The organism is Sphingobacterium sp. B16(2022), assembly GCF_012030425.1.
Classification (GTDB): Bacteria; Bacteroidota; Bacteroidia; order Sphingobacteriales; family Sphingobacteriaceae; genus Sphingobacterium; species Sphingobacterium anhuiense.
The window spans coordinates 634,385-865,070 of the sequence record NZ_JAAUVN010000002.1; the positions used below are offsets into that span (position 1 = coordinate 634,385).

The window sequence follows — 230,686 nt, forward strand, 5'->3', positions numbered from 1 at the left end:
AGGTATTTAATCTGGAATATGATGGGGTACAGGTCTTGCGGCAGTTGATGGTTAACTTTGAGCTCGATCATCGTATGTGTACATTTGGTGCTACAGAAATACCTTATGCAAGTAGGTGTTTTCCGGATGAACCGGATTTGCCGGAAGTTGAAAAACATAATGCGCAAGTGGAATTGGCTGTCGATCATCTTTTGGAGCAGCAACCTACCTTTGTAATCGTTGATAAAGGAAGAACACCAGAGGAGAAAAGTTATGTCTGGGTAGAGCAAGGGAATTTTTATGCCATGGGCTATCTGGATGAATACGTACAATTCGAGTCGATGGAAGATATCCGTTCTAGTTTACAGCGATATCCCGGCAATCACTACATGATACAACTGATCAATGCCTATATGACGAAGTATCCAAGAAAGGTAACTTATCTGAACGATTGTCAGAAAGCTGTCGTATTACCTGAATTAACTGGAGATTCGGATGAAGAATCTTTGATCTTGTTTTAAGTATCCTTATTATTGAATTAAAATAAAAAATAAACGAATGGAGTTTATACTTTCAAAAATAAATATTGTTGTTTTCTTGTTTCTTGCCGTGATGCATATGTATTGGGTATGCAATGGACAGTTAGGAATTGCGGCCACGATCCCGACAAAGTTGAATGGGAAGAGAGTTTTTACCCCCAGTCGGTTTGGAACCTTTATCGTCGCTGTTGGGTTGTTCCTGTTTGCGGTGCTCAATATGGTTTTTGATGGTCTTGTTCAGGTACCAATAGCACCCTCCTATGTTGTTTATGGTATGTGGACTATTGCTGTTATATTTCTACTTCGATTTATAGGGGATTTTAAATACGTCGGCATTAGTAAAAGATTTCGAAAATCTGTTTTTGCTAAGAAAGACACTTATTTCTTTAATCCTTTATGCTTTTTTCTATTTGTTTCCCATATTTTGCTTGTCATTGACTAGTACATGCTAGAAGTATTTGAGGTAAGGGATTCAATATTTGAGTAAAAGGGTTTGGGGATACTTTTGCAACGATATAAGTAAAGTGTCTGTTAGAATAGGTGTAGTCATTTTTATAAGATGAAAGTGGATATTAAAATTAAAATCGCATCCGGAGCGGATCTGGATGGAATACTTGCGTTACAATTTGAAAACCAGCCTGCACAAGGTGGTACATTGTCAGGTGGACTTGGACGGGAACAAATTGTAGCCATGATGCAAGATATGCCTCAAGTAGTGGCTATCTCGGAAGATCAAGTTGTTGGATATTTATTATCTACATCTAAAATGGTCTATAAAAAGCATCCTGTACCGATTCTTGATGCTATGTTTAGTGCTTACAGTGGCGCTTTAGATTCGTACGTGTATGGTCCAATTTGTGTAAATCAGGATCTGCGCGGAAAAGGGGTGGCACAATTGATGTTCAGCGAACTTATAAAGCAGGTGCCAAATCGAGAAGGGATTTTATTTATTAGAAGAGACAACATACCATCTTTACGTGCTCATGAAAAAATGGGTATTGCAAAAGTTGGCAGTTTTGTATTTAGGGATACCGTTTTTGACGTACTTGCTTATTTGCCTGCAGCAGATGAGGATAAAAAATAGAAGCTTAAGCTCAAAATAGATATTGATTGCGACCAACTCGGAGAAACCAAGTTGGTCGTAATTTTTTGGTGTAATTAACGTGTTTTGACGTACTTTTAGATGTGATCTATTCCTGCTTTATATTGTGGAGTATGGTCCACTTTAGCGAAAATATGAGGGGCATTCATTTCAATGCCTGCGGCTAGAAAATCGTTCAGAATCAACTGAAAGATCTCGGACTGTGCCAGTGCGATTTCAGCAGACTGCGAAATGTAAACATTTAGTTCATAGAGGACATAAAAGTCATCCAGTTTCTTCTGCAAGACAAAAGGTGCTGGTGTGGTATTGACCCGTGCTACCCGCGGAGGTATGTTTAAGAGCATTTCATGGATGCGTTCCCAAGGTTCTTCATAGCCTACTGTTAATTCGACCTGAAAACAAATTCCCTGATCTGAAAAGGTGGAATAGTTCACGGTGTTACCTGACAAGATGGATGAATTAGGGATGGTTATCTCCTCATTTTTAATGGTCCTCAGTCTTGTTACAAGCGGTGATTTTTCAATCACGACGCCAGTTTTATCAGCTATCGTGATGCGGTCTCCGATTCGGAAAGGCCGCATATAGGTAATCACAAGGCCTGCAATAATGTTGGATATTGCTGAAGATGAACCTAATGAGAATAGCACCCCAATAAATACGGATATACCTTTGAAAATATCCGAGTTAGATCCTGGTAGATAAGGGAATATCAGGACGAGTGTAAATGCTTGCAATAGAAAGCGGACAATGGTAAATGTCGGCATCGCAAATTCACGATGGAAACCATTCACTTCTAGTTTTCCTTTGTCAATCTCCGTAAAGATGTATTTTACCAATCGGACGGCATAACGCATTACAAATAGGATAACAAATACGGTGATGAGGTTGGGAATATAATCCCAGATCGCTAAAAATGCCTTTTTTAGAGGTTTGGTAAATAGGCCGATCAAACTATTGGCCCAACTTTGTGTAAAGGGGAAGACACTGAATACAATAGGCAACATGATAAAGGCCATTAATATGATAAGTGCCCAGCGTAACATGTTGATGCTATTGATCAGGATGCGGGTTTTTTGAACGGAACTGACTAAAACATAATTCTTGATTTTAACATCTTTGATCAGCTGTGTGCGTTCGGTCATGATCCGCTGTACACTGTAATCTTTAATTTTATTGATCAATAGTATCAATAAGTAAAAAACAATAAAGATGAGCGCGATAAGCCCGATGCGGATCAATAATTTTGAAATACTGTTTTCTTCTTTTTCTCGGTTAATGGTTTCCTGAATACTTTTTAGATATTGTTTTGCGATTTCTTCTTTACTTTTTCCTTCAAGCAGTGCGTCTAACTCAGTAACTGAAGTGATAATGAGGTCTTTATATACAATGTCTGAACTGATTTCATTGTTTTCAATTTTGAAGGAATCGACCTTTACAAAATCATCTTCGTATAAGTTTTGAATGCGGGTGACGACATTGTCAGCTCGGTCTTTTGCTAAAGATGAACCGAGTTTATTGTATATGTAAAACAGCGTATCGTTAAATGGAGCGACAGCATAACGTTTGGTGTTTTTTTTGATTGAATCAACTTTTATTTTTAACTGCTGATTTCGGATGATATTTTCTTCATCAAAGTTAGTGAGCTGTTGTTTTAGGTCTTCTTTCTTTGCGCTATTTTGTGTCTTTAGATTTGTGATTTCATTTTGAAGCTTAACACGTTCTAAAGAGTCGTTAATCTGTTGCTGCCTGATCCCATTTAATAGGGAACTCAGTCCAAGTTCTTTTGTATTAACTGAATCTGTCTCCTGAGCCGGGAGCTGAAGGACGGCTGAAAAGCATAATAAAGCAGTAAGGAAACAAATGTAAAGTCTTTTCATATTGCAAGCTATTTTTTGATTCTAAGCCATATAACGAATGTACCTATGGTAGATTTAGTAGACCAAACATAGATAATTTTGCTTGTATTACACAATGCGGCTCTTAGATATTCTGCTATGAAACGATACATTGTACGATCTGGGCATCTTTTCTTAAAAAAAGAAGCCCCAGAATATGATTAAGTTCCATGGGGCGTTCGGATTATTTGTTAATGATCATAGAAGCGAAATAAGTGATTTACCTTTTATGGAGTGGTGCTGGTCACTTTTTTTTGCCCTCTAAATTTTGAACGAATGACCTGATGATGGATGGTCATGAGGGTAAGAGTTGCTGTTACCAATACTGGTAATAGGGATAAATAAACCGTATAATAGATTTCTTCATCGAAACTATAGGTACTCCAGGAGGATTCTCGATCTACAAAAATACTGTAATTCCAAAAGAACCAAAAGCTGGTCAATAGCACGAATTCTACTGCGATTTGATATCGGTTTTTCTTGATCTTCGCTATTAAAAGAAATAGTAGGGTTAGGATAATGGCGTTGCATAAAGAAATCAAGCATGCATCGTATATGAAACTACAGTCTAGACAGCCACTTGATGTTTGATTTGCTAATTTTCCCATCGACCAATATGTTTGAATAAAAGTAAATGCAAATAGTGTCATCGCAACAAAAGCTGTACTGCTCAATAATTTAAGTTTACTTTTTTTCATTTATCAGTATTTATTAAATAAACCCGCAGGCTTGCTGTGCAAGTCACTGCGGGTGGCAACCGCTAAGTTACAATTCGTTTTCCTCAAACATCTTGGCGTCGCGGGTATTTTTTTGTACAGCGATGGCTGAAAATATACTTAAGCAGAATGACATGGCATAAAATCCTTTTTCACTAAGCAGCAGATCGGCGTTCCAGAGCCCTACGGTAAGCAGTACCATTGCAGCAATTGTTGCAAACCAGCTAAGGCCATAATAAAGATCGGTTACGGCAATGCCTTCTGCTCTGTCTCGAACACTTTTCTGTACGGAGATTACGGCAAATAAACCGAATAATAGGATCGTGAAATAATATCCTTTTTCATTGAGCTCCATGGTAGCGTTCCAAAGCCCGATGCAGTATCCCATGGAGCCGGTTAGTAAAGCAAACCAGGATGCGCCGATGAATGCACCTGTGGGTTTAAATGGATTTTTTGTTTTTTCTTCGTTTTTTGTAAGTGGAGTGTTCTCCTCTGTTTTGTGTTTTAGCGGTTCCATAATTTTTGTTTTTTTATGTGTTATTATGGAAGCAAATGTCCGCTGTTGTCGCTAGATGCACAAATGAGATATTTATAAATACTGATGATATAAATTAATTTTTTAGTAGGTTTGTTTTTAAAATTAACCTATTATGGATGCGCTTGCGACATTAATAAATTTACTTGGTGATCAGGATAAAAAGAATTTTAAGGCATTTATGCGCAAGAAGAATAAGCGACATGATGTTAAAAATATTCTATTGTTTGAATTGCTAAATACTGACGATATAAATGGCTTAGAAAAGCTGTTAAAAAAAACAAAAAGCAGGGATTCTTACCATGCTTTGCGTAAAAGACTGCACGATAACTTACTTTTATTTCTATCTCAGAAGACATTTGAAAGCAATAACAGTCAGGCTTCGGAAGTGATGCGTTTAATCGTTGTAAGCCGTTTTCTTTTGGAAAATGATGTGGATAAAACTGCTTTCAAGTGCTTGGTGAAGGCCGAGCAAATCGCAACAAAACTGGAACAGTACAATTTATTGAACGATATATTGCTTCTTAAAATAAATTATGCGCATAGTGAAGCTTCAGAAAATTTAGAAGACTTAACAACACGTTTTATGGTCAACCAGCAACATATGCAACGGGAGGCAAAATTGAATCTGGCATATGCTTTTCTCCGTCAGGAAATGCGTGAGGTAAATCTGAAAGGTAAAGTGGTCAACTTGGCCGCACTGATGCTCGGGACCATACGAAAATATCAGATTGCAGTCAAAGATTTAATGAATTATAAGTCTATTTATCAGATACTTTTTATAGCCAATGAATATGCGGCTATTCATCAGGATTATAGTTTTATAGAACGTTATATCCAGCGCATCCAACATTTTATTCAGGGAAAGAAGAAAGCGGATGAATCGCACTTATTTTATCAGTTGCATGTCCTTTATTTTTTGGCAAACTTTCATTTACGCAACAGAAGCTTTGACAAGAGTGCGGAGTATCTTTCTGAGATGAAGAACCAAATGGAACAGCACCGTTTTCATGAATCTCAATTTTATCCACGGCATCAGTTGTTATCGGCTCTGAATCTATATTTTACTGGAATGGGTGGAGAAGGAACAGCTGTATTGATGAAGGCTTTGGAAATGACAACAAAAAAGACAAAACAGGAGGACATAGAAGATTTAAGGATATGTTTAACGATGTTTTTATCGTTGCAGGATGACAGATCTTGCTTACGCCATCTTGCCTTATTTCAGCATACTGATCAATGGTACGAGAAAAAAATGGGTATGCTTTGGACCATTCGTAAAAATCTGATGGAGGTTTTGGTTCATGCACAGTTCGGGCATATCGAACTTGCTGTTTCAAGGTTAAGTAGTTTCAAACGTCGATACAGTGATTTTCTTACAGAAACTCATGAAGAAAGGGTATTACATTTTGCGAGTCTTGTGGAGAAATATTTCAATAAGCCTGATATCGTGTTTAATCCTGTATTTCAAAAAACTGCGGTCGATCTGTTAAAGAATAAAGATCATGCGGATATTTTTCATATTTGTTTTATTTCATGGCTGATCGCTAAGTGGGAGAAAAAGTCGGCCTATCAAATCGTACTTCAGCATTTGTCCAGTCGACATACATCCGAAAATATTTAGATGGTTCAATTTGGAATCCTGAGTAATTTTTGCCTAATGTAATCTTAATATTTAGGATTAAAAATAACTTCTCTCCGAGGTGCTTGTTGTATGGTTATGGAGTCTTTGTATTTTTCTGGTACGAGCGGTATTTTACTGCCTTATAAAAATAAAAGTTTTTATCCCGAAAATCTTCAGGAGAAAAGCAGGCTTGCGGTCTATGCTTTATTATTCAATTCGTTGGAGGTAAACAGTTCATTCTATAAAATACCACGTGAAGAAACTGTGAAACGATGGGCAGATGAAGTACCGGATGGGTTTCGTTTCACCTTTAAATTATGGAAGGGAATTACTCACGCAAAAGGTTTGATCTTTGACCCGAATGATGTTGCTCATTTTTTGAAGGTGATTGCCGAAGCAGGCGAGAAGAAAGGTTGTTTACTGATTCAGTTTCCCCCCTCTGTTACGTTTAATGCTGCTGTGCATGTCAATCTTTTGCTAGAGACTGTTGTTAATGATGAGCATATAAAGGGATGGCGGGTATGCGTCGAGTTTCGGCATCCATCTTGGCATTGTGAAGATACATTTAGCCTGTTAAATTCGTACGGAGCCAGTCTTGTGCTGCACGACAAGAACAGTAATGGTATGCAATTGTCCTATAGTGAAACAGATTTTATTTATCTGCGATTTCATGGTCCCAATGGTAATTACCGGGGCAGTTATGAAGATGATTTTCTACAGGAATATAGTTCATATATTCGGGAGTGGTTAGCTGAAGGGAAAGAGGTTTTCACTTATTTTAACAATACAATGGGCGACGCGATTCAGAACTTGAAGTTACTGTCGGAATATGTGAATGATAGGTATTAATATGGTAAGTAGTATCGATTTTATAATCAATACCACTTAGCTAATGTCGAATAGCTTGAACCTATATCTTCTCCTTCAGAAGATCAGCATACCAATGTCCCGACGATTTAACGATGCGTTGTTGCGTTTCAAAATCAACATATACTAAACCAAATCTGGGATGATAACCTTCTGCCCACTCAAAGTTGTCGAGAAAAGTCCATGCAAAATACCCGTTGACCTGAACTCCTTCTTGTTTGGCCTTAAGTACTTGGGCAATGGTCGACTGTAAATACTGCACTCTTTTCGGGTCATCGATCTGATTGTTAACGACTTCATCTGGAAAAGCGGCTCCATTTTCAGTGACAATCAGTGGCGGTATGTTGGGATAGGCACTGAATTTTTTCAAAACATGGTACATGGATTCAGGAAATACTTCCCAATTCATGGCCGTGAGTTCGACCTTGCGCGATTTTGCACTTACAATTTTTGCGCGTAGGTAGGGGACGAATAAGGAATGACGGATGATTTCTCGGGTATAATTTTGTACTCCGATAAAATCCATATCAAACTTTAGCTCGTTTTCATCATTGTGCTTGATATATTTTTCAATTCTTCTCAGAATTTTGATCTCATCTGTAGGATAGCCCATACCTAGCAGGGGCTCTATGAAAAATCTATTGAGTAATACATCTGCTTTTTTAGCCGCAAGGATATCTTTTTCTCTTCCGGTGAACGGTTCAATATGCGAACAGGAGAAAGTGGTTCCAACGGTACTGTCTGGTTGTAGTGATTTAATAATTCTTGCACCTTTAGCCTGTGCTAGTGATGCATGATGTGCAGCTGCTAAAAAGTAATCGATTCCTTTTTTTCCAGGTGCATGTACGCCAAAGAAGTATCCAGCGGCACTAAATACCGCAGGTTCATTTAAAACCATCCAGTTTTTTACCCGATCGCCAAAGTGTTTGACACAGAGTGCTACATAATCAGCAAACCAATCGGTGATTTCCCTGTTGATCCATCCACCTCTTTGTTCCAGGGCATGCGGCAGATCCCAGTGATAGAGTGTTATCCAAGGTGTAATCCCTAATTCTAAAGAAAGATCGATGAGTTTATTATAGAAGTCAATGCCTGATGGATTGGCTTCTCCTGTACCTTGCGGTAGAATACGGCTCCAGGCAATGGAAAACCTGTAGTTCCTAATATTTAAGCTGTGCATCAAATGGAGATCTGCTATGTAGCGATTATAGAAATCGCAAGCAATATCTCCGTGCTGGTTTTTAAAGATCTTATTCTTTTTTTTTACAAAAGTATCCCAAATAGAAAGGCCTTTTCCATGTATATCATGAGCTCCTTCAATTTGGTAGGCGGCTGTAGAAACTCCCCAAATAAAATCTTCGCCAAAGGAATCTTTAGTTAAAATCATTTACGGAATTTATTTTCTCAAGTGGTGCAAATATCACTTATTTAAGTTGTTTTAATATTTGTGAAATCTAAGAGGAGAATAGAATGAACTAAACTGCACTAGAAAGATACGAAATAATACCCTTTGGAAGAAATGTGTGATCGTTTTCATAATTCAAATGTTTTAAACCACTGTTTACATTAATTTGCTTATATAAATTTACAAAGCATATGTTAACTGTGTATGAATTGATTATGAAGTTTTTGAGTATTGTCAGGGCTCTTGCTTTTTAAACTATTTCATCACCATATATTTTTTGATATACCGATCTGTGTTAAGGATTCAATAATTGGTTCAGAGAGCAGATGTAGATCGCGTTGTTTTTGGAATTCTAAGAAAGCGGGCATATTTAATAATTCTTTTTGAATGGCCTCATTTTTATATTGTGACATATGAATAAAGGTGTTGCTGCCATTAACCTGGAATATCGTATATACAAATTGATGATTGTCCAATTCTTTAAACTCATCAAGAAAAATCTGAATGTTTTCTTTGTTCGCATTAACATAGTCTTCTTTGATGGTATAAGTCACTTTTATAGCTATCATGGGGTATCTTTATGAATGAATACTGGTTTATGTATTCGAAGATAATGAATTTGATGCTATGGAAAGTAAAAACTCCGAACAAACAATTGGATATTGTTGGTTCGGAGTTTTTTATTTGAATCGAATGATCAGCTTTTCACGGGTTACTTCTTGGTTTCAGTAACTTTACCACAGGTAAGCATCGCAGATCCATAGTAAGGATTTTTAATCGCCGTTTCATTGCTTAACCAATAGCCTTTTTTCATCGGGCAATATTGATAATACACTGGTTGGCTGACCTTATCACTGTTTTTTACGATTTGCCACATGATCGTTGAAACTTCGTTGAATGATGCACGCTGTTTTTCAAGATTGCCTGCTTTTTCTAATTTATCTACTTCAAGGATCAAGTTATCTTTCAGTTTGAAAGCGCTTTCTGCTTTTACCACCTTCTGAAGTGCTTGAATGGATTCGGAAGCCTTTTTCTCATCACTGTTTACCAATGCATTTTTTACACCATAATATTTACTTAATAGTGTTTCTGTATTTTGGGCAAGTGCCACATGTCCAAATAGTGAAATTGCCAATATCAATAAGTTCTTTTTCATATCTATTTTTCGTTAATCATTTAAAGATAGTTTTAAAATTTTACTTTTGAACTGCTTCGTTATTTTCTCGATTTCTAAAGCAGAGGTTCTGTATTCTGTGTCTTTCAAATGCACTCGGCTTCACATTTTGCTATACCTGATGCTGACGAAGCTGTACTTCCTTTTCGCTTTCCTTTATTGATCTTATGTCAATATTAAAGTCTGCTGTATGGACTTTTCCATGTATTTTAAACTGCACCCACATCTTGTATTTACCAGCCTTTGTAATGTTTGTTTCTGCGTATATCGGGTATTGTACATGTGGTATGGGCCGGATCTGTAAAAACTCTTTATCCGTCTTATTGATCATTAATATATGAGCTGATGTTCCCAAATACTGTTCCAAACTACTGTTATACAGTTTCTTTTCGCATTTTTCGATGGCTATCTTTATACGTTGTATGTTGCCGGTTTTAAAATTATCGGTATTTTCAAGGATAACCTTATAGTCATCTATGTAACATATCGGTTTTTTTGAAGTGACCTCACGAGAAGTCATATAGTAACCTTTCACTTCGATTTCTAACATGTTTAAGACATGTTCTTTGCCAAGAGGTTTAAAATAGGTGAACAAATGGTATTTTCCACTGTTATGAAAAGTCTCTGTTACAGCATAGCTACCGTCTTGCTGCAGCACTGGATGGATGTGTCTGAACCAATTAAGATCTTCACTAATGACCATGACATGAATGTTCATTTCATCAGAAATGTCCAATGCTACTTGTTTTTGGTTTTTTTTGATTGCAAATAGTAGTCTAACGGGATGTCCTGCTTCAATAATCTGTGGTAAAGTTGTTAATTGTACCTGATATTGATCTGGATTTTCCTGTTGAACAGATCTCAGATCCATTCCACATGTCGAACAGCTGTTGCCTTGAGTCCCGTTTACTTCGGGGGGCATAGGACAGGTGTATATGCTCATCTGAGATGCATGGCGGTGGTTTTCCATATCTGAAAATTTGCTTTGGGTGTAATTGCGGAATTTCGATATGCTTCCGCAATTACTTAACCCAAAATTCTTAGTGCTTAAAGAATCTGTTTAATTCTTTTTTAAGATTTTAAAGGTTCGATTTTAAAACCTGATTTCTCTACGATCTCGATAACTTCCTGTTCCGATATCCCATCTGTCTTAACTGTAAGTACTTTATCTCTACTGGCAACGTCTACTTCCCAATGGTTAATACCCGTTTTATCAGTTAGAAAAGGAGTTACTTTGGTTACACAGCCACTGCAGTTAATATTGGTCTTGAATTGAAAATTTTGATTATTGCTATCCATTTTATTTTATTTTTTAGCGTTTGTTTATAGTACAAATTTCAGTAAAAAAATACGGTGGCACTTTACGTTATTTGCTATTTGATTTGTAATATTTACTGATTATAGTCATGCTATTGATTATGCTGTTTTTATTATCGTGTCATGTGTAATCTTGCTCTCAATAGTATCCCGGATAGTGTTTAGACGGCATCATACTATTATGCGATGACAATGGAAACAGACTGATCTAATGGATAGCTCTGGCAAAGTAGAATTTTACCTTCAGTGACTTCTTCATCCGAGAGGGCATAATTGTTTACCATTTTGATCTGGCCATTTTCTTGGATTGCCCAGCATGAACCGCAGGTGCCTTTTTTACATGAACTGGGCACGTGAATGGCATGGGCACTAATGGCTTCTAAAAGGGATTGTCCTGGTTGTACATCAATGAGAGAAGTACACTCGTAGGTCTGTTCTTCATTGTCTCTGTAATGAGTCTCAAAGTAGCTGACCAGTATTTCTCTGTGCTCTTCGTTCTCGATAACGATGATCTTATCGGTTATGACCGGATCAAAATATTCGGTATGGATATTTGATTCGGGAATCTGTAAAGCGCGCAGTGTCTCACGATACAACTGCATCAGTTCTACTGGACCACATATGAAGTAATGAGCTTTATTTTTTTGCTTAATATACTGTCCGATCAAGCTTTTAATGATCGGTTGAGAAAATCGACCGGAGATACTGTTAATGCCTTTAATCTCTTTATTAAGACGCGTAAATGAATGAAAAATATGCAACTGCTTGTTCTTTTCCATTTCTTCCAGTTGGAATTTGAATATGGTATCCTCCGGGCTGCTGGTGGAATATAGCAACAGAGGGGGACAAGCTGTTTTAATAAGACTTTTTAGCATAGAGAACAAGGGTGATATTCCACTTCCACCTGCAAGAAAAACAAGTTCTGAATCATGGATAATATGTTTCTTCAAGATAAAGTTGCCTATAGGTGCATCGATATCCCACTCGCTAATATTTTTTGCATTGTCCACTAGATAATTGCTCATTTTTCCACCAGCAACTCGTTTAACTGTAATGGACGGGAATTTATCGGCAGGTGCGGAGCTAAAGGAATAGGATCTCTGTAGGGGTTCTCCGTTAACAATACAGGAAATATTAAGATACTGACCAGGCTGATATTCAATCGTATCCTGGTCAGTACTGAAAAATATGGTTACAGCATCTTTAGTCTCCTGTATAACCTGATGCGTGGTCCATTTATATTTTTTCATATGGTTTTAACGTTTACTTTTTAAGTGTCTTAATGAAAATTATAGCCATGACTGCTGCAATGAGACATATGATGGAAGCTGCAAAAAAACCGGTTTGAAAACCTGTGTTCAAAGCGGTAGCTTCTGTGGCTCCTGTTGCTTTTATAGCATTGGTTTTTGCCGCGGAAATGGCAACTATTATAGCCAGTCCTAGAGCTGAACCGATTTGATAGCTGGTATTTACCAGACCGGAAGCAAGGCCGGTTTCCTCAGGTTTGGCACCTGACATCGAAGCGATAGTGCCAGGTATATACGTTAGTGACATACCTAAAGCGCCTAATAAAGATGCTGGCAATACATTGATTATAAATGTACCATCAGGAGGGATTGTGCTAAAAAGAAGGAGTGAACCTGCTAAGGCAAGCAGACCTGCTACCATATTTGCTTTGAAGCCAAATCGAGCGACTAATTTACCTGTAAGACCAACCATCAGAAACATGATCGCAATTGTCATCGGTAAAAGAGCAAGTCCACTATTGAAAGCTGTGTAATGCAGGGTTTGCTGCAGGTAAAGATTGAGAAAAAACCATAAGGGTATCCATGCTGCCGCTAATAATGCCATCACCACGTTACCTGATAAAAGATTAGGGACTTTAAAAATAGCAAGAGGAATTAAAGGCTCCCTTTTCTGTTTCTGTATGATAATGAAAATAATGAACAGCAACAATGATAAGCCCAGTAATCCAATGGTTTGGACTGATATCCAACCGGCATTTTCTGCAGATATAATAGCATATACCATCACAATAAGGGCTACCGTTGCTAAAATTGCACCGACGATATCTACTTTTCCTTTACGGGTAGTTCCTTTGAACAGTAGTTTTTGACTGAAAAATAATACAGCAAGTCCTACTGGAATATTAATTAAGAATAACCAATGCCACGAGAGCCATTCGGTTATGGCTCCACCAAGGAATACACCGGCTGAACCACCTGCAGCAGCAGAAGCCCCCCAGAAACCTAATGCTTTATTGAGTTCTTTGGGATCGGTAAATTTGGACAGTACTAAGGTAAGTGCTGCAGGGGCTATAAGTGCAGAGCCTAAGCCCTGTAAAGCTCTTCCGGTATTGAGGGCGGCCTCTGACCAGGCCACACCCGCTAAAAGTGACGCTCCTGAGAGAATGGCAAAACCCCACATGAAAATCTTACGTGCGCCAAAGAGATCGGATAAACGTCCGCCTAGCAATAAGAAACCTCCAAATAGAATTACATAGGCATTAAAAATCCATTGTAAGCCACTTTGTGAGTAGCCAAGATCGGCTTTTATTGCCGGTAATGCCACGCCAATAATAGAAGTGTCCATGATCACAATAAATTGTGCGGTACATAGTAAAAATAGTGCTGCCCAGCGTTTACTGTACGGAGCAGTTGGATTTACGGTACCTGTTTTATTTTTATTCATTTTTTATTTAATTAATGGTAAGTAATTATAGGCTTAGCTGCCCAACAGCATGTTTTAATTTTACATGTAGAACCTGTATCTTATATATCGCATTGAGGTTGTTGATCTTTGCTTGTGTCAATGCCAGTTCAGCATCTGTCAACTCAAGTCTTGACCCCAGACTGTTTTTGAAACGGTCATCTACCATCTGATGGTTTAATGTGGCAGACTGCACCGTTTTTTCTTGGATGTTTAATTGGTTAACTGCTTCCTTCCACTGACTGATCAACGTTGCAAGCTCGGTTTTAACTTCATCTTTTAAATCGCTTAATCGTATTTCTTCCTGTCTCATTTTGATTTTGGACTGGTTGATTTTGGACTTGGTACGGTTGCCATTGAAAACAGGTACTGTAAGCTGGAGCCCTAAGAAGGATGTTCTGGGTAATGCATATTGACCAAACTTAAAATTATCCGCTTGTGCCTGCAGCTGATACTGACCGATTAGAGAAAGCTGTGGCAATAGCTCCGCTTGGATCACCTTCATATTTTTCTGTTGCAGTTCTATGGTAAGTTCTTGAATATTGAGATCTTTTCTGTTTTTTTCGGCAATAGCCAATGCGGCATCAACTTGATGAAACTCATGCTGACTTGTTTCGATGTTCAGTTCTAGATTGTCAGATAGCTCAATTTCTGCAGGATCTTCTAGTCCGATCAGTCTTTTGAGTTCAATGCCTGCTACCGTTACATTGTTTTTTAAGTAAGAAACGGATGATTTCAAATTTGCGACAGCAACGAAGCTTCTTAATGTATCTGATTTTAAACCTCTGCCCTGGGCTAATAATGAACGGGAATCTTGCAGTGCTTTTTTATTTCTCTGAAGACTTTGTTCTAGTAGATCAAGCTGACTGTTCATCATCAACATATCAAGATAACGTGTAGAGACCAAAAGGGCAATCTGGCTTTTGAGGTCAGCTGTTTTTTCATTTTGAATCGATTCATTAATCTTTGAAGCTTTTGTCAGATGATGCGTACCAGGTGCAAGAATGGGCTGGTTGAGGGTAGCAAAAACATGATAGACATTTTTACCACCGATAGCCACATCTTGTACTGCTTTATCAGTACCTGCAAATGAACCCGGGAGGAAGATAACCTGTCTGTCAAAATAGCGCGAGTATGCAGCATTAGCCGAGATACTTGGAAGTAATCCACCTTTGACTTCATTGGTTATTTCTCGGGCATGGATTTCTTCCAATATTTGCACCTGTATTGCTTTATTTCCCTGTTTTGCCATTTCCAAAGCATCTTTGAGTGCCAGCATTTTTTTCTGGGCATGCAATGGTTTACTGCTACCAATGAGTAGCAGTAGGGTAACGATATATAGGATATTTGTTTTCATTGAATTATAATTTGTGGTGATGTTCACTTGTTACGGTATACATGCTATTCCTTTATTTTTTGCTAAGCAAATCGCTGCTTATTGCGGAGGAAATGAAACCATCATGAGCATATTTTTTCCCTTTTAGATTTATTTGTAACCCTATTCAAGATTTTTCGATCGCTTCATCGTTTTTTTTGTGTGGGTATGCTCATGATCTGTTTCAGTTTAACTTAATGTTGTATTTCGATAGCGCGCTCTTCAGTTGGTTCCTCAACAACAGCTTTTGGAGTTTTCTTACTTGATAAATACGAGTAAACTGCCGGAATGATAAATAGGGTGAGGATACCTGAAAAGACAAGTCCTCCGGCAATCACGATTCCTAATGACTGGCGGCTATTGGCTGTCAGTGCAATGGGTAATGCACCAAATATCATGGCAAGAGACGTCATAAGGATCGGTCTAAAACGCTGCTCTGCAGCTTGAATCGCAGCATCGTATTTCGAAAGGCCTGTTTCCTTGAGGTGGTTGGCAAATTCAACGATCAGAATTCCGTTCTTAGTAATCAGTCCTACTAATGTAATAATCCCGATCTGGCTAAATACATTTAAACTCTGCTCATACCAGTAAAGACTAAGCACTGCTCCAGCAATTGCCATGGGTACGGTAAGCATAATGGTAAGTGGATCGCGCATGCTTCCAAATTGTGCTGCCAGAATCATATAAATAAGTACGAGTGCCAGGATGAGCGTAAAGGTGATATTGCCTTGACTTTCGGTATAATCTCTGGACTGACCGGCAAGTGAACTTTTGAATGTTTCGCCCAGTACTTCTTTTTTTATTTTTTCGATTTCCTGTATACCTTCTGCGAGACTTACTCCTGGCGCTGTTGCCGCAGATACAGTTGCTGATGTATACTGATCATAGCGATAAATGGCCGCCGGACTAACGGCTTCTTCCATTGTTATCAGGTTATTAAGTGGAATCATCTGTCCTGAAGTTGAACGGACATAAATCGTATTCAGGTCGCTTTTATCATTTCTGTACTGGCGGTCTAATTGTCCGATCACTTCGTACTGACGGTCGTTACGTAAGAAATATCCGTAACGCTGTCCTGAGAACGAGAGTTGTAAGGTATGGGCTATTTCTTCGATGGATACGCCCATCATAGAAGCTTTTGCACGATCGATATTTACTTTCACCTCAGGTTTGTTGATCTTAAGATCAGCGTCAATGAATAGCAGTTTTTTACTTTGGCGTGCAGCAGCCAGGAATTTTGGAAGCACGGTAGTCAGACTATCTAAGTTCGGAGCCTGAAGAACATATTGAATAGGCATACCACCACCATAACGGGTTCCGATTGTTGGAGGTAAATAAGGGAAGAGCAGAAAGCCTCTAAATTTACCCGCAGCTGCTCCATATTGGTTATATAGATCCTGAATGCTGGATTTTCTTTCCTTTGGATCTTTAAGATAGATACTCTGCACAGCTACGTTGACCGGTGCTGGGGCCGGAATGAATGAAATAGCGACCATGGAGTAGGTTTGGTACAATCCCTCGGTCGAGTCATTTACATACTTTCCAACTTCGGTCATGTGTTTTTTCATATAATCAAAAGAGACACCTTCAGGAGCTATAGCGATGAGGTTCATGTTGGAACGATCTTCTACCGGAGCTAGTTCTGAAGGAAGTTGCTTACCTATAGCATAAATAAGCAGGGTAGTGCCAGTTAAGAAGACCCAAGCTAACCATCGAACGCGCATAAATGCAATCAGTAAATATGCGTAGCCATTGTTTAGACTAACGAAAAAGGGTTCGGTGACGCGATAGAACCAACTCGGTTTTTCTTTTTTCTTCAAAAAGTATGCACTTAGCATAGGGGTCAGTGTAAGCGCTACAAATGCTGAGACCAATACTGATCCTGATACGACAATGGCAAATTCTTTGAAAAGTTGTCCACTGATTCCACCCATAAAAATAATGGGTAAAAATACGGCTGCTAACGTAATTGTCGTGGAAATAACCGCAAAATAAATCTCTCTTGTACCTTTAAATGCCGCCTGAATAGGGGACATACCCTCTTCAATTTTTTTATAAATATTTTCTAACACGACAATCGCATCATCTACGACCAGTCCAATGGCAAGTACCAATCCAAGAAGTGTCAAGATATTGATCGTGAAACCGGCAATATACATAATGAAAAATCCGGAAAGAATGGATACCGGAATGGCAAGAACGGGAATAATAGTAGATCTCCAGTCTCTCAGGAATAGAAAGATAATCAAGACCACGAGTCCGAATGCTATGAATAACGTTTCTTCGACCTCTTTAATGGATTCGCGTACGGAGCGCGTATAGTCGAACCCTACGATCAAACGATATTCTGAAGGAACTTCTTTTCTTAATTGATCTAACCTTCTGTAAAACTCATCGACTACTTCTATGGCATTTGCTCCACGTTGTATCTGAATAGCAACACCGACACCGATACGGTTCAGATTTCCTGTTTCGTTGATGATGGCTGTACGTTCATTCTCTTCTCCTAATTCGGCTGATCCAATATCTTTTAATCTTATGATGGTATTGTCAACTTGCTTAATGAGCATTTCTTCAAAATCTTTTACAGAAGTTAGGCGTCCCATCGTCCGGATGCTAAGCTCACTGTTGTTTCCTTCGATTCGACCTGCCGGCAAGTCAATATTCTCGCGGAGTAATGCTTGTCTTATATCGGCAGGAGTAAGTTGATATGCCGCAAGTTTTGCTGGTTCAAAGCGCAATCGCATAGCATACTTATGCTCGCCTACGATGGCTACATTATTAATACCAGGGATAGACTGCATTCTATCTTTGATAGTCGTAGAAGCAAGGTGACTTACTTCTTTTATATTTTTGGTGTCGCTTTCCACTTCCAGGAATGCCACCAGATTGTCTGGTGATGATGCCTTTTGTACGATTGGTGGATCGACATCGCTCGGGAGCTGTTTACGAGATTTGGAGACTTTGTCTCTAACATCGTTCAGCGCATCCTCAATGTCAATTTCCCGATTAAATTCGATGGAAATAACACTTACCTGTTCTCGCGATTCGGATGATATGGTCCGTATGCCACTTGATTCGGCAATGGATTCTTCCATCGGTCTGGTCAGTTTAGATGCAATTACATCTGGACTTGCACCAGGATAGAAGGTAATGACCGTAATGACGGGTGGTTCTGTTAACGGGAATTCGCGGATACCTAATTGTTTCCATCCTATTATTCCTAATATGACGATAAGGAGAGAAAATACCCCGGCCAAGACGGGTTTTTTTATACTTAAATCTGATATACTCATGAAGCTAAGATTTGAAATTAATTAATTTGACAGGACTGCTTTTACAGGGGTACCGTCTCCTAAGCGCAGCATATTGGAAACAATGATGCTGTCGTTTGGCATGATACCAGACGTTATGATTGCGTCCTTTTCTGTTCTGTTACTTACGGTGACTGCCATTGGTTTTGCAACCCCATTTTTGATAACAAAAACAGCATAGCCTTTTTCACCTGGTGCTAAAGCCTCAGTTGGAACTGTTATTCCTTTTGCACCTTGATTATTTACTTGGAAGTACACTTTAGCCGATAGACCTGCCCGGAATTGTCCGTCAGCATTATTTGTTATTGCTTGTACCTGTAAGCTTCTGCTTTGTGCTTCAAGCCCTGGTTCTGTAGCTGTTATTGTAGCGAAATATTCGGTATCGGATAATTCGGATGTAAACTTAATTTTGCTTCCTGTCTTTATTAATGGTAAGTATTTTTCTGGGACAGAGAAGTTGATCTTAATAGCGCTTTGATCCTGTAAGGTCACGAGTGTCTCTCCGGGAGATACATAGGCTCCGAGATGTACTTTTGAAATACCAATTTTCCCGGAGAATGGCGCCCGGATTATGGTCTTTTCTAAATCTACTCGAAGCAGCTGTTCTAGTGCGTTTAAAGATTCGAATCGCATAACGGCCTCATCATATTCTTGCGGTTTTACGGTTTCGGTTTTTAATAGATTGCCAAGTCTTTCTTTATTCAATTTAGCGAGATTCAATTCGGCACCTACTTGTTTCAAACGGGATCTGATATCGGCATCATTGAGTTTGTAAAGTACGGTTCCTTGACTGATATAACTACCGTCTTTAAAAGATACCTGAGTAATCTTCTGAGGGAGCTCGCCAACTATGGAAACTTCTCGATAAGGCATCATGGTGCCGACGACGGCTTCTTTTTGATCGAGTTGCTCTTCCTGTGCGATGATGATATCTACGGGTAATTTACTGGCATCTGCGGATGGTGTTGGTGCTTTTTCTGACGTTTTTTCTTGTTTATTTTCACAAGAAACAAGTAAGATGCTTAGTATGGGAATTAAAATTCCTAATCTTTGTATTGTGTATTTGTATAACATGTTTTGATGTTTTATTTTTAACAATCGATTAAATTTCATTGCCAAAATTAGATACAAATGCGACCGTACTTTTACAGAATTACAGATAAGAGTTATGATATTTATTTTGATGTTTTATATCGTTTTTTGCTGAATGGCGTGAGTGGAATCGCTTAACATCTTGGCAAAAAATAGGAACTCCTGTTTATGTATATAAACAGGAGTTCGAATAAATATTTGAATTAATTAATGCGGTCTATTACCGCTAATTTTCTTTAGCAGTTTTCTAAACTTGGTTTTTATTTTTTGATTGCTCTTCTATAATTGCTAGTTTATTGCGTTTCATTCTTTTATAATGGGAAGATGTAAAACCTGTGTATTTCTTCAACTGGTTTGACAGGTGTGCAGGACTACTGTACCCTAGACTATAGGCAATTTCAGATAAGGAGAGTTGTGTATAAAATAACAGTTCTTTTACTTTCTCTATCTTCCTTGAGATAATGAATTTTTCAAGTGTCCATCCTTCTGAGGATGAGAATAGTGCACTTAATGAATCATAATCTTTACGTAATTCGTCGCGGATAAGTGTTGAGAATTTAATGCGTTCGCCAGTGTCTAATTGTTTTTGAATGCCTTTTTCTACAGCGCTTTTAATCTGCGAGATGAGTCTCTGATCTTTGTTATATAGTAAATCAAAACCATACTTCTGCAACATGGTTTTGATAACTTGCTCTTCAAGGATTTTATCCCTTACTTTTAGAATTACTTCACCTAAGCGTATGTCGGAAATCTCCAGACCAAGCTTTGGTAATTCTTCTGACAGAATGTATATGCACCTATCGCACACCATTCCTTTGATTAATAGTTTCATGGATAAAATAAATGTTTAATATTGATTGTGTTATGTGATCAAAATTGCGTTTTTATCAGTAATAAAATATTACGTTATTTCTTGTTTATTTTATGAAATTTTAAGAATCATGAAAATAATCGACAAATTTATTAGCATTAAAAATTACAAACTAAACAAGTAAAAGCAGCAATAATTTACGATCAATCATGCAGATTTTTGTATGAAGTAAAAACGCAAAAAAAATGAAAAATAGACAAAATACGGAAGATCAAATTTTAAATGTGCTTAAAGATTATGAATCAGGAAAAAGTGGTTCGGAGCTGTTTGCTAAATATGGTGTATCAGGGACAAATATTTTTGAACTGAAGAAAAAATATAAGGACTTAGGGACAGATATCTTGAAAGAGTTTATAGATCTACATGACGAAAATTATAGGTTGAAAACGATGTATGCTGATTTAAGTTTGCAATATCGTAAACTGAAAGATGTATTAAAAGAGGATTTCTAAATGAAATATCCGATAAGTAGTATCTGTCGGGAAAAAGTGTTCAATAAAGTAGGTGTAAACAGGGTGTTATTATTAATCAGCTATAATCTAAACATAATTTCAGGGATACTTTATTGTGTTTTAAGGTATCCCTGAGATTTAAAATCTTTTAATTGCCACAACAACCTGTTGCGCAATTTGAGTCTTGTGTGATGTTATCAGCGACTTTATAACCCGCTTTTTCAATCGTTTCAATTACCTCCTTTTTTTCATTGTCATCTTCATAGTTGATGAACAACTTGCCACTTTCAATTTTTTCGATTGTAATGCCTGCGATACCTTGCACAGCACTGTTCACTCTTGTTTGGCAATGAGCACTCTGCATGTCTGGTATACTCAATTCTATTTTTTTCATTTTTAACTAATTTTGATATAGCAAATTACCGGATAGTTATTGAATCCTATATTACACTTTTTCCTATTTGATTTGCGATATTTACTGATGGAATGGTGTATTGTGTCGAAGTCGAGACTGTTCTCTGTAATTGATGAAGGTGGTTCAATAGAAAAGGCGGCCCTTAATGATGGAACCGCCGATTTAAATATTGTGCTTTTTATTTAAAGTCGAAATTATAGTTACTGTTTTTTTGCAATAGGTGTGTAGCCGGGAAGATTCGTTACTCTTATCGTATCGATCCCTTCCAAAGACCATGTAATAGGAAGCATGGTCATATAGCCGCATTTCGGACATTGGTCTCCTTCTATACCGATCATCTCCTTATGTGATGGACAACCTGTAATAAAATTACCATTTTTATCAAGTGCGTGACCGAGTTCATTTTCGTACTTGTTTACTCTTTTTGTTGCCCCATTATTCTGAGCAACTTCCGTATGATTGGGAGTATCTCCATCTTGATGATCATGTCCTTTTTTTGCACTTGTGTTATCGCTGGCACAAGCTGATAAAAATGCAATTGCCAAGGTCAGTATCGCTATTATAAATTTGTTTATTTTCATATTGTTACGATTAATAGTTTATCATCTTCTAGCTCTTATTGGGTTATTTTTTCCATTTTAACCGCAAGCTATTGCTTACCACACTTACACTGCTTAGGGCCATTGCTGCTCCAGCAAACATGGGATTGAGCAAGAAACCATTGATCGGAAAAAGAATTCCTGCAGCAATGGGAATGCCGATAAGATTATAGATAAATGCCCAGAACAGGTTTTGCTTAATTGTTGCTACAGTCTGTTTCGAAAGACGTATAGCCTGTGAGATTTTTGACAAGTCGGATGAAATAATAGTCATTTTGGCGACATCCATTGCTATATCACTTCCCTTACCCATGGCAATACTGACATCTGCCGTAGCTAGTGCGGTACTGTCATTAATACCATCGCCTACCATTGCTACTGTTTTACCTTCTTGTTGTAGTTTTTTTACAAAATCAGCTTTATGTTGCGGTAGTACTTCGGCCTTGTAGTTCGCTATACCGGTCTGCTGTGCGATGGCTTTTGCGGTTGCTTCATTATCTCCTGTGAGCATATACAATTCGATACCCATCCGTTGCAATTGTTTAATAGCTGCAATAGAGGTTTCTTTAATTTTATCTGAGATTGCTAACACTGCCAATGCTTGTGTACTATCTGCAAACCAGATGACCGTTTTAGATTGTTCACTCCATTTATCGGCCTGAAGCCGCAGTTCATCTGCAATTATGATGTTGTTTTCAAGGAGTAATTTTCTATTACCTGCCCAATAATTTTCATTATTGTAACCTGCTTTTGCACCTTTGCCTGTTATACTTTCAAATGTGCTTAGTGAAACGGGAGCTGTACCTGCCATATGTTTAACGACTGCTTCAGCTAAAGGGTGTTCAGACTGTTTTTCTAAACTGAATAAAATCTGCTTTACTGTTTCATCCTCATTTAACCATTTGATACCGGTAACCTGTGGTTTTCCTTCAGTGATGGTTCCAGTTTTATCTAAAACAATCGCATTTACTTTTTTTGCTAATTCAAGACTTTCAGCATCTTTAATCAAAATTCCATTTTCTGCTCCCTTACCAACACCGACCATAATTGCGGTAGGTGTAGCTAATCCCAAAGCACATGGACATGCAATCACTAATACTGTTACTGCAGCCAGAAGACCCTGTACTAAACCGCTTTCTCCACCTAATACAATCCATAACACAAAAGTGATAAGCGCAATGCCAATAACTACGGGAACGAAGATACCTGCGATTTTATCGACAAGTTTTTGTACAGGAGCTTTGCTTCCTTGTGCATCCTGAACCATTCTGATGATTTGAGCAAGCATTGTTTCCTTACCAACTTTGACCGCGGTAAATTGGAAACTTCCCTTCTGATTGATGGTTCCTGCAAATACTTTCTCATTTTCGATTTTCAACACAGGAACAGGTTCTCCACTTAGCATGCTTTCATCCACATACGAATTACCTGATTTTACTATACCGTCTACAGCAATTTTTTCTCCCGGCTTTACTAATATAACATCGCCTGCATTTACATCTTCAATTGCTGTTTGTTTCTCAGTACCGTCAGATTGTATCACCATCACTGTTTTAGGTTGTAATCCCATCAGTTTTTTTATAGCCGACGAGGTGTTTCCTTTCGCTTTTTCTTCAAGTAGTTTTCCTAAGAGAATAAATGCGATGACCACGGCAGCAGCTTCAAAGTAAACGTGTGCGTGTAATCCTCTTGCATGCCAGAAGTCGGGTGCAATCATATTGAATACACTGAATATATAGGCTATACCTGTGCTTAAGGCTACTAGGGTGTCCATATTGGCCGAACGGTGTTTTGCTTGTTTCCATGCATTGATATAAAAATCTTTACCTAACCATAGGACAACTGGTGTGGCAAAAAACCACATGATTTCATTGCCATAGGGCATATCCATAAAAAACATACCGATAGTCACTACAGGAAGTGAAAGTAGGATCGCCCAAATGGTTTTATTTTTTAGTGTACGGAATTTCTTTTCATGTATTGCCTCTAACGTCTCCTGTTCTTTGGCTTCGTCTTCAATGAGTAAATCGAATCCGATGGACTGCACTGCTTTTTGGAGCGCTAATGGGTTGGTCATATTGGGAAGATACTCTACGGATAGTCTTGCTGTAGCAAAATTGACAGCTGCATTGACGACGCCGTCAGCATATTTAACACCGCTTTCTGCACTGATGGCACAAGACGCACAGGTCATATTAAGGACAGGAAAGGATTGTTTTACAGTAGTAACGCCATAACCTAAATCCTGGATGGCTTTAACAGCCGCCGTCACGGTATCGGTATCATTGACCGTTATCGTTGCACGTCGATTGTTTAGCTCTACTTTGTGGCTTTCAATACCTTTGACCTGTGCTAATCCTTTATCTATAATCAAAGCACAATGTTCGCTGTCTACATCTTCTAAAGGAAGGAATATTGGTTGCCTATTATTCGTTGCCATATTTTGTATCTTTTATTTTATGATACAAAGTTGAGAACAATTAAGGTTTTGGGTATTGCACTTTAATGGAAAAGAGTTGTAAGATTTACACCTCGTCCAACGGTGTTCTTTTGTCTTCTTTGATCTGCTTGAACTGACTTGGTGTAAGCCCTGTTACTTTTTTGAACTGGTTGCTTAAGTATGCAACACTGGAATAGTTAAGGCTGTCAGCAATTTCGCTTAAAGACAATTCGTCGTATCCTAACAGTTCTTTGACTTTTTCAATCTTTTGGGCAATAAAGTATTTTTCGATCGTCGTGCTTTCAACTTCTGAGAATAGGTTTGAAAGATAATTATAATCATGTTGTAACTTATTGCTCAAAATATCGGATAGGTTATTTTTTGTTTCACTGTCTTGGTAATGTACCAACTCAATAATAACGTTTTTGATACCCTCAATGATTTGACTTTTTTTATCGTCAATGACTTCAAATCCTCTTGCTAATAGATTTTCATTCAGCATTTTAATTTGATCGTCCGATAATTCTTGCTTCAAAGCCACTTTTCCAAGGGTCACATTTTCTGTCTGAATGTCAAGTTTTTTTAATTCACTCTGTACCACCATGATACAGCGGTCGCATACCATGTTTTTTATATATAGTGTTGCCATATCTTTTCTTTATATGCTAAAATAATGTATGAAATCGAACAGGTAAATGTACAATTAATATTTATAGGTCATCAATTTTTTAAAAATTTGACGCTATTCCTAATTGCATATGCTTGTTGTTTATAAAGGATTAATGGGTATCATACTGCGACCCCTAATCGACATATGCATTGTTCGTTAAACTTCCTCTTTGATAAGAATCGGTTAGGGGTATTCTGTCTTTCTAGGATAAGTTTTTAGAGTTAGAGGAAGGTTTGCCGATATTTCTGAGGGCTGATTCCTATTAATTCTTTGAATAGGTTTGAAAAAGTCGGAATACTGTCGTAACCGATTCTGTAAACAATTTCACTAATATGCAGTGATTGATCTTCTAATAATTCTAATGCGAGCTGCATACGGCTTAATTTTATAAACTGAAAAATGGTTATATCTGTTTCTTTTTTAAATTGTCTTGACAATGTCCGCTCGGGAATATTTACGTGTTTGGATAAGGATGTTATTGTAATCTGTTCACTGATTGATTGCGTAATATATTCAACAACTTTTAGGAGTGACTCGGATTTTGGTGGTTGTGCATGAAGTTTTAGGGGGCTGACTAATATATATGATAACATTTTTTTTAAAGACGCTAACCCAACTTCTTTCATTTCTTTATCGGACCAATGTTGAACGCCAAAGGCTAGAAGATTATCAAGTAAGTTTGATGGAGAGAAAATAGCGATATTTCCCCAATGTGCAATAGGGTAGTGTTCCTTATTCAAATCAAGAAAGATCGTCTTGAGTTTTAAATTGGGCGATCTTGATATTAATTTATGTTTGATATGTGCGTCAACATAAGCGTAGTGGCGGGCAGGGATACAAAAACTTCCCTTTTCCGAGTAGAGATATACGGCGCTCATTTCGGGGGAGATCAGCTGTGCTTTTTCATGATCATGTATCTCGGTATTAAATTGACCAAAATACCGGATCTCAATATTTCCATCTTCAATAACTTTTGTACAATCTAGTGTTGATATATAAGCTTTTGGCATAATTAGATAAGTATTGCTCTATTTTCAAATATAACAAAATAAAATCTGTCTTTATTTTTGGGAAAAAGAAATAGGATGAATAAGAAAAAAATAGATATTTTCGATACAACTCTTCGCGATGGCGAGCAGGGACCTGGGTGCTTGCTGACTCTTCAATCAAAACTGGAAATAGCCGAACAGCTTGAATTTCTCGGTGTTGATATTATAGAAGCCGGTTTCCCTGTGAGTTCTCCTGCCGATTTTAAAGCCGTACAGGAAGTTTCAAAATTAATTAAAAATGCTAAAGTGTGCGCATTGGCAAGAGCTCGTGAACTGGATATTGACATTGCGGTTGATGCCCTCAAAAATGCAGTGTGCCCTCGTGTGCAACTTGGTATCGGGACTTCGGATATTCATATTAAAAATAAATTTAATAGTACCAGAGATGAAATTTTAGCCGTAGCATTTAAAATGGTGAGGTATGCGTCAAAAAAAATTGAAGAGGTGCAATTTTTTGCTGAGGATGCTGGTAGAGCTGATAATTTATTCTTAGCAAAAATGGTTGAAAATGTAATTGATGCGGGAGCAAAGGTTGTTAATTTACCAGATACAAATGGATTTTGCACACCATTTGAATATTATGAAAAGATAAAATTTGTGATTGACACTGTTCCGAATATTCATAAAGCTAAAATCTCTGTCCATTGCCATAATGATCTGGGAATGGCAACTGCAAATACGATCGCAGGTCTGCTGGCTGGCGCTAGCCAAGCGGAAGGCACTGTAAATGGTGTTGGTGAAAGAGCTGGAAATGCCGCTTTGGAGGAAATCATTATGACGCTTATGATCAAAGATCTGCCAGTGTATACGACTGTGAATCCGATCTATATTAGTAAGTTGAGTAAAATGGTCGAGAGGGCTATGTCGAATGATGTTCAGGCGAATAAGGCTATTGTTGGGAGAAATGCATTTGCGCATTCTTCGGGAATTCATCAAGATGGTGTACTGAAGGACAGAAGCAATTATGAAATAATCGATCCTGCGATGATCGGTTTCGAGTTACCGGATCTTATACTGACAGCCCGAAGCGGTAGAGCTGCATTGAAAAATAGGATGCAAACGCTAGATATACAATTTGTAGAAAAGGAATTTGAGTTGTATTATGACTGTTTTTTGCGGTTAGCGGATACTAAATCTATTGTAACTGATGCTGATCTAGTGGATTTATGTCGTGATATTAATAAGGGATAAGCTGACGCATTGAATTTCCTGATTCTTCATAGCATATGATAGGATCATTTTTTAACATATGTAAAATTTATAATCAATGCTTTTGGTCAATTTTGTACTCCGCATGATAGGTTGATTACAATAGATGTATAAAATTGAATTGATTATAAATGAGTAAGTATGGATCTTAAGAAGATATTAGTGGAAATTTATCCATTGCCTGAAGAATCGATTTCGAAGTTGCTGCTATTAATTCGAGAAGTTCATTTTCCAAAGGGGCATATTATTATTAAAGCTAATAAAATCGAAAAGTCGATATATTTTATCAAAAAGGGAATTGTTCGAGCTTATGCTGAGCATGAAGGTTTACAACGTACTTTTTGGTTCGGTGAGGAAGGTGAAACTATTCTTTCCATGAAAAGCTATGCTGAAAATGAAAGGAGTTATGAATTTATAGAATTAATGGAACCTTGTCAACTTTATGAACTTGAGATAAAAGCAGTAAAACATTTATTTAACGAAGATATTTACATTTCTAATTGGGGTCGAAAACTTGCTGAAAAGGAATTGATAAAAGTTGAAAATAAATTGATATCCCGGGAGATACAATCTGCAAAAGAAAGGTATGAGTTGTTGGTGAGTAAAAATCCGAGTTTATTGCGTCGGATACAATTGAAATATTTGGCCTCTTACCTGGGGATAACGCAAGTTACGCTAAGTAGGATCAGAAAAAAAAGTTAGGGCAATATTATTATAACGCATTTAATAATGAACGTTTTATTTGCTGCAAGGAGTAATTATAAAAGGGTTTTCATCCAATTGGCTGAAAACCTTTTTGTTATTTTAGTTCGGAGGTCTGGTACTGCTGGATTCATTAAGAAAGAACTTATTTGTATGTAGGTATTATTTAACATATGTAAATTTTTATCTGTTTTTGATTTATCAATTTTACACCCATATTAAATATGATTTGCTAAATAAACAAAATTCAGATATGGAAAAAACGATAGGATCGGTTAGGCAGTTTCTTGAAGCTAATTTTTTACATTTTAATGCGGCGAGTCTGGTTGACGCAGCGAAAGGTTATGAAGCTCATTTGGAGCAGGGGGGTAAAATGTTGGTTTCATTAGCCGGAGCAATGAGTACTGCTGAGCTGGGAATTTCATTGGCAGAAATGATTCGACAGGATAAAATCGCGATCATAAGCTGTACGGGTGCTAACCTCGAGGAAGATATTATGAATTTGGTTGCACACTCGCATTATAAAAGAATTCCAAATTATAGGGACTTAACTCCTCAAGATGAGTTAGATCTTCTTAAAAGTAAATATAACCGCGTGACGGATACTTGTATACCGGAAGAGGAGGCATTCCGGAAAATACAGGTTCATATTGAGAAAATCTGGAAAGATGCTGAGCAAGCTGGTGAAAGATTTTTTCCGCATGAGTATATGTATAAACTTTTATTAAGTGGTGTTCTTAAGGATGTATATGAAATTGATCCTAAAAACTCCTGGATGCTTGCCGCAGCGGAAAAGAATCTACCGATTGTGGTCCCAGGATGGGAGGATTCGACTATGGGAAATATCTTTGCTTCCTATGTTATAAAAAATGAATTAAAATCATCAACGGTTAAGAGCGGTATTGAATATATGGTCTGGTTAGCTGACTACTATGCGAAGCATGCTATTGATCAAGGTATCGGTTTCTTTCAAATTGGAGGTGGAATTGCGGGCGACTTTGCGATGTGTGTAGCGCCAATGCTGGAGCAGGATCTTGAAATGGAAAATATTAAAAAGTGGCGATATTATTGTCAGATCACAGATTCAACTACTTCGTTTGGTTCGTATTCCGGATGTATCCCGAATGAAAAAATAACCTGGGGTAAACTGGACGTGGATACTCCTAGTTATGTTATTGAGTCCGATGCAACAATAGTTGCTCCTTTGATCTTTGCCTATCTTTTAAATCGATAACATATTTCTTCATTATGGTGTGCATCTCGTGATGCACACCATAAATCTAAAATTTTTAATAATTGAATAATGCATGATATCAAAAATCTGAGATGGTTCTGTTTGTTTCTTTTCACACTGTTTGTGTCTGTATCAAAGGGGAATGCTTCGGATGCAAAGAGTTCTCAAAAGGAAAATATAGATCGCTTCATACAGCACCATCTGGAGGATGACTATTATTTTTCGTTGTTTAAAGACGAAGAGAATAACCTCACTTATGGATTTCCTTTGCCAGTGATATTAATAGATGAGGGTATTAACATATTTTCATCATCTAGGTTTATCCATACGGATGGTCCTGTCAAGATCGGGGATAAGTTTTATCGTATAGATCATAATAAAATTTATCGAACTGATGGGAATGGCGATAAGCTAGTTGAAGCTAATAAATTTGTAAAACCGATCGATTTGTCTATGACAAAAAATGTTGTTGGTTTGATTTTGACTGCTGGTTTAATGTTTTTTATGTTTATAGCATTGGCAAGATCATACCGGAAAAATAAGTTGCCACAGGGATTTGGACGAGTGTTAGAGCCTCTTATTATCTATGTGCGCGATGAAATGGCTAAGCCTAATATCGGCTCTAGATATCAGGAGTTTTTGCCTTATCTTCTTTCTGTTTTCTTTTTAATATGGATTTTAAATCTGATTGGGTTAACTCCTTTAGGTTTTAATGTTACTGGAAATATTACGGTGACATTATGTTTGGCTTTATTTACTTTAATCATTACCAATATGAAGGCATCTAGGAGTTATTGGAAGCATATTTTCTGGATGCCAGGTGTTCCAATTCCTTTTCGTATCGCATTGATGCCGATTGAGGTTATCGGAATTTTTACCAAAGCTTTCTCCTTAATGATCCGACTGTTCGCCAATAATGTAGCTGGTCACACTGTTATTATGGGGCTTATTGCAATTATTTACTTATTGAATAATCAATTGACATTGGGGGGAAGTATTGTTGTTTCACTTTTACTGACGTCCTTTTTGTTTATTATCAAGTTATTGGCGGCATTTTTACAAGCTTATATCTTTACAATGCTTTCCTCTCTTTTTATTGGACTGGCGGTGCAAGAGGATGAGCATCATTAATTCTTGACGGGGGCTAACTTCAGCTTAGACATATTTTTTTTCCTAACAACTTCGTACCGCTCATAACAAAGGAGCGGTACGAAGTTGTTTTTAATAAGGACAGGTTTACATCAGTCCAAATTTCAATCCGATAAAAAAAGTTCTTGGTCGACTAGGACCATAAATATAATTACTGTCTCTATTTTTACCGATATCAAAATCTTTCTGATATTGATTGAACATATTCTGAATACCGATATTGAATTGAAGATCCTGCTTAATTTGTTTTAAGGTAAATCGATAGGATAATTTGATGTTATTTTCTAAAAATGTGGGTGAGGTGTTAAGGACATCCTGATCAATGCCTGGGGCACCTGCAAAATGAGGTACTTTCATCGGACCAGTCAAAACTCCTGATAAAACGGCATTGAAGCGATTCTGGGGCCAAAAACTGAGTGTATAATAACCGTAAAGATCGGGCGAACGCAGATATTTTCTTGTTCCTGAAATAGTAGAAGACCAAGATACAGCTTCATCATAGGTTGATTTTTGGAATGTTAAACCCGTCTCAAGCTGTATTTTCTGATCATAATTGAATCTTCCTTCAGCTGTGATTCCTCTTACGGATGAGCTGGATCCATTTTTTCGTAAGAGTTGCTGATTGTTATTTTGATCGGTACCGATTTCTTCTAAAACAAAAGTATTATACAGTCGTGTGAAAAAGCCATCTACCGTGAAACCGTAGATAAAATGTTCGCTTGCTCTATTGAAATCTAATGAAACGTTAAAGCTATTGGACGTTTCTGCGATCAAGTTGTCATCTGTTCTAATGACGGAAACTCCACCTCCGGCAAAAGCCATATGCATGTCGGTTTCTAATGCTTGCGGTGCTTTAAATCCTCTCGCGTAGGATGTGCGAAGCTGGGTTTCACTACCCAATTTATATAATGCACTTAACCTAGGGGTCAGTACAAGTTTATCTATACGATTGGATTTATTTAACCGTAGTCCTGATAGCACGGTTAATTTTCGGGTTACTTCCCAGTCACTTTGTAAAAAAGCACCTAATAGATTTACATGCTGATCAATGAGATAATCATATGCCTTAATTTCATCGAAAGTATATTCATATTGATTTTCAATTCCGGTGGTGAAGGTGTTTTTTCCATTCAGAAAATCAGAGCTGATGTAGTTGTATTGGACTCCGCTTTGAATGGAGTGATTTTTTGTATGCCCCCAGGCATCGATCTGATCTATACCTGTATAATGTGTTCTTTTTGTGTTTTGAGCAGCGCCATAAACGCTAAATGAGCTTTCTTTATCTTTTGCCTGATGTTCATAATTGAAACCTCCTACTAAGATATTATGTAACCGATATTCGGACTGGTCGGCTTTGTCGGCTTGCAGATCCAATTTATTTCCACCTTTTCTTTCTTCGTTGATACTCCAACCATTTATTTCTAGTTTATCCTGAGGAGATAACTTAAAAAATGAATTGAAACCAAAGGAGTTGTTTTGTAACATAGGCATTTCGGAAAAACCATCGCCATTTGCATCGTAAGAATTACGGTTGCGGTGAGATGCAAAGAAAGAAACTCCCGCATTTTGCTCTTCATTGACTGCTGTTAGATTGGCATTGAAAAAATGATCCCAGGTTTTGTTGCCCATTAATGAACTGTTATTTGAAAGTGTAAAGGAGCTTTTTTGGGCTTGCTTGGTCAGAATATTGACTGTTCCGGCTATAGCTGATGAACCATATAAGACTGATCCACCCCCCCTGACAATTTCAACACGATCAATCATGTTGGCAGGTATCTGTTCTAATCCATATAAACTCATCAATGAACTAAATACGGGCCGACTATTAATTAAAACCTGTGAATAAGAACCTCCTAATCCATTCATCCGCAATTGAGAATAATTGCAGGTCTGACAGTCTGTTTCCATACGTAAACCGGGCTGAAAACATAATCCGTCGGCTAAGGTGTTGGATTGTGTAATATTGAATGTTCTACTATCTAGGATATTGACTGCTACAGGACTTTCAGACCTTTTGCGCGCCGTGCGGGTACCGGTTACGACGACACTATTTAAGCGATTGCTGATCGAGGTCAATGCTACATCTCTTACTTGAAGTTTTGTATCTGCTATTGTTAACGTTAAAAGCTTTGTCGCAAAACCAATGAAACTTACTTTGATCTGATGCGAACCTACAGGGATATTTTGCAATTCATAATTTCCTGTGCTGTCTGCTTTTGTGGCAAGACCTAATAGGGGAATGCTTACTGTGGCCCATTCAATAGGTTCTCCTTCGCTATCTGTTATTTTACCTTTTAGACGTGCAGTTTGGGCAGAAAGAGTCAAACTCATCAAAATGAGGACTCCTGTTATTAAAAAAATGTTAATGTTCATTATGTAAATATTATTTGTTAGTCATGCAAATCTATAAAGTTTGTATGAACTAACAAATTATTTATAACAATATTGTTAGATTGTGCTAATAATTAGTAGTTTTGTTATAATGATATCACAGACTGAAGAAAATTATCTGAAAGCATTATTTGCTTTGACGAGCACAAAAGGTGAAGCCAGCGTAAATGAATTAAGTAAACTGCTGGATATAAAAATGCCTACCGTTAATGGTATGATGAAACGCCTCAGTGAAAAGGATTTTGTTATTTATGAGAGTTATAAACCATTAAAGCTTACGGAAAAGGGCAAGAAAGAGGCATCATTGATTATTCGGAAGCATCGTCTTACCGAGATGTATCTTGTGGAGAAAATGGGTTTTGGCTGGGAAGAGGTACATGATATTGCGGAACAAATTGAACATATAAAATCTCCAGCATTTTTTGAGAAAATGGATGAAATTTTAGGTTTTCCTGAAGTGGATCCTCATGGTTCTCCCATACCAGATGTAAATGGTAAATTAAAATTAAAAGAGTTTATTAAATTGAGCGATTGTAAAAGTGGAGATGTCGTAAAATTTATGGCTGTTAGACCTTCTTCGGAAGAATTGCTTAAATTTTTAAATAGCCGTCAATTGATTCTTGGGTCTGTGATTACCATAAAATCTGTTGAATTATTTGATAAGAGCATGTCTGTTAGTTACTCGGGTGATGGAACCGAGGTTTTAAGTAGTATGGTGTGTGAAAAATTGCTCGTAGAACATATCAGTAAATAGGTTAATCTATATTTATAAATATAGGAAATAAGCATAGGAATAGAATTGTAGTTTCTAATGCTACAAGATGAAGTGTATTTCTCGTATTTCTTGTAACATTTTAAGTACTAAAAATCAATTTTGGAACAGCTCATTGAGCTGTTTTTTTATAAGCAAACGTTTGATTCGGTAGTCTAATGACGTTTGGACTAGTGGACCACACTTCTTGATGATCTGGCTTGCAACTTGGCTTTTGCGCATATTATTATATATTTGAAATACAAAAATAAGGTTGACTTATTTATTGTTATCGTTTTTTATGCGCTTTTCCTATGAATGGCACATGAAAAAGGGACGACAATTAAGTTTGGCTCATTTTTGTTATACTTCAAACCAATAATTATGTACCTAAGATATCAACTATTATCTTTTCTCCTTATCGTTTGCCTGTGCTCATTTGCTGTACAAAAACCTAAAAATTATCCTCAAAAATCTTTCCATAACCTAGCATTGCGTTTAGATGGTCATGATAATGATGTAAGAACGGGTATGGGTGTTTTACGGAATGAATGGACGATAGAAGCATGGATAAAAGGAGATGATCGTATATGGAAGGAGTATGAAGCTATCTTTGGTGGCGGTGAGTATAGCGATCTAAATAGTTGTGATAATATGCCGTTAGTGGTTAAAAATGGTTATTTGCATAGTAATGGCGCAGGGATTACTGCTCCAGAGAAATTGGATGATAATTGGCATCATGTAGCGGCTTCCTGTAATGGGAAGTCTACTTTTTTATACTTAGATGGTAAAGAAGTGGCTCGTAAAGACACAGTGGTTGCCATTTTACCGGGTGCTATTGGTCTCCACGAGAAAAAACAAAGTTTTGGTGGATTGATTGATGAGGTTAGAATTTGGTCAAAAGCTGTTCCTATCAACGTAATCAATAAGTGGAAAAATAGATCTGTTGAAAGAACTCATCCCCAGTTTTCTGCCCTCGTAGGCTATTATACATTTGATGATTTTAAAGATGTGGTATCGGTAAACTGGGTAGGAAAGGGACATCTATCTTATCACTTGAGAAATGGACGCAGTGACTATTATGGCCAGCTTCCGATGGCATATACGGTAGAAAATACCAATGTTTCTTTTCAGAATTTTAATAAGAAACAGCAATTGTTTAATGCGGTCGTTGTACAGAATGAGTGGGATTTAGAACAAGGTACTGTAGATGGCCAGCTGTTAAAATTGAGGATTGTGGTACAGGGTGATCAAAAAGCGCTTAGCTTGGACGAAATTAAGCTTGATCTCACGCAAAACTCTTCTTTGAAAGATCTCAATGGTATAAAATTGTATTATACGGGGCAGTATCCTAAATCGAATATTAAACAGCCTATTTTCGATGGTACACAGCATCTCGAAGGGAAGATGATTTTTAGGAATAAGGATGTAAAGGATAAATTTTACTTAAAACCAGGTGTTAATTATTTTCTCGTCAGTGCTGCTGTTCAAGATAAAGCGGAAGTCGGGCATCAACTGGGTGCGCTCATTACTCATTTCGTTTTGTCTGGAAAAAAATATAAACCTGAGATCGAGGAATCAAAGGTGAAACAGTTTGTTACTCCTAAAGACAAGAATAATTTTGTTAAAGTGCTACAATGGAATATCTGGCATGGTGGAGTGCATTTGGGTAAAGATAAAGGCCGAGAACGCATTATTGATTTGATCCAAACTTCTAATGCGGATATTATTACCATGCAGGAAGGGTATGGTGCACAGGATACGATCGCAAAAACTTTGGGATTTTATTTACAAACCAAATCTTCAAAGGACAATCTGGCATTGTTCAGTAGATATCCTATCAAGAAGATCCAATCAAGTGAACCGTTTAAATCTAATCCTGCAACGATCAAACTACCTAATGGACGTGATATTATAGTGAATGGCTGCTGGCTTAGATATGCGTATCGACCTGAATATACAAGTGGTTATCAAAACTTTGGTATGGAACCTAAAACCTGGGTTGCAGAAGACGCTATACTTTCTTTGGTGGATGTGAGAAATTTATTAGAAAAGGATGTTGATCCTTATGTTGAATCTGTAGATCAACCTATTATAATAGGCGGAGATTTCAATTCTTATAGTCACCTGGACTGGACAGAGAAAACTAAAGATCTGCATTTTGGTTATGGTGCTGTACCATTTCCGACATCGAAGTTTATGATAGAAAACGGTTTTAAGGATTCTTTTCGTGAAATTAATCCTGACGAATTAGGTAATCAGGGCGGAACTTTTGCACCTATATATGGTCAAATGCCTGATGCCAGAATAGATTTTATTTACTATAAGGGGGCTATTCAGGCGATCTCATCAAAAATCATTAGGACAAGTCCGGAAATTGATGACGTTTGGGCTTCTGATCATGCTGCTGTGATGACGATTTTTGAAACTACGTTAGGTAAAAATATTAATAAATAGATCTCGATCGTACTTTCATGAAGAATTAAAGTTATTAGCAATTGTTTATTTGATCTATACTTTACTAATTGTTCTGAAACCAAAATTCGGGAACAGTGTATCGCGCAAAAAAGTAAAAGTTTTTGAAAAAAAATAATCAATCTGCGATTTGATTTTCTCAAGGTATCTCCAGTAGTACCAGAATTGGATCTACTACTGGAGATTTTAATTTATTGCTTTTCTAGAACCCATTTTTGATTATTAGTCCCAATATTATTATTGATACTGTATAATACAAGTTGTGTATTATCACTCGTGCTACTTCCGGGATTGTCGATGATGTATCCTTTGCTGAGAATGGTTTTAATGTAAACTGTATTATTGCTTTCCAGAAAATTGATGGTCCATTGTTGATTTTGGTTTGTCGAATTGGTATATTGAATTAATCCTGTGTTGATGTCATCTATACTTCCTGGAATATCGATAGATTTGGAACTAGCAACGTTTACTAAAGCATACCCAGCGCTTCCGGCAACGATTTTCCATTTTTGTGAATCACTTATGCTATTGCTATACTGTACGATCTGAGCTGCATTAGCGGTACTATTATCGCGAACAGTGAGGTATTTACCGCTGCTTACATTTTTTATTTTGTAGGTATCATTCGCACTGAAAATGGTGAGCGGAATTAATTTTGAGGCTGCTTGTTGATTAAAAATATCTGTTAATGTTATGCGGACTGTATAATTTCCTGATGTTAAACTGCTTGATAACGTGTCCACTCTTTTTTCGGGTTTAATTTTCTCCTGCGTTTGTATTACAGACCCTGAAGCATTTAAAAGCTCAAGTTTATAACTAAGCTGCGGTGATTTGTTTTCATTTATTCCCCAGGATACAATCAGCTTGTTGTTGTGGTAACGTACAGTACTATAGCTGTTTTCTATGGTCGTTAATTCCGGTGCATTACCTTGACCTGCCTGTGCTGGTAAATTTAGTACCCGCCCTGTACCAAAGGCTGGATCTGGCGTGGTGGAACCACCGTGTTCCATGAAATATGCGTCTTCTGTACTGTTGTATTTGACATTAAAGGCGCGATCAAATTGACCATTACGTACTGAATCATTGTCATTGGCAGAGAAATATCGGCTACTTGATTTTTCCCAAACGTTATTGATACTTAAATTCCAATTGTCTTTAAGAAATGCTTTACGGTGAAATCTACCATCATAATTTGGATTATCTCCGACCCAATTTTCTAAAAATGTTCCAGTACCTGACCCCAGATATCCTGCGCTTGCTTCACGGCCAATTGTAGAGGTATGCAACCATTTTCCTGTAGATAAATCTTGAACGAAATTGGCAATATATATTTTTCCATTTTCCTTCCAGGAACGAATGACCATATTATACCAAGTGTTGAGCGTCCAATTATAAGGATTTAATGTCTTTTGCCCATCGCCTTCACCACCAAATCGGCTGGCAATTGTTTTGCTATCGAGATAAGAGTAAAACGCTAAATTATTTGTTGCAGTATTTTTGTCCCACAGTGATGCGAGCATAATATTGGAAGTGCCATAGCGCAGGTCTGGTGTATCTTGAAGTCCCATATAACCGCCGTTATAATTTAGGACAGAAAAGTATTCCGTTTTTGCCGTATTTGTGATCTTTATTTTGCTCATTTTCAATATTGCATCAGAAGTGAAATTGTAAACAAGATGTTGTGAAGGAGCTGCATTACTACCTGTCAATGTGAGGTTAAGTAAATCTTTGTCACTCTGTGAGATTAGATTTGAAGGCTTTTCTAATCCCGATTTTACAATTTCCTTTGAACACGCTATTGTGCTCAATGCAGCGAGAAATACGCTGTGAATCATTAATTTTCTTATAAAAGGATCTGTTTATAATGGGTTATTATTGCGTATTCTTGACGCAATGGTATTAAGGTAGGAAGTTTTCTTTGTATAATTAGCAGCTGATTTTAATGAAATCGATTGCGCAATTTTTAGTGTAATAAAAGAATGTGGGACAGATAGTGAGTTGTTTAAGATGTTGATTTTCAGTTTTATTCGGAACGCTGTTTAAATGATTAAAAAAAAATCATCAGTTTTTTGTTTAGACAAACAAACTTATGCTCGGTTACTATTGTTATATTATTAAGTTGCTAAATATTAAAAACATTAAAATAACATATATTATGGGAAATTTATTATATATAATCGCAGTCATTTTAGTCATTATCTGGGCGATCAGTTTTTTAGGAGGTTTCTACAGTGGCGGTATTATCCACGCTTTATTAGTCATTGCAATTATTGTAGTATTGTTGCGCGTTATTAGAGGAAATGCATAAACTTTAACTTACTGATAAACATTCAGGATATTTCAAGAGGGTAGGTTGAAAAGAGACTTTTTAAAAGTCTCTTTTTTATTATACAGGATCTGAATAAGTTGCAAATGCGTAATCTAATTCCTACTTTTTTGATCTGGAATAAGCAGATGGACTGACGCCTTTGCTATTTTTATAGAAATGAGAGAAATGACTTTCGTCGTTGAATCCAAATTCGTCAGCAATCTGTCTGAAAGTAAAAAGTCCTGACGCTAATCGTTTATCGATCAATGTTATTTTATATGCTGTTAGATAGTCGCGATAACCCATGTCGAAGTTTCTTTTAAAATAGGTGCTGAAGTAAGTAGGTGCAATATTAAAGTGGGCTGCAATTTGTTTAATTTGTATTTGCTTTGGTTCATAAATATGTTGGTGAATATAAGAAACAAGAAGTTCCTTTGCCGGGAAATTATTTATTCCAAATAATAACATTTTTGTCATCGTTTCTATGATTATCCCGAATATGGAAAGAATCTGATGGAAAACAAGTGGAGATGTGGAAAGTGATCCAACACTATTATAAAGTAAGATATTATCTATTGTATTCCTTAATATTTTCCTTATCTCTGGATTGAATTCTAGTTTTATTTCTTTCAATATTTTATTATTCATGATCGCAATAGGCTTATTTAGTGTTTGATTCTGTTGCGTCCAATGATTGCTATTACTGAAATAATCGTCAGTGAATTTGATTGCTATTACCCTTGTCCTTTTTTCAATTTTGAAATTATGTTCATCTTCAGGTGATATTACAAAGAGATCTCCTGCGTTATAGGCTAAGCTGTTGTTGTTGATCTCATGAATTCCCGACCCTTTATAAATATATACCAGCTCATAGTAGTTCTGTCCATGAACGGTTAGGTGGAAGTTGGATTCCTCAAAGTCAAATAATTTCAACGCATCAAATTGCTTGAGTTTGGTCATATGCGAGGCTGCTTTATGTAGTACTTCTCTTTGTTAAACTTCGTGATACATCTCTTCCAATACTCAAAAATTGTTCTAAATACCGTTGATTACCATCATTATTATAACTTATTTATTTTTTGTTTAAAACAAATATACATACTAATGTTGTTTTTATACATGCGATAGGGATTAACAGGGTGATAATTTTGCTGTCATAAAATAGCAAATTTTCACATGGACAATTTTGTAATGATCGCTTTCTGTATTAGTGCAGGAATGATCTTTCAGCATGCCAAATTCATGCCTCATGATGCACATAGAGGTATTAATATCTGGATATTGTATTTAGCTTTACCAGCTGTATCATTTAAGTATATTCCACATATCACATGGAGTAATCAGATGGTTTTTCCTGCAATCTCTCCCATTATTGTCTGGGCAGGAAGTTGGGTATTTATGGAATTCTACTGTCGTTATAAAAAGTATGGGCAACGTACCCGCAGTACTTTAGAATTATCTAGCGGTTATAGTAATACTTCTTTTATTGGATTTCCCTTAATTACGGCCTATTTTGGAGAACATGATCTGAGTATTGCTATTATTTGTGATCAGGTGATGTTTGTTCTTTTGTCTACTATTGGAATTATTGCGGCAGTTAAAGGAAATCCTTCCGATACAGGGGGAGTTAAAGTTTCTTTATTAATTAAACGCTTATTTACTTTTCCTCCTTTTATCGCTTGTGTTAGCGCTCTTTTTTTGTCCAAATTTATCGATTTGCAGGTAGCAGAACCGTTTATCAATAAATTAGCAGCTACTGTTGGTCCGCTTGCTTTGTTTTCTGTAGGTCTACAGCTCAAGTTTAAAGGGTGGAAACAGCAAATTTCACAACTTTCAATGGCGATGTTATATAAACTCATGATTGCTCCTGCTTTGGTACTGTTTATTGCGGTTATTATGGGTATTAAAGGGGATATCGCCCGCATCAGTATATTTGAAGCCGCTATGCCAACATTAATTACCTCGGGCATTATTGCAGAGCAGTTTCGGTTAAATGCCCGGTTAGTGAATCTGATCATAGGGATCAGTATTTTAGTAGGATTTATAACGACTGCATGTTGGAATGGAATAATGGATTATTTCATGATTTAAAAAGTTTTAATTTTCAATCTTAATGTATGACAATTCTTAAAGGTTAGATTTCAGTTTTGTTTTTGAATTCATTTGTTTCTCTATTTTTGAGTTCCGCTGTAATTTCCTTTAGCTTTTTGAAAAGAATGATTGCGATCGTTGATAGTGAAAAAGGTATCGCTAAAAGGGCACTGAACTTTTTGGTTATGGAAATATAAATCCCCATTGCTAATAGCAGTACCAACATTGAGGTTAACGTAATGGCTATGACTGCCGTTGTTTTTTTTGCTTGCAGCAATTCTTCATTACTGTATTCACTGAGTGGTTTCTTATTCATAAATAGGTTCCGTTTTAATAATTTAAATTTAATATCGCTAATTTTTTGTCGATTTTACTACAGTGAAAAGCAAAGGTTAGTTTAATTGTTTTTATCTGTTATTTATAAGTTTTAAACTTAACCTTTTTTCGACTTTGCAAATCGTTTTGCTAGGTAATTTCTAACAGGAATATCATATAATTTTAAACAGATATAAGCCAAAATAATACTTCCTATGACTACAGCTGCCGCGCCAGGTAAGGATTGCTCGAAAGTGAGTTTATTATTTTTTACCCAGGCATAGTAAAGATAAATAAAAGGATAATGTACAGTATATAATGGGTAAGAAATGTCTCCTAAGAATCGACATAATCGAGTTGTATATTTATCTGTGCTTTTGCCTGAAGCGCCTAGATAGACAAGAATAGGGAATATTACTACGCAACAAATGGTGTCATATAGCCCATTTATCCATAAGTGCTCTGCTCCACCTAGGCGGGGTAGGGCTAATAGGGTCACTATAGTGATACTGCATATCCAAAAGGCTCCCTTAATATTAGCGGGTCTGAAAATTCGGGAGAGCAATAAGCCGGCAGAGAAAGAAAATAGAACGCGTAAAAATCCTGCTGTAAATTCTATTTCAGTTAACGAGAAACCGGCACAAATGTCCCCATACGGTCCTGCAATGGCAAATGTTGCTAAACCACAACCTGCAATAAAAACTAATAATGCTAGAATCTTGGTTGAAAATTTTCGAATAATTAAGGCATAAAGAATATTTCCAATATATTCAAAGAATAATGACCAGCTCGGTCCGTTTAGCGGAAACATCTCACCTAGACCCCTAACTTCATGTCCCGGCATGGCCGGAATAAGTAATGCATTTAATAATGTTGCTCCAAGTAAAGCCATTACAGTTACGGATGATACATCCCATACTGAACATCCTTGAAAGTAAAACATAATTGCACCTATAACAGCTCCCATTACAACCATCGGGTGTAGCCGTATGATTCTGCGTCTGATAAAATCTTTTGTAGACATTTTTGACCAGCGATCATCATAAGCATAACCGATAACAAATCCAGATAAAATGAAGAAAAAATCAACAGCTAGGTAACCATGATTGATACGTTGATCCAAATGACTGGTCGCAAATGCTTCAAAAATGTGAAAACATACCACAGTAATTGCTGCTACACCCCGAAGTCCATCCAGTACGTTGTAATGTGGTTTATTAAGATCGTGTGTGAGCGAATTGGTTTGTGTGTTTAGCATGCAGACAAATTTGATTAGTAGTATATTTTTATTGAATAGCCAAAAGACCGTGAATATAGGAATTAATTACAGTTTTTGAAATAATTATGATCTTAAAAAATGGAAATTTCTTTCAATTTTCGTAATATTTTTGCTATTATTATAGTTATTAGATTCATTAGTTGTAATTTGCTCAATATTTATGCAATTATAATACCTTACAATGAAAAGGAAACTAAACCTATTATTTCTCTTTCCTATATTATTGGGATTTACCAATAATATTGAAAAGCCAGTACATCAAAAAGTAAAAAATGAAAATGTACATTATTCAACGACAGCTACATTACATGCTCAGGATAGCTTAAAAACTTTATCAGGAGCTCCGGCAGACCTGATTATGACCTCTTTTACAGCTGCGGATCTTACTCCTAGTCCAGCTTGTTTAGCTGTGGCGCCTACGGGTGAAGTTTACGTTGGGGTTGATATGATCGGATCTTTAGGAAAAGATATGGGTAAAGGGTTTATCCGCAGATTTGTTGACACGGACAACGACGGGAAAATGGATAAGCATACTGATTTTGCACGTGTTGATAATCCCCGTGGTATTTTTGTTTTAGGTGATCAAGTTTTCGTTTTGCATACGACGTTTGATGCATCGACTGGAAAAGCAACAGGAATGGATTTAGTTGTATTTGAAGATAAAAATCAAGATGGGGTTGCGGATGGGGTAGCTAAACCACTTATAGTGGGTCTAAGTAATACCAAATATATTCAAGAGCGTGGTACGGATCATGCTACTAATGGAATAAGGATGGGTATTGATGGTTGGATGTATATTGCAGTTGGTGATTTTGGATTTCATAATGCAACAGGTACAGATGGCAAGAAATTGACCATGCTGGGGGGAGGAATTTTACGTGTGCGTCCTGATGGAAAAGAAATGGAAATATATACACATGGATTACGTAATATCTATGATGTCGCTATTGATCCATATATGAATATCTTTACCCGTGATAATACCAATGATGGTGGCGGTTGGGACATTCGTTTTTCGCATCAGATTCAATCTGGAGAGTACGGCTATCCTTTGTTATTCCAAAATTTTACAGAAGAGATTATTCCTGCTTTGGCCATGTTAGGTGGTGGATCGGGTACAGGATCTTTATATATGGACGAGGATACTTGGCCTGAAAAATATAATAAGGTACCGATGATGGCGGATTGGGGCAGAAGTTTCTTATATATGCATCATGTTACACCAGATGGACCAAGTTTTACACAAAAAGAAGAAGAATTTATCCAATTGCCACAAATTACAGATTTAGATGTGGATGGTTCCGGCAGGTTATATCTAGCAGCTTGGGATGGAGCTGGTTACTCAGGTAACCCGGATAAAGGTTATGTTGCGCGCGTAGTACCAAAAGGATGGACATACAAAGCTTTTCCTAATACGAAGAAAGCATCTATTGGCGAGTTAACTAATCTTTTGAAATCGGGTAGTGCAACAACTAGGCTTTACGCGTCACAAGAACTTGTTTCCAGATCATCAGATGAAGCAACAGCAGCTGCTATTAGTATTGCTAAAGACAAGAGTTTAGGGCTCAGTGCTCGTGTTGCCGCAATATATACTTATGCACAGTTGGCAAAGGAAAAAGCAATTCCGGTTTTGGTTGAACTTACAAAGGAGGATCAGATCCGTGAATTTGCGTTACGTGCTTTGGCTGACCGTATGGGATCATTAGAGCAAGTGCCAATTGATCCATTCATTGATGGATTGAAAGATGCTTCCGTACGTGTACAAACGGCTTCAATGGTTGGTTTGGGTCGCTTGGGCCGAGTAGAAGCTGCTAATGCATTATTGCAGACAAAGGTGCCGGCATCTTTTGTTGCTCCCGCTAAAGGAGTGGAGGGGCCACACGATAAACCTAATGCCGCCATTATACCTGCACATCTAGCGGTTAAAGCGTTAGTTCGCTTAAATGCAGTTAATGCAAGTGTAGGTTTTTTGGGAACAGAAAATCCTGATCTAGCTTTATGGGCTATGCGTTATATGCACGATGCCAGAGCAGTTGATGGCTTAATCGCTGCTTATGGAAAATCAAAAGATCAAAAATTTAAAGATAAGATTCTAGTAACCTTAGCTCGCTTATATAAGAAAGAAGATGCTTATGATGCTTCGTGGTGGTGGGGAACTCGTCCTGATTCGCACGGGCCATACTATAAAGGAGTTGTTTGGGAATCTTCACCGGTCATTGAGAAATTCCTGAAGGCAGAGAGCGTAAAAGCTGGAGCGACGAAAAAACAATTTTTTTCGGATCTGAATGAGAAATTCCGTATGGAAATTGCTTCTTTTAATGTTGCTAAGAAAGAGGTTGCTGTAAAAGAAGTTAAGGAGAAAAAAGTTGATTTAGAAAAAATCAAAAACCAAAAAGGGCAAGTAGGAAAAACATCCATTGAGGATATTATGTTAGCATTAGCTAAAATAAAAGGTGATCCGGTAAAAGGAAAAGCGCTATTTACAAAACAAGGATGTTTTGCATGTCATAGTCTTAGTAAAAGTGAAACGATGAAAGGACCATTTATGGGACAAATTGGTGCAATCATGAATCGTGAACAAATTGCCGAATCAATTTTAAAACCAAATGCTTCAATTTCTCAAGGATTTGCAACAGTTTTGATCAGCACTAAAGACAAAAAGAGTTTTATGGGTTTTGTGACACAGGAAACTGCTGATAAAGTTGTATTGAGAGATATTGCTGGATCTGTTACGACAATCAAAAAAGCTAATATTGCAAAACGTACGGAAATGGGTAACTCGATGATGCCCGCTGGATTGGCAAATTCATTAACAGTTGAAGAATTTGCTTCACTAGTTGCGTTTCTAGCAAAACAAAAATAAGAAGTCTTAACATTTATATCATTAGAGGCCGTCAGCTACATTTAAGTTGGCGGCCTTTTTATGTTTCTTGTCAGCCTAATGATAAATTATTTATGGATATCTTTTGCTATAATAATCGAAAAGAAAATTGATCTTTGATTTGGACTTGACAAAATAATATAAAATAGATAATTTAACATATAGAAAAAGATTCATGATTTTTAACGGATCGTTTTTTTATAATTTGCTCGGGATTATAGTCTACAGCTACTTAGACTAATCGAGAAGAGTAAAAAACAAACAAACTTAAAGCCGTTCTGTGTTGTTATATAATAAAAATATGTTCGGTCAAAGACAGCTTATGAGTTGTACTTGTGGAACTATTTTGTTGAATAATATAATATATAACAGGTTTTTGAGGTTATATCATTGAGTATCATTTTTTTAATTAAATTGAGTATGGGAATACGTTTTTATGTCTGTCTTTTTTTCGTGGTAAGCTCGATCACATGTTTTGGTCAAATCAATATTGATAAGATGCGCTCAGATTATGCTTTAGCTGTAAAAGATAAAAAGCTCTGTGAAACGAATCTTAAAATCTTAGATGAGGGAGCAAATACAGTAACCGAAAAAGGATATCTTGCCGCATATGAGATTCTTTGGGCAAAACATAAAAACAATCCATTTACCAAATTAAGCCAGTTTAAGAAGGGTAAAAACTTATTAGAATCTGTTATTGTCAAACAAAAAGACAATATCGATCTGCGTTTTATCCGTTGGTCTGTGCAAACCCATGCACCCTCATTTCTCAATTATAGTAAAGATCGAATAGATGATAAAGAGTTTTTGGTGCATAATCTAAAAAAACTACCGAGTCAGGAAGGAAAAAAAATAATTTATAAATATCTGAGCGAAGCCAACAGCTATCTTAAGGGAGATCATGCATTCTCAAAAGCTGAGCTTGCTGAACTTTCAAAATAGTAGCTTAATTTTATAAATGGTTCCGTATAGTTTGTAAGAAAGATTACTTACTATTTTAATTTCTTGTTTTTAGAACATACTTTAATAGTTATTGAATGTTTTAAAAATGAGATTTTTTTTTTTGATTCTTACTTCTGCAATTACTTGTTTTTTATTTTTGAAATTAATTAAATGATCTGGACATGTAGTCTATCTAGGTATAGCTCTATAAAATTATTTCTATCCTTTTTGGTTTATATAAATAATTTTTTAAGAGATTAAGTTGAATTATAAAGGTTAAGCTGATCACCATACTTACTATATAGGAATGATTAATTTCCTATCCTAACAAATAGAAACCCCTGTAATCCGACAGAATATCGATTTCAATGTATTGCAATAAATTGTTTAAATAATTATCGTACTTATTCACTACAGCTGTAAGTACCCGAATTTATATAATTTACGAAAATTGAGAAGATTGAAGTCTAAAGTATTTGCATTATCAATGAAGTCTAGAATAATCTAATGCATCTTGTAATGATTAATGGGCAAGAACTAAGTGAAGTTTACTTAGTTCTTGCCCATTAAGTGCATTTATATTTACTGTAACTAATACATGGAAGTATTATACGTTAAATTATCCTCTGGTTAACCAACCACTTCTTCCCGCAGTTGCAATTGCATAAGGTGTGATCCAGAATAGTGAAAGTGCGTAAAAAATACTATATGTATATGCCCAGATTGCTTCCTTCTTATTATCACTTTTTGAAGCAAAAAAGAATGCTTGGACGCTTGAAAAAATCAATATACCGACAAAAGTAGCACTCAGAAACATTAGTGGATAATGAAATATTGTCCATAGCATTAATACAAGCAAAGGATAAGAAAGTAAGACTTTTTTCCACTGCATAAGCAATAAGATACGCGTACCCAATTTTTTACCTTCTCGGAAGTTGGTAAAAGCAAAACGGCTCATCATGATGTTTTCGCGTACATTACTTCTCTCCCAACGGATATACATTTTATATAGATTTTTGTATCGTACAGGAGTATCAGTATATACATAAGCATTGGACTGAAATAGTACGTGATATCCTTGTTTTAGAATCATATTTGTCATAGCACGATCTTCCCCAATATCTGATGGTTGATCCATAAAGGTCTGGTTAATCCAATCTTCAAGACAATTCATGACCGATTCTTTTCTGTATGCAGATAAGGCTCCAGGTGTACACATTACTGAACCTAATACACTTTGTGCAGAGCGTACAAATTCAAAACTAAATATAAAACTAACACTGAGCATACGTGGAATAATTGCTTTCTTATTGTTTAAAACACGTACATTTCCTGCAACTGCTCCACAATTCTCATTTTTTACAAAAGGAGAAACCATATTACGCAAAGTGTCTTTTTTTACAATAGAATCACTATCAACTGTAATAAATACATCGCCTTTTCCTAATTTGAATCCACGATATAATGCATGTCGTTTACCCATATTCTTAGGTTGCTTATAGATTTCCACACGGTCACCCAATTCTGCTTTGGCACGCTGTATCCAGGTAAACGTATCATCTTTACTTCCATCATCAATAGCAATTATCTGAAGTTTCTTTTCTGGGTAATCACTATTAGCGAGACTGTGTAAGGTATCATATACCAGATGACCTTCATTATATGCGGGTACTATAATGGTACATGAAGGCAGCTCCTCATTTGAAACCGAAGCTATCGGTTTATACTTCATATGTAAAACAATTAGATAAACTAAAAAGCTTACGCTAGTTAAAAGTAAAAAAATACCAAATCCAACAAGCAATGTTCCACCTATACTGTTTAATCGTTCAAATCTTAATGCTTCAAATTCTGTTTGAAGCATATACAAACCGAAAACCGATGTTAGTAAGATCAAAAATGTAAAGCCCCAAATGCTATATTCTTTGAGACCATATTGCATTGTTTTACGTAACAAATTATTTTTTTGTTGTTTCGATTCCAGCTCTTTTGAATTAAATACTGCTGGCTTGACTTGCATCTTAACCTCCGATGAGGGAGTGAGAACTTCTTCCATGTAATTCATATTCTTCTTTATTATGAGTGTGTGCTAATGCATTTGATTTTGCTATCAAATGATAAACTATCTTTTGTAATAAGAATATTACGATTGACTATTTACAAAACACATGCCCTAATAACCATTTAAAAAATATGTTAATTGCTGATTGTAACAAACTTGATATAATTATTGGTATCATAAACAACTGATTTATAGTGGTGTTATCGTCGTTTTTAGATGCTTTGGTATACTTGTTAAATATCTGTTAGATAATTAGATATTTAAGGTTTTTTAACATTTCGGACATGTTGTCCTATGTTATTTATTCTTTTTTGTTGTCACTTGAAGACAGTAAATAACCAAAATTATCTCATTGGCTGATGATTTACTGTTACCATCTGGAAAATTAAGCAACTAAATTTGTACAGAAGTTATGATAGGGTCTATGTTAAAATTTTGGCACTAATTATTCAATTAAGGTTGAATTTAATTTCTTGGAGTATATGCGTAAATCCAAATCTTGCTCGAAGGATGATAGATTATAAATAATTCAATTATATAATGATGAAACTTAAATATTTTACCCTTGATTTTGTCTATCCGCTATAATAACGATTTGCTTATTAAAAGTAAGTATATCGACCTCCAGAGGTGTGATGTTGCTTTTAATATAGTGGAGAATTCTAATATCTAAAAATAATATGCTAATATTTTTAGATGTAATAAATTATAGTTATATTAGTACTATTAATATTAGTATACTTTGTAGTTTGATTATGGAAAAGAAACCAGCTTGCTGTCCGCTTTGTGGTGCTCGCACAGAATGGATTACCGAATTTATGAATGCGTCTTATGTACAGATTCATACTTGCTTAGATATTCACTGCTGTTATGGATTTTTAGTAAAGGAATAATGAACGGGTGTGAAAAATTGATATATTGAACGGGTGTTTACTTCTTTTTATGTATAAGTAGTGCTTATAAGTAGTGCTTAAAGGAGTCAGTCTTGCGTGGCTAATTGGTCGTATATTTGTTCTACAGTTTAAGAAATAAATTGCAGATCCTTAGCCCTCTGGAGAAAGGCTATTCAGAAAAAAGATTCCGGTAAGGTGCAGTAATAGCATGCGGATAAGAGTATTTATTCTTTTTCCCTGCTTATATGAGGGAAAAAGAATGTGTATAGTATGAGGTTTAATATGAAATCAACATATTGAGATGGGGTGTTATTTCATTGAAACGACCAGGCCTTTATATCTCGTCTATAGGATTTTCCTTACTTTATTTTTCAGATTGCTTTTTAGGTTTTTTTACAAGGATGTATATTGAGAATGCAAAGACGGTAAAATAGACAGCTGCTAATGCGGGTTTTTCAAATGTAAAATTTTCAAAGTCGAACTGCTTAAACAAGGTCACTCCGAGTATAATAGCGATAATGCTAAATACAAATGATATTGGTTTTCTATTTTCCATATTTTTAATGTTTTATAAGTAAGTCGATTAGTGTTCCTATTGTTAATGCAATTGTTACAGAAGTTAATATTCCTAACACGAATGCGGCGAATGCTTTTAAATAGTTTATAGTCTTCTTTTTGTCAAAGAAATGACCAATAGCCCAACTACAATAGGCAATACCAATCATGCCTCCAAATTGCATTAAGTCAATTTGTATCAAACCATATAAGCAAGCAAAAAATGCATATATAAGCATCTCTATACCTGTAACAAAACATAGTAATATTAAAATTTCAAAAAAATTATAGTCATATTTTTTGAAAAATATTTTAACCCAAAAAGCAGTAAATACTCCCAGTATGATGTTGGCATAGCCATAGTGACTTTGTACCCAGCTGAAAATTCTGCCTGTGGTGGTGGTTGAGATTCCGTCATATTTTACATAACCTTCCTCAATATGGAAAAATCCGTTAACAATTGTATATAGAAGGGAAGTGATGATGATAAAAATAATAGGTTTTACAAGTCGAGCTCTATTTTCTGAAATATAACGTCTCACATTGTCCCCAGGGCTAGTTATTAATTCCTTGATGGTATATAGGATACCTCTTTCAAAATGTAATACATGTTCGATCTCGTGTGCAATATAATGCCCATCTATTCTCTTTAGTTTTGAAGGTTGTCCGCAGTTTGGACAGTAATTCTGATATACTTCGTTGTTGCAACTTTTACAATTCATCTCTCTTCATTTAATAATTTGGCTAGTATTTATTTACAAATGGTTAGATCGGTAGCAACTTCCATTTTTGATATAAATATTGAAATGTATATGGATGAAACAGTTTGTCATTATCCATGAGTCAAATGTATTAAGTTTAATCGTTAGTACGCATCGTTCCTATTAAATCTACACTTTTGTGTAGGAATAAAATCAATACTCATTTTGCAATCAAATTGAATATACAGAAGCTATTGAATGATATTGCGAAATTGATTGTTAATTTTTATAATTGATGAGCATAAGTGCATCTTATTATGAATTAGAAAAGTGACAGTTCAATTGCTATGGTTGTAGCTTCTGTAATACTTTTTACTTTTAACTTGGAGAATATTTGCTTTTTGTAGAATTTAATAGTATCGATAGAAACAAAAAGGATTTCAGCTATTTGCTCCATTGTTAATCCTTGGGCAGAGTATCTTAGAACATCTTTTTCTCTTTTTTTTAATAATATTGCAGGTTTTTCTGACCAAATATTATTGATCAGATCATATTCGAAATAAGATTTGTCAAATTCATTCTTTATTCTAATATTTCCCGCTTTAGCATGAGACGATATGGACACCAAACAAAGTGCTATCCAAAGGTTTGAGGAGTTGTCTAGTAGGAGAGGCTTTAGCTTGTGATTGATCAGAATTGGTTTTCCTATTGGTTGCTTAAGGTGGAAGTCATATGAAATGGAATGTTGCATCCGATCTTCTTCCGATAGATTTTTGAGGAAATCAAAGCCACTATCATTAATTTTTTTTAATAGTAGAAGATCTTCTTCAGGTACATTATCAAGATAATGCTGATAACCATTTTTCAAAACCTCATCAGCTGTACGACCACAAAGAAATATTGGATTGTCGGACACAAAAAGAAATCCCTTTTTATAATAATCAATCAAATACACACTTTGATAAGTTAATTGACTGAGTGATCTCGCAAAATCTACGAGAGGTTTGGTTATATTATAATCCAGCTCATTAAGAGTATCTTTAAAATGTACGGGCTCAAAAAAATCATCAATATTTATATTCATAAAGTAAGGTTAGTAGGTATAAAATGGTTATCTCCTAATCTATTTTACAAAGTAATGAAAAATGAAGGAAAATCGAACCTTAAATTTAATGTGACTTTGGATCATTTTTATGTATCTTGAAATGTAAAAATTAGTTGTACATAGATTAAATTAGTTAATTAAATGATGGTAGAAATACGGAATGCGATTGAATCTGATATTGAGATATTATTAAATTTTGAAAAAGGAATAGTAGATGCTGAAAGACCCTTTGATGACAGTTTAAAAGAAGGGGAGATTCACTACTATGATTTAATGGATCTCATTCGAAGTGAGCGAGCAGCGTTATTGGTGGCTGTTGTTAATAATGAAATTGTAGGTTCAGGCTATGGTAAAATTTTGGAGGCGAAACCGTTTCAAAAACATAAGGAATACGCGTATTTGGGTTTTATGTATGTGAATCCCACATTTAGAGGTCAGGGTATTAACGGTGTAATTTTACAAAAACTTATGGAATGGGCTAAAAGCCGTGGCTTAACGGAAGTTAAATTGGATGTTTATGATGCAAATGTAATTGCTAAAAATGCCTATCTAAAAGCGGGATTTAAACCCCATTTATTGAAAATGCGTTTAGACTTGTAAATCCTTTTACATTGTAAATTTATAGCTATGTCACTTAATAAAAGTGATCGTGTGCAAGTTTTTGTCTTGAATCTTATCTTATTAAATGTTTTACATCAGATATTTAATAGATAAAGTCGGGATAGCTAAGGTAACCAAGGTATACGAACTGATGTAGTAAGATCCAGTCCGTATACCTTGATTGTAATTATTCTTATGAAGACTTTTAATTCGCTAATAGCGCGAGTAATTCTTTCGCTGTTTCTTCTGAAGAACCTGGGTTCTGTCCAGTAATTAGGTTACCATCTTTTAAAACATAGCTGTTCCAGTCCTCTCCTTTACTGTATATCCCTCCAAGTTTTACCAGTTCATCTTCTACTAAAAAGGGAACAACATTGGTCAATTGCACAGCTTCTTCTTCAGAGTTCGAAAATCCTGTAACTTTTTTCCCTTTAACTAATGACGAACCATTAGTATCTTTTACGAAGCGCAATACTCCAGGAGCATGACATACTGCGGCAACTGGTTTATTGTTCCTCCAGAATGCTTCAATAAGTGCGATAGACGTTTTATCATTTGTTAGATCCCAAAGAGGACCGTGTCCTCCCGGATAAAAAATGGCATCATAATCTTGCTCACTTATTTCCTTTAATGGAATGCTGTTTGCTAGTTTAATTTTCAGTTCTTTATCTTCATCAAATCGTTTTGTTGCTTCTGTCTGAAATTCTGGAAGCGCACTTTTGGGGTCTATGGGTGGTTGTCCGCCTTTAGGAGAAGCAATTGTTACATTTACACCTGCATCGGCCAAAACATAATAGGGAGCGGCAAATTCTTCAACCCAAAATCCTGTTTTATTACCTGTATCTCCAAGTTGGTCATGCGATGTCAGTACAACCAATACTTTTAAATTCTTTTTTTCCATCTTTGAAAATTTTAAATGTTTAAAATGATATCACAAAATAGGGCATAAATCATTAGACCTTTATGTGATATACATCACATTTTAAAGAAAGTTTGTTTTAGTGATATATGTCAGATTATTTGACCTGATAAAGTCTGCTTAATGTTTCGCGCGAAACTCCGAGATATGCCGCAATTAAATGCTTTGGTACCAGGTTATAAAGATCGGGATATTGTTGCATGAGTTGCTCATAACGGCTTCTAGCGTCATTGTTAAGCAAAGAGAGAATTCTTTTTTGTAAACCTATATATCCTTTATTTGAACGCCATCTTAGAAATGTTTCTATCTCGTGAATTTCTTTGCAGACTTTTTCCCGGTCTTCACTAAATAGGCAAAGAGCATTGGTGTCGATAACACAGTCTAGATTGACAGTCGCCTTTTTATTATTATGAAGTGCATCATAATCAGATGCCCACCAGGTTTTTGTCGCAAACTGTAGAATATGCATCTTTTGTTCATCGTTGACAAAAAAAGTTTTTAGGCAACCATTTAGAACAAAATATTCACATAATACACGATCCCCTATATTTATAACAGATTGTTTTCTTTTAAAGGATACAGGCTTTAAAAATGAGAAAAAGTAATCAAACTGTTCATCGCTAAGCTGGACAGTTTGTTCTATATGATTTCTAAGAATTTCACGATCGGACATGTGTAACGTATGGATTTGTATAGAAAGTAGTACCTAAAAATAAGTATTATTATTTAAGATTAGGAGCGATTTTCAATCACTAATTGTTTGTTTAGATCTGAATCTTATTTGCTATTGTAATGTTATATTCAGTTCTATTTGGTTATGAAAGTTATTAGAAATTAATCTTCATAATTTTATTTGCATTTCGTTAAAAGCTTTAAAATTTATAAACAAATGCATTGATATTCATACCAGCACCTACGGAAGCAAATAGCGTGATGTCTCCTTTGTTGATCTTGTGTTGAGGCAATTCCCCTTGAAGGATCATCGCTAATAAAGTTGGTATGGTTGCAACGCTATTATTGCCCAATTTCTGAATGATCATAGGCATAATGTCGGGTGGTTGTGGTGTATTGTACAGTTGGTAGAATCTATGCACAATAGCTTCATCCATTTTTTCATTAGCTTGGTGTATGATGATCTTAGCAAGATCTTTTATGTCATATCCACTCTCGTCAAAGCATTTTTTCATCGCTTTTGAAACATTAGTCAATGCAAACTCATATATTTTTCGGCCTTTCATTTTCAAGTATTTTGTGTCAGAATCTTGATTAAAATAGGAGGGGCCAAAATATAAATAATCAATCTCATTGAGTGTAAAAGAAGCCGAAATATGGGATTTAAGCCCAGAATCATCATCGCTACATTCCATTATCACTGCTCCCGCACCGTCCGCATAGATCATACTATCTCTATCATGAGGATCTATGACGCGGGAAAGCGTTTCAGCACCTATGATCAGGCACTTTTTAGCAAGCCCTGCTTTGATAAAGGCGTTTGCCTGAATAACACCTTCCACCCATCCTGGACAACCAAAAAGCAGATCATAAGCTACGCAGAAGTTATTTTTAATTTTTAAAAGATGTTTTACACGTGAAGCAAGGCTTGGTACCATATCAGATTGGATAGAGCCGTGCTTAACATCGCCGAAATTATGGGCAAAGATGATATAATCCAAAGTTTCAGGGTCGATCTGCGCATTTGTTATCGCCTTTTGTGCAGCCTGAAATCCTAGATCGGATGCCACTTGATCATCCATTGCATATCGTCTTTCTTCGATTCCAGTAATCTCTTTTAGTTTTTGTGTGATTATCTCATTGGACTGTTTTAGAGGCTGTTCATTTTCATCAAAAAATGTGGAATCTTGAAAAAATGTATTTTTAACGATGTGGGATGGAGTATAATGTCCAGTACCTATAATTTTGCTACTCATTTTCTTATATTACTTAATTAATTTAGCGATAATTACTGAGACCAGCAAATCTTAGTTATTGAAGAGGGAATAAATATTTTATTTGTAACTGACCAACCAGCTTCAAACAAGCCTCGATAGTTAATTCTCCAGTACTTTGGACAAGAAATGAATATCCACTTCTTGTACTGGCAAGGAGGTAGATTTAGTCAATTTACTTCCAAAACGTTCGGGATTCTATAAACAATTCAATCTGATTGATTACAATTGGGAGTTTTTTAATGATATCCTGAGTCCAGAACCGGAATATCGTATATTCTAGTTCACGAAGAGCAAGATTAGTGCGTACGTCTTTTTGCATATTACGTTCGATTTTCGGTATCCAGAATAAACGGTTAGATTTAATACGGTTTCGGTTCTTTTCCAGTCAAAGCCGTGCCAAAATTCACCATCGACAAAAATAGCCAGTTTCCATTTTTTTTATGACGATATCAGGTGTTCCGGGAAGTGATTTATCATGTAATCGTATGTTTTTTGTCTATAGTGCTTACCGTAGGATCAGTTCTGGTTTTGAATTTTAACTCGTATTCTTGCCATATTCCAACTTCGTTTGAGGCTTCTATAGAAACTAGCTTTCTTCTGGAAATGCGGTACATGGATTTTTTAGAATCGGATTAACTGCGTTGTTTTTCACTTAGTGTAACAGCGATTTTCCTAAAACTTACTCATTTCATCTCTTTGATTGCACTGATCTTCTTTATATATTATTTGATTTATCTTTTCCAAACCACCAATAGAAAATGCATCCAATTACATTGAATAGTACAACAGCTACTATCCACAGTATCCTCTTGTCACCGGGTATATTATCATTGGTGATGATGTGATAAATCGTGTACACGACCAAAAGAATGGGAACAAGAAGATAAAGCATTTCTGTGGTTCCGATATTGATAAATGATAAGTTCATAGCGTAGAAAATGTTCGTTTACTATCGCGTGATCGCAAAATATATGACATAGAACCAGCTACAGATACCATGGAATATGGCCCAGAGTATTGATTTGTTTCGATCCCAAGAAGTAACAACTGCTATCACCGAACCTAAGCCAATTCCCGATTTAGTAACGATTTGTGTGGTGTTTTCTGTAAAATCCTGTCCAAAAACAAATGAAGTGATTGATAGTAGGAATATAAGTAAGGTTAGTTTTTTCATAATAATGCGCCTTTAGGTTTTAATTCCGGTGTTATATGGGACAAAGTGTATTCCTGTTTTTTTTTGAGTGATAAGCTTTCGCTCTAGCTAACTAAAATTACAACATTTATGTGACCAGGGCAAATAATTGTTGTTGTATATTCAGATTTGCCATCATTGCTGTTCTATAATTAAAGAGAATAACAACCTATTTTCCCATGCAAAAGGATATACTGAGCAAGAAGCTGAAATTAACTGTAGACGAGATAAAAAGTCTACGATTCTTAAAATGCAGATGGCTTCTTGATAATTTCATTTTGATATACTGTAATATTTCTATAGATTTATCTTCAATTATATTTCTTTTTTAAGAAAAACCTAAGCACAATACTACAATGAACTTGAAGGGAATGCCTTGCAATATAGAAGAGTTTAATCGCTTCCAATTGGGTGATGAAGCTGTATTTCATAAGATATTTGTGTTTTATAAGCCTTTCCTGTTTCGGAAATTTAACCAATTTTGTTCTTCCAATGTCGAGGTGGAAGAAGTATTGCAGGAAGTGTTTGTACAATTATTCTTAAAAAGACAGCAGATTCCAGATATTCAATCGATTTTTCCTTTTTTGTATATAGTTGGAAAGCGGATGTCCATATCTTACTTCAGGAAAGCAGTGGTAAGGGAACAATATATGCTAAAAAATCAATCGCAATTTAATGAAGCATATGACTGCCTGGAAACCCACATTGAAACTAAGGATCTATCCGATATTCTAGAATCTATTATTAAAGACCTTCCAACGCAGCAGCAGAAAATTTTTCGTATGAATAAACTTGATGAACTTAGTTATAAGGAAATCGCTGCTGAAATTGGTGTATCAAAACATACAGTACGAAATCATCTAGCTACAGCTTGTAATTTTGTACGATTAAAATTGGATAAGATTCTTTACCTACTTTTTTTTATAAAAATTATTTTCTGACTAGTACATCCTTTCTACCTAGTGCGATTAGTATAATAGAGCAAGGGAAATAAAAGATGTCCAAAGTAGAAGCATATAAAAATTTGATTCGCCAGTTTTATGCGAAGTCTGTCCCCGAGGATTCGAAAGCCCATTTTGCCCAGTATTTAGAAGATCCTGAGTTCTTAGAAGCATGGGAGCAGTTGATCGATGATGATGAATTAGATCGTGCTTCATCCTCAGAACCAGACGATGATCAATTATTTGATAAAATAAAATTCGATTCCCGAATTAAGGAATATTTAACGACAGTACCTCTGCGTAAAAAACTCATTTCCACAAAAGTTTTCAAAATTGCTATCGCATCCTTAATCCTGTGCACAACTGTGGGCAGTTTTTTAATTTGGAATATCAATCGTAAAAGCAACCCGACTCTGGTGAGTAATACTAAAGACTGGGTTGTTCCTGGAAAAGAAAGAGCTCAAATTATTCTAGAAAACGGTCAGGTTATCGACCTTGATAAAATTACAGGTGATACGGTTATTGATAATGGTGCATTCGAAATCCTAAAATTGGCGGACGGTTCAATTTCATATCGCATGAAAAAGGGTGATCATAATGAAAAAAAAATTGCCTACAATACAATTGTTACTCCCCGTGGCGGTGAGTATAATCTGAAATTACCAGATGGAACCAGAGTATGGTTAAATGCAATGACCACCCTTAGGTATCCCATTGTGTTTGATAAAATAAAGCGGGAAATTTATCTGCAGGGAGAAGCATATTTTGATGTAATGGCGCAGCAGGAAGATGGTCGGCGAATCCCTTTTGTTATTCATACTGGTGGTCAGGCGCTTGAAGTGCTTGGGACAGAATTTAACCTTCAAAATTATGGACAGGACATTGTAACAACCTTAGTTGAAGGTAAAGTAAAACTAAATTTTGTGGACAGTCGTCTTGATGATCAATATCTAGCACCAGCGGAACAGTCTATTTTTTATACCAAAGCAAATAAAGTGATTAAAAATACCGTTGATCCCTATTATTTTACAGCCTGGAAAGATGGGAAATTTGCTTTTAGCAAAACCTCCATTCAAGATGTAATGGGGATCATCAGTCGGTGGTATGATGTGGATGTCATTTATAATACTAAAATTGAAAATTTTGAATTTTCAGGCACAATATCTAGATACGAAGATTTTCGAAAACTGTTAAAGACCATCGAATTGGTAGGAGGTATACATTTTGAAATTGAAGGAAGAAAGGTATATGTCAAAAATTAAAGTAATAAAATAACCAATCGGAACTATACATATCGCTATTGAAGGGACGAATGTATAAGTCGAACATTAATAATACAAAAGAATTGGAAAGGGGTATACATTTCAAAATTGAAGGGAGGAAAGTATATATGGAAAAATAACGATACAAACTTTTAAAAAAAATTTCAGGAGCGTTGCGACCGCCCCTGAAGTTTTTGTCCTTTATAAGACAGCTGACAAATCAACTTATTACAAAAATTAAATTAAATCAACCGAATGCAAAAATACAAAAAAAATCGGTGGGGAATCCCTATGGAGTTTAAACAGATTTCCTCCCTTAAACCATTGGCTATGAAGTTGTCGATTGCGATCCCGCTACTATTTGCTACAAGTTTTCATGTTAGTGCTAATTCTTACGGTCAGAAGATCAATCTTAATAAGAAAAATGTGAATCTGGAAACTTTATTGAAGGATATACAGAAGCAAAGCGGCTATAATATATTATATAAAGAGTCTTTGATTGCTCACATTCGAAAAATAGATGTGAAATTTCAAAATATCCCACTTGAATTAGCACTTAATGATTTGTTGGGAAAATATCAGATTACTTACAAATTGATTGATAATAATATTGTGTTGAGTCAAAGTACTACGGCAAAAGTTCAAAGTACTCCTGCAGTGGTTGACAAGATGATACAAAAACAGATCAAAGGAAAAGTTTCGGATCAAAATGATCAACCTTTGGCCAATGTTACCATAAGTGAGGTAGGTACAAATAATAAAACATCCTCCGATGCGACGGGTTCGTTTAGTCTTTCGGTGAGTGGTGAAGCGACATTGCTCCATTTTAGCATGGTAGGTTACAAAAATAAGGATATCCAAATTGGGAATAACGAGTTTTTACAGGTTAAGCTAGAACAGACCATTATGGCGATGGATGAGGTAGTTGTAGTGGGATATGGTTCTCAGAAGAAAACTGTAGTTTCAGGCGCTATTGCTACTGTAAAGGGAGAAGATCTTGCTAAATCATCGTCAGTCAATCTTTCTAATTCTTTTGCAGGAAGATTGCCTGGAGTAACCGCCATGCAAAGTAGTGGCGAGCCTGGTGGAGATGGTTCTTCTATTCGTGTTCGTGGTATCAATTCCCTACCGGGAGGAAATACGAGCCCATTGATTGTAATTGATGGAGTTCCACAGCGCGCAGGAGGTTTTGACCGTATTAATCCTAACGATGTAGAGAGTGTGTCGGTGCTGAAAGATGCATCAGCAGCCATCTATGGCTCCCGTGCAGGTAATGGTGTTATCCTCATTACAACGAAGCAGGGTAAAGTTGGTAAAACGCAGTTTTCTTACGATTTTACTTACGGTATACAACGTCCGACACGTACACCTAAAATGGCCAATTCTGAGCAGTATACTTCTATTATAAACGAGGTAACGACAGTTTATCCCCAAGATAGTGATAAGTGGGGAGAAATTTGGAAAGCAATAAATACAGGTGATGGAAAATATACTTCTCCTACAGGAGTGATTGAGGCTGCATTTACGCCAGAAGAGAGACAAAAATATGCTGATGGTTCAGATCCTTTACGTTATCCAAATACAGACTGGTTTGCTTCTACGATAAAAGATTGGTCGCCACAGCAGCGACATAATTTACAGATCAATGGAGGTACCGAAACTACCAAATATCTGATTTCATTAGGTTATTTAAATCAGGATGCGATCTACAAAAATTCAGCAACATATTATAAACAGTACGATTTGCGCGCAAACCTAGAATTTAAGTTGGGCAAATATGTTACCGCTAGACTTGGCATAACAGGTCGTGAAGAATCCCGTAATTTCCCTACACGCGGAGCGGGCACGATCTTTAGATCTTTGATTCGCGGTCTGCCAACTGAAATTGCGACCTGGCCCAATGGTCTTCCTGGCCCAGATTTAGAAAATGGTGCCAATCCGGTTGTAATAACCACTGGTGCAACGGGCTATGACAGAAATACAAGAGATTATTTGCAGAACACAGGTGCCATTGATTTTAGAATACCAGGTGTTGAGGGACTTAAATTAACTGGAACAGCTTCAATTGATAAATATTGGGGAAGATCGAAAAGATGGGAGACCCCGTGGACTCTTTATGATTGGGATAAGGTAAGTTTTGAGGCCGATGGAGTAACGCCATCACTGGTAGGGTATGTACCAAAAGGTATAGAGCCTAAAGCTCAGCTTCGTGAAGCGGCGGAGGATCAATTAGCAATCAATTTATCTGCTTTGTTATCCTATGAAAAGACATTAACAGGAGGGCATAATATCTCCGCGATAGCAGGGTTAACTCGTGAGACTGTCACCAATAATGGTTTTTACGCAGATCGTAAGGATTTCGCCTCGACATTAATAGAACAGTTAAATTTTGGTGATCGCGAACGGCAGACCTTGGGAAATGAGAATACTTACGATCGTGCACGTTTAAGCTACTATGGAAGGGTCAACTATAATTTTCAGGAAAAGTATCTTTTTGAATTTAATTGGAGAGTGGACGGTTCTTATGTTTTTCCACTTAATAAAAGATTTGGTTTCTTCCCTGGAGTTTCAGCGGGATGGCGGGTATCCGAAGAAGGTTTTTTCAAAGATAATGTTAGGTTTGTTAATAACCTGAAGTTGAGAGCATCTTGGGGCCAAATGGGGGCAGAAGCTTATTATGGTGGTTCTTTTCAAGAATATAAATACTTAGCATTGATGAATACCGGGCAGGGGGTATTCAGTGATAAACTCTATCAGACTTTATATGAGAGTACCATTCCTAACCCTAATTTCACATGGGAAGTAGCTAATAATAGCAATGTTGGATTGGATGCTTCTTTTTTAAATCATAAACTGGCGCTAGAACTGGACTTCTTTTATAATAAACGGACCAATGTTTTGACAAAGAATCCTGGAGTTGTACCTATCAGTTCGGGTATTTCGGGTAATCTGCCAATTGCCAACCTTGGCAATCTGATCAATAAGGGGTATGAGTTTAAATTGACTTATACCGATAAAATCGGTAATCTTTCTTTTAATGTAGGCGTTAATGGTGGTTATGCAAAAAACAATGTGCAATACTCCAGCGATGTTGTCAACACCTTACCCTATCAGCAACAGATCGGAAGAGTAACAGACTCTTGGCTAGTGTATCAATATGATGGTGTTTTCAAAGATCAGGCTGCTATTGATGCGAATACTGTAGATTACACAGCTTTAGGATTGAAAAATGGCAAGCTATTGCCTGGTGATATGAAATATGTCGATTATAATGGCGATGGTAAAATTACAAGTGACGATCGTGTGCGATTGGACAAAAATGGTACCCCAACTTTTACAGGAGGTCTTGTATTAGGCGGTGATTATAAAGGTTTTGATTTCAGTATACTGGTACAGGGGACTACTGGTGGTATGCGACGAATGGGCCCTACAGAATCGGGATTAATAGGGAACTACCTGGAGTGGAATTATGATAACCGTTGGAGTATTGATAATCCGAGTGATGTTGATCCTCGACTTACCAACCGTTCGGATACTTATTATACAACAACCGATAATACCTACTGGATACGGAGCACCAATTATATCAGATTAAAGAATGTAGAGTTGGGATATAGTCTTTCCAGCAATTTGGTCAGTAGAATAGGGATGAGCTCCATTCGTTTTTATACCAATGGCATTAATCTGTTAACCTTTGATAAAATCAAAATTTGGGATCCTGAATCTGATAATAGTACGGGTCAATTCTATCCGCAATCGAAAATTATCAGTTTTGGCGTAAAGGCTATATTTTAATCAAATCATAAATAATAAAATAATAAAATGAAGACATTGATCAAAAATAGAATTCTTTATATGCTAGCAGTTATGCTATTGTTTATGACAGCATGCAGTACAGATTTTCTAAATGTAACACCTCGAAATGATTTTTCAGATGCCACCGTATGGCAAGATCCAGTGTTGGCTGAAAAGTTTGTTAGTGATATTTACAACGTATTTGAAGCAAGTAATTCCGGTTTCACAGAACAGATGCAGGCTTCTGCAACTGACGAATCATTATGGAACCATACCGATGCTTTTCTTTTGTTGAACACAGGAGCGATCAACGGTGCTAATGAAGGCTGGGGTGGTACATCAAGATGGTGGGAGCGTATGTACACCTATATCAGATTCAGTAATATTGCCATAGAAAGACTGGGAGATGACACCAAAAATGGTATTAGCGATATAAAAGTAAAAAATGAATTATTAGCACAAGCTTTCTTTATCCGTGCTTATTGTTATCACCAATTGTTAAGGTATTATGGCGGTGTGCCTCTTATTCTAAATAGTTATCCATACTCTGAAGACCCGATTATCTATCAAAAAGAACGGGCAACTTATGAAGCCTGTACAAATCAGATTTTAAAGGACTGTGATGAGGCTTACAAGCGTTTGGGGGATGGTAAACTTGAAAAAGGCAGGATTAATTCGTTAACTATTTTAGCGCTCAAATCAAGAACTTTAATTTATGCAGCAAGTGATTTACATGATCGAGCTAAACTTACTTCTAAGGTAACAGATCTAAATGACCTATCTGAAAAACTACCCTTATTGGCATATGCCGCAGGATCGCAACAAGATCGCTACCGTTTGGCACAAGCAGCAGCAAAAGCGGTTCTAGATGCAGGAACAGGATATAAGTTAAATCTTACAGCACCTGTTACTCCAGCACAAGGAAGATTAAATTACAAAAGTATTGCCATGGGAGGGGGAAGTAAAGCGCCAGATATGGATATCACGGCAGCATCAGATATACTATATGCCCGTTATTTTATCACGGAGCAGAGTTCTTCACATGCTAGAGATAATGGTCCCAATGGTTATAATAACTGGGGGGGAAATCAACCTATAGGTCTTTTGGTGGATGATTATGAAATGAATGATGGAACAAAATTTGACTGGAACAATCCCATTCATAAAGCCAGTCCTTATAAAAACAGAGATCCTCGTTTTTATGCATCCATATTATATGACGGTGCTGATTGGAAACCGAGAAATAATCCGATCGATCCAGCTAATCAGATACAAACAGGTGCTTACGATCTAATTTTAGCCGGTAAGTTGACAAAATTTTCAGGATTGGATACAAAACAAGGACCTAAAGAGGCACACAACGGAACTTGGACAGGATATTACATTCAAAAGTTTATTGACCCAGATCCAAATATTGTAGATGCTCAAGCAAGACAGTTTGTACCTTGGCCTTATTTTAGATATACAGAAGCAGTTTTTAATTATGTGGAAGCAAGTATTGAACTAGGGGAATTAGAAACAGCAAAAACCTGGCTGAATAAAATTAGGTTTAGAGCAGGTATGCCAGCTATCACTGCCACAGATCAAAATACGCTGAGGACAATATACCGTCAAGAAAGACGTATAGAAATGGCTTATGAACAGCAACGTTTTTTTGATGCCCGAAGATGGCTTATTGCTAATGAAACCATAGGACGAAAGGTCACTATTGTTAAAATTGATGCTACTTTCAAGCCAGGTAAGTCATTAGCAAATGTTTATAAATATGACGAGTCAATTTATAATTATACCTACACACCGCAAGAATTCAATACAAAAGAAAACCGGGTTTGGAAAAATCAAGTTTATTTTCTTCCGCTATCACGGGATGAAATTCGGAAAAATCCATTGCTTGTACAAAATCCAGGGTACGTGGAGTAATAGATTGTTTTAAGAATTAAAACTGAAATACATATTCCTAAATTTTAAAACATCTGAACATATGTTCAGATGTTTTTTTATTACGAGCTTACTACGAAACAAACATTACCGTTGTAACAGCCAACTAAAGAGGGTTTATTTAAACTGATAAATATTTTAATTTGTGAACAACGATTTATTTTTTAATCTTTTGACTATCATAGCACTCAGTTCTCGATTTTAGCAGGATCAATAGAAATTTCAGATTTTGCCCGTAGCAAATATGAGGAAAAAATCATTCATGTATGATAAAACAGGAACATTAGTATGAGAATAAAAATAAGCTAAGTAAGCCTATACTTTAGTTTTTTAGTGTCCCTTTTATTAGCGTGAAATCTATTTTATTTATGAGTGTAATAAAATCTATAGGATTAGTAGTTTTTATTGGAATAAAAAATTATATTTGCAAAGTGTTTTAAAGAATAAGCACACTAAACCCTGATTAGAGACAGTCAGGATCAATCACCTAACTAAAAAACAGCAGTATGAAATATTATTCTACGCTTGATGACTCAAACCTTTTTGGACATTATGAAGATGATGTTTTAATTTCTTCCTTAAATTTTTTCACCATCTTATTCCATTCCGAATACCTGGATTACGATTCTCGAATCTGTTGTTAAAACGACAAACTAACAAAAAGGGGAAGCAAGCTTCCCCCATTTTAAAAATTAGATGAGGTTCTGATTCCCAATTGGCGTTGTCGTCAGAAACCTTTTTTTACCTTAATTTTCTACAAGAATATGAAAAAAAATCAAAAGTATCTGATTTTTCAGGTACTCTTTGTCCTAACTGTGCATTTAGGGCAACCAACCTATTCCCATGCACAAAGTAAATCTACTCCTATTGTTAATGCGGCTTTTGAAGGGAAAGTTGTTGACCAGGTTAATGGAAACCCAATAGTGGGGGCGACTGTAAAGCTGCAAGGTGTGACACATTCTGTCCAAACAGATAGTCATGGAAATTTTCAATTTATTACGGGACAAAAATTACCAGCTACAGTCATCGTTTCTTTTCTGGGTTATCAATCGCAAACTGTAGAAATCACATCACCCAAAAGTATCATAAAATTATTGCCCACAGCTTCTAATTTGGATGAGGTTGTCGTTATCGGTTATGGAACAACAAAAAAACAGGATGTAGTTGGTGCCATCACAAAGATTAATGCAGGGGAAGTCAATAAAATACCTGTAGCCAGTTTTGATGCTCAGTTACAGGGGAAGGCAGCTGGATTACAGGTCGTAGCCAATTCTGGAGTTCCGGGAGAAGGTATATTTGTCCGTGTCAGAGGTACGACTTCTATTAATTCAAGCAGTGATCCGCTCTATATTATTGATGGAGTCTTTCTAAACAATACAAGCTTACAAAATGCAAATTTAGGAGGTCGTACTACATCCCCATTAGCCGATATAAATCCGGCAGATATTGAATCGATAGAAGTACTAAAAGACGCTTCAGCAACAGCAATTTATGGATCTAGGGGAGCTAATGGTGTTGTTATTGTAACGACTAAGCAGGGAAGTTATGGTGCAAAAACAAAAATTGATTTTAATCTTTCCAATGGTTTTGTTCAAGCGGATAAATCGACTTTGCCACATTTGGCATCTGGACCAGAAACCGCGGCATTAGCGAATGAATGGTGGATTAATTCGGGGATCGATAAACCATCATTAAATCAAAACTTTTCTAACAGACCTTTTCGACCGGTTAACGAAGGAGGTCGTGGCCTACCTGAGGAGCAGCAGACCTATGATCGTTTAGATTTTATTCTAAGAAATGGACGTGTGCAAGATTATAGTTTAGGTATTCAAGGTGGAGGAAATAAGTCCCGATATTATATAGGTACTGGGTATACAGATCAAGAAGCATTTTTTAAAGTTATCGATTTCTCACGAGCAAATTTTAAGTTTAATTTTGATCAACAGCTAAATGAACGCATTAAGATCGGAATTACAAGTAATATTGCTAGAACAAAAAGAAATCAAGCACGTACAGGTGACGGTCCGCAGGTCAGTTTGTGGAATTCTGCAGTTTCTTCGGCTACCTATACAGCGACACACGATCAGGAAGGGGTGGCTACAGGATCTGATAATACTTATGTATTAGTTGATAATTATGATGTCAATACATTAAGTTTACGTTATATCGGAAGTGTTTTCGCTGAAGCAGATATACTTCCCGGTTTAAAATTCAGGAGCAGTTTTAGTGCTGATTACAACAAATATGATGAAAATCAGTACTGGAATACCAATACTAGTATTGGAAGAGCTAACAATGGACAAGCAACGTCAGGAATTTCTGAAAATACCACTTGGATTAATGAGCAGACCTTAAACTATCAAAAACAATTCAATAGCGTTCACAAAATTACGGCTTTAGTGGGCAATACCTTGCAGCATAATACTTTGAATTATTTGTACGCAGAAGGTAATGGATTTGCCAACAATAGTTATAAATTAATTTCTTCAGCTTCTACCCGTACTTCATCTCAGGACTGGACAGCTTACTCTATTGCTTCTTTTTTCGGAAGAGCAGGATATCAGTATTCCGATAAATATTTTGCAGAAGCGACATTAAGAGCTGATGCTTCCTCCAAATTTGGAAAAAATAATCGTTGGGGATATTTTCCAGCTTTCGCGCTTGCTTGGCGACTGAAGCAAGAGGACTTTTTGAAAGATGTAAACTGGTTAAATGACCTGAAAATTAGAACATCCTATGGAATTACAGGTAATCAGTCAGGGATCAGCAATTTCGCTTCACGGGGACTTTGGTCCGGAGGTAGTTCGTATGCCGATGTTATCGGTTCTCCTTTACCAGGTATAGGGCCTCAGCAACTTGGTAATGATGACTTGAAATGGGAGACAACAGCACAGTATAATATCGGTTTTGATGCAGAGTTATTTAAAAATAGATTATCTATTACCCTGGATGTTTACGATAAATATACTTCCAATATTTTACTGCAACAACCGATTAAGACTTCTTCTGGTTTTTCCCAGTATTGGGCCAATGTTGGCGAAGTGAGTAACAAAGGTTATGAGTTGACTATTAATAGTGTTAATATTCAAAATCAAAATTTTACGTGGAAAAGTAGTTTCAATATCTCAGGAAATAAAAACAAAATAGAAAAACTACCGACCCAAATTACGCAGTATACACGTGATTGGGTGATTTTAAAAGAAGGACAATCTTTGAATTCATTCTGGCTCTATGAGCAGTTATCTGTTGATCCTAAAACCGGAAATGCCATATTTGATGGTCAGCTGGAAGATGGAACAGTTCCAGTAAATGCCCGCAAAATTATGCATAATGCATCTCCTAAATTTTATGGGGGTTTAAATAATTCGTTCAGCTATAAAAGCTTTGATCTCAGCGCAGCGCTGTCTTATCAATTTGGTAACTACACTTTAAATCTGGAGCGCTATTTTAGAGAACGTAACCCTACTAGCGGGGGAGTATTTGAAAATGTGCTAAACCGTTGGCAAAAAGATGGTGATATTACCGATGTGCCCAGATTAACATCGATAGGGAATAACTATACCATTGATCAGAACAGCCGTTATTTAGAGGACGCATCCTTTGTAAGGCTTAAACAATTGTCGATAGGGTATACACTGCCGAAATCTTTCTTGAGTAAAGCTGGAATTAGTAATGCTCGGATATATTTTCTAGGCTCGAATTTGTTCCTTTGGACAAAATATACAGGAGATCCTGAATCTAATGTTACCTCAAATCCGAATGCACAGGGACTTGGATCATTCGGAACTCCACCTCAGCCCAGAAGCTTTCAGCTTGGATTTAACCTAACACTATAATTTCACCTAAGATAAAAATAACAGATGAAAATTCTTAAATATAGCTATATATGGACTTTGGCCGTGACGTTTACACTGTCCTCATGCGAGAAATTTTTGGAAATAGATCCTCGGATTTCTACCTCTGATCAGGTGACAATCAATGATGAAAATTCTGCACACACTGCCGTTAGAGGGATATACAATCAGTTGCAGTCAGACGGATATTACGGGTATACATTTCAGACTATCGGTTTTTTCTCCGGCGATAATATTGAATATACAGGAAGCCAGATTGTGAACCAATCTTTAACCAATCACAGTGTAAGAGCAGATTTACCCGCTTTAGCCACAGCATGGACTGCGATATACAATACGATCAACCGTGCGAATAATGTGATTGCTAAAGTACCGGCCCTATCGGTTACTCCAACTTTTACAGATGCGGTAAGAAATCAACTGGTCGGAGAAGCCTATTTTCTTCGGGCATTGTCTTACTTTGATCTAGGTAGAACCTGGGGTGGGGTACAGCTTGTCTTAGTCCCAACATCTTCTTCCAGCAATCTAGAGAATTTAAAAAGATCTTCTTTAGCAGATACCTACCGGCAAGTACTGGCAGATTTGATAAAAGCAGAAGAACTTTTACCCAATAGTACCAATCGTATCCGTGCAACCCGTAAAACAGTTTGGGCACTTCGCGCACGCTACCATCTATATCGGGAGGAATGGAAAGAAGCAATTACTTATGCCAGCAAATTAATTGATGATAAAAGTAATTATAATCTTTTAACACCTTACTCTTCATTTTTTGCAGACAATGCTTCAGGAACAAATGAATCCATATTGGAATTATATTATACAACCAATGTCGTTAATACCCAGGCTTATCAATGGCAACCCAGTACAAAGGGAGGTGTTGGCTGGATCCGACCTTCAATGGGAATTGTTAATTTATTAAATAATAAATCGATCGCGGGAACGCGTCAATCTTTAATTTCTAAAGTAGTATTAAATGGTGTGGACAATTGGTTCGGCAATCTCTATTATAGAACTAATGGAACAGATCCAGCATATCTGATCCGAATAGCTGAACTATACTTGATCCGTGCGGAGGCATATGCGCAGGATAATGATATTGCCAAATCTCTTGCAGACTTAAATGTAATCAGAAAACGTGCCGATATTCAGGAACTTAATATAGCTGATAAAGCAACATTATTATTAGCCATAGAACAGGAGAACCGGATTGAGTTTGCATTTGAAAATCATCGCTGGTATGACCTAGTGCGCACAAGACGTGCAAAAACAGTTCTTGGAATAGATGAAGATTTTCGACTTCTTTTACCAATTCCGTATGCGCAGATTCTGATCGATAAAAATCTAGAACAAAATCCTCAATATAAATAAATATTTTTATGGAAATAGCTATTTCAACTAAAAAATGGAGTTCAGCTGAGAGTTTCTCCATCCGGCTTTTATTTATCTTTTTTATTATTTTGACACTCCCATATGATGTTCATTTGTATCACGCTCTTCGGCACTTCAGCTTTGAATCTGCATATCAGTTAGCGACTTTCAGAACATCGTTTATAGCTGAAAGCGATTATGTGGGGAATCATTTTGAGGGATTTTATAATTGGCTCATAGCTTTAGTTATTGCTTTTTTTGGTGCTGTTATATGGACTAAAAAGCGGAAGAGTCAAGAACATGAGCTCTACTATTGGCTTAGGGTACTTTTACGTTATCGTTTGGCTTTTGCCATTATTGCTTCAGGAATAGTTAAGCTGGTACCGGTTCAGTTTCCAGCTCCAACGCTTAGTGATTATAATACCGAATACGGCGATTTTTTATTATGGAAGATTTATTACTTAAGTACTGCAATCACTAAAGCTGGGTATGTTCCGGGCATAGGAGTTTTAGAGATAACTGCGGGTGTACTCTTGGTATTCCGAAAAACAGTAGCAGTAGGGGCAGGTGTGTTAATTGCTCTTTTAGCCAATATTGTCATTGTCAATTTTGTGTATGAATTGGGAGAACAGGTGTATAGTCTATTCCTATTATTAATTGCCATTACCTTATTTTCCTATGATTTACCACGTTTTTTTAATGCAGTATTTCGGCAGGTGAAAACACAGCCAGAGATTGTTAATCCGCTAGTTTCACAGCCTCTCAAAAAACTAAGGGTACTATTCAAAGGTGGGTTTTTACTATTTTTTATACTTTTTGGATTTTTGACCTACAGCTCCTGGAAAAGTAGTAATTACCCATACCCAAAGGAATCTGGAATAGCGCATATCCGAGGTTTATACAACGTGGATGAGTTTGTTCTTAATTCAGATACATTAGCCTACTCCCTGACCGACAGTAGTCGGTGGCAAAATGTGGTGTTTGAATCTTGGAATACTTTTAGTATAAAACGAAAATCAGATATCAAAGCAGATCTTCATAAACCTCGTATTATTTGGCAAGCTGATTCACTTCGCAATTTTGAAAATATCGGAAATGGTGGTCGGGAATTTTACCGTTATACCTTTGCTCAGGTTCCAGATGGACGGTATCAGATCCGTGCAATAAATAAGAGAAATGCAATACAATCATTTCAATTTGAATTGCAAAAGAGTGGTGAAAATGTGTTATTGCTGTTAGGAAAGAATGAACAAGGAGAGTCCCTACAGGTTAAATTGCGCAAGGTTAATAAAGAATACCTCCTAGACAAAGGCCGTAGAAAGCCAATTTCCATTTATTAAATTATTTCACAATGTCAGCTATAAAAAATATGTATCCGGAGAGAAGTTCTATATATCGTGCTTGGTCTACTTGGGAGAAAATAAGTTTTAGATTTGCTTTTATTTTTTTTATACTACTGGTAGTTCCCATTCAATTTTCCTGGTATAAAAAGTTATTTGAAGATTTTTCATTTTATGGACTATTGGCGAATGTCTCCGGTTTCAGACCGGAATTTATAGAGATTTCGTCAGAAAGTGGTAAGTGGGGAATAGATTCTTATGCCACATGGGCTATTGCGGCAATTATTTCGGCTATTGGAACCGCAATCTGGACTTGGTTAGCTAGTGGGCGCCAACGCTTGTCATACAATCAACTTTATTATTGGCTTAGAGTACTGGTTCGCTATCGTATCGGTCTAGGATTGATTGCATTCGGTTTTATTAAATTTTATCCGATGCAGATGCCTTTTCCTTCAATTGCAAACCTGCATACCGATCTGGGCGATTACGCACCTTTTAAATTATATTGGCAGTCCGTAGGAGTTTCTGTTTGGTATCAGATATTCTTAGGTTTCTTAGAAATAGGAGCGGGTACATTGATGTTTTTTAGAGCCACGACGGCCATTGGAGCTATTATCAATGCAGGTGTATTATATAATATTGCCCATGCTAATTTTGCCTATGACGGGGCTGTTCATGTCTATAGTTCTTACTTTGTATTGTTATCCTTGTTTTTATTGATCCTGTATATTCCAGATTTATATCGGTTGTTTATCAAAAAAGAAGCAATTACGCCACAGTATTATCGTATAAAGTTGGACAGTAGGACTAAAAGGCGTGGATATTATCTTGCTAAAGCACTTTTTATCTTGGTATTTGTCTTTGTGTATGGTGCTTACCGCTATGATTTTCATTATTATCAGGGGCGATTAAAAGAACCCGTTATTCCAGGATTTTCCAAGGCAGTAGGCCATTATACGGTTAGCCAATTTATCTTAAATGGCGATACCTTAACCTATTCGCCTTATGATTCAGTGCGTTGGCATGATGCCGTATTTGAACGATACTCAACACTAGTGTATAAAGTTAATAAAAAACAACCTATAGATCTAAGAAATGGAACTCCCCATAAGACAGATCTTTTTAAAGATTATGAGTTTACTGGCCGTGCCGGCGGTAGAGTATATCTATATTATGAAATTGATTCTTTGGAGAATGCGATTTATGTCGTTAATAAAGGAAGGAAGTTTAATGAAAACTTCGAAAAGGAAAATAAAAAAGAAAATGAAGTTAATCTCAAAAAACTTTATCAAACAGCAATCCGTGATAGCATTGGTATTCTCAAATGGAAATATGAACGACCTTCCACAGAACAGATCGTGCTATCCGGTCAAGATGTGAGTTTTGATTCTATTAAAGTCGTTTTAGATAGAATTCCAGAGCAACCTTTACTTGGAAAAGGCTGGTTTTCAGAAAATAAAAAATATACTTATGTACAATAAATTAATTGTTCTATTTGTCTTGGTAATGATAGCATGTTCTGGTGTCAATGCGCAATCGTATGAAAATCTTACCGTGACAAAATTTGAGAAAGGGATCTCTGGAAAGCGGCATCAGCTCGTTGATGTGAGGACTCCAAAAGAATATGCCTTAGGGCATCTTGAAGCAGCGTCCCAGGCCGATTGGAAAGATTCGACAGTATTTGTTGCTCAAATTGGGGTTTTAGATAAATCAAGACCTGTTTACATTTATTGTCGATCTGGCAACCGAAGTAGTAAGGCTGCATCATGGCTTATTGAGCATGGTTTTAAAAAAGTATACAATCTTCAGGATGGGATAATCGGCTGGGAACAGTCAGGAAGAAAAATAGTTAAAGCAGATGATAAATAGAAGAAGTTTTCTCACGCAAAGCCTACTACTAGCTGGGACAGGTATATGGGCACAGACAAAAAAAGTGAACGATAGACAAATTATTTATCAATTTTTTGATTCAGGTTTAGCACATTTCTCCTACGCCGTCTTAGTAGATAAAAAAATTATTTTAATAGATCCTGCACGTGATGCAGGATCTTATTATACTTTTGCCAAAGAGCATGGGGCAACGATCATTGGTGTTATAGAAACTCACCCGCATGCTGATTTTGTCAGTTCCCATCTCGAGATCGCTAATTATACCAAGGCGAAGATTTATATTAGTAAATTACAGAAAGCAAGTTTTGAGTTTGAGCCTTTCGATACAGGGAACACCATTAGATTAAGTCCATCTATTAGTTTAAAAGCGCTCTCTACACCTGGACATTCTCCAGATAGTATTTCTGTTGTATTAGAAAAAGACAAAGAGCCACATGCTGTTTTTACGGGCGACTCCTTATTGTTTGGCTCCGTAGGCAGGCCAGATTTACGAACATATTCAGGCGAATTTACTACTCAGCGTGAGCAATTGGCAAAGCAGCAGTTTCATACGATGCAGGATATCTTCGCACTATTTCCAGATAAAACCGTTGTCTATCCTGCACATGGGGCAGGCTCTCACTGTGGTAATGCTATTCGCAATGTGAAGGAAAGTACAATTAGGGAAGAGAAACGAACCAACCCTGCTTTCACTTGGCTCGATGAGGATGAATTTGTAAGGCAACTGTTGCTCGATCAGCCCGATATTCCCCAATATTTCCCTTATAATGTAGAACTCAATAAATTAGGGGCGAATGAGTTGCATAAAGCATTGTCAGCTGTTCCAATACTTGACAATAATTATTGGGAAGAAAGTGCGCTTTTTATTGATACTCGTCTTTCTTCAGCTTTTAGAATAGCACACAGGAAGGGAGCACTAAATATTCCAGATGCTGATAAATTCGAGACTTGGTTAGGCACTTTAATTGCCCCTCATCAGGGATTCTATATCGTGGTTTCAGAGGTGTCAGAAATCAAGCCTATGCTATTGAAAACCGCAAAGATTGGATATGAAGCATTTGTTAAGGGTATATTTGTCTATAATCAAAACAGCGCAGATTTAAGTATAGATAATTTTGATTCGGATCTTCTTAAGGCTAATCAAGACGGATATACCATTATTGATGTTAGAACTGAAAAAGAAGCCAAGGATAAATATTTCGATAAGGTAATCAATATTCCACTTTCAGAGTTAACGGAACGTTTGCAAGAGATTCCTGATGGAAAAACGGTACTTGTACACTGTGCTTCTGGCTATCGCTCAGGAATAGCGGCAAGTTTAATTTTGCGTTTAAGACCTGAGCTAAATATTATGGATATTTCCAATGCGATTACTAAATTTTAACATTATCTTCGATTATGTCTAAAACATATGATGTTATTATAGTCGGTTCAGGACCTAATGGAATTGCCGCAGGTATTACATTACAGAAAGCAGGATTATCTACGCTCATCATTGAAGGTCGTGATACTGTTGGAGGAGGCATGCGTACGGCCGATTTGATTGAACCGGGATATCGACATGATATCTGTTCTGCTATCCATCCAATGGCTTTGGCTTCTCCGTTTTTTACCGCTTTGGATTTGAGGGCGCACGGACTGGAATTTATTTTCACGAAGTACCAGGCTGCTCATCCCTTTGATAATGGTTCTTCGGCATTTTTAAGTCGCTCTATTTCAGAAACTGCCGAGGGATTAGGTTTGGACAGAAAGGTGTACCGCGATTTGATTGACCCTATTGTTTCCGAATGGGATTATATCGCTTCTGCAACAATGGGTCCTTTTGAATTTCCGAAACGCCCCCTTCTATTGGCTAAATTTGGACTGCAGGTTTTAAAACCAGCGGCTACAATGGTCAATAAATTCAAGGAAACTCATACAAGAGGATTATGGGCAGGTATGTCTGCGCATGCCATTCAGCCATTTACTAATATGGCTTCTTCAGCAATAGGGTTGATATTAAGTGCTGTTGGACATAAATATGGATGGCCTATTCCTAAGGGCGGATCACAGGCTATTGCCGATGCATTAGTTTCCTTGTACACTTCTTTAGGAGGCGAATTAAAACTTAATTATTTTGTAGAAGATATTGATGAGCTGGCACCGTATAATACCGTTATGTTTGACCTAACACCGAAGCAGATCTTAAAAATAGCAGGACATAGATTGTCAACTGCCTACAAAAAAAAGCTAGAATCTTATCGCTACGGCATGGGGGTTTTTAAAATGGATTTTATTATTGATGGAGAAATTCCGTTTTTAGATGAGCGATGTGGAGATGCTGCTACTGTTCATTTAGGTAATACTTATGAAGAAATAGCTGCTGCTGAATCCCTGACATCAAAAGGCGGATATCCCGAAAAACCATTTGTAATGCTCGCTCAGCAAAGTAAATTCGATAACAGCCGAGCACCTGCCGGTAAAAATACTGTTTGGGCTTACTGTCATGTACCTAATGGTTCGATCAGAGATGTTTCTGTTGCAGTTGAAAATCAGATTGAACGCTTTGCACCGGGATTCAAAGAACGAATCACTGCAAAAAGTACAATGAATACAGCACAATTGGAAGCCTACAACCCAAACTATATTGGAGGAGATATTAATGGTGGTATTATAGATATCCGGCAATTATTTACCAGACCAACGGTACAGTTAAGACCCTATAGAACATCCAATCAACAGATTTATATTTGTTCATCTTCTACTCCTCCAGGGGGAGGAGTACACGGTATGTGTGGTTATCATGCCGCTAAAACAGTACTAAAAGATCGTTTCAATATTTTATTATAAAGGTAGTTTTAAATGATGTCGTACATCATTGCGAAAATCGCAATTAAGTGCATCACTTCATGATTTAATAGAATGGCTCATTAATCGTTATTATTATTATAGTTACTTTTCATTTTGAAAGCTAGATTTTTATTGTGTTTAACTCAGACATCTAAACTTATTAATTCATCTGCAGAGATATCTTTGTGATGGATTTTTAATTTACCAGGTGTTTTTATATATATATAAAGAAAAAATGTTCATTATCTAATTGATTATTGTAATAACTGAAAGTGTTGGTAAAACTTGGACTTTAAATTCTATATTGCGTTCCACTAAATTACTTGCCAAGTACTACGATCTTGATTTCATTATCTGGTTCGAGACCACTAATACCTCCTCCAGTGTATTTGACGGTGTACTTTCCCGGTTTTATGGAATAGTTTTTTGCTAGATTAAATACAGTACTCACGCTATCATGAGGAGGTACTTGAATATAACTTTCCTCAGGAGGCGGCATCATCCGTTTGGCCATAGGGCCTGTAAATTCGGCTTCGTTCCCTTGAACATCTATAATTTCCATGTATTTACCTAAAAAGGGTTCAAAAGGTGTTTCCCATTTACAAAAACGCTGCATCGTATCTGAGTGGTTTGCCACAGTGAAGGATAATATCACAGAATCGGTGGTTAAATTGTTAGAATCGGCTCTCAAATGTGTTGCCAGTTTGGGAGTTACTGTAAGAGTTTGTTTTGTTTTACTTGCAGAGCTTACTGTTTTTTGATTTTGGCAACCTGTAAACATTATAATTCCTACACCAATTATTAAAGAGAATTGACGAAGCATATTTTTTGAGCTTTGGTAGTTTATTTGAATGAAATTTCCGATACTTCTATTAATTCAGGACCACTCTCAATTGGATAACCTAAAACTTTTTTACCTTTTAGAGTGACTGATTTATTAACAAATTCATCTAACTTGACGCGAGAGCTTTGCAATGCATAGGTTTTATTTTCCGAATTTATCTTATGTGTTCCATATTGAAAAGTAGTCATTCCTAACGGAGTTATTTCTCCTGTTAGAACTATTGTACTCATACCACCAGTCTTTTTCATTGTGCAGCCTGAAAGTAGGCCTACGAGCATGGATAATATCACGATCTTTTTCATACTTAAATAAACGCAGAAAAACGAAGTAATGCTACAATTTTAATAATTAAAATGTTGAGGTCTAATACTGGAAAAATTCTATTATAATCTTTCTATGATTACTATTTATAAATCGTTATTCATTAATAATTTCTCCGATTTAAAGTTTTATAAGGTATTCATTTTAGTACTTCTTTATGAATGATTTAGAATATTCTTGATTCTTCAAAACAACGTTTTCGTGATTTATGCAATCGTTTGTTTCGTGTTTTTATTTTGTCAAATTTAAATAAAGAATCACTTTTATAGTAAACTAGAAGGTAACCAAAACCTATTATAGTTGTGAAATATTATAAACTTAAATTAAATTATCGATGAGAAAATTATGTTTTTATGCGTTTGTATTATCCTTGTTTAGTTATCTATCCTCATGCAAAGTATCTGAGGGATGGGAACCTGTCATTTCTGATCCAGAACCACAAGGTTTAGCTATTGCAGATTCGGTCCAGCTTTTTAAAGTTACTCCATCAGCGGCGACGGTAGCAGATCGATTACAGTTTCGTGCCAATCACAACGATATGCAGGTCACAGGTTATTATGCAGCTCCAAACAGTACGATCACTGTAAATGTTCATGTAATTAATGGTAATACAGCGGCTCGACTTGCCATAGGTACTCCTTTTAGAGATAACATAAGACCTGTAAGGCAGTATTTCAATCTCACTTCCGGTCAGCAGACATTTACGGTTGATGAGTATGGTGGTTTGGTTTATTTAATCTATACAGCTAATAATTATACAACAACTGGGGAAATCGAGATTTCCTTTGATCAAGGATTTATTCCTGTTCCTTTCTTTCAAAAGGGTAAGACTACACATCAACAGTGGATAAGAACGCTCGATTCTTTAAAGAATAATGTGCCAGATGTTGTGTTTTCATCAGACCGAACAGTTTTAGTCGCAAATATGGACGAGGCTTTATTATTTAAAAATGAAGATCAGCAGCTTATTGTCAATCGCTTAGATTCTATTATTAATTTTTCCAACTACATCAGTGGTTTAAGTGGTACAAGCGGACTTCATGCAATACCAGATAATAAACACCTGATTACTGTAAGAGATTCGGCGTCGGGCGGCTATATGGCCGCTGGTATTTCTATTTATTATACAGAAGGACTATCTTATCGTATGTTACAACCGAAATATCTTTCCAATACGAATGGCTGGGGTATTTGGCATGAAGTTGGGCATACTTATCAACAAAAGGGATGGACCTGGGGTGGATTAACGGAAACAACGGTCAATGTTTACTCGTTGGCTTCTGAAAGAGGTTTTGGCCTTCCAATAAGTCGAATTACAGCTAATAACTTATGGACGAAGCTAAGTAACTATTTTCTCAAACCTTTATCTGAACGAAATTATAATTCTGGAGACAATGATCTCAAACTTATTATGTTCTATCAGTTACAATTGGCATTCGGAGATAATCTATATATTCAATTAAGTAGAATAAATAGAGAGGAAAGGTCTAACGTTTCAAGCGATGAAGACAAAATGCGTTATTTTATGCTTACAACTTGTAAAATCACACAAAAGGATTTATCGGACTTTTTTAGAAAATGGGGATTAAAAGTTAATGAATCGGTTTATACAGAAATAGCTAATCTACAATTACCTATACCTGCTCAGGATCTTACTAGTCTTAGGGACTAAATTCATGCTCTAATCACTTTGATGCAATGCATTCAGAATTCTGGAAAATTTATTGCATTGTATCCTAAACCTCTCTTGTCTGAGAAATTATTTCTCGACAAGAGAAGTTTATTAGTAAAGCAGATTGACTGAATAAACAGAGCTACTTTCGTTTGGACAAAAACTAATTTTTAGAGTTATATTGCTGTTATATTATAGAATATTTCATTACCCTGATTTTATATTCTAATACATCTAAAAAATCGTCCCTTTGTAATCTAAATTTCTTCGAGTTAAAACATGGCGCAGCAATTGTGATGGCAAAAATGTTTTAACTATATTATATTTAAAACAATACCTTTATCATCATCGTTTATAAGTATGCTTAAGTGACTAGTACAAATTAATTTGAATTATTTAAAGTAATAACCCGTGACGATCGTCTACAAATGCATGGATGCTACTCATACCTTAAACATGTCTTATAAAAAAACATCTTCAATATCCGAGGTCGTCAAAAACTATGGCTCACAATTGCTTCGTTTCATCAATGGAAAGGTTAAAAAGATAGAGGATGCTGAAGATATTTTGCAAGAAGTATGGTATCAGACAAGCCGGCTTTCTAATATCGACCAGTTGGAGAATATGAGTGGATGGCTTTATGCGGTGGCTAAAAATAAGATAACAGATCTATATCGTAAAAAGAAACCAGAATCTTTGGAAGATCATACCTATGAAGATGATGAGGGAAAGATACAGATTAAAGAAATATTACTGGCTGATGATACAAATGATGCCGAGCTGAAAATGTTCAAAGATCTTTTTTGGGATCAGCTTATGAAAGCTTTGGATGAATTGCCCGAAAAACAGCGAAATACATTTTTATGGCATGAGATTGAAGATATGACGCTACAGGAAATAGCAGATCAGGAAGGAGAAAGCATAAAGACTATCATCAGTCGTAAAGGATATGCTGTGAAGCATCTGAGAGAAAGGCTTCGCGTGCTTTATAATGAAATTTAATATTAAAAGATAACTTATGAACAATAGATTTAGTGGCAATAAAAAGAAAAAACTTTTTTTTATGATCCCTTGCGGAATCACACTTGCCTTATTATTTGTATGGGGAGTACAGTTACTCTGGAATGTACTTATGCCCGAAATATTTGGTTTAAAGATAATCTCTTTTTGGCAGGCTTTTGGTCTTCTACTCTTATCGAAGATTCTTTTTGGTGGTTTTAGATTTAAAGGCCGTAGAGGTGACATGTGTCATGGACATGATTTTAACAACCCTTCACAACAGTTCAGTGATGAGGATAGATCCAGATTCAAAGCAGAATGGAAACGTAGATTTTCAGCAGCTTGCCACGATCGGAATAGAAATGATGATGAAATTAAAAAGCAGTAAAAGGAATATAGATTAAAGTAAAAAAGAGCAACGAAATTCATTTTGTTGCTCTTTTTTTATACGCTACAATTTCTTTCAGGCCCATAATACTTTGAAAAAAGATATTTTTTTTAAAGTATTATGGATTCAAGTGCGTCTTCTATCAAAAGGCCTTTAAAATAATTATAAAAAAACAAGACATGAAAAATAAAATTCGATTTATCATACCAAAGCTCTTAGGAGTAACAATCGTTGTAGGTTTACTGTCCTTCGTCATCGGACTGCTTTTTAAATTATTAGTAGCAGCTACGATCTTGAGTGCGGTAGGGATATTTATAGCAAGCAGGATGCGTAATAAGAAATCTAAAAAAATGTTGCGGGAATATTGGACCCCCGTTGCACCTGATTTTAGAACAGATAACAGTTCGCCATTGCGTCCAGTTTCTCACGAAGTTCAACACACTAATTTCGCCATTATCCCGATCAATTAATTTTAATACAAAGACAATGTTTAATAGAAATAATAACACCGCAGACTGTTTTGCTAAATACGGCAATTTAAAAAATCAATTTGAGCAGCAATTTGGAAAGTTTAGAAATGAGTTTTCTCGTGATATACGTCCACTTGTCAATATCGAAGAGAATAGTTCATTTTTTACACTTCAACTCTATGCTGCTGGTCTCAAGAAAGAACAGTTTAAAATTGAAATAAAAGATAAAATATTGACAATTTCGTATGAAGCCCCTGTGCAGGAACAGAGCGAAGAGCAGTATATGTACCGTGAATTTATTCCGCAATCTTTCAGCAGATCGTTCCAGCTGAACGAGCAGGTCTCCAATGTCAATTTAACAGCAAGTTATGAAGAGGGAGTTTTAACTGTGATCCTTCCAAAAGACAGCACATCTTATAGACCAGCCCAACATGTTAAGGTAGGTTGATAATTACTTGTGGTTTTGTAATAAAAGAAATGGCTTAGTGAAAACTAGGCCATTTTTTCATAAAAATAATATGAATCGTTTGTTATTAACTTTTGAAGCCTTGACCAGTTGTATGTTTTTCTCAATGTAAGAGGGAGCACATACTTTTTTAGCCTTATAGAGTCGGTCAAGTTACTCAGCTAGGGACATTTTAGATTTAACAATAACTTTTTTGTCATTAACATGATTCTCTATGCAACGATATTTTACTGTTCAGCAACGTGATCATGTGTCGTATTGAAATTACTCTCTTGATCCAGCGACAGGGAGATAAATGAAATAAATGAGTTATACTTTTTAGGTATCAATTATTAATTGATTGATACTTTTTTGTTATTATATATGGTTTAGGAAGCCGTATTGATTGTTTGTTAAAATCAAGATATGTAAAATTCCAGAGATATTTTTGATTTTTTGGACAACAAAATTTTAATAGTCATATCATGAGAGATTGAAATATATAGTTTTGGGAATGTTGGAAAGCAATTTGGATTGGCAATGGATAACCAAACTTTAACTAACGAATCTTTGGAATTGACAGCGCTGAGATCTTTGTATTTATCAAAGCCCCATAGGATGAACAGGACGGTTTTTTGACGAGCAGATCTTATTTATTTAATCTTTTTTTATTACCCTTATTTTCTTGTGATTTCGGGGTATATTATTTTATATATTTTGGGAGCGACTTAGGAATGCTTCGCTTTTTTTCTTAGGTTGTCTCCATTTTTTATGCGCATAGGGTTGGAAATATGAGGGGTGAGAAATAAAATAGAGTCATTTTTTTGATGCAAAAATTGAATTAGATAATCACAAAATAGCATTTTTCAAAACTTTTTATTTGGGTAATTTTACAGCATGTTAATGGGGTAAAAAAATACAAATTACAAAATAGCTTAAAAATAAGATGAAAAATTGATTATGGGAAAAATATATGCAATAAAATCATTTAAAGAACTATCTAATGAGGAGCTCTACCAAATATTAAAGCTTAGAAGCGAGGTGTTTGTGGTAGAACAGCATTGTGTTTTTCAGGATATGGATAACAAAGATCAGGAGAGTTTACATGTTATGTGCTATATAGATGACAAGTTAGCTGCATATACTAGAGTTCTTCCGGAAGGATTGAGTTTTGAGGAAGTATCTATAGGAAGAGTAATTACATCTCCGCTTTATAGGGGGCTTGGATTAGGAAAAGAAATAATGGAACAATCAATAGCGGTTTGTGAAAAGCTGTTTGGTATTACGCCTATACGAATTGGTGCACAGCTTTATCTGAAAAAATTCTATAACGAATTCGGATTTGTGGAAATTGGTGATGTATACATTGAGGATGGTATCGTACATATTGAAATGGTAAGGAATTCAAATAATTAGATTAGGTTAAGGACGTTTTTAATAATGATATTGGGATCATCTTTACGCCAGTTGATGTAAAGATCTGTATAAAAAGGTAGTGAAATGAAACGAACACCTGTTGCATTGTTGAGATCATATGATTGGGGTAAAATAGAAACACCTAGCCTTTTTCTAATCAGAGGTATAATAGTTGATCCAAATTGACAAGAAATGTAGGATTCTGAATCTATGTCATAATGGGCAAAAACCTTTTTAATTAGAGTAGCATAACTGCTATTTAATCCTCCATAGGTGAGTATAAACTTTTGAGCACTGAGATTAGCGTTAGAAATATCGTCGCTAGTTTTAAAATCATGATCTTCAGGGACAACAAGACAAAGATTTTCAGTACTCAGTTTTTTCGAATTAATAAATGGGGAGTGGTTGATATCTCTGCTGAATAACATATCAATTTTGTAATTTTTTAGTGATTCTTCTTCCTCTTCATAAGCAAGCTGTAGCAGCTCTATTTTTAATTTCGGAAAAACGGACGAAATTTTTGATATCATGTCGGGCAGGATCGCTGAAGACAAGGAATCTGGATATGCCAACTTGAGTGTGCCACACTCCCCTAAATGGATTTGAAGAGCTTGCTGCTGTATGATATCAAGATTAATGAGTTCTGCTTGCCACTTATCCTTTAGAAACACACCTGTGGCCGTTAATTTTACATTTCTCTTGTCTCTATAAAAAAGTTTGAGATTCAATTCGCTTTCCAAGGCCATAATCTGCCTGCTAAGTGCTGATTGAGTAATACCTACTTTTTCAGAAGTATTCCAGAAATGTAGTTCATCGGCTAATGTAAGAAAGTATTTAATCTGCTGAATATCCATCATGCAATTTAATCAAAAATCGGATATGTCATTGATAATTGAGATATTTAATACCTGTATTAGCACTTACGTAAGGTAGAATTTTTGTCATTGTAGAAGCTAAAGAAAATATGAAATGTTTAAATATGAATTGGAATTTTTACCAGATAAGATAACACTATGCAAAATATAGCAATAAAAAGAGTCACTCTTGATGACATTACTGTACTGCAGAAAATCGGCAGAGAAACATTCTTTGAAACATTCTCCAACAGCAACTCGGAGGAAAATATGCAACAATATTTAGAAGATGGTTTTTCTGTTAAAAAGCTCACGGAAGAATTAGGGAATAGGAACTCTGAATTCTATTTTGCGGTACATGATGAATACGTTATTGGTTATTTAAAACTAAATTATGGAAGGTCACAAACCGAATTGAAAAATGAAGCGAGTTTGGAAATCGAACGAATTTATGTATTACAGAAATATCAAGGAAAAAAAATTGGCCAAATACTATATCAAAAAGCAATTCAGATTGCACATGATAAACAGGTCAAATATGTATGGTTAGGTGTTTGGGAACAAAATCTGCGAGCGATTAATTTTTACAAAAAAAATGATTTTATCGAGTTTGATAAGCATATTTTTAAGTTGGGTAATGACGCGCAGACTGATATTATGATGAAAAAAAATATTACCATATAACGATCGTTTTTTTTTAAGTGATTTAATATCATATTGTAACTTCATAAGTTTCTAAATAGACATGAATAGGTTCTTTGCGTCTTTTTACCCGTAAAAGATTTCTATTGAGAAGGAAGCATTGATGCGATCGGCTGTAAATCTAGAATTGCTACTATCTTTTAAGGAGAGGCTTAATACAGGGAAGTCTATGTTAATTTTCCAGAAGCCAATTAATTCCTACCACCAACATGATGATGACAGCAATTACATATTTTATTTTGATCACTTGTTGTTTTCGATAAGCAATGTAAATACCACAGGCCATAATAATAGCAAAGGCAATGATAATCCAGCCAAATGAGAGATTATTTCCAAGTTTAATTTCCATTATAATTCTAGTATTGATTTAAATGTTGATGATGTTGTAAAATGAATGTTATTTAATCTTTTTCAATTATAACATTGGTTATTTTATAATTGAAATTAGTGTTGTCTCGTTCGCTTTCAGGTTTTTCTAACTCAGTGTAATGTACTGTACCTGTCATCTTATATGTCGTATGGTTTTCGAGATTAATCTTTTCTCCAGTATTATCAACAACGTAAAAATCTTTAAGTGAGTATTTTTTTTGGTCCATTGGAATCTCAAATAACACGTTATTCTTATTCGTTCCAATAGGAAGAATAACACTGGTTGCAGTAAATTTTTCCGAGCTGAATGCACTGGATTTTACAACGAAATTCATCGGTATGAACGTTGATTTACCTGATGAGAAAGTAAATAGGGGAGCATGAAATTCACCAATTAATGTTATAGATTTATCCTCATTGTCATAATTGGATTCCATTGCTTTAATGGTATCGATGGATGAACCATTGCAAGAGGATAGGGATATAAGACCAAGGGATGCTAACAGCAGAGCTGGTATTTTTATTTTTGATGCCATATAGCGTTTTATTATTGTATGGTTAGTTCTCTATTTTTATAAAAATACAATGTTATTGAATAAATTTTGAACAGCATTTTAAATTCGTTAAAGATGAATTTAAATTCGTTATAAGATGGGCTTCTATGTAAAAGAGGGTGATTGTGAAGGAGTGTATAAAAAAGGAAGTATTCAACTAGAACACTTCCTTTTTTATGATGTTAAATCACTGAGAACCATTTTTGGTAAAGATGTCCAATAAATGGCAACTCTTTTTCTTCTCCTTTAACAGCACTTAGGATACCTAAAACAAGCATCACAAGAATAGCAATTCCGATGACAGATACTAAAATATTACCAACCATGGGAATAAATCTTAAAATGCCGGCAATTAGTGCAGTAACGGTTATTCCGATACTTTGGCGAATATGAAATCTTCCTAAATTGGTCGCATTTTTACTATTCATAACAAGTGCGGCGACAAGGCCGATGATGGTTAAATAGGCTATTATTGCAACTGTCTTTCCATTGTTTGTGTCTGCCGAAATGTTTTTATTCTCTCTCATAACTAATTATTTTATTTTCTCCAAATTTAGAAGCTTTGCCTTTTTGAAACTATAGCCGAAATTGGGGGTATTTATAATATGAAAATAGTATTGGGATTAAAATGATTTCAATAACCTAGAAAGTCGGCACTATATAATGAAAAGAGTTGGTTAGACCAATATTTAATTCTTTTGATGAAATGTTCAGTACTATTTTTGGTTAATCACTATCCACGCTCCAATAGAAAACATCGCGATATAAACCTTTTTATGATGTAATCTATATTAACGAGATGAATCAAAGTATGGTTTGTTAATTATCAAAATCTAAAGCTTATATCTTAGATTTTGATAATTATTTTTTGAAAGGTGAAATTTTGATCACATAACAGTGGCTGTGCTGTGTATCGTTAGCAATGATCATTATACAGTGTAATAGACATGTAAATCGGTCTTGAATAACATAAATAGATCTGTTGTAGCTATTTCAATTATTAAAAAAACTATTTTGATCATTCTTATTGATTTATTGCTGGTATAGCTGTAATGATTTTTGTTGTAGCTAAATTGATCAAAAGATTTAGTCTGTCTTTGTATGTCTGCGAAATTTCTCCACTTATGTTCGGATCAAATAATTCTTTTTTTGAAATTGGCACACTGTAAGGAAGTGGCCATGCCCGGAGTGATTTGGCGATCGCATCCATGGTATTGATTCCTTGCATCGCTTGTACCCCATCCGCCCAACATACTAGCCCCACTGTTTTATCCGTTAGGTATGGATTATTTTTCTTAGCACTTACCTCTAGCCAGTCTAAACAGTTTTTCATGACCCCAGGGATGCTTCCATGGTATAATGGAGCTAACCAGAAGTGTATATCGGCCTCCCGAAACAGGTTGTTCATAACCTGTACACCATTAGGTATTCTGGTCAATGTACAGTCGAATAGCGGAATACCACTATCTGCAAGGTCAAATATGTGATTTTCAATGCCGAAATTTTCTAATCCTGATTTTATGTATCTGGATAATAGGTTTGAGGTAGAAGATGATCTTCGTTCTAATGCTCCGTTAAATATTATTGCTTTCATAGCGCTTATTTTATTATTTAAAAATGACTTTAGGCAGACCGATTTCACCATACATAAGTGTTCTTACAATAGGTTTTAAACGTTGAGTTGCTAACATATAGAGTGCGGGATGTAAATCAGGCCGTGCGCGGAGGACTACTTTTTGATTTTTAAATGATGAGATAGATGCATTTTCAATATTTGATTTCCACAGTTCTAATTTCATAGAATCAACATCTATGAAATCAAAATGAGCGGCATGAGGTTGTAGTTTATCGGCTATAATCATATACACCCAGGGTGGAATAATGGCATCAGCTGAACAGTACACTGCAACTGTTTTTGCCACAAATACGGAAAAATCAATTTCTGAAATAGCTATTTTGAATTCTTTCTCTTTTACAATCATGCCCATAAAAAGTAGGTTTTTAATATCAAATTCTGCTATTTCATCTGCTGGCATAAAGTCCAGCAGATCGAAAGCGATTATGCCAGATACAGTTACTTTATTTATAAATTGTTCCTCTGCCATTTTGCGTTTATTTATAGATGGTTGCACTAATTTAAATTATTGAAAGAGCCTCTTCGTATTTTTTTTCAACAGCAGCCCAGTCTAATACTGACCAGAAAGCATCTAGATAATCGGCTCTTTTGTTTTGATATTTGAGGTAATAGGCATGTTCCCAAATGTCCACCCCTAGTATAGGCAATCCTCGATTTGTTACATTAATATCCATCAGTGGATTATCTTGATTTGGCGTACTGCTTATCGCTAGCGCACCACTGTAGGAAACAAATAACCAAGCCCAGCCTGAACCAAACTGTCCTAACCCTAGTTTTTTAATTTCTTCTTTAAGTTGATCAAGACTACCAAAACTCCGGTTGATGGCCTCGACCAATCTTCCTTCAGGAGTAGTTTTTGCTGTGGGTGAAAGGATACTCCAGAAAAGGGAGTGATTATAATGACCGCCTCCATTATTACGCACCGCTGGGCTGTATTTACTGATATGTTTAATTAAATCAGGAAGTTCCAGGTTTTTGATGTCATCTTGTTCAAGTGCCTTGTTTAAATTATCCACATATGCTTGATGATGGCGACTATGGTGGATGGTCATAGTCTGGGTGTCAAAGTGTGGCTCTAGTGCTTCGTAGGTATAGAGAAGGGCGGGGAGTTCAAATTTGCTCATAGTATAACTGTTTTAATTAAATCCTTGAACAAATTTAAAGAGATTAACTTAATAAAGCAAGTTTAATCTTGTTTTATTATGGAGCTAGAAATTATGTTGATATAGGCTTCAATTTGGCACGTAAAAATTACAGCTTGTTGAGTAGCGAAGAAGAATTGCAACGATGTACCTATAGAAAAACTGTTCTTAAATTCAAGTATGGGTGCTCATGGCATGGAATATTCGGAGTTTAAAATCTTGAGGAAAGCAAATTTAAACAACAGTTTTTAGATATTATAAAAGGTATAATATTTTATTTATCTTAATATAGATTGCTAAGTATAGTTCAATAGATTTGGATTCACATTAAATTTAGTTGTTTTAGTCTATCAAAAGTTTCTGGGAATGATATTACTTGTTTAGCACTTGCTGTGGAAAAAATAAAGTTAAATATTTTTTTCAAAGCAAATGCTACTTGCGATACCTGTATATTGACCATAATTTGGAATAATAGTAAATGCATGTTTTTTATATAAACCAATGGCTTCAATCATCTTATTACCGGTTTCTAAAATACATCGTTTATAATCCAATTCCATTTCCCCTTTGTCCAATAGAAACAAACATACGCTTAATCTCGATCGTGCTTTCCTCATATTCTTTTAATGCACCACACCCCACAGGTTCGTCATTTATATAAACAATGACAACATGCTTAATCAATTCTATTTTGTTGTACTGCGCAAAAAAATCATTTATATCACCATTTTTAATAGCGAGAGCTTGGTCTAATTGGATTGTTAGAGTTTTAAAATCTTGATGATCTGAATTTGTTCTTAATATGCTCCACATATGCTTGCTTATAATCTATAAATAACTATTATTTTCCTTATAAATCTAACTTCTTAGTCTTTTAACTTATTTTAATGGTAAATTCCATCGCTTTTTTAGGCCGTATTGTAGTTGATATATAGCCGTTTTCAGGCTTTCTGATATAATCCAGATAGTCCTGCATAGATAGCTGAAAGCCCTGGACATCATCGACTATAATAACTGCACCCTTTTTTAGATTTGGTTCCAATAACTTGAAAATAGGAAAAACAAGATCCGGCCATCCGTCAAGCAGTACAAAATCAATAGGTTCGTTTATGTTTCTTAAAGTTTCTCTAGCATCGCCCTCCCATATGTCTGCGTACTCGGATAATCCTGCTTCTTCAATATTTTGTCGCGCTATTTTGACTTTATGCGGCATATATTCTGTGGATATCACTTTTCCACCATTGTTTTTTGCCGCTTTTGCAAGGTAGATTGTTGAAATCCCAAAAGAAGTTCCGAATTCGACAATGTTTTTGGCATTTAATGCCCTAGCCTGCATATATAAAAATGTACCTTGGTAAGGCAATATGGGGATATATTTGTCATCATAAAAAGATTCTTTTTCCGTTTTCCAATCAATTCCTTTTCCAAACATTTTGACTGCCTTTGGTAGGAAATGAAATACCATTGACCATCCTTGTTTCAATGCTTCTGTATATAGTCTGGAAAGTGTGGCTTCTATTTTTGAATCATCTAAAAAAGCGAATAATTCCGGTTTTACTTTAGGCATATTATTTTGGTTAAGCGTAAATATTGTTTTTCAATTAATGAAGCAGATTTCTTTAAATGCTAACTTTGATTTCTATACGTTTTTACGGAAATTTGTGCTCCGCTTGCTTATGGACATATTAAAGGTAGTTATTTTTATGACATGCGTTTACCTTATAAATTAATGCTAAATTGATTGAATTCGTTAATGTCGTGATAACCAAAAACTTTTATTTCAGGATTTTGAGCGACAAACTGACGTATGTTGTTTAATGTTGCTATTCTGAGCTCATTATTGTCGGCTCTATTTTCCGCGAGCTTACACACCGGATGAGTATCATCCTTTAACTCCTCTCGAAGATAATAGGCATCTGCAACGTAAAAAAGGCTACTCGAATCAAGATCTATTGCTATCCCGCAATGACCGTGGCTATGTCCAAACAAAGGGATGAACGATAAGCCTATTGAACCGACGTTGATGGGTCTGGATTCAAGCCCGTACCAATTACTTTCTGATGGCCCATAAGTTACGATCTTTGGATTATGGAGCAAGGGTGTTTGCAGATATCTTGGGTTTCCAGAGTTGAAATTAATATATTCTTCTAAACCAACATGAACTGTTGCGTTCGGAAAGTCGGGAAGACCTCCAATATGATCGTTGTCCAAATGTGATATAATACAATCGGTAACTCTTGAAGGATCTAAACCTAGCTTTTCGATTTGACGAATAGCAGTTTGAGATTCGTCAAATCGGTAGCCAACCATTTCAATAGCTTCTTTACCAATCCGTTCCATAGGATTTTGTATGTCAGCTAATCCAATTCCTGTATCGATCATTATGAGTCTATTTTTAGCTTCCAATAATAGGCAGTGACCTATAGCCCTAAGATCCATTGGAGACTGGATTTCTACACAATTTAGATGATGTATTTTTATTTTTTCCATTATGAGTTGTTCTATAAAACAAAGAAAAGGTCCCTGTTGTTGGTATCATAGAACTGTAGCGACATTATTGTTAATGTTTCATAACTATTTTTGGGCAATTGTAATTCTAAAAATTCTTTTGGAGAAAAGCTGGAAAATAATTTAAATTCTCTACTAAAATGTGAGTGATCTGCATATCCAAGTTTATATGCAATATCACTTAGTCTATTGTACTGCCCGTTTCTTAATAACTGGAGGGATTTCTGAAATTTAACAATTCTGAAATATGATTCAGGACTGACACCTACTTCTTCTTTGAATTTACGCTGAAATTGCCTTCTGGATAGACAATATTGCTGAGCCAATAAAGCGGAATCAATGTTACTTTCACAATTACGGATTCTATGGACACTTTCTTGGATGATGTGCTCCTTTTTTGCCCGTAAGAGCTTTTGATAAATTTCTTGACTGAATAACTCAACAAGATGCTGGACAGATCTAGCTTCTAATAATCTTTCGGTGAAGTTTTTTGAAAAAAAAATATTCATATCCACCAGTGAATCGGTCAGTTCGTAACTGTTAATCGAAAATAATTGTTTGACTGTGGCAGGTTGAAAACTGACGCCAAAGATGCTAGATTGTCCATGTATGAAGTTGGTACAAGGGCTGGCGCTCTTTTGACCGTACATAAAAGTAATGGGTAGCGGGACAGTATCCCTATATAAGTTTGAATTTCCGTTGTTATGCTGAAAAATTATACCCGGTGCTCCGTCAGCAAAGATTTTATAGGATTCAATAGCGGAAGAGGAATTAGGGACAACAGTGTGCCAGAATTCATAAACTACACTTCTTAGATCCGGTGGAGGCTGTATTTTTGATATTTTCATATTTTGACCTTTAAAATGAATTTGTTGTGTTATGCATGGGCAAAAAGCATTTTAATATTGTCTATGCAATTCTACACTAACCAAATCTCAAATAAGGGGTGTTTACAAGTAAATCACCCCTGTGATAATCATTTAACTAAGATAGTTATTGCATTCATTTTTATCATTTTCCACTTTCATTTTCCTCATGTCTTTCTGTGGCCGATTTATCTTCTGCTACACCAGATTTCCAGTAGGAGTACGCATAAAGTTCTTCTTGTTTCCAGCCTTTTTCTTTTCGTAAATAATGACGTATTTCTTTCACAGAAGAAAATTCTGCCGCTACATAACCCGAGCGGGAGTGCTCTGGAAGTGATTGTTGTTTAACAACTGCTGCTATGTTACTGCCTAATTGAGGACTGGAGTTGTAGAGCCAAATAAATTTGATATCCGCTTTGGTCGATAATTGCTGTTCATCCTCTTTGCTGTGTACTTCGATGATACAGATACCTTTAGCTGTCTCGGGCAGATCCTCTAATATTGCTCCAAGTACCGGAATGGCAGTTGCATCGCCTACTAAGAGATAGTTCGCTGCTTTACCGTATAATTCACTTTTACCATCTTTCATTAAAACACCCAGTAGCTCACCTTTTTGAGCATTAATGGCCCAAGAAGTTGCAGGTCCTTCATCACCATGTGCAACAAAGTCAATATAAATTTCTTTTTTTTGAAGATTGATACCCCTATGTGTGTAGGTTCGAACTATAGGGCGAATCTCATCGGGTTGGGGTTTCCACTGCTTTTTGTCATAATCAAATTCTGGAAAATAAACAGTGCCGATTCCCGCGGGAGGTATAAGTATCTTGTTATTGACTCCGATTGTCGTATTACTGAATGATGGAACACTTTCGCCCGTGAGGTATATGCGAATATAATGCGGTGTAATATATGCTTTACGGCTTACCGTTAATGTAGCCTGTAGGGGTTTGAAATTTTGTTTACTCATTTTATACGTTTGATTAACTTATTTGCTCAATGGTCTCTTGAAAACCTGCAACGTGATTATTCATTTTGCGCATCTGCACTTGATGGGAATAATGATAAGCGGCGCGTTGCATATTCAATCTTACTATTAAGAATAATTCTAAATAATTTATATATTTGTGCAAATATAAGAAGTTAATTATCCTAAAAAGGTCTGTGAAAAGGAATAAAAGATCCGCGAGAAGGAGAAACTGAATCAAAATTTAACATATAATGACGCTACGATTGTACAATACCGACATCTCTAATTTGCTTTTGGAAAAAGAGTATCCGGATGTTTTATCTGCATCGGATGGTCGAATACAGGAATATACAACTCATCTCGAACTTCCAATCGGAAAGGGATGTTACCGTGAAATATATTTTGAGGGAGTACATATTGGTTTTGGTGATGCTATTTTGTCCAATAATCTAATGCTGTATTTTGAAAGTGATTTTGAAACCGTAGAGATGCATTTTGCTCTAAAAGGTAAAAGTACTGCGATCACAGAGCATTTTAAAAAAGAGGTAAGTTTTGATTCTCACCAACATAATATCATATATGCCAACCAGCTACATGGGAAGATGAAATGGGAAAGTGATGTTTTTCAGTTATTTGAGATTAATTTGGCTCCGTCATTCTTTAAAAGATTTCTTCCGGAGGATACTCTTTTATTTGACAGATTTCGAAATGCAATTGAGAAGGGATATTCTGAGACAATAAATGTGGAAAATAATCGAATTAGTCGTCAGATGTATGAGATTATAGATGACATTATGAACTGTCAGAGAAAAAATGTTTTTAAAAGAATGTTTCTCGAGGCAAAGGTAATTGAGCTCCTATTGCTGCAGTTTGAACAACTGAGCGAAGTGGCTCACATCCATGTTTCTTTAAGAAAGGAAGATATTCATAAAGTGTATGCGGTGCGGGAGTTTATTATGAATAATCTCAATAATGCTTGTTCATTGATTGAGCTGGCACATCATGTGGGTACAAATGAGTTTACACTTAAAAAGGGTTTTAAAGAGCTGTTTGGAACAACAGTTTTTGGATTTTGGACGGATGCTAAAATGAATCAGGCTAAACTGATGATTACCGAACAGGATATGAGTATCAGTGAGGTTTCGGACAGTATAGGATATAAAAATCCACGTCATTTCTCGGCGGCTTTTAAAAGAAAATTTGGTGTTATCCCGAGCCAGTTTAAAAAGTAAACTACATCGGTCTCATTTTTAGCTGAATACCATCCTCACATAATGTGTTAAATTTATTCACTATTGTTAATAGTAAATAAAGGTTTAGCGTACAAATATGTAAAGCACCGATATCGTTTCTTATTATTTATTCTGTACCGCGGTTTGTCTTCTTCATTAATATTCTAGCTTTTCTTAATTGCATCGTGGCATGATGGAGTAATTTGGCATTATATAAAATCCATCCGCCTATCATTCCGATGACGCTTCCAATAAAAATATCAATCATACGTGCAAAAAAGATCTCGTTGGTGTCTTGAGTTAACTGTTTACCAGATTCGGAGAGGAAAATAGTTAGGATCGTAATAAAAACAACTGCAATTGCATAATTCCTTACGACTAAGAATTCTACGATGACTTGCAATAGGGTAATACTTATGACCATAATAAGTGGCGTTGGGTTTCCTGACGCAATTAGCCAGGTAATTCCAAGACCAACTAATGTTCCGGTTATACGCTGTGTTGCTCTGAGCCAAACATGCTTAGAGCTGCTTCCCTGCATTACCGCTAAGCAAGAGATGGGGATCCAGTATGGTTTTTCAATGTTTAACGAAAATGCTACAGCTAAGGAGAAAGCCATAATGAGTCCAAAAATGAGAGATTCTACAATATTGGTGTAACTCGATTTCAGATGAATGCTATTTTCGGGCTGATTATTCTTTTTTAGAGTAAGTAAGCTATATATTAAACCGATACCACAGGTTAATATGGTTCCCATTGCAACATAACCAATTTTTTCGGCTATATTTTCAGGTTGAAAGGGAGAACAAATGGCCGTAGATGCCAGCATGATGAAGAAGAAATTGCCTGGTGGACGGGTAAGTTGAAGCTTATGCAGGGAGTAATGTACTCCGAAGGAGAAAAGACCCAATGCAATAGGGGCAATCATTGGGTTGAACGAAAATAACAATCCAACCGAAAAAGATAGCATAAGCCCAAAACAACAAGTCATCAGTAAGATCATGCGTTCGATAAGCTTATCTGATTGAATGTATAAGATTGATAGTCCAGCTAGGGATCCCAGCTTTCCAGCTTCAATGTTGTCCATATACCAGCCCAGAATCATAGGAATGCCTACACTTAATCCTGCGACGATGGGAAGATGCCATTGTCTATTTGTTTTATTAAATTTAAAAAACGATTCCATGAGTTTTTCTTTTTGACCCGGTTTCTCTAACGAATTAGTTTGTCGCTCTAATTTAAAAACCAAACAAAGGTAATGATGTTTTTTATTTCTGATAATTTTCCATTCTCATTTTAGACTTTTGACGGTTTAAGCAAAAAGCAGGAAGTTGTAGCTTGTATTTTAATTGAATATTTATAATGGACAGCTTATTGTCAGTCTGCTCTCTTTAGTTTATTTCCGATTACTAATAAAGTTAAACCTATACAGATGGATAAGATAAAATAGCAGATCGCTAATGTCTGTTGGTCACCAACATTCAATATACTGACCAGGCTGTAGCTGGCAAAAGAAGTCACGATATAAGCCCCGCCACTGGTTAATCCACCTGCTGCGCCTGCATATTGTGGGAACCGTGTCAAACAATAGGTGAAGTAGATGTTGTACATAAATCCCATCAGGAAATGCATTAATAAAGCAAAAAACATCAGAGAAAATAAGCTGTAATACCAGAATGCTGTTGCAAACATTAAACAGGCTAATGTGGCTTGTCCGATTGTTGCTAGCCGTAGTTTTTTTAGCATAGGCTTTGCTAACATAGCTTTACTCAGTAAGCCTCCGAACAGTAAAAATAAGCCAGAAAGAAGAGACATATTTCCGGTCATGACAGGAGAAAAATTAAAGTCATGCTCGATCATAAAAGGTGCAGACATCCCAAATACAATAGCCATAGCGTAACTGAATCCCAATAGCACTATGCCCATGCTGAAGTCTTTAGCGCTCAACATCACTTTAAAAGCATTAACTGTACCCGAAATGCGGTAGGGTTTTTGTTCTTTTAGTGTTTCTCCTGTAAACCGGTACTCCAATAAAAACATGATGAGTGCATAAATAGCAAGGAAATAAAAATTTCCTTTCCAGCCAACATAATTTTGCAGAAACCCGCCTAAGAATGGTGCAAGAATGGGGGCGGACGACCATACAATAGATAGTAATGAGGTGTAATTTTTTAATTTGTCACCGTCATAAACATCCACGAGAAAGCTACGTTTGGATACCATAATAATAGAAATGACTAAGCCTTGGATGGCCCGCATACCGATTATAAAATAAATATTGGAAGAGTTGATCAGTAAGATATTGCTCAGGATAAATAGTACTAATGCTAACATGCTTAATCTGTAACGGCCATAACTGTCCACTAAACTTCCTAGAAGAAGTTGTCCCAGGCCATAAAAAATGAGATAAACTGTCAGGGTTAATCGGACACTTGATATGGAGGTTCCTAATGCGGTTACCATATCCGGAAAAGAAGGGATGTAAATGTCCATCGCAAAACCGGAAAGCGGTATAAGCATAAATGTCAAAATAGTACTGATACCCTCGTGTTTCTTTTCTTGTCTTCTCATCCTAAAATCATATTATCTTGATCAACCTGTTTCCTTAATGCTGTCAGCAAAATTAAAGGAAGATCGATGTATTAAAAAGACAGGATTCAAAGTTATTTTTACGAAAATCAAACTTGTTTCATAAATCTTACGCGGTGAATTTTAGGCGTAATAAGCGCATGTTTTTTAAAGAAGGAAGTAAAGTGTTGCGGATATTCAAAACCTAGACCCTGACCGATCTGTCCGATGGTCCAGTCGCTATTTTCCAATAGTTTTTTACCCTCTAATAATAAGCGTTCCTGAATATGCTGAGAAGTCGACTTTCCGGTCATTGCCTTAAGCAGATGGTTGAGATGATTGATATGGGTATTTAAACGATTGGCATAATCAGCAGGACTTTTTAAATACAGAATCTGCTGCGGTGACTCTAGTGGAAACTGATTATTTAATAGGGTGAAAAACTGATGTACTAACCGGTTGCTTGCCGGAATGCGCTGTCCATCGATGGTTTCGCGATGTACTTTGATAACGTTGTAGATAATGAGACGCAGTATGCTGTCAATGATTTCATTTTTAAACATATGTCCATCCATATGTTCTGACGCAAGTCTTTCAAAATAAAAAAAGAGCTCCTGGAATTTTGCCTGATCGAGATGGATGTAGGTAAACGGTTTCGCTATCATCTCTTCATGCACGCGGTCGAATTCTAGTTTCATTTCTTTGGTTAAAAATGATTCATTGAAAAGGCAGACGTAACCGTCCTGATTTGCAGCAAGTGGTTCCCAGCCATAATTGACTTCCGGGCGTGAGAAGAATATGGTGGGCCGGTCTACTTTTAGCTCACCCTGATCTGTAATTAAAATTCCGGGATTCTGTGTGAGTGTTATTTTGTAATAGTCTCTGCGTGCATAGGGGAGACTTAGCATACAGCTCTCCGTTTTGATGACATTGAAATGTAAAGCATTCCGTTGAGAATGGATGAGATCTAAAGGGATTTCTTTCTTTATATTGGTATAATAACCTAATAAATCTTCTGTTTGCATCTTTTTAATTAATTACATAATTCAAAGATAGTGAATTGCTTTTTTATACGGAGAGAGTAGTTGAAATGTTGTGTATTTATTACAGCTGCTTGCATAGTTTAATTATTTTTTAGGGATAATTTCTACCCATTTTTTTTCCAAGTATAGGGTCGTTCCTTTGATTTTGGTTGCATCTATAAATGTGGCTTGAACAAAGTTCCCAGTGATATTTTTATATTTTAATTTTAGGCCTTTCTCATCCAAGCCGGAAGTTTCATAATAGGCGCCTAATGGAAGTTTAAAGGGATTGTTCTTAACGTCGTTGGTGAAAATGGATAGTAAAAATAGTCTTTTGGAATTGGTGTCAGGTTTTTCATAGCCAAATATACGATGATCAAGTCTCATATTGGCGTTTAGCGTTAGGATGCTATCCGAAGTATTCAGATCCACGTAGGCCTTTGTTACATCATCTGCAGAAACTGTAACAGATGCGTTGTTTTCTGATTCTATGCGCGCTAATGTATCGATTTTTGGAACCTCTATTTTTGTTGGAAAATCAACTGTATCTACTCTTAAACTGTCTTTACTAATTTTTCTTTCATCTACCTTTTTTGATTTTGAATTGTTGCAACTTAAGATCAAAAAAGGTAGTAAACCGATTATTGTTTTAAACTTCATGTTATTCGTTTTTTAATATTTTATCAATTCTGTTACTGTATCAAATCGATATTTAATATGTGCCTCTTTGTGTATCTATTTCTCAGTCTTTTTGAATATAACAATTTATTTTTTAAAGGATATGTGGTTTAGCTCTTTGGTTTAATAACCGTAGATAGGTGCCACGATAATTATCAAGAAAACAACTATGCTATAGTTTTTGTTGGTGCTAAGCTAACATACCTTAGAATGCCGTTTACAGGAGCGTAATCTAAACTGGATTCGCATTTGGAAGATCAATTAAAATAATATTTCGGTTGATTCTAAAGGAGAGCGTGTTAATGTATTGTAGACACATATATCAGGAATGCATATGATATTTGAGTGAACGAATTGAAGAGTGATTAATTAAGTAAGATGAGACGTTTTGGGAATTAAAACATCTATAAAGAGCGCACATGGCTGGCGACCCTTATAAATGTTTTAATTAATGGTAATAGGATTTATAAGTATAAATACTTAAGGTTTCAAAATTTCTGCTAGTTTTTTTTCTAAATCAGCTCCTCTTAAGTTTTTGGCAATAATCTTTCCTTCGGGATCTAGTAAAAAGTTAGAAGGAATTGCGCGGATACCATATTGAGTAGAAATATCATTTTTCCAGCCTTTTAAATCAGATAATTGGGTCCAATCCTGAAGTTTATCATCTTTGATCGCTTTAAGCCATGCATTTTTACCTTTTTCATCATCTAAAGAGATGCCGATAATAGTAAAACCTTTATCCTTAAAGGTATGAAATGCTTTTACGACATTTGGGTTTTCAGCTCTACATGGACCACACCAGCTAGCCCAAAAATCTAAAAGCACATATTTGCCTCTGTATTCTTCTAATTTTACTATTCGGCCGGAAGTATCCTGCTGACTGAAAGTAGGGGCAATACTCCCCAGACCTACGGCTTTGTGTAATAATAACTGTTCGTAGTATTTTTTTCCTGCAGTGCTGTTTTTAACAGTAGATGATAGTTTATCATAAAGCGGATATATTTCTTTGTACTCAGGCGAATACCCGCCGATTGCCTGCACTACATCTAAGGCAATGGGACTGTTGGGGTTTTTGGTTAAAAATTCCTTGCGTATAGTCGTTCGTTTTTGGTTGATCTCTTTATTTGTTTCATCAATTTTATGCTTCACAGTTAAGGTTTCTTTTTCTGTATCAGGTAGGTTTCTGTACCATTCGTAAAGTTTGGTCTGCTCGTCGTTGTACGGCTTGAGCAGTGCTGTTAATTTTTGATCATCGGCATTGACTGCACCGCCTTTGATAGTAGCGTTGTTTATAGAGTCTTTACTGGATACCACAAGTTTACCTGCCTCGATGTAAAATGGAAAGGCATATCGGTAGGCCTGTCTTAGACTTGAGCCAACCAAAAGATGTGCCTTTATAGGGCTTTCTACCTCTCCGGAAAATATAAATTTACCCTGAGGATTAATGTCTACAGAATCTGTTTGACTGCCTTTAAGCAGGTAAGCTTTGTATTCCTTTTTTACAACAGGAATATGGCCCTGGATTTCAAATTTTGAAACCTGTGCTTGCGAAACAATCGGAGCAAGCAATAAAAGCAAGATGTGTTTTGTGATTTTTTTCATGTTTGTATATTTTAGTATTAATGTTGAATGCGTAAGCCGTCTAATGCAAAATATGCGGGACTTAATAATGTTTGCTCCGCATCCCGATAATTTCCATCAATTGTAAATAATATCTTGTCAACCCGCCCTAAAGGCTGCAAATCAACTTTTGTCCAGTTGGAACGAATGGTCTCCACCGTTGGGTTCTGAATATCACCACCTTTGGTCGTGCCCAGGTAGAATGTTGTGGTTCCTGTCAGCGAACCTTTAAGGTATCCTGTTATCAGCAAGCGGATATAAGTTGGAGTCTTGCTCAGAGCAGTATAGCCTGCTATTCGGGTGAGATCTTTTCCTGCTAATGTGGGCAGATACCATCGGCCATAGTCTGCTGTGGAGGTACTTGAAATGTTGGGATTCCGAACTTTGGTTCCGTCAAGCTTGTACTGTTGGGTGGCAGGATCCAATGTGCCCGAATAGTTCGATCCATAGTTTGCCAGAAGATATGTATAAGCTGTGTTAGCAATTAGTACATGTTGAGGCGCGACAGCGTCATCAAACGATAAAAATGCCTGATCATCTTTTGCGTGTCCGATGAGGTAAGTTTCTGTTCTATTGGGGGTGGTCGTGTAGACGCTAAATACTGTCGAATCTATAGCTGATCTTTTTAAATCTGCCGATACCCCTGTCGATGGTCTGAAATCTGGACTTAGGACCCAAGGGTAGGAACGGTAGTTTTTATTGGACAATGCAAAACCACTGAAATCTGTAGCACCTTTTTTTTGGATATTAATCTGTACAAAGCCTGTGGATGTGGCGCCTGATCGAAAAGGTGCATCTGGTATGCGGCTGGAAAACCTTTCCAATATGATTTCATTGAAGGTGATATCTTCCGGGTAAGGAACCAAAGCATCTTTGACCTCATCTTTGCATGATGCTGTGAGAAATGTCAGACCCAATAGTGAGAGATAACTGAGTGTTCTAAATATATTCATGTTTTGAATTAATAATTGTAAAAATAATAGTGTTGTTTACTCTTGCCCTGGGTTTTGAAATGCAGCAGGATTATTGATAATCTCGGAATTTGGGATTGGCCAAGATACTCTGGTGATATCGAAAGTTAAGCCATCTTTGATTGCTACAATCCAAGGTTGATTATCTTTTTTAAATCGGATACTAGCGAAAAATTCACTTCCATTTTCTAAGCATAATTCTAAAAATATTTCTTTAAAAATAGCGTCATAAAGCTGTTCCTGATTACCAGGCTGAAGGAGGTTGAAAGCTTGTGCTGTTCTTTTTTGTCGAAGCTCATTGATCGGCGCGATAGCTTGTGCTACGCTGGCGCCTGTACGTGCTAACAGTTCGGCTTTGAGCAGATAAAGTTCTGCAAAACGAAAATAATAGGTCGCATATTTTTCATCAACTGGTGAATTGACTTTGCCCTGATAGCTACCTAAACGCGCTAGTTTTTTAAAGGTATACCGAAAAGTATTGTCCCATGTTTCAGGAGCGCGGACTTCTCCGGTAGCAATAGGCCAGCGTGGGTCGCCAGTAAACCAGTCTGTACCGTAGCGGAGACCAGCGGTACGTGCCCCACCGGGTGCTAAAGGAAGTGTATTGCCTTGGTATATGATGCCGTAAGTGTACCAATAACCACCTGCAGAAGTACGTGAACCATCGTCCTCCAAGTATTTGACAAATAGATTTTCGGGTGATTCCCAGGATCTTTGGTATACTTGTGCTAGGTCACTCTGAAGCTGGAATTTACTACTAGCTTGTTCCATGACATTATTTATTAAAGTAAGAGCTTGTTTGAGCGGTTCTGTTTCATTGCGGTAGCCTGACCGATACAAAAGTGCTTTGGCTTTTAATACTTGAGCAAATTGCTTGGAAATATAACGTGGGCTATCAAATTGCGATGCGTGCTGTATTGCAAAATCTAAATCCTCATTAATGATGCGATAGCTTTCACCGACGGATATTCGAGGAGCCCTGACATTGTCTAAAGAAGCGGGTTTGTCTCTAAAGACAAGTCCATAAGGGCTAGCATCTTCAGCCCACCAGTAACCGAAATTCCAAAGAATGTTAAGGTTGATCCATGCACGTACAGCTTTAGCCTCTCCAAGTAACGAGTTGCGCTGTTCATTGTTGGTAAAAGCGGTTTGTGGAAGTGCTTCAATGCCTGTTATAGCGAAATTAGCAGCATTTAAGCTGCGGTAAAAGGCGCTCCAGATGGCAGATCCTCCTCCTGACTCCTGTGTATAAGATAAGTTGTAATCTGCTACACTTGAAAAGTTAATAAAACCAGCTTTGGTGGTTTGAGCTACATAAAGAGCTCCAGACCAGCTGTCATTGCGGAAAGTGGAATATATCCCATTGACAGCGGCTTTAGCTTTAGCATAATTTGTAATGCCATTGGATTCTGTGAGGGCAAATTTAGGCTGTTGATCTAAGTATTTCTCACAACCGACGAGCGATGCAAAAAATAAAACCAAGAACATATGTATGGTAAGTTTTTTCATAAGTATCATTGTTATTATCTAAGAGTTAGTTTTACACCTAAGTTGAAATTCCGGGCAGCTGGATATGCACTGTTGTCTGTCCCCATTCCAGTACCAATACTGGAGCTGGACCAATTTCCTTGTGGATCAAACCCTGGATATGAAGTAAGGGTCAGTAGGTTGGTTGCCTGAAAAGTTAAGTCGATGCCTTGTATTAACGAATTGGCAAGTGTTTTTTGCGGTATTCTGTAGCTTAGGTTAAGCGCACTCAGGCGAATATAGGAAGCATCATAAAGCCAGAAATCTGAAAAAGTACTGTTTGCTCCATCACCATACTGTGTCATCCGAGGGATAGTGGCGGTGTAGGGATTCAATAGAGTAGCACTCTGCCCAGCAATCTTGTTACTTTGGTTGTAGTTGCCCACGTAGCCTACATCCTCCATAGGCATGCTCCATAGTCTTTTCATCCCTGATGCATAAGTGAAAGTGGCATTGGCATAGAAATTTTTGTAAATAGCAGTCAGACCAAATCCTCCAAAATATTTAGGTTCGGCACTTCCTAAGGAGACTTTGTCGTCGGTATTGATGATACCGTCCCCATTCTGATCTTTAAAGTAGAGATCTCCGATACTTTCTTGTGCACTTCTATAATATTGTTTGCCACCTGTTGCATTTGTGCTCTGAAGCGCAATGATTTCTTCTTGTGTCACGAAAAGACGATTATAGGTTTCATAACCAAACCATTGACCTGTACGTTCTCCTTCTTTGATTACGATGTTGCCAAAATTGAGTTCTGTGGCGGATCCGTTGATCTTAAGAACCTTTCCCTTGTTGCTGGCAATATTGGCATCTACAGTAAGTGTGAAATTAGGGTGCTTAATAACATCATATCTGATGTCAAATTCTACTCCTTCATTTTTGATTGAAGCAACATTAGAGCTGATGGAACTGAATGATGAACTGGGCGGTAGGGGTTTGGAATATATGAGGTCGTTGGATTTTTTGGAGTAATAGCCAAAGGAACCACGGAGACGCTCTTTGAATAAACCAAAGTCTAGCCCAATATCGACCATTTTTGTTTCTTCCCACTTGAGGCCAAGGTTGCCGATCGAGCTGGGACTTATGGCCGGACTTTCATTGTACCGAGCCGAGCCGATGTAAGTCTGCCAACTGTAATTTCCAAGATTTTGTGATCCTGCTGTTCCGATTGATCCCCTTAATTTAAGGTAGGAGATCTTTTCTTTAATAGCTGCGTTCTTAAAAAAAGATTCTTCGTGGATCAGGTAGGCAAAAGAGCCGGAGGGGAAAATTCCCCAACGGTTATTAGGACCAAAACGGGATGAGCCGTCTCTTCTTAAGGTTCCACCTAGGATGTAGCGGTCTTTATATTTGTATTGTAGTCTTGAGAACTGAGATACCAATGCGTAGGCTGTGTAATCCTCTGCCAAAGCACCTCTGTTTGCTCCCGAAGAAAAATTATTGAGGATGTCATCGTCAGGGAAATTAGATGCTATCATGCCAAAATTGGTGAGACCTGTTTTCTCAAAGGAATAACCTAATAAGGCCAGCACATCATGGTTGCCATGTTGTTTAGCATACGTAAGTGTGTTTTCCCAGACTTGAGAGTTCGTTTTTTGATACTGCCAGTTTCGGTTGCCGTCGTAATTAAAGGTACTGCCCCGTCGCATGTATTTAAGAAATTCATTATTGCTATAATTGGCGGTATAGGCAGTTCTAAAGAGGAAATCTTTCCATACATTTACTTCTAAAAAAGTAGTAGCATTAAAATTTTTGTTCTCCCCATTTTGTGTATTCAATAAAGTAGTATAGGGGTTTTCAGTATAAGGATCTCGGGTGAAAAGTGTTCCGTCTGGATTGTAAACTGGAATGTCAGGTCTTATTTTTTTAATCACGTTGAGCATATAATCTTTATCATCAGTGTTGCGGGATGAACCGTTTATCTGTAGACCAAATTTTAATCCTTTTCTAAGCTTTGCTTCTAGATTTGCACGGCCCCCATAAAGTCGACTTTTTCCTGATTGTATTACTCCATAATAATTCTGATTGTTGAGGGAAACGTAATAAACTACATCTTGTGTTCCTCCACGTAAAGATAATGTGTGGGTATGGTTCCAGGGGGATTGTGTCATTTCGTTTAACCAGTTGGTGTTCCCTTCATAAAAAGCGCCTGGTAATATACGGAGATCGGATTTATCATATTCGCTAGTACGTAAGTTAAAAAATGCTTGCTCATCTAAATATAAGCGAGTGAAATAATCGAAGGATCCTCTACTTATTACTTCTTCGCGTGCCGCCTTATCGGCAAAATCAATGTATTGGGGTGCGTCAAAGTAAGAGTAATCATTGAAATTCTGAGTCTGTAGTCCCAGTCGGGAAGAAACTTCAATAGTCGGTGCCTGACCTTGTTTACCTTTTTTTGTAGTTACTAAAACGACACCGTTTGAGGCCCTTGATCCGTATAAAGCCGTAGCAGATGCATCTTTTAGAATGTCAACACTTTGAACATCTTCGAGATTCAGATTATAAAGGGTATTGGCTATATTGCCAGATGTATTGTTCGAATAATCAGGTACACCATCGATGACCCATAGTGGCTGGTTGTTTCCGGTCAAAGAAGATGCTCCTCGAATAATGACGCTGACTGGTGATGTAGGGGAGGCTGACTGAATGGCTACATTGACTCCTGCAGCTTTTCCTTGAAGCAGACTTTGGATGTTGGCCCCCATAGGAGCATTTTTTAGATCAGCTTCAGTAAGACGTGTCATTGATCCGGTAATATCTTTTGCTTTGGAACGGCCGTAGGCGATAACGACGGTCTCCTCAAGTGCATTTTGACGAATACGTAACGTAATATCAATTCGTTCCTTCGGGTTGTGTAAAGGATATTGAACGGTCTCAAATCCAATATAGGAGATAATTAGTATATCTCCTTTACTGGAAGGAATCTCAAAGTTTCCCCCTGCGTCAGAATGTACCAGCACGCCGGAGGTTTTCGACTTAACTGTAGCCCCACGTATGGGTTTATTCGACTCGTTAAGGATTTTGCCACGGACTACTGTTTTTTGATCTGACAGTTGGGAATACCTAGTATGAGGTGATGCAGGTAATTGTAGTTGTTTGCCTTTCAACTGGGGATTTTCAAGTGCATATGCCACTACAGTGGAGAGGGTAAATATGAGCAAAGGTATCCCCGGCCAAATACGGGTGTATTTAGAAAATTGAATATGTTTCATTGAAAATTTAAATTTTTAGTAAACGACGATTTGTTTAGTAGTAACTAAATGTTTTTTTATGGAAATGTCGATGTATAGACACTTGTTGCTTTTGGGGTAGAATTAGTGAAGTGCCAGTGGCACATTCGAAGCAGTGAGAAATGATTTTTATAAGGCATAGGGTTAACTAATTTCTGTTGATTGTGATGTAAATATATTAGAAAAAAATATTAAATCTACCATTTTGGTAGTCTTTATTTTAAAAATATTTTAATTTGAACCAAATGTGTTCATTTGCAATTATTTATGGATTTAAATTATTTTTAGAAAATAGCTTTTTATAACTATCAAATCGGGGAAAAGTCAATTATTGTTGTGATATATTTTTTTATTATTGACAAATAATTGCGTGATTTTTATAAGTGATTTTATATAAAATATAGTGATAGGAGGTAATTTTCTGTCCTTATAAGATAAGCTTACAAGTACAGCGTCTCTAAATCTAACAACAGGAAGAAAAGTAAATGATGAAAAGTTGGGGCCAAACCATTATTATAATTACTAATTACCTACGCTTAGACTATTTCTCTTTATGTTTTGATTTAGAGCAGTATTAATTGGTTAAATTAAACGGAAAGCGCGTTCAAGAATATTACGCTTCGGGAAAAGATCTTCATAAACTTATAATATTCATGAAGATAATATATATCACTAGCAAGCGGATTAAAGTAAATGAATATTAAAGCAACTAATAAGGTAAGTTTTATCATTATTGATTTTAGCGTGAGTATGTTGGGTAATTAATTTATTCAAGTGTTTTATTTGCTTCCAGTATTAAGTTGTTGATACTTTGGTTAATGGAGCGGATAACGGCTTGTAACTGGTTGATCATAGCTGCTCTGGAGTGTAAATCATCAGCAAAGTAAATGCCTCCATCCGAAAATATAACAGATTGGTTTCCCTGATTTTCGTTGCTGTCAAACTGATAATCGATCCATCGTGTTTTGAGATTGTGCAATAGCGAGCTATTACCATCGTTACTAAATTCTTTCTCGCTCAGCATATACCAGATAAAAGGTGAAAAGCTTTGATCCGAATCATTTTCAGTCCATACATTTCGCAATAGGTTATGAGGATGAAAAAACTCTATCTTTTTTCCTTTGGGATTCAAGGTGAAAAAACCAAGGCCTCCACCAAGTACCCCACCTGTAATACCTACTGCATTATTGACATTATTATTGGTAATGAGAGCTCCGGCTATTGATGCAGCCGCACCCAGTGCAATAGAGCCCACGACAAGTTTATTATTTCTTGAAGCATTGATATTATCTATATATCCAGCGACCTGATCGACGCGTTCTGCTTCACAATCTAGTTCGGCTGCTGCGGCATTGATATCTGATAGTGCTAGAAGCAGTGTTCTATTGACCTTATTGTTGATCGTTAGCTTACGAATTTCTGCACTAACACTAGTATTGCCTTTAAGTTTTTGTAATTCTTTTATCTCCTTGGTCAGTCCAAGAGCATAAAGCATAAGGATATTTTGTCTTGAGAATACACTGTTTAATTCATCGTGGATGGCTAGAGAATCTATAGCGTAATTAGGTAATGTCTGCTCTGCCTTTAGAAAGTAGGTTGGTGGTATGCAATAACTATTTTTAAGGGTCAGCATAAATGCTGTATTCTTATTAACAGAGCAGGACGTCATAAACCCTATAAATAAGGCTGTTGTAATGATTTTCGATTTGGTTGCTAAAAACATAATGATGCTGATTTTATATATTATTGGCTCAAATCACTATAATTCTGTACGGTTAATAATAACTGAATATACCGAATTTATTTTATTACTGTTGCTTATCCGTAAAATATCTGTCATAAAGTGTGTTTTTAATTAATATGGATTTAATATGTAGGTTGTTTTAGTTGAGTGATTTGGATGAAGTAAAAAGCAGATAGGCAGGTAAGTGGTATTAATTAAATGTGAATTTTAGGTTTCATTATTTAATAGCAGGCTGCCGCAGTGGCTTGATATTTAATCATCATGATGATGCATTTGTAATTTATAATCATATAGCAAGAATTATTAGTTTTGGAAAAATAGGTTTACATTAGAGAAAGTGAAAATATTTCTGGACTAATTGAACCGGTACATAAAGGGAGCAGTGTGAAAATTCAGTACGATGTGAATTTCAACTGTTATTCGTATTGTAGATGAGTCATAAAACATAAAAATCAATGGAAAAAAGAACAGTACTTGTATCAGGCGCTAGTATTGCTGGTCCGGCTTTAGCATTTTGGTTACATCGATTTGGTTTTGATGTCACCATCGTAGAGCGTGCAGAAGAATTGAGATTAGGCGGACAAAATATAGATGTTAGAGATGAAGCTCAGAAAGTAGTACAGCTAATGGGGCTCGAAGATGAAATCAGAGCAGCAAATACAGGTGAACTAGGAATCCGTTTTGTTGATGTTAACAATCATACTTTAGCTGAATTTCCTAAAACTAATGGTGGATTCGGAACCGCAGAACTTGAGATTTTGCGTGGAGATCTTGCGCAGGTATTTTTTAATGCGACTAAAGATAATATTCCCTATATTTTTGGAGATCAGATTCTAGCTTTAGTAGAAGATAAAGATAAAGTGAATGTTACTTTTAAAAATAGTACTCCGCGCTCCTTTGATTTGGTCATTGCTGCTGATGGAATTCGTTCGTCAACACGGAAGCTAATTTTTGGAGATGAGCCCGTGATCAAATATATTGGAGTTTACTGCTCTTATTTGACTATTCCACGTATTGATTCTGACACGTCATGGGCTTATTGGTATAATGCACCAGAATCAAGAGTATTAAACCTAAGACCAGATAATGTAGGAACCACCCGTGCATCATTTTCTTTTCTATCGCCAGAGAAAGGGTACGAAAAACTTAGTTTGCAAGAGCAGAAAGGAATTTTGAAGCAAAAGTTTGCTGATGCTGGTTGGCAGGCACCACGTCTGCTACAAGGATTGGAGGAAAGTAAAGATGTTTATTTTGATAGTATAAGTCAAGTGAAGGCACCTCGATGGACCAATGGAAGATGTGCTATGGTTGGGGATGCGGCTTATTGTCCAACTCCGATGTCAGGAATGGGGGCAAGTCTTTCTATAGTTGGTGCATATGTATTGGCTGGAGAATTGTCGAGACACCAGAATCATCAAGATGCCTTTGAAGCTTATGAAAAGTTAATGCGCCCTTATGTTGAAGATATTCAGAATCTACCCCCGGGAGTACCATGGCTAGCACATCCGAAAACAAAGTTTGGAATCAAAGTGTTCAATACTGTGCTAGGAATTGCATCAAGTAAATTGGTGAAAAAAATAGCAAAGCTCTTTGGCGCAAAAGGGAAAAAAGAAATAAAAGAGCGTATCCAATTACCTTATTATAGTTAGCAAAGAGATTGGGGAACATAGTATATAAGTAAATTACTGTTAAAAGATTTTTAGCGAATTTGGTTATTTGATTTATGTATTATGAGTCAGATTGCGTTTGGATTTAAGCAGTTGTTTATTAAAATTAGGCATGATTAATGCAGGAATTGTTTTAACGGTGAGCACTTTTATGGCTTGTCGATTTACAAGACCTAATCTGTGATAATTATATCAAATTTTACATTATGAGATTGATGTTTACTATGTTTTTCTTTTCATTTTTGTTTACTGCACAGGTATTTGGGCAGCATAAAAGTGTTTTTGAAAAGACAGTAGATTCTTTAAATCTGATTGGTCAATCTGAAAAGATCATCCGTTATTTGGAGATGCAGGTAAAAAAACATCCTGAAAATGAGATTTTGTTACGCTTAACGGGATACCAGTACCTCCAGATAAGCAATATGGTGTTGGGAGAGAAATATTATCGTAAAGCACTTTCCATGAACCCCACCTGTTCACGTTGCTATTTAAATATAGGTCTAATTTATGCGGCTAAAAACGATTTTACTCAAGCTTTAACTTACTTGGATACGGCAGTGGCGATTGATCCACAGGATGATCGACTGTTTGATGCTAGAGGTACGATCTATCATCATTTAAAACAACCTGAAAAGGCTTTAGAAGATTATGCTAAGGCGATCCAATTAAACCCGAATCATTTTCGAGCTTACTTGAACAGAGCTGAAGTGTATTTTGAAATGGAAGATATGGATGCCTCCTGTCAGGATTTTACTACTGCAAAAGATCTCGCACAGCAGGTGAAAATTAATGACTCCGCATTTTTTAAAAGGATAGATGATGCATTGCTGGATTTTTGCGATAATAGTAAAGCCAGTTTTTATTACCAGCGAGGAGTGGCTTTTTATAATTTACAAAAATTTGATAAAGCGCTGGAAATTTATGATGCCGGGCTCAATAAATTTCCCAATAATGCAATGCTTTTATCTTTTCGAGGTAACACATACCTAGCGTTAAAAGATTTTAAAAATGCATCGCTAAATTATGATCATGCATTAGCCAATAAAGAGGGGATGATGACGGAATTAAAAAAAAATCCACGGTTTACAAATGCGAGCGAGCAAGATATCAATTCTTATTACAATGTATCAATTGCCGGTATATATTATAATGATGCCGAATGTAAAGTTCAATCTGAAAATCTGGATGAGGGGTTATCTGCTATAAATAAAGCGATAGAGCTGATGCCTAATGGCAGTAGTTTTGAAAAGGAACTATATTGGAATAGGAGGGGACATATTTATTTGCTTCAACATCAATATAAACTTGCTTTAGAAGATTTTGATCACAGTATCCGGAGCAATGAAAAATATGCGTTAGCTTATGTCAATAGAGCAATTGCTCAAGTATGTTTAGCTGAAAAATCCAAACAGTCAAATATAATTATGAGCAGTAAACTGCCGAATAAACCTTTTCGAATAAACTGGATTATGAAATCTAAAAAAGACAAACCAAATCTGTTAAATGCTTTGGGAGATTGTAATAAGGCAATTGAGCTGGAACCAAATAATGGGTTTTCATATTATGTCAGGGGGCAAATTAAACGGTTTTTGAATGACGTAGATTATTGTTCCGATTTGCTCAAAGCAAAAGAAATGGCCATTCAAGTAGAAGATACTTTGCTAGTCGATTGTCTGAAATAACAGATATAAAAATTACGAGAATTAAATCGATCCGAAAATAAAATCATAAAATATTTGCTGTTTTTGGGTACAAATATACCGTCTAACAATATTTATAATCGATACCGTAAGAATTTAGATAGGTAGTTTGACTAAAGTTGTGATAAACTTAAGGGTAAAATTAGAAAAGAGCTAATTCATTTCATTATGATTTAGCTCTTTTTTTTGCTTTTGTACATCTGATGAAGATCGGTGAATTGAGATATTTAACTGATCGATTATGAAAACGTTATGTCGTGAAAATCATCGTTATCGGCAATTGAGAATTCATTTTTGAAATGATCATATTTATACAATAAAGTGCCATAATTCAATAGAGATCTTCCATTGTCATAGTTGTTTTGGTAGAATATAGGAGCATAATATAATGTGATACCTATGTTTTTAAAATCATATCGTATACCTGTGGTAATATAGGTCTGAATCATTTTTTCTTTTTGATCATCGGTGAAAGGTTCTATTTCCATATAGCTATTTTCATTTTCCCAGTTTTCAATCTCTCTAACCAAAAAATCAGCATCTTTACGGTTAAAAAATTGTTTTTTATAACCTAAATTTTGAATATTTTCAGCCAATTCTATTTCAACCACTATTTGTGGAGGCTCAGGATATTTTAAACGGTAATCTTGGAGTTCCTGGGTGAATCTGTCATTTTTCTCTTTTTCCTTCTGTTCAAAAAACTCTTCTAGAGTAATGTTTTCAGCCTCAAGCTTATCCTGAATCTCTTTTTTTAATCTTAATTTAGGCTTTCGATTTTCTTCTTTATTCATAATATTGGGTATTTATAGGTAACTAACTGTTTGTTGTGCCTTGATGTATCAAAACTTTCGGATGATTTAAATTACATGGCATACGATCGTGAATCCTTAACAAAGTTTGTCTTAAACCTTGTTTTGATCTTCATAAATAATGCGAAATATAAACTTTAAAGTGTCTATTAGATTTATTTTAAAAATAGTATATAATTATTGGGTTAATATACGAAATAGAATTTAATAATTTATCTTATGATGTAATTATTATTACTTCATGGAAACTGCGCGAAGGGATCTTAAAGTGTCATGCATTAGTTACTTTCAAGAAGAATGATGTTCTTGCGTAAAATAACCTTGTATTTTTAATAGGAAAGAATATACAGTTCATCTGTTTATAGGATTTGTTAATAATTTTATCTGTGTAAATTATATTCTATTGAAGGTTAATTTATTAGGAGAGCCTAAAGATCAGATAAATTTCATTTGCTATTTTTTTTTGTTTAAATTTAGTTAGTTGAGATAGCCAAAATAGAACGTTAATTATTTGAAAAATTAGAAACCAATGGAAAACGAATTCAATGACATTAATAAGTGTCCATTTCATAATGGAACATTGCGTAAGGCTGTTGCTGGTGGAGGTACAACAAATCAAGATTGGTGGCCAAACCAGTTAAAAGTTAATTTATTGCGTCAACATGATGTAAAGTCTGATCCTATGGGTTTGGATTTTGATTATAAAAGAGAATTTGAAAGTTTGGATCTGGATGCAATAAAAAATGATTTAAAGGAATTAATGACAAAATCTCAAGATTGGTGGCCTGCGGATTTTGGTCATTATGGACCATTATTTATTCGTATGGCTTGGCATAGTGCAGGGACTTACCGTGTTGGCGATGGACGTGGGGGAGCAGGTCGAGGACAGCAACGTTTCGCACCTTTAAATAGCTGGCCAGATAACGTGAGCTTAGATAAAGCAAGACGATTGTTATGGCCTATAAAACAAAAATATGGACGTAAGATTTCTTGGGCAGACTTATTGATTTTAACCGGGAATATGGCTTTGGAATCAATGGGCTTTAAAACTTTGGGTTTTGCAGGAGGACGTGAGGATGTTTGGGAAGCAGATCAGGATGTATATTGGGGCTCAGAGAAAACATGGCTTGGTGGCGACGTTCGTTATGCAGATGGATCTGAGGGAGTAAAGGAAGGACATGGCGTATTGGTGTCTGACGATGACGCTGATGGTAAGATTCATAGCCGAAATTTAGAAAACCCATTGGCAGCAGTTCAAATGGGTTTAATTTATGTAAATCCGGAAGGACCTGATGGTAATCCCGATCCTATTGCGGCAGCAAAAGATATCCGGGATACTTTTGGACGTATGGCTATGGATGATGAAGAAACGGTCGCATTGATTGCCGGCGGGCATACGTTTGGTAAAACGCATGGAGCAGCGTCTGCTGATCATGTTGGTAAGGAACCTGAATCTGCTGGTTTAGAATCTCAAGGACTCGGGTGGGAAAATTCTTTTGGTACAGGGAGAGGTGGAGATACCATTACTTCAGGTCTGGAAGTGACCTGGACAAGTAGACCTACAGAGTGGACAAATCTGTTTTTTGAAAACTTGTTTGATTTTGAATGGGAGTTAACAAAAAGTCCTGCTGGAGCTCATCAGTGGGTAGCTAAAGATGCTGGTGATATTATTCCGCACGCGCACGATCCGAATAAAAAATTAAAACCGACTATGCTGACCACAGACTTGTCTTTGCGTTTTGATCCTGAATACGAAAAAATATCACGTCGCTTCAAGGATAATCCACAAGAGTTTGCTGATGCATTTGCTCGTGCCTGGTTCAAATTAACGCACCGTGATATGGGACCTCGTTCGCGTTATTTAGGTGCCGATGTGCCTCATGAAGAGTTTATATGGCAGGATCCACTTCCTAAGGTTGATTATGCTGAGATTGATGAGACAGATATTCAATCTCTAAAAGCACAGATTTTAAATACAAGTCTATCGATTTCGGAACTGGTATCTACAGCATGGGCTTCGGCCTCAACTTTTCGTAATTCGGATAAACGGGGAGGAGGAAATGGAGCTCGAATCCGCTTAGCTCCGATGAATGCCTGGGAGGTCAATAAACCGATGCAATTAAATAAGGTATTAACAATATTAACAGACATTCAAACACGGTTTAATAATGCACAGTTTGGAGGGAAAAAAGTTTCAATTGCTGATCTGATTGTTTTATCGGGTGCGGCTGCTATTGAAAAAGCGGCACACCAGGCGGGTTACGATGTGGAAGTTCCTTTTATTTCGGGGCGTACAGATGCTAGTCAAGACCAAACTGATGTAGAGTCGATTGCCTTCTTAGAACCACTAGCAGATGCATTTAGAAATTATCGTAAATTAAAAAACAAAGCAGTATCTACCGAAGAATTATTGATCGATAAAGCACAATTATTAAATCTTTCAGTTCCTGAAATGACTGTTCTAATAGGAGGTCTTCGTGTACTTGATATCAATTTTGACGAATCTAAACATGGTGTATTTACCTCACGTCCAGGACAGCTGACCAATGATTTTTTCGTAAATCTTTTAGATATGGCAACGCAATGGAAGCCAATGGATGAAACGAAAGAATTGTATTTAGGTAGTTGCCGTAAATCGGGTCAACCGAAGTGGACTGCGACACGTGCTGATCTCGTATTTGGCTCGCATGCTGAACTTCGGGCTGTTGCAGAAGTGTATGCTGAGTCTGGCAATGAAAAGTCATTTGTGGATGCTTTTATAAAAGCTTGGAATAAAGTGATGAATGCTGATCGTTTTGATAAGATATCTTAAATAAGGGTTTAATCAATACCTTTTAGAGCATATCGATTTGCTTTGGCTTGGATGAAGTCATTCAGCCACCGATACTGTTTAATTCCTATTTATACAGAAAATCCTCTCATTTAATTTGAGAGGATTTTCTGTGTAATGCTATTCGAAACCTTTTGCAGAAGATACGATACGGTATGCACAACGTCTCGCCCCTGCTATGATATGATCGGTACGTTGTACCAAGACGGATTCGCCTAAGACGGATTGAAAAATCTGAAGTTCTGAAGCACAAAATCCTTGGCAGACTTTAGCCGCTGCACAAATAGGACAATGATTTTCTACTAGCAGATATCCCTCGTCATCTTCAGTATAATCTGCCATGTAGCCCTCTCGGGTACGAATGGAGACTAATCTTTCAATCTTAGACTTTAGATTGGGTAAAGGGTCGATCTCTTCATGATATCTTTTTTTTCCTGTTGCTTCATTGACTTCAATGATCGTCTGTAAAGCTTCTGTCCCTATTGACTCTTTAATTATTGTCAATAATTTCACCGTTAACTCTGCATGGGTATCCGGAAATTTGCTGTTTCCGAGTTCTGAAATATTGAAATATTTTTGTGGCCGCCCGACTCCCTTTGATTCTGTCTCTACTTCAATCAAGCCTTCATCCATAAATTTAACCAGCTGTTGCCTAACACCTTCTTTGGTTATTTTTAATTCATGGGCAATGTCGAGTGCCGTTAACGGACCTCGCATTTTCAGTAACATTAAAATTCGGTTTGTCGTCATAAAATAATAAAACAAGTATTTGGTTGTTTTATTATTCAAAATTACTACTTTTGTTACACTTATCAAAATAGATACATGTAAGTCTACTTCTTCTGATTATCAAATTTGGTAAATGCTAAGTAAGAATTGTAATAATTATTTTTATGTGGATAGATACACCAGAAATACACCGTCCGAAAAAGATTGCTCAGTCAGCATTTCTTGCCTTTACAACTGTTGTTCCCTATTGGAATATACTGAAGAGGTAATTTCACTACTATAAAGATTAAAATCTAGTTTTTATCACTAGAAAAGAGTAAAAATATCCCCAAGCTAAATACAGGTTTGAGCGGGGAGCGGAATTCCTATGTCTAGTCTTTTAACGATAATATGTATGGAATCTCAGGCAAAAGCTCATGCCTAGTTTATTACTTATTGTTTCATTACTAAATTATTATCATGAAAAAAATGCACTTATATCTATTGTTATTTCTCGTCTCGGGAATGGTCTCCTGCGATTCAAAGAAAGAAACAGCAACAAGTGAAATAATTGCCTATCCTGTACTTACACTAAAATCTGAAAAAGCGACTCTGTCGGTAGAGTATCCAACGACGTTAGAAGGATTGCAGACAGTAGAGATTCGTTCAAAAGTAGATGGTTATATAGAGGAAGTCTTTATCGAAGAAGGCAGTCTTGTGCACACTGGGCAAAAGCTATTTAAAATAGATGCCAATCGATTCGTGCAGGATGTGAATCAACGAAAAGCGGCAGTATTAGCAGTGGAAGCAGCCCTAGAAACGGCTAGTATTCAAGTGTTGAGAACGCAGTCTCTTGTGGACAAGAAAATCGTAAATTCATTTGAACTGACGACAGCGAAGAATGTAGAAAGGGTTAAAAAGGCTGAACTTAATCAGGCAAAAGCAGCATTGTCAGATGCACAATCACAACTAGCATTTACACAGATTGTTAGCCCAATATCAGGTATAGTAGGACGGTTGCCACTTAAAAAGGGCAGTCTAGTCAGTAGTACTTCTGAAACTGCTTTGACCACAATTGCGAATACGAAGGAAGTATATGCGCATTTTTCTTTGAGTCAGAAACAGCTTAATAGCTTTCTAAATCAATATCCAGGTAAGAGCATGGCTGAGAAGTTAAGGAATATACCTCACGTTAATTTACGGACTGCTGATGGAAAAGATTACGGGTCTAAAGGAAAAATTCAGAGTCTGAGCGGGGTCATAAGTTTAGAAACCGGATCTGCAAATTTTAGAGCATTATTTCCAAATCCTGATGGTTTATTATGGAGCGGAGCGAGCGCAACTTTACAGCTCCCGACAACAATTGATGAAGCAGTGAAGGTTCCTAAAAAAGCGGTTTTTGAAATGCAGGGAAATCACTATGTCTACACGGTAGAGGCTAAAAATACCGTACACCTTACCGAAATAAAGGTATTGCCGATAGCAACAGAACAACACTATGTGGTGCAATATGGGCTTGCGCCTGGTGATATGGTTATCACTGAAGGAATTGGAAACCTAAAAGATGGTATGCAAATTCAACCTAACCCTGTATCCACAAAATAATAGAGAAGAAATGCTGAAAAAATTTATAGAAAATCCCGTTCTATCGACGGTAATATCGATAATAATTGTGATGCTGGGAATCCTGGGACTGATGTCACTTCCTATTTCACAATATCCAGAAATTGCACCTCCGACAGTTGTTGTAACAGCCTCTTATCAAGGAGCAAACGCGAATGTTGTAATGAAAAGTGTGATTATACCCTTGGAGGAACAGATTAATGGTGTAGAGAATATGACTTACATGACTTCTACGGGTAGTAATAATGGTACTGCAACTATTACCATCTTTTTTAAACAGGGAACGAATGCAGATATGGCCGCAGTGAATGTACAGAATCGGGTCAGTAAAGCTACTAGCTTGCTACCAGCGGAGGTTATTAAAGCAGGAATTACAACAAGCAAGCAGTTGAGCAGTACGGCTTTTAGTTTTTTGCTTTACAGTAAAGATGGAAAATACGATAGGAAGTTTCTGGATAACTACCTGCGTATAAATATTATGCCTCAGATGAAAAGGGTTGAGGGTGTTGGTGCTACAGAGATTTATAGTGATCAGGAATACTCGATGCGTATTTGGTTGAAACCGGATGTTATGGCCACTCATGGTCTTATACCGGAAGACATTATGGCAGCATTAAGGGAACAAAATATTGAAGCTGCACCGGGAAAAATAGGTGAAAATAGCCGTCAATCATTACAATATGCATTGAAATATACGGGGCGCCTCGAAGATCCTGAACAATTTGAAAATATTATCTTGAAAAGTGGTGTTGCGGGCGATTACTTACGTTTAAAGGAGGTCGCAGATATTGAATTTGGCGCCCTGGATTATACGACATCGCTAATTACGCAGGGAAAACTTTCTTCCGGAGGTGCCATTAGCCAGATTTCGGGATCTAATGCAAGAGATTTGATCATTGCTTGTGAAAATATTTTAAAAGAAGCGTCAAAGGATTTTCCTCCAGGAGTGGAATATCATACTTTCTTGAATGCAAATGATTTTTTGGATGCTTCGGTTGAGAAGGTTATTTATACAATTATTGAAGCATTTATATTGGTTTTTTTAGTGGTCTTTCTCTTTTTACAGGATCTGCGTTCGACTTTGATTCCAGCGATCGCAGTACCGGTCGCCATTATAGGAACGTTTTTCTTTTTAAAGCTTTTTGGTTTCACCATCAACCTCCTTACTTTGTTTGCACTGGTGTTGGCCATAGGCATTGTGGTTGATGATGCTATTGTGGTGGTCGAAGCAGTACATGCAAAATTAGATCAAGGGGCTAAATCGGCCAAGAAAGCTACATTGCATGCCATGAGCGAAATCAGTGGTGCCATTATTTCAATTACGTTGATTATGTCGGCGGTTTTTGTACCAGTCACTTTCATTACAGGATCTGCTGGAGTATTTTACAAACAGTTTGGACTGACATTGGCAGTGGCCATTATTATTTCAGCAATAAATGCGTTAACATTAAGTCCCGCTCTATGTGCTTTACTGTTAAAACCCCATGTAGCAGATGTTGAAAAGCCAAAGGGTTTCTTGCCAAAGTTTTTTACCAGTTTTAATGTGGCTTTTGAAGTAGTAACCAATAAATATATTGGTGTCGTACGCCTTTTAATCCGTCATAAATGGATTTCATTTGCAGGTATTGCAACATTTGCGCTGGTATGTTATTTCTTGGTAAAAACAACACCGACAGGTTTTGTCCCTAATGAAGATGGTGGTGCTATCTATGGAAATGTGGTTTTACCGCCGGCATCTACTCTAGAACGTACGGAAAAGATTGCATTTGAAGTCGACAGTATTGCGCGCAGTATACCGGAAGTCGAATTATCTTCTACACTCTCAGGCATGGACTTACTGCACGGTACTGGAGGTTCCTATGGAGCATTGTTCATTCGGTTAAAACCCTGGAAAGAACGTGCCGGAAAAGAGCAAAGTGCCGCAGCTGTTGTACAGAAGTTATTTCAAAAAACTGCTCATATCAAAGAAGCAAATATTATTTTCTTTGCTGCACCGACATTGCAGGGGTTTGGTAATAGTAATGGTTTTGAGTTGCAGCTACAAGATAAAACAGGTGGAAATTATCTACAGTTTAATAAAAATATCGATACGTTCATTGGTGCTTTAAATCAACGCCCTGAAATCAATTATGCTACGAGTTCTTTTAATATTGGTTTTCCTGAGTTAGAAATTAATGTCAACGTAGCCCAATGTAAGGCCGCAGGTGTAAGTGTTAATACGGTACTGACGACACTTCAGGGATATTTTGGAGGTATCTACGCCTCTGACCTTAATCGCTTTGGAAAGCAATATCGTGTCATGATGCAGGCAGGAGCTGATTATAGAGCAAAAGAAGAAGATATTAATAAGATTTATGTGCGAACTTTTAAAGGCAATATGGCACCGATATCTGAATTTGTTACTTTGAAGAAGACGTATGGACCTGAATTTATTCAACGTTTTAACTTATTTACTTCAAGTACCATAACAGGGATACCGAATGAAGGATATAGCTCTGGAGATGCTATTAAAGCGATAGAGGAGACAGCAGCTCAAACCTTAGACCGAGGCTATACCTATGAGTTTTCGGGTTTGACCCGCGAAGAGCTGTCTAGCGGTAGTCAAACAGTATTAATATTTTCACTGTGTCTTCTTTTTATCTATTTCCTTTTAAGCGCTCAATATAAGAGTTACATCCTGCCACTTTCCGTTCTTTTATCATTGCCAATCGGTTTAGCTGGAGCTTTTATTTTTGCGAAGTTATTTTCGGTAGATAATAACATATTCTTACAGATCAGTCTCATCATGTTGATCGGTTTATTGGCTAAAAATGCGATTCTTATTGTGGAGTTTGCACTTTTGCATCGATTGAGCGGAAGAACATTGGTGCAGTCCGCAATCTATGGCGCAAAATCAAGGTTACGACCTATTTTAATGACTTCCTTCGCATTTATTTTCGGATTGATTCCATTGATGTTAGCTACTGGTGCAGGTGCATTGAGTAATAAATCTATCGGAACTGCGGCTGTAGGAGGGATGTTGATCGGGACTGTATTTGGTGTGTTTGTTATTCCTATTTTATTTATTGTTTTCCAGGCATTACAGGAAAGACTATTTGGTGTCAAGGAGCCAAGCCATACACCTCGTATATTAGAAGATGAACATTAACATGCTAGATTTCGACTTATTCGGTCGCTTAATAAAATAAATAAAATTTTCGTGCTTAGCGCATATAATCTTACGCTAGCTTCATATTGATCAAACAGAAAAAGGCTAGTGTGAAAATTTAAAAATTAAGATATGATACATTATTATAGTCAATTGAAAAAAAAATCCTATAGATTGGCATTCATGTCAATACTGGGACTTTTGACCTGGAGTTCTTGTCACGTAACCCGTCCCTATAGTGTGCCGGAAAATAAAGTTAAAAACAGCTTTCGGTCACCTACTTATAGTGCTCTTGATTCAGGTTATGTGAAGAATATAGCTCATGATACGATCAATATAGCTACTGTGAAATGGTCTGATATGTTTACAGATACTATGTTGCAGCAATTGATCACAGAGGGGTTACAAGCGAATATAGACATCAAAATTGCAGTTGAGCGGATTACGGAGGCGCAGGTAAATGTGCGATTAAAAAAAGCGGCATTTTTGCCTTCATTAGAAGCTAGTATCTCTGCCAATGCACAACAGATGCCCGCTTTTCAGAGTTTTGGTTATCCGCGTAATAATACCCAATATGATATGCGATTATATACGGACTGGGAAATTGATATCTGGGGTAAACTTGGAAGCGCTAAACGTGTTGCGTTGTCACAGCTTTTAGCGACTGATGCCGCAAAGCGTGCGGTACAAACACAGTTAATTGCCAATATTGCCTCAGATTATTACGAATTACTGGCTCTGGATCAACAGTTGATGATAATTAAAAAAACTGCTGAGAACCGTGCTGAAGATGCGGCCGCAATAGCGGAACTTTTTGAAAATGCAATGCTTAATGGCGTAGCGGTAGTACAGAGTAAAGCAAACTATTATGAAGCAGAACTAGATGTGCCGGATATTGAGCAAAAGATTAAAGAAACTGAAAATAGGCTTAGTTTTTTAGTAGGCCGACATCCTAGTGCCATCCTCAGACAGTCTCTAATGCAACAACAGGTGAATTATGATTTAAATCCTGGAATTCCCGCACAATTGCTCGCGCACCGTCCTGATGTTCAAATGGCAGAATTTAATTTTAGAGCGGCATTTGAGGAAACGAATGTAGCACGTACATATTTCTATCCTGCATTATCTATAACAGCTGCTGGAGGTTTTTCAAATCTTGGTTGGAATCAGTGGTTTTCGAGTGCAAGTTTATTTGGTTCTATAGCAGGGGGGATTGCACAGCCTATTTTCAATAAAGGTGTCAATAAAGCAAGACTGTCAACTGCTCAAGCAAAACAGCAACAGGCGTTGTATCAATTCGAGAAATCTCTATTGGTAGCCAGCCAGGAAGTTTCTAATGCACTTTTTGAATATGATACGGCAATCAAAAAAATGAAATCCCGCAAAAAACAACTTGAAGCATTAACGCAGGCCGTTGCATTTAATAAAGAATTGTTTCTGAACCACCAGAACACCAATTATACCGACGTACTAACAGCAGAGCAAAATCTGTTACGTGCAGAATTGAAAAATATAGCAGATCAAAGTCAAAAATTGTATGCTGTGGTTCAATTGTATCGAGCCCTTGGCGGCGGTTGGGATTAACGGCTAATAATAAAGGGCTACCTGAGATAATGGTAGCCCTTATACTATTGATTGTAGGCTATTAAGCTCCTAAAAAGTCTTTTTCTAAATCTAAAGGGGCAATATAGCTTCCATTTTTGTATACGCGCATATTTCCACCTGAAATCTCGTCGATTAATAATAGATCTCCCGTAGCTTTATCTCTTCCGAATTCCAATTTGATATCGTAAAGTTCTAAATCCTTCTTTGCCAATTCCGTTTTTATGATTCCACAGATTTTTTTTGTTAAAGATTTTAATTCTTGATAATCAGCTTTTGATAAAATACCTAATAATTCCAAAGCATCATCCGAAATTGTAGGATCGCCTCTTTCGTCATCTTTAATCGTTACTTCCACAAAAGCATCTAGCGCATCACCTTCTTGGCAATAAGCAGCGTATCTTCTCAAGAAACTGCCTACAGCACGGTATCTACAAATGACTTCCAATCCTTTCCCAAATGGAGTCGCTTCTTTAACCACCATACTAACCTCATCTAAATTAGCGGAGACATAATGTGTTGCAATACCCTGTTCAGCTAAACGCTCGAAGAAGAACTGGGTCATTTTAAGTCCTGACTTTCCAGCACCATCAATGGTTAGCCCAACAGTATTTGCTCCAGGATCAAATACACCATTTTCACCAGTTACGTCGTCTTTAAATTTCAATAGTACTTGATTTTGTTCTAGACTGTAGACATCTTTGGTTTTACCTTTGTAAATTAAATTCATAAATAATAAGAATAGATCAATGTAATTAACAAAAATAATGTAAATATTATAAAGAAAGTTGGTTTTAGATCATAATTATGAATAATGAAGGTTTTGAATTGATAAACAAGTCGACATATCTTTAAGATTCGTGAATAAATACCGATATATAGCTTTAAAGATTATAATCAGTGCTATTTTATTGCGGATGTAATCAAAATTATCTAAGTTTAGCATTTATAAACAATTATAATCTTAAAATAATGTCACCTCTATTCAATTTAGTAAATAAGGAACACTTGGTAAATATTGCCAAGAATGGGAGGGGACAGTGGAACTTTAATTTTATTGATTAAAAATTGAATTTATAACCTAATATTATTTACAAAGGCAGTGATCAGTTGTATGTCTCACTGTCCTTAAAAAAGAGGAATCTTAAAATATGTTAAAAACTATATTATTGATAAGTGCAGGGCTTTTAATAGGGCAATCTCTGTTTGCACAAGAATCTATCAAGTTGAAAGATCTGGATCTATCTCATGCTTGGCAGGAGTATGGTATTTTGCAGAAGGGAAGTTCAGTTACAGGCGAACCTGTAACGATTAATGGGACAGTTTATGATGATGTGCTTGGAGTGCAAGCGAAAAGTATTATCAAGATTAAGTTGGAAAAAAATGCAACGCGTTTTGTTGCTCAAGTAGGTATAGCTGAATCTAAAATTGATGTTAAAGATAAATCTTTGACCATTATACCATTAGTCGACGGTACCAAATTGCATTTCATTGAAAAGCAAGGACAGAAACAGTTTGTCGGTGTCACAAAAAGTAATCCTGTCTTAGAAAAAGGTTCCGTAAAATTTACTTTGAAAGGTGATGGTAAACCTATTTTTGTAAGTTCAGTAATTAAAGGAGGAGATCGTCCTCAGCAGATTGACGTTCCTTTAAAAGACGTGATGTATCTTGAACTTGTGGCCGAAACAACTGATGATGGTCCTAGTGGTGATCACGCCGTTTGGATTGCACCGAAGATTGATTATAAAACTATAAAACCCCAACTTGTTGACGTGGGAACAGTGGGCCCTGGTGCTAATATGGATGCTAGAATCAGTAAGAAACTTGCTGCGAAAATCAAAGCATTGCCACTAATGAAACAATTGTCATCAGACAAGACGGCATTTGATTGGTTAATTACTCCTCAGAAATCTAAAGCTGGAATTTACACTTCGGCAGATGGTAAAAATATCATAATAGCAAATGCGATGGTGTCACGAACTTTTCGGATTTTCCCTAATTTGGCGACGGTAGATATTACGAACCGTATGTTAGGGGAAAGCTTGATCAGGGCAGTAAGTAGTGAGGGAACGATACAGATTGACGGTAAAAAATGGAATATTGGCGGTTTAAATGGTCAAGAAGAAAGGGGATATCTTAAGAATGAGTGGTTAGATAAAATGACAACATTACCGGAATCGTTTATGGTAGAAGATTTCGAAATAAAACCACTGGAAGAAAGAATCAAATGGGCCCGCAATCGCTGGGCACTTAATAAAGAACCAATATCAGGTCAGCAACTTGTATTTACCCTTCGTGGTGAACGAGAGTTGAAGGATGTGAAAGTGAAGCTTTATTTTAGCATCTATGATCATATTCCGGTGATTAGTAAAAGAATGGAAGTGATTAATGAATCTACATTACCAATCAATATTGACTTCTTTCAATTGGAATATTTGGCATTCTCAGAACCTGAGTCACCCGGAGATGGTGATCCTTCAGTTTTTAGATTACCCAATATTCATGTTGAGAGTGATTTCGCCGCAGGAGGGGCCTTTACTGAGAAAACAACCGATATTACAGAAAAATGGGTGACAGATCCTGCTTACACCTCGCAACGTAATTATCTCCTGGAGACTCCTTGTGTATTGGATGTATCACCTAAGCTTGGTCCGAATTACAGCTTAGAAAGTAAAGGTACTTTCCAATCATTCACTGTTTATGAAATGCCATTTGATAGTGATGATCGGGAGCGTAAAGGATTGTTTACGCGTAAGATGTATCGGACTATAGCGCCATGGACTAGCGAGAATCCTATCTTTATGCATTTAACATCCACAGATCCTGAAGTGGTACATAGAGCCATAGATCAGTGCGATTCGACAGGTTATGAGATGATTATACTTAGCTTTGGTTCGGGGTTAAATGCGGAAGATATCTCCGATGCAAACATCGCGAAATTCAAGGGTTTTGTTGATTATGCACGTAGTAAAGGCATTGATATGGGATGTTATTCCCTTTTAGCCAGCAGATGGATCAGTGATGAGGTCGATGTGATTAATCCCGAGACAGGTAAACGTGGAGGGATGCGCTTTGGTAGTTCCCCCTGTCTGGCTAGTGATTGGGGGTATGAGTATTTTGAGAAAATAAAATACTTTTTTGAAAAGACAGGCATGAAGTGTTTTGAACATGATGGTTCTTATCCCGGAGATTTCTGTGCTTCGACTACCCATGCACATCACGAGGGTTTAGCAGATTCACAATGGAAACAATTTCAGAAGGTTACTGAACTTTATCACTGGATGTCTACGCAGGGAATATACATGAATGTACCCGATTTTTATTTCTTGAATGGATCTAATAAAGTTGGAATTGGCTACAGAGAAGCGAACTGGTCTTTACCTCGCGATCGTCAACTCATACATGCACGTCAGTTAAATTATGACTGTACATGGGATAGAATTCCATCATCTTTATGGAGTTTTGTGCCATTAGTAGAGTACCAAGGAGGAGGAAAAGATGCGACTTTAGAGCCATTGAATGACCACCTTCATGAATATAAGATGCATATGATCCAAAATTATGGTGCAGGTGTGCAAGCATGTTACCGAGGGCCTCGTCTCTACGATACACCAAAAACAAAAGAAATGGTCGTCGATGTGATTAAATGGTATAAGCGTTATCGCAATATATTGAACAGTGATATCATCCACTTACGTAAACCTGATGCTCGGGACTGGGACGGAATGATGCACGTGAATCCTGATGAAAAAGAGAAAGCTTTTGCATTATTTTTTAACCCTACAGATAAAGAAATCGTACGTAAAATTCAAGTACCGCTTTATTATACTGGATTGTGCACAACAGCAAAAATCCGAGAACAAGAAGGAAGTTTAACGACTTACCAATTGAACCGTGATTACACGGTAGAATTGACGGTTAAAATACCAGCAAATGGATATACTTGGTACGTAGTAGAATAATCCACTTTTATACACAGGTTGAAAGCGCTAAAGCAAATTTCCTGCTTTAGCGCTTTTTTTAATCATGTTTTTTAAGGTAACGTAGCTTGTGAATTTTTTCTTTAGAAAGTTTTCTATAAAACGTATGTTTCTATTACAAGTTTATATACTGTTTATTTGATGAAGCACAAGTATCGAAGTTGATTGATTTTTCCGATAATATAATGGATTTTCACAAAAATAAAAGGTATAGTTCATCTATATTTGTTCCATATTTAATAAAATAGAATAGAAATTCAATGAAAAAATCAATTTTTATAGCGATTACTACTGTAGTAGGGTTTGTTTTTAATACTCAGGCTCAAGAGTACAAGAAACATGAAATCAGAATTGACTATAGCGATGCGACTCCATTGGTGATAGCAGATGTCTTTACAAATGCTTTTGTCAGTGCAATATCGGGAAGCGAAAGTTCAAATGAACAAGCATTTGGTATGCTGTCGGCGGGATATCGCTATGCGCTGAGTAATCGATTTTCGATAGGAGCCGATCTAAGCTATGCTAATGCTTCTTCAGATATGAAAAACAAGAGCACAAATGAGATTACCTATAGAAAGAGTAATTTTTACATGGTGTTGCCTACCGCTAAATATTCATATGTGAAAAGCGGAATAATTGATTTTTATGGTACAGTTGCTTCTGGAGCAATATTGGCTAACGGTAGTGATAGAACAGATCATGAAAAGACCACTACCAATGATATAATCTTTGCTTTTCAGGTAAATCCATTGGGTTTGCGAATTGGTAAAGATTGGGGTGGTTTTCTTGAAGCCGGTTATGGTTTTAAAGGCATTTTTGCACTAGGCGCAAGTTACCGTTTTTAAATATATTGATAGATTTTAATGTAACTTATTTAATATATAACGAAGTTAAAGCCGTGCCACTAAGCACGGCTTTTTTTGTTGAAAAATAATATAGTATTTGCTCAGAGGTAGATTAAGAGTCTTTTGTATAGAAAAGTTGTTGGAAATATGTCGGAAATTTATAAAAGGGCTCTCGCTTAGTCTGTTTGTGTCTCCTTTTATTTTTTATATCTTAGGAAGAGTAAACTAAATATAAACCTGAAATCAATTGATTTATCATATCCTGATCCTTTAATGTTAAATTATTCATTTTAATTGGTGGGGATAGTTATAGGTAAACTTTTGTAATGGCAATCAACGCCTACATTATGATGAATAGACAAAAATTTATTAAAACTTCTACTTTATTAGCTGCATCTGCATTATTATTTAAAGGAACAAATGTGTTGGCAGATACAAAAAAAATACGGATTGGTGTAATCGGCGTAAATGGGATGGGATGGTCCAATTTGACCGCAATATTAAAAAATACAAATGTAGTATGCACTGCACTTTGTGATGTAGATGAAAATGTTCTAAATACCCGTGTTTCCGAATTGAAAAAGCGTGATATAAACGTTAAGACATATATTGATTATAAGCAATTATTAGCAGATAATAATGTTGATGCTGTGATTATAGGAACGCCCGATCATTGGCATTGTTTGATGATGGTGGATGCCGTTGCGGCAGGGAAACATGTCTATGTAGAAAAACCGATTGGCAATTCGATCAAAGAGTGTGAGCTCATGGTGGCCGCCGCTCAAAAGTATAATGCTATTGTTCAAGTAGGGCAGTGGCAACGTAGTCAACAGCATTTTGAGGATGCTATGAAATTTCTACATGCTGGTAGTCTCGGTAAGGTAAGAATGGTTAAAGTATGGGCCTACTTAGGTTGGAAGAAGGATGTTCCAATTGTCCCGGATTCAGCAATTCCAGCAGGTGTACATTATGATAGATGGCTGGGCCCTGCTACAAAAAGGCCTTTTAATGTAAATCGTTTTCATTTTAATTTCCGTTGGTTTTGGGATTATGCCGGCGGTCTGATGACAGATTGGGGCGTGCATATGCTGGATTTTGCGTTGATCGGTATGAAAGTTTCGGATCCACGTTCGATCATGGCAGCAGGAGGAAAATTTGCTTATCCTGATGATGTTGAGGAGACACCAGATACTTTGACAACTTTATATGAGTTTGATGGGTTTAATGTGCAGTGGGAACATGCAATAGGTATTGATGGTGGACCTTATAACAAAGGCCATGGTGTGGCTTTTATTGGAAACAATGGTACTTTAGTACTGAATAGACAGGGGTGGGAAGTATTGCCAGAAGGGGATCGAATGGCTGCGGTACCATTTCAAAAATCTAAAGATAATGGTTTGGAAAGGCATATGGACAACTTTGTTGAAGCAATTCTTACGCGAAATAAAAGTATTCTGAAAGCCCCTGTTGAAGCGGGTGCGCATATTGCCATTTTATCTCAAATGGGAAATATTGCATACAGAACGGGGAAAAAATTGTACTGGAATAAAGACAAACGTCAGTTCTCAGATAAAGAAGCGAATGAGTATTTGGTTGCAAAATATCATAATGGTTATTCGTACCCCAAAGTGTAGTTATTTAGGATTGATAGTTACTGGTTGGAAATATAAAACTATTATTTTATCATTTTTTATTGCATTGCTATCTTCTCAATAAATAGTATTTTTATTTATTGAGAAGATGACCCATTTAATGTAATCAGAACAAAAATATTATTTGTCTTCCTACCAAGATATACTTCCTGTTACTTTTTTATTGTAAATCTATACGATTCAAATTATTTGGGTTTCCTTGTTCTCATCTACTTTTTTTTAGAATGTATTAATTCACGCTGTATCTTTTTGATCAAAAATATGATCTTTTTAGGTTTTACATAGTTGTTACAATAACTGTTGCATAATTTAAGAGAACTAAAAAAACTGTATCGGAACATTTTTAGTAATTTTTATTATAAATAGTTACAGAAATTGATTTTAAGCTGTTTGAGTTGTTATATTATTTTTTATTAGAAAAAAGATTCTTCAGTATTGTTTTTTTGTCTCAAAATTATTTAAAAATGCATAGTACTATTTGTTATATGTTTATATCATATTTTTATTTATTAAAATCTAGTTGTTATATTTAGATCAACCAAATAATAAATTTTTGTAAAGTTTAATTCTTAACATGCTATGAAAACTCTCCAATTTAATGTGCCAACAGCCCAAGGACAAAGTTTAACAATACAAGAAGATGTAATGGATTCATTTTATCCTTATTTGCATAGGCATCAAGAAGCACAGCTGATGTGGATTAAAAAGGGTAAGGGCGTTTTAGTTGTCGAAGATACTTTGCATCCTTTTAAAGAAAATGATATATTCTTTTTGGGAGCAAATCAGCCTCACGTATTTAAATCGATGTCACAAGATGGCTTATTCAATGAATCAAGATCTATTTCTGTTTTTTTTGATCCACATGGTAAATTGAAGTCCTTGTTTTCGTTAGGTGAGTTTGATTCTTTGAACCAGTTTATTAACAGTAATTCTCGTGGATTTAAAGTTCCAGATGCTTATTTTAATCAAATTTCGGAAAGAGTAGTGCAATTAAAGAGTGTTGATGAGCTTGATAAATTGATGCAGTTCTTTTATTTGTTACGATCATTAGCCTCAATTTCTAAAGAAACAGATCCGCTGTGCATAGAAAGAATTGAATTTAATCGGGATGGGCCAAGTGGTGTAAGTCGAATTAATTTAATATGCAATTATATAAAAGAGAATTTTAAAAAGGAACTGAGTTTAGAAGATGTCGCCAACTATGCAAACTTAACCCCCCAGGCCTTCTGTAGGTATTTTAAAAAGCATTGCGGGGTGACTTTTGTATCTTACTTAAACCGCATTCGTATAAAGGAAGTCTGTAACCATTTAAATGAAGGTGGTCTAGAGAGTGTGTCCTTTATTGCCTATAATTGTGGTTTTAATAGCATCACTAATTTTAATCGTGTTTTTAAACAAGTAAGAGGGTGCAATCCGAAAGAATATACGGATAATTACAAAAATACTGTTTTTACTGGAATTTAATAAAAATGTATCTTGCTGGATAATGCTGCTGTAGAGCTATAATAATATTTAACATTTTATGTTAAAAAACGGCTCATCTTTGTTAAGATAAGGTTAAGATTTGAAGGTTACTATTGATAACTTAGTTATTACATAGACATGATAAACTAACATTTGAATCACTATTTTATGAAAAAAACAGCTATTACATTTCTAGCGGCTAACTTGCTGGTCAGTTCGGCTATTTATGCGCAGACCGTACTGAAAGGTAAGGTGGTCGGTCAAGATGGAAAACCAATCCCAGGGGTTTCCATTTCCTTACAGGACGGTACAGGAACACAAACTGGGCCTAATGGTGATTTTTCTATTTCATATAGACAAGCCGGTATCTTAAATGTTTCGGCTATTGGTTATGAACGAAAACAAATTAACCTTACAAATCAAACCAACCTCTCTATTACATTAGCTTCAAATACGGAAAGTTTGGACGAAGTGGTGGTGACAGCCATGGGTATTTCAAGAGATAAAAAATCTTTGGGATATGCCGTTCAAGAAGTAAAAGCCAAAGAGTTGACTGATGCTGGGCAATTAAGTGTAACTGGAGCTTTAACAGGTAAGGTTGCTGGGGTTCAGGTGAATCAATTTGGTGGAGCAGTAGGTTCTTCTGCGAGGATCTCTATTCGAGGAAACACATCACTTTTAAATGATCAACAACCTTTAATTGTAATCGATGGAGTACCAATTACTAATAACTCACAAAGAAGTGGGGATAATACCTATGGAGGTGTTGATTATGGTTCGGGTTTAAATGATATCAATCCAGAAGATATTGAAAATATTACTGTATTAAAAGGTGGATCCGCAGCTTTATACGGTATGCGAGGTGGTAAAGGTGTCATCATGATCACTACTAAGTCCGGTAAGCGCGCTAATAATGGTGTGCAAATATCCTATGATGCTAATTTCAGTATAGATAGAGCATCAACTATTCCAAAGTATCAAAACCTTTACGGCCAGGGGTCACGCGGTGACGAATATAATTATGGACTTTTAGCTAAGGGAAATGGATTAACTTACCAACAATTTGCGCAAGATAGTTCTTTTTCATACGTGGATGGGGCTGGAGGAGGAATAAATGATGGATTTGATGAATCTTGGGGACCTCGCTTAGATATCGGATTAATGCTTCCTCAATTCAATAGTCCTACCGTTGATGGTGTTAGACAAGCTACCCCTTGGATATCCCATAAAAATAATGTTAAAGATTTTTTCCAGACAGGTTTTTCTCAAAATCATAACCTTTCCTTATTAGCAAAAAGCGATCGTTCGTCAACCCGTGCTTCAATATCTTTTAGAGATCAAAAAGGAACAGTTCCAAATACGGATCAGAAGAAATACACAGCTCAACTGAATAACGAATATAAGATCAGTGATAAGATAACATTCGACATTATGTCGAATTATACCCGGACTGAAAGTGATAATTTGATTATGCAGGGGTATGATGGAGCTAATCCTATGAATGGATTGATTTGGTTCGGTAGACAAGTCGATATGAAAGATCTGAAAAGAAATTGGGATCAACGTGATGCTCAAGGTAATTATACCTATTATAATTGGAATTCGAATTATCATATGAATCCATATTACACGATGAATGAATCGCTAAACTCTTTGCAAATGAATCGTATTTTTGGAAAAAGTTCGCTTTATTATCAACCCTTTGATTTTTTGAAATTTGAGGGGCGAGTAGGTGTAGATTATGCTAACGCTAAGAGGTTTGAACGAAATTACTTCAATTTTGACCATTTGAATGGTAGTTTTAGCGAAAACAAAAATAATAGAACAGAGTTTAACGCTGATTTTATAGCAAATTTTAATAAACAATATGGGGATTTCAACATATTAGCTACAGCGGGTGCAAATTACCGCGATTATCAAATGAATCTAAATACACTTGGAGCAACAGGTCTGAATGTCCCTGGAGTTTATACGATCGCGAATAAGATTGGACCTGCTGAAACAATAATGGATAATGAGCACAATCGCTCTAATTCCATTTATGGTCAGGCATCCGTTGGCTGGCGAGATCAATTATATGTTGATGTGACTGCTCGAAATGATTGGTCTTCAACTTTAACAAAGTCATTCTTTTATCCATCAGTAAGTATGAGCTGGATCCCAACAACTTCTTTTGAAAGTATTAAAGGGGATTTCTTGTCATTTATGAAATTGAGATTGAATATTTCAGAGGTAGGTAATGCCACAGATCCGTATCGCAATAGAAATTATTATTATGCACAAACTGATGCATTTAATGATTTAGCGCAGATGTATAAAAGCATGACTTATGCGATTGAGAATTTGGTTCCAGAATCTATAAATACTTGGGAAACAGGAGTAGAATTAGGATTGTTCAATAATCGATTACATGCCGATTTTACTTATTATCATAAAAATGCGAAAAATCAATTACTTCCTGTAAATACATCAAATACAGTAAGTTTTACAAGAATGTTCTTGAATGCGGGTAATATTGAAAGCAAAGGTGTTGAACTTCAATTACGAGGTGATATTCTAAAGAAGGAAACTGGTTTGAACTGGACTGCGACAGCAAACTTCTCAAAAGATAAAAGTAAAGTTTTGGAATTATATCCAGCTCTAGATTTGAAGGATTATCAAATTGGATGGACTTGGGGGATTGCCAATATGGCTAGAGAAGGTCAACCATGGGGAACATTAGTAGGACCAGGATATGATCGTGTTGAAGATGGAGCAATGAAAGGGGCTATTAAGGTTACAAGTGCAGGTTTAGTTCAAAGTAAAGCTGCGCAAAATATAGGTAATGTTGTTCCAGATTTCTTAGCAAGTTTACGTAATGATTTTACTTATAAGGACTTTAGTTTTGGCTTTATGTTGGATTTTCGTAAAGGTGGAGACATTTGGTCACAAACGATGTCACATGGTTATACAACGGGTGTAGCAGAGATTACAGCAGCCAATGGAATACGCGAACGTGCAATACTTGCAGGAAGAGATGTAATGACAAATGAACGCTTTGCGATGTCTGATGGTAAGGGTGGATGGATAGAAAATAATATTGAAACGACCGCTCAGGATTGGTATGAGGGTGGCGGTATTGCAGCTATGTATGTTTTTGATGGTTCATTTTTGAAATTACGGGAAGCCTATTTTACGTATAATTTACCTCAACATCTTTATAGTCGAATTAAAGGGATAAAACGGGCAAATCTATCTGTAATCGGATCTAATTTGGCTTTGCTTTGGGTAGATAAGTCAAATACCATGAGAATAGATCCTGAATCAGGAGGTGTTTCAAGTGATTCTAGGGGTGTTGGTTTTGAACAAGCAACGGTTCCAAATTCTAGAAGCATTGGTTTAAAACTAGGATTTACTTTTTAACCTTTGTTCCGTTCGGTAAAATGATATTTCAATTGAATTAAAGAATCAGAATGATGAAAAAAATACTATTTAATATAAAATTTGCTTCGATACTCGCGATAGTTTGTCTAGCAGGTTGTACAAAAGACTTTGAGAAAATTAATACGGATCCAGATGCATTACCTGATGTTCCACCTCAAAATATGTTGATCAATGTACTCCGTAATGCAGGAGAACAATTTGGCGGGGATATCGACGGTTATGGCACCTTTGCTGGTTATATTGTTAAAATTCAATATCCAGACAATATGAGTGGGTTGATTCCGACCAATAATTCTTATGGAAATCGTTGGGCTGCTTGTTATTATAACATTACGCAGATGAATGATCTTTTAAAGAAAACCGAAGAACGAGCGCAAGCATTTAAGAATGTAAGAACCATCGCACGAATTTGGCAAAACTATATGTGGTCGCATTTATTGGATGGGTGGGGAGATATTCCTTATTCTGAGGCGTTTAAAGGGATGCCAGGAGATGGGAGTTTGTTGAAACCTAAATATGATAAACAAGAAGATATTTTTCCTGCCGTGTTAGCTGATTTGAAAAAGATTGCAGATGAAATGGATAAAGGGATTGGAGAAGATATAATTGGAAATTATGATATTATCTATAATGCAGATAATAATACAGCATTAGATGTGGAGATGTTAAGATGGCAGAAATTTTGTAATTCTTTGCGTCTTCGTATGGCTATGCGTATTTCTGCGGTATCACCAGCTCTCGCCAAATCGACAATTGAAGAGATTGCTGGAAATAAAGATAAATATCCAGTTTTGGAAACTAATGCCGAAAACTGTTATTTATATTACCCAGGAACGCTACCTTATATGGAACCGTGGTATAAATCTGGTATCAATGGGAAACGTATTGATAACTGGGGTATGTTTGACATATTTATAAATTACTTAAATGAAGTTGGAGACCCAAGAATTGCTTCAGTAGCACAGAAGACAAATGTAGGAACATATGTTGGTTATCAAAATGGATTAACAGCATCGCCTAGTCCTTTAAGGTCGGTATCATGGATCGGTGAGCATTACATTAACAATGCAGGAGGATATACACCATTTTATCGATCAAGTGAAACCTATTATATATTAGCGGAAGCAGCAATGCTAGGTTATAATGTTGGAATAACAGCCGAAGCGGCATATAATAAGGCGGTCATGATTTCCATGGAAGATAATGGCATTTCCGAAGCTGATGCAAAAGCTTATTTAGCAGGTAAAGGAAAGTTCAATAATACAAAGGAGAGAATATGGTGGGATATGTGGGTCGCCCTGTTTAAGGAGAATTATGAGGGTTGGGCACTCTACAGAAGAACAGGGATTCCTTCTACAAATTATCCTTCTTTAAATTCAGTATTTAAAGGAAAACATAATGATCAACCATGGCGATTGCCTTATCCGAATAATGAATATTTATACAATAAGGTTAATACGGAGGCTGCAGCAGCTGGAGTGGTTGACCAATCTTGGGGTAAAAGATTGTGGTGGGCAAAAGATAATGGCAAGAACTAAATTTCATGTGTTTATGTTTACTGAGGAGCGGGGTGACAGAAGTCACCTCGCTTTTCTTTTTCAGTTAATTGATCTTATAGAGATCAACATAGTTTTTGGTTTGTCATCTCAAAGGACTTTTTAATCTGCTTTAATTAGAATTCCTAAATAAGAAATTGCTCTAATAGCTCCTTTGTATTAAAAAACTAATCTCAATTAGTGATCTCCATAACCAACATCATCCAGTTTACCTTTAAACACTTTAAATTGGATAATGAAATAAACAATAACCAATACAGCGGCGATAGAAAACCAGCCTAGTCCAACAGATAATCCATACTCGTGTGCGGCTACGTTTTGCACCGTTAAAGATGGGTTTACAGTATTTGTCGATGGAAGTAAGATTGGAAACATAGATGCTATAGTAGAGCCGAAACTTCCGAAGATAAATAGGGATGAAAATATAAATCCTGATAAGTCTTTTTTGAATTTTTTAATTTGAAACTGCCCAACTAGTCCGATAGAAGCAATGATCGGGAAAATCCAAAGCCAATAATAAGTTCCAAAATTATGCAGTGAAATTGGTTTCACATAGTGCCACACAAAAGCGGATAAGATTACTAAAAATAATAAGACAAAGTTGAGCTTAAATATGACCTCTTTTAATCGCTGGCTTAAAGAGCTAGAAGTTTTTAATATAATCCAGTTAGCGCCGTGGATAGTCAGTGTAACAACTGCGACTAGGCCTAATAGTATGGTGAACCAGTCAATGATACCTTGATGTTCTGCCAGTGGATCAAATGTTGGGTTCCAAAGTGCCAGAAAGAAATAATGTGGTTCCTGTTTAGAGACTCCATTTTCGACCATACCAAGGTTCACTCCCCGGACAACATTACCTAAAGCCGCTCCAAAGAATAAAGCAAGCAGGAGACTGGCTAAGCCAAAAGCTTTATCCCACAATGCTTCCCACATGCGGTTATGCACTTGACCTCTTAATTCTAAACTTATTGCTCGAAAGATAAGCAACCAGAGAACAAGCATCAAGGGTAAATAGAAGCCACTGAAAGCTGAAGCATATAACGTTGGGAAGGCAAAAAATAAGACCCCTCCCGAAGCGATGAGCCATACTTCATTAGCATCCCAAAAAGGTCCGATAGAATTTGTTACTGCTTTTCTTTCTTCTTCTGTCTTCGCAAAAAAGAGATGAACAATTCCTGCTCCAAAGTCATAACCATCTAGAATAACATAGATTCCTAGCATGACCATTAATACGATAAACCAAAATATTTCCATGATCAATTACGTTAAGGAGATTTGAGGCTCAGGACCTTTTCTTATTATTTTTAACACAAGCATTAAAAATAATAATCCTAATAAAATATAAAGTCCAACAAACCCTAATAAAGTAAATAGGGCATTGCCAGAAGAAACGGTTGGAGAAACGCCATCTACCATGCGCATCAGGTTGTATACAAGCCAGGGTTGTCTTCCTAGTTCAGCTGTATACCATCCTGCAGTATTAGCGATATAGGGGAAAGGAATCATAAACATGATGATCCAGAGCAACCATTTTGTCTGAAATAATTTGTTTTTCCAAAGTAAAAACGTGGCCGCTACCATTATTGCAATAAAAATGGTGCCTAGGCCCGCCATGATATGATAACCATAATACAGTCCAGGTACATTGGTAGGATGTATGGATTCGTCAAATTCATTCAAACCCTTGATCTCTGCATCCCAACGTTGATAGGTAAGAAAGCTAAGGACATTTGGAACAGCAATTTTGTTATCTAATTTTTTATTTTGCATATCTGGCTGACCAATAAGTACGATTTCTGATCCCCCTTTTTCGGTCTTAAAAATACCTTCCATAGCCGCAAAGGTGACCGGTTGATATTTGACAACATTCTTAGCAGCCATATCACCTGTTGGAAAAGCAACTACAATAGAGGATATAACACCGAAAATGACACCAGTTTTAACGAACATTTTTCCAAATTTGCTGTGTTTATTACTCAATAAGTAAAAAGCACCTATGGATGCTACAAAGAAAGAGCTCGTAATCAGAGAACCTGCCTGATTATGTAAATAGGAAGGCCATAGCCATGGATTATTAAAAAGCGCAGTAAAATTATTTAATACAAATTTTCCATTTTCTAATATTTCATATCCCACCGGATACTGCATCCAGGAATGGGTTGCAATGATGAGAAAGCCGCTCGCCCAAGAACCGATAAATACCATTAATCCAGAGAGGAAATGGAGTTTGTGTCCAAGTAACTTTTCTCCAAAAAGAAACATCCCTAGAAAGGACGATTCTAGAAAGAAGGAGAACATACCCTCCATGGCTAATGTTTGTCCGATAATGCCACCCGTTAATTCGGAAAATTTTGCCCAGTTCGTACCAAATTGAAATTCCATTGGAATACCCGTGACGACACCCATTGTAAAGTTCAAAGCGAATATTTTCATCCAGAATTTTGCAGCATGATTGTATTCTTCAATTTTCGTTCGTAAGAATTTCCATTTGAAGTAAACGATCATCAGGGAGAGGCCCATCGTTAATTGCGGAAACAGGTAGTGAAAGGTAATGGTGAAAGCAAACTGTAACCGATTGTAAAGAATCATGTCTTCCATACGACATTATATGAGGTTAAAATATAACCTAAATATAATTGTTTTTTATATGGGAAACAATAAAGTGCTTTTACTTATTTGTGATGATTTTTATAAACCATCCTGCAGATTGAGTTGGATGCGGAATGGCTATTATGATATTATGAAACACTTATTGATTTCTATTATGGCTTTATTTTAATAAAGATTTATAAAATATAAACCACTATTAAAGCAACATAGTTGCATGTAAGGTTTTAATTATTATATTTGCAACATAGTTGCGTATATGGCGACTTCGAATTGTTTTACTTAAATCAAAATCTAATCATGAAAATGAAATTTATCAAACGTATTACTGTACTTTTATTGGCTTCGGTGGTTTTTTTAATTGGAGTATCGTCTTGCAAAAAGGATGAACAGGTTCCTGTCGAGAAGGAAGAAATTAGGGCATCTCTACAGTTTACTGAGCTTCAGGGCACTAAAGGAGCAGGTCATGGGGATCATTTTCACGGTGTTACCACTGCTAAGGAAGGTGCTGTAATGACTGTAAACTTTGATGCCTCTGGTAACGCTTTAACAAAAGGTGCGATTAACTTAGATGCTGAGCTCGCGTACAAAATGGATTTAAAAGTTTACGATGAAAAAGGAATAGAAATTCAAGATAATTTTGTAAAGAATCAGGCAACAGCCGGCGATTACAAGGCATTTTTAATAGGAGATAAATTAATCGCAAATGCAAATACGGAAACAAATGGAGGTGCTATTTTTCAACCACGAGAAACTGATTATGCTGATGGAACTAAAGTTAATGGTAAATATGAGATGACAGGTCTGAAGGCATTTTTTACGTTGGGCTCTGAAAACAAGGGAAAAACTAAAAAATTAATTTATTCCTTGCGTAAAATAGAGCCTGGGGTAAAAGCTACGATTGAACGTGTCGATTTACTTGATCCAGGCTATGCAAGCAAATTTAAAGGTGCAAACGTGCTCGAATTAAAATTTGATATTAAATAAGGTCTTTTATTTAATCTGAAAAACGCAAAAGAGGTGTAACCATTTTGATTACACCTCTTTTAAATCATATTGCGTTACTTTAAGAAGTAATTTTTCTGCTCGTAGGATCTATGACTGTTTTAGTTCCTAAAAATCATTAGCCCTGTGATTTTTCTAATAGTGAAATAGCATCAAACAATACGCCAGCTTCACCTCTAAAGGTGCCTGATCCTTCAGGTTTATTATCCTTTGTATACCACTCATAAAAGCCTTTATTTTTTATTACCCGATCCAACATCGGTTTCATTTGTTCATATGCCTCCTTTTCGTAACCATTTTTGACCAACTGTTGTATCATACGGCCACCAAACCAGGTCCAATCCCCACCGTTTTGATATCCATATGGATACATACCTTTATTTTTGAATGAACCTGCAGGGTAAGTCGGATAGATCGTCAAGCCGATTGTAGCGGCACCGGAATCTTTCACATTTTTGACCATCTTATCTAAGGCTGTTTTTATTTGTTCCTTACTCAGTAAATTGGCTTCGATAGCAATAGCAGTACCACCATGATAGTAGATCTGATTCTCATCGAAATCTGAAGAAAATGGTGATCCGTTGATATAAATATGGGGGATAAATTTTTGATTTTTCTCATCCCAAAGATGCTTTATTGTATTGGCAGCGATTTCATCGCGGATGGGTTTCCACTGGGATGCTTTTTCAGGAACAAGTTCCATATAGTTATCCAATGCAATTAGAAACATTGCATTATCATAAATGTCTAATGCAATATGAGAATTTTCATCTAAATGCACACCCCAATCATGTTCCGGTTGTACATCACCCCAATCAACCGTGGTTGCACCCCAAAGTAAACCATAAGTTTTATTGTATCGTTCATTCATTAAGAACTGGAGGGCATTTTCCATTTTGTCTTTAACGATACTATTACCCACCTTGGCCGATAAGAAAGATGTATCCTGGGATGCTTTCACATATTTGTAAACAGCCTGAATCAAAGAAGTTTCCTGATCTGTTTCTACGGTATTTTTATGCCCCGCATAATCTGGAGCTAATACATTTGTTATCGTATAGTAGTCAGATGTGCCATTTTTTAAGCTCGCTTTTTTAACAAAGCCATCTGCAATATTCCCATCTGGCCCCTGTAGTTTTAGAAATATAAGCAATTGATCTTTGATTTGCTCATGAGGATGCACTTGTGTAGCTAAATTGATAAAGGTATTGTAATCTCTGATCCATACCTCTCCATATCCATCTCCAGCATTGAAACCGGATTTTATGGTATTGGTTGCCATATCTTTGACTAGTTGAAAACTACTGTCTTTTTTCATATCGGCCTGCCAACTGTTTTGTGTTCCTTTGCTTCCACTTGGATTGCAGGAAAATAAAAGGGCAGAGGAAGCTATTGCAAAAAATAAGTTTTTCATATTTTTAGATGTTTAGTTTAAAATTGGTTGCATTTTGAATCTTTAACGTATGATTGGATCACTTTTACCGGCTGTTTTCCAAGGTTACGAAGTGAATATGATCCTGTTGCAGCTGGAATGGCAAATGTCTCAACATAATTAAAAACTTCCCTCATACCATTTGAAGTTGTTAATTCCACAGCCTCCCCTTCAACAAGCATCAGAATATGACACTGATTTTTTGTTTCAATCGTTACCTCTTGGTCAAAGTCATAGCGTACGACATCATAAAAATGATCTTCATGTGTAGCTAAATGAACTTTAGTTGTTTGATTATCAATTTTGTGGGAAACAGGTTTCGCAATTAACGTATCGTTGACCACTTGTCCTTTTCTTTCAAAATTAAGATTGTCAAAAGCACGGTCGATATTTAAAGGACGTGGTTTGCCATCCAAATCCGGTCTTACCCAATCATACATTTTAAAGGTGAAGTTGTATGGAGTCGCACTAATTTCTAAAACTAAATTATCGATACCAGATGAATGCACTGTACCATGCGGTATCAAGTATAAATCATGCTTTTTAGATTCAAATTTTTGAATATATTGATCTACCTCAATGGCTTCTCCGGTTTTAAAACTATGTTCTAAAGCACTTTGAAATTTATCTTTATTGATATCGTCTTGAAAACCTAGGTATACTTGTGCATCTCCTTTTCTGTCTACAATGTAATAGGTTTCATCTTGAGTAAAGTTTTCTCCAAATTGTGACTTTGCATACTTCGGGCTAGGGTGACACTGTATTGATAAATTTCCTCCATCAAAGGTATCTAAGAAATTAAATCTAATTGGGAAATCTACACCAAATCTTGGTTCAGCCAAGCCTAGGACATTTTTGCTTTCAGTGAACATCAATTGATCAAATGAAATTTCCAGAAGTAGATCATTAAATTTTAATGACAAGCCATTTTCTGGAACAATCATCTCGAAGGACCAGGCGTAGTTTTTTGCACTTTGATCTATCCCTGTTAGATGATCTTTCATCCATTGTCCACCCCAAACACCAGATTCAAATGTAGGTTTTACTCTAAAATAATTGACAGACATTTGATGCAAGGTCTGTCTTAAATCAGATCCCTTTATCCAAGGTAATGTGTTGTCAGATTGCTGATCTGCCATGATTTCTATCCGAGATAGAATTGAATTTTTGTGGCTATTTAACGCTTGCCAATCCACAAAATAATATCGTTTGTAAATCTGTTTTGGATCTTTTGAATTGCTGCATCCTAAGTTCCATGCTTTTCCAGCTCTCATGCGCTGAATTAGAACACTTTTAGGCAAATCAACATACATGATAGAAGCTTCATTATCTAAAAGAGCTGCTCCAGGTCCGTAAAAGATGATATACTCTTGGTTATTTGCGAGCATATCATGGAATTTCGCTAATTTTTCAGCGTTAAAATAAGAAGATAATGGAAGAGGGGATTTTTTTCCAAATAAGGGATCATTTCCACCAAGATAAGGTGCTACCTGATTATTAATAATCTCTTCTGATAAAAGTGCCTCATCAATAGCGATGAAGCGTGGTTTAATGTCGTAATTTTTAAATTCTTTTGAAATCTCTCCAATGACAAATTTCCAATCTACACCAACAAAACCATCGATGATACGTATATTATTGTCGAGCAGTACACGAACTAATTTTTGAAATGAGCTTGAGATTTCACCTGTAGCAGGGAAAGCGGGCATAATATTGTACTGGCCTATTGCTGAGTCTTTAATGGTATGCATATTTAATTATTTTATTGAAATCTGTTGAATGTATAGCTAACTTATTTACGGGCTTTATCTTTCCAATATTTCTCTATTTCTTCCAAGGGTTTACCCTTAGTTTCAGGTAAAAATAGGAGTACGGTTATAAAGGCAATAGCGCAGAAGAATGCAAATAGCCAAAAGGTGTAGCGAGCTCCCCAAGCATCTAGGATGATGGGGGTCAATTGACCGATAATGGCATCTGAAATCCACATAACCAAGATACTGATACCCATGGCGCGCGCTCGGATGGAATTTGGGAAAATCTCTGAAGCAACTACAAATTTTAATGGACCAATAGAAAAGGCAAAGAAAAACATAAACGAAAGTATCGAAATGATTAAAGCCGTATTGTTAATCTCTTGATTTGTTGCAAATAGAAACCCGGTCACAATTAGGCTGAGGGTAGCCCCCAATGTTCCAAATACATATAGAGGTCTTCGTCCCCAGTTATCCACTTTCCATATTGCAAAGCATGTGAAAAGTACGTTTGCAAGACCAAAGAACAATTGCGCATGATAGGAATTGCTCATCGAAATGCCCGAATCCAGAAGAATCGTCGGACCATAGTAAACAATGGCATTAATACCACTAAGTTGTGAGAATAGCGGTAGGAGTAAACCCAGTAAGAATGCTTTTCTGTAAACCGGAGAAAAAAGGTCTTTTAGTTTTCCTTTTGTTTCAGGTGGGCTATTTTGTAAATTTTGGAGATTAAGTTTAGCACTTATTTCAGCTACCTCAGCATTTCTTCCAACTTTTAGTAACCAACGTGGGCTTTCTGGAACAAAGTATGCTCCAATAGAAAGTAATATTGCAGGTATTGCACCAACTAAGAACATAGTCCGCCACTGTCCATGAGTTTGTGAAGGAAGATGTTGAATAATCAGATAATTACTAATATAAGCGATCAGAATACCAAAAGTGATTGCCAGTTGATAGGAAGTCACGGCTCGGCCTCGAAATTGACTTGGGGATATCTCTGCAATGTATAGCGGAACAACGATAGAAGCAATGCCGACACCGATGCCACCAAGTCCACGAAAAAGAATAAGCATCATATAGCTCGTGCTTAGTCCACAGCCTATTGCTGATACTAAAAAGAGAATAGATGCAACGATAAGCGCAGGCTTGCGGCCGTACTTATCGCTAAAGCTACCTGTAAAAATCACGCCCACTATACAGCCAATTAAAGCTGAACTGACAAATATGCCTTCTTGATTTGGTGTTAATCCAAAAAATTGCTTTACTAAAGGTAATGCTCCTGCTATAACGGCCATATCAAATCCGAAAAGTAGCCCCCCTAGCGACACGATACATAGAATAAGGATGAAAAATTTATTCATATTAAGGTTTTATAATTAGTATGTATATACATACAAACATATATTTATTTTTTTAATAATGCAAAAAATCTTACTTTAGCCTAAGTAATAAATATGATGAATCTTAAAATAGACCATAAAAGTCCGATACCATTACATATACAGGCCGAGAATTTGTTGCGTGAACTGATCAAGCAACCGGAATATATTGATGGGAAATTATTGCCAAATGAAATTGAACTGGCTAAGCGCTTGGCAATTTCACGTTCAACATTACGGCTGGCAATCAATAAGTTGGTTTACGAAGAGCTGTTAATCAGGAAGAAGGGGATAGGTACCAAGGTAGCAAGTGCTAAATTTAGTTCAAAGTCTAAAAATTGGTTAAGTTTCTCGCAAGAGATGAAAAATCGGGGTCTCGAGGTGAAAAATTTTGAACTTCATGTTAGTTGGGAAATTCCTGATAAAGCAGTTTCACAATTTTTTGATGTACCAGAAGATTTGAAGTTACTTAAATTAGAACGTTTGCGAGGTAAAAAAGACGATCCGTTTGTTTATTTTATCTCTTACTTCCATCCGCGTATTGGTTTGACCGGAGATGAAGATTTTAAACGTCCGCTTTATGAAATATTAGAAGCCGATTTTCATATTGTAGCCGATCTGTCTCAGGAAGAACTGGATGCGATGGCAGCTAATAAATTTATCGCCGACAAGCTTGAAATAGCTATTGGTGCACCTATTTTGTCAAGGAAGAGATTTGTCTTTGATCAATCAGGAAGGCCTATTGAATACAATCTTGGATATTATCGTGCTGAGAGTTTTACGTATACCGTAGAAAGTAGACGCGATTATTAGTATATAAAATGAATCTGGATAATTAATTATCCAGATTCATTTGTAACAAAGTTTTTAGTTTTTATTTAAAGTTTCTTTAGCCCAATCGTTCATTAATAGAATCGCTTTGCTTAAAACTCCGGCAGAGCCTTTGAATTTACCAGAACCACTAGGAACATCATTTTTTCCATACCATTCGTAAAATCCTTTATTTTTGACCACTCGGTTTATCATCGGTTGAATCTCTTCATAGGCTTCTTTTGGATAGCCGTTTAATACTAATTGTTGTATCATTCTACCACCAAACCAGGTCCAGTCTCCACCATTTTGATAGGCGTAAGGTTTTGACATCCAGCCTTTGAAAAATCCTTCAGGATAGGTCGGATATAGTGTAAGGCCGATACTTGGCATGCCAGATAGACGTACATTTTCCAACATTTGATCATTGACTGTTTTAATTTCTTCTTTACTTAAAAGTCCCGATTCAATAGCTATGGCTGTTCCACCGTGGTAATGAATTTTATTCTCATCAAATCCTTCAGGCAGTGGCGAATCTTTAGGATAAATATGCGGAATGAATTTTTGTTGTTTTTTATCCCAAAGGTGTTTCATGGTGTTGATCTCAATTTCCTTTTTCAGACTTTTCCATTCGTTTATTTTTTTTGCGTCGGGCATAATATCAATAAGTGTTTTTAGAGCAATGATGTACATGGCATTGTCGTAAACATCAATCGCTTCATTGGATAGATTATTCCAGTCACAACCAAAATCATCATGTGGTTGGACATCTCCCCAGTCTGCGGTCATTGCTCCCCACAAGAGTTTATATTCTTTATTGTATCGCTCACGATGTAAATAATCCAGCATCAGTTGAATGCGGTCCTTTACAAGTATACCACCGATGTTTTCTTCAAGGATACTATGATCTTTTGTTTTTGTAATGTATTTGCCCAGAAGTTGAATAAGCGAGGTTTCTTGATCAGTCTCTACGGTATTCTTAAAGCCCACATGTTCAGGGTCGTTCTCCGAATAATAAGGAGTATCATCGTGCCAGGTGAAGTCTTTTTTCAAGACGTAACCATCAACCATTTCGCCGTTCTTTTGCTGCATCTTAAAGAATACTAAGATAGCTCCTCTTACCTCCTCTTTAGTACGTTCTTCTAGTGCGGTTTCGATAAAAGTATTCAAGTCGCGCGCCCATATTTGCGAGTAGCCGCTTCCGGCATTGAAGCCTTCTTTAATGACCTGTCTCGCTAGGCTGTCAACAAAAGCTAATTTTTGATCAGCTAAAATAGTTTTTGCAAGTTCAATATCTTGACTTTTCTGTTTCGATGTGCAGCCTGCTAGCAGTAGCGCGAAAGTAAGGATCGGTATGCATCTTTTCATAACGGATTAAATTTTGGTTTATTCTTATGTATATACATTCAAAAGTATAAAAAAACAATCTTTAATTCCAAATTATCCTGCTTTAAATTGTTTGGTATTCATAATTTTACAATTATTCATATCTGTTTTTATTTTTTAATGCTTTATTTTTTGATCTTTAATTTTACTCTATGTCTATACATTTGAAATTTATTTTATAAGTTTGTGTGTAAACCTTATAAATAAAGATGATAAAAAATATAATCATGTATTGCTGTGGAGTATTGACCTTTATTACATGCTCTTACGCACAGCAAAAACAACATTTAACCCAATATGTTAAACCCAATATAGGTTCAGTTCATAGTCGGTATTTTTTTTATACTCCAGCGGCAGTGCCTTTTGGAATGGCTAAATTAGCACCTAGTACAGATGGTAGTTATGGAAATCGCTCCGGTTGGGAGGCTGTTGGTTATGATGATAGACATCATTCAATAGCAGGATTTCCTCATTTTCATGAATTTCAAATCGGTGGAGTTGTCTTTGCACCAACGGTTGGGGAAATAAAAACCAATGCTGGTAAAGTGGATATGCCCCATAGTGGTTACCTTTCTTCTTTTGATAAAGTAGATGAATTTGCCACATCAGGATATTATCGTGTAAAATTAAAAGATTATGGTATTCAGGCAGAATTAACGGCCACAAAAAGGGTAGGTTTCCATAAATATACATTTCCTTCAACTGATTCAGCAAATGTAATTTTTGATATTGGTCATGTCATGGGGGAAAGCGGTCCTGTCATTGATGCTCAGGTTACTTATGATCAGCAACATGTATGGGGTTATGTGATAACAAGTCCGCTTTATGTACAGAAATATCAAAAAGGAGCCGATATAAAAATGTATTTTTTTGCTGAGATTGATAAATTGCCTGTCGCTTATGGTACCTTTCTAGATTCAGAAATTTTTGCGGATAAAAAAACGATAAAAGGTAAAGGAGCAGGTCTCTATTTACGCTTTAAGACCAAAAAAGGGGAAGCGATTGAACTAAAGACAGGTCTATCCTATACTTCGATTGAAAATGCTAAATTGAACCTGCTTCAGGAAGCTAAAAAGTTAAATTTTGAAGAAGCTAAGAAGAATGCGATTCAGATTTGGGATGCCGAATTGGGGCGTGTTCTTGTTGAAGGGGGTAAAATTGAAGACCGGACTAAGTTCTATACAGCGCTTTATCATGCCTTATTGGGAAGAGGCTTAGCTAGTGATGTCAATGGTGCATATCCTAAGAATGACGGTAGTATCGGACAGATTCCTTTAAATGGGAAAGGTATTCCGGTACATCATCATTATAATACTGATGCAATCTGGGGAGCTTTTTGGAATCTGACACAATTATGGTCTATTGCATATCCTGATTATTATAATGATTGGATCCAAAGTCAATTGCTCGTATATAAAGATGCAGGTTGGTTAGGAGATGGTATTGCTAATAGTAAATATGTGTCAGGTGTGGGTACTAATTTTACTGGTTTGGCAATCGCTGCCGCATATAATGTCGGAATCAGAAATTATGATGTTGACTTAGCCTATCAGGCAGTTAGAAAAAATGAATTAGAATCTAAAGATCGGCTTCCGGGTGCAGGCAAATTGGATGTAGGGGTTTTTGTCGATAAGGGATACTCCCCTTATATAAAAGATGAAACAGGTAATCCAGAGCTCTTAACCAATGGGTCTCCATTTGGTGCTTCGCATACCTTAGAGTATGCCTTTTCAGCAGCAGCAGCGGCACAATTTGCCAAGTCTTTGAAACATGAGTCGGACTACAGTGTGCTCAATAAATTATCAGATGCATGGCGGACATTGTATGATCCTTCAACCAAATTTATGAGACCTAAGGATAGTGAAGGAAGATTCATTCAAAATTTTAATCCCTATGAATCATGGCGCGGTTTTCAGGAAGGAAATGCCTGGCAATACACTTTTTACGTTCCACACGTACCGCAGGAGTTAGTAAAACTTGTCGGCGAAGATTTGTTTAATCGACGTCTGGATAGCATCTTTACAATTTCGCAAAAGAATATCTTTGGAGGAGGTGCACATATTGATGCTTTTGCGGGGATTGAAAGCCTCTATAATCATGGTAATCAACCTAATTTACATATTTCCTGGTTGTTTTATTTCTCAGGACGACCAGACCTGAGTCAGAAGTGGGTACGTGCAATCTGTAATGAATTCTATGGTACAGAAGCAATACACGGTTACGGTTTTGGACAAGATGAAGATCAGGGACAATTGGGGGCCTGGTACGTCATGTCTAGCATAGGGTTGTTTGATGTAAGAAGCTTAACCAGTGAAAACCCATCTTTTCAAGTTGGGGCTCCTCTTTTTGATCGTATAACCATCTCGTTGCCTAAAACACTACGCAAAAATAAATTTGAGATCGAAGTTAAAAATCAAGATACAAGTAGGATATATCTGGATCAGATCCAATTGAATGGAAAGATCTTGTCTGGTCAGGAGTTGCCGTTTCAAGACTTGGTAAAAGGAGGGAAGATGAGTATTGTTTTAAAGAATAAATAATTTTTTAGTTTCATCGTATATTTAGATTAAATCATTCCGCATAATATTAGATTGTCTTTTATCCAAAAAAACAGCCCCAAAAATTGAAACATTTTGGGGCTGTTTTTTTGGATATTAGAAATGATATCAGAGAAATAGAAAGTAATATTACTGATGATAGACATTCATAATATATTGCATGATAATCATATTTTTATCCATTTATTAGATTTGAATACTTGGTTACATTTGTAATAAGAGTTTAATTTATATTCACTGATTATTATGATAAAACAATACCTAGGGATTTTTCTGTTCCTATTTTCGCTACATTTTTCTGCTACAGCTCAGGAACATCAGAAATTGGATGGGGTATGGCGTTTCCGGTTGGATGAAAAAAATGTAGGGCTGGCACAAGGTTGGCAAAAGCAAGATTTAGATAAACGTATTACTATTCCGGGGACAACCGATCAGGCCAGGTATGGTGAAAAAACTACGGGTTCAGATTTTGGGATCTTGACCCGAGCTTATAAATATTACGGTCCCGCATGGTATCAAATGGACTTTGTTGTACCTGCGAATTGGAAAGATAAACGTTTGTATTTAAACCTAGAACGTGTTATGTGGGAGTCTAAGGTTTTTATTGATGATAAAGAAATTGCAACGTACGATGCGTTAAGTTCTGCGCATCTTCATGACCTTGGGTATGTATCGCCTGGAAAGCATCGTTTGACAGTACGTGTCAATAACGATATGATCCATAATATAGGAGACAAAGGTCACGTCTATACAGAATACACACAGAGTATCTGGAATGGAATGGTTGGTCAGGTAGAATTAATTGCTAAAAATGCGACAAGATTTCAAAATCCACAAATATTTACGAAGATCTCTCCAAAAAAACTACAGATAAAAGATACACTTGTAAATGAAGGCGGAAAGAGTAGAAATATTTCGCTATCCATTATATTATCAGATCGTAAAACGAAGGATAAAGTCTTTGAGACAAAAAAGAATATTGATCTGCGGGGCGTACGACAAGTATTGGATATAGAAGAGCAGATGCCGGATTTAGTGAAATTATGGGATGATATGAACCCAAATTTGTATACGCTTTCTATTCAAGTTCTAGATAGGAAAGGCAATTTACTGGATAGGAAGGAAATGGAAATAGGGTTTCGTGAGATCAAAGCGTCTAAGTCAAAAATTACGGTTAATGGCAAACCTGTTTTCTTTCGTGGGAACCTAGATTGTGTCCATTTTCCTTTGACAGGATATCCAGCAATGCACGTTGAAGAATGGGAACGTATCTTTAAAATATACAAAGATTATGGTTTAAATCATGTTCGTTTTCATTCTTGGTGTCCTCCTGAAGCCGCATTTCAGGCGGCAGATCGTCTAGGCTTATACCTACAACCTGAAGTAATCTGGTTAGACTGGTGGATGGCCGCAGATAACCCAGGTCGTGAAGAGATGAATACAAAAGGTAGACCACAAGGGCTGGGCAGTAATCCTTCAGCAGATGCTTTCACGCAGAAAGAGATTTACCGTATGTTTGCATCTTATGGTAATCATGCATCTTTTGCAACGATGTCTATCGGTAATGAGTTGGGTAATTCAAATTTCGATGTGATGGAGTCATGGTTAAAACCTTATAAGGAAAATGATAACAGAAGATTGTACGCAGTTTCATCCGCACGTAAGATCACTGATATGGACCAGTTTATCGCGACACATTATATTGATAAGCTTGGTGGCACGCGAGGTATAATCGGAGCGCACACCGATTGGGATTTTGAAAAAGTATACAGTCAGTCTAAAATACCTGTCATTGCACATGAAATTGGGCAGTGGCCCGTATATCCGAAATGGGATGAGATAAAAAAATATACCGGAGTATTAAAAGCACGCAATTTTGAAGAATTCAGAGAGCAGGCGCGCAAGAACAATATTGAGGAACAGAATGAAGAATTTGTTCAGGCATCAGGAGCGTTGAATCAAATCATGTATAAACATGAAATCGAATCTTTCTTACGAACACCGTCTGCGGCAGGTATACAGTTGTTAAGTATGCAGGATTATCAAGGTCAAGGCGAAGCACTGATAGGCTGGTTGGACGTATTTTACGATAGTAAGGGAATCACAACACCCGATAAATTTAGAATGCATAATGATACCACTGTTACCCTCTTGCGTATACCCAAATTTGTATGGAAGGCCGAAGAACCATTTTTAGCCAAAGTGCAACTGGCACATTATGGATCAACCGATATACAGGATGGTATCTACTGGAGTATCAAAGATGAAGAGAGTCGTGTAATTGCAAAAGGTACCTTTGCAAAAAGAACATTTGCTAGAGGAAGTTCAGATCTCGTTGGTGAAATTAAAACTAATTTATCTGCGGTTCAAAAAGCGGGTAAATTGACAATCGAAGTAGGTTTAGAAAATCGAGCCAATAAAAATGAATGGCAAATATGGGTATATCCTACAGTTAAAAAGGAGGAAACGAAAAAGGTCTATGTTGCAAATAGGTTTGATGCAAAAACTGAAGAAGTCCTTAAAAATGGAGGGACGGTATTACTGGATGCTTCCGATCTTGGAAACTTAGAGAGCTCTGATATCATCAGTTATTATCCATTGTACTGGTCATTAACGTTCTTCCCGGGACAAGGGAAAAATACCATTGGTATGATCGTAAGAGATAAGCATCCTGCATTCAAAAGTTTTCCTACAGATTCACATAGTGACTGGCAGTGGCAGCATATTTATGGTGGAGCAAGAGCATTTTATATCAATGAGTTTCCTGCCTCATACAGACCATTGGCACAACCTGTAGATGATTTTCATAGAAATAATAAATTGGCATCTATATTTGAACTGAAAGTGGGTAATGGAAAGTTATTGGTGACAGGTTTTAATATACAAGATGAAAAAAATATTGTAAGTCAGCAACTTCGTTCAAGCTTATTAGCTTACGCAGCTTCAGACGATTTTGATCCTAGTTACGGTCGTGATGCTTCTTTGTTACGTAAAACGTTTACTTATATCGAGCCCTTAAAGACAGCTGTACCCTCTGAATTTTCAAAGGCAGTTTTATATGTAGAAGCAGGTAAATTGTCTAAGAAAATCAATCAAAATATTGACTGGACTAAAGATCTAGATCAGAGTGAGAGTAAAAAGGGGACAACCTATACTGTTAAAGCAGATGGTGTTTGGAAGGACGAAACAAGTGCCGCTTGGCAGGGAAAGGAAATAGAGGTAGACCTAAAAGTACCGCAAGGCATGATCGGTTCTCTTTATCTGTTTTTCCATGACTGGAATAGTAATGGGCGTGAGGCAGATATCAATTTCGAAGGACGTGACTATACACTCACACGCCATGATAAAGAGGGTAAATGGGTTAAACTTCATGTAATGCGAGAAGATTCTAACGATGGCAACTTAAAGCTTAAGATAAAAGGAACGAAAGGACCTAATATTATGCTTTCTAAGCTGTCGCTTGTTGAAGATGTCGAATAATATATATCAACGTGTTATAAAAAGGCCTTCCTATTCGGAAGGCCTTTTTACGTATCATCCATTTATGATATGTCAAAATGGATATCTCGATTAAAAATTATCATATATTAACCTATTTGATAACGAAATTTAAATCAGTGGAGCACCTTGTAATACGTCAACAGATAGATGTTGTATTTAGTTTTGCTAAACATTTTGTGTTTTTTAATATGTAATTGACTGTTTATTAATATAAAATTTACATTAGAGTTTACTTATGTTAAATTTTTGTTTATAAATTTGAAATTAATCCATGTTGTTTTTTGTATGCTATTTACATCTTTAAGTGGAATGATTTAATAATGGGAAGAACTACAATTAATGGCAATTAACGTAATTAAAGAACCAAATATTTATGATGAAAATGAAAAAAATTATCGCAATTAATTTATTGTTGATTTTGACCACTGTTTGTACAGCGCTAGCTGGTGGACCTAAAAGTAAGCGAATAGTAATGATCGCATTGGACGGAATTTCTGTCGAAGGATTCAAGCAGGCACATACACCAAATCTTGATGCTTTAATGGCAGAAGGAGCATTATCGATGACTACTAGGGGGGTCATGCCTTCCGTAACCCTTCCAAATTGGACCAGTCATCTTACTGGAAGTGGGCCAGAACAGCACGGAGTAGTAGATAATGGCTGGCAGATCGATAAATTTAAGTTACCGGCAGTGGTAAAAGATGCTCAGGGCTATTACCCTTCTGTATTTACCGTTGTCAAAGAACAAATGCCAAATGTTAAAACTGCCTTTTACTATAACTGGATTAATCTCTTCTACCCGCATAATCAGAAAAATTTTGATGAAGTTAGCTACTTAAAAGATGATGCCTATATTGAAAATTACGATAAAGCATTTAATTTTATTGTGAAAAATAAGAAAGATCCAACCCTTGTATTCCTTTACTCAGTACATACCGATCATGCCGGGCATAGTCATAAATGGATGTCTCCAGAATACATCAAATCGATTGAAGAAGCTGACGTGCAAATAGGCATATTTTTAGAGAAAATGAAAAAAGAAGGTCTATATGAGGGCACCAATTTTATGTTCTTATCAGATCATGGTGGTATTGAATATGGACATGGCGGTGTAAGTGTCGATGAGATGATCGTACCATGGGGAGTTATAGGACCAAAAATTAAGAAAGGATTAAAAATTGAAGAACCTAACAATACGGTAAATACGGCAGCTATGATCTTGCATTTGTTTGGACTTAAAAAGCCCTTAGCGTGGACAGGGGAAGTGCTGGAATCTGTGTTTAAATAGAGAAATAGTTATAGTGATGAAAGCCAGTCAAAGGAAATCCATTTTCTTTAACTGGCTTTTTTTGATGTTTATGTTAAATGGGCATGTTTTAATGTCAACATAGCACTAATAGATGGTAAAATAGTGTCTTTTACTTTTAGTGGAAAGCGCTATTTTAGAAGTAATTGGAGAAACACTATATGAATAAAATATTGGGCCAGGCGATTCTTTTTTTGATGGTATTCTTTGTAACGGTTGGTCATGGAGCACTTGCGCAGACAATTCAAGCAAATGAGCATGGCCTACAACCCAATACATTTGTAGATGTATCTGCTGCGATGCAACAGGTGTTAAAGCAGTGTAAAGATAAAAAAGCGAAGAAACTTGTCTTACAACCGGGACGTTATGATTTTTGGCCTGAGAAAGCTGCGCAAAGAAAATTATATATTACCAATAGTTCCTCAGAAACAGAATGGCCAGATAAAACCAAACATATCGGAATGTTAATAGAAGATATGCATGATCTGGTGGTAGAAGGAAATGGTGCCGAATTTGTATTCTATGGTAAAATGACTACATTTTCCATTATCCGAAGTCAGAATATTCGTTTGCAGGATCTGACTATTACCTTTGAACGACCTACGATGTCCGAAATGACCATAAAAGAAGTAGGTGCAGGATATCTGGTCGCTCAAGTAAATCCCACATCGACCTACACGCTCAAGAATAATAAGTTATTTTGGTATGGGGAGGGTTGGACACCCGGAGACCATTTACACACGATGATGGTAGATACGGCACAGGGGATAAGTCTTTATAGTAAATATGAACCATTAGCCAAGGCCAGAGTAAAAGAAATAGCACCCAATATTTTGCGTTTTGAGGGGGAACTAAAGGCTGATTATAAAGTTGGGGGTATATTAAGTATGCGTAATACTGTTCGGGACGAAGTTGGGGGATTTATCTATCGGTCTAAAAACATCAAACTCTTTAATCTCACCATGAACTATATGCATGGCATTGGTATTACCTCTCAGTTTTCCGAAAATCTGGATTATGAACAAGTAAAAGTCGTGCCCGTTAAAGGAAGGTCTATTGCTGCTTTTGCTGACGGGATGCAGTTTTCGGGTTGCAAAGGGAAGATCAAAGTTTCCAACTGTCATTTTAAAGGCCTGCATGATGATCCGATCAATGTTCACGGAACATATCTACAGATCGCTGAAATTGTATCTCCGAAAGAATTAATAGTCGAATTTAAACATCATCAATCTTACGGCTTTGATGCTTTTACACTTCATGATACGATTAGTATTGTGAGTAGAGAGGCTATACAACCATTGGGACAGTTAACGGTTACAGGTATTGAAACATTATCTTTAACTAAAATTCGATTGAAATTGAATGGTAGTATACCTACAAATACAAAAATTGGCGATGCCGTTGAAAACTTAACATGGACGCCCGAAGTCGATATTCGTAACAGTCGATTTGAACGGACTAATGCAAGGGGGATATTGGTAACAACTCCACGTAAGGTACATATTGAAGGTAATATATTTTACCGGACAGGGATGCACGGTATTTTGATCGCAGGAGATGTGAACAGCTGGTTTGAGTCAGGGGCTGTTAGCGATGTGACCATTAAAAATAATTCATTTGTTGAATGTGGCTACAATCTACCTGGATTTAATTATGCAATCGCCATCCTTCCTGAAAACAAAGTGCAGCTAAAAGGACATTATGTTCACCGTAATATAAACATTCTTGACAATGACTTTAAGGTTTTTTCTCCTTATGTGTTACGGGCAAAAAGTGTTGATGGTCTTCAATTTGAAAGAAATCGGATAGCAGTTAGTACTTCTAATTTTCCTTTAGCTGTAGATTCAAACCAGACTATTCCAGCCATCGTATTGGATAACTGCCAGCATGTGGTGATCAAAAATAATACAGCGACAGCAGGAGATGATTTGTCACTAGGTATCCATAATATGAGTAAAAGTGATGTTAAGACAGATCTTAAAATACGTTAATAAGAATAGGATCCAGTTTGTAAAATATTTAGGCAATTGTGATTGAATGTAAATGTGTGGGTTGTTTATTTTGTAGAAACAATATTAATGCAACTATTGTATTTTATGAACTGTATGCCAAAGGAAATACACTATAAAAAGCAAAGCGGGCTGAAATAATTCCAGCCCGCTTTGCTTTTTATAAATTTTATCTTATTTAAGACTATCAACCTGCGTAGCATCTAATGCTTCAGTAATCCTTTTATAAGTGCCTGCTAGCGATCCGCCACCCGAGCAGTAATAATTTAAAACTCCATCATCTTCAGATTTTTCTGGTGCTATCGTTAAAGAAGTACCATCGAAAGTAAATAATACATTCTTTCCTTGAAGTGAGGCCTGATAAACTCCCTCTTTAATTTTGGTTGCATTTTTATCAAGTGTACAAGTCGGTTTTTTCTTGTCAGCACGAGATCTCACCTGTATCGTGATACTGCTGTCCTGTTCGCTTTTAATCGTGACACCAACCCAGTCAAATCCCTCTCTTCTTTTATCATATTCAGCAGTTACATAATTACCGTCTATGGTTAATGCAGGAGCCGTTTCAGTCGCTGCTGCCGGTGCTTGGGTTTTGGAAGTTGGTTGATTGCAGCTACTGAGTGTCAAAAGGAAAAATCCGGACACAATCATGCTTTTTAGAATATACATTTGAAGTGATTTTATAGTTGCTTTAGTATAGCAAAAGGCCGACCAAACTACGTCTAAATGAAAAAAAATTAAAATTCGCTAACCTTCTTGACTACCAATTTTCGGGAAGCCTCTCCATCTTTTAGTTCATACTCGATTTGACGTGTTTTACCTGTTGGTTTTGCATTTGTATCACGATCTTTATATATCGGGAAACGCTGTGCCAGAGATGTTTCTACCATAGCGAACTCATCATGCCCTTGATAACCTTGATTTATCTTAGCGTTTTCAGATACTGAGGGAAAGAATATTGTACTCATCGATTTACCGTTATTAACGGAATAGCCAATTACATTTCCATAACTTCCACTGCCATGAGATTGCGTATAAATAAGTAATTCTGGATATCCATCGCTATTCATATCTTCTATTTCTGCATTTAAAACTGTCTCTCCAGTGATATCATGAGTTACGATTTGGTTGTCAACACTAAGACCGGCAGGAGTAATACTTAATTGTTCTTTTCCATCTTTGTTGATACTTTGTATATCGAAAGTGATACCTTGAAGACTTAAAGTTTTTTGATAGGAGGTTTTATCTATTTGCGTTGGATCCAGTGCTTCAGCATTTTTCTTGTATGTTCCAGCTAAAGATCCTCCACCTGAACAGTAGAAATTTAATACTGCTGCATCAGCAGGATTTTCTGGTGTAATCGTCAAACTAGTTGCATCAAATGCAAATAATACTGCTTTCCCTTCTAAAGTTGCTCTGTATGTATTATCTTTTGTTTTCGTTGCTTTCGCATCAAGTGTACAAGTCGGTTTTTTATTGTCGGCACGGGACCTAACCTGTATCGTAATGCTGCTGTCCTGTTCGCTTTTAATAGTAACACCAACCCAGTCAAATCCCTCCGCTCTTTTATCATATTCAGCAGTAACATAATTGCCATCAATGGTTAATGTTGGTGCCGTTTCGGACGGTGCTGCCGGGGCTTGGGTTTTGGAAGTTGGTTGATTACAGCTGTTAAGTGTCAAAAGGAAAAATCCGGACACAATCATGCTTTTTAGAATATACATTTGATGTGATTTTATAGTTACTTTAATATAGCAAAAGGCCGACCAAACTGATGTATAAATGAAGAAACATAGAAATATCATGATTTTAAAATTCCCTGTAGCCTGTATTATTGAAGATCGGATAATATAGCATTATAACGGGTTAATATAGTTTCATTTAATTGTTTTCTATCCGACTAACTTTATCCTGATTATCAATGATTGCCTGAGATAAAAAAATGATTGATGGTATCTGCCATAATGTTACAAATTTTCTTACGCTCAAGTAGAAATTATAAACGATTTAAAATTTAGCATTCAAAATAAATTATGATCAATAAGAAAAACATCCTCGTGTTGATGCTTTTAGCGATAGGTTCCTATACCTTTGGGCAATCAAAGGTACATGTGCCGGCATCATCTGCACAGCCTAGCAAATATCAGTTGGAGCAAATCAAGCGTAAATATGGCATGTTCGTGCATTTTGGTATCAATACTTTTCATAATGAGGAATGGACAGATGGATCAAAACCAGCCTCCTCTTATAGTCCAACCACAATCGACGCGAAGCAGTGGGTAGCTACAGCCAAAAATTCGGGAATGAAATATATTATCCTAGTTGCCAAACATCATGATGGTTTCTGTCTTTGGGATAGTAAATATACGGAGTATGATGTTGCCAATTCTGGTAATAAAACAAATGTTGTAGCAGCTATAGCTAAAGAGTGTGAGGAACAAGGTATCCGTTTAGGACTTTATTATTCACTATGGGACCGGAAAGAAAATGGAGATGTAAAGAATGTTAAAGCAGACTTTGCCTACAATAAATATATGCTGAACCAAATCAATGAACTACTGGAGCTGGCGCAGAAACATACTAAAGTGGTCGAGTTATGGTTAGATGGAGGTTGGGAAAAAGAAAATTACCGTTGGCCTATTCAGCAACTTTATTCAAATGTAAAAGAGCGTGCGCCGCAATGTCAAGTAGGAGTTAATTGGACCATCGGTTCTCCAAAAAATGTTGACCAGCATCCTGTACTTCCAAATGACCAGCAGGAGTACTTCCCGATCCGTTATTTTCCGAGTGATTTCCGCTTAGGGGATCCCTATCTTCCTAAAGATCCAGATCCAAAATTATTTGTTAACCAAGGGCAGGTTTATTATATGCCGTTTGAAACAACAGTAGTTTTGGGAAAAAGATGGTTTTACCATACGGATGATAATACGCCTCGTCCTGTTGCAGAACTAGCCGATCTATATCATAAAGCAACTGCCCAGGATAATATTTTGATTCTAAACGTAGGTCCAAATCGTGAAGGTCGTGTCAAAGATACTGACGTTGATGTACTGCAAAAACTAAAAGTAAATCTAGGGTTTTAATAACATATTTTATCTAACCAAAGGAATTGACATCATCAAAGAAGGGACATAGCGACTACTATGGGTCTTCTTTGATGATGTTTTTTTATAGCATCGTATATTACCTAAGGCAGACTTTCCATTTTGAAATTAGAAAATTTACCTATTCCGGAAAACATAAGATTGGCACCTAAGATATTGCCGATTGAGTTTTCATAATGGGTTTGAAATACTTTTTGACCTTCAATATATAGCGTAACCACTTTGTTGATAATAGTGAGCTTAATATGTCCTCCATTAGAAAGATTATGTCCTAAGGTCCGTAAATCTTCAGATTTGCCACTTTTATACTTCTCCGAAAACTTGTATGAGCTCCATGCCGTACATTCGGGTTTCATAAGTGATAATTCGTGCCGGTCTTTTTCTCCATATAACGTAATATCCACCTGAGAACACCTTACTCCGGGTCTTTCTTTAGAAGTTGTAATGAAAGCCTCCAGCATCATATTATCGCCAGATATTGCTGTTGGTTGCATGTTTGCATAATGTGTGAAAAAAGTACGTACGGTATCAACTCCAGCGGTTAATATTTGGTGAATACTAAGGTTAGGGGGAATCTGCCGATTAATACTTTTGGGTAATAAAATTGGATAAACACGGGTGGTGTCATATTGGATCTGAGCAGTAGCCTCCCAACCATCAGTAGCTAAAAAAACTCTTGCTGTATCGATTATTCTATTTTTATAATATAGTATAGGAAAATAAACTCCAGGTAATTCGTAGTAATGTATTAAAGTGCTGTCTGAAAATCTAGACCGGCCCCGTTTTCCATCTTTAAATTCAATTTCGTAGTCTGATAAACGGATATGTTCATCGTCTTTTGGTATAAGTTTAAATATTGCCGAGTGTGGGGTATGGCCCTCCGGATTCAGACATTTCAAATAAACAGCTGGATTTTTTTCACTTCTTGGCCACCATGTCCAAACAGCAGTCAGCAGTACGAGAGCAACTAAACACGCAAAAATAAAGAGACGATTAACACCTGTTTTTTTTGATGGACTTATTTCATTTGTTTTCGTTTCAGGAGCTATTCTATTATCGGCAACTTCCAAAGGTTCGAAAGTTTCTTTAGCATTTTGGACTTTCTCAAACTCCTGCCAATCCCGGAATCCGACAAATGCAGCAAGAGCGTCTCTTGTCGCTTTTTGTGGATAATAACGTTCAGTCGTTTTGAGTTTTCCAAAGATTCTTTTTAACGTGTTTTCACTGATCAGTACTTTCGTTTCCCGCCTCAGCTGTGCACTCAATTGAACATAATCACTATTCTTCCATAGTTCACTTTTCGTCTTTCCAAATTTGGAAGCAACCTCTTGACAACAAAGCTCCAACAATCTGAAGTCATTACCAATTTTGTCTTGTCCAAAGTTGTTTTTACTCATGATTAATTTATTGGTAATAAGGATATTAAGTTGTTGTTAATAATGGTTTTTGTTTGTACAGAAATGGCTTCCTTAATCAGGATAATCTTAATTAATTTTGCTCGTAGGATGATCGTTCCATGCGTTATATCCTGATTAGTACAAACCAAATATAAGAATTAAAAACTTTTATTATAAGCCACTTTAATACATGAATCACTCAATGACTGAATTAACGAAAAATCGAATCGTTTCTTGGAAGAATAAGGTAACTTTTGCTTTAATCTTTTCAGGTGCACTGGTTTATCAAAATGCACATGCGCAACAAAAACAAAGCTATAAATCTGTAAGTGGTATTTATCCACATTTGGCGATGTATAACGAAGAAGGGGAGGCTGGTACTGGAGCTGTTATGCCATGGGCTGGTAAGCTTTGGGCGATTACTTATGGGCCTCATTTACCGCACGGATCTTCAGATAAATTGTATGAAATTGATGCCAACCTCAATCAGAATGTTCGTAAAGAAAGCATTGGCGGTACTCCTGCCAATCGCATGATCCATAAAGAAAGCAAGCAACTTTTTATGGGCCCCTATGCCATCAGCGGAACAGGTGAAGTACGAGTTATCCCAAATAAAGAAATGCCCGGCCGGCTTACAGGAAATGCACGTCACTTGACAGATCCTGCCAATAAGATCTTCTACGGTACTATGGAGGAAGGATTTTACGAGGTCGATGTAAAGAGCTTAAATGTGAAATGGCTCTATTCAGATACCAATCTAAAACCCTCTGACAGGCGCAATGTTCCAACAGCAAACTTACCCGGGTATCACGGCAAAGGATTGTATTCTGGGCAAGGCGTATTGGTTTATAGTAATAATGGCGAATATGGAGATAAAGCGCTTACACAATTTGATACACCTTCTGGAAGTTTATCAGAATGGGATGGAACTAATTGGAAAGTTATCCGTCGAAATCAGTTCGTTGAAGTGACAGGACCTGGAGGTGTGGAAGGAAATGCAAATCCACAGACAGATGCTATATGGGCAACAGGTTGGGACCATAAATCTATTTTGCTAGGTGTAAGAGGAGCGGGACAATGGACCTTTTTTAGATTGCCAAAAGCAAGCCGTAGTTACGATGGTGCTCATGGTTGGAATACCGAGTGGCCTCGTATTCGTAATGTCGGAAAAGAAGGACAGAACGATTATATCATGACTATGCACGGTATGTTCTGGTCATTCCCGGGGACATTTACTAATAACACGACAGCAGGAATACGTCCTAAGTCAGCTTATCTAAAAGTAATTGGTGATTTCACAAGATGGAACGATAAACTTGTCTTTGGTACCGACGACTCTGCACAAAAGGAATTTTTAAATAAAAGAAAAGCAAAGGGAAACTTGGAAGGACCTGGGCAGTCACATTCCAATCTTTGGTTTACCGATCGCAGTACGATTGATCATTTAGGACCAAACGCCTCAGAAGGTTCAGTATGGCAACAGGACGATGTAAAAGCTGGCGTGTACTCCGATCCGATGTTGTTCGTAGGCTGGAGCAGCCGTTCATCATGGATGCACAACCACAGTGATAAGTCTATTGTACTGACGGCAGAGGTCGATCTGAACGGGGATGGTAAATGGTCTAAAATAGGAGAATATCCCCTAAGAGCAGGTGAAACGCTTCATAAATCTTTCTCCTCAAAAGAGCAGGGCGAGTGGATTCGTCTCAAATCAGACCAAGATGCTCAGTTAAGTGTGCATTTTAACTATCACGATGCAGATAAGCGTGAAACAAAAGCGGATAAAATATTTACAGGTATATCTACAGATAGAGAGTTTTCCGGTGGTCTTTTGTACAGTTTGGGGCAAAATCGCAGAAGTTTAGGCTTATTAGCATACGATTATAATCATAAGGGACAGAAGGAGAAAGTCGGCTATTATGAAATGGATGATAAATTCAATTTAGTTCCAAAATCGGATGCAAAAACGGAACAGTTAATCGAAACAAAGTACAGCATCCCACAGCAGGTTGTCAATATTGAACCATCATCGGCTTTGATAGTCGATGACAAAGGACGCCGTTGGAGACTGCCGTTAGGAGACGATTCATTTACATCATTGACCAATGATGGAGCACTGCGGATCTGTAGAGAAGTTGCAACCGAGCGCGATTTGTTTAATCTGCACGGTACATTTTATGAACTTCCTGCTGAAAATGCAGATGGATATGCAAAAATACGTCCTGTATCATCACACAATCTGAAAATCAATGATTACGCTTCTTATCGCGGTATGCTGATCATGACGGGGTTAGATCTGGAAAAAGCAAAATCCAATTCAGAGCACATCTTTGTTTCAACTGATAAAAAAGCTGCGGTATGGGCAGGTGCCATTGATGATCTTTTGAAGTTGGGTAAACCAAAAGGGCATGGCGGGCCTTGGTACAAAACTGCCGTTCAAAAAGGAACTTCTTCAGATCCTTACCTGATTGGTTTTTATGACCATAAATCATTAGCGCTCTCGCATAATGCAAAGGGAACTGTCAATATAACATTAGAGGTTGACCCTGGTGGAGATGATAATTGGATGACTTTTAAAACACTAGCGGTGAAAAATGGACAGACACTCAAATTTGATTTTCCGAAAGACTTCCAAGCAAGATGGATCCGCTTTGTAAGTGATCAAAATTGTGAGGCGACAGCTTTGTTAGATTATAAATAATATGCATAATTCTATTTTCAGTTATAGGAAGATTATCATCCTGTAACTGAGAATATGGATTAAAACAAAATTTATTAATATCCGTAACATATTAAATGGCTTAAGATCACTTAAATCTATTTATATAAGACTATTACTATTTGCAAGTGCTTACGTATTTTATGGTCTTTTTATATCATAAAAGATTTTATGACCTAAAAAAGAAAATAGTACACCGACAACAGATTTGCTGACGGACAAGATTATTTTGTGTTCAATAAAAACTTTCTTTTAGTGACTTCCTAGAAACGATATATTCTTGGATATTAATTATTCTTCCGGATTGTCCGAAACTTTTTCATATTCTAATGTTCCGGTTTTGTCATTGCTGATCACCCTTTTTTTAGCATCGAATTGATCTACTTTGAAAGTTATAGAAATGATGCTGATTTTAATTGTAAGTGATTTATTGTCATCAGAAAGTTTCCATTTTCCTTTACGGGAATTTTCTCCGCTAACTCCTTTAAATGTTCCCCCTTCCATAAATATTTGGTAGGTTTCTTTTGGATTTGTCACGACACCATTTTTAGTCTCTTTGACAAGTTTCCATTTTCCGATGAGCTCTTTTGAGGTTTGACTATAGCTTAATAAGCTAGTCAAACAAAGAATAAGTGTAAGTAAAGTTTTCATAGATTGCATAAATTGTATAGGCAATTTAAGATTTTTACTTTAATTTTCTTATATGAATCTTAATATATTTGAATAAGATATCATTTAGTTTTTCCTGGTAACTGTATGATTTACAGTATTTTACAGTTGTGAAATGAAAAATTGAAACTGCAGTTTATTTCCCCTTAAGTGCAGCTCATGGAAAATAAAGAAAAGAAACACTTCAAAGGTAATGTTAGAGTGTTTTAAACATCAGCTTATGTCAGCTCTGTGTTTGCTTTTGAGCTTAAAACCATTTATTTGTCCAAGATTAGGTATCTTGCAAGGAAATTTTAAGTGAGAAAATTGTGACGCATCAAGAACGGACAAGTAAAATCAGAAAAGAGATAATTGAGTCTTATAAAGCATTAAAATCTAAATATCCTTTGCTAAAATACCAAAATGCGATCGGACTCAGCATTTTTTTGCTCTGTGTGGGCGTGAGTCTACTGTTGGGATATCTGTGGTATATTGATGTTGTTCCAGCTTGGATCTTAATCGTAGTAAATGCATTTTTGTTTGGCGTTTTGCATGAATTGGAACATGATTTAATTCATTACATGTACTTTAAAGGTAATAAAGCCATTCATAATGTGATGTTATTTTCTGTATGGATCTTAAGACCTCTTACTTTAAATCCTTGGTTTAGGCGCACACTGCATTTACATCACCATCGTTTTTCGGGTACCTTACATGATGTCGAAGAAAGAGGTGTTACTAATGGTGAAAAATGGACATTGAAACGTCTTTTGTTTACTCCGGATTTGGTTTTAGGAAATTTACTTCGCGTCAGAGGATTATTCTCTGATATTAAACGTGAAGTAGACAATGGCAATTTGAAATTTGAAACTGCTCATAAACTTAAACTGTGCGGTGTCTTTGGATTAATTCCTCTGACCATCGTTTCACATCTAATTTTGTATTTCTTTGGTGCAGATTTATTACTTGACTTTTTAAATCGAAAATTTGAAATAGGCTTCGTTTTTCCAGCAATGATTAAATCAATATTAAGTTGGTGTAGTCCTATTATTTATATTATCCTATTACCAAATTTATTGCGCCAGTTCTGTCTCCATTTTATCACTTCAAATTTACATTATTTTGGAGATGTAGAAAAAGGAAACGTAATCGAACAGACGCAGATACTAACCGTTTGGTGGACTTATCCATTTCAGATATTCTGTTTCTTTTTCGGATGGACACATGGTATTCATCATTTTGTCGTTAATGAATCGTTCTATGTAAGGCATATCGCCCGTAAAAAAGCACATGAAATCATGAAAGCACATGGTGTCCGTTTTAATGATATGGGAACATTTAGAAGAGCAAATCGTTTTAATGAAATAAGTTAGCTTTTATAAGTCTATGAATTGCGAATGAAATTGATTGATGGCGCTTGGATGTAGGTCTTATTACTATCTTCCTGTGCCATTATCTTCCTTGAAGCAAACCACTCGATGTCGCTTTCTCTTTCGCTTCTTTTAACTTTTCTTTTTCATTTTTATAATTTTTTTTTAACTTTTCGAGACGTATTTTCTTTTCGCTTTTGCTTAAATAATGATCAGCCTCAATAAGTTTTTTGTCGGCATCATAACGATTTTCCAATTTTTCTAATGCCTCATCTGCCTTGTCGGTCACATTATCTTTAATGGAGGCTCGTTCATCACCATATTTTTCCAACCAGGTTTTTTGTTGTTCTGCAGTTAATATGTTAAAAATTTCGTTCTTATGTTGCAATGCAAGTTCGCGTTTCTTTTGTCCCTTTTGATAGCCAGATAAAGATGAATTGCGACCAATTGCTTCAAACTTAGACGCTGTGCTTTTATTTATCGCATTAATTTTTTCTTCCTGTTGAGGAGTTAGTCCGAGTTCTTGATCATGTTCCAGACTATCGGTGTATATAGCCGTACTTTCATTTTTTGCTCCATTTTGTTGCGCGCAAGCACTAAAACTGAGGGTGAAAAGAGAGATACCTGTTAATAGAATAAGTTTCATCATATTAATTTGTTGAATTTAAGTACGTTGAAAATCGTGCCAGACATCCCTAATTTAATCTTCAGTTAATACAGTTTGCAGTGATGGCGCATAGCATGCAAAGAAATGTTATGGGGGGTTAGCAAAAGTGGAATCAGTAAATTTTACAAATCAAACTCAAAATACCGTAAAATAGAAAGCCCAACTTTTGCTCATCTTTGTATTGTCCTTTCGATAGTAGATATTTAAGTAGGACGGAAAACAAAAAGGTAGATTTCAAGATTTAATCTACAAACACTATGCATATATGAAAAATTTTAAAATTATATTTTTAGGATTGACGGCCATGACAACAGTCGTAGCTTGTAACAATCCCGGAAATAGTACAACAGAAACCATGACAGCACAACAAGACTCGATTCACAATCACGATCATACTTATGCCTGTACTATGCACCCTGAAGTAACAGGACATAAAGGTGAAAAATGTACCAAATGTGGTATGGAATTACAGCCTATTCATAAGGAGGATGAGGCTAAGTTGGCGGTTAGTATTTTAGCTTCGCCGCGGCCTATAGAAGCCGGAAAACAAACAGCGCTGTCGATTTCGATCAAGGAAAATGAAAAAAATGTTGCACTTGAGGAGGTACATGAAATGAAAATGCATCTCTTGGTTGTAAATGAAGATTTATCTTGGTTTGATCATATTCATCCCGAAGAACAGCAGGATGGTAGTTATAGTGTGAAAGAAATATTTCCTGCCGCAGGCAACTACCTGCTGTTTACAGATTACAAACCTAAGGGATTGGCTGGAGAAGTTACGATGAAGAAACTTGAAGTAACAGGTAATGTGGCTACCAGTTCTTTTAAATTGAATCCAAAAGCAGTTTCAACAACAGCAGGATATACCGTTACTTTGATTAATGCTAATGATCTAAAAACAAATCAGACACAGGATCTGCAATTCTCAGTCGAAAAGAATGGCAAGAAACTCGTGGAAAGCGATTTTCAAAATTATTTAGGAGCAACGGCTCATATTGTTATGATCGGAGCAAAAGATAAAGATTTCCTTCATAGCCATCCGGTATCAGACAAGCGCTTTCCGATATATGCGCAAACCAATATTAAAAAAGCGGGAGTATACCGCATGTGGGCGCAGTTTAAAATTGAGGGACAAGTGCACACGGCAGATTTTACAGTCGACGTAGCCCAGGGAGCGAAAGGTACTGATGAAGGAAAGCATCATGGACACCAGCATTAAATGATTATAAATAATTAATGTAAGAACGCCTAACTTTTTAATTAAAGTTAGGCGTTCCTGTATTATTTTTTATTTTGCGAATAATTATCTGGATTGAGATAAGATCTACAGTGCAATAACATTTTCGAAAACAAAAGAGATCATGATATTTACGCTATTTTATGATTACATTTCAGCACTAACATTATCTTTTTTTTTGTTCATTTTTGCTTCGAGATAAGGATTGTGATACTGTTTGTAAAACAATTTCTTGTCATCTCTATAGCTAGATATAGCGCCCAGTTTATGCATTAATTTGATGTAATACCAAGCGAGATCTACCTGATGAGGTTTAAAACCACTTCGTGCACTTTTAGGAAATAAATGGTGATTATTATGCCATTCTCCTGCCACAATTCCGGGCCATACCTGGTTGATAGATTTGTCATTCACACTGAAATCTGTGCCTTCCTTTTGTTTATCTTCTCCTTTGGCATGACCTTCATAGTTAAAAGTACGGACACCAATTCCCCAGAAAGCTGCCGCACCAAACAAACTGCAAGCAAGTGGATGACCGCCTATTAGGAAAAATACAGTGTACCAAAATGCCCAGTTTAATAATGATGATACTATAGCATAAACAGGAGGTACATATGATCCCCATTTTTTATATTGATGATAAGAGTTCGCTGGTACACCCGTATGTGACATCAGGGATTTAACTCTGTTATAATCCTGCTCATTCAGGTTCTTAGATATCGGCTGGTGATTGACATCTGCAAGAAAACAGTATAAAAACCCAGCTTGGGCATTATAAGGATCACCTGGTTGATCTGATTTGGCATGATGTACGTGGTGTGATATGACATATATTTCTTCTGGAATAACACTGATTGTGAGATTTTGCGTAACAAACCGCCAAAAAGGATTTTTAAACTTATAGGCTCCATGCGTACAATAGCGGTGGTGCCAGATCGTTCCGTGGGTACCCATGATGATCATACTGTATACGAAGGCGGCCAAAACTGTCCACCAAGTTAGGTAATTCGTTAAAAAAATAAAGAAAAATGGAATGAGGCAGGCGATTTTGAGCCAGCTAAAAAAAGGTAGCCAGTTTCTGCGGTCTTTGAAGATGTTAAGTCTTTTAAAGAATTCACTGATGATCTCTTTGTTGCTTGGTTTAATTAGTTTACCCGTCTCGTCTTGCCACCCGTAGGAAGGCGGTTGCAGTACATAATCTAAAAATGACATGTTAATTTAATTTTTTCAGTGTGTATTATTTACAATATCATATCGAATCAACCGCAATAATAATAAATCTTAAAAATTTATGCAATAGAAAAATAATTATGATTAGAAGCGGATGATGAACTTCATTTATAGGGTAATAATACAGCTTAGGTGGTGTAATGAATAGAAGGAATATGATTTGGCAATTGATCAGGAATATAAAGTAAATGCCATTCTAGTCCTTTTATGTAAAGGTTTTGGATTGGAGGGTACATGTTAAAAAAATGTAGTTAATTAGCAAAATTGCTAATCACTACATCAAAAATACCGAGAATTAGTATAATTCCCGAATTCTTTTATCTTGCTATACGCACATTAAATGCGTTAACACCTTTTTGACCATTTTCTACTTCGTAAGTAACTTTTTCGTTTTCGCGGATATCATCCATTAAACCTGTTGAATGTACAAATACATCCTGACCACCGTTTGCTGGTGTAATAAAACCGAAACCTTTAGTAACGTTAAAGAATTTTACTGTTCCTTCTTGCATTATATTATTGTTTTTATTATAAATTATTTAATTCTGAACTGCTGTAAAAGACATAATATATGACTTTCAGAAGTTAATCGATCTGCTAGAAAGAAAAAGGATGTGTGTAAATTGAAGGTTGATCGGAGTCAAGCTCTAAGAGTACTGCGCACTTTTTATGAATAACAAAAATTAGCAATTGAGAGAAGTAGACATACAATGTAGGGAAAATCTACTATTTTTAGTACCGCAATCATGCTTGATTCTAAGACAAAGATAAGTGTAAATTATTTAAAATCAAAATATTTTTTTCAAAATTTATCAATTTTATTTTCAGTAAAATATTAAAACTGTAACTCAAATTAATGAATACTCAAAGGTTATAGAGTCAGAACCTGTAAAATGCTAATATACCAGTCCACTTTCACCAATTCCGATCCAGGCATATATGGTATTCTCTTTTATGAAAGGATTATTGTTTTAATTCAGATTTTTCAGCTAAACCTTTTCTGTCATTACCAATTTAGAGATCAATTCATCATATTCTATGGAACGAGTCCGATATCTACGGAAGTGATTTTTTTATCGAATTGAAAAACCATTGTGAAAGGCTTATGAGGTTTACGCTCATAAGCCTTTTATTATTAGTTCCTTTTTATAATTAATTAGTAAAGCCCCAATTCAGCTATAGCGGCATCGCCTGTCCCATCCCAAGAGGATTTAAGAATAATTTTAAATGATTTTACGCTATGCTCGCTGTTGAAGTGGAAGTATTGCGGGCCTTGGCTATATATCTTTTGAAACACGCCTGCTGAAGTAAAGTTTGTACCATCATCACTTACCTGTACCTCAAAGTTCTTACTATGTCTATAAGCTCCAGGGCGAGCGTATAAGATTAACATCATGGGTGTCGTATATACTAATACGTATAAAATATAATCTGAGTTTAAATTTCTCCAGATCTGTTATTGCATAAAACTCATCACTTTCATTTTACATAAAATTTTAAAAACTTAATTCTTTCACTGACCTTTTCAATCCAATACCTAGACATAAGTTCATGTCCAAATACAGTCGGGTGAATACCATCCCAGATCCAATAATTTACGGGCATCTTTTTGATGGCTTGATCAAAAATCAATTTGTAGTCCAGTAAAATAGCATCAAATTCATTAGCTAGCTTTTTAATAACTTGACATTGTTGAGATACCCCTTTCTCATACAAGTCCCAGTTATTTTTAATATTACTAATAGGATAAACAAACGGAAGACCTAAAACAAGAAGAACTTCGGGATTACTTCTACGGGCTTTCTGAAGTAGAAATCTATACTCTTGTTCAAAATCTGCTAAAATAGATTCTCCTTTCAAAGTATTTACGGAGAAAATCACATCGTTAATACCAACTAATATACTTAATACATCTGGTTTAAGAGCTATTGTATCCTCTTCCCATCTTTTCAAAAGATCGGAAACTTTATTACCACTTATTCCTCTGTTATAAAATTCAAATCCTTGATCAGGAAAATCGGCGCCAATTCTACTCGATACGGAATAGGCATAACCATGTCCCATAATATGATTAGGATCAAGACTACGTCCCCTGTTTCCATCTGTAATAGAATCCCCCTGAAATAAAAAAACTAAATTCTTAACTTTAGCCCTTAAGTTATCGTCAAGCCGGACATTAGCAGGAAATAAAGTAGACGGATAGCAAATTGTTCCTGTTATTAATGCGAGACTATTGTTAATAAAAGTTCTTCTGGATGTAAAAATTTTGTTCATACAATACAATTGTTAATTTCTATTTTTTTTCATTAAAATGATTCAGTAGTGTCCTAAACGTTTAGAAAGTAGCGTTGTTTTAATACAGCAAAGGTTCGATATTTAAATCGCAAAATTTTCACACACCTCCACTGTAAATTTAAACGTTTTTAATCAGATTTTATCTCTTACAGACCGCGAATAATCAAAGATTTGGTTGCAATCATTCGTTCCACCCTGGTAACCATTAATAATACCCTAAAAGTAATTAATGTTAAGCATAGAGTAAGTGCGTGATAACCTATTCCTGCTGTCATTCCAATTGCTGCAGAAGTCCAGATTACAGCAGCAGTCGTCATACCACGAATAGAAATTTTGTCTTAAAAAACTACACCTGCCCCAATAAATCCAATACCTGTAATAATATTTGCCGAAATTCGGTCATCAGTACCTGCACTATGCTGTGAAATTATAGTGAAAATTGTCGAGCCCAGTGAAATTAGAATTATTGTTCTAAAGGCGGCAGACTCATTTTTGTATCCCGCTCAAAGCCAATGACTCCTCTACATATGATAGAAATAACTATTGCTATCATGTCTTTAATTTCTACTGTAAAATCCATTAGTAAATCTTCTTATATTTATTGCTTCTTTTAACTGTTTTGGCTGATTTTGTTAAGGTTTCTTTCTCTACTACTAAGTTCATATTCTGCCGGAAAGTAGGGGAGATATTTTGTGGTAATGATTGCGGAGTATTTATACAGTTTAAGATGCAATCTTCATAGATAATTGTAATACTTCAGACCAACTGTTTTGGAAGTATTGGATTGCTTTCTCCTTATATTCTGGATTTTCTCTTACTGAAATTATTTTCATTTTATCTGCCATTATTATAAAAAGTTCATCTTATTTAAACTTCACAAATCCACGATGTATTAGATCTACTTAATTTTTAGCATGGTAATCTCATTGCTCTCTACCTTAACCTTTTTATTCTTACTCATAATTCCCCGGTTTTTATAATTGTTCGTAAGTGCTACTTTTTGTTTTGGATTCAGCAACATACAATTAAAGAGGTTTTAAAAATTCAGGATGGTAGATTTTCTTGAAACTCTTCAGTAACCTCCATTATATTAATGCTATTTACTTTTTTCTTCTGTTATTTGCTTCTCTATTGTATTCTTTAATCTGTTCCAAATTATGTAAATATTCCTCTTCGCTATTAATTCTTACATCTGGGAATCTAAGAGTACATAGAAAGCCTAAATCTTCTCCTAAGGTTAGTTCTAACTTTGTGATTTCCTCAATTTTAATATTTTCATCCTCTTGAAAAATTAAATAGTCAATTCTACTTGATTTTAAGCATGAATTTTGAACAACTTCTTTTTTTGGAAGAATTTCGAATTGATGTCTATCTTTTAATATTTCACCCATTTTTGTGAGTTTAGGTGAATAGTTAATACTTCTTATTTCATCAAAATATTCTTCTCCAAAAATTTCTGTTAGAAAGGATTCGTGTTGTTTTTTTAGCAATATTTTTAGCGTTAAGAATTCCTTACATGTAAAATTTGGATGTTTTTTATGTTTCATATCCGAAAGTTTAGGAACTTCGATATTAGTCCAAGCACTAATTTCAGATAATAAGTACTTTGAATTTTTAATAATATTTGAAAGGTTAGTTTTCCAGATCATATTTTACACTTATTATTTTTTTAATTATACCAAAGATAAGTGTTACTTATCTTTGGTATAATTAATAGCGATAAAGTAGGGTGTAACCCTAACTTAGCGATGTTACTCATGAACGAAAACGACCAAAATTCCACATGAGATAATCGTGAGTTCGCCATTTCTATTAGATTTTTATATCTTAGTGATATAGTCTAATAGGGCGGACTTCATGTCAGTCTTTTGTGGAAAATAATCTTTGGATTATTGGTGCTTGGTCGTGCCTCGTTCAAAAGCATTGAAGTTCGCCCTATTGGTTTTAGGCCAAATTGACTACTTCAATGTTTGATTAGCTTCGTTCACATAAACTTTAAAATTATGATTAAACGAAAAGTAACCATTCACAGAACCACTCTAAACCTGATCAAGGATCAAGGTTATCGGTTTGCCCATTGCAATCTTATAAAGAACGTCATTTGCGCTCCCCAATAAGAGCCTACAATAAACATATAGTCCAATAGGAGAGAGTTAGCTCTAGCCAAATCCAAAGGCGCGTTTGCTGTAAAAAGTATGGCGTAATGGCCCGACCTTGATACTGAAAAAACGGAAATGGAAGAGGGTTGAAGCAAATAAGCTGTTATTCCCTAAAAGACATATGTTACCGACTTTTATTCTATTGGTATACAATTGCTTGTTCCAACAAAAAGAGGATCGGAGGCCTACTTTTCATTTTGCACCTTAAAAGTACGACGTTTCTCTTAGTAAAGCAAATAATTGTCATTACAATTTTATCGTGATACACTAATATTTTAATAGTCGGTTTTTGTTCTTTATCTAAATTATGCAATAGCGATGACCAGTTATAATCCTTGATGTAGACCAATAATTGCATTTTTTCTAAACTTATTTTTTAACTATTGAAGTTGAACAGGGAGTCTATTGTCTAATTTTTAGCTTCTTTTTAAATCTCAATTTAACCTAAAAAAATGCAAAAACTTTGCAACAGGGAGAGCTATGCGCTGTCCCCAGGGAAAAATACTGTCCTAAATCTTGAGTTATTTTTTGGTCTTCAATCAAAAACAAACCAAAAAATAAACACATTGAAAAGTTCTATACTAAAAAGTGAAAACGTTAAACATGATTACGCTTTACAAAAGCATGATCAACCTACGGTTTCATATATAAAAATACATTGGAAGCTAGTGCTTTGCATCCTGCTTTCTCCAATGCTACATGCCTTTAATCTGCTCTTGTGCTTATTAAAGGCCATAAAAGTAATTGCGATACCCTGTATCATGATCATCGCAGTATTTCATAGTTTATGTTTATCAGCTCAGACACTCCGCAAGGACAGCGGGGTGAATGGGCAGGTAAAATCTGAGCTAACTGGTGTTGTTGTATCCTCCTCCGATGGTACACCACTGCAAGGAGTATCTGTGCGAATCGATGCCGAAAACTTACAGATTAAAACTTCCCAAGATGGAAGGTTTCAACTGACAGTCACTAATAAAAAAGGAAAGATTGGATTCTCCTCCATCGGTTTTAAAAGCCAAGAACTCAATTATACCTCAGGAGTATCAATGACTGTGAAATTGATACCTGAAGATAACCAGCTTGATGAAGTAGAGGTAGTATCTACCGGATACCAGAAGATACCCAAAGAACGAGCAACGGGGAGTTTTGTGCAGATCGATAACGAGCTTTTAAATAGGAGAGTGAGTACGAATATACTGGATCGATTGGAAGGAGTAACGAGCGGTGTTAACTTTAATCGCTCTTCTGGTGGAGCAGGAGGTTTATTACCACCCAATGAGCAGACTGGTCTATCTATACGCGGGCGATCAACTATAGATAATGATGTAAGTGCTGATCCTCTTATTATTCTAGATAATTTTCCTTTTGAAGGTAGTTTAGATCAAATCAATCCTAATGATATTGAAAGCATAACGGTATTACGTGATGCTGCAGCAGCTTCTATTTGGGGTGCACGTTCAGGGAATGGTGTCATTGTGATAACGACCAAAAAAGCTGCGTTTAGAGAACAAACAAAGATTGACTTTAATACTTCAACCACAATTGGAACAAAACCTAACTTGAAATATAGCCGAAATTTTATTCCCAGTGCCGAATTTATGACTGTTGAGCGTCAGCTTTTTGATAAAGGTTTTTATAGTGATTTGTTATCCAATAACACAACTTTTCCTTTAGTAAGCCCTTATGTTGAATTGTTGGATCAACACCGATCGGGTGATATAGATGAAAATATACTTAAGCTTGCAGAACAAAAGTTTGCTAAGATAGATAGTCGAAATGAGACTTCAGAAAACTTTTACCAAACTTCAGTGAAGAACCAATATGCGTTTGGAATTCGCTCTGGAGGAGAAAAATTTAGCAATTATTTTTCTGTTGGCTACAATGATAATCGAGAAGTCGTTCAAAAGAGTGGTCTAAAAAGATGGACAATGAATATCTCTCCGCAGTTTAAGTTATTACAAAATCTAACTTTTTCTCCATCGGTATCAGTGACCAATACCACAGAACGATATGGTTACAGCTACAGTTCACCCTATCCCTATATTTCATACACAGGTGAGGATGGTATTCCGCTCATGGTACCAAGTGGTTATAGAGATAGCTATCTACGAGAAATGGAAAGTAAAGGCTTTAAAGACTGGTCACTTCGCCCATTAGAAGAGAAAGAACTCAAGGATACCCATGCTAAGCGGTTGCATACAATTTTAAATGGTCAATTAATGTATGCTCCTTTGAATTGGTTGTCATTCGCCTCCCTCTTTCAATATGAACGTCAGCAGAGTGAGTATGAAGATTTGAAGAATAAGAATAGCTATTATGTCAGAAATTTAGTCAATCGCTATACGCAAGTGAATGGTACAAATTTTACTTACCCTATACCCGATGCGGATATACTTGATCATACTCGAGATAGGTTAGAAGCTTATAATTTTCGGATTAATAGCGCGATGAATAAAAGATGGTCAGACAAGCATCAATTAAATGCTTTATTGGGTGCTGAAATGAAATCGACAATTATTGCAGCTCACTCAGGACGGTATTATGGCTATGATCACGAGACTGGAACGATTTTAAGCAATCTAAACTTTAATCAATACTATCCAATTAATCCGAATGGATTAGGATCACAGCTGATTGATGATGGTGTTGGAAATATGAGTGAACTGACTCGCCGTTCTGTTTCTTATTTCTTTAATGGTGCTTACCAATTTCGAGAACGGTATACATTATCCGCCTCAGCTCGAAAAGATGGTGCTAATTTATATGGAGTAAAGACCAATGATAAATTTGTACCACTGTGGTCGGTCGGACTTTTATATTACATTTCAAAAGAAGATTTTTATAAATCAACGTTGTTGCCAACATTAAAGCTTCGGTTTACGTATGGTTATAATGGAAATTCCTATAATCAATCTGCTTACCTTATTGCAAGCTTTAATAGGAACACACTTAATGGTTTTCGACAAGCTACCATTCAAAATCCACCCAATCCATTGTTAAGGTGGGAGCAAGTCCGCAATATTAACTTATCAATGCAGTTTGCTTCCAAAGGAAATCGTATTTCGGGTTCGATAGAGCTCTTCCAAAAGGATGGAATGGATCTTATACAGGAGATCTTGCTTCGACCTTCCTCAGGTTTTAATAGTTACAAAGGTAATTCTGCTTCAGTCCGTAATAGGGGGGTGGATCTACAATTAACTAGTATAAATACAAAAGATAAGTTTAATTGGAGTACCGTATATCTATTAAGTTTGATCAAGGATAAGGTTCTTTCTTTTAATGAAGAATATCCAACAAGGTATTTGGTATCTAATTCGTCCGCAGTTGACGGACCTGCACGCTATGGTCTATACATTAAAGAGGGTAATTCGCTTTATGGCGTATATAGTTACCGGTCATCTGGACTGGATGAAAATGGAGATCCTATGGGCTATTTAAATGGAGTTGAATCTAAAGATTATGCAGGTATTATTGCCGCCAGTAATACCATGGATAATGTTAACTATCATGGAAGTAGTAGGCCTACGTTGTTTGGTTCATTGCGCAATACTTTTTCATACCGAAAGTGGTCACTTTCAGCTAATATTCTTCTTAAGTCTGGTTTCTACATCAGAAAGAAAAGTAGTAGTACTAACTTAAACGAGGTACTTTCGATGCCAAATGCAGATTTTATGTTGGAATTTGATCCTCAGAACCCGAATAAAGAAACAACTATGCCTGCATTGGTCTATCCTGTTAATGCAAGCCGCAATACATTTTATCAAAATTCGGAAGCCTTAGTTTTATCAGGTGATCATATTCGTTTACAGGATATTTCCTTGTCGTACCAGATGAAGTTTTCACGATTTACAGTAGATTTTTATTCTTACATAGACAACCTTGGAATCTTATGGCGTAAGAATAAAGTAGGTATAGATCCTGATGTTAACGATTATTTCGGTTTATATCCAATCCCAACCAGTTACTCACTTGGTGCTCGTATCCAGTTCTAATTTAAAAATTCTGATTATGAAATATCTCATTTATTTTTTCTGCTTGTTTTTCAGCTATTCTTGTAAAAAGATAGATAACTGGCTGGATGTAAAATCAAAAAATAGTGATGTCATACTAAAAAGTTTGGATGACTATCAATCATTATTGGATAATACGACAGTGATGAATACTACGCCCGGTATGGGCATTATCTGCGCTGATAATATCCATCTCCTTGAAAATACTGTTTTAACAGTTGGAAATCCTTCGGAACGAAATGCTTATATCTGGAAAGAAGATATTTATGAAGGCGCAATTGGAACGGGAACTGGAGATTGGACAGTACCATACCGAGCTATAGCGTATGCCAATATCGTAATGGAAGGAACAGATAAAGTCACAAAATCAAGTGCCGAAAAGGATAATATTCGAGGTTCTGCATTGTATTATCGAGGGTTTCACTATTATCAGTTATTGCAGCTTTATGCTCCTCAATATGTAAAGGGTGCTTCACTATCTTGCGTGCTTCCTATGCGCTCTAGATCGGATATCAGTGATAACGGTAATCTGATCACGGTAGAAGCTTGCTATGAGCAAGTAATTAAAGATTTGACTGCCTCATTAGAAATCTTGCCAATCGTTCCTGCAAGGAAGACACGACCATCTCGCTCTGCAGCTTTAGCTATGCTAGCAAAGGTCTATTTAACGATGCAAAGCTATGATAAAGCATTGCAATATGCAGAGGAGTATTTGAAGGACAATAATGAGCTAATTGATTTTTCGAGTTTGAATACAGCAGCTACATTACCTTTTCCAACCATAGATAAAGGAAATAAAGAGATCGTGTTCTATGCTGGTCCGATCAGTTACTTTTTTGTATCGTATGGAGATCTTAGGGTTAATGATGAATTATTTGATAGCTATAAAGATAATGATACCCGAAAATCTGCTTTCTTTAGAATGAACGTTGATGGTTCAAAATCCTTCAAGGGGCGTTATACAGGTACAGTTGGTCTGTTTTCAGGATTAGCGAATAATGAAATTCTTCTGATTAAGGCAGAATGTCTTGTTAGAACTGGTTCGTGGAAAGAAGGAAGAGATTTATTGAATCATCTTTGTAGTTATCGATACAAAGATTTTTCAGCACCACTGAATGAAACGACTGATGATGTGCTTTTCCGGGTCTTGGAGGAACGTCGTAAAGAGCTTGTGTTTACAGGTAATTGTAGATGGGAAGATTTGAGAAGATTGAATAAGGATTCAAGATTTGCAAAAACACTCACAAGAACACTTTCTGGTAAACAGTATATATTACCTCCTAATGATCCCAAATATACTTTGCCAGTTATTCCCCAAGAATTAATCATAAAAAATAAATAATGATCATGAAAATACGAATAATACATTACTTAATTAACCTATGTATTTTTTTTGGTTGCCATCATATCGGTTTTGCACAAACGGCAACTATTGATATTAGAAAATTGAAAGATAGTAACTTAAAAAATGAATTGAATTGTTACTGGACAGATGACAATTTCGAATTTTTCAATCGAACTCCTCACAGAAAAAACAAGGCATTAAAACATGATTCTATATTTACGATTAAGTTTGATAAAGGAATAGATCACCGATATATCACTTTAAAAACGGGTAATGAGAAAAATGCGGACAAAATATTATTATTGGATTTTTTAATTTTCCTTGGAGATAGCGTGGTCATTTCCGAAGAAGATGATCGCTTAGTATTTAATGGTATTGGGGCTGAAATTATGAATTTGCAATATCAACTTAGTCGAATAGAAAAAACAGTATCATTTCCACATTATGTAAATAAAAAGATCGATCTTGTAGAAAAAGAACCTGAACTGTCTTCGATTCTTCATGATAAGCTCCAGTCACTTTTACAGTATAATTACATGAAGCGTGATAGTCAACTAATTGTATTAGATCGTTATATAAATCAAATAGACAAGAATAGTTATCGATTGCTGAAATTAAATATTATTGGTAAAAATGAACAAAACTTGCTGACACAATTGATAATGGTCTTTTATCGTATCAGTAAAGAAAATCCCAATCTTGAAAATGAGAAATCATTATTTATACAGGAATACCTAAGACGGAATACACGACTTCATGAAGTTACTAATAAGAATTTTTTTCAGGCAAACGAAATGGAAAACTATTTTATGGAAAGAATGAGGCTAAGAAAATGGCTGGGTACAGCATTTGAAAAAGAGTGGGATTACGGGATGATGAAGCAAGAAAGTCTAGATAGAATATATTATCGTTATTTTTTTCAGAATTATTCTAAAATGGATGACGCCCAGCAGGCTAAAATACTGTCAAATATTTCATGTGAAAAATATATAGATGCTGTGCAACTATTTCGAGTTCAAACAACTCAAGGACAATTGTTGCCAGATTTTAAGTTGATGGATACAAGTGGAAATTTGGTCCAATTTTCTGATTTACGCGGGAAAATAATTGTTCTTGATTTCTGGTTTACTGGTTGTGCAAATTGCAAAGTACTACACGAGGAGATGAAGGCCGTAAGGAAAGAATTAGGGGATGTGAAGGATCTTTGTTTTGTTAATATTTCTATCGATGAAGATATGGAGAAATGGAAGAAATCTGTTCAATCTGGATCGTACAGTGATTCTTCAGATATTAGTCTTTACACTATGGGAGAAAAGTCGTTACATCCTATTATAAAGTTCTTTAATGTAATTTCTTATCCGAGACAAGTTATTTTGGATAAAGAAATGAGAATCGTAACGACTCAGGTTCCAAGACCGAGTTCACAAGAACAAGCAACAGCTTTAGTTAGTTTAATAAAGAGTATTAAATAAAAAATAGCACCTGAAATTTTTCAGGTGCTATTTTTTAATTTCATTATTCGTTTGTGCGGAATACTCCTTGATCAGCTTCCTGGAAATTAGCAGGATTTTTATACTGGTCATTCATTGGTCCTGGAGCACTACCAATTTTATGATATGAACATGTTGAACTTGCATCTAAGCACTCTCCTGCAGGATAATTTGAAGCAGGTTCCCAAGTTGTTCCATCTAATGTGACAAAATCACCAGCTGGTGGAGTTAATGATTTTGTAAATGATTGCGTCAATGCCGCACCGCCTAATACAGCTACTCCAAGTAGCACTTTTGTGAAATTTTTTAATGAGGTTTTCATACCTTTAGTTTTAATTGTTTATAATTTTTGTTTTTTTTAGGGCATAGATTCCGGCGATAAACCAGACCACATTAAAGATAATGTGCGTTTTCCAGCCCATGGATTCGATCACACCTCCGCAATTACAGAGCTTTTTTTCAACAAAGGCTACCATTAAAGTCAGGTAAAGTGTAAAAACACCCATCAGTAGGGTAGATACCCATAGAGCAGTACGCTTTATCTTGTATACCGGGACAATCAATAGTACAGCCAGCAGGATTTCCAAGGTGGGAATGCCCCAGCCGATCAGTTCAGCATATTTCGCTAAATAAGGGATTTTGCTGTTTCCCCGGATAAATTCAGCGATAATTTGCAGCTTCGCAATTCCTGCATAGAAATATAAGAAAGCATAGCCATAAATAATCAAAGCAGGTATGCGAGGCTTGATCCACCGTGCACTCCGACGGATTAAACTACCGTTTTTTGTGGATGTTGCCGGGTGTATCTTGTTGCCCTTGTGATTGATGATATGTTCCATTTGTTTGCGTTGTGAATGTTTCTTCTATCCATGCAACGGAATAGTCAACTGCCGTCAACTGATTTCCTGTTTGCGGGTCTCACCCGCATATGGGGAAGGGTGCAAATTTTTTCTTGTACTGTTTCATAATTTGTTATTTTAATTAGCAGATCGGAAAAAATGGTACGGATACAATTATTTTCGTGTTTTACAGGACGATTCATTATTTCATCCGATCTGCTATTACAAATTTCAGCAGCATTTTTTGTTATATTTTGGGAATTTGGACACTATGTTTTGGGTTTTTATGCCCAAATTATTGGGCATAAAAACCCAAATTATTGGGAAAAGGCCTATTCTCTTTCGCGTATAAGTCGACGAAGCAACTCTTCACTGATCCCCATATACTGGGCTAATTCTTTATGTTTGATATACTGGCGTATATCCGGATATTTGTCAAACACAAAGTCATATTTATCGGGATTGGGCAATGAAAGCAGTTTTGCCCGATAATCCAGATACTGTTGCTGTTTGTCCATAAGGCTGGCGTAGATCGGGAAAAGCTTTGGGTTTTTCGCGTTTATCGTATATAACTGTTTCCTTGTGATCATAAAGGTCCTGCAGTCACTTAGTGCAATAAACTGATAATTGTGCCTATGATTGGGTATCATCAGCGATTCGCCACTGAAGGCATACCGTACCGGACATGTCTTTTCATACTTTCCAAATATACCTTCTGCAATGAGGTAAAGTTCGTCTCAGTTGTTGGTCAGATACTCGCCCTTAACAAATCGGATCTCATCAAATGCGTCCGTCAATTCGGGTATGGCAGATACCCATTCTCCATGGATGTCTTTTAAAAAATTGGCTAAAATCTCTTCTTTGCTTTTCTTCATAATTAAGTATTGGCTGGTATTGAGCATAAAATAGACCCACAATTTATTAAACGATGTTTGCAAAATCAATTATTGGGAAATATAGGCTTAAGCAGAGACGAATTTTTTGAAAATAGTACCCTATTTCAGAGTGACTTGATTCTTATTTTCTTATAACCAACTTCTGCTTTTACTTCACTTTTCTTCGACTTGGCTTCGAGATTTCATCGGCGGCCATGCATGAAAACTCGAAGCGCACCCGATGCCGAGCCGATAAAATGGTGGAAAAGGTCAGGAATTAATTACCTGTTGATGTCTCATTTTTTAAGTGAATTTTACACTGATTTTCGCCTTAATTTTTGTTCAACTCGGCAAGGGGGCGGTCAAAAATCCGATGCTGTTCGGTCGAGTAAGGCACTGAATATTATTAAGTATATCGCACTGGGTCTTGGTGTGGTGGAAACTGTGCTGGATGATAAAAATAAAAAAGAAGAGGAGGAGTCACCACCATTGACGAATAGTTTGCCACAGAAAGAAAAGGAGGTGCGGGATGAAAGGCAATGATATCCGTATCGGTACTTTAGGAGGAACGCTCTGTTCGATATGGGCGAGCTTTTCGCTTGGTGATGTCATGCATACAGCTTTGATGGCTGTAGTCGGAACTGTCGTGAGTTATGGGACTAGCCGGTTCTTAGGGAGAATAAGGCGTAAATAGTGTAAATAAATAGGCTTATCTGTTGCGGGATAGGCCTATCTATTTTTTGCATATAACTGTAGGTTTACCATTGATTTCTGCGATGATAATTAGTGGCATATGCCTTTAAAGTCTGCTAGTGGCTGTAATGATTTAGGTGAAGTGCTAATTTAATATTGAGTTTTTTACAAAGTTTCCATCAAGTATGCTTTCCCGATTGGAGGGAAAAGGAGAGGGTTGTAAACTAAATAATTTTGCTTTGCGTAATTATTGTTAAATTAGTTCCGAAAACCTAAATAGCGATGCAGTTTTTAATTGCTGCATTATAAAAACTATAACTTATTATAAATAATCAATTTTAATAAATTTTTCATTTTATGAATTATGTTCTAACGTATTTTTCTCGAATATTGGTAATGCTGCTAATTAGTGTCGTTTGGAAGGGGAATACTGCTATTGCTCAGTCTGTTGTTACTACAAAAATCTATATTGCCAAGTCGGGTAAAGACAGTAATCCAGGAACTGTAGATAAGCCTTATGCAAGTCCTTCTGCGGCGATAGAAAGTGTTGCTAAATTGAAGAAAACTGGTTATAAAGGGACCGTTGAGGTGCTGATTAGCAAAGGTGAATATTATATTAACAAACCTCTTCTGGTTGGAGCTGAATTGTCTGGTACTGCAGATGCACCATTTACGATTAAAGCGATTGATGGCGAACGTGTTACTTGGAGCGGGGCTGTACCACTTAAGCTGTCCTGGACAAAAGGTGCTAACGGCGTCTGGAAAACTCAGGTGCCAAAAGGTATGAGTTTCCAAAGCCTATTTGCAGATGGAAAGCAGTTAATTCGTGCACGATATCCAAATTATGATCCAGCAATACTTCCGTTCAATGGGTATGCTGCTGATGCCATTAGTCCAGATCGTGTGAAGGGCTGGAAAAATCCTGTAGGTGCCTATGTACATGCGTTGCATATCGGCCGATGGGGTGGGTTTCATTACCGTGTTGTAGGTAAGGATAATAATGGGGAACTGAAACTGGAGGGAGGCGAACAGAATAATAGACCTAGCACTATGCACGATACCTATCGTTTTGTCGAGAATGTTTTTGAGGAATTGGATGTCGTTAATGAGTGGTATCTGGATGAAGGTTCAGGTACATTATATTATTATCCTGACTCAGGAGTAAATCCTAATAACCTGCAATTGGAAGCACCACAGTTGGAGAATATCTTAACCATTCAAGGGAGTTTATCGCAACACGTGCATGATGTACATGTATCAGGTATTCGTTTTGTCTACACGGCGCCTACTTTTATGAAGACTGCCGAGCCTTTACTGAGAAGTGATTGGACAATTTATCGGCAGGGAGCAGTTAAAATTGAAGGTGCTGAGCGCTGTGAGATCAAGGAATCGGAATTTGTAGACTTAGGCGGTAATGCCATCTTTGTCAGTAATTATAACCGGGATGTGAAGATTTCAAATAACTTGATTGAACGTATAGGCGCTGGCGCAATCAACTTTGTTGGAAATCCTGATGCGGTAAGATCGCCGTCTTTTCGTTATGAAAACTTTGTAGTGGAAAGCAAAATGGATACGATTCCTGGTCCTAAATCGGAGGATTATCCAATGAATTGTGAGGCTAGTGATAACTTGATTCGTAAAATAGGAACGATCGAAAAACAGGTTGCTGGAGTTCAGATCGCAATGGCCTCGTCTATCAAAGTACTGCACAATACCATATATGAAGTTCCTAGGTCGGGAATAAATGTAGGAGATGGAACGTGGGGTGGCCATGAAATTGCTTACAATGATGTATTTTATACCGTACTTGAAACAAGTGATCATGGTGCATTTAATTCTTGGGGAAGAGACCGGTTTTGGCACCCTGACCGCCAAGAGATGGATCGACTAGTAGCGATACATCCTAATTGGGTAACGTTAGATGCGGTGAAGACGACTCTTTTACATGACAACAGATTTCAGTGTGATCACGGTTGGGATATTGATCTGGATGATGGTTCGACGAACTACCAAATCTATAATAATATTTGTTTAAGCGGTGGCCTCAAACTTAGAGAAGGATTTTATCGAAAAGTATATAATAATGTGATGATCAATAATGGTTTTCATCCACATGTATGGTTTAAAAATAGTCATGATGTATTCAGAAATAACGTGGTTATGAGGTCTCATCAGGATATCCAAGTTAAATATTGGGGAGATACGGTTGATAATAATTATTACACAAGCAGTCAGGCATTGTTAAGCGATCAATCAAAAGGAATAGAAAGCAATGGAAAGGTGATCTTAGCAAAATATAAAGATGCGTCTACGGGTGACTTTAGGTTAGATGTTCCTAAACTTGATGGCTTTGAAAATTTTGACATGCTACATATGGGAGTTCGTAATCCTCGTCTTAAAGCATTAGCCGAAGGACCTCAAATTCCTCAGGTAGCAGAAACGAGAGCGGATACGAAGAAAGATGTATATATGTGGAAAGGAGCAACCCTCAAATCTATTGAAAGCTTAGGTGAGCAATCTGCAGCTGGCCTAGCGTCCATAGCTGGTGTATTGGTACTTAAGGTTGATGAAGGTAGTACAGCATATCAAAACGGATTGCGGATAGGGGATGTGATTATAGGGTGTCAAGATAAAAAGGTAGATCATCTAGCCGACCTTCAGCGAATTTTAAAACGAGATGAAGCAAAAGATTCATTTACTTTAATCGTTCATAGGAACCAAAATAAACAAACTATTGTGATCAAATAGTTGATCATTAAAAGCATGTTGTTGCTATTTCTACTGAATGTAAGCCACGTGCTGTTGATTGTGTTTTATGAAATAGATTAGATCTTCATACGGATAGAGAAAATCTTTAGATCTACAATAAAAGCCTCTCAGATAATTTTTGAGAGGCTTTTGTTATGGTAAGAATTTTATAATCCTTACTAAAAAAGATGTTAATAATGCATGCAAATCGGGTAATATAACGTGTATTTGGGATAGATTAGTTTAATAATTTTAGGGTAACAAACCAGTTACATTATAAACCAATTTATCTATGTATTTATTCAAACCTATAATTCCTGGTGCATATCGCATGCAGGTATTTCTAAAAAAGACTACCATACCTTTGGTAGTACCGTTCTTTTTAAGCACGCTGTATCTTCCTGTTCATGCTGCATATGCAACAACTTATCAACAGCAGGTCTCCATCACTGGAACGGTTAAAGATGCGCGGGGTACAGTTCTTCCTGGTGTCACTGTTCAGGTTAAGAGAACTAATCAAACGGTTAAAACTGATGAACAAGGGCGCTTTAGTATCAATGCTACCGCAAAAGATGTTTTGCATATTACCTCTGTTGGTTATGAGCCTCAGGATGTGGTGATCGGGGATGCAAAAACATACAGTATCACTTTGAAGGAAGGTAGTGAGCAGATCGACGAAGTTGTGGTTGTAGGATACGGTACCCAGAAAAAAGTCAACCTTTCCGGGTCTGTGGCGAGTGTATCGGGCAAGACCATTACTGAGCGTCCGGTTCCTAATGTCCAAAACCTATTGCAGGGACGCATCGCTGGACTTGATGTGGTACAACCTACCGGGGAGCCTGGCAGGGACAATGGGAGCATGCGGATAAGGGGGCTTGGGTCGAGCGGAGCGTCGCCCAACCCGCTCGTACTCATTGATGGAGTTGTTGGATCGATGTCCAACTTATCACCACAGGATATTGAAAATGTTACTGTTCTTAAAGATGCATCTTCCGCTTCTATATATGGAGCAAGAGCAGCTAATGGCGTTATTTTAGTTACCACAAAAAAAGGTAAGCTCGGAACCAGTAATATTGAATATACAGGAAACTGGGGGACCAGTGAAGCGACCAAATACCCAGATCTGATCACCAATTCGGTGACCTATATGGAGATGTACAATTCGGCAAGAGCCAGAAGCGGACAGCCAGCGGTATACACGCAGGCGCAGATCGATAGTTATAAAAATAATCCCAATAGCGCCGAATATCCAAACTTTGACTGGTTAGATCATGTGCTCGGAAAAGGTCCTATTCAGAACCACAATCTCAGTGTTAACGGTGGAAGTGAGAAGAGTACGCACAATATCTCTCTCAATTATCTGGATCAGAATAGTATTACCAAAGGATATCTTTATAAAAGATATAATGGTCTAACAGATTATACCAACCAGGTTCACAAAAGGATAAAAGTAGGTACTAATGTCAACTTTTCTTATCAGGATTTTAAAGCGCCCTGGTTGACCAACGATGACTTGTTATTATTGGCCTATGCGGCTGCACCGACGTTTTCACCCTATTTACCAGATGGTAGCGGTCGATCGGCTGGTCGCGATTATATGAGTACAGGCGGAACTAACCGTACGCCAGAGGAAGTGTACAATACAGGTGCACAGCTGACCAAAAATTACAATGTCAATGCGCAGGCGTTTGTGGATGTCGACCTTATGGAAGGATTGAAATGGTCTTCAAAGGCAGCGTTTACGTTTTATAATCAGGAATATAAACAGCGCCAGTTTGGTAGCCCTGCCTACGCCTTTCATCCCAACGATAAAGGCGAATATGAGCAGTCGGGAAATGGTAATCCAACTTTTAATGGGCTTAGACAATCGTCTGACCGTAATATTACCAAAACATTTTACTCTACGCTAAACTATGTAAAGACGATAGCTGAAGATCATAATATCAGTGTGCTTGGAGGATATGAACAGCAGGATAATAGAAGTACTACAATAGGAGGCGGACGCTATAGTTTTCCTAACAATGTTCTTATGGAACTGGACGGAAGTTCTCCTAAAGATCAAACCTTGAATGGTAGTTCTTTTGAATGGGCGCTCAAGTCTTTTTTTGGAAGGGCAAACTATGACTACAAAGGAAAGTACTTCTTGGAAGGTAATATTCGTCATGATGGAACCTCGCGGGTAGGACCAAAATATAGATGGGGAACATTTGGTGGAGGGTCTGCCGCCTGGCGCATCTCAGAAGAAGATTTTATTAAAAATAATGCAACTTGGCTGGATAATCTGAAACTGCGTGCATCTTATGGCGCCTTGGGAAATCAGGAAATAACAAGAGATGGGAATCTCGATTATTATCCTTACCAGAATATCCTTTCCAGTACAACCTATACATTCGCAGATCTAGAAGCTGGTGTTATGAAGAGGCGTCTTGTTGAGAATAATTTACGCTGGGAGAAAACAGCGATTACCGACATTGGTTTAGATGTTGATATTTACAAAGGGCTCTTTGGTGCAACCATTGACTGGTACAATAAAAATACGACGGATATCTTGGAAACAAGAACGGATGTTCCGGCTAGTATGGGTTTAATGCCTCCGATCATCAATGCAGGGGCTATGGTGAATAAAGGAATAGAAATTGAGCTGAGACATCAGAATCAGATAGGTGAATTCAATTACGGTGCTAATGTGATCTTCAACCGTTACCGCAATAAAGTGACTAATAGATTGGCCGAGACTTTAGGAACGATTGAAATTGGTCAACCTTATAATAATTTCTTCCTATACGATTGGATCGGCATCTTTCAGAGTCAGGCTGATATCGACAATTCACCGAAACAGCCAAATTCTGGTGCAGTTAAACCTGGTGACCTGAAGATGCGAGATGTGGACGGTAATGGAAGTATCGGTCCAGAAGATCGTATACGGATCAGTCGATTCCCGGATTACAGTTATTCTTTCAATGTCTATGCAGGTTGGAAAGGATTTAATCTAAGTGCATTCTTTCAGGGCGTACAAGGACAAAAGGTGCAGGTTAGCCAATGGGGTTACGATCCTTTTATGCAGGGATCAGCACCACCGACGAGATTTTTGGATGCATGGACACCGACCAATCCGAGTAACACCGTTCCGGCAGTGTACCTGTCAGGTTATGCCGGCGTATCGGGATACCCGTCAACCTACTTCTTGCAAGATGCATCTTACTTACGGTTGAAAAATCTATACCTATCTTATACTTTTCCTGAGTCCATTACCAAACGTATAGCCGCTAAAGGAATTACGGTGTATGTATCGGGCGACAATTTGATCACCTGGACAAAATACGAAGGTAATGATCCGGAAAGATCGGGTTCTGGAAGATTTGCGCAATTTCCGCAGCTTAAGATGTATACAGCGGGAATCAAGATTAAATACTAATCTAGCCTCTTGAGATAATAAAAAAACGAATATTGATATAAAAATAGCAACAATGAAAGCAAAATATACCAGCATATCTTTGATCGCAGTTTTCGTGATCGGTATGCTTAGCTCTTGTAACAAAGACTTTCTGGATAAAGATCCGACTACAGCTATTGACGGAGGAGCCTTTTGGACTTCCGATACAGATGTGAAGTTGGCTGTAGCGGGCGTATATAGAAGATTGCAGTCTGGTTTTTATGGCCAGGGTAAATTATGGTTGGATACCTATTCGGATAATGCACTGGATCGCCATAGTTTTTATGGCTTTGGAGATTTGACCCAGGGTATCGTCAACTCGACTAACGTCACCGGTACTTTTTACAATACACCTTACGAAGGGATTGCGGGGTGTAATTTTTTCTTAGATAATATTGATAAGGCGCCAAGCAGCGATGCTCAAAAAGCAGTGTATAAGGCTGAGGTTAGATTTATCAGGGCGATGTTTTACTTCGACTTGGTACAGGCATTTGGCGGAGTGATCCTGTATGAGACTGAGCCAAAGACTGTGGATGAAAGTAAAATCGTCCAGAGTTCGAAAGAAGATGTGCTGAAGTTTATTCACAGTGAACTTGATTATGCCATCACCAATCTGCCCAATTTAGCATATACAGATGGCCATGCCGTAAAAGGGAGTGCGCAGGCCTTAAAAACCCGCGTGTATCTTTATCAGCAAAATTGGCCTTTGGCAGCAAGTACAGCGAATGATATCATTACTGGAGGTAAATTTCAGATCTATCAAGGTGGGTACCAGAATCTCTTTTTCACACCTACGCAAAAGGACAATCCAGAAATTATATTTTCGACGAAATATTCCGCACCCAACAATCCACAGGGTGGTGAGGGTTTATTGGTCGAAGTCGGCTGGTATGGCAGTATAGCACCTTACCAAAATCTGGTCGATGCTTATGAAATGTCCAATGGTAAAATGATCAATGAAATGGGTTCAGGTTATGTGGCATCAGATCCCTACAGCAATCGGGATCCGCGTTTAAAATTTACGATCAAAGTGCCGACTGAAGAATATATTAATCCGGATGGATCAGTATTTGAAGAGTCAGATCCGCTATTGACGACTTATGTTCAGAAAAAATATGTAGACCTGTCGATGTTGCCGTTCAACAGAACGAAGACACCACTGACAGATCAAAATATCATCCACACCCGTTACGCAGATGTTTTACTGATGTATGCCGAGGCCCAAAATGAAGTGAGCGGTCCTGATCAAAGCATCTACAAAGCGTTGAATGAAATTCGGGAAAGAAAAAGTGTAGGTATGCCGAAAGTAAATGAGGCCGTGTACAATACGAAAGACAAGTTACGTGATTTTATCTTGCATGAGAGACGGATCGAATTGGCCTTGGAAGGGCACCGTTATTACGATCTTAAACGTCGTAATCAAATGGAAAATGTACTTTCTAAAATTAAAAATCCGGGCGGGGTACAATTGAAATTCGGTGAGAAGAATAATGTTTTACCTTTTGCGCAGGATGAATTGGATAAAAATAAACAACTGAAACAAAATGATGATTACACGCCGTAATCCCTAAACCCTCATGTTCAATATGACCATGAAAAGCCCTCTGATACTTGTATCAGAGGGCTTATTAATGTTACAAGTTATGGCCCCTGACAGATGAGGACATATATTTACCACGATATTCCCGAGGTGTTAATCCTTTGAATTTTTTGAAAAACTTGTTGAAATTTGAAAGACTGTTAAAGCCACAGTCATATGCCAGATTATTTACCCGGTAATCTTCCTGTGTCAGTAGTTTGCAAGCATGTCCGACACGTACTTCATTGACAAATTCTACAAAGGTTTTTTGCGTTCTACTTTTGAAGTAACGGCAGAAAGATTGTTTGTTCATATAGATCATCTCCGATACGTCTTCTAGATGGATCTCTTTCGCAAAATTATTAAAAATATGTTTTAAAATAATGTCCATGCGATCATTGTCTTTTAGCTGATAGGTATTAGTATAACCTGCTCCGGTCAGTAAGTCGTATTCTTTAGTCTCACTTAGTATTTGCAATATTTTAGTTAATAGATTCAAACGGGCGAGCACCTCAACTTCATCTGCTAATTGGATCAATAGGGTTTTTATCTGCAATTTGGTTTTACCTCTAAAACGCATGCATCGTTTACTCAGCTGAAAAAAGTCAGCAAGTGTTTTGACGTTTCCGAATTGGGAAATAATCTTAAGAATCTTATCCGGATGAAAAAATAGGGTCACTGACTTAGCTTGATTTTCATTCTCAGAAGCGATAAAGTATTCTTTCCTATTGTGCCAGACATGGGGAATGTTAGAGCCTACCAAAATGAGATCATCTTGGCTAAAACTTTCAATGCTGTCACCGATCATTCTGGTGCCCTCACTTTTGACGACATAATTTATCTGACATTCTTCATGAAAATGAAATAGCGTTGAGAAATAAGGAGAATTGACGATTTTGGTGTCAAACACATCATTTTCTTTACCTTCTAATATTTTAGCTGGAACTGGTTTCATAATATCTAGCTACCTTTAATATGATCCCGAAGCAATGCTCTATTGCTGCTATATTAAAGTTTGGTTTTTTAATTATGCTAATATAGCGTATAAATTGGTGAATTGCCAATTGGTTTTTAATTTTTTAAGCCTTTAACTTAGTGATCATATAAACCAGAATAAAATCTTAAGTGTATAATTATTTTTAATATGGCATCAATAGGAAAAAAAAGACTTTACTCCAAGTTGAAGATTGGAAAGTTAGGACTTTTGTTAAGTACAATCTCGATGCTGTCGGGTAATGTTCAGGGACAAGAAAATAAGAGTTTGTATACTTTACAGTCAGATTTTGTCGATCTGAGATTTGGGGTTATGATGCATTTTAATATGGGAACATTTACCGATGAAGAATGGGCTTCCCCCAATCACGATCCTAAGAAATTTAATCCGACCGAGCTTGACTGCAATCAATGGGCTGATGCATGTAAATCTGCAGGTATGAAGTATGCTATTTTAACCACAAAACATCATGACGGATTTTGTCTATGGGACTCTAAGTATACGGATTATGATGTCGCAAGTAGTCCCTACAAAAAAGATGTTGTAAAAGAATATGTGGATGCATTTCGTAGTCGGGGTATAAAGCCTTGTTTATATTTTTCCATTTGGGACCGTCACAATGGTGTTGAAAACGGAGGGCTGAAAGAAGAGCAGTTAATACTGAATCAACTCACGGAGCTCTTAACAAATTATGGAGAGATCCCGCAAATTATCTTCGATGGATGGAATTGGAAAATGGGCCATACCCTTATTTCGTATCAACGCATCTATGATCATGTTAAAAAATTACAACCCAATTGCCTTATATCTGAACATAATGGCAACAGTAATTTTCAAACGGATTTGATTTATTATGAAGGACCAAAAGGGGTATTTCCTCCTGGAAATAATGTGTTTGCTTCGCAGATGGCTTTGACGATGACCAACGGCTGGTTTTGGCATGCAGATTCACCTAAGAATGTCAAAAGTCTGGACTATACGTTGGATAAGCTACAGCGTCTTGAACCGCTATATTGCAATTTCATGCTCAATATAGCGCCTAACCGTAAGGGTCTTTTTGATAAAGAGGTAGTCGATCGCTTGGTCGAAATTGGAAAAAGATGGAAACCAGATACCTCCCGTTTACCGCTACCGGCACAGCCCGAAACCGTGAATAGTTACATTTTACCTGTGGGTATTACCGCTACTGCTGGTAAAGCAGTTACCCAGCCAGCACCTCCAGCTAATGATGGCTCGCCGATCGCAGCGCTGCTGACCCAGACCACAGCGAACGTGATGATCGATGGATGCAGTGATGAGATTCCTGATAACGGCGGGTTTTCACCTTTTCAGACTTATTGGGAATTTGCACCTCATAAATCACGAGCCCTTGTCCTTGATCTGGGAACAGCCAAAGATATAAGGAAGCTGTATTATCTACCGGCACGCTGGTTAGGTTATAATGGGATAATAACTAAATATATGATCTCCACAAGTTTGGATGGTCAAAACTTTAAAAAGATAACGGAAGGGAAGTGGCAGAAAAACACCAATTTAAAGATATCGGATTTTGCTTCAGTAAAAACGCGTTACGTGAAATTTGAGATTGTAGAATCTGTGGGAGAAGCCATTGTCAGTGAAATTGGCGTTGGAAACTGATTATGATATAAGTTTTAGAAGAATTTAAATTAATTAAAATAATACAACTATGTTAACAGCATTTTCATTAAAAGGCAAGACAGCCTTGATAACAGGTGGCGGAACAGGTATTGGATTTGGAATAGCAAAAGCAATGTTGGAGGCGGGTGCGAGAGTGGTCATTGTAGGCCGTCGAGAAGAAACGCTACAGCAGGCGCAACTCGAATTAGGAGGGGATGTTCATTATTTTGTCTTTGATCTAGCCAATACAGAAGCTATTCCAGGATTGATAGATCGTATAGAATCTGCAGTAGGGCCAATTGATATTTTAGTCAACAATGCAGGTGTTCATTTAAAAAAATATGCACTGGAAACTAGTGATGCTGAATTTGAAAAAATTATACAGACCAATGTGCTCAGTGTATTCAGCCTAAGCAGGTCGTGTGCCGCTAAAATGGTTGAAAGAAAAGATGGAGTTATTTTATTTATTGGGTCTATGACCGGAATGTTTGGTATGGATCGTGTCTCGGCTTACGGTACTTCTAAAACTGCTTTGACTGGCCTGATGCAAAATCTGGTCACAGAGTTTTCGAAATATAATGTAAGGGTCAATACGTTAGTTCCGGGATGGATAGAGAGTCCGATGTTTTTTAAAGCAATTGGTGACGATCCGCAGCGAAAAGAGAAGATCATTAATCGGATTGCTATGGAAGGTTTTGGAAAACCTGAAGACGTGGGAAATGCCGCAGTTTTTCTCTCCTCTCCAGCAGCACGTTATATCACCGGGGTTTTATTGCCTATTGATGGTGGGGCGACTGTTAATTTTTGACCTAAGGTCAAATTGAACATAAACAAGTATTTTTTTAATGAAAAACATGAAAGCAATTATATTGCATGAACCAGGCCGGTTCGAATATATTACCAAAGAAAAGCCATCAGATCTTAAACCTGATGATGTATTGTTGAAGATAAAGAAAGTGTCGATTTGCGGTACCGACCTCCATGCATACAAAGGTAAGCAACCTTTTTTTACTTATCCACGTATTTTGGGGCATGAAGTATCTGCCGAAATTGTTGCAGTAGGAAGTGAAGTGAAAAGGCTTAAAATTGGAGATAAGTGCACAGTTGAGCCTTATCGTAATCTGGTAGAAGATCAGGCAGTGCGCAAGGGTAAAACAAATTGTGGGAGCACCTTAACCGTATTGGGCGTTCATGAAGATGGTGCAATGCAGGAATACATCACGTATAAAGCCACTAATGTACATCTTACAGAGGGGCTTGATGACGATCAGATTTCCTTGGTCGAACCTCTGGCGATTGGTGCGCATGCTGTAGACCGCGCTCAGATCTTGCACGATGACACAGTTTTGGTGATCGGTGCCGGCCCTATCGGATTGGGTGTTGCTGCTATTGCGCGCTTGGCGGGTGTGAAAGTTGCGGTTGTGGATTTGTTACAAGGTAGGCTGGATTTTATTAAGCATAAATTTCCTGAAGTAGAAACCATCTTATTGTCAGATACCATAGAAATGGATATCAGGGATGCCTTTAACGGAGAATTGCCTACCATGCTGTTTGATGCAACGGGTAGTAAAGTATCTATGGAAAATTCGTTTAACCTCGTTGCGCAAGGAGGAACTATTGTTTTTGTAGGATTATTTGTTGGATCTGTTACTTTTGATGATCCTAATTTTCATCGGAAAGAAATTACATTAAAAGCAAGCCGTTCTGCCCGGGCTCAAGACTTTAAGAAAGTAATCCAGTTGATACAAGCGGGACTTATTGATACGGATGGATACATTACCCACCGGATTCCTTTCGATCATCTTATTGATGACTTTGAAACGTTGTATCAACCAGACCAAAATCTGATTAAGGCTGTTATCGATTTTTAATTTAGAAAATTATAAATGCTGACGAAGAAAACTAGGTCGTTATAATAAATGACAGAATGAACTAGCCTTATTAATAACTCAAAAAAATGTTTTATATATACTTTTTGTTTCAAAATTATTTAAAAATATAATATCCTTAAAGTTATTTTTTAAGATGGTTAGTGTGTGGTGCAGGAGCAATTCTGTGCCACATTTTTGTTTTAGTTGCTGATATGCTCTTATATTCAAAAACACATTATTATTTATTTACATTTTTAGTCCATTAAGACGTATGGTAAATAGCTTGAACAAATTGACCAGAGATATAAGATTTTGCTAGTATTTTATGTTAATATAGTATCAATACTGATTAATAATCCGTCAATCAAAACTATTTATTTAGGTTAATTTTATGATCAGTAGAGAACCAATGATATCACTAAGAATCGAAGCACTTACCGGTAATATGTACTGATGATCGTCATGGACGATGGGAGGTTGGTTTTAAATCAATATGTGTCTTAGGAAAATAGGGTTTATGGTGAACATGAATAAAACTTCGGAAATAGTGATAATTAAAAAATAACAGTTTAAATAAATAGATGATAACGAGATTTGATATCGAAGATAAACGCTTTCCTTTGAATACAGGAGCTGGAAGTGATGCTGTGCATAAAGACCCAATTTATTCTTATGCCGTAACCCGATTAATGGATGACAAAGGCCGTGTGGGTACTGGATTAGCCTTTACTATTGGGGCAGGTAATGAATTAGTATGTCAGGCTGCGGCCTTTTATGCTGAACGCTTAGTGGGCAAAGGGATAGAAGAAACAATGGCCGACTTTGGTCGCATATTCAATGCGCTAAGCAATGAACAGCAGTTTAGATGGTTGGGCCCCCATAAAGGAATTGTGCATTTGGCACTGGCTTCAGTAACCAATGCTTGTTACGATCTATGGGCGAAAACTAGAGGTGTGCCGCTATGGAAATTGTTGACCGATCTGACAGCTAAGGAGATTGTGAATACACTTGATTTATCGTATTTAGAAGATGAATTGACCGCTCAGCAAGCGATTGCTTTGCTAGAAACGAATTTGGTCACGAAGGATAGCCGTATGGGTATCATTGATAGTGGCTATACGGGATACGATACTTCAGTGGGCTGGTTTAACTACTCGGATGAGCAAGTGCGGGAGAATTGCCGTAGGGCTTTAGATAATGGTTTTAGTGCGATGAAGCTGAAGGTTGGAAGTACTGACCCGCTCCGTGATATTAAACGTGCTCATATTGTAAGGGAGGTAGCCGGCGATGCCGCTACAGTTATGTTGGACGCAAATCAGCAATGGACACTTCCGCAGGCACTGTCGATCTGTGATGAACTGAAAGCGATGAATCCCTATTGGATTGAAGAGCCTACACATCCAGATGATATTTTAGCACATAAAACATTAACAGATGCAATAGCGCCAATTAAGGTTGCAATGGGTGAACATGTCCCCAATCGTATTGTATTTAAGAATTATCTACAGCTAAATGCCGCTGGATTTGTGCAGGTCGATGCTGTCAGGGTAGGTGGTGTTAGTGAATTTATCAGTGTAAGTTTATTATGTCGAAAATATAATATTCCGGTAGTGCCACATGTGGGCGATATGGGACAATTACATCAGCATCTGGTGCTTTTTAATCATATTTCCATGGGGCATGAAGCATTATTCTTAGAACATATTCCGCATTTAAAATCCCATTTTGTACATCCTGTACAGATTGAAGGAGGCGTGTATAAAACTCCTATGGAAGTAGGAAGTAGTTGTGATTTACTTTAATTAATAATTTGATGTTAGGATCGTTAGACTTAAGTATTGCCATCATTTATATACTACTCATCTTAGCGGTAGGGATATGGGCAGGGGTGAGTCAGAAACTCGAAAATAAAGGTTCTGCCAGTGACTATTTTTTAGCGGGCAAATCGTTGAAATGGCCGGCAATAGGACTTGCTCTTTTTGCAACAAATATATCAACGGTCCATTTAGTTAGTTTGGCACAGAGCGGATTTGATACCGGGTTGTTGAATGGTAATTTTGAATGGATGGCAGCTTTTACCCTTATCCTGCTTGCTTTGTTTTTTGTACCGTTTTATCTGAAGTCAGGTGTTTCAACTTTACCTGATTTCTTGGAACGTAGGTATGATAAAGCAAGTCGTGAATGGCTGACGATGATATCCATTGTATCGGCAATTGTGATTCATATCGCATTTTCGATGTTGGCAGGGGGGATTGTACTTAAAACACTTTTTGGTTTTGATATGTATTTGAGTATTACCGTTATCTGTATTATCACGGGCATCTATACGATACTCGGAGGTTTACGGGCCGTGGTTATAACGGAATCTATCCAGACTATTGTTCTTTTGGCTGGTGCTTTTATTATCAGTTTTGCTGCTTACGATAAGATGGGCGGATGGATTTCGATGAAGGATGTTTTGGTTGATGAAGGTCAGCTTGAACGATTATCGATGTTGCATCCCCATGGGGACAGTAGTGGTATGCCATGGTATGCCGTGATCTTAGGTTACCCCATTTTAGGTATCTGGTACTGGTGTGCGGATCAGACGATTGTGCAGCGGGTACTCGGTGCTAAGGATGAAAATCATGGCCGCGTAGGTGCACTTTTTTGTGGGTTTATTAAAATCTTGCCGGTTTTTATTTTTGTTCTTCCTGGATTATTTGCCTACACTTTATTTAAAACGGGGCAGTTGGATCTGACAAGCTTAGGTGTTGACGTTGCCGGAAATGTAAATTCAAAAGGTATCTATACGTTGATGATTACACAATTGTTGCCATCTGGTTTGATCGGGGTATTGGTCGCAGCTTTGCTATCGGGTTTAATGAGTCAGATATCAGGTGCACTCAATTCTATTTCCACTATGGTCAGCTATGATATCTATAAGCAGAAGAGACCACATGCAACAGATAAGCAGCTTATAACTGCAGGTAAAATCTCGGCAGTAGTAGCTATGGCTTTTTCTTTAGCTCTTCTTCCTTTGTTAGATAAATACGAAAGTATATTTAATGGAATCAACGATGTAATTGCACATATCGCACCGCCGATAACATGTGTATTTCTTTTAGGAATCTTTTGGAAGAAGGCTTCTGCGGCATCTTCGAAATGGACACTATGGATCGGTTCTGCATTGGGTGTGATTGTCTTTATCGCGAATAAGCTTTTACCAGGAACATGGATAGGCCAGATCCCCTTTATGGTGATGGCCTTTTACCTGTTTATAATCTGTGTGTTGATACAAATCATATTTTCTTATCGTTTTCCTGTGCAACATACAGCCGAAAGTAAGGAATTATACTGGAAAAATCCACTGGAACCTCTTAAGGGAAAAGCTTGGAAAGGTATTGGAAATTATAGGGTATTATCGGGACTATTGTTATTAATTGTTGTGGTATTATATGGAATATTTAAATAAAAAGGTATTACTTCGATTTGTAATCGGGTTAGTGATGGTTTCATTAATCTTCGTCGGATGTAAAGATAACGGTTCACTTCAAAAGGTGAAACGGTATGCATCTGTCACTGGGCTTAAAGAGGAGAAAATAGAGGAGTATAAAAAGCTTCATGCAGCGGCATGGCCTAGTGTGTTAAAAATGATAAAAGAATGTAATATTCAGAATTACTCCATTTACTTAAAAAAAATAGACGGGAAAAACTATCTCTTTAGTTATTTTGAATATGTAGGTGATAATTTTGAATTGGATATGAAGAAAATGGGAGATGATCCGGAGACACAGCGCTGGTGGAAAGAGACGGATCCCTGTCAGATTCCGTTACCGGATGCTGCAGCAAAGGGTGCAACTTGGTCAGATATGGAAGAGGTTTTCCACACGGATTAAAATGCATATTGTATCTTAGAATTTTCGCTATCGAAAAATTTATTTGATTTTAATTTCGTTTATGTAAACGAAATCATATAATATATCATTAAACAGAGTGTCATGTGCTCATTTTTACCAATTAAAACCGACACTCATAACTAATAATTGCAATGAATAATACAAAGCAACTTGCTGCTTGTTTACTAATTTTTTGTATTGGTATTTCGACTTTGAAAGCCCAGGATGCAAAAAGGAATAAAATTTGGTATGAAAGTCCGGCTAATGCACTTGTTAAAGATGCGGCAAATGGATGGGAAAGTGATCCCGAATGGCTGAAAGCATTGCCTGTAGGTAATGGTTCACTTGGAGCTATGGTATTTGGCGATGTTAACCATGAACGTATACAGCTTAACGAGATGACGTTATGGAGCGGTAGTATGGATGATGGCGATAATCCTGATGCACCGAACGCACTCAACAAAATTAGGCAATTGCTCTTTGAAGGAAAATACAAAGAAGCGACAGCGCTAACGAATAAAACACAGATAACGAAGGGTAAGGGATCTGGATCCGGAAATGGGGCAAACGTGCCTTTTGGTTGTTTTCAGACATTAGGTGATCTGCGGTTAGATTTTGGATCGGATAAACCATATCAAAACTACTATCGCGAACTGGATCTGATGAGCGGAATAACGCGGTCAACTTTTATTCAGAATGGCGTCAAGTTTACGAGGGAAGTGTTTGCTAGTCATCCGGATCAGGCTATTGTCATTCGTTTGACTGCGGATCGTCCCGGAGCAATTCAGGTTGCTCTGAACCTGGATCGACCGGAAAGGTTCGAGACACTTGTGGTTGACAATAGGCTGCAGATGTCAGGAACGATGGACAACGGTAGAGGAGGAGATGGAATGAAATATATTGCGCAGGTCACTCCGGTGCTGGAAGGCGGAAAAATTAGTGCATTAGGTAAAGCGATCCAGATTACTGGGGCAAATGCATTGACTCTGATTGTGACGGCTAAGACAAATTATAAGCAGGAATATCCAACATTTGTTAATCCAAATTTTGAAAAAGAGCATGCTCAAATCGTGGCTAAGATTGTGTCTAAAAAATATCCGCTTCTGAAAAAGAGACATACAGAAGATTTCTCGTCTTATATGGACCGAGTGGACTTTCGATTAGGAAATGTAAAGAATGATCAAGCAACAAACACCTTGATGGCTAGTAATGTGCAATCTGGGAATGAACAGGTTTTGTATCCATTATATTTTCAGTATGGTCGATATCTCCTGTTGTCATCATCACGAGATGGTGGATTACCGGCAAATCTGCAAGGAATCTGGGCTAATAAAATACAGACTCCGTGGAATGGTGACTACCATACGGATATCAATGTTCAGATGAATTATTGGCCGGCGGAAGTGGCAAACTTATCGGAATCGCATCGACCATTGATGGACCTGATTGCTTCTTTAGTGGCCCCGGGTCAAAAGACTGCAAAAACACAATATCAAATGTCGGGTTGGGCCCTGCACCCGATCACAAATGTATGGGGGTATACTTCTCCTGGAGAAAGTGCGAGCTGGGGCATGCACATTGGTGGTGGCGCCTGGATAGCGCAACATATTTGGGAACATTATGCTTTTACAAAGGATAAAGCTTTTTTAACCAAAGCTTATCCGATCTTAAAAGAGGCTTGTCTATTTTATTTGGACTGGTTGGTCGCTGACCCTAAAACTGGCTTTTTAGTTTCTGGTCCTTCTCCATCTCCTGAAAATTCATTTAAAGCTCCTGACGGTTCTGTGGCACAGATCAGTATGGGCCCATCACATGATCAACAGGTTATTTTTAACCTTTTTGAAAATACGCTTAAATCAGCTGCGATTTTGGGAGGTGAGCAAGATGCTTTTGTGAAAAAAGTACAGGTGGCTAAAGGGAAATTGGCAAGACCAACTATAGGAAGCGATGGCAGGTTAATGGAATGGGCACATGAATTTGAGGAAGTTGAACCTGCTCACAGGCATTTGTCACATCTATTTGCCTTTTATCCGGGTAACGAAATAACGGTGAATAAAACACCGGAGCTAGCTAAGGCGGTACAGAAATCTTTAGAAAAACGGGGTGATGATGGTGTGGGATGGACCTACGCATGGAAAATTGCACTGTGGGCAAGGTTGCATAATGGTGATCGTGCATTGACGATGTTGAATAAGCAGTTGAGGCCAACTGGAGATATGAATACAAAATATGATGGTGGTGGTGGAACATATTATAATATGTTTGACGCTTGTCCTCCTTTTCAGATTGATGGTAATTTTGGTGTGATCGCAGGAATGGCTGAAATGCTTTTGCAAAGTCATGAAGATTTTATAGAATTGTTACCCGCATTGCCGCAAGGCTGGAGTGACGGTGAAGTATCAGGTTTAAAGGCTCGAGGAGCTGTCGAAGTGGATATGAATTGGCAAGGAGGTAAATTGAAGTCTGCTTTTGTCAAAGCAAAATACGCTACTACCTGTAAAGTAAAATATAAGGGTCGTGTAGTTGAAGTCAAACTGACTCCTGGAAAAAGCGTTAATTTACAGAAATTGCTATAGTCGTGATCACGGTACTGGCATAAAGTTGACAAGAAAAAGCTTATGGGCTTTTAATAATAAATAGCTATAAAAAGATCGAGTTCAATGAAAGAATTGAAGGATAAAGTAATCTTGATTACCGGCGGAACAGCGGGGATTGGATTGGCCTGCACACAAGCGTATGTTGCTGCGGGGGCGTATGTCGCTGTCATCGGATTGGACGAGCTGAGTGTTGCGGAAACGATAAAAACAATAGGTGGTGAGCATCTGGGGATTTGCTGTGATGTGTCTCAAGATCAGGATGTACGGGAGAGTGTAGAAAAGATAATAGCTCGTTTTGGAAAGCTAGATGCTATTCATAACAATGCCGGATTGGGTTCCCCATCAAAACCTTTGCATACAACAACAGATGATGAGTGGGATCTCTTGATGAATGTGAATATCAAGAGTATCTTGTTGACGACACGTCATGGTTATCCTCATTTAAAAGCGTCGAAAGGCTGTATCATACATACAGGGAGTTTGGTGGGAGAGATCGGACAGGAAAATCATGCGGCTTATTCGGCGACAAAAGGTGCCATAAATGCGCTTACTAAATCAATGGCGCTGGACTATGCAAAAGATGGAGTAAGGGTTAATACTGTGCTTCCTGCAGCAGTAATGACGCCAATGCTTAAGACATGGGCTCAGGAGCAGGCCGATCCCGATAAGGTCTTTGATTTTTTGAAAGATATTCATGCATTGGGCTACTGTCCTGATGGTGATGTGATCGCTGATGCCTGCGTATTTCTATTGTCTGATAAAGCACGCTTTATTACGGGAGTTAATTTACCGGTGAGCGGTGGTGCAGAGCTGGGTTACAGAAGAAATGTGTAGCGTGTACTTAATCTTATTAATGAAGCAGGAAATAGAGATAGCCTTGGGGTTTCAAATTGAAACTCTGGCTCGGAAAATAAAGGTTGATGCTATCTATTGGTGCGTTAAGAATCGTCGATTACATATTTATTTTTTGGAATGATAGTATTATTGAATTAAAATCAATAAAAAGTTTTTATATTTTCAGTGTGGTATTAAAAAAAAGGAAAGTTCATCTACCGGATCGGTGAACTTTCCTTTTTTTTTACATGTTTTTGAGCATTTTGTCTATTGTCTATACCGCTGTCTGCTAGCTAAATTTGTGATTGTGTTAAATACACGATGTTGAATAAGGAATAAGCAAAAACTATGATAACAATTAAAAATTTTCTTCGCTATGGTCTGCTTTTAAATGGCTTGACCTTTGGTGCTGTTGGTTATGCGCAGGAGAAACTGGATCTTTCCGGCAAATGGTCGGTTGCATTGGATTCTTTGGATATTGGCGAGAAGCAGGGGTGGCCGACACAATATTTTAAGCAGTCCATGCTTTTACCGGGTACGACTGATGATGCTGGTTTGGGAACTGCAAATACGCTAAAGCCCGCTCTTCAAAAACCACAAGTGTCACACTTGACACGTAAACATGCGTATCTAGGTTCTGCCTGGTATAGTAAAGCTATCACTATACCCACGGCTTGGGACAAGAAGAGGGTGATCTTAAAACTGGAAAGAACAATCTGGAAAACAAATGTCTGGGTAGATGGTCAAAAGGTAGAATTGGAGGAAAATAGTATAATTGCCCCTCATTTTTATGATATAACACCTTATTTAAAGGCGGGAAAAGAGCAACAGATTACAATCAGAGTGGACAACCGTAAGCTTTTTGATATCAGTACTGATAATATGGGACATGCTTATACCGATCATACACAGATTATCTGGAATGGTGTTATCGGTGAAATTAGTCTGCAGGCATTAGATCAGGTTAACCTTTCCGATATACAGGTTTTTCCTGATTTAGTTCGAAAAATAGTTCGCGTAAAGGTTAAGGCACATAATTTTGATAGTAAGGCAATTAAGGGGACCCTTAATGTGCAGATTGGACAGCAAGCTAAAAATGAAATATACCCGAACAAGGAACTTGTTTTGAATCCCGGTGTAACAGAACTGGAATACGAATATCCGATTGCAGGTGATGTAAAAACCTGGAGTGAGTTTACTCCTGATCTATATACTTGCGAGGTATTCTTGAAAACCAAAAAACATCAATCTAAGGAAAATGTGCGTTTTGGTATGCGCGAATTTGCATCAAGGGGCAATGCTTTTGAATTGAATGGCATGCCTGTTTTCCTGCGCGGTACTTTAGAATGTAATATTTTTCCTTTAACCGGACATCCTCCGATGGATAAAGCGGGATGGGAGAAAGTTTTTATGACGGCAAAGGAATGGGGTTTGAACCACATCAGATTTCATTCTTGGTGCCCACCTAAGGCAGCATTTGATGTTGCGGATGAAATCGGGATGTACTTGCAGGTAGAGCTTCCGGTATGGTCTTTAACGATTGGACAAGATGCGCCTACTACAGCATTCCTGTATCAGGAAGCAAGCCGTATGATTCGTGAATATGGTAATCATCCTTCTTTTATGATGTGGAGTATGGGTAATGAGTTGCAGGGTGATATGAAAACCTTAAATAAGTTGGTCGATTCATTGAAATCGGTTGATAAAAGGCATCTGTATGCTAATACATCTTACACGTTTGAAAGTGGACATGGAGATCGACCTGAATATAATGACGATTTTCTGATTACCCAATATACGAAAGATGGTTGGGTAAGGGGACAGGGTGTATTTAATTCGAAATCACCGGCATTTAATACAAATTATGAAAAAGCGGTTGCGAATTTTCAAGTTCCAATTGTAACCCATGAAATCGGTCAATACGCAGTATACCCTAATCTGAAAGAGATTGATAAATATACGGGTGTATTGGAACCAATCAATTTTAAGGCGGTAAAAAAGGATCTGGAAAAGAAAGGGATGTTGGGGCAAGCCGATTCTTTTACGTCTGCTTCAGGAAAACTAGCAGCAATACTGTATAAAGAAGAAATTGAAAGAGCGCTTAAAACGGGTGGAATCAGTGGTTTTCAATTGTTGGATCTGCATGATTTTCCTGGCCAGGGAACGGCTTTGGTTGGATTGCTTGATGCTTTCTGGGATAGTAAGGGTGTGATTGATGCGAAGACTTTCAGCCAGTTTAATGCGCCGATTGTTCCTTTACTTCATTTTCCAAAGGCCACGTACACGAACTCAGAGCGATTTGAAGCGCAGATCGCGGTATCAAATTATGGTGGCAAAATACTTAAAAACCAGGAAATCGTATGGCGCATCAAAGACGGAGAAAAGTTTTAAAAAGCGGAACAGTTGTTGGTAATCTTTCCAATGGATACAATGCGGGCATTGGACAGTTGCAGTTTGATTTGGGAGAAGTACCGACGGCATCAAAATTGTCTGTGGAAGTTGATCTAAAAGGTACTACATATACCAATAAATGGGATATCTGGGTATATCCTGCATCAGAAAAAGTTTCATATGGTGATGTGCATTACACAAGAGATGTGAATGAAGCATTTGTACTGCTGAATCAGGGTAAGAAGGTCTTATTGAATCCGGATTGGAAAAAGATAAAAGGACTGGAAGGAAAATTTGTACCTGTATTCTGGAGCCCGGTTCATTTTCCTAAACAGGCGGGAACAATGGGAATGTTGGTCGATCCTAATCATGCGATGTTTAAAAAATTTCCAACAGACTTGCATACCAACTGGCAATGGTGGGATCTGAATATCAATTCCACAACAATTATCGTTGATTCATTGTCAGGTGGTCAATCAGTGATTCAGATGGTGGATAACTTTGCTAATAACCGTAAATTGGCATTGGCTTATGAAGCGAAAGTTGGTCAGGGTAAATTAATGTTGGTTTCAATAGATCTTGCTCAAAAATTGGATGAACGTTTTGTAGCAAAGCAATTGTTGATCTCTACGCTGGATTATATGAATAGCAATCAATTTAATCCAACAGCCATTCAAAATCCGGAGCAGATTAAAGCATTGATGATTAAAACAGATAAAGAACAATTGAAAACAGATCCCAAGAGTATTTATTAAAAAAAGGCTATAGAGGGGGAAAATAGATCGTACTATTTTTCTGACTTTTAGTCCATGAATAAAATCTATTTTAAATATAATTTTAAAAACGATCAAGTAGCATTTCTACTTGATCGTTTTTTTTGATTTCCTTATTTACTATCGAGCAGTTGGAATTTCGTTCTTTTCTCTAAACCTATTCCTCATTAGTAATGAGCTGTTTTTACATCGTTTTAATTCTTTCTTACATTTTTACGAACCTATACTCTTTTATTTTTGCTTTGAACCAAATATCAAATCAATAATGAAAGTAAATTTAATAACATGTTGTCTCTGGGCAACTCGGCTGTCTGTCCCGAAATGGCATCAAATAGCCTTACTTAATGCTTTTTGTGCCATAACAATTAGTGTTCAAGCACAAAATAATATATCGGTTCAAGGGGTAGTACGTAATGAACAAGGTGTTGTTATGGAAGGAGTGAGCGTTAGGGCAAAAGGAACTGCAATCGGAACACAAACGGATATAAATGGTGCTTTTAAGCTAAACGTACCAAATCAAGAAACGATTCTACAATTTTCTTATATTAATTACATCAAGCTGGAGATAGCTGTTGGTAAAGAAACCCAATTTACAGTTACATTATCTTCTGAGAATAATATGATTGATGAGGTTGTAGTTGTTGGCTTTGGGCAGCAAAAACGAACTAATTTGACTGGATCGGTGGCTGTTGTAGATAAAAAATCATTGGAAAATAGACCTGTTAAGAATGCACTGCAGGCACTGCAGGGCCTTGCTCCAGGATTGAATATTTCTCAAAATAACGGTTCTCTGGAAAGTAACCCCTCTTTAAATATTCGCGGAAGTGGTACAATAGGACAATCGTCATCAGCTCCTTTAGTTTTAATAGACGGAGCGGAGGGATCATTGACTGCTTTAAATCCACAAGATATCGAAACTGTCACTGTCCTTAAGGATGCGAGTACCGCTTCCATCTATGGGTCTAGAGCGGCGTTTGGTGTTATACTTGTAACAACTAAGTCTGGCCAAAAAGGGAGTCGCCCTGTAGCTTCTTACAATAATAGTTTACGGATAAGTACGCCTGCATTAACATTGAAAACGATGGACTCTTATTCATTTGCAAATTATTTTAATCAAGCACAAGTCAACGGAAACGGCGCCCCCCATTTTGACCAAGAACATCTGGAACGAATCAAGCAATTTCAAGAAGGTAAAATTAGTACGAGTATTATTCCTAATCCTACCAATCCTGCACAATGGGCCGATGGATATATGAAGGGCAATGATAATGTGGATTACTTTGATCTGATGTATAAAGATCAATCTTTTGGACATGAGCATAACCTAAGTCTTGCGGGAGGTAGCGATAAGACAACCTATTACGTCTCTGCCAATTTATTGGATCAACAGGGTTTAATGGCGCTTAATACGGATGTCTATAAGCGATATTCGATGTCAGCAAGGATAAATTCGCAAATATCCAGTAAACTAAACTTAAATTATATAGGAAGACTTGTTCGTGAAGATTTTAAAAAGCCAACGGATCTTAATAATTCTTTTTATGACAATCTAGGCCGTCAGGGCTGGCCTACATTACCTTATAAGGATCCAAATGGATTTCTTTATAATTCACCCTCACCGGTAATGGGGATGTTAGAAGGGGGAGATTATAAGACCGTTAAAGATATCAATACACAACAGGTGCAACTTGTTTTCGAACCCCTTAAAGACTGGAAAACCTACGGGACTGCAACTTACAGGATTACGAGCCGTTTTGATAATACTTTTTCAAACCAACTTTATAACCATGATGTCGCAGGAAATCCGATTCTTTATAAAAATTCTTCTTATGTAGCGGAATACGCTTATAAAGAAAACTATTATAATATCAATGCCTACACTGAGTTGACCCGTAATTGGAACCTGCATAACTTTAAAGGAATGGCTGGTTTCCAAATCGAAAGCGCAGCTTATCGTGACCTAAATGCTTCTCGAGATGGTATCATGATTATTGGACAACCTGTCATTGATTTGACTTCAGGCACAGATCCAAGTGGACAGCCAAAGGCACCTACAGTATCTGGTCAGTATCAGGATTGGGCATCGGCCGGATTTTTTAGCCGGTTTAATTATGATTATGATTCTAAGTATTTACTGGAAGCGAGTATGCGTTATGATGGATCTTCTCGATTCAGAGCAGACAGCAGATGGGGATTCTTTCCATCATTTTCTGCAGGCTGGAATCTTGCTAAGGAGAGTTTTATGGAGAATACAAGATCATACATCGATATGATCAAACTTAGGGCCTCATACGGTGAACTAGGAAATCAAAATACCAATGTTTGGTACCCAACTTATGTTGTAATGCCCGTCGGTATTGCATCCGGAAGTTGGCTTCTTAATAATCAGCGTCCAAATACGGCATCTGCAGCAGGATTGGTGAGTGCAAATCTGACATGGGAAACGGTTAAAACGTTAAATATGGGAGTTGATTTTGCTTTATTAAGCAATCGGTTATTTGGCTCATTTGATGTTTTCCAGAGAAAAACATTGAATATGGTGGGACCAGCACCACAACTGTCCAATACTTTGGGTACTGCGGTGCCTCAAGCGAATAATACAGATTTAAAAACGAATGGATTTGAATTAACATTAGGATGGAGGGACAAAATTGCGGACAATTTTGGATATAATGTTAAGTTTTTACTGTCGGATTATACTTCTACGGTTACAAGGTATCCAAATCTAACTGGTTCATTTAACGGAGGCTATAGAGAAGGGCAGAAGTTGGGTGAAATATGGGGATATGAAACCATAGGGATTGCCAAGTCTAAGGAAGAAATGGAAAGTCATTTAAATAGCTTACCTAACGGCGGACAGTCTGTCATTGGAAGTCAATGGGAAGCCGGTGATATCATGTACAAAGATTTGAACAATGATGGTAAAATTGATTTTGGGTCTTGGACAGAATCGGAGCCTGGGGATCGTAAAGTAATCGGAAATAGTACACCGAGATATGCCTTTGGGTTCAATTTTGGGGCTGATTATAAAAATTTCGATTTCAGTATGTTCTTACAGGGAGTAATCAAACGTGATGTATGGCAACCGGGTTATTATTTTTGGGGTGCCACCTCTAATATTTGGGCATCTACAGGGTTAACCCAACATATGGATTATTTTAGAACTGGAGATAATATGTTTGGTGAAAACCTTGATGCTTACTATGCGCGTCCAATATTTGGTACGAATAAAAATCAGGAGGTTCAAACACGGTACCTACAGAATGCAGCTTATATCCGACTTAAAAATATTCAGATCGGTTATACGGTTAATGCTGATGTGCTGAAGAAAATCGGTATTTCAAAGGGAAGGATATATTTGTCTGGTGAAAATTTATGGCAAAAATCAAATGTCGCGACAATGTTTGATCCTGAAACCATAGATGGAGGTTCCAGTGGTACGGTTTACCCACTTACCAAAATGTGGGCAGCAGGGTTAAGTCTTACATTTTAATTCAAAAAAACATGAAATTACTAAAATATCTTACTTTAGTGCTACCGCTTTGGATGGTAGCAGGATGCAATGATTATCTCGATATTACACCCCCTTCGCAGATAATCCCAGAAAAATATCTTAATGAAGAATCGCAATTAGCAAGTTATGCTATAGGCCAATATCCTAATATTCTTCCATCACACTCCGGTTGGGGTTTCGGCACATTTGGAATTGATGCTGGAACGGATAATATGATATCTCCAGATATAAACAAGCGATATCTTCCCGGTGAATGGAGAGTGGATACTGAGGGTGGTGCTTGGGAGTTTTCGAACATTTATCAGATGAACTTTTTCCTGAACAGCGTCTTACCAAAATGGAAGGCTAAAACAATAGTGGGAAATCAACAAAATATTGAACATTACATTGGTGAGATCTATTTTTTACGTGCATATATCTATTTTCAGAAATTACAGGAATTAGGTGATTTTCCGATTATTAGAAATGCAATGAATGATAAAGATCCACAAATTTTGATCGAAGCAGCAAAGCGAGATCCACGCACCGAAGTTGCCCGGTTTATCATCTCGGATCTAGATTCGGCAATTACATTATTGAAAAGCACATCAATAGATGGTGCGAAGCAACGTATCTCTAAAAATGTGGCGTTATTATTGAAATCTCGAGTTGCTTTAAATGAAGGAACTTGGTTGAAATATTTCAAAGGAACGGCATTTGTTCCTGATGGTGCTGATTGGCCAGGAAAAACGAAAGCGTATACGCAAACATATACTTATCCAACAGGAAGCATCGATGGTGAAATTAACTATTTTCTTTCTCTAGCTATGGATGCCTCTAAGCAGGTGGCAGATCAAATCGATCTGGTGCCCAACACTGGAATTATTGAATCACCAAATAACGAAAACCCTTACTTTTCGATGTTTGGAGCAGTAAATATGGCAGGATATAGTGAAGTTCTTTTATGGAGACAGTACAGTGAAAGTCTTGTAACACATAATGTTCCTGTGTATGCGCAACTTGGTAACTATGCGGTTGGTTTAACGCGGAGCTTGGTGGAAAGTTTCCTTATGAAAAATGGATTACCCATATATGCTGCAGGATCTGGATACCATGGCGACGATTATATTGCCGATATCCGGAAGGAGAGAGATGGTAGATTGAACCTGTTTTTAAAAGAACCAGGACAAAAAAATGTTCTTTTAAATCTGGGGGCAGGAACGCATGGTACACCCATTGAACCTTATCCAAGTATCGGCGAAACGACAGCAGAACGACGTTATATTTCTGGTTATACTATTCGAAAAGGCATTTCATATGATGGCAAACAGACGAATAATGGTATGGGATTTACTGGAAGTATTACTTTCCGTGCAACCGAAGCTTACCTCAATTACATAGAAGCATCTTATGAAAAAAATGGTAGCATCGATGCGACTGCAAGAAACTATTGGCAAAAGATCCGTCAACGGGCAATGGTTGATGTAGATTTTGAGAAAACAATAGCGGCAACTCAGATGGGATTGGAGGTAAAGGATTGGGGTGCTTATTCTGCTGGAAATCTGATTTCTCCGACCTTATATAATATCAGAAGAGAACGAAGAAATGAATTGATGGCTGAAGGATTACGCTTGATGGATTTAAAGCGCTGGCGCTCGATGGATCAATTGGTTAGCAAAGCTGATCATTTTGAAGGTTTCAAAATATGGGGACCTATGAAGAGTTGGTATAAACCAGAGCAACTCGTTTACGGTGCCGATGAACCAAAGGCTATTGTATCTGACCCGAGTTTGGGTATGTATCTTCGTCCTCATGAAATTCGCCGGAATATGCTTTCTTATAACGGAGTACGGTTTACTTTAGCGCACTATTTGTCACCAATCGCGGTACAGCATTTTCAACTTGCCTCAACAGATGGTTCGGTAGCGAATTCAGTTATTTACCAGAATCCTGGCTGGCCAACAGCAGCAGGGCTTGGAGCAAAATAGATCAATTTCCGGTTGTTAATCTGCTATTTCCATTTTATTGTATAAATAAAATGGAAATAGCAGATTTTTTTTTGAACTATTGTATAACGATTATGCGACGAATTGCTTCCTTGTGTCTGATGTTTAAGTTTAAAATGGTAATATAGGCTTAGTATACGTTAATTTAGTATTCATCTTTTCCAGTAGTACAAAGTAAATTGCACATTGAATAATGCTCAGTACTATTATTCAAAATCTAAATAACTATGTTAATCAAATTATTAGAATTATGAATAAATCTATCCTATTGACATCTATGTTAGGGTTTGCCTCTATATATGGTCATGCGCAAGTGAATAGTAAGAAAATACCTGTTAAGAATACGTACGAAATTAAGAGTACCGATAGTCCTGAAGATATATTAAGGAAAGCCGTTCATGTTGTGCCTACAGCAAATCAATACCAGGCTTTAAAAAATGAATTTATTGCTTTTATCCATGTTGGTCCCAATACATTTACTAAAATGGAATGGGGAAATGGTATGGAAGACCCGAAGATCTTTGATCTCAAAAATCTGGACACCGACCAATGGTGCGAGGCAATGAAAGCCGCGGGTATGAAAAAAGTAATCATTACGGTGAAGCATCACGATGGTTTTGTGCTTTGGCAAAGTAGGTATACGAAACATGGTATTATGTCTACTGGATTCAGAGAAGGAAAAGGTGATATCTTGAAAGATTTAACAGCTTCCTGTAAGAAGTATGGATTAAAACTGGGGGTATATTTATCTCCAGCAGATCTTTTTCAAATTGAAAGTCCTGAAGGGCTTTATGGTAATTTAAGCGAATACACGCAACGAACAATTCCCCGTGAAGTAGAAGGAAGACCATTTAAAAATAAAACAAAGTTCAATTTTAAGGTAGACGATTACAACGAATATTTCTTAAACCAACTGTTTGAATTATTGACGGAATATGGTCCGGTACACGAGGTCTGGTTTGATGGTGCACATCCGAAAACAAAGGGTGGACAAAAATACAATTATGATGCGTGGCGTGAATTGATCAAAAAGTTGGCTCCAGAGGCCGTAATTTTTGGAAAAGAAGATATCAGATGGTGCGGAAATGAATCTGGCAATACTAGAAGTACAGAATGGAATGTAATTCCTTATAACGACGATCCCGCAGGGCTTCAGAATTTTCTCGATCTTACAGATGAAGATTTAGGAAGTAGGGCTAAGATTTTAAAAGCTAAATACCTACATTACCAACAGGCTGAAACAAATACTTCAATTCGAGAAGGATGGTTCTATAGAGACGATACGCATCAAAAGGTAAGAAGTACTGATGATGTTTTTGATATTTATGAACGATCGGTTGGCGGTAATTCAACTTTTCTTTTGAATATTCCGCCTAATAGAGATGGTAAATTTTCACCGGAAGATGTTAAGGTGCTGCATGAAGTAGGAAGCCGTATTAAAGAAACTTATGGTCAGAATCTTTTACGTGGAGCGAAAGGAAGCAAAGAAACCTTGGATGACAATATGGAATCTTTTACCGTGTTGTCGGATAAAAATCCGGAACTGATCTACACATTAGCAAAACCGGTGAAAATAAACCGCTTTGTTATTCAGGAAGCTGTAAGTACAAATGGAGAGCGTATTGAAAAGCATGCTTTAGATGCTTGGATTGATGGTCAATGGAAAGAGATCGCGCATGCGACTAATGTGGGCTACAAACGTATTCTCCGTTTCCCTGAAGTGACATCGGATAAGTTTCGTATTCGCATATTGGAAAGCAGGGCAACCCCTATTATCAGTAATGTTGCCGCACATTATGCTCAGGGAAGACCTCCACAATTGGTATTTAATCGAAGTGTAGATGGTATGGTTGCTATTGCTCCTTCGAAAAGCGAGTTTGGATGGAAGCCCCATGGTGAGGATATTCTTAAAAATCTAAACACTAATTTTCAAATTCACTACACGTTAGACGGCAGTAAGCCTACAGCACAGTCTCCCGTATATACGCAGCCGATCGCTGTAAAAGGTGGGCAGATAAAAGCTGTAGCAATTAGTGCTGATAAATTGGTCGGTGCGGTGGCAGAAGAAACAATTGGCATAGCTAAAAAGCAGTGGAAAATTATCGATAATAGCAGTGAGGTTGCTAAACATGATGCGAAGCTGGCTTTCGATGCAGACCCAAAAACGTATTGGCAATCTAATGAAAATGGCGCGGCACAACATATTTCGATCGATCTTGGACAGCAGTATAATTTAACAGCATTTAGTTATACACCACAAAAAGAAAACGGAAAAGGGATGATGGCTAAAGGTGTGATAAAAATTAGTAATGACGGAAAGAATTGGAGTGATGCTGAACGATTTGAATTTGGAAATCTAATTAATGATCCGACAAAGCGCACACATCGATTTTCTAAAAATATTCAAGCACGATACATCACAATTGAATCGACAGAAATAACTGGAGGAGGAAAACTGCTTACTGTAGCGGAACTGGATTTTATTGAATAACCGATTTACATTTAATGTCTATGTTTGAAAAACCAATAAGTATCAAATATACGCTTGATATTTATTGGTTTTTTATCTTAATCTTTTATCTAGACCTAACAGCTGATGATTAAAAATCTATTGTGTATTTGTATAAAATGGATCCTTATTATGCTGAGCACTATTACGATACTTTTTGCTCAATCTAAGGGTAAAATTTATTGTATTGGACAGGAATTCACGACAGGATTTGCGATGTTTATGCCTGAAAAAAATAGCTTTCCTGCACAGTTATCGACTATGATCGGTCAAGATTATCAAGTCATATTAAATGGGAAGGATGTCGCTGTGAATGCTCCAATACGCATTGAAAATCATATACTAGAAAGTATAAATAATCTTGTCGTCAAGAAAGGTGATTTACTCTTTCTTGATTTGAATCAGGATGCCGATTTTTCCGAAGGTGATGACAAGTTATTGAAAAGTATCACTTCATTAATCAATAAAGGTGCTCGAGTGGTATTGTTGCATACTCCTAATAATTTTGATCCTAAAATTCAATCGTCTAAAGAGCCAGAATTGCAGGCTCTGGCTTTTAAAAGTAATTGTGAAATTGTGGATTTGTCACCTGCTTTATATGGAGGTGATGTCTATCTGGATAAGGAGAAAAGGCTAACGTCTATCGGTGCTAGTCTTGTTGCAAAGCGGTTATATGAGCTTATAAAAACGCCAGTAATCGGATCTTCAAAAATTAAAATTGAAAATGGAAAGCGTGAGTCTTTTTATGGATTTTCTTCTGAAACGTTCGATTTTGAAGGTAAAGAAGCGAGAGTTGTGAAACCTAAAATCGTAGCTAAAGGAAGCCCATGGATATGGCGCGCACGTTTCTGGGGACATGAACCTCAATTGGATATTGCGATGTTGGAGCGAGGATATCATATCGTTTACTGTGATGTATCCGAACTTTTTGGCAATGAGGAGTCACTACAAATCTGGAATAATTTTTATAAATTCTTACAGCAATTCGGACTGAATAAAAAAGCAGTTATGGAAGGTATGAGTCGAGGAGGTATATACATATACAATTGGGCTCTACGTTATCCCGATCGTGTTAGTGCCATTTATGCTGATGCACCGGTGTTAAATTTTAAAAGCTGGCCGGGAGGTAAAGGAACGGGAAAAGGAAGTCCGGAGAATTGGGAAATCTTTAAACAGGATTATAAACTGACAGAACAACAGGCTCTTGATTTTAAAGATGCACCTGTGGATAGAGCATCTGAAATCGGTGCGTTAAAAATTCCGACGATTCATGTTATCGGTGATGTGGATGATATTGTACCGCCTGATGAAAATACGCTTCCTTTTGCTAAAGCTTATATTGCCGCTGGCGGGAAATTGGAAATTATACATAAACCGACAGTGGGTCATCATCCGCACAGTTTAGCTGATCCAACGCCACTGGTAGATTTTCTGCTAAGAGCAGATGGGCGTAAGCTAAACTTTGCAGCTATTGCCGCAGCTGGCTCAGAATATAGGAGTGGAGCGGGTTGGAGTCCAAATATGGGCTGGTGGGGAGAAAATGATGATATTAACCGTATTTTGGACAGTAAGAAACAACACTTGGACATTTTATTTGTCGGTAATTCCATTACACAGGGTATTGGAGGTACAAGGTCACATCTTCCTTATAAACCAGGTTACACTGCATTTGAATCCGTTTTTTCATCATACAAATGGGATTGTGCAGGAATAGCGGGCGACCGAACACAACATGTACTTTGGAGGTTGATCAATGGTAAATATAAGGAGGCTGCTCCTAAAGTTGTTGTCGTAACAATAGGTGTCAATAATTTCTTAGATGGTGATACGGCTGAAGAAATTGTAGCAGGTATCCTTGAAATAAAAAAATGGATACGCACGAATATGAAGAATTCTAAATTGATCTTAACGGGGCCATTGCCTGTAGGCGTGGAAAGTACGGATCCCCGAAGACGAAAATATGAGGATATACACCGTCTTTTAGCGATTCAGGCTAAAGATCAAAGTTGGATCTATGCCCCGCTATCTGATACGTTTATAAAAGCTGACGGTAATTTATCGTTGGATGATTATAGCACTGACGGCATCCATCTTTCTGGAGGGTATACAAAATGGGCGCAAAGTTTGTCAAAAATAATTCAAAAGGCATTAGGTGAATAATTTTTTGAACTCTAATGTTCTATAAAAATATAATTTCTATTAAGGGATAGAATATTAAACAGGACATTTTTTTATAAGGGGAGCCCAATATTTATTGGGCTCCTCTTATTTTTTAAAAACTTCCAATTTTTTCTGTTTATATCATACTAAGGAAGCTTTATATTTAATTAGATTTTTTGAAGTTCTATTTTTTCGCCTGCTTTTAAAGAGATGTTATACGTATCTCCTTCTTTACTGATCATTTTATTAGTTTTTGATTTTAATGGTTGCTCATAGCGTAATCTTAAAGTACCGGTTTGTTCTGCTTTAATGATCAATTTATCAAGTTGACCGTTTGTTTTAGAAGCGCTAATTAAGAAACCACCTTCAGCTCTGAGATCAGTAAAGGAAATGTTTTTCCAACTTATCGGGATTGCTGGGAATAGCTCCACATAACCTTGTTTGCTCTGTAGCAGCAATTCATGGATACCTTGTGCAAATGCAAAATTACCCTCTAATGTAAACGGCCGGTAAGTAAAACCTGAGTATTGTCCACCTTTCTGATCCCCGTTGACATGAAAGGAATTGGTCGAACAAAAGTTGTTTGCAAATTTTTGGAGATTAAGAACTGCCTGTTCCCCCTCTTTTGCACGGGCATGTAAACAAGCCATCCAGCTGAAGGAATAACCAACCCAAGCACGAGTGCCTAATTTTTCTAAATGGCGCATTGATTTTGTGATCTGATCTTTATCTTCTGCTTTATTGATATCCAAAAGACCTAGTGGATAAATCGATAAATAGGGTGACATATGACGATGGGAATGCTCCATAGGAACATCGACCGCAACCATTAATCCTGTTTCGTTTTTTGCATAACCTGGTAGTTGCGTTTCTACAGTTCTCCATGCTTTGGCATCGTTTACTTGTCCGCTAGCTTCGCTTACTTCTGCCGCAGCTTCAAATAGAAAATGGGCAAGAGCGAGATCAAAATTGGTCCAATCTTTAAACCAGGCATTTGTGCTATTATCATTATATTCAGGACTTGCGCTAAGTGGAAGATAACGTTTTCCATTGCGTACCTCTGTAATGTTGCGAAGGTAAGTGGCCGATTCGATAATGTACGGTAATGCTCTTTCCTTAAGAAATTTCTTATCCATACTGTACTTCCATTGCATATAGAAATGGTGTGCGGTCCAAGCGCTTACTGTTGGTGAAAGGGCATATTGAACCCAGCCGCCCATGGGGATTCCACTTAATGTCAGAACGCCGGGAATGTTAAGACCTTCAACACCAAAATACTGTTTGGTGTAAGCTAAATTGGCAGGTCTGATTTTCCATAACCAGTCTGTGAAAGTTTCGGCTTCAGCAAGTCTATTTCCTGTATAGGTGGGCCAATAGCTGAGCTGTGTATTGAGATCATTATGAAAATCTCCTTTCCATGGGGGTAATCCACCATTATCTGCAGTCCAAACTGCTTGAAGTGTAATGGCTGGAGCTCCTTTTCGTGCTGCAGCACCGAGTTTATACATTTCCAAATAGTACTGTCTTTGTAATAAAGCATCAGGTATGTTTATCGCTGATTGCTTCCAGTAGGTATGCCACCAGGAGAGATGAGTTTCTGTAAATTTGTTGGTGGTTTTTGATTGGATCTCTTTATTTAAGTTTGCTTTTTCATTATTGGCTACAGTCCACATACCAATAAGCTTATTGGGCGAGACTTCTTTCCACTCCAATAATACTTCATAAAACCTATTTTCATAGGTCGGCTGGTGAATAAGCTGGCTGTGTGTTGATGTGGTCAACTTCCCTTGTTTATAGCCGAGTCGTGATAGACTTTGTCCATCGACTACGGACACTTCGTTACTATTATCAGAAGCCAACGCATATTGATGTGGAAGTAATTTGGGAAGGGCATTTTGTATATTTTGACCTGTAATCTCAAAATAACCCACTGGTTTATCTGCATGAATAAAGCAAGTAAATGTGTTTCCGTTGTCAAAGCGGACGGTGTTTGTTGCAGTTTTTATATCCAGTACATTGGAGACTACCTTGCCTAAAGAAGCGAGATCAAAAGACATAGCTGCGGCAGGAAGTTTGGTTGGGTAGGGATAATCCCCATAAGGATTGTCACCCCATTTTTGTACTTCGGTATATTGCCCCGAATGAAGTTTTTGCTGTACCCATTTGAAGTCATGTTGTTCAAGTTGAAATGCCTTACGCTCGTCCCATAAATCGGCACGATCTAAAGATAGTCTTAAGGTATTATCTTTTTGCCAGATTAATGCGCCAAGCATACCATTTCCTAAAGGGATGGCTTCGTCCCAACGGGTTGCTAAATGTTCGGATTGAAGATTGTCCTGCTTAGAAGGTTGTGCGTATAGCGGATAGGTTAGCGTAGCTATCGCTATTAATGATAATAAATATGATTTCATTGAAAGCTCTAATGGTTCTTGCCAAAGTTAAAGAATTCACTAAAGTTTGTTTGGATGTTTATTATCAATTATTGATGCAAAGTTAACCTTTTATAATTTATCAACGTGTATTAATACCTGTATTAGGGAATTACATGTCCATTTCTTTACGATATTCCCGTGGACTTTTTCTCATAATAGTTTTAAAGAATTTATTGAAGTTGGTTAGATTTTGATAGCCACTTTGGTAGCAGATTTCAGAAATTGACAGTTGTTTATTCATCAGCAATTTGCACGCATGTCCGATACGCATTTCATTAACAAATTTAGAGAATGATTTTTGGGTATGGCGTTTGAAAAAACGACAAAAGGCATTGGGTGTCATATTAACCAACTCTGCGGCTATTCCTAATGAAACTTCTTCTCGGAAATTTTGCATAACATAAATGTATACATTATTAATGCGATTGGTTTCTTGTTCTCCAAAAGTAGGTTTATAGCCTTCTGAGGCTAAATTTTCGCATTCTTCTGCCTGATGGAGTAATTCAATAAGATTTAGAAATCCGGTGATTCTAGAAAAACTCTTTTTCTGTGCTAGACTTTTGATTAGTTCGGTAGCTTGTTCTAAGGTTTGTCCATGAAATCTCAATCCTCGTTTTGATCTTTTGATGAATTGCTGCATAGCACTAATGGTTGCTTGATCATCTGTAAGTCGTAGTAAGAAATCCGCTGGAAAATAGAGTACGATTGCTCTTGCACGTTCATCATGTTGGGGATTAAGAAAAATATCGTCATTACGCCAGATGTGAGGGATATTTGGTCCCATTAGCACAAGATCTCCAGCACTAAAGCTATCGACATGATTGCCAACGACACGTTTTCCATAACTCTCTAAAATTAGGACGAGTTCACATAACTCATGGAAATGTAAGGGGTTACTCAAAAACTCCTGATCGACCTGCTTGATGAGGATTGTCTTCTCGTTAGGGGGAGACAGTTCAATAAATTGTGCTTTCATAATAGGATATGATGATTAATAATTGTCAAACAAATATAAGTAATAATTTTTCGAATAAAACAATACTGATTATTTTGTCATGTTAAATTATGAAGATGGGTGTAAAAAGTTTTATTTCATGTGTATCAAGTTTTAGTTTGTTGTCTTCAGGAGCGATAACTTTGAGTTCTATGTTCGCGTGTTCGCTTCATATACCTTTATAGTAAATATTTTATGTGTATAATAACCAATTTTTAAAATGAAGATGTTGAAATTAGTAGTGATATTTTTGTTTTTGGCTGTTTCTCATCTCGGTGTTTTGGGACAGGAGTTAGCTTATGAGTTACCAAAGAAAACAAACCAGGTTAAAAGTCCTGTACTATCGCTCAACGGAGAGTGGCAGTTTCAATTTGATAAGCAATCCGATTGGGCACCAATACAAGTACCTGGGGAAGCCGTGATGCAAGGGTATGGAATAGAACATGATAAATCATTTTTTTATAAAAGAAAGTTTACGCTTCCAAAAGACTTTAAAGGGCAAAAGATCGTCTTGCGGTTTGATGGTGTCTATAGTCAAGCGACATTAAGTATTAATGGTAAAGTGATCAGAACGCATAAAGGAGGATTTACACGCTGGGAAACCGATATCACTCCTTATGTTAATTTTGATAAGGAAAATGAAGTTTTTCTGGAAGTTCAAGATAAACTGGATGATATATCTTACGCTTCGGGGTATGCACATCATCCGATTGGAGGGATATTAAGAGATGTTACCCTATTTGCAACTGCTGTAAATAGCATACATGATTTTGGTGTTGAAACAGATTTGGATCAGCATTTTAAAGATGCTGTCTTAAAATTAAATTATACGTTGCAAGAGGCGCAAGGTGTTACTGTTCATTATGCATTATATGATAGTAAGAATAAACTCGTTCCCGAGTCTGAACAACAATTTGTGGTAAACAAAGGTCACAATAGCAATAGTTTTCCAATAGCTAATCCTTTGAAATGGGATGCTGAACATCCTAATCTTTATCGTCTTGATGTTAAAATTAAAAAAGACGGTAATGATACGTATGCGTTTAGTAAAGCGATCGGATTTCGTGAAGTTAAGATTATTGAAGACCAGATGTTTGTGAATGGGAAACCTGTTAAATTAAGAGGGGCTAATCGTCATGATGTTCATCCTACTTTAGGTCGTGTTAGTGTACCTTACTACGATAGTTTGGATGTTAAATTGTTTAAAGATGCTCATATTAATTTTGTAAGAACTTCACATTATCCGCCATCAGAACGATTTGTTGAGTTCTGTAACCGCTATGGAATTTATGTAGAAGTAGAAACAGCTGTTTGTTTTGTTGATACTTATAGACAAAAGAATTATGCACCTGGCTCTACTCAAAATGATGCTAATCATACGGATCAATATCTGAGCCAATGCCGCGAAATGGTCAATACTTTTAGAACACATCCATCGGTTATTATCTGGTCTATTGGAAATGAATCTATCTACGGAAGTAATTTCAGAAAAAGTTGGGATTTGGTTAAAAATGCTGATCAAACCAGGCCTGTTATCTGGAGTTATCCAGGATCGCAATCTAGTGATGCGAAGATTTATGAAATATTAAGTATGCACTATCAGGATGTTAATGGTAATCTGACACAGTTTGGAAAGACAACTAAAGGATATGAAGGACATGGTATACCAGCTTTGTTTGATGAATGGGCACATCCTGCTTGTTACACGTATCAGACCTTACGAGATGATCCGAATATCAGAGAATTTTGGGGAATCTCGATGGATATGATGTGGGGAAGATTATTTCCGACCAAAGGTGGATTGGGTGGTGCAATTTGGGGATATGTAGATGATACCTTTAATATTCCTCAAACCTTGAAAAAAGGTACACCATTTTGGAATGAATTTGCAAAATCTGCAAAGCCGGAAGGATATCAAGGTCATGCTGTAGGATATGGAGAATGGGGTATTGTAGATGTCTGGAGAAGGCCCAAACCTGAATTCTGGTCGACGAAGAAAGCACAGTCTCCTATTCGGATCTTGAACGAAGGAAAGGTTGTGAAAAATTTTGCAGCACAACAGCAAATAAAATTTGATGTATACAATAGATATGATCACACCAATCTTAATGAAGTAAAATTAGCATATACTTATGAAGGACGTACGAAGACAATTGGATTGCCTTCCATTGAACCCCATGCTAAAGGACAATTTGAATTACCGGCGGAAGAATGGAAAGAGGGGAGATCGGTACGCTTAAACTTTATTGATCAGGATGGTCGTGTAGTTGATACTTACGAATACTATTTTGGTGAACGACCTATCGATATGCCTGAAGCTTCACATAAAGGAAAACTTAAACTTGTGGAAAATAAAGAAAATTTTATCATCAAGGGACATAATTTTGAAATACCTATTTCGAAGGAAACAGGGTTGATTGAAGGTGCAACTACTAATGGGAAGGTGTTTATTGAAAAGGGGCCTTTCTTGAATATGGATGTAAACCTGAATCATTTAACGGGCGCAGAGGTTAGAAAAAGCGCGAACAAATATTTGATTTACGATAAAGATTGGAAGGAGACCTCTGTGAAATGTGAAATTAAAGATGGTGTTGCGTTACTTGCTATTGCTGGAACTTATCAAGGATTACAAGTATATTTTGATATTGTGATCAAGTCTGGAGGAGAAATGACGACTAATTACCGTACTGCTGGAGAACCTAACGGCTATCTAAGAGAGGTTGGTATAAAATATTATATGCCAAATGATCTGGACCGTTTGAATTGGAAAAGAGATGGATATTGGAATTACTATCCTGAAGGAGAATTTGCCGGAAATGAAGGGAGTGCTGATCTTTATAAAAGTAAACAGGCTGCATATGGTGAGAAACCTACTCAAGGGTGGGACCAGGATACGCACAATTACTATTACTGGTCGGATAAAGGCGCTAGAAGTGAGCATCCTTTGACCAACAAAGCAAAAAGTATGAAAGAGAATACTTTTTATTATACACTTTCTTCTGGTAAATCAACCCGGGTTTCTGTGATAGCACCAAAGGGTGATGTTGCTTGTCGAATAGACCGTATGGAAGGTGAGCAAGTTATACTGTTTGTCAATAATAAATGGGATTATCCTGAAATCGCATGGGGGAACTATTGCAAAACGTTAGAAGCGTCTCCATGTAACGGTGCTATAACCTTAAGATTTTAATTATAAAATTAACTACATATGTTAACTTGGATTGATCAATTGATTTATGTTCTGTACTTCATTCTTGTGGGTGGATATGGATATTATATCTATAAGAAAAAGGAGACGTCTGGCTCTTTAAGTCATGATTTTTTCCTCGCAGAGGGATCATTAGCATGGTGGGCGATTGGAGCGTCCATCATTGCTTCTAATATATCTGCAGAACAGTTTATTGGGATGTCCGGCTCCGGATTTGCCTTGGGTATTGCAATTGCTTCTTACGAATGGATGGCAGCCCTAGGATTGATCATTGTCGCGATATTCTTCTTGCCCATTTATCTGAGGAACAAGATTTATACGATGCCTGAATTTCTGAGGAAGCGGTTTGATAACCGGGTGAGTATGATCATGGCTGTGTTTTGGGTGCTGGTATATGTTTTTGTTAATCTCACTTCGATCCTATATTTGGGAGCTTTGGCAATACATGCAATTGCGGATATTCCATTTGTGTGGTGTATCTGGATTTTGGCCATATTGGCTGGGTTTATTGCATTAGGCGGAATGAAAGTCATTGGTTATACGGATGTAGTACAGGTAGTCCTGTTAATTATCGGTGGCTTGACCACAACTTATATTGCGCTTAGTTTAGTTGCAGATGCTGAAGGATTGTCAGGGTGGTGGAATGGATTGAAAGTATTGAAAGCAGAGGTGCCTTCTCATTTTCATCTGTTTATTGAAAAAGGACAATTGACTAAACCTGATGGTGGTGATGCTTACATGGATCTACCGGGGTGGTCGGTACTTATAGGTGGTATGTGGATTATGAATCTTTCTTATTGGGGTTGTAATCAGTATATAACGCAACGGGCATTAGGAGCTAAAAATCTAGCCACTGCGCAACAGGGTATGTTGTTTGCCGCATTTATGAAATTACTGATGCCTTTGATTGTTGTTTTACCAGGTATTGCTGCATTTTATCTATATCAGAGTGGGAATAATCCGCTATTTCAAAACGGTATGATGGACGGAGATATCGTTAAGCCTGATAAAGCGTATCCATTACTGTTATCGATTTTGCCTACTGGATTTAAAGGAATGGCTTTTGCCGCATTGACGGCAGCTATTGTAGCTTCATTAGCTGGGAAAGTGAATAGTATTGCTACAATTGTATCGCTGGATATTTATAAAAATACGCAAACCAAACCGATTGAGGAGTCTTTTTTAGTCAAATTGGGTAAAATCTCGGTTGTAGTTTCGCTATTTATTGGAGCTTCATTAGCACCATTATTAAGTAATCTAGATCAAGGGTTTCAATTTATTCAAGAATTTACCGGCTTTATAACACCTGGTGTACTGGCTATTTTCTTAATGGGTATTTTAACAAAATGGACAACTTCTAACGCCGCTATTGGTGGAGCGCTATCGACTTTCTTTTATTCGATTTTGTTTAAAAATGTATGGTTGGATCAGATGCCTTTTATGAATCGTATTCTTGTGGTTTTTGTCTTTACAGTGATCACGATGACGGTCATTAGTGTCTTTGATAAGAAAAGAAAAAATCAGCAGGCATTGATCTTGGAGAAGGAAATGTTTGTGGTGTCAGATTTGTTTAAAGTGGTTAGTTTGTTAATTATAGGCGTGTTGACCGCCTTGTATATCGTTCTTTGGTAATCAATAATAATAGCAATAATAAAAAATATAAAATGGAGACAAATTTGCAAGTAGAGTGGAACAATGACAAGGAATTATTCGCGCTGATCCGCAGAGAATTATTTACAGCAGTCATTGGTGATATTATGGATAAGATGGGGATGTACCATCAGTTTTTACCACCAAATATCCGTTCCATTCGTGACGATATGTTTGTTGTAGGAAGAGCAATGACTGTATTGGAAGCCGATGTAAGTTCATTGGGAGAGTCAACATCTAAAAATCCGGTTCTAGCTAAAACCTTTGGTTATATGCTGGAAGCTTTGGATGATCTTAAAGAGGATGAAATCTATATTTGTAGTGGTTCATCACCGAGCTATGCACTATGGGGCGAGATTATGAGTGCACGAGCAAAAATGCTGGGTGCTGCAGGTGCTATTGTAAATGGCTATTCTAGAGATACGAATGGTATATTAGCACTAGATTTCCCTTGTTTCTCAATGGGTAATTATGCACAGGATCAAGCTCCTCGTGGTAAGGTGATTGATTGGAGAGTGCCAATATGCATCAACAATATTATGATTCAAGATGGAGATATTTTAATCGGAGATATTGATGGTGTTTGTTTGGTGCCGAAGGAGCATGAAGTCGAAGTTTTTACTCGGGCATTGGAAAAAGCTCGAAGTGAAAAAGTTGTTCTGAAAAAGGTTTTAGAGGGTATGGGTGCTAAGGAAGCTTTTGATACCTATGGTATCATGTAATAAGCTTTTTGTTACTCATCAAAGATCGATTTTTCTAAAATTATACATAAACCGAGCGTGTGAGCTCAAGATGTAATGTTATTCCGATGAATATAAAAAAGATTAACGCAGTAATGGTTGTGCTGCTACTGGGGTTTGGACACTTGGGTCTAGCGCAGCAAAGTGCTAACATAAAAATACTTTCTCCTTTACCTGCGAAGGTGGAAGGTATCGATCAACCGCATATCTCATTAAATGGAGTATGGTCCTTTCGGGTTGAAAATGGAAAACCTGCGACTATAAAAGTTCCTGGTGAATGGGAAATGCAAGGATATGAGGTTAAAGCGGGTGAAAAAGCGGTTTATGAAAAACAGATTTCTATTCCCGAATCTTGGAAAGGTAAACGTATTGCTCTAAAATTTGATGCTGTTAGTTCAAATGCTGTGGTGAAAATGAATGGGCAATATATAGGAGAACATGAAGGAGGTTTTGTTGCTTTTGAAATGGATGTTACGAAAGCAGTGAAGTCTGGTACTAACGTCTTGACTGTTGAGGTACGTGCCAATACGATCAGTGATATTCTTTCGTGTGTGTCCCAGTACGCAGCGCATACGGTTGGCGGTATTTTGAGGAAAGTGACTTTATTTGCGCTTCCTGAGACTCATGTTGCTGATTTAGATGTGGAGGTTAAATTTGATCCTAAATATCAAGATGCTAAACTTCATTTGCAGGCACTTGTGGCTAATAACACATCCGGAAATCAAGATCTAGCTATTCAATATACGCTAAAAGATAAAAGTGATAAAACTGTTTTTGAAAAGAAAACAGCTAAAAAATCGGCGACAGGAAATCAGACAATACCGTTTGATCTGGATATTCAGATATCAAAGCCTAAGCATTGGACTGCTGAAAGTCCGTATTTGTATGAATTGACTACTTCATTGTTGAATGGAACTCAAGTGGTACAATCGAATATACAAAAAGTTGGTTTCCGTGACATTAAGATTCGAGGTAATGAACTTTTGGTTAATGGTCGTCCGGTTAAGTTGAAAGGGGTAAACCGTCATGCTGTACATCCGTTAATGGGTAGAGCATCTGATCCAGTTTTGGATAGAAAAGATGTTGAAGTATTTTTAGCGGGTAATCTCAACTATATCCGTACTTCCCACTACCCACCTTCGGAAGAGTTTTTAAATGCGGCAGATGAACTGGGCTTGTATGTTGAAAGTGAATCGGCTCTAAACTGGATACAGCACCACGCTTCACCTATCTGGCGTCATTGGAATTATCAAGATCCGAAATTTTTGCCTACAATGCTACGTGCAAATATGGATAATGTCGTGAGTAATAGAAAGCATCCATCTATCATCTTCTGGTCATTGGGTAATGAGTCTAGGTGGAGTGACTTATGGGCTGAAGTAAATAAGACCGTAAAAGCGTTGGATAAAACCCGACCTACTGTATTTCATGATCAAACTTGGGGAAGTTTTAACAATGCTGGTAGTAAAGCTGATATTGCTAATTATCACTATCCTGGAATCAATGGACCAAAGGCTACAGATACAATGAGCAGACCTACTTTGTTTGGTGAATACGCCCATTTATCGGATTATAATAGAAGAGAACTATTGACGGACCCAGGGGTAAGAGATGCATTTAATGCACCAATGGTCACTTATTTTGACTCGATGTATGTTCATAAAGGGAATTTGGGCGGAGCAATTTGGAGTGGTATTGATGATACTTTCCATATGCCGGATGGACGAATTGTAGGTTATGGACCTTGGGGACCAATTGATGGCTGGAGAAGAGAAAAACCAGAATATTTTGGGATGAAAAAAGCCTATTCTCCAGTACGTATTTCTAATTTGAAAAGTAATTCCAATAATATCACCTTCGATGTTGAAAATCGTTATGATTTCCGTTCATTAAAAGATGTGGAAATAAAAGTGATGGTTGATGGTAAATTAATTCCGGTAACTTCTAATCTGCAAGCTCGTTCAGCAGGTAAACTTGTTGTCCCAAATGCTTCGGGTGTATTCAATAAGGTTGAAATTATCGTCAATGATGATCGTGGTTTTGAGGTTGAACATGAGATTTTTGAAACGCCAAAAGTAGTAACAGTAAATGGAACAGCTAAAGCGTTAGCTTTGAAACAGGATTCGGCATTTGTTTATATTACCCAAGGAGATGTTGTGTATACCATCAGCAAAACTTATGGATTAATGACTGCTGCTAGAACTTCTGGTGAACAAGTCCTTTCCAAAGGACCATCTGTGGCGATTATCGCTGCAAATGCTGAGGATGGTGGAAAACCAAATGTAGCAGGGGAGACGTATCAAAATAATATATACCCGATCAAGCATTATGAGCAATACACTTTGTTTGCTACACAGGTACAGGCTCGGGATGATAAAGATAGTATCGTTGTCGATTTGGATCTGACGTATCAACAAGGTACAGGTAAACAACAGTTCATTTTTACAAAAGAAGGTCTGTTTAAAACAAACTATGAGATGAATTATCAGGATGGTGAAGTTTCTGTTTATCAATATGGTTTAATGTTAGAACTACCTTTGCACTATGATGAACTTAAATGGTCTAGAAAAGGAGATTTCTCTTATTATCCAGAAAATCATATTGGTCGTAATAATGGTGTAGCGAAGTTAAATGCGAACAACGTATATGAGGTTGAAGCGCATGGCGAGCCGGTTGCGAAAGCTTGGAAAGATGATGCAAATACGATGGGATCAAATGATTTTAGGTCTACAAAGGCTAGGGTGATAACCGCTTCTTTAACGACTGTTGATCGTAAACAGGTGAATCTATTAGCTACAGGCAAGCAAGCTTCCCGTACCTGGAAACAGGATGAACATATTCAATGGTTAGTTGCTGATTATACAAATAGCGGTTCTGAGCCCTTTTATGGAAGTCCCTTTACAGACGGTCGGATTACGCTTAAAAAAGGTGATGTGATAAAAGGTAGTATGATCTTACAGATTGATTAATACGTAACTTTATATAGAAAAATAGGCATAAACTCTCTTTAGAAGAGTTTATGCCTAAATGAATGAAAATGGACTAGTTTTATAGTTCTTAAAAATTAAGAAAAGTGTAACGAGCTGAGGATGTCGTTGAAAAAAATAGACTCATAAATAATATATTCAAATGAAAATAGTTGATGTAAAAGTCTGGTTGGTAGAGGGAGTAAAATACAACTGGACACTATTAAAAATTTATACGGATACAGGTCATACTGGTGTTGGGGAAGCAACAAATTGGCCAGGAAGTCCTTTGGTGTTTGAAGCAGCAAAACATGTAGGTCAGCGTATAATCGGTTTAGATCCGATGCGGACTGACTTTATATGGACAAAGCTCTACCGCGATTTAAATTGGGTTGGTCCCTACGGTGCTAGTATGTGTGCCATCAGTGGAATAGATATGGCGCTCTTGGATTTAAAAGCTAAAGTGTTAGGAGTGCCTTGTTACGAATTGTTGGGAGGCGCTTTCCGTAAAGATATTTTGCTTTATGCTAATTATTGGTTCACTGGTGGTGGACATAATGGCGAAGATTATGCCGCACAAGCGCTTAAAGTAAAAGAAGTTGGTTTTACCGGCCTTAAATTTGATCCATTTGCGCATACTAATTATTTATATGGAGAAGATCTTGCTCCTAATTTAACCTTGACTTCGGAGCAACAGGATTTAGCATTTAATGTGAGTAAAGCTGTACGTGATGCCGTTGGTCCTGATTTTGATATTATGATCGAGACACATGCGATGTTGAATTATCGGGTTGCAGTGAAGATGGCACAACGTCTATCAGCATTAGATATTACCTGGTATGAAGAACCTGCAGGTCCGGAAAGTGCGGATACTTTACGAGCTATGCGTGAACGGATTCCTTCAAACGTATCTATTTGTGTCGGTGAACGTCACTATACAAGACATGGTATCCGACCTGTTTTAGAAAAAAATATCTGTGATATTATGATGCCCGATATTACCCGTTGTGGAGGACCATCCGAAATGAAGCGTATGGCAACGATGATGGAGGCTTATAATGTTTTGTTAGCGCCACACAATCCAAATGGACCTTTGTCGACATTGGCAAGCGCACATGTATGTGCTTCTGTTCCTAACTTCTTTAGACAGGAATTTATGTTTAACGATGTTGCTTGGAGAGATACTGTTATCGATCATCCAATTGCGGATATGGTTCAAAATGGTGTTCTATCTTTAAGTGACAGACCTGGACTGGGAGTGGATCTGGTAGAAGAGGAAATGGAAAAACATCCAGGAATATTAGAACCAAGACCTGGATTTTACGTTTAATAGTTACGATGGCATTATCAATTGATTTAAAAGGGAAGACTGTATTAGTCACGGGAGGGATATCTGGTATTGGACTTGGTACTTCTATCCTATTTGCTCAAGCCGGAGCTCGCGTTATTGTATGCGCAGAGCAACCTGCTGATGGAGTGCAGGTACAATACTATCGACAACAGATGAAGGTCTATACTGATGATGCAATTTATTATCAGGTGGATTTAACCAAGGCTATAGAGATTCAACTGTTCGCAGATGAGTTGGTTCAAAGTTATGGAAAACTTGATGTGGTCGTTTCTAATGCAGGAATGAATGTGTTTGATACTGTTGAAAACTGTGATCAGGAAAAATGGGATCTCAATCAACATCTTAATCTTGAATCACACTGGCAGGTGGGAAAAAAAATGAAACCATTACTAGATCAAGCTGATCAAGGTGTTTTTATTATCATGACATCTAATCATGCTTATTCTTCTATGAAAGGTTGTTTTCCATACAATGTAGCTAAAGCAGGGTTATTGGCTATGGTGAAGGCCATGGCTATTGAATGGGCTCCTCATATTCGTACTGTAGGTATTGCTCCTGGTTTTATTGATACACCTGGAAATCAAAAATGGTTTGATTCTTTCGATGATGCGGACAAAGCAAGAGCTTCTACCGTTGCGCTTCATCCTGTGAAACGTTTAGGAACCCCTGAGGAAATCGGTGCTTGGTGTGTGTTTTTAGCGAGCGATTATGCAGCGTTTGCGAATGGAACGACCTACCTTATTGATGGTGGCAGAAGTGCTTTGATGCAAGACTAAGGGAACGGTTGGAATGCATAAGATTATACATCTTTATGATATTTTAGTATATGGTAAAGGATTGGATAAGATGGTAGTTTTACTCATCTGATCCAATCCTTTTACGTTTAATCGGATTTAAGATAACACCATCTAAGTGATAAACTGAGTTTAGTAAACTCAAACATAATTATATTCTAATGAAAAATGCACAATTATTGGTCAAATCAACCTGTCAATTAGGAGAAAGTATTTTATGGGATAAGCGTAATGCTAGTATCTATTGGGTTGACATCTTAGGTAAACAAATTTATAAACATAAGTTTGGTGGTGAACAGACGAGTATCTGGAATTTGGATGACTATGTCAGTAAAATTGTATTGAATGATCGTCACGGTTTTATCTTAGGTATGCAGGGGATGTTGGCATCTTGGGAAGAAGCTACAAATATAGTAAAACCTATTATTGATATTCCACACGAGAATGGTCAGATCCGAACAAACGATGGTGGTCTGGATCCGGACGGTAATTTTTGGATCGGAACAATGCATATGGATGCCATTTCTGGGCGTGGAAAGTTATATTGTTATAAAGATCAAAAACTGCATGTCATGCTTGATGCGGTCTCTATACCTAATGGAATTGTATGGAGCGGGAAATTACCCTATACTTATTTTATTGATACTTTTACTAATGAAATACGTCGGTATGATTTTACAAAAGATACTAATGAAACTGCTCATTATGATGTGTTGGTTAAAATTCCATCGGAATACGGTTCTCCGGATGGTATGTGTATAGGTCCTGATGGAAACTTGTGGGTTGCCCATTGGGGAGGGTACGGCGTATACTGTTGGGATATAAATACAGGAAAGCTTTTAGATAGAATATATGTTGATGCACCCCATGTTACTTCTTGTGTTTTTGGCGGATCTAATAATCAAGATTTGTTTATTTCAACGGCAAAAGTAGGACTAGACGAACAGCAACTTTTGAAATACCCTAATAGTGGTTCGGTGTTTCATTATAAAATTTCATAATAAAAAATGAATGCGACTTATCATACTCTATGAAAGTGTGATAAGTTGTATTTCGTTTTATCAATCAATGCTTATTGATTGATTTGCTCGGTCGGTATGTAGTATTGCTGACGATAAATTTTGGGAGTAATGCCCATTTCTTTGTTAAAACTTCTTGAAAAATGATAAGGATCAAAATACCCTAACTTAAAAGCGATTTCTTTTATTTTATAGGATGAATATTTTAGATATTGACATGCTTGTTCGAGTCGGATCCGATTATAATATGTCATTGGTGAGCTATTCATCTTTTCTGTAAAAAGTCGTGTAAGATGTGAAGACGAATAACCTATCAAGTTAGATAATTCCTGAAGTGTTAGCTTTTTTTCTAAATTTTCTTTCATAATTGCAATGCACTTATTCATGATATTTTCGCTATTCAGACGACTATTACGAAGATATTGCTCTTGATACTTTAAGGATGCTAAGAAGTAAAGAAGTGTAAAACTAATATAATCCAATGTCTCTGCATGATAACCAAATTTCAAATTTTCATAAATATTATGAAAAAGATCCAGGCTGTGTTTTTTACTCTGTGGACCTGTATTTTTTAATGCAAGTGGTTTACCTTTTAAGGATTGAACTAATCCACTATCTTCTCCTTTGAAATGTAACCAATAGATGCTCCATGGATTGCTATCTCTACTTCCGTAGCTATGTGCCTCGCCTGCAGGTATAAGGTAATAGGTATCCGCTGATAAATGTACTGTTCTATTTTCATGTGTTACCCATCCCATACCCTCCGAACAATAGATGAGAATATGTTCGTTGCATCCCTGATCTCTGTTTCTAAGATGATACCTAGCTTCAGGATAATAGCCAATATGGGTAATAAATAGATTTTTTTTAGCTGGTAGCAGTTTCTGCATTTGTAGAATATCCAATGGTAATGCTATCGCTTCTTCTCCTTTAAATCCTTCAGAAATAGAAATTTTTTTAGTCATAATTAGTCGGATTGTTTTCGATGGTTATAACATGTCTTTACAATTTAAACTAGAGGTACAAGCTATTTTATGAATAATTTTCAAATCTTCAATATGCAATTTTGAAGCGCTTAAATCTATATTTTCATCATAATAGGGGCCCTAGTTATAAAGGTGTATTTATTAGGGATTATTGTTACCTTTGGTAATATGCTTATAATCGTTTTGCTTTACCAAAGATAATGTTGGTTTAACATGAATAGATAGCGTAAATTTTCATTTACATGGATTATTTTCTTTTATAAATTTGAAATGAAGAAATTTGAAAATAAAAAAGATGGCTTTGATGGCGAGGTGTGCGTTGTCGTTCCCCCAATTGTTGTTAAACAGAATAGTTTGGAAAAAATTTCTGGTAATTTTTACATTACAGATATTGGTTATTTTCCAAAAGCAAGGTTTCATTATCGCCAACGAGAAGAAGGATGTATGCAACATATTCTGATCCATTGCGTGGATGGGAGAGGAGAAGTTTCTATTGGCAACGACTTATACCATATCCAGGCGAATGAATATATTTTAATTCCGGCCAATACTGCACATACCTACCAAGCGGATCATAATAATCCATGGACAATTTACTGGATACATTTTAATGGTAGAAATGCCGGAGATATTGTGGATGGTATATATAAGAATGTTTTGCTTAACAAAAATTCATTTGTCTTTGGAGAAGAAATGAAATCTATTTTTGAGAAGATGTACACATTACTTTTAAAAGGATATGGTCGTGAGATTATGGAATGTCTAACGATGACTTTACCTTATTTTTTAAGTGGATATCTTCATCGTGAGATTTCTAGTAATTGGCAACTGGAGAATAAAGGGGATATTATAAATAGCTCCATCTTATACCTTAAAACTAATTTTAGCACAAAAATTAGTTTAAAAGATATTGCTGCTAATAGTAATCTTTCTGTTTCACATTTTTCAAAGCTCTTTAAAATGCGTACTGGTTATTCTCCGATTGAATATCTAAATCACCTTAAAGTACAGAAAGCCTGTTATATGTTGCAGTTTTCGGATAGTAGGATATCGGAGATTTCATTCGATCTCGGTTTTGAGGATCAATATTATTTTTCAAGACTTTTTAAAGATCATATGGGTGTATCGCCTTCTCACTATCGTAACAGTGTTAAATTGGATGAGAATATAATCCATTAATTCACACGAATTATACATCCTTAAGTTTGTATCTCTTTCTAATTTAGTCATTCTAAAACCAAGTTTATGAATGCTAGAGAAAGTAAGGTATTATTATATAGTTTGATTGCCTCTTTAGGAGGCCTGCTGTTTGGCTTTGATATTGCCATCTTTTCGGGGACTATACCTTTTATTGTGCCACATTTTAACCTTGAACCTGATCAGTTGGGCTGGGTGGCAAGTTGTTTGTACGTTGGTTGTATCTTTGGGGCTATGGCTTTTGGAAGAATCGCACAGCGATTAGGAAGAAAGCCTTCTTTAATTCTAGTATCCCTCATTTTTATTGTATCATCTATTTTCATGGGAATAGCCAATACCGTTGATAGTATTATCTTTTGGCGTATTGTGGCGGGGTTTAGTGTCGGCGGAGCTTCTATTCTGTCACCACTTTATATTGCGGAAATAAGTCCGCAGAAGATCCGTGGTAAAATGGTTTCCTTAAATCAGATGGCTATTGTAATTGGAATTTTGTTGGCATATCTGTCCAATTATTTTCTTTCAGGAATAGAAGGGAATTGGCGATGGATGTTTATAAGTGGTGCAATTCCTGCAACCGCTTTTTTGATCGCATCATTTTTCTTTCCGGAGAGTCCAAAATGGCTGATTTATAAGGGTAGACTTGCCGAAGGTAAACGTATTCTTGAAAATACCGTAGATGAGAAGGAATTGGTTAATGAGCTGGAATATTTACAGAGTCAAAATACGAAGGGAAAAGATTCTATCGGCGCGATCTATCGCTCCATCTTTCAAAAACCACATTCTTTTTTGTTACTGATAGCTATCGTAATCGCTGTTTTTCAGCAAATATCGGGCGCTAATGCGGTCTTGTTTTATGCACCAATTATTTTTGAAAAAGTTGGTATGGACGTTGAAAATCAATTGTTAATACAGATTTTGATTGGTTCGGTCAATCTGTTGTTCACATTGGTTGCTATTCGAACAGTCGATAAAGTTGGACGAAAAAAACTGATGATGATAGGTGCAGGTACCATGGCAATTTTATTGCTCTTGATTGGGCTTTCTTTCCAAGGTGATTTCATTCCTCAAAAATTTGTAAGTGTACTTGTTCTTCTTTTTATAGGAACATATGCGGCGACATTGGCACCGGTTACCTGGGTTATTATTGCTGAAATTTTTCCATTAAGAATAAGAGAACAGGCCATGTCCATTGCTTCTGCCTTTTTGTGGGTTGCATGTTTCGGAATTACTTATGTTTTTCCAGTCATGATTGCCACATTGACCACATTTCAGACATTTACCATATTCGGTGGTTTATGTGCGATCTATTTCTTATTCCTGTGGCTTTATGTGCCAGAAACTAAAAATAATCGGGTCTAACATCATTGAGATGTTTTAATTGGTGAAAATTTAAACTCCATGAGTTGAAAATGTATTTAGCCTTCAGACGCTAAAGAATTATATAAATATTAATAAACAAGCACACATTATTTTAATGAACGAAGTAAAAGATAAAGTCGTCATCGTCACGGGGGCAGGGAAAGGTATTGGAGAGGGTATTGCAACATACTTCGCTGCATGTGGTGCTAAAGTCGTCATCGCTACCATTAACAATCAGGAAGGTGAAGATCTACAAAAAAAACTGACTGATAAAGGTTATCAGGCTTATGCTGTACAAACTGATGTTTGTTCTGAAGAGAGTGTGATCAATATGATTGCAAAGACAGAACAATTTTTTGGATCGATCGATATATTGATCAACAATGCGGGTATTACGTTGTTTAAATCAATTTTGGAGGCTACAATAGAGGACTGGGATCGTGTTATTAA

General features: G+C 36.9%; 173 protein-coding genes and 1 pseudogene (2 of these 174 cut by a window edge). 90 read left to right on the forward strand and 84 right to left on the reverse strand.

The annotated features are described in order from the left end of the window. From HCX49_RS12950 to HCX49_RS12960, 3 genes are all read left to right on the forward strand, one after another. Positions 1–500 carry the final stretch of an exonuclease domain-containing protein gene (locus tag HCX49_RS12950; RefSeq protein ID WP_317166831.1) on the forward strand. It extends 949 nt beyond the left edge of the window, so only the last 500 of its 1,449 coding nucleotides appear in the window; the start codon falls outside the window, past its left edge; the stop codon is at positions 498–500. Positions 501–537: 37 nt separating this feature from the next. Next, entirely contained in the window at positions 538–960 is a 423-nt protein-coding gene (locus tag HCX49_RS12955) for a DUF3995 domain-containing protein (protein ID WP_132770429.1), read from the forward strand. Between the two features lie 117 nt (positions 961–1,077). Continuing rightward, positions 1,078–1,602: a GNAT family N-acetyltransferase gene (locus HCX49_RS12960; RefSeq protein WP_168127318.1), complete on the forward strand. Its 525-nt coding sequence runs from the start codon at positions 1,078–1,080 to the stop codon at positions 1,600–1,602. Positions 1,603–1,697: 95 nt separating this feature from the next. Here the strand turns inward: HCX49_RS12960 and HCX49_RS12965 are convergent, their stop codons facing one another. From HCX49_RS12965 to yiaA, 3 genes are all read right to left on the reverse strand, one after another. Further along, on the reverse strand, positions 1,698–3,497 hold the full coding sequence (locus HCX49_RS12965) for a mechanosensitive ion channel family protein (RefSeq protein ID WP_132770425.1): 1,800 nt from the start codon (positions 3,495–3,497) through the stop codon (positions 1,698–1,700). Positions 3,498–3,742: 245 nt separating this feature from the next. Next, entirely contained in the window at positions 3,743–4,213 is a 471-nt protein-coding gene (locus tag HCX49_RS12970) for a hypothetical protein (RefSeq protein ID WP_132770424.1), read from the reverse strand. A gap of 67 nt (positions 4,214–4,280) precedes the next feature. Beyond that, positions 4,281–4,748: an inner membrane protein YiaA gene (gene yiaA, locus HCX49_RS12975; RefSeq protein WP_132770422.1), complete on the reverse strand. Its 468-nt coding sequence runs from the start codon at positions 4,746–4,748 to the stop codon at positions 4,281–4,283. A 133-nt stretch (positions 4,749–4,881) separates the two neighbouring features. Between yiaA and HCX49_RS12980 the strand changes: the two genes are divergently transcribed. Beyond that, complete coding sequence (locus HCX49_RS12980) at positions 4,882–6,390, forward strand: hypothetical protein (protein ID WP_168127319.1); 1,509 nt, start codon at positions 4,882–4,884, stop codon at positions 6,388–6,390. 96 nt (positions 6,391–6,486) lie between these two features. Next, positions 6,487–7,239, forward strand: coding sequence for a DUF72 domain-containing protein (locus HCX49_RS12985; RefSeq protein ID WP_237682793.1), 753 nt, complete (start codon positions 6,487–6,489; stop codon positions 7,237–7,239). A 61-nt stretch (positions 7,240–7,300) separates the two neighbouring features. Here HCX49_RS12985 and HCX49_RS12990 read toward each other — a convergent pair whose 3' ends face one another. From HCX49_RS12990 to HCX49_RS13040, 11 genes are all read right to left on the reverse strand, one after another. Next, the gene (locus HCX49_RS12990; RefSeq protein ID WP_168127320.1) at positions 7,301–8,644 is read right to left on the reverse strand and encodes a GH1 family beta-glucosidase; all 1,344 of its coding nucleotides are present in this window, start codon (positions 8,642–8,644) and stop codon (positions 7,301–7,303) included. 281 nt (positions 8,645–8,925) lie between these two features. Then, complete coding sequence (locus tag HCX49_RS12995; RefSeq protein WP_132770416.1) at positions 8,926–9,231, reverse strand: hypothetical protein; 306 nt, start codon at positions 9,229–9,231, stop codon at positions 8,926–8,928. Positions 9,232–9,374: 143 nt separating this feature from the next. Next, entirely contained in the window at positions 9,375–9,818 is a 444-nt protein-coding gene (locus HCX49_RS13000; RefSeq protein WP_132770414.1) for a DUF3347 domain-containing protein, read from the reverse strand. A gap of 130 nt (positions 9,819–9,948) precedes the next feature. After that, positions 9,949–10,806: a heavy metal-binding domain-containing protein gene (locus HCX49_RS13005; protein ID WP_132770412.1), complete on the reverse strand. Its 858-nt coding sequence runs from the start codon at positions 10,804–10,806 to the stop codon at positions 9,949–9,951. 101 nt (positions 10,807–10,907) lie between these two features. Further along, the gene (locus HCX49_RS13010) at positions 10,908–11,135 is read right to left on the reverse strand and encodes a heavy-metal-associated domain-containing protein (RefSeq protein ID WP_132770411.1); all 228 of its coding nucleotides are present in this window, start codon (positions 11,133–11,135) and stop codon (positions 10,908–10,910) included. Between the two features lie 197 nt (positions 11,136–11,332). Further along, positions 11,333–12,403, reverse strand: coding sequence for a flavin reductase family protein (locus tag HCX49_RS13015; RefSeq protein WP_132770409.1), 1,071 nt, complete (start codon positions 12,401–12,403; stop codon positions 11,333–11,335). 13 nt (positions 12,404–12,416) lie between these two features. Next, positions 12,417–13,844 carry an MFS transporter gene (locus HCX49_RS13020; RefSeq protein WP_168127321.1) on the reverse strand — a complete coding sequence of 476 codons (1,428 nt, stop codon included), beginning with the start codon at positions 13,842–13,844 and terminating at the stop codon, positions 12,417–12,419. Between the two features lie 25 nt (positions 13,845–13,869). Next, the gene (locus HCX49_RS13025) at positions 13,870–15,219 is read right to left on the reverse strand and encodes a TolC family protein (protein WP_168127322.1); all 1,350 of its coding nucleotides are present in this window, start codon (positions 15,217–15,219) and stop codon (positions 13,870–13,872) included. Positions 15,220–15,431: 212 nt separating this feature from the next. Beyond that, positions 15,432–18,533, reverse strand: a complete 3,102-nt coding sequence (locus HCX49_RS13030; protein ID WP_132770404.1) for an efflux RND transporter permease subunit — start codon at positions 18,531–18,533, stop codon at positions 15,432–15,434. Between the two features lie 21 nt (positions 18,534–18,554). Beyond that, positions 18,555–19,625, reverse strand: coding sequence for an efflux RND transporter periplasmic adaptor subunit (locus HCX49_RS13035; protein ID WP_168127323.1), 1,071 nt, complete (start codon positions 19,623–19,625; stop codon positions 18,555–18,557). Between the two features lie 265 nt (positions 19,626–19,890). Further along, a complete protein-coding gene (locus HCX49_RS13040; protein ID WP_021191689.1) occupies positions 19,891–20,475 on the reverse strand; it encodes a helix-turn-helix domain-containing protein in 585 nt (194 codons plus the stop codon). Positions 20,476–20,699: 224 nt separating this feature from the next. On the opposite strand from HCX49_RS13040, the gene HCX49_RS13045 reads away from it, so the two are divergent. Next, positions 20,700–20,966, forward strand: coding sequence for a transposase (locus tag HCX49_RS13045; protein WP_132841837.1), 267 nt, complete (start codon positions 20,700–20,702; stop codon positions 20,964–20,966). Positions 20,967–21,114: 148 nt separating this feature from the next. Here HCX49_RS13045 and HCX49_RS13050 read toward each other — a convergent pair whose 3' ends face one another. From HCX49_RS13050 to HCX49_RS13070, 5 genes are all read right to left on the reverse strand, one after another. Then, positions 21,115–21,360 (reverse strand): heavy-metal-associated domain-containing protein, encoded by a 246-nt coding sequence (locus HCX49_RS13050; RefSeq protein WP_168127324.1) that lies wholly within the window; start codon positions 21,358–21,360, stop codon positions 21,115–21,117. Between the two features lie 221 nt (positions 21,361–21,581). Beyond that, the gene (locus HCX49_RS13055; RefSeq protein ID WP_132770399.1) at positions 21,582–21,962 is read right to left on the reverse strand and encodes a hypothetical protein; all 381 of its coding nucleotides are present in this window, start codon (positions 21,960–21,962) and stop codon (positions 21,582–21,584) included. 43 nt (positions 21,963–22,005) lie between these two features. Next, positions 22,006–24,420, reverse strand: a complete 2,415-nt coding sequence (locus HCX49_RS13060) for a heavy metal translocating P-type ATPase (RefSeq protein ID WP_132770398.1) — start codon at positions 24,418–24,420, stop codon at positions 22,006–22,008. Positions 24,421–24,505: 85 nt separating this feature from the next. After that, positions 24,506–25,069: an AraC family transcriptional regulator gene (locus HCX49_RS13065; protein WP_132770396.1), complete on the reverse strand. Its 564-nt coding sequence runs from the start codon at positions 25,067–25,069 to the stop codon at positions 24,506–24,508. A gap of 242 nt (positions 25,070–25,311) precedes the next feature. Continuing rightward, positions 25,312–26,100, reverse strand: a complete 789-nt coding sequence (locus tag HCX49_RS13070) for a helix-turn-helix domain-containing protein (RefSeq protein WP_132770394.1) — start codon at positions 26,098–26,100, stop codon at positions 25,312–25,314. A gap of 75 nt (positions 26,101–26,175) precedes the next feature. On the opposite strand from HCX49_RS13070, the gene HCX49_RS13075 reads away from it, so the two are divergent. The 4 genes from HCX49_RS13075 to atpB all read left to right on the forward strand — a co-directional run bounded on the left by HCX49_RS13075 (position 26,176) and on the right by atpB (position 30,415). Beyond that, the gene (locus HCX49_RS13075) at positions 26,176–27,330 is read left to right on the forward strand and encodes a 2-isopropylmalate synthase (protein ID WP_132770393.1); all 1,155 of its coding nucleotides are present in this window, start codon (positions 26,176–26,178) and stop codon (positions 27,328–27,330) included. A gap of 159 nt (positions 27,331–27,489) precedes the next feature. Then, positions 27,490–28,050: a Crp/Fnr family transcriptional regulator gene (locus HCX49_RS13080; RefSeq protein ID WP_132770391.1), complete on the forward strand. Its 561-nt coding sequence runs from the start codon at positions 27,490–27,492 to the stop codon at positions 28,048–28,050. A gap of 253 nt (positions 28,051–28,303) precedes the next feature. After that, complete coding sequence (locus HCX49_RS13085) at positions 28,304–29,284, forward strand: deoxyhypusine synthase family protein (protein ID WP_132770389.1); 981 nt, start codon at positions 28,304–28,306, stop codon at positions 29,282–29,284. Between the two features lie 69 nt (positions 29,285–29,353). Further along, a complete protein-coding gene (atpB, locus tag HCX49_RS13090) occupies positions 29,354–30,415 on the forward strand; it encodes a F0F1 ATP synthase subunit A (RefSeq protein WP_132770388.1) in 1,062 nt (353 codons plus the stop codon). A 105-nt stretch (positions 30,416–30,520) separates the two neighbouring features. On the opposite strand, the gene HCX49_RS13095 is transcribed toward atpB, so the two are convergent. Beyond that, the gene (locus HCX49_RS13095) at positions 30,521–32,806 is read right to left on the reverse strand and encodes a TonB-dependent receptor (RefSeq protein WP_168127325.1); all 2,286 of its coding nucleotides are present in this window, start codon (positions 32,804–32,806) and stop codon (positions 30,521–30,523) included. Positions 32,807–32,915: 109 nt separating this feature from the next. Between HCX49_RS13095 and HCX49_RS13100 the strand changes: the two genes are divergently transcribed. After that, entirely contained in the window at positions 32,916–33,578 is a 663-nt protein-coding gene (locus HCX49_RS13100; RefSeq protein WP_168127326.1) for a metal-dependent transcriptional regulator, read from the forward strand. 381 nt (positions 33,579–33,959) lie between these two features. Next, the gene (locus HCX49_RS13105; RefSeq protein WP_168127327.1) at positions 33,960–36,032 is read left to right on the forward strand and encodes an endonuclease/exonuclease/phosphatase family protein; all 2,073 of its coding nucleotides are present in this window, start codon (positions 33,960–33,962) and stop codon (positions 36,030–36,032) included. Between the two features lie 209 nt (positions 36,033–36,241). Here HCX49_RS13105 and HCX49_RS13110 read toward each other — a convergent pair whose 3' ends face one another. Then, complete coding sequence (locus HCX49_RS13110) at positions 36,242–37,885, reverse strand: DUF3472 domain-containing protein (RefSeq protein WP_168127328.1); 1,644 nt, start codon at positions 37,883–37,885, stop codon at positions 36,242–36,244. A gap of 320 nt (positions 37,886–38,205) precedes the next feature. On the opposite strand from HCX49_RS13110, the gene HCX49_RS13115 reads away from it, so the two are divergent. After that, positions 38,206–38,358, forward strand: a complete 153-nt coding sequence (locus HCX49_RS13115) for a lmo0937 family membrane protein (protein WP_108158845.1) — start codon at positions 38,206–38,208, stop codon at positions 38,356–38,358. 120 nt (positions 38,359–38,478) lie between these two features. On the opposite strand, the gene HCX49_RS13120 is transcribed toward HCX49_RS13115, so the two are convergent. Beyond that, a complete protein-coding gene (locus HCX49_RS13120) occupies positions 38,479–39,318 on the reverse strand; it encodes an AraC family transcriptional regulator (RefSeq protein WP_132770380.1) in 840 nt (279 codons plus the stop codon). A gap of 216 nt (positions 39,319–39,534) precedes the next feature. Here HCX49_RS13120 and HCX49_RS13125 point away from each other — a divergent pair, with 216 nt between their 5' ends. Beyond that, entirely contained in the window at positions 39,535–40,449 is a 915-nt protein-coding gene (locus tag HCX49_RS13125; RefSeq protein WP_168127329.1) for an AEC family transporter, read from the forward strand. A gap of 43 nt (positions 40,450–40,492) precedes the next feature. Here the strand turns inward: HCX49_RS13125 and HCX49_RS13130 are convergent, their stop codons facing one another. Then, positions 40,493–40,765, reverse strand: coding sequence for a redox-active disulfide protein 2 (locus HCX49_RS13130; RefSeq protein WP_132841860.1), 273 nt, complete (start codon positions 40,763–40,765; stop codon positions 40,493–40,495). Between the two features lie 117 nt (positions 40,766–40,882). Further along, positions 40,883–42,022: an acyltransferase family protein gene (locus tag HCX49_RS13135; protein WP_168127330.1), complete on the reverse strand. Its 1,140-nt coding sequence runs from the start codon at positions 42,020–42,022 to the stop codon at positions 40,883–40,885. A 202-nt stretch (positions 42,023–42,224) separates the two neighbouring features. On the opposite strand from HCX49_RS13135, the gene HCX49_RS13140 reads away from it, so the two are divergent. Both HCX49_RS13140 and HCX49_RS13145 read left to right on the forward strand, forming a co-directional pair. After that, a complete protein-coding gene (locus HCX49_RS13140; RefSeq protein ID WP_132770374.1) occupies positions 42,225–44,906 on the forward strand; it encodes a c-type cytochrome in 2,682 nt (893 codons plus the stop codon). Between the two features lie 438 nt (positions 44,907–45,344). Next, a complete protein-coding gene (locus tag HCX49_RS13145) occupies positions 45,345–45,866 on the forward strand; it encodes a hypothetical protein (protein ID WP_021191673.1) in 522 nt (173 codons plus the stop codon). 619 nt (positions 45,867–46,485) lie between these two features. Here the strand turns inward: HCX49_RS13145 and HCX49_RS13150 are convergent. From HCX49_RS13150 to HCX49_RS13165, 4 genes are all read right to left on the reverse strand, one after another. Continuing rightward, on the reverse strand, positions 46,486–47,922 hold the full coding sequence (locus tag HCX49_RS13150; RefSeq protein WP_021190265.1) for a glycosyltransferase: 1,437 nt from the start codon (positions 47,920–47,922) through the stop codon (positions 46,486–46,488). A 1,263-nt stretch (positions 47,923–49,185) separates the two neighbouring features. After that, positions 49,186–49,377, reverse strand: coding sequence for a hypothetical protein (locus HCX49_RS13155; RefSeq protein WP_132841866.1), 192 nt, complete (start codon positions 49,375–49,377; stop codon positions 49,186–49,188). Between the two features lie 4 nt (positions 49,378–49,381). Then, a complete protein-coding gene (locus tag HCX49_RS13160) occupies positions 49,382–50,098 on the reverse strand; it encodes a DUF3667 domain-containing protein (RefSeq protein ID WP_132841867.1) in 717 nt (238 codons plus the stop codon). A gap of 301 nt (positions 50,099–50,399) precedes the next feature. After that, positions 50,400–51,161 carry a response regulator transcription factor gene (locus HCX49_RS13165; RefSeq protein ID WP_168127331.1) on the reverse strand — a complete coding sequence of 254 codons (762 nt, stop codon included), beginning with the start codon at positions 51,159–51,161 and terminating at the stop codon, positions 50,400–50,402. A 162-nt stretch (positions 51,162–51,323) separates the two neighbouring features. On the opposite strand from HCX49_RS13165, the gene HCX49_RS13170 reads away from it, so the two are divergent. After that, a complete protein-coding gene (locus HCX49_RS13170) occupies positions 51,324–51,782 on the forward strand; it encodes a GNAT family N-acetyltransferase (RefSeq protein ID WP_206368455.1) in 459 nt (152 codons plus the stop codon). A 205-nt stretch (positions 51,783–51,987) separates the two neighbouring features. Here the strand turns inward: HCX49_RS13170 and HCX49_RS13175 are convergent, their stop codons facing one another. The 5 genes from HCX49_RS13175 to HCX49_RS13200 all read right to left on the reverse strand — a co-directional run bounded on the left by HCX49_RS13175 (position 51,988) and on the right by HCX49_RS13200 (position 55,824). Next, the gene (locus HCX49_RS13175) at positions 51,988–52,683 is read right to left on the reverse strand and encodes a type 1 glutamine amidotransferase domain-containing protein (protein WP_132841871.1); all 696 of its coding nucleotides are present in this window, start codon (positions 52,681–52,683) and stop codon (positions 51,988–51,990) included. A 115-nt stretch (positions 52,684–52,798) separates the two neighbouring features. Further along, the gene (locus HCX49_RS13180) at positions 52,799–53,374 is read right to left on the reverse strand and encodes a Crp/Fnr family transcriptional regulator (protein WP_132841873.1); all 576 of its coding nucleotides are present in this window, start codon (positions 53,372–53,374) and stop codon (positions 52,799–52,801) included. A 199-nt stretch (positions 53,375–53,573) separates the two neighbouring features. Continuing rightward, on the reverse strand, positions 53,574–54,629 hold the full coding sequence (locus tag HCX49_RS13185; RefSeq protein ID WP_132841875.1) for a 3-oxoacyl-ACP synthase III family protein: 1,056 nt from the start codon (positions 54,627–54,629) through the stop codon (positions 53,574–53,576). A gap of 736 nt (positions 54,630–55,365) precedes the next feature. Then, positions 55,366–55,578 (reverse strand): PLDc N-terminal domain-containing protein, encoded by a 213-nt coding sequence (locus HCX49_RS13195; protein WP_021190273.1) that lies wholly within the window; start codon positions 55,576–55,578, stop codon positions 55,366–55,368. A gap of 21 nt (positions 55,579–55,599) precedes the next feature. Further along, positions 55,600–55,824 carry a hypothetical protein gene (locus HCX49_RS13200; protein WP_132770364.1) on the reverse strand — a complete coding sequence of 75 codons (225 nt, stop codon included), beginning with the start codon at positions 55,822–55,824 and terminating at the stop codon, positions 55,600–55,602. 389 nt (positions 55,825–56,213) lie between these two features. Between HCX49_RS13200 and HCX49_RS13205 the strand changes: the two genes are divergently transcribed. The 11 genes from HCX49_RS13205 to HCX49_RS13255 all read left to right on the forward strand — a co-directional run bounded on the left by HCX49_RS13205 (position 56,214) and on the right by HCX49_RS13255 (position 75,059). Beyond that, complete coding sequence (locus HCX49_RS13205; protein ID WP_168127332.1) at positions 56,214–56,783, forward strand: RNA polymerase sigma factor; 570 nt, start codon at positions 56,214–56,216, stop codon at positions 56,781–56,783. Between the two features lie 56 nt (positions 56,784–56,839). Further along, positions 56,840–58,045 (forward strand): FecR family protein, encoded by a 1,206-nt coding sequence (locus HCX49_RS13210; RefSeq protein WP_168127333.1) that lies wholly within the window; start codon positions 56,840–56,842, stop codon positions 58,043–58,045. 255 nt (positions 58,046–58,300) lie between these two features. Next, positions 58,301–61,840 carry a TonB-dependent receptor gene (locus HCX49_RS13215; protein WP_237682794.1) on the forward strand — a complete coding sequence of 1,180 codons (3,540 nt, stop codon included), beginning with the start codon at positions 58,301–58,303 and terminating at the stop codon, positions 61,838–61,840. Between the two features lie 27 nt (positions 61,841–61,867). Further along, entirely contained in the window at positions 61,868–63,760 is a 1,893-nt protein-coding gene (locus HCX49_RS13220; protein WP_168127334.1) for a RagB/SusD family nutrient uptake outer membrane protein, read from the forward strand. Between the two features lie 782 nt (positions 63,761–64,542). Beyond that, positions 64,543–67,614 carry a SusC/RagA family TonB-linked outer membrane protein gene (locus tag HCX49_RS13225; RefSeq protein ID WP_168127335.1) on the forward strand — a complete coding sequence of 1,024 codons (3,072 nt, stop codon included), beginning with the start codon at positions 64,543–64,545 and terminating at the stop codon, positions 67,612–67,614. Positions 67,615–67,638: 24 nt separating this feature from the next. Further along, positions 67,639–69,000: a RagB/SusD family nutrient uptake outer membrane protein gene (locus tag HCX49_RS13230; protein WP_168127336.1), complete on the forward strand. Its 1,362-nt coding sequence runs from the start codon at positions 67,639–67,641 to the stop codon at positions 68,998–69,000. Between the two features lie 8 nt (positions 69,001–69,008). Further along, complete coding sequence (locus HCX49_RS13235) at positions 69,009–70,340, forward strand: beta-carotene 15,15'-monooxygenase (RefSeq protein WP_168127337.1); 1,332 nt, start codon at positions 69,009–69,011, stop codon at positions 70,338–70,340. An 11-nt stretch (positions 70,341–70,351) separates the two neighbouring features. After that, the gene (locus HCX49_RS13240; RefSeq protein ID WP_168127338.1) at positions 70,352–71,821 is read left to right on the forward strand and encodes a hypothetical protein; all 1,470 of its coding nucleotides are present in this window, start codon (positions 70,352–70,354) and stop codon (positions 71,819–71,821) included. Further along, complete coding sequence (locus HCX49_RS13245; protein ID WP_031287890.1) at positions 71,811–72,209, forward strand: rhodanese-like domain-containing protein; 399 nt, start codon at positions 71,811–71,813, stop codon at positions 72,207–72,209. Before HCX49_RS13240 ends, HCX49_RS13245 begins: the two co-directional genes overlap by 11 nt. Continuing rightward, positions 72,199–73,614: an MBL fold metallo-hydrolase gene (locus HCX49_RS13250; RefSeq protein ID WP_021189344.1), complete on the forward strand. Its 1,416-nt coding sequence runs from the start codon at positions 72,199–72,201 to the stop codon at positions 73,612–73,614. The genes HCX49_RS13245 and HCX49_RS13250 overlap by 11 nt, the downstream gene beginning before the upstream one ends. A 14-nt stretch (positions 73,615–73,628) precedes the next feature. Further along, the gene (locus HCX49_RS13255; protein ID WP_168127339.1) at positions 73,629–75,059 is read left to right on the forward strand and encodes a phytoene desaturase family protein; all 1,431 of its coding nucleotides are present in this window, start codon (positions 73,629–73,631) and stop codon (positions 75,057–75,059) included. Positions 75,060–75,378: 319 nt separating this feature from the next. Here HCX49_RS13255 and HCX49_RS13260 read toward each other — a convergent pair whose 3' ends face one another. After that, entirely contained in the window at positions 75,379–75,696 is a 318-nt protein-coding gene (locus HCX49_RS13260; protein ID WP_132841892.1) for a hypothetical protein, read from the reverse strand. A 206-nt stretch (positions 75,697–75,902) separates the two neighbouring features. Then, positions 75,903–76,205 (reverse strand): hypothetical protein, encoded by a 303-nt coding sequence (locus tag HCX49_RS13265; protein WP_021189346.1) that lies wholly within the window; start codon positions 76,203–76,205, stop codon positions 75,903–75,905. A gap of 353 nt (positions 76,206–76,558) precedes the next feature. On the opposite strand from HCX49_RS13265, the gene HCX49_RS13270 reads away from it, so the two are divergent. The 6 genes from HCX49_RS13270 (at position 76,559) to HCX49_RS13295 (ending at position 81,614) form a co-directional block, all read left to right on the forward strand. Then, positions 76,559–77,896: a M60 family metallopeptidase gene (locus HCX49_RS13270; protein WP_168127340.1), complete on the forward strand. Its 1,338-nt coding sequence runs from the start codon at positions 76,559–76,561 to the stop codon at positions 77,894–77,896. 456 nt (positions 77,897–78,352) lie between these two features. Next, positions 78,353–78,898: an RNA polymerase sigma factor gene (locus HCX49_RS13275; protein WP_237682795.1), complete on the forward strand. Its 546-nt coding sequence runs from the start codon at positions 78,353–78,355 to the stop codon at positions 78,896–78,898. A 16-nt stretch (positions 78,899–78,914) separates the two neighbouring features. After that, positions 78,915–79,283 (forward strand): hypothetical protein, encoded by a 369-nt coding sequence (locus HCX49_RS13280; protein ID WP_168127341.1) that lies wholly within the window; start codon positions 78,915–78,917, stop codon positions 79,281–79,283. 179 nt (positions 79,284–79,462) lie between these two features. Continuing rightward, positions 79,463–79,753, forward strand: a complete 291-nt coding sequence (locus HCX49_RS13285; protein ID WP_021189349.1) for a hypothetical protein — start codon at positions 79,463–79,465, stop codon at positions 79,751–79,753. A gap of 16 nt (positions 79,754–79,769) precedes the next feature. Continuing rightward, positions 79,770–80,201, forward strand: a complete 432-nt coding sequence (locus HCX49_RS13290; protein ID WP_021189350.1) for an Hsp20/alpha crystallin family protein — start codon at positions 79,770–79,772, stop codon at positions 80,199–80,201. 957 nt (positions 80,202–81,158) lie between these two features. Beyond that, the gene (locus HCX49_RS13295) at positions 81,159–81,614 is read left to right on the forward strand and encodes a GNAT family N-acetyltransferase (RefSeq protein WP_021189351.1); all 456 of its coding nucleotides are present in this window, start codon (positions 81,159–81,161) and stop codon (positions 81,612–81,614) included. Here HCX49_RS13295 and HCX49_RS13300 read toward each other — a convergent pair. Beyond that, positions 81,611–82,471: a LysR family transcriptional regulator gene (locus tag HCX49_RS13300; protein ID WP_206368457.1), complete on the reverse strand. Its 861-nt coding sequence runs from the start codon at positions 82,469–82,471 to the stop codon at positions 81,611–81,613. The two genes, HCX49_RS13295 and HCX49_RS13300, sit on opposite strands and share 4 nt — an antisense overlap. Positions 82,472–82,627: 156 nt before the next feature. Between HCX49_RS13300 and HCX49_RS13305 the strand changes: the two genes are divergently transcribed. Further along, entirely contained in the window at positions 82,628–83,152 is a 525-nt protein-coding gene (locus HCX49_RS13305) for a GNAT family N-acetyltransferase (RefSeq protein WP_168127342.1), read from the forward strand. Positions 83,153–83,342: 190 nt separating this feature from the next. Here the strand turns inward: HCX49_RS13305 and HCX49_RS13310 are convergent, their stop codons facing one another. From HCX49_RS13310 to HCX49_RS13360, 11 genes are all read right to left on the reverse strand, one after another. Then, positions 83,343–83,519: a hypothetical protein gene (locus HCX49_RS13310; RefSeq protein WP_021189353.1), complete on the reverse strand. Its 177-nt coding sequence runs from the start codon at positions 83,517–83,519 to the stop codon at positions 83,343–83,345. A 52-nt stretch (positions 83,520–83,571) separates the two neighbouring features. Further along, positions 83,572–84,075: a hypothetical protein gene (locus HCX49_RS13315; protein WP_168127343.1), complete on the reverse strand. Its 504-nt coding sequence runs from the start codon at positions 84,073–84,075 to the stop codon at positions 83,572–83,574. 200 nt (positions 84,076–84,275) lie between these two features. Then, on the reverse strand, positions 84,276–84,620 hold the full coding sequence (locus HCX49_RS13320) for a DUF4870 domain-containing protein (RefSeq protein WP_168127344.1): 345 nt from the start codon (positions 84,618–84,620) through the stop codon (positions 84,276–84,278). Positions 84,621–85,117: 497 nt separating this feature from the next. Next, positions 85,118–85,687 (reverse strand): NADPH-dependent FMN reductase, encoded by a 570-nt coding sequence (locus HCX49_RS13325; protein WP_168127345.1) that lies wholly within the window; start codon positions 85,685–85,687, stop codon positions 85,118–85,120. A gap of 13 nt (positions 85,688–85,700) precedes the next feature. Beyond that, a complete protein-coding gene (locus HCX49_RS13330; protein WP_168127346.1) occupies positions 85,701–86,198 on the reverse strand; it encodes a DUF2480 family protein in 498 nt (165 codons plus the stop codon). Between the two features lie 31 nt (positions 86,199–86,229). After that, positions 86,230–86,853 (reverse strand): superoxide dismutase, encoded by a 624-nt coding sequence (locus HCX49_RS13335; protein ID WP_168127347.1) that lies wholly within the window; start codon positions 86,851–86,853, stop codon positions 86,230–86,232. A gap of 561 nt (positions 86,854–87,414) precedes the next feature. Continuing rightward, positions 87,415–87,684, reverse strand: coding sequence for a GNAT family N-acetyltransferase (locus HCX49_RS13340; RefSeq protein ID WP_237682796.1), 270 nt, complete (start codon positions 87,682–87,684; stop codon positions 87,415–87,417). A 61-nt stretch (positions 87,685–87,745) separates the two neighbouring features. Next, on the reverse strand, positions 87,746–88,438 hold the full coding sequence (locus HCX49_RS13345; RefSeq protein WP_168127348.1) for an O-methyltransferase: 693 nt from the start codon (positions 88,436–88,438) through the stop codon (positions 87,746–87,748). Positions 88,439–88,590: 152 nt separating this feature from the next. Further along, a complete protein-coding gene (locus tag HCX49_RS13350) occupies positions 88,591–89,361 on the reverse strand; it encodes an MBL fold metallo-hydrolase (RefSeq protein ID WP_168127349.1) in 771 nt (256 codons plus the stop codon). A gap of 11 nt (positions 89,362–89,372) precedes the next feature. Continuing rightward, positions 89,373–90,227 (reverse strand): helix-turn-helix transcriptional regulator, encoded by an 855-nt coding sequence (locus tag HCX49_RS13355; RefSeq protein ID WP_168127350.1) that lies wholly within the window; start codon positions 90,225–90,227, stop codon positions 89,373–89,375. A 163-nt stretch (positions 90,228–90,390) separates the two neighbouring features. Then, positions 90,391–91,212: a siderophore-interacting protein gene (locus HCX49_RS13360; RefSeq protein WP_168127351.1), complete on the reverse strand. Its 822-nt coding sequence runs from the start codon at positions 91,210–91,212 to the stop codon at positions 90,391–90,393. Positions 91,213–91,463: 251 nt separating this feature from the next. Between HCX49_RS13360 and HCX49_RS13365 the strand changes: the two genes are divergently transcribed. Beyond that, complete coding sequence (locus tag HCX49_RS13365) at positions 91,464–92,444, forward strand: helix-turn-helix transcriptional regulator (RefSeq protein WP_168127352.1); 981 nt, start codon at positions 91,464–91,466, stop codon at positions 92,442–92,444. Between the two features lie 127 nt (positions 92,445–92,571). Here HCX49_RS13365 and HCX49_RS13370 read toward each other — a convergent pair whose 3' ends face one another. The 9 genes from HCX49_RS13370 to HCX49_RS13410 form a co-directional block, all read right to left on the reverse strand. Continuing rightward, the gene (locus HCX49_RS13370) at positions 92,572–93,630 is read right to left on the reverse strand and encodes an FUSC family protein (RefSeq protein WP_168127353.1); all 1,059 of its coding nucleotides are present in this window, start codon (positions 93,628–93,630) and stop codon (positions 92,572–92,574) included. Positions 93,631–93,821: 191 nt separating this feature from the next. Further along, on the reverse strand, positions 93,822–95,015 hold the full coding sequence (locus HCX49_RS13375; RefSeq protein WP_168127354.1) for an MFS transporter: 1,194 nt from the start codon (positions 95,013–95,015) through the stop codon (positions 93,822–93,824). A gap of 107 nt (positions 95,016–95,122) precedes the next feature. Then, positions 95,123–96,037, reverse strand: a complete 915-nt coding sequence (locus tag HCX49_RS13380) for a helix-turn-helix domain-containing protein (protein WP_168127355.1) — start codon at positions 96,035–96,037, stop codon at positions 95,123–95,125. 102 nt (positions 96,038–96,139) lie between these two features. Next, complete coding sequence (locus HCX49_RS13385) at positions 96,140–96,694, reverse strand: hypothetical protein (protein ID WP_132770303.1); 555 nt, start codon at positions 96,692–96,694, stop codon at positions 96,140–96,142. A 498-nt stretch (positions 96,695–97,192) separates the two neighbouring features. Further along, positions 97,193–98,314, reverse strand: coding sequence for a TlpA disulfide reductase family protein (locus HCX49_RS13390; protein WP_132770301.1), 1,122 nt, complete (start codon positions 98,312–98,314; stop codon positions 97,193–97,195). 17 nt (positions 98,315–98,331) lie between these two features. Continuing rightward, positions 98,332–99,285, reverse strand: coding sequence for a DUF4465 domain-containing protein (locus HCX49_RS13395; protein WP_132841920.1), 954 nt, complete (start codon positions 99,283–99,285; stop codon positions 98,332–98,334). A 36-nt stretch (positions 99,286–99,321) separates the two neighbouring features. After that, positions 99,322–100,812, reverse strand: a complete 1,491-nt coding sequence (locus tag HCX49_RS13400) for a RagB/SusD family nutrient uptake outer membrane protein (RefSeq protein WP_165902403.1) — start codon at positions 100,810–100,812, stop codon at positions 99,322–99,324. A 14-nt stretch (positions 100,813–100,826) separates the two neighbouring features. After that, positions 100,827–104,045, reverse strand: coding sequence for a SusC/RagA family TonB-linked outer membrane protein (locus HCX49_RS13405; protein ID WP_168127356.1), 3,219 nt, complete (start codon positions 104,043–104,045; stop codon positions 100,827–100,829). Positions 104,046–104,829: 784 nt separating this feature from the next. Continuing rightward, positions 104,830–105,786: a hypothetical protein gene (locus HCX49_RS13410; protein ID WP_132770293.1), complete on the reverse strand. Its 957-nt coding sequence runs from the start codon at positions 105,784–105,786 to the stop codon at positions 104,830–104,832. Between the two features lie 476 nt (positions 105,787–106,262). Between HCX49_RS13410 and HCX49_RS13415 the strand changes: the two genes are divergently transcribed. Beyond that, positions 106,263–107,456 carry an FAD-dependent monooxygenase gene (locus HCX49_RS13415; RefSeq protein WP_168127357.1) on the forward strand — a complete coding sequence of 398 codons (1,194 nt, stop codon included), beginning with the start codon at positions 106,263–106,265 and terminating at the stop codon, positions 107,454–107,456. Positions 107,457–107,680: 224 nt separating this feature from the next. Beyond that, on the forward strand, positions 107,681–109,156 hold the full coding sequence (locus HCX49_RS13420) for a tetratricopeptide repeat protein (RefSeq protein WP_168127358.1): 1,476 nt from the start codon (positions 107,681–107,683) through the stop codon (positions 109,154–109,156). Between the two features lie 257 nt (positions 109,157–109,413). Here HCX49_RS13420 and HCX49_RS13425 read toward each other — a convergent pair whose 3' ends face one another. Then, positions 109,414–109,965, reverse strand: coding sequence for a hypothetical protein (locus HCX49_RS13425; protein ID WP_168127359.1), 552 nt, complete (start codon positions 109,963–109,965; stop codon positions 109,414–109,416). 547 nt (positions 109,966–110,512) lie between these two features. On the opposite strand from HCX49_RS13425, the gene katG reads away from it, so the two are divergent. Next, on the forward strand, positions 110,513–112,795 hold the full coding sequence (gene katG, locus HCX49_RS13430) for a catalase/peroxidase HPI (RefSeq protein ID WP_168127360.1): 2,283 nt from the start codon (positions 110,513–110,515) through the stop codon (positions 112,793–112,795). A 138-nt stretch (positions 112,796–112,933) separates the two neighbouring features. On the opposite strand, the gene HCX49_RS13435 is transcribed toward katG, so the two are convergent. Further along, entirely contained in the window at positions 112,934–113,542 is a 609-nt protein-coding gene (locus HCX49_RS13435; protein ID WP_237682797.1) for a helix-turn-helix transcriptional regulator, read from the reverse strand. A 459-nt stretch (positions 113,543–114,001) separates the two neighbouring features. On the opposite strand from HCX49_RS13435, the gene HCX49_RS13440 reads away from it, so the two are divergent. The 3 genes from HCX49_RS13440 to HCX49_RS13450 all read left to right on the forward strand — a co-directional run bounded on the left by HCX49_RS13440 (position 114,002) and on the right by HCX49_RS13450 (position 119,876). Next, positions 114,002–115,126, forward strand: a complete 1,125-nt coding sequence (locus HCX49_RS13440; RefSeq protein ID WP_168127361.1) for an efflux RND transporter periplasmic adaptor subunit — start codon at positions 114,002–114,004, stop codon at positions 115,124–115,126. A gap of 10 nt (positions 115,127–115,136) precedes the next feature. Beyond that, a complete protein-coding gene (locus HCX49_RS13445) occupies positions 115,137–118,292 on the forward strand; it encodes an efflux RND transporter permease subunit (RefSeq protein ID WP_168127362.1) in 3,156 nt (1,051 codons plus the stop codon). A 132-nt stretch (positions 118,293–118,424) separates the two neighbouring features. Beyond that, positions 118,425–119,876 carry an efflux transporter outer membrane subunit gene (locus HCX49_RS13450; RefSeq protein ID WP_237682798.1) on the forward strand — a complete coding sequence of 484 codons (1,452 nt, stop codon included), beginning with the start codon at positions 118,425–118,427 and terminating at the stop codon, positions 119,874–119,876. Between the two features lie 61 nt (positions 119,877–119,937). On the opposite strand, the gene HCX49_RS13455 is transcribed toward HCX49_RS13450, so the two are convergent. Next, positions 119,938–120,624 carry a phosphoribosylaminoimidazolesuccinocarboxamide synthase gene (locus HCX49_RS13455; protein ID WP_168127363.1) on the reverse strand — a complete coding sequence of 229 codons (687 nt, stop codon included), beginning with the start codon at positions 120,622–120,624 and terminating at the stop codon, positions 119,938–119,940. Positions 120,625–121,045: 421 nt separating this feature from the next. Here HCX49_RS13455 and HCX49_RS13460 point away from each other — a divergent pair, with 421 nt between their 5' ends. The 6 genes from HCX49_RS13460 to HCX49_RS13485 all read left to right on the forward strand — a co-directional run bounded on the left by HCX49_RS13460 (position 121,046) and on the right by HCX49_RS13485 (position 132,796). Continuing rightward, a complete protein-coding gene (locus HCX49_RS13460; RefSeq protein ID WP_168127364.1) occupies positions 121,046–123,856 on the forward strand; it encodes an NPCBM/NEW2 domain-containing protein in 2,811 nt (936 codons plus the stop codon). 278 nt (positions 123,857–124,134) lie between these two features. Continuing rightward, positions 124,135–124,719 carry a porin family protein gene (locus HCX49_RS13465; RefSeq protein WP_168127365.1) on the forward strand — a complete coding sequence of 195 codons (585 nt, stop codon included), beginning with the start codon at positions 124,135–124,137 and terminating at the stop codon, positions 124,717–124,719. A gap of 347 nt (positions 124,720–125,066) precedes the next feature. Then, positions 125,067–126,353, forward strand: a complete 1,287-nt coding sequence (locus HCX49_RS13470) for a Gfo/Idh/MocA family protein (RefSeq protein WP_168127366.1) — start codon at positions 125,067–125,069, stop codon at positions 126,351–126,353. 597 nt (positions 126,354–126,950) lie between these two features. Next, a complete protein-coding gene (locus tag HCX49_RS13475) occupies positions 126,951–127,835 on the forward strand; it encodes an AraC family transcriptional regulator (protein WP_168127367.1) in 885 nt (294 codons plus the stop codon). 168 nt (positions 127,836–128,003) lie between these two features. Beyond that, entirely contained in the window at positions 128,004–131,237 is a 3,234-nt protein-coding gene (locus HCX49_RS13480) for a SusC/RagA family TonB-linked outer membrane protein (protein WP_168127368.1), read from the forward strand. A 50-nt stretch (positions 131,238–131,287) separates the two neighbouring features. After that, positions 131,288–132,796 (forward strand): SusD/RagB family nutrient-binding outer membrane lipoprotein, encoded by a 1,509-nt coding sequence (locus HCX49_RS13485; protein ID WP_237682799.1) that lies wholly within the window; start codon positions 131,288–131,290, stop codon positions 132,794–132,796. Between the two features lie 195 nt (positions 132,797–132,991). On the opposite strand, the gene cydB is transcribed toward HCX49_RS13485, so the two are convergent. Continuing rightward, positions 132,992–134,068 carry a cytochrome d ubiquinol oxidase subunit II gene (gene cydB / locus HCX49_RS13490; protein WP_132770272.1) on the reverse strand — a complete coding sequence of 359 codons (1,077 nt, stop codon included), beginning with the start codon at positions 134,066–134,068 and terminating at the stop codon, positions 132,992–132,994. 6 nt (positions 134,069–134,074) lie between these two features. After that, positions 134,075–135,412 carry a cytochrome ubiquinol oxidase subunit I gene (locus tag HCX49_RS13495; protein ID WP_132770270.1) on the reverse strand — a complete coding sequence of 446 codons (1,338 nt, stop codon included), beginning with the start codon at positions 135,410–135,412 and terminating at the stop codon, positions 134,075–134,077. A gap of 309 nt (positions 135,413–135,721) precedes the next feature. On the opposite strand from HCX49_RS13495, the gene HCX49_RS13500 reads away from it, so the two are divergent. Continuing rightward, entirely contained in the window at positions 135,722–136,408 is a 687-nt protein-coding gene (locus HCX49_RS13500; protein WP_168127369.1) for a hypothetical protein, read from the forward strand. Between the two features lie 136 nt (positions 136,409–136,544). Here HCX49_RS13500 and HCX49_RS13505 read toward each other — a convergent pair whose 3' ends face one another. The 3 genes from HCX49_RS13505 to HCX49_RS13515 are packed head-to-tail and all read right to left on the reverse strand — an operon-like array spanning position 136,545 to position 140,973. Continuing rightward, complete coding sequence (locus tag HCX49_RS13505) at positions 136,545–137,840, reverse strand: amylo-alpha-1,6-glucosidase (RefSeq protein ID WP_168127370.1); 1,296 nt, start codon at positions 137,838–137,840, stop codon at positions 136,545–136,547. Positions 137,841–137,857: 17 nt separating this feature from the next. Continuing rightward, positions 137,858–139,609: a class I mannose-6-phosphate isomerase gene (locus HCX49_RS13510; RefSeq protein ID WP_132770265.1), complete on the reverse strand. Its 1,752-nt coding sequence runs from the start codon at positions 139,607–139,609 to the stop codon at positions 137,858–137,860. Positions 139,610–139,650: 41 nt separating this feature from the next. Further along, on the reverse strand, positions 139,651–140,973 hold the full coding sequence (locus HCX49_RS13515; protein ID WP_132770263.1) for a sugar porter family MFS transporter: 1,323 nt from the start codon (positions 140,971–140,973) through the stop codon (positions 139,651–139,653). A gap of 93 nt (positions 140,974–141,066) precedes the next feature. On the opposite strand from HCX49_RS13515, the gene HCX49_RS13520 reads away from it, so the two are divergent. Further along, positions 141,067–141,804, forward strand: a complete 738-nt coding sequence (locus tag HCX49_RS13520) for a GntR family transcriptional regulator (RefSeq protein ID WP_231576925.1) — start codon at positions 141,067–141,069, stop codon at positions 141,802–141,804. A 54-nt stretch (positions 141,805–141,858) separates the two neighbouring features. Here the strand turns inward: HCX49_RS13520 and HCX49_RS13525 are convergent, their stop codons facing one another. Beyond that, entirely contained in the window at positions 141,859–143,169 is a 1,311-nt protein-coding gene (locus HCX49_RS13525) for a hypothetical protein (RefSeq protein WP_132770261.1), read from the reverse strand. Between the two features lie 227 nt (positions 143,170–143,396). Between HCX49_RS13525 and HCX49_RS13530 the strand changes: the two genes are divergently transcribed. From HCX49_RS13530 to HCX49_RS13545, 4 genes are all read left to right on the forward strand, one after another. Further along, a complete protein-coding gene (locus tag HCX49_RS13530) occupies positions 143,397–145,727 on the forward strand; it encodes a GH92 family glycosyl hydrolase (RefSeq protein WP_132770259.1) in 2,331 nt (776 codons plus the stop codon). A 264-nt stretch (positions 145,728–145,991) separates the two neighbouring features. Beyond that, positions 145,992–149,225 carry a sugar-binding domain-containing protein gene (locus tag HCX49_RS13535; RefSeq protein WP_168127371.1) on the forward strand — a complete coding sequence of 1,078 codons (3,234 nt, stop codon included), beginning with the start codon at positions 145,992–145,994 and terminating at the stop codon, positions 149,223–149,225. 403 nt (positions 149,226–149,628) lie between these two features. Continuing rightward, positions 149,629–150,534 carry an alkaline phosphatase family protein gene (locus tag HCX49_RS13540; protein ID WP_206368459.1) on the forward strand — a complete coding sequence of 302 codons (906 nt, stop codon included), beginning with the start codon at positions 149,629–149,631 and terminating at the stop codon, positions 150,532–150,534. Between the two features lie 179 nt (positions 150,535–150,713). Next, positions 150,714–152,543: a right-handed parallel beta-helix repeat-containing protein gene (locus HCX49_RS13545; RefSeq protein ID WP_168127373.1), complete on the forward strand. Its 1,830-nt coding sequence runs from the start codon at positions 150,714–150,716 to the stop codon at positions 152,541–152,543. A gap of 192 nt (positions 152,544–152,735) precedes the next feature. Here HCX49_RS13545 and HCX49_RS13550 read toward each other — a convergent pair whose 3' ends face one another. Further along, positions 152,736–153,227: a hypothetical protein gene (locus HCX49_RS13550; protein WP_132841976.1), complete on the reverse strand. Its 492-nt coding sequence runs from the start codon at positions 153,225–153,227 to the stop codon at positions 152,736–152,738. Between the two features lie 68 nt (positions 153,228–153,295). Then, positions 153,296–154,282, reverse strand: coding sequence for a PliI family lysozyme inhibitor of I-type lysozyme (locus HCX49_RS13555; RefSeq protein WP_132841978.1), 987 nt, complete (start codon positions 154,280–154,282; stop codon positions 153,296–153,298). A gap of 309 nt (positions 154,283–154,591) precedes the next feature. Between HCX49_RS13555 and HCX49_RS13560 the strand changes: the two genes are divergently transcribed. After that, the gene (locus HCX49_RS13560) at positions 154,592–155,641 is read left to right on the forward strand and encodes an alpha-L-fucosidase (RefSeq protein WP_168127374.1); all 1,050 of its coding nucleotides are present in this window, start codon (positions 154,592–154,594) and stop codon (positions 155,639–155,641) included. A 104-nt stretch (positions 155,642–155,745) separates the two neighbouring features. Here the strand turns inward: HCX49_RS13560 and HCX49_RS13565 are convergent, their stop codons facing one another. Then, the gene (locus tag HCX49_RS13565) at positions 155,746–157,059 is read right to left on the reverse strand and encodes a hypothetical protein (protein ID WP_168127375.1); all 1,314 of its coding nucleotides are present in this window, start codon (positions 157,057–157,059) and stop codon (positions 155,746–155,748) included. Between the two features lie 190 nt (positions 157,060–157,249). Between HCX49_RS13565 and HCX49_RS13570 the strand changes: the two genes are divergently transcribed. Next, a complete protein-coding gene (locus HCX49_RS13570; RefSeq protein WP_206368461.1) occupies positions 157,250–159,760 on the forward strand; it encodes a hypothetical protein in 2,511 nt (836 codons plus the stop codon). Between the two features lie 309 nt (positions 159,761–160,069). Here HCX49_RS13570 and HCX49_RS13575 read toward each other — a convergent pair whose 3' ends face one another. Beyond that, positions 160,070–160,429 carry a lipocalin-like domain-containing protein gene (locus HCX49_RS13575; protein ID WP_168127376.1) on the reverse strand — a complete coding sequence of 120 codons (360 nt, stop codon included), beginning with the start codon at positions 160,427–160,429 and terminating at the stop codon, positions 160,070–160,072. 326 nt (positions 160,430–160,755) lie between these two features. Between HCX49_RS13575 and HCX49_RS13580 the strand changes: the two genes are divergently transcribed. Then, positions 160,756–161,799 (forward strand): fatty acid desaturase, encoded by a 1,044-nt coding sequence (locus HCX49_RS13580; protein ID WP_168127377.1) that lies wholly within the window; start codon positions 160,756–160,758, stop codon positions 161,797–161,799. Between the two features lie 79 nt (positions 161,800–161,878). On the opposite strand, the gene HCX49_RS13585 is transcribed toward HCX49_RS13580, so the two are convergent. Next, on the reverse strand, positions 161,879–162,445 hold the full coding sequence (locus HCX49_RS13585) for a hypothetical protein (RefSeq protein ID WP_168127378.1): 567 nt from the start codon (positions 162,443–162,445) through the stop codon (positions 161,879–161,881). Between the two features lie 283 nt (positions 162,446–162,728). Between HCX49_RS13585 and HCX49_RS13590 the strand changes: the two genes are divergently transcribed. Further along, on the forward strand, positions 162,729–163,682 hold the full coding sequence (locus HCX49_RS13590) for a heavy metal-binding domain-containing protein (RefSeq protein WP_237682800.1): 954 nt from the start codon (positions 162,729–162,731) through the stop codon (positions 163,680–163,682). A 165-nt stretch (positions 163,683–163,847) separates the two neighbouring features. Here HCX49_RS13590 and HCX49_RS13595 read toward each other — a convergent pair whose 3' ends face one another. From HCX49_RS13595 to HCX49_RS13625, 6 genes and pseudogenes are all read right to left on the reverse strand, one after another. Then, the gene (locus tag HCX49_RS13595) at positions 163,848–164,912 is read right to left on the reverse strand and encodes a fatty acid desaturase (RefSeq protein ID WP_168127379.1); all 1,065 of its coding nucleotides are present in this window, start codon (positions 164,910–164,912) and stop codon (positions 163,848–163,850) included. 335 nt (positions 164,913–165,247) lie between these two features. Beyond that, entirely contained in the window at positions 165,248–165,442 is a 195-nt protein-coding gene (locus HCX49_RS13600; protein ID WP_132841998.1) for a cold-shock protein, read from the reverse strand. Positions 165,443–166,086: 644 nt separating this feature from the next. Next, on the reverse strand, positions 166,087–166,326 hold the full coding sequence (locus HCX49_RS13605; RefSeq protein WP_168127380.1) for a discoidin domain-containing protein: 240 nt from the start codon (positions 166,324–166,326) through the stop codon (positions 166,087–166,089). 83 nt (positions 166,327–166,409) lie between these two features. Next, positions 166,410–167,204 (reverse strand): SGNH/GDSL hydrolase family protein, encoded by a 795-nt coding sequence (locus tag HCX49_RS13610; protein ID WP_168127381.1) that lies wholly within the window; start codon positions 167,202–167,204, stop codon positions 166,410–166,412. Positions 167,205–167,371: 167 nt separating this feature from the next. Beyond that, positions 167,372–167,710, reverse strand: a pseudogene (locus tag HCX49_RS25840) (MgtC/SapB family protein); the annotation flags it as partial. A 615-nt stretch (positions 167,711–168,325) separates the two neighbouring features. Next, complete coding sequence (locus tag HCX49_RS13625; RefSeq protein ID WP_168127383.1) at positions 168,326–168,874, reverse strand: hypothetical protein; 549 nt, start codon at positions 168,872–168,874, stop codon at positions 168,326–168,328. Positions 168,875–169,836: 962 nt separating this feature from the next. Here HCX49_RS13625 and HCX49_RS13630 point away from each other — a divergent pair. From HCX49_RS13630 to HCX49_RS13640, 3 genes are read left to right on the forward strand one after another with little or no spacing between them, the layout of a single operon-like run. Beyond that, positions 169,837–173,376, forward strand: coding sequence for a SusC/RagA family TonB-linked outer membrane protein (locus tag HCX49_RS13630; protein WP_168127384.1), 3,540 nt, complete (start codon positions 169,837–169,839; stop codon positions 173,374–173,376). Between the two features lie 16 nt (positions 173,377–173,392). Further along, complete coding sequence (locus HCX49_RS13635; RefSeq protein WP_168127385.1) at positions 173,393–174,736, forward strand: RagB/SusD family nutrient uptake outer membrane protein; 1,344 nt, start codon at positions 173,393–173,395, stop codon at positions 174,734–174,736. A gap of 5 nt (positions 174,737–174,741) precedes the next feature. Beyond that, positions 174,742–176,211: a TlpA family protein disulfide reductase gene (locus HCX49_RS13640; RefSeq protein WP_168127386.1), complete on the forward strand. Its 1,470-nt coding sequence runs from the start codon at positions 174,742–174,744 to the stop codon at positions 176,209–176,211. Positions 176,212–176,254: 43 nt separating this feature from the next. On the opposite strand, the gene HCX49_RS13645 is transcribed toward HCX49_RS13640, so the two are convergent. The 4 genes from HCX49_RS13645 to HCX49_RS13660 all read right to left on the reverse strand — a co-directional run bounded on the left by HCX49_RS13645 (position 176,255) and on the right by HCX49_RS13660 (position 177,943). Next, a complete protein-coding gene (locus tag HCX49_RS13645) occupies positions 176,255–176,551 on the reverse strand; it encodes a hypothetical protein (RefSeq protein ID WP_132842028.1) in 297 nt (98 codons plus the stop codon). A gap of 10 nt (positions 176,552–176,561) precedes the next feature. After that, positions 176,562–177,068, reverse strand: coding sequence for a MauE/DoxX family redox-associated membrane protein (locus tag HCX49_RS13650; protein WP_168127387.1), 507 nt, complete (start codon positions 177,066–177,068; stop codon positions 176,562–176,564). Between the two features lie 332 nt (positions 177,069–177,400). Beyond that, positions 177,401–177,658: a hypothetical protein gene (locus tag HCX49_RS13655; protein WP_168127388.1), complete on the reverse strand. Its 258-nt coding sequence runs from the start codon at positions 177,656–177,658 to the stop codon at positions 177,401–177,403. Positions 177,659–177,805: 147 nt separating this feature from the next. Next, positions 177,806–177,943, reverse strand: coding sequence for a hypothetical protein (locus tag HCX49_RS13660; protein WP_168127389.1), 138 nt, complete (start codon positions 177,941–177,943; stop codon positions 177,806–177,808). A 219-nt stretch (positions 177,944–178,162) separates the two neighbouring features. Here HCX49_RS13660 and HCX49_RS13665 point away from each other — a divergent pair, with 219 nt between their 5' ends. From HCX49_RS13665 to HCX49_RS13685, 5 genes are all read left to right on the forward strand, one after another. Next, a complete protein-coding gene (locus tag HCX49_RS13665; protein ID WP_168127390.1) occupies positions 178,163–178,486 on the forward strand; it encodes a hypothetical protein in 324 nt (107 codons plus the stop codon). Next, on the forward strand, positions 178,473–178,637 hold the full coding sequence (locus HCX49_RS13670) for a hypothetical protein (RefSeq protein ID WP_168127391.1): 165 nt from the start codon (positions 178,473–178,475) through the stop codon (positions 178,635–178,637). The genes HCX49_RS13665 and HCX49_RS13670 overlap by 14 nt, the downstream gene beginning before the upstream one ends. A 356-nt stretch (positions 178,638–178,993) precedes the next feature. After that, complete coding sequence (locus tag HCX49_RS13675; protein ID WP_168127392.1) at positions 178,994–181,384, forward strand: PDZ domain-containing protein; 2,391 nt, start codon at positions 178,994–178,996, stop codon at positions 181,382–181,384. Positions 181,385–181,676: 292 nt separating this feature from the next. Next, positions 181,677–184,799 (forward strand): SusC/RagA family TonB-linked outer membrane protein, encoded by a 3,123-nt coding sequence (locus HCX49_RS13680; protein ID WP_206368463.1) that lies wholly within the window; start codon positions 181,677–181,679, stop codon positions 184,797–184,799. A gap of 52 nt (positions 184,800–184,851) precedes the next feature. Further along, positions 184,852–186,381 (forward strand): RagB/SusD family nutrient uptake outer membrane protein, encoded by a 1,530-nt coding sequence (locus HCX49_RS13685; protein WP_168127393.1) that lies wholly within the window; start codon positions 184,852–184,854, stop codon positions 186,379–186,381. Positions 186,382–186,451: 70 nt separating this feature from the next. Here HCX49_RS13685 and HCX49_RS13690 read toward each other — a convergent pair whose 3' ends face one another. Further along, on the reverse strand, positions 186,452–187,351 hold the full coding sequence (locus tag HCX49_RS13690; RefSeq protein ID WP_168127394.1) for an AraC family transcriptional regulator: 900 nt from the start codon (positions 187,349–187,351) through the stop codon (positions 186,452–186,454). Positions 187,352–187,540: 189 nt separating this feature from the next. Between HCX49_RS13690 and HCX49_RS13695 the strand changes: the two genes are divergently transcribed. From HCX49_RS13695 to HCX49_RS13755, 14 genes are all read left to right on the forward strand, one after another. Then, a complete protein-coding gene (locus HCX49_RS13695) occupies positions 187,541–189,028 on the forward strand; it encodes an alpha-L-fucosidase (protein ID WP_168127395.1) in 1,488 nt (495 codons plus the stop codon). Between the two features lie 49 nt (positions 189,029–189,077). Then, on the forward strand, positions 189,078–189,836 hold the full coding sequence (locus tag HCX49_RS13700) for an SDR family NAD(P)-dependent oxidoreductase (RefSeq protein ID WP_168127396.1): 759 nt from the start codon (positions 189,078–189,080) through the stop codon (positions 189,834–189,836). A 46-nt stretch (positions 189,837–189,882) separates the two neighbouring features. After that, positions 189,883–190,899, forward strand: a complete 1,017-nt coding sequence (locus HCX49_RS13705; protein WP_168127397.1) for a zinc-binding alcohol dehydrogenase family protein — start codon at positions 189,883–189,885, stop codon at positions 190,897–190,899. A gap of 581 nt (positions 190,900–191,480) precedes the next feature. Next, positions 191,481–192,701 carry an enolase C-terminal domain-like protein gene (locus tag HCX49_RS13710; protein ID WP_168127398.1) on the forward strand — a complete coding sequence of 407 codons (1,221 nt, stop codon included), beginning with the start codon at positions 191,481–191,483 and terminating at the stop codon, positions 192,699–192,701. Positions 192,702–192,712: 11 nt separating this feature from the next. After that, on the forward strand, positions 192,713–194,353 hold the full coding sequence (locus tag HCX49_RS13715) for a sodium:solute symporter (protein WP_168127399.1): 1,641 nt from the start codon (positions 192,713–192,715) through the stop codon (positions 194,351–194,353). Continuing rightward, positions 194,337–194,777 carry an L-rhamnose mutarotase gene (locus HCX49_RS13720; protein ID WP_237682801.1) on the forward strand — a complete coding sequence of 147 codons (441 nt, stop codon included), beginning with the start codon at positions 194,337–194,339 and terminating at the stop codon, positions 194,775–194,777. Before HCX49_RS13715 ends, HCX49_RS13720 begins: the two co-directional genes overlap by 17 nt. A 152-nt stretch (positions 194,778–194,929) precedes the next feature. After that, positions 194,930–197,353 (forward strand): glycosyl hydrolase family 95 catalytic domain-containing protein, encoded by a 2,424-nt coding sequence (locus HCX49_RS13725; RefSeq protein ID WP_168127400.1) that lies wholly within the window; start codon positions 194,930–194,932, stop codon positions 197,351–197,353. 84 nt (positions 197,354–197,437) lie between these two features. Continuing rightward, positions 197,438–198,208 (forward strand): SDR family NAD(P)-dependent oxidoreductase, encoded by a 771-nt coding sequence (locus HCX49_RS13730; protein ID WP_168127401.1) that lies wholly within the window; start codon positions 197,438–197,440, stop codon positions 198,206–198,208. 348 nt (positions 198,209–198,556) lie between these two features. Continuing rightward, positions 198,557–200,599: a sugar-binding domain-containing protein gene (locus tag HCX49_RS13735; RefSeq protein WP_206368466.1), complete on the forward strand. Its 2,043-nt coding sequence runs from the start codon at positions 198,557–198,559 to the stop codon at positions 200,597–200,599. Then, positions 200,569–201,354, forward strand: coding sequence for a hypothetical protein (locus tag HCX49_RS25415; RefSeq protein ID WP_206368468.1), 786 nt, complete (start codon positions 200,569–200,571; stop codon positions 201,352–201,354). The genes HCX49_RS13735 and HCX49_RS25415 overlap by 31 nt, the downstream gene beginning before the upstream one ends. Before the next feature lie 283 nt (positions 201,355–201,637). After that, on the forward strand, positions 201,638–204,865 hold the full coding sequence (locus HCX49_RS13740) for a SusC/RagA family TonB-linked outer membrane protein (RefSeq protein WP_206368470.1): 3,228 nt from the start codon (positions 201,638–201,640) through the stop codon (positions 204,863–204,865). 11 nt (positions 204,866–204,876) lie between these two features. Then, entirely contained in the window at positions 204,877–206,853 is a 1,977-nt protein-coding gene (locus HCX49_RS13745) for a RagB/SusD family nutrient uptake outer membrane protein (RefSeq protein WP_168127402.1), read from the forward strand. 268 nt (positions 206,854–207,121) lie between these two features. Further along, complete coding sequence (locus HCX49_RS13750) at positions 207,122–209,362, forward strand: alpha-L-fucosidase (protein ID WP_168127403.1); 2,241 nt, start codon at positions 207,122–207,124, stop codon at positions 209,360–209,362. Between the two features lie 150 nt (positions 209,363–209,512). Next, positions 209,513–211,540, forward strand: coding sequence for a GDSL-type esterase/lipase family protein (locus HCX49_RS13755; RefSeq protein WP_168127404.1), 2,028 nt, complete (start codon positions 209,513–209,515; stop codon positions 211,538–211,540). Positions 211,541–211,707: 167 nt separating this feature from the next. Here the strand turns inward: HCX49_RS13755 and HCX49_RS13760 are convergent, their stop codons facing one another. Continuing rightward, a complete protein-coding gene (locus tag HCX49_RS13760) occupies positions 211,708–213,951 on the reverse strand; it encodes a glycosyl hydrolase family 95 catalytic domain-containing protein (RefSeq protein WP_132842070.1) in 2,244 nt (747 codons plus the stop codon). A gap of 130 nt (positions 213,952–214,081) precedes the next feature. After that, positions 214,082–214,948 carry an AraC family transcriptional regulator gene (locus tag HCX49_RS13765; RefSeq protein ID WP_132770220.1) on the reverse strand — a complete coding sequence of 289 codons (867 nt, stop codon included), beginning with the start codon at positions 214,946–214,948 and terminating at the stop codon, positions 214,082–214,084. A gap of 244 nt (positions 214,949–215,192) precedes the next feature. On the opposite strand from HCX49_RS13765, the gene HCX49_RS13770 reads away from it, so the two are divergent. The 7 genes from HCX49_RS13770 (at position 215,193) to HCX49_RS13800 (ending at position 226,676) form a co-directional block, all read left to right on the forward strand. Continuing rightward, positions 215,193–218,156 (forward strand): glycoside hydrolase family 2 protein, encoded by a 2,964-nt coding sequence (locus HCX49_RS13770; RefSeq protein WP_206368472.1) that lies wholly within the window; start codon positions 215,193–215,195, stop codon positions 218,154–218,156. Between the two features lie 18 nt (positions 218,157–218,174). Next, complete coding sequence (locus tag HCX49_RS13775; RefSeq protein WP_168127406.1) at positions 218,175–219,806, forward strand: sodium:solute symporter family transporter; 1,632 nt, start codon at positions 218,175–218,177, stop codon at positions 219,804–219,806. A gap of 32 nt (positions 219,807–219,838) precedes the next feature. Further along, a complete protein-coding gene (locus tag HCX49_RS13780) occupies positions 219,839–220,546 on the forward strand; it encodes an RraA family protein (protein ID WP_132770214.1) in 708 nt (235 codons plus the stop codon). 86 nt (positions 220,547–220,632) lie between these two features. Further along, positions 220,633–223,533, forward strand: coding sequence for a glycoside hydrolase family 2 protein (locus HCX49_RS13785; protein ID WP_168127407.1), 2,901 nt, complete (start codon positions 220,633–220,635; stop codon positions 223,531–223,533). 160 nt (positions 223,534–223,693) lie between these two features. Then, on the forward strand, positions 223,694–224,860 hold the full coding sequence (locus HCX49_RS13790) for a mandelate racemase/muconate lactonizing enzyme family protein (RefSeq protein ID WP_168127408.1): 1,167 nt from the start codon (positions 223,694–223,696) through the stop codon (positions 224,858–224,860). An 8-nt stretch (positions 224,861–224,868) separates the two neighbouring features. Continuing rightward, a complete protein-coding gene (locus HCX49_RS13795; RefSeq protein WP_132842074.1) occupies positions 224,869–225,657 on the forward strand; it encodes an SDR family NAD(P)-dependent oxidoreductase in 789 nt (262 codons plus the stop codon). 179 nt (positions 225,658–225,836) lie between these two features. After that, positions 225,837–226,676 carry an SMP-30/gluconolactonase/LRE family protein gene (locus HCX49_RS13800; protein ID WP_168127409.1) on the forward strand — a complete coding sequence of 280 codons (840 nt, stop codon included), beginning with the start codon at positions 225,837–225,839 and terminating at the stop codon, positions 226,674–226,676. Positions 226,677–226,747: 71 nt separating this feature from the next. Here HCX49_RS13800 and HCX49_RS13805 read toward each other — a convergent pair whose 3' ends face one another. Further along, complete coding sequence (locus HCX49_RS13805) at positions 226,748–227,659, reverse strand: AraC family transcriptional regulator (protein ID WP_168127410.1); 912 nt, start codon at positions 227,657–227,659, stop codon at positions 226,748–226,750. Between the two features lie 291 nt (positions 227,660–227,950). Between HCX49_RS13805 and HCX49_RS13810 the strand changes: the two genes are divergently transcribed. The 3 genes from HCX49_RS13810 to HCX49_RS13820 form a co-directional block, all read left to right on the forward strand. Further along, the gene (locus tag HCX49_RS13810) at positions 227,951–228,859 is read left to right on the forward strand and encodes an AraC family transcriptional regulator (RefSeq protein ID WP_168127411.1); all 909 of its coding nucleotides are present in this window, start codon (positions 227,951–227,953) and stop codon (positions 228,857–228,859) included. Positions 228,860–228,925: 66 nt separating this feature from the next. Further along, the gene (locus HCX49_RS13815) at positions 228,926–230,236 is read left to right on the forward strand and encodes a sugar porter family MFS transporter (RefSeq protein WP_132842078.1); all 1,311 of its coding nucleotides are present in this window, start codon (positions 228,926–228,928) and stop codon (positions 230,234–230,236) included. Positions 230,237–230,351: 115 nt separating this feature from the next. Continuing rightward, positions 230,352–230,686, forward strand: the beginning of a protein-coding gene (locus HCX49_RS13820) for an SDR family NAD(P)-dependent oxidoreductase (RefSeq protein ID WP_132842080.1). 454 nt of this gene lie beyond the right edge of the window; 335 of the gene's 789 nt are visible here — the first part of the coding sequence; it begins with the start codon at positions 230,352–230,354; the stop codon falls past the right edge of the window.

Excerpts from the sequence above, each read along its gene's own strand:
- HCX49_RS13100 (WP_168127326.1), top strand. The coding sequence starts at position 32,916 with ATGATATCACAGACTGAAGAAAATTATCTGAAAGCATTATTTGCTTTG.
- HCX49_RS13065 (WP_132770396.1), bottom strand. The coding sequence starts at position 25,069 with ATGGCAACACTATATATAAAAAACATGGTATGCGACCGCTGTATCATG.
- HCX49_RS13095 (WP_168127325.1), bottom strand. The coding sequence starts at position 32,806 with ATGAACATTAACATTTTTTTAATAACAGGAGTCCTCATTTTGATGAGT.
- HCX49_RS13000 (WP_132770414.1), bottom strand. The coding sequence starts at position 9,818 with ATGAAAAAGAACTTATTGATATTGGCAATTTCACTATTTGGACATGTG.
- HCX49_RS12990 (WP_168127320.1), bottom strand. The coding sequence starts at position 8,644 with ATGATTTTAACTAAAGATTCCTTTGGCGAAGATTTTATTTGGGGAGTT.
- HCX49_RS13055 (WP_132770399.1), bottom strand. The coding sequence starts at position 21,962 with ATGAAAATAAACAAATTTATAATAGCGATACTGACCTTGGCAATTGCA.
- HCX49_RS13765 (WP_132770220.1), bottom strand. The coding sequence starts at position 214,948 with ATGAAAGCACAATTTATTGAACTGTCTCCCCCTAACGAGAAGACAATC.
- HCX49_RS13040 (WP_021191689.1), bottom strand. The coding sequence starts at position 20,475 with ATGAAACTATTAATCAAAGGAATGGTGTGCGATAGGTGCATATACATT.
- HCX49_RS13045 (WP_132841837.1), top strand. The coding sequence starts at position 20,700 with ATGAAAAATAGACAAAATACGGAAGATCAAATTTTAAATGTGCTTAAA.
- HCX49_RS13220 (WP_168127334.1), top strand. The coding sequence starts at position 61,868 with ATGAAGACATTGATCAAAAATAGAATTCTTTATATGCTAGCAGTTATG.
- HCX49_RS13325 (WP_168127345.1), bottom strand. The coding sequence starts at position 85,687 with ATGAAAGCAATAATATTTAACGGAGCATTAGAACGAAGATCATCTTCT.
- HCX49_RS13745 (WP_168127402.1), top strand. The coding sequence starts at position 204,877 with ATGAAATTACTAAAATATCTTACTTTAGTGCTACCGCTTTGGATGGTA.
- HCX49_RS13495 (WP_132770270.1), bottom strand. The coding sequence starts at position 135,412 with ATGGAAGACATGATTCTTTACAATCGGTTACAGTTTGCTTTCACCATT.
- HCX49_RS13645 (WP_132842028.1), bottom strand. The coding sequence starts at position 176,551 with ATGAAAACCTCATTAAAAAATTTCACAAAAGTGCTACTTGGAGTAGCT.
- HCX49_RS13535 (WP_168127371.1), top strand. The coding sequence starts at position 145,992 with ATGATAAAACAATACCTAGGGATTTTTCTGTTCCTATTTTCGCTACAT.
- HCX49_RS13390 (WP_132770301.1), bottom strand. The coding sequence starts at position 98,314 with ATGAAAAAAATCACAAAACACATCTTGCTTTTATTGCTTGCTCCGATT.
- HCX49_RS13755 (WP_168127404.1), top strand. The coding sequence starts at position 209,513 with ATGCTGAGCACTATTACGATACTTTTTGCTCAATCTAAGGGTAAAATT.
- HCX49_RS13810 (WP_168127411.1), top strand. The coding sequence starts at position 227,951 with ATGAAGAAATTTGAAAATAAAAAAGATGGCTTTGATGGCGAGGTGTGC.
- HCX49_RS13140 (WP_132770374.1), top strand. The coding sequence starts at position 42,225 with ATGAAAAGGAAACTAAACCTATTATTTCTCTTTCCTATATTATTGGGA.
- HCX49_RS13595 (WP_168127379.1), bottom strand. The coding sequence starts at position 164,912 with ATGTCATTTTTAGATTATGTACTGCAACCGCCTTCCTACGGGTGGCAA.
- HCX49_RS13080 (WP_132770391.1), top strand. The coding sequence starts at position 27,490 with ATGGATCTTAAGAAGATATTAGTGGAAATTTATCCATTGCCTGAAGAA.
- HCX49_RS13440 (WP_168127361.1), top strand. The coding sequence starts at position 114,002 with ATGAAAAAAATGCACTTATATCTATTGTTATTTCTCGTCTCGGGAATG.
- HCX49_RS13155 (WP_132841866.1), bottom strand. The coding sequence starts at position 49,377 with ATGGAAAATAGAAAACCAATATCATTTGTATTTAGCATTATCGCTATT.
- HCX49_RS13195 (WP_021190273.1), bottom strand. The coding sequence starts at position 55,578 with ATGAACTTATCATTTATCAATATCGGAACCACAGAAATGCTTTATCTT.
- HCX49_RS13805 (WP_168127410.1), bottom strand. The coding sequence starts at position 227,659 with ATGACTAAAAAAATTTCTATTTCTGAAGGATTTAAAGGAGAAGAAGCG.
- HCX49_RS13480 (WP_168127368.1), top strand. The coding sequence starts at position 128,004 with ATGAAAAAAACAGCTATTACATTTCTAGCGGCTAACTTGCTGGTCAGT.
- HCX49_RS13700 (WP_168127396.1), top strand. The coding sequence starts at position 189,078 with ATGTTAACAGCATTTTCATTAAAAGGCAAGACAGCCTTGATAACAGGT.
- HCX49_RS13280 (WP_168127341.1), top strand. The coding sequence starts at position 78,915 with ATGAACAATAGATTTAGTGGCAATAAAAAGAAAAAACTTTTTTTTATG.
- HCX49_RS13165 (WP_168127331.1), bottom strand. The coding sequence starts at position 51,161 with ATGAATATAAATATTGATGATTTTTTTGAGCCCGTACATTTTAAAGAT.
- HCX49_RS13025 (WP_168127322.1), bottom strand. The coding sequence starts at position 15,219 with ATGAAAACAAATATCCTATATATCGTTACCCTACTGCTACTCATTGGT.
- HCX49_RS13570 (WP_206368461.1), top strand. The coding sequence starts at position 157,250 with ATGAATCACTCAATGACTGAATTAACGAAAAATCGAATCGTTTCTTGG.
- HCX49_RS13020 (WP_168127321.1), bottom strand. The coding sequence starts at position 13,844 with ATGAATAAAAATAAAACAGGTACCGTAAATCCAACTGCTCCGTACAGT.
- HCX49_RS13485 (WP_237682799.1), top strand. The coding sequence starts at position 131,288 with ATGATGAAAAAAATACTATTTAATATAAAATTTGCTTCGATACTCGCG.
- HCX49_RS13470 (WP_168127366.1), top strand. The coding sequence starts at position 125,067 with ATGATGAATAGACAAAAATTTATTAAAACTTCTACTTTATTAGCTGCA.
- HCX49_RS13135 (WP_168127330.1), bottom strand. The coding sequence starts at position 42,022 with ATGCTAAACACACAAACCAATTCGCTCACACACGATCTTAATAAACCA.
- HCX49_RS13650 (WP_168127387.1), bottom strand. The coding sequence starts at position 177,068 with ATGGAACATATCATCAATCACAAGGGCAACAAGATACACCCGGCAACA.
- HCX49_RS13420 (WP_168127358.1), top strand. The coding sequence starts at position 107,681 with ATGAGATTGATGTTTACTATGTTTTTCTTTTCATTTTTGTTTACTGCA.
- HCX49_RS13775 (WP_168127406.1), top strand. The coding sequence starts at position 218,175 with ATGTTAACTTGGATTGATCAATTGATTTATGTTCTGTACTTCATTCTT.
- HCX49_RS13175 (WP_132841871.1), bottom strand. The coding sequence starts at position 52,683 with ATGGAAAAAAAGAATTTAAAAGTATTGGTTGTACTGACATCGCATGAC.
- HCX49_RS13380 (WP_168127355.1), bottom strand. The coding sequence starts at position 96,037 with ATGCAAACAGAAGATTTATTAGGTTATTATACCAATATAAAGAAAGAA.
- HCX49_RS13245 (WP_031287890.1), top strand. The coding sequence starts at position 71,811 with ATGTACAATAAATTAATTGTTCTATTTGTCTTGGTAATGATAGCATGT.
- HCX49_RS13785 (WP_168127407.1), top strand. The coding sequence starts at position 220,633 with ATGAATATAAAAAAGATTAACGCAGTAATGGTTGTGCTGCTACTGGGG.
- HCX49_RS13530 (WP_132770259.1), top strand. The coding sequence starts at position 143,397 with ATGATAAAAAATATAATCATGTATTGCTGTGGAGTATTGACCTTTATT.
- HCX49_RS13360 (WP_168127351.1), bottom strand. The coding sequence starts at position 91,212 with ATGAGTAAACAAAATTTCAAACCCCTACAGGCTACATTAACGGTAAGC.
- HCX49_RS13225 (WP_168127335.1), top strand. The coding sequence starts at position 64,543 with ATGAAAAAAAATCAAAAGTATCTGATTTTTCAGGTACTCTTTGTCCTA.
- HCX49_RS12995 (WP_132770416.1), bottom strand. The coding sequence starts at position 9,231 with ATGATAGCTATAAAAGTGACTTATACCATCAAAGAAGACTATGTTAAT.
- HCX49_RS13510 (WP_132770265.1), bottom strand. The coding sequence starts at position 139,609 with ATGCATACCATTAAAGACTCAGCAATAGGCCAGTACAATATTATGCCC.
- HCX49_RS13425 (WP_168127359.1), bottom strand. The coding sequence starts at position 109,965 with ATGAATAAAGAAGAAAATCGAAAGCCTAAATTAAGATTAAAAAAAGAG.
- HCX49_RS13385 (WP_132770303.1), bottom strand. The coding sequence starts at position 96,694 with ATGAAGTTTAAAACAATAATCGGTTTACTACCTTTTTTGATCTTAAGT.
- HCX49_RS13205 (WP_168127332.1), top strand. The coding sequence starts at position 56,214 with ATGCCTTGCAATATAGAAGAGTTTAATCGCTTCCAATTGGGTGATGAA.
- HCX49_RS13720 (WP_237682801.1), top strand. The coding sequence starts at position 194,337 with ATGGAATATTTAAATAAAAAGGTATTACTTCGATTTGTAATCGGGTTA.
- HCX49_RS13780 (WP_132770214.1), top strand. The coding sequence starts at position 219,839 with ATGGAGACAAATTTGCAAGTAGAGTGGAACAATGACAAGGAATTATTC.
- HCX49_RS13230 (WP_168127336.1), top strand. The coding sequence starts at position 67,639 with ATGAAAATTCTTAAATATAGCTATATATGGACTTTGGCCGTGACGTTT.
- HCX49_RS13715 (WP_168127399.1), top strand. The coding sequence starts at position 192,713 with ATGTTAGGATCGTTAGACTTAAGTATTGCCATCATTTATATACTACTC.
- HCX49_RS12980 (WP_168127319.1), top strand. The coding sequence starts at position 4,882 with ATGGATGCGCTTGCGACATTAATAAATTTACTTGGTGATCAGGATAAA.
- HCX49_RS13270 (WP_168127340.1), top strand. The coding sequence starts at position 76,559 with ATGAGAAAATTATGTTTTTATGCGTTTGTATTATCCTTGTTTAGTTAT.
- HCX49_RS13060 (WP_132770398.1), bottom strand. The coding sequence starts at position 24,420 with ATGGCAACGAATAATAGGCAACCAATATTCCTTCCTTTAGAAGATGTA.
- HCX49_RS13660 (WP_168127389.1), bottom strand. The coding sequence starts at position 177,943 with ATGAAGAAAAGCAAAGAAGAGATTTTAGCCAATTTTTTAAAAGACATC.
- HCX49_RS13130 (WP_132841860.1), bottom strand. The coding sequence starts at position 40,765 with ATGAATAAGAAACCACTCAGTGAATACAGTAATGAAGAATTGCTGCAA.
- HCX49_RS13730 (WP_168127401.1), top strand. The coding sequence starts at position 197,438 with ATGAAAGAATTGAAGGATAAAGTAATCTTGATTACCGGCGGAACAGCG.
- HCX49_RS13635 (WP_168127385.1), top strand. The coding sequence starts at position 173,393 with ATGAAATATCTCATTTATTTTTTCTGCTTGTTTTTCAGCTATTCTTGT.
- HCX49_RS13005 (WP_132770412.1), bottom strand. The coding sequence starts at position 10,806 with ATGGAAAACCACCGCCATGCATCTCAGATGAGCATATACACCTGTCCT.
- HCX49_RS12960 (WP_168127318.1), top strand. The coding sequence starts at position 1,078 with ATGAAAGTGGATATTAAAATTAAAATCGCATCCGGAGCGGATCTGGAT.
- HCX49_RS13710 (WP_168127398.1), top strand. The coding sequence starts at position 191,481 with ATGATAACGAGATTTGATATCGAAGATAAACGCTTTCCTTTGAATACA.
- HCX49_RS13085 (WP_132770389.1), top strand. The coding sequence starts at position 28,304 with ATGGAAAAAACGATAGGATCGGTTAGGCAGTTTCTTGAAGCTAATTTT.
- HCX49_RS13640 (WP_168127386.1), top strand. The coding sequence starts at position 174,742 with ATGAAAATACGAATAATACATTACTTAATTAACCTATGTATTTTTTTT.
- HCX49_RS13445 (WP_168127362.1), top strand. The coding sequence starts at position 115,137 with ATGCTGAAAAAATTTATAGAAAATCCCGTTCTATCGACGGTAATATCG.
- HCX49_RS13120 (WP_132770380.1), bottom strand. The coding sequence starts at position 39,318 with ATGACCAAACTCAAGCAATTTGATGCGTTGAAATTATTTGACTTTGAG.
- HCX49_RS13365 (WP_168127352.1), top strand. The coding sequence starts at position 91,464 with ATGACGCTACGATTGTACAATACCGACATCTCTAATTTGCTTTTGGAA.
- HCX49_RS13525 (WP_132770261.1), bottom strand. The coding sequence starts at position 143,169 with ATGAAAAGATGCATACCGATCCTTACTTTCGCGCTACTGCTAGCAGGC.
- HCX49_RS25415 (WP_206368468.1), top strand. The coding sequence starts at position 200,569 with ATGGCGCATCAAAGACGGAGAAAAGTTTTAAAAAGCGGAACAGTTGTT.
- HCX49_RS13290 (WP_021189350.1), top strand. The coding sequence starts at position 79,770 with ATGTTTAATAGAAATAATAACACCGCAGACTGTTTTGCTAAATACGGC.
- HCX49_RS13590 (WP_237682800.1), top strand. The coding sequence starts at position 162,729 with ATGAAAAATTTTAAAATTATATTTTTAGGATTGACGGCCATGACAACA.
- HCX49_RS13310 (WP_021189353.1), bottom strand. The coding sequence starts at position 83,519 with ATGGAAATTAAACTTGGAAATAATCTCTCATTTGGCTGGATTATCATT.
- HCX49_RS13330 (WP_168127346.1), bottom strand. The coding sequence starts at position 86,198 with ATGGCAGAGGAACAATTTATAAATAAAGTAACTGTATCTGGCATAATC.
- HCX49_RS13075 (WP_132770393.1), top strand. The coding sequence starts at position 26,176 with ATGAATAAGAAAAAAATAGATATTTTCGATACAACTCTTCGCGATGGC.
- HCX49_RS13515 (WP_132770263.1), bottom strand. The coding sequence starts at position 140,973 with ATGAATAAATTTTTCATCCTTATTCTATGTATCGTGTCGCTAGGGGGG.
- HCX49_RS13180 (WP_132841873.1), bottom strand. The coding sequence starts at position 53,374 with ATGTCCGATCGTGAAATTCTTAGAAATCATATAGAACAAACTGTCCAG.
- HCX49_RS13010 (WP_132770411.1), bottom strand. The coding sequence starts at position 11,135 with ATGGATAGCAATAATCAAAATTTTCAATTCAAGACCAATATTAACTGC.
- HCX49_RS13770 (WP_206368472.1), top strand. The coding sequence starts at position 215,193 with ATGTTGAAATTAGTAGTGATATTTTTGTTTTTGGCTGTTTCTCATCTC.
- HCX49_RS13250 (WP_021189344.1), top strand. The coding sequence starts at position 72,199 with ATGATAAATAGAAGAAGTTTTCTCACGCAAAGCCTACTACTAGCTGGG.
- HCX49_RS13255 (WP_168127339.1), top strand. The coding sequence starts at position 73,629 with ATGTCTAAAACATATGATGTTATTATAGTCGGTTCAGGACCTAATGGA.
- HCX49_RS13160 (WP_132841867.1), bottom strand. The coding sequence starts at position 50,098 with ATGAATTGTAAAAGTTGCAACAACGAAGTATATCAGAATTACTGTCCA.
- HCX49_RS13030 (WP_132770404.1), bottom strand. The coding sequence starts at position 18,533 with ATGAGTATATCAGATTTAAGTATAAAAAAACCCGTCTTGGCCGGGGTA.
- HCX49_RS13415 (WP_168127357.1), top strand. The coding sequence starts at position 106,263 with ATGGAAAAAAGAACAGTACTTGTATCAGGCGCTAGTATTGCTGGTCCG.
- HCX49_RS13455 (WP_168127363.1), bottom strand. The coding sequence starts at position 120,624 with ATGAATTTAATTTACAAAGGTAAAACCAAAGATGTCTACAGTCTAGAA.
- HCX49_RS13050 (WP_168127324.1), bottom strand. The coding sequence starts at position 21,360 with ATGAAAAAAATAGAATTGAGTATACCAGACATGCAGAGTGCTCATTGC.
- HCX49_RS13355 (WP_168127350.1), bottom strand. The coding sequence starts at position 90,227 with ATGAAAATATCAAAAATACAGCCTCCACCGGATCTAAGAAGTGTAGTT.
- HCX49_RS13200 (WP_132770364.1), bottom strand. The coding sequence starts at position 55,824 with ATGAAAAAACTAACCTTACTTATATTCCTACTATCAATCACTTCATTT.
- HCX49_RS13405 (WP_168127356.1), bottom strand. The coding sequence starts at position 104,045 with ATGAAACATATTCAATTTTCTAAATACACCCGTATTTGGCCGGGGATA.
- HCX49_RS12955 (WP_132770429.1), top strand. The coding sequence starts at position 538 with ATGGAGTTTATACTTTCAAAAATAAATATTGTTGTTTTCTTGTTTCTT.
- HCX49_RS13285 (WP_021189349.1), top strand. The coding sequence starts at position 79,463 with ATGAAAAATAAAATTCGATTTATCATACCAAAGCTCTTAGGAGTAACA.
- yiaA (WP_132770422.1), bottom strand. The coding sequence starts at position 4,748 with ATGGAACCGCTAAAACACAAAACAGAGGAGAACACTCCACTTACAAAA.
- HCX49_RS13110 (WP_168127328.1), bottom strand. The coding sequence starts at position 37,885 with ATGATTCACAGCGTATTTCTCGCTGCATTGAGCACAATAGCGTGTTCA.
- katG (WP_168127360.1), top strand. The coding sequence starts at position 110,513 with ATGGAAAACGAATTCAATGACATTAATAAGTGTCCATTTCATAATGGA.
- HCX49_RS13545 (WP_168127373.1), top strand. The coding sequence starts at position 150,714 with ATGAATAAAATATTGGGCCAGGCGATTCTTTTTTTGATGGTATTCTTT.
- HCX49_RS13300 (WP_206368457.1), bottom strand. The coding sequence starts at position 82,471 with ATGATGGATATTCAGCAGATTAAATACTTTCTTACATTAGCCGATGAA.
- HCX49_RS12985 (WP_237682793.1), top strand. The coding sequence starts at position 6,487 with ATGGAGTCTTTGTATTTTTCTGGTACGAGCGGTATTTTACTGCCTTAT.
- HCX49_RS13215 (WP_237682794.1), top strand. The coding sequence starts at position 58,301 with ATGCAAAAATACAAAAAAAATCGGTGGGGAATCCCTATGGAGTTTAAA.
- HCX49_RS13105 (WP_168127327.1), top strand. The coding sequence starts at position 33,960 with ATGTACCTAAGATATCAACTATTATCTTTTCTCCTTATCGTTTGCCTG.
- HCX49_RS13725 (WP_168127400.1), top strand. The coding sequence starts at position 194,930 with ATGAATAATACAAAGCAACTTGCTGCTTGTTTACTAATTTTTTGTATT.
- HCX49_RS13630 (WP_168127384.1), top strand. The coding sequence starts at position 169,837 with ATGCAAAAACTTTGCAACAGGGAGAGCTATGCGCTGTCCCCAGGGAAA.
- HCX49_RS13750 (WP_168127403.1), top strand. The coding sequence starts at position 207,122 with ATGAATAAATCTATCCTATTGACATCTATGTTAGGGTTTGCCTCTATA.
- HCX49_RS13375 (WP_168127354.1), bottom strand. The coding sequence starts at position 95,015 with ATGAGAAGACAAGAAAAGAAACACGAGGGTATCAGTACTATTTTGACA.
- HCX49_RS13670 (WP_168127391.1), top strand. The coding sequence starts at position 178,473 with ATGAAAGGCAATGATATCCGTATCGGTACTTTAGGAGGAACGCTCTGT.
- HCX49_RS13465 (WP_168127365.1), top strand. The coding sequence starts at position 124,135 with ATGAAAAAATCAATTTTTATAGCGATTACTACTGTAGTAGGGTTTGTT.
- HCX49_RS13735 (WP_206368466.1), top strand. The coding sequence starts at position 198,557 with ATGATAACAATTAAAAATTTTCTTCGCTATGGTCTGCTTTTAAATGGC.
- HCX49_RS13340 (WP_237682796.1), bottom strand. The coding sequence starts at position 87,684 with ATGTGGAGCATATTAAGAACAAATTCAGATCATCAAGATTTTAAAACT.
- HCX49_RS13170 (WP_206368455.1), top strand. The coding sequence starts at position 51,324 with ATGATGGTAGAAATACGGAATGCGATTGAATCTGATATTGAGATATTA.
- HCX49_RS12965 (WP_132770425.1), bottom strand. The coding sequence starts at position 3,497 with ATGAAAAGACTTTACATTTGTTTCCTTACTGCTTTATTATGCTTTTCA.
- HCX49_RS13265 (WP_021189346.1), bottom strand. The coding sequence starts at position 76,205 with ATGAAAAAGATCGTGATATTATCCATGCTCGTAGGCCTACTTTCAGGC.
- HCX49_RS13555 (WP_132841978.1), bottom strand. The coding sequence starts at position 154,282 with ATGTATATTCTAAAAAGCATGATTGTGTCCGGATTTTTCCTTTTGACA.
- cydB (WP_132770272.1), bottom strand. The coding sequence starts at position 134,068 with ATGGAAATATTTTGGTTTATCGTATTAATGGTCATGCTAGGAATCTAT.
- HCX49_RS13695 (WP_168127395.1), top strand. The coding sequence starts at position 187,541 with ATGGCATCAATAGGAAAAAAAAGACTTTACTCCAAGTTGAAGATTGGA.
- HCX49_RS13505 (WP_168127370.1), bottom strand. The coding sequence starts at position 137,840 with ATGAAAAACTTATTTTTTGCAATAGCTTCCTCTGCCCTTTTATTTTCC.
- HCX49_RS13795 (WP_132842074.1), top strand. The coding sequence starts at position 224,869 with ATGGCATTATCAATTGATTTAAAAGGGAAGACTGTATTAGTCACGGGA.
- HCX49_RS13305 (WP_168127342.1), top strand. The coding sequence starts at position 82,628 with ATGCAAAATATAGCAATAAAAAGAGTCACTCTTGATGACATTACTGTA.
- HCX49_RS13145 (WP_021191673.1), top strand. The coding sequence starts at position 45,345 with ATGGGAATACGTTTTTATGTCTGTCTTTTTTTCGTGGTAAGCTCGATC.
- HCX49_RS12970 (WP_132770424.1), bottom strand. The coding sequence starts at position 4,213 with ATGAAAAAAAGTAAACTTAAATTATTGAGCAGTACAGCTTTTGTTGCG.
- HCX49_RS13070 (WP_132770394.1), bottom strand. The coding sequence starts at position 26,100 with ATGCCAAAAGCTTATATATCAACACTAGATTGTACAAAAGTTATTGAA.
- HCX49_RS13315 (WP_168127343.1), bottom strand. The coding sequence starts at position 84,075 with ATGGCATCAAAAATAAAAATACCAGCTCTGCTGTTAGCATCCCTTGGT.
- HCX49_RS13275 (WP_237682795.1), top strand. The coding sequence starts at position 78,353 with ATGTCTTATAAAAAAACATCTTCAATATCCGAGGTCGTCAAAAACTAT.
- HCX49_RS13550 (WP_132841976.1), bottom strand. The coding sequence starts at position 153,227 with ATGTATATTCTAAAAAGCATGATTGTGTCCGGATTTTTCCTTTTGACA.
- HCX49_RS13395 (WP_132841920.1), bottom strand. The coding sequence starts at position 99,285 with ATGAATATATTTAGAACACTCAGTTATCTCTCACTATTGGGTCTGACA.
- HCX49_RS13320 (WP_168127344.1), bottom strand. The coding sequence starts at position 84,620 with ATGAGAGAGAATAAAAACATTTCGGCAGACACAAACAATGGAAAGACA.
- HCX49_RS13435 (WP_237682797.1), bottom strand. The coding sequence starts at position 113,542 with ATGTTACTGAAAATGCGAGGTCCGTTAACGGCACTCGACATTGCCCAT.
- HCX49_RS13625 (WP_168127383.1), bottom strand. The coding sequence starts at position 168,874 with ATGATCTGGAAAACTAACCTTTCAAATATTATTAAAAATTCAAAGTAC.
- HCX49_RS13015 (WP_132770409.1), bottom strand. The coding sequence starts at position 12,403 with ATGAAAAAATATAAATGGACCACGCATCAGGTTATACAGGAGACTAAA.
- HCX49_RS13410 (WP_132770293.1), bottom strand. The coding sequence starts at position 105,786 with ATGTTTTTAGCAACCAAATCGAAAATCATTACAACAGCCTTATTTATA.
- HCX49_RS13705 (WP_168127397.1), top strand. The coding sequence starts at position 189,883 with ATGAAAGCAATTATATTGCATGAACCAGGCCGGTTCGAATATATTACC.
- HCX49_RS13790 (WP_168127408.1), top strand. The coding sequence starts at position 223,694 with ATGAAAATAGTTGATGTAAAAGTCTGGTTGGTAGAGGGAGTAAAATAC.
- HCX49_RS13815 (WP_132842078.1), top strand. The coding sequence starts at position 228,926 with ATGAATGCTAGAGAAAGTAAGGTATTATTATATAGTTTGATTGCCTCT.
- HCX49_RS13350 (WP_168127349.1), bottom strand. The coding sequence starts at position 89,361 with ATGGAAAAAATAAAAATACATCATCTAAATTGTGTAGAAATCCAGTCT.
- HCX49_RS13240 (WP_168127338.1), top strand. The coding sequence starts at position 70,352 with ATGTCAGCTATAAAAAATATGTATCCGGAGAGAAGTTCTATATATCGT.
- HCX49_RS13345 (WP_168127348.1), bottom strand. The coding sequence starts at position 88,438 with ATGCCTAAAGTAAAACCGGAATTATTCGCTTTTTTAGATGATTCAAAA.
- HCX49_RS13520 (WP_231576925.1), top strand. The coding sequence starts at position 141,067 with ATGATGAATCTTAAAATAGACCATAAAAGTCCGATACCATTACATATA.
- HCX49_RS13600 (WP_132841998.1), bottom strand. The coding sequence starts at position 165,442 with ATGCAAGAAGGAACAGTAAAATTCTTTAACGTTACTAAAGGTTTCGGT.
- HCX49_RS13150 (WP_021190265.1), bottom strand. The coding sequence starts at position 47,922 with ATGGAAGAAGTTCTCACTCCCTCATCGGAGGTTAAGATGCAAGTCAAG.
- HCX49_RS13210 (WP_168127333.1), top strand. The coding sequence starts at position 56,840 with ATGTCCAAAGTAGAAGCATATAAAAATTTGATTCGCCAGTTTTATGCG.
- HCX49_RS13740 (WP_206368470.1), top strand. The coding sequence starts at position 201,638 with ATGAAAGTAAATTTAATAACATGTTGTCTCTGGGCAACTCGGCTGTCT.
- HCX49_RS13370 (WP_168127353.1), bottom strand. The coding sequence starts at position 93,630 with ATGGAATCGTTTTTTAAATTTAATAAAACAAATAGACAATGGCATCTT.
- HCX49_RS13125 (WP_168127329.1), top strand. The coding sequence starts at position 39,535 with ATGGACAATTTTGTAATGATCGCTTTCTGTATTAGTGCAGGAATGATC.
- HCX49_RS13575 (WP_168127376.1), bottom strand. The coding sequence starts at position 160,429 with ATGAAAACTTTACTTACACTTATTCTTTGTTTGACTAGCTTATTAAGC.
- HCX49_RS13685 (WP_168127393.1), top strand. The coding sequence starts at position 184,852 with ATGAAAGCAAAATATACCAGCATATCTTTGATCGCAGTTTTCGTGATC.
- HCX49_RS13475 (WP_168127367.1), top strand. The coding sequence starts at position 126,951 with ATGAAAACTCTCCAATTTAATGTGCCAACAGCCCAAGGACAAAGTTTA.
- HCX49_RS13680 (WP_206368463.1), top strand. The coding sequence starts at position 181,677 with ATGTATTTATTCAAACCTATAATTCCTGGTGCATATCGCATGCAGGTA.
- HCX49_RS13295 (WP_021189351.1), top strand. The coding sequence starts at position 81,159 with ATGGGAAAAATATATGCAATAAAATCATTTAAAGAACTATCTAATGAG.
- HCX49_RS13540 (WP_206368459.1), top strand. The coding sequence starts at position 149,629 with ATGAAAAAAATTATCGCAATTAATTTATTGTTGATTTTGACCACTGTT.
- HCX49_RS13665 (WP_168127390.1), top strand. The coding sequence starts at position 178,163 with ATGAAAACTCGAAGCGCACCCGATGCCGAGCCGATAAAATGGTGGAAA.
- HCX49_RS13655 (WP_168127388.1), bottom strand. The coding sequence starts at position 177,658 with ATGATCACAAGGAAACAGTTATATACGATAAACGCGAAAAACCCAAAG.
- HCX49_RS13585 (WP_168127378.1), bottom strand. The coding sequence starts at position 162,445 with ATGATGAAACTTATTCTATTAACAGGTATCTCTCTTTTCACCCTCAGT.
- HCX49_RS13760 (WP_132842070.1), bottom strand. The coding sequence starts at position 213,951 with ATGAAATCATATTTATTATCATTAATAGCGATAGCTACGCTAACCTAT.
- HCX49_RS13605 (WP_168127380.1), bottom strand. The coding sequence starts at position 166,326 with ATGATGTTAATCTTATACGCTCGCCCTGGAGCTTATAGACATAGTAAG.
- HCX49_RS13335 (WP_168127347.1), bottom strand. The coding sequence starts at position 86,853 with ATGAGCAAATTTGAACTCCCCGCCCTTCTCTATACCTACGAAGCACTA.
- atpB (WP_132770388.1), top strand. The coding sequence starts at position 29,354 with ATGCATGATATCAAAAATCTGAGATGGTTCTGTTTGTTTCTTTTCACA.
- HCX49_RS13450 (WP_237682798.1), top strand. The coding sequence starts at position 118,425 with ATGATACATTATTATAGTCAATTGAAAAAAAAATCCTATAGATTGGCA.
- HCX49_RS13500 (WP_168127369.1), top strand. The coding sequence starts at position 135,722 with ATGAAAATGAAATTTATCAAACGTATTACTGTACTTTTATTGGCTTCG.
- HCX49_RS13115 (WP_108158845.1), top strand. The coding sequence starts at position 38,206 with ATGGGAAATTTATTATATATAATCGCAGTCATTTTAGTCATTATCTGG.
- HCX49_RS13185 (WP_132841875.1), bottom strand. The coding sequence starts at position 54,629 with ATGAGTAGCAAAATTATAGGTACTGGACATTATACTCCATCCCACATC.
- HCX49_RS13235 (WP_168127337.1), top strand. The coding sequence starts at position 69,009 with ATGGAAATAGCTATTTCAACTAAAAAATGGAGTTCAGCTGAGAGTTTC.
- HCX49_RS13560 (WP_168127374.1), top strand. The coding sequence starts at position 154,592 with ATGATCAATAAGAAAAACATCCTCGTGTTGATGCTTTTAGCGATAGGT.
- HCX49_RS13610 (WP_168127381.1), bottom strand. The coding sequence starts at position 167,204 with ATGAACAAAATTTTTACATCCAGAAGAACTTTTATTAACAATAGTCTC.
- HCX49_RS13800 (WP_168127409.1), top strand. The coding sequence starts at position 225,837 with ATGAAAAATGCACAATTATTGGTCAAATCAACCTGTCAATTAGGAGAA.
- HCX49_RS13035 (WP_168127323.1), bottom strand. The coding sequence starts at position 19,625 with ATGTTATACAAATACACAATACAAAGATTAGGAATTTTAATTCCCATA.
- HCX49_RS13565 (WP_168127375.1), bottom strand. The coding sequence starts at position 157,059 with ATGAGTAAAAACAACTTTGGACAAGACAAAATTGGTAATGACTTCAGA.
- HCX49_RS13400 (WP_165902403.1), bottom strand. The coding sequence starts at position 100,812 with ATGAAAAAACTTACCATACATATGTTCTTGGTTTTATTTTTTGCATCG.
- HCX49_RS13690 (WP_168127394.1), bottom strand. The coding sequence starts at position 187,351 with ATGAAACCAGTTCCAGCTAAAATATTAGAAGGTAAAGAAAATGATGTG.
- HCX49_RS13675 (WP_168127392.1), top strand. The coding sequence starts at position 178,994 with ATGAATTATGTTCTAACGTATTTTTCTCGAATATTGGTAATGCTGCTA.
- HCX49_RS13460 (WP_168127364.1), top strand. The coding sequence starts at position 121,046 with ATGTTAAAAACTATATTATTGATAAGTGCAGGGCTTTTAATAGGGCAA.